Source organism: Acinetobacter sp. ACZLY 512, assembly GCF_023614015.1.
Lineage (GTDB): Bacteria > Pseudomonadota > Gammaproteobacteria > Pseudomonadales > Moraxellaceae > Acinetobacter > Acinetobacter soli.
In genome coordinates this window covers 1-230,686 of sequence record NZ_JAKIVI010000002.1, presented here as the reverse complement: position 1 = coordinate 230,686, position 230,686 = coordinate 1, and the positions used below count along the sequence as shown (strand labels likewise).

General features: G+C 44.8%; 217 protein-coding genes, 8 tRNA genes and 1 pseudogene (1 of these 226 cut by a window edge). 148 read left to right on the top strand and 78 right to left on the bottom strand.

Annotated features, from left to right (window positions below):
- The 5 genes from L2096_RS03550 to L2096_RS03530 all read left to right on the top strand — a co-directional run.
- Nucleotides 1-824, top strand: the 3' portion of a protein-coding gene (locus L2096_RS03550; RefSeq protein ID WP_004944910.1) for a homoserine kinase. It extends 127 nt beyond the left edge of the window; only the last 824 of its 951 coding nucleotides appear in the window; the start codon falls outside the window, past its left edge; the stop codon is at nt 822-824.
- Nucleotides 825-837: 13 nt separating this feature from the next.
- Nucleotides 838-1,467, top strand: a complete 630-nt coding sequence (locus L2096_RS03545; RefSeq protein ID WP_076033146.1) for a DUF1294 domain-containing protein — start codon at nt 838-840, stop codon at nt 1,465-1,467.
- Nucleotides 1,468-1,501: 34 nt separating this feature from the next.
- A complete protein-coding gene (locus L2096_RS03540) occupies nt 1,502-1,897 on the top strand; it encodes a DUF4870 family protein (protein ID WP_004934122.1) in 396 nt (131 codons plus the stop codon).
- A 148-nt stretch (nt 1,898-2,045) separates the two neighbouring features.
- Nucleotides 2,046-3,794 carry an ATP-binding cassette domain-containing protein gene (locus tag L2096_RS03535; RefSeq protein WP_250364880.1) on the top strand — a complete coding sequence of 583 codons (1,749 nt, stop codon included), beginning with the start codon at nt 2,046-2,048 and terminating at the stop codon, nt 3,792-3,794.
- A 321-nt stretch (nt 3,795-4,115) separates the two neighbouring features.
- Nucleotides 4,116-8,108, top strand: a complete 3,993-nt coding sequence (locus L2096_RS03530; protein ID WP_250364879.1) for a Pls/PosA family non-ribosomal peptide synthetase — start codon at nt 4,116-4,118, stop codon at nt 8,106-8,108.
- 60 nt (nt 8,109-8,168) lie between these two features.
- On the opposite strand, the gene hisA is transcribed toward L2096_RS03530, so the two are convergent.
- The 4 genes from hisA to hisB all read right to left on the bottom strand — a co-directional run bounded on the left by hisA (nt 8,169) and on the right by hisB (nt 10,912).
- Nucleotides 8,169-8,903 carry a 1-(5-phosphoribosyl)-5-[(5-phosphoribosylamino)methylideneamino]imidazole-4-carboxamide isomerase gene (hisA, locus tag L2096_RS03525; RefSeq protein ID WP_004934127.1) on the bottom strand — a complete coding sequence of 245 codons (735 nt, stop codon included), beginning with the start codon at nt 8,901-8,903 and terminating at the stop codon, nt 8,169-8,171.
- A 97-nt stretch (nt 8,904-9,000) separates the two neighbouring features.
- Nucleotides 9,001-9,570, bottom strand: coding sequence for a DUF805 domain-containing protein (locus L2096_RS03520; RefSeq protein WP_250364878.1), 570 nt, complete (start codon nt 9,568-9,570; stop codon nt 9,001-9,003).
- A 131-nt stretch (nt 9,571-9,701) separates the two neighbouring features.
- Nucleotides 9,702-10,319, bottom strand: coding sequence for an imidazole glycerol phosphate synthase subunit HisH (gene hisH, locus L2096_RS03515; protein WP_004944917.1), 618 nt, complete (start codon nt 10,317-10,319; stop codon nt 9,702-9,704).
- The gene (hisB, locus tag L2096_RS03510; protein WP_004934134.1) at nt 10,319-10,912 is read right to left on the bottom strand and encodes an imidazoleglycerol-phosphate dehydratase HisB; all 594 of its coding nucleotides are present in this window, start codon (nt 10,910-10,912) and stop codon (nt 10,319-10,321) included. The genes hisH and hisB overlap by 1 nt, the downstream gene beginning before the upstream one ends.
- A 101-nt stretch (nt 10,913-11,013) precedes the next feature.
- On the opposite strand from hisB, the gene L2096_RS03505 reads away from it, so the two are divergent.
- The 4 genes from L2096_RS03505 (at nt 11,014) to L2096_RS03490 (ending at nt 12,640) form a co-directional block, all read left to right on the top strand.
- Nucleotides 11,014-11,397, top strand: a complete 384-nt coding sequence (locus L2096_RS03505) for a GNAT family N-acetyltransferase (RefSeq protein ID WP_004934135.1) — start codon at nt 11,014-11,016, stop codon at nt 11,395-11,397.
- Between the two features lie 105 nt (nt 11,398-11,502).
- Nucleotides 11,503-11,578 (top strand) — tRNA-Phe (locus L2096_RS03500).
- 128 nt (nt 11,579-11,706) lie between these two features.
- Nucleotides 11,707-11,782: transfer RNA gene (locus tag L2096_RS03495), tRNA-Phe, on the top strand.
- A 123-nt stretch (nt 11,783-11,905) separates the two neighbouring features.
- The gene (locus L2096_RS03490; protein WP_004934138.1) at nt 11,906-12,640 is read left to right on the top strand and encodes a class I SAM-dependent methyltransferase; all 735 of its coding nucleotides are present in this window, start codon (nt 11,906-11,908) and stop codon (nt 12,638-12,640) included.
- Nucleotides 12,641-12,671: 31 nt separating this feature from the next.
- Here the strand turns inward: L2096_RS03490 and L2096_RS03485 are convergent, their stop codons facing one another.
- Nucleotides 12,672-13,091: a GNAT family acetyltransferase gene (locus L2096_RS03485; protein ID WP_004934141.1), complete on the bottom strand. Its 420-nt coding sequence runs from the start codon at nt 13,089-13,091 to the stop codon at nt 12,672-12,674.
- 126 nt (nt 13,092-13,217) lie between these two features.
- Nucleotides 13,218-14,732 (bottom strand): succinyl-CoA:acetate CoA-transferase ScpC, encoded by a 1,515-nt coding sequence (scpC, locus tag L2096_RS03480; RefSeq protein ID WP_004934143.1) that lies wholly within the window; start codon nt 14,730-14,732, stop codon nt 13,218-13,220.
- 246 nt (nt 14,733-14,978) lie between these two features.
- Between scpC and L2096_RS03475 the strand changes: the two genes are divergently transcribed.
- Together L2096_RS03475 and L2096_RS03470 are read left to right on the top strand one after the other, a co-directional pair.
- Nucleotides 14,979-15,365 (top strand): hypothetical protein, encoded by a 387-nt coding sequence (locus L2096_RS03475; protein ID WP_250364877.1) that lies wholly within the window; start codon nt 14,979-14,981, stop codon nt 15,363-15,365.
- 4 nt (nt 15,366-15,369) lie between these two features.
- A complete protein-coding gene (locus tag L2096_RS03470) occupies nt 15,370-16,104 on the top strand; it encodes a hypothetical protein (RefSeq protein WP_250364876.1) in 735 nt (244 codons plus the stop codon).
- 13 nt (nt 16,105-16,117) lie between these two features.
- On the opposite strand, the gene L2096_RS03465 is transcribed toward L2096_RS03470, so the two are convergent.
- Nucleotides 16,118-17,509: an ATP-binding protein gene (locus tag L2096_RS03465; protein ID WP_250364875.1), complete on the bottom strand. Its 1,392-nt coding sequence runs from the start codon at nt 17,507-17,509 to the stop codon at nt 16,118-16,120.
- A 27-nt stretch (nt 17,510-17,536) separates the two neighbouring features.
- The gene (gene ompR / locus L2096_RS03460) at nt 17,537-18,301 is read right to left on the bottom strand and encodes an osmolarity response regulator transcription factor OmpR (protein WP_004934149.1); all 765 of its coding nucleotides are present in this window, start codon (nt 18,299-18,301) and stop codon (nt 17,537-17,539) included.
- A gap of 517 nt (nt 18,302-18,818) precedes the next feature.
- Here ompR and L2096_RS03455 point away from each other — a divergent pair.
- Together L2096_RS03455 and L2096_RS03450 are read left to right on the top strand one after the other, a co-directional pair.
- Nucleotides 18,819-21,176: a Tex family protein gene (locus L2096_RS03455; RefSeq protein WP_250364874.1), complete on the top strand. Its 2,358-nt coding sequence runs from the start codon at nt 18,819-18,821 to the stop codon at nt 21,174-21,176.
- A 302-nt stretch (nt 21,177-21,478) separates the two neighbouring features.
- Nucleotides 21,479-23,662: a bifunctional SulP family inorganic anion transporter/carbonic anhydrase gene (locus L2096_RS03450; RefSeq protein WP_250364873.1), complete on the top strand. Its 2,184-nt coding sequence runs from the start codon at nt 21,479-21,481 to the stop codon at nt 23,660-23,662.
- A 63-nt stretch (nt 23,663-23,725) separates the two neighbouring features.
- Here the strand turns inward: L2096_RS03450 and L2096_RS03445 are convergent, their stop codons facing one another.
- The gene (locus tag L2096_RS03445; protein WP_004934161.1) at nt 23,726-24,613 is read right to left on the bottom strand and encodes an SDR family NAD(P)-dependent oxidoreductase; all 888 of its coding nucleotides are present in this window, start codon (nt 24,611-24,613) and stop codon (nt 23,726-23,728) included.
- 267 nt (nt 24,614-24,880) lie between these two features.
- Nucleotides 24,881-26,164, bottom strand: coding sequence for an O-acetylhomoserine aminocarboxypropyltransferase/cysteine synthase family protein (locus L2096_RS03440; protein WP_250364872.1), 1,284 nt, complete (start codon nt 26,162-26,164; stop codon nt 24,881-24,883).
- 253 nt (nt 26,165-26,417) lie between these two features.
- On the opposite strand from L2096_RS03440, the gene L2096_RS03435 reads away from it, so the two are divergent.
- The 7 genes from L2096_RS03435 (at nt 26,418) to L2096_RS03405 (ending at nt 37,443) form a co-directional block, all read left to right on the top strand.
- Nucleotides 26,418-28,139, top strand: a complete 1,722-nt coding sequence (locus tag L2096_RS03435) for a thiamine pyrophosphate-dependent enzyme (protein ID WP_250364871.1) — start codon at nt 26,418-26,420, stop codon at nt 28,137-28,139.
- A gap of 220 nt (nt 28,140-28,359) precedes the next feature.
- Entirely contained in the window at nt 28,360-30,021 is a 1,662-nt protein-coding gene (ettA, locus tag L2096_RS03430; protein WP_025094646.1) for an energy-dependent translational throttle protein EttA, read from the top strand.
- Between the two features lie 121 nt (nt 30,022-30,142).
- Nucleotides 30,143-30,532 (top strand): cation efflux protein, CzcI-like, encoded by a 390-nt coding sequence (locus L2096_RS03425; protein WP_250364870.1) that lies wholly within the window; start codon nt 30,143-30,145, stop codon nt 30,530-30,532.
- 46 nt (nt 30,533-30,578) lie between these two features.
- Nucleotides 30,579-31,982 carry a TolC family protein gene (locus L2096_RS03420; RefSeq protein WP_250364869.1) on the top strand — a complete coding sequence of 468 codons (1,404 nt, stop codon included), beginning with the start codon at nt 30,579-30,581 and terminating at the stop codon, nt 31,980-31,982.
- Nucleotides 31,982-33,235, top strand: coding sequence for an efflux RND transporter periplasmic adaptor subunit (locus L2096_RS03415; RefSeq protein ID WP_250364868.1), 1,254 nt, complete (start codon nt 31,982-31,984; stop codon nt 33,233-33,235). Before L2096_RS03420 ends, L2096_RS03415 begins: the two co-directional genes overlap by 1 nt.
- Nucleotides 33,225-36,395 carry an efflux RND transporter permease subunit gene (locus L2096_RS03410; RefSeq protein WP_250364867.1) on the top strand — a complete coding sequence of 1,057 codons (3,171 nt, stop codon included), beginning with the start codon at nt 33,225-33,227 and terminating at the stop codon, nt 36,393-36,395. The genes L2096_RS03415 and L2096_RS03410 overlap by 11 nt, the downstream gene beginning before the upstream one ends.
- Nucleotides 36,396-36,513: 118 nt before the next feature.
- Nucleotides 36,514-37,443 (top strand): cation diffusion facilitator family transporter, encoded by a 930-nt coding sequence (locus L2096_RS03405; protein WP_004934186.1) that lies wholly within the window; start codon nt 36,514-36,516, stop codon nt 37,441-37,443.
- A gap of 35 nt (nt 37,444-37,478) precedes the next feature.
- Here the strand turns inward: L2096_RS03405 and L2096_RS03400 are convergent, their stop codons facing one another.
- The 5 genes from L2096_RS03400 to L2096_RS03380 all read right to left on the bottom strand — a co-directional run bounded on the left by L2096_RS03400 (nt 37,479) and on the right by L2096_RS03380 (nt 40,077).
- Complete coding sequence (locus L2096_RS03400; protein WP_004934189.1) at nt 37,479-37,817, bottom strand: hypothetical protein; 339 nt, start codon at nt 37,815-37,817, stop codon at nt 37,479-37,481.
- Between the two features lie 94 nt (nt 37,818-37,911).
- Nucleotides 37,912-37,987, bottom strand: a tRNA-Glu gene (locus L2096_RS03395).
- Nucleotides 37,988-38,012: 25 nt separating this feature from the next.
- A tRNA-Ala gene (locus L2096_RS03390) sits at nt 38,013-38,088 on the bottom strand.
- A gap of 57 nt (nt 38,089-38,145) precedes the next feature.
- Nucleotides 38,146-39,654: a glutamate--tRNA ligase gene (gene gltX, locus L2096_RS03385; RefSeq protein ID WP_104123928.1), complete on the bottom strand. Its 1,509-nt coding sequence runs from the start codon at nt 39,652-39,654 to the stop codon at nt 38,146-38,148.
- Nucleotides 39,655-39,780: 126 nt separating this feature from the next.
- Complete coding sequence (locus tag L2096_RS03380) at nt 39,781-40,077, bottom strand: hypothetical protein (RefSeq protein WP_004934193.1); 297 nt, start codon at nt 40,075-40,077, stop codon at nt 39,781-39,783.
- 404 nt (nt 40,078-40,481) lie between these two features.
- Between L2096_RS03380 and L2096_RS03375 the strand changes: the two genes are divergently transcribed.
- From L2096_RS03375 to L2096_RS03340, 8 genes are all read left to right on the top strand, one after another.
- On the top strand, nt 40,482-41,483 hold the full coding sequence (locus L2096_RS03375; RefSeq protein ID WP_151746719.1) for a sulfate ABC transporter substrate-binding protein: 1,002 nt from the start codon (nt 40,482-40,484) through the stop codon (nt 41,481-41,483).
- 261 nt (nt 41,484-41,744) lie between these two features.
- Nucleotides 41,745-42,656 carry a 16S rRNA (cytosine(1402)-N(4))-methyltransferase RsmH gene (gene rsmH / locus L2096_RS03370; protein WP_004934200.1) on the top strand — a complete coding sequence of 304 codons (912 nt, stop codon included), beginning with the start codon at nt 41,745-41,747 and terminating at the stop codon, nt 42,654-42,656.
- Between the two features lie 60 nt (nt 42,657-42,716).
- Complete coding sequence (gene ftsL / locus L2096_RS03365; protein ID WP_307888367.1) at nt 42,717-42,998, top strand: cell division protein FtsL; 282 nt, start codon at nt 42,717-42,719, stop codon at nt 42,996-42,998.
- A 10-nt stretch (nt 42,999-43,008) separates the two neighbouring features.
- On the top strand, nt 43,009-44,847 hold the full coding sequence (gene ftsI / locus L2096_RS03360; RefSeq protein WP_004934206.1) for a penicillin-binding protein PBP3: 1,839 nt from the start codon (nt 43,009-43,011) through the stop codon (nt 44,845-44,847).
- Between the two features lie 10 nt (nt 44,848-44,857).
- On the top strand, nt 44,858-46,354 hold the full coding sequence (locus L2096_RS03355) for a UDP-N-acetylmuramoyl-L-alanyl-D-glutamate--2,6-diaminopimelate ligase (protein ID WP_111812787.1): 1,497 nt from the start codon (nt 44,858-44,860) through the stop codon (nt 46,352-46,354).
- An 8-nt stretch (nt 46,355-46,362) separates the two neighbouring features.
- The gene (locus tag L2096_RS03350) at nt 46,363-47,769 is read left to right on the top strand and encodes a UDP-N-acetylmuramoyl-tripeptide--D-alanyl-D-alanine ligase (RefSeq protein WP_250364866.1); all 1,407 of its coding nucleotides are present in this window, start codon (nt 46,363-46,365) and stop codon (nt 47,767-47,769) included.
- Nucleotides 47,770-48,888 (top strand): phospho-N-acetylmuramoyl-pentapeptide-transferase, encoded by a 1,119-nt coding sequence (mraY, locus tag L2096_RS03345; protein ID WP_004934213.1) that lies wholly within the window; start codon nt 47,770-47,772, stop codon nt 48,886-48,888.
- Between the two features lie 58 nt (nt 48,889-48,946).
- Complete coding sequence (locus L2096_RS03340) at nt 48,947-49,768, top strand: putative RNA methyltransferase (RefSeq protein WP_250364865.1); 822 nt, start codon at nt 48,947-48,949, stop codon at nt 49,766-49,768.
- Between the two features lie 17 nt (nt 49,769-49,785).
- On the opposite strand, the gene ponA is transcribed toward L2096_RS03340, so the two are convergent.
- Nucleotides 49,786-52,317 (bottom strand): penicillin-binding protein PBP1a, encoded by a 2,532-nt coding sequence (ponA, locus tag L2096_RS03335; protein ID WP_250364864.1) that lies wholly within the window; start codon nt 52,315-52,317, stop codon nt 49,786-49,788.
- A 167-nt stretch (nt 52,318-52,484) separates the two neighbouring features.
- Between ponA and L2096_RS03330 the strand changes: the two genes are divergently transcribed.
- The 14 genes from L2096_RS03330 to L2096_RS03265 all read left to right on the top strand — a co-directional run bounded on the left by L2096_RS03330 (nt 52,485) and on the right by L2096_RS03265 (nt 70,008).
- Nucleotides 52,485-53,555 carry a pilus assembly protein PilM gene (locus tag L2096_RS03330; protein WP_004934220.1) on the top strand — a complete coding sequence of 357 codons (1,071 nt, stop codon included), beginning with the start codon at nt 52,485-52,487 and terminating at the stop codon, nt 53,553-53,555.
- Nucleotides 53,542-54,180, top strand: coding sequence for a PilN domain-containing protein (locus L2096_RS03325; RefSeq protein WP_104124045.1), 639 nt, complete (start codon nt 53,542-53,544; stop codon nt 54,178-54,180). The genes L2096_RS03330 and L2096_RS03325 overlap by 14 nt, the downstream gene beginning before the upstream one ends.
- On the top strand, nt 54,177-54,911 hold the full coding sequence (locus L2096_RS03320) for a type IV pilus inner membrane component PilO (protein WP_250364863.1): 735 nt from the start codon (nt 54,177-54,179) through the stop codon (nt 54,909-54,911). Before L2096_RS03325 ends, L2096_RS03320 begins: the two co-directional genes overlap by 4 nt.
- Nucleotides 54,911-55,435, top strand: coding sequence for a pilus assembly protein PilP (locus L2096_RS03315; protein ID WP_250364862.1), 525 nt, complete (start codon nt 54,911-54,913; stop codon nt 55,433-55,435). Before L2096_RS03320 ends, L2096_RS03315 begins: the two co-directional genes overlap by 1 nt.
- Nucleotides 55,436-55,494: 59 nt before the next feature.
- On the top strand, nt 55,495-57,591 hold the full coding sequence (locus L2096_RS03310; protein ID WP_250364861.1) for a type IV pilus secretin PilQ: 2,097 nt from the start codon (nt 55,495-55,497) through the stop codon (nt 57,589-57,591).
- Between the two features lie 36 nt (nt 57,592-57,627).
- The gene (aroK, locus tag L2096_RS03305) at nt 57,628-58,170 is read left to right on the top strand and encodes a shikimate kinase AroK (RefSeq protein WP_004934229.1); all 543 of its coding nucleotides are present in this window, start codon (nt 57,628-57,630) and stop codon (nt 58,168-58,170) included.
- A 23-nt stretch (nt 58,171-58,193) separates the two neighbouring features.
- A complete protein-coding gene (gene aroB / locus L2096_RS03300; RefSeq protein ID WP_076033597.1) occupies nt 58,194-59,282 on the top strand; it encodes a 3-dehydroquinate synthase in 1,089 nt (362 codons plus the stop codon).
- A 9-nt stretch (nt 59,283-59,291) separates the two neighbouring features.
- Complete coding sequence (locus tag L2096_RS03295) at nt 59,292-60,140, top strand: hypothetical protein (protein WP_250364860.1); 849 nt, start codon at nt 59,292-59,294, stop codon at nt 60,138-60,140.
- Nucleotides 60,141-60,595: 455 nt separating this feature from the next.
- The gene (gltB, locus tag L2096_RS03290; RefSeq protein WP_004944986.1) at nt 60,596-65,077 is read left to right on the top strand and encodes a glutamate synthase large subunit; all 4,482 of its coding nucleotides are present in this window, start codon (nt 60,596-60,598) and stop codon (nt 65,075-65,077) included.
- 73 nt (nt 65,078-65,150) lie between these two features.
- On the top strand, nt 65,151-66,572 hold the full coding sequence (locus L2096_RS03285; RefSeq protein ID WP_208476758.1) for a glutamate synthase small subunit GltD family protein: 1,422 nt from the start codon (nt 65,151-65,153) through the stop codon (nt 66,570-66,572).
- Nucleotides 66,573-66,738: 166 nt separating this feature from the next.
- Entirely contained in the window at nt 66,739-67,629 is an 891-nt protein-coding gene (locus L2096_RS03280; protein WP_250364859.1) for a metal-dependent hydrolase, read from the top strand.
- Between the two features lie 128 nt (nt 67,630-67,757).
- Nucleotides 67,758-68,348: a LemA family protein gene (locus L2096_RS03275; RefSeq protein WP_025094669.1), complete on the top strand. Its 591-nt coding sequence runs from the start codon at nt 67,758-67,760 to the stop codon at nt 68,346-68,348.
- Nucleotides 68,349-68,371: 23 nt separating this feature from the next.
- A complete protein-coding gene (locus tag L2096_RS03270; protein WP_048764503.1) occupies nt 68,372-69,454 on the top strand; it encodes a TPM domain-containing protein in 1,083 nt (360 codons plus the stop codon).
- Nucleotides 69,448-70,008, top strand: coding sequence for a TPM domain-containing protein (locus L2096_RS03265; RefSeq protein ID WP_004934250.1), 561 nt, complete (start codon nt 69,448-69,450; stop codon nt 70,006-70,008). The genes L2096_RS03270 and L2096_RS03265 overlap by 7 nt, the downstream gene beginning before the upstream one ends.
- Before the next feature lies 1 nt (nt 70,009).
- Here the strand turns inward: L2096_RS03265 and L2096_RS03260 are convergent, their stop codons facing one another.
- The 4 genes from L2096_RS03260 to L2096_RS03245 are packed head-to-tail and all read right to left on the bottom strand — an operon-like array spanning nt 70,010 to nt 76,356.
- Nucleotides 70,010-71,026, bottom strand: a complete 1,017-nt coding sequence (locus L2096_RS03260; RefSeq protein ID WP_104123916.1) for a C45 family autoproteolytic acyltransferase/hydrolase — start codon at nt 71,024-71,026, stop codon at nt 70,010-70,012.
- Nucleotides 71,027-71,035: 9 nt separating this feature from the next.
- Nucleotides 71,036-72,595 (bottom strand): biotin carboxylase, encoded by a 1,560-nt coding sequence (locus L2096_RS03255; protein ID WP_250364858.1) that lies wholly within the window; start codon nt 72,593-72,595, stop codon nt 71,036-71,038.
- 41 nt (nt 72,596-72,636) lie between these two features.
- A complete protein-coding gene (locus tag L2096_RS03250; RefSeq protein ID WP_250364857.1) occupies nt 72,637-75,426 on the bottom strand; it encodes an aminotransferase class I/II-fold pyridoxal phosphate-dependent enzyme in 2,790 nt (929 codons plus the stop codon).
- 60 nt (nt 75,427-75,486) lie between these two features.
- Entirely contained in the window at nt 75,487-76,356 is an 870-nt protein-coding gene (locus L2096_RS03245; RefSeq protein WP_250364856.1) for a carbon-nitrogen hydrolase family protein, read from the bottom strand.
- A gap of 821 nt (nt 76,357-77,177) precedes the next feature.
- Here L2096_RS03245 and L2096_RS03240 point away from each other — a divergent pair.
- Together L2096_RS03240 and L2096_RS03235 are read left to right on the top strand one after the other, a co-directional pair.
- Nucleotides 77,178-77,621: a pilin gene (locus tag L2096_RS03240; protein ID WP_250364855.1), complete on the top strand. Its 444-nt coding sequence runs from the start codon at nt 77,178-77,180 to the stop codon at nt 77,619-77,621.
- A 106-nt stretch (nt 77,622-77,727) separates the two neighbouring features.
- Nucleotides 77,728-79,284, top strand: a complete 1,557-nt coding sequence (locus tag L2096_RS03235; RefSeq protein ID WP_250364854.1) for a PglL family O-oligosaccharyltransferase — start codon at nt 77,728-77,730, stop codon at nt 79,282-79,284.
- Between the two features lie 36 nt (nt 79,285-79,320).
- Here the strand turns inward: L2096_RS03235 and bfr are convergent, their stop codons facing one another.
- The 6 genes from bfr to gmk all read right to left on the bottom strand — a co-directional run bounded on the left by bfr (nt 79,321) and on the right by gmk (nt 84,319).
- Nucleotides 79,321-79,785: a heteropolymeric bacterioferritin subunit Bfr gene (gene bfr, locus L2096_RS03230; RefSeq protein WP_004934272.1), complete on the bottom strand. Its 465-nt coding sequence runs from the start codon at nt 79,783-79,785 to the stop codon at nt 79,321-79,323.
- A 250-nt stretch (nt 79,786-80,035) separates the two neighbouring features.
- Nucleotides 80,036-80,230 (bottom strand): bacterioferritin-associated ferredoxin, encoded by a 195-nt coding sequence (locus L2096_RS03225; protein ID WP_004934275.1) that lies wholly within the window; start codon nt 80,228-80,230, stop codon nt 80,036-80,038.
- 152 nt (nt 80,231-80,382) lie between these two features.
- Nucleotides 80,383-80,766, bottom strand: a complete 384-nt coding sequence (ridA, locus tag L2096_RS03220) for a deaminase RidA (RefSeq protein ID WP_004934278.1) — start codon at nt 80,764-80,766, stop codon at nt 80,383-80,385.
- Between the two features lie 75 nt (nt 80,767-80,841).
- Complete coding sequence (locus L2096_RS03215; protein WP_004934280.1) at nt 80,842-82,956, bottom strand: RelA/SpoT family protein; 2,115 nt, start codon at nt 82,954-82,956, stop codon at nt 80,842-80,844.
- A gap of 389 nt (nt 82,957-83,345) precedes the next feature.
- The gene (gene rpoZ, locus L2096_RS03210) at nt 83,346-83,627 is read right to left on the bottom strand and encodes a DNA-directed RNA polymerase subunit omega (protein ID WP_004934284.1); all 282 of its coding nucleotides are present in this window, start codon (nt 83,625-83,627) and stop codon (nt 83,346-83,348) included.
- 68 nt (nt 83,628-83,695) lie between these two features.
- Nucleotides 83,696-84,319 (bottom strand): guanylate kinase, encoded by a 624-nt coding sequence (gmk, locus tag L2096_RS03205; protein WP_025095725.1) that lies wholly within the window; start codon nt 84,317-84,319, stop codon nt 83,696-83,698.
- Nucleotides 84,320-84,454: 135 nt separating this feature from the next.
- On the opposite strand from gmk, the gene ispH reads away from it, so the two are divergent.
- From ispH to rplS, 12 genes are all read left to right on the top strand, one after another.
- The gene (gene ispH / locus L2096_RS03200) at nt 84,455-85,405 is read left to right on the top strand and encodes a 4-hydroxy-3-methylbut-2-enyl diphosphate reductase (RefSeq protein WP_004934289.1); all 951 of its coding nucleotides are present in this window, start codon (nt 84,455-84,457) and stop codon (nt 85,403-85,405) included.
- Nucleotides 85,406-85,524: 119 nt separating this feature from the next.
- Entirely contained in the window at nt 85,525-85,971 is a 447-nt protein-coding gene (locus L2096_RS03195; RefSeq protein WP_250364853.1) for a pilus assembly FimT family protein, read from the top strand.
- Complete coding sequence (gene pilV, locus L2096_RS03190; RefSeq protein WP_250364852.1) at nt 85,968-86,465, top strand: type IV pilus modification protein PilV; 498 nt, start codon at nt 85,968-85,970, stop codon at nt 86,463-86,465. The genes L2096_RS03195 and pilV overlap by 4 nt, the downstream gene beginning before the upstream one ends.
- On the top strand, nt 86,466-87,458 hold the full coding sequence (locus L2096_RS03185) for a prepilin-type N-terminal cleavage/methylation domain-containing protein (RefSeq protein ID WP_250364851.1): 993 nt from the start codon (nt 86,466-86,468) through the stop codon (nt 87,456-87,458).
- Nucleotides 87,455-88,168, top strand: a complete 714-nt coding sequence (locus L2096_RS03180; RefSeq protein ID WP_250364850.1) for a PilX N-terminal domain-containing pilus assembly protein — start codon at nt 87,455-87,457, stop codon at nt 88,166-88,168. Before L2096_RS03185 ends, L2096_RS03180 begins: the two co-directional genes overlap by 4 nt.
- Before the next feature lie 11 nt (nt 88,169-88,179).
- Nucleotides 88,180-92,487, top strand: a complete 4,308-nt coding sequence (locus L2096_RS03175; protein ID WP_250364849.1) for a pilus assembly protein — start codon at nt 88,180-88,182, stop codon at nt 92,485-92,487.
- A 67-nt stretch (nt 92,488-92,554) separates the two neighbouring features.
- Nucleotides 92,555-93,028 (top strand): type IV pilin protein, encoded by a 474-nt coding sequence (locus tag L2096_RS03170; RefSeq protein WP_250364848.1) that lies wholly within the window; start codon nt 92,555-92,557, stop codon nt 93,026-93,028.
- Entirely contained in the window at nt 93,028-93,462 is a 435-nt protein-coding gene (locus tag L2096_RS03165) for a type IV pilin protein (RefSeq protein ID WP_151809038.1), read from the top strand. The genes L2096_RS03170 and L2096_RS03165 overlap by 1 nt, the downstream gene beginning before the upstream one ends.
- Nucleotides 93,463-93,603: 141 nt before the next feature.
- A complete protein-coding gene (rpsP, locus tag L2096_RS03160; protein ID WP_004934313.1) occupies nt 93,604-93,861 on the top strand; it encodes a 30S ribosomal protein S16 in 258 nt (85 codons plus the stop codon).
- Nucleotides 93,862-93,878: 17 nt separating this feature from the next.
- Nucleotides 93,879-94,427 carry a ribosome maturation factor RimM gene (gene rimM / locus L2096_RS03155; RefSeq protein WP_004934317.1) on the top strand — a complete coding sequence of 183 codons (549 nt, stop codon included), beginning with the start codon at nt 93,879-93,881 and terminating at the stop codon, nt 94,425-94,427.
- 48 nt (nt 94,428-94,475) lie between these two features.
- Nucleotides 94,476-95,210, top strand: a complete 735-nt coding sequence (trmD, locus tag L2096_RS03150) for a tRNA (guanosine(37)-N1)-methyltransferase TrmD (protein WP_250364847.1) — start codon at nt 94,476-94,478, stop codon at nt 95,208-95,210.
- 209 nt (nt 95,211-95,419) lie between these two features.
- Entirely contained in the window at nt 95,420-95,791 is a 372-nt protein-coding gene (gene rplS, locus L2096_RS03145; RefSeq protein ID WP_004934323.1) for a 50S ribosomal protein L19, read from the top strand.
- Between the two features lie 66 nt (nt 95,792-95,857).
- On the opposite strand, the gene L2096_RS03140 is transcribed toward rplS, so the two are convergent.
- A complete protein-coding gene (locus L2096_RS03140) occupies nt 95,858-96,829 on the bottom strand; it encodes an esterase/lipase family protein (protein ID WP_151868944.1) in 972 nt (323 codons plus the stop codon).
- Nucleotides 96,830-96,961: 132 nt separating this feature from the next.
- Nucleotides 96,962-97,999, bottom strand: a complete 1,038-nt coding sequence (locus L2096_RS03135; protein WP_250364846.1) for a lipase secretion chaperone — start codon at nt 97,997-97,999, stop codon at nt 96,962-96,964.
- A 148-nt stretch (nt 98,000-98,147) separates the two neighbouring features.
- On the opposite strand from L2096_RS03135, the gene truB reads away from it, so the two are divergent.
- The 3 genes from truB to L2096_RS03120 all read left to right on the top strand — a co-directional run bounded on the left by truB (nt 98,148) and on the right by L2096_RS03120 (nt 100,442).
- The gene (gene truB, locus L2096_RS03130; RefSeq protein WP_250364845.1) at nt 98,148-99,053 is read left to right on the top strand and encodes a tRNA pseudouridine(55) synthase TruB; all 906 of its coding nucleotides are present in this window, start codon (nt 98,148-98,150) and stop codon (nt 99,051-99,053) included.
- Between the two features lie 13 nt (nt 99,054-99,066).
- Nucleotides 99,067-99,837: a sulfite exporter TauE/SafE family protein gene (locus L2096_RS03125; RefSeq protein ID WP_025095713.1), complete on the top strand. Its 771-nt coding sequence runs from the start codon at nt 99,067-99,069 to the stop codon at nt 99,835-99,837.
- 155 nt (nt 99,838-99,992) lie between these two features.
- Nucleotides 99,993-100,442, top strand: coding sequence for a hemerythrin domain-containing protein (locus L2096_RS03120; protein ID WP_004934341.1), 450 nt, complete (start codon nt 99,993-99,995; stop codon nt 100,440-100,442).
- 39 nt (nt 100,443-100,481) lie between these two features.
- Here the strand turns inward: L2096_RS03120 and L2096_RS03115 are convergent, their stop codons facing one another.
- The 3 genes from L2096_RS03115 to serA all read right to left on the bottom strand — a co-directional run bounded on the left by L2096_RS03115 (nt 100,482) and on the right by serA (nt 103,569).
- Nucleotides 100,482-101,348 (bottom strand): EamA family transporter, encoded by an 867-nt coding sequence (locus L2096_RS03115; RefSeq protein ID WP_004934342.1) that lies wholly within the window; start codon nt 101,346-101,348, stop codon nt 100,482-100,484.
- Between the two features lie 22 nt (nt 101,349-101,370).
- On the bottom strand, nt 101,371-102,246 hold the full coding sequence (locus tag L2096_RS03110) for an EamA family transporter (RefSeq protein ID WP_004934344.1): 876 nt from the start codon (nt 102,244-102,246) through the stop codon (nt 101,371-101,373).
- 90 nt (nt 102,247-102,336) lie between these two features.
- On the bottom strand, nt 102,337-103,569 hold the full coding sequence (gene serA, locus L2096_RS03105; RefSeq protein WP_004934348.1) for a phosphoglycerate dehydrogenase: 1,233 nt from the start codon (nt 103,567-103,569) through the stop codon (nt 102,337-102,339).
- 358 nt (nt 103,570-103,927) lie between these two features.
- Between serA and L2096_RS03100 the strand changes: the two genes are divergently transcribed.
- The 6 genes from L2096_RS03100 (at nt 103,928) to L2096_RS03075 (ending at nt 109,383) form a co-directional block, all read left to right on the top strand.
- The gene (locus L2096_RS03100) at nt 103,928-105,337 is read left to right on the top strand and encodes a D-2-hydroxyglutarate dehydrogenase (protein ID WP_151964975.1); all 1,410 of its coding nucleotides are present in this window, start codon (nt 103,928-103,930) and stop codon (nt 105,335-105,337) included.
- 102 nt (nt 105,338-105,439) lie between these two features.
- Nucleotides 105,440-105,814, top strand: coding sequence for a hypothetical protein (locus L2096_RS03095; RefSeq protein ID WP_004945055.1), 375 nt, complete (start codon nt 105,440-105,442; stop codon nt 105,812-105,814).
- A 169-nt stretch (nt 105,815-105,983) separates the two neighbouring features.
- On the top strand, nt 105,984-106,658 hold the full coding sequence (locus L2096_RS03090) for a CsgG/HfaB family protein (RefSeq protein WP_004934354.1): 675 nt from the start codon (nt 105,984-105,986) through the stop codon (nt 106,656-106,658).
- Nucleotides 106,659-106,675: 17 nt separating this feature from the next.
- Nucleotides 106,676-107,044 (top strand): DUF4810 domain-containing protein, encoded by a 369-nt coding sequence (locus L2096_RS03085; RefSeq protein ID WP_004934356.1) that lies wholly within the window; start codon nt 106,676-106,678, stop codon nt 107,042-107,044.
- Entirely contained in the window at nt 107,041-107,715 is a 675-nt protein-coding gene (locus L2096_RS03080) for a DUF799 domain-containing protein (RefSeq protein ID WP_004945058.1), read from the top strand. Before L2096_RS03085 ends, L2096_RS03080 begins: the two co-directional genes overlap by 4 nt.
- Before the next feature lie 120 nt (nt 107,716-107,835).
- Nucleotides 107,836-109,383, top strand: coding sequence for an anti-phage dCTP deaminase (locus L2096_RS03075; protein ID WP_004934361.1), 1,548 nt, complete (start codon nt 107,836-107,838; stop codon nt 109,381-109,383).
- Nucleotides 109,384-109,424: 41 nt separating this feature from the next.
- Here L2096_RS03075 and L2096_RS03070 read toward each other — a convergent pair whose 3' ends face one another.
- Nucleotides 109,425-109,739: a putative quinol monooxygenase gene (locus L2096_RS03070; protein ID WP_053469631.1), complete on the bottom strand. Its 315-nt coding sequence runs from the start codon at nt 109,737-109,739 to the stop codon at nt 109,425-109,427.
- Nucleotides 109,736-110,362, bottom strand: a complete 627-nt coding sequence (locus L2096_RS03065) for an NAD(P)H-dependent oxidoreductase (RefSeq protein WP_088458894.1) — start codon at nt 110,360-110,362, stop codon at nt 109,736-109,738. Before L2096_RS03065 ends, L2096_RS03070 begins: the two co-directional genes overlap by 4 nt.
- Before the next feature lie 503 nt (nt 110,363-110,865).
- Here L2096_RS03065 and craA point away from each other — a divergent pair.
- The gene (craA, locus tag L2096_RS03060; RefSeq protein ID WP_055414886.1) at nt 110,866-112,095 is read left to right on the top strand and encodes a chloramphenicol efflux MFS transporter CraA; all 1,230 of its coding nucleotides are present in this window, start codon (nt 110,866-110,868) and stop codon (nt 112,093-112,095) included.
- Nucleotides 112,096-112,103: 8 nt separating this feature from the next.
- Here craA and yccS read toward each other — a convergent pair whose 3' ends face one another.
- The 4 genes from yccS to L2096_RS03040 form a co-directional block, all read right to left on the bottom strand.
- A complete protein-coding gene (gene yccS / locus L2096_RS03055) occupies nt 112,104-114,254 on the bottom strand; it encodes a YccS family putative transporter (protein ID WP_250364844.1) in 2,151 nt (716 codons plus the stop codon).
- Between the two features lie 184 nt (nt 114,255-114,438).
- A complete protein-coding gene (locus tag L2096_RS03050; protein WP_004934372.1) occupies nt 114,439-115,050 on the bottom strand; it encodes an NAD(P)-dependent oxidoreductase in 612 nt (203 codons plus the stop codon).
- Between the two features lie 253 nt (nt 115,051-115,303).
- Nucleotides 115,304-116,413, bottom strand: a complete 1,110-nt coding sequence (locus L2096_RS03045; protein WP_004934373.1) for an AI-2E family transporter — start codon at nt 116,411-116,413, stop codon at nt 115,304-115,306.
- Between the two features lie 126 nt (nt 116,414-116,539).
- The gene (locus L2096_RS03040; RefSeq protein ID WP_004934375.1) at nt 116,540-117,184 is read right to left on the bottom strand and encodes an AAA family ATPase; all 645 of its coding nucleotides are present in this window, start codon (nt 117,182-117,184) and stop codon (nt 116,540-116,542) included.
- A 122-nt stretch (nt 117,185-117,306) separates the two neighbouring features.
- On the opposite strand from L2096_RS03040, the gene L2096_RS03035 reads away from it, so the two are divergent.
- On the top strand, nt 117,307-117,777 hold the full coding sequence (locus L2096_RS03035; protein WP_151796045.1) for a Holliday junction resolvase-like protein: 471 nt from the start codon (nt 117,307-117,309) through the stop codon (nt 117,775-117,777).
- Between the two features lie 117 nt (nt 117,778-117,894).
- A complete protein-coding gene (locus tag L2096_RS03030) occupies nt 117,895-118,455 on the top strand; it encodes a hypothetical protein (RefSeq protein WP_004934380.1) in 561 nt (186 codons plus the stop codon).
- A gap of 84 nt (nt 118,456-118,539) precedes the next feature.
- Here L2096_RS03030 and L2096_RS03025 read toward each other — a convergent pair whose 3' ends face one another.
- On the bottom strand, nt 118,540-119,094 hold the full coding sequence (locus L2096_RS03025; RefSeq protein ID WP_228127966.1) for a hypothetical protein: 555 nt from the start codon (nt 119,092-119,094) through the stop codon (nt 118,540-118,542).
- Between the two features lie 16 nt (nt 119,095-119,110).
- Nucleotides 119,111-119,881, bottom strand: a complete 771-nt coding sequence (locus L2096_RS03020; RefSeq protein ID WP_250364843.1) for a class I SAM-dependent methyltransferase — start codon at nt 119,879-119,881, stop codon at nt 119,111-119,113.
- A gap of 206 nt (nt 119,882-120,087) precedes the next feature.
- Here L2096_RS03020 and L2096_RS03015 point away from each other — a divergent pair, with 206 nt between their 5' ends.
- Complete coding sequence (locus L2096_RS03015) at nt 120,088-120,930, top strand: aldo/keto reductase (RefSeq protein WP_151839637.1); 843 nt, start codon at nt 120,088-120,090, stop codon at nt 120,928-120,930.
- Nucleotides 120,931-121,132: 202 nt separating this feature from the next.
- Complete coding sequence (locus L2096_RS03010) at nt 121,133-122,398, top strand: hypothetical protein (RefSeq protein WP_004945088.1); 1,266 nt, start codon at nt 121,133-121,135, stop codon at nt 122,396-122,398.
- A gap of 69 nt (nt 122,399-122,467) precedes the next feature.
- Here L2096_RS03010 and L2096_RS03005 read toward each other — a convergent pair whose 3' ends face one another.
- Entirely contained in the window at nt 122,468-123,028 is a 561-nt protein-coding gene (locus L2096_RS03005; RefSeq protein ID WP_004934395.1) for a hypothetical protein, read from the bottom strand.
- Between the two features lie 315 nt (nt 123,029-123,343).
- On the opposite strand from L2096_RS03005, the gene L2096_RS03000 reads away from it, so the two are divergent.
- Complete coding sequence (locus tag L2096_RS03000; RefSeq protein ID WP_149930023.1) at nt 123,344-124,306, top strand: 2-hydroxyacid dehydrogenase; 963 nt, start codon at nt 123,344-123,346, stop codon at nt 124,304-124,306.
- Here L2096_RS03000 and L2096_RS02995 read toward each other — a convergent pair whose 3' ends face one another.
- The 3 genes from L2096_RS02995 to L2096_RS02985 all read right to left on the bottom strand — a co-directional run bounded on the left by L2096_RS02995 (nt 124,307) and on the right by L2096_RS02985 (nt 126,310).
- The gene (locus L2096_RS02995) at nt 124,307-124,792 is read right to left on the bottom strand and encodes a hypothetical protein (protein WP_004934400.1); all 486 of its coding nucleotides are present in this window, start codon (nt 124,790-124,792) and stop codon (nt 124,307-124,309) included.
- A 174-nt stretch (nt 124,793-124,966) separates the two neighbouring features.
- On the bottom strand, nt 124,967-125,356 hold the full coding sequence (locus tag L2096_RS02990; protein WP_004934404.1) for a hypothetical protein: 390 nt from the start codon (nt 125,354-125,356) through the stop codon (nt 124,967-124,969).
- Between the two features lie 78 nt (nt 125,357-125,434).
- The gene (locus L2096_RS02985; RefSeq protein WP_250364842.1) at nt 125,435-126,310 is read right to left on the bottom strand and encodes a LysR family transcriptional regulator; all 876 of its coding nucleotides are present in this window, start codon (nt 126,308-126,310) and stop codon (nt 125,435-125,437) included.
- Nucleotides 126,311-126,421: 111 nt separating this feature from the next.
- On the opposite strand from L2096_RS02985, the gene L2096_RS02980 reads away from it, so the two are divergent.
- The 3 genes from L2096_RS02980 (at nt 126,422) to L2096_RS02970 (ending at nt 130,802) form a co-directional block, all read left to right on the top strand.
- A complete protein-coding gene (locus L2096_RS02980; protein ID WP_250364841.1) occupies nt 126,422-127,318 on the top strand; it encodes a DMT family transporter in 897 nt (298 codons plus the stop codon).
- Nucleotides 127,319-127,459: 141 nt separating this feature from the next.
- Complete coding sequence (locus L2096_RS02975) at nt 127,460-128,992, top strand: peptide MFS transporter (RefSeq protein ID WP_250364840.1); 1,533 nt, start codon at nt 127,460-127,462, stop codon at nt 128,990-128,992.
- Between the two features lie 10 nt (nt 128,993-129,002).
- Entirely contained in the window at nt 129,003-130,802 is a 1,800-nt protein-coding gene (locus L2096_RS02970) for an aminopeptidase P family protein (RefSeq protein ID WP_502801282.1), read from the top strand.
- Between the two features lie 56 nt (nt 130,803-130,858).
- Here L2096_RS02970 and glyS read toward each other — a convergent pair whose 3' ends face one another.
- Together glyS and glyQ are read right to left on the bottom strand one after the other, a co-directional pair.
- A complete protein-coding gene (gene glyS, locus L2096_RS02965) occupies nt 130,859-132,928 on the bottom strand; it encodes a glycine--tRNA ligase subunit beta (RefSeq protein ID WP_250364838.1) in 2,070 nt (689 codons plus the stop codon).
- The gene (glyQ, locus tag L2096_RS02960; RefSeq protein ID WP_025095686.1) at nt 132,928-133,917 is read right to left on the bottom strand and encodes a glycine--tRNA ligase subunit alpha; all 990 of its coding nucleotides are present in this window, start codon (nt 133,915-133,917) and stop codon (nt 132,928-132,930) included. The genes glyS and glyQ overlap by 1 nt, the downstream gene beginning before the upstream one ends.
- Nucleotides 133,918-134,086: 169 nt before the next feature.
- Here glyQ and L2096_RS02955 point away from each other — a divergent pair, with 169 nt between their 5' ends.
- Complete coding sequence (locus L2096_RS02955) at nt 134,087-135,040, top strand: CE1 family esterase (protein WP_250364837.1); 954 nt, start codon at nt 134,087-134,089, stop codon at nt 135,038-135,040.
- Nucleotides 135,041-135,143: 103 nt separating this feature from the next.
- Nucleotides 135,144-136,250 carry an HPP family protein gene (locus L2096_RS02950; protein WP_004934421.1) on the top strand — a complete coding sequence of 369 codons (1,107 nt, stop codon included), beginning with the start codon at nt 135,144-135,146 and terminating at the stop codon, nt 136,248-136,250.
- 66 nt (nt 136,251-136,316) lie between these two features.
- On the opposite strand, the gene L2096_RS02945 is transcribed toward L2096_RS02950, so the two are convergent.
- On the bottom strand, nt 136,317-136,589 hold the full coding sequence (locus L2096_RS02945) for a PspC domain-containing protein (RefSeq protein ID WP_004934426.1): 273 nt from the start codon (nt 136,587-136,589) through the stop codon (nt 136,317-136,319).
- Between the two features lie 312 nt (nt 136,590-136,901).
- On the opposite strand from L2096_RS02945, the gene L2096_RS02940 reads away from it, so the two are divergent.
- Nucleotides 136,902-137,549 (top strand): hypothetical protein, encoded by a 648-nt coding sequence (locus L2096_RS02940; protein ID WP_151746496.1) that lies wholly within the window; start codon nt 136,902-136,904, stop codon nt 137,547-137,549.
- 39 nt (nt 137,550-137,588) lie between these two features.
- Here the strand turns inward: L2096_RS02940 and L2096_RS02935 are convergent, their stop codons facing one another.
- The gene (locus L2096_RS02935) at nt 137,589-139,412 is read right to left on the bottom strand and encodes an acyl-CoA dehydrogenase C-terminal domain-containing protein (protein WP_250364836.1); all 1,824 of its coding nucleotides are present in this window, start codon (nt 139,410-139,412) and stop codon (nt 137,589-137,591) included.
- Between the two features lie 235 nt (nt 139,413-139,647).
- Between L2096_RS02935 and L2096_RS02930 the strand changes: the two genes are divergently transcribed.
- Nucleotides 139,648-141,921, top strand: a complete 2,274-nt coding sequence (locus L2096_RS02930) for a hypothetical protein (RefSeq protein WP_250364835.1) — start codon at nt 139,648-139,650, stop codon at nt 141,919-141,921.
- Between the two features lie 147 nt (nt 141,922-142,068).
- Here L2096_RS02930 and L2096_RS02925 read toward each other — a convergent pair whose 3' ends face one another.
- Nucleotides 142,069-143,781 carry an electron transfer flavoprotein-ubiquinone oxidoreductase gene (locus tag L2096_RS02925; RefSeq protein ID WP_048764428.1) on the bottom strand — a complete coding sequence of 571 codons (1,713 nt, stop codon included), beginning with the start codon at nt 143,779-143,781 and terminating at the stop codon, nt 142,069-142,071.
- 185 nt (nt 143,782-143,966) lie between these two features.
- Here L2096_RS02925 and L2096_RS02920 point away from each other — a divergent pair, with 185 nt between their 5' ends.
- From L2096_RS02920 to L2096_RS02900, 5 genes are all read left to right on the top strand, one after another.
- Nucleotides 143,967-144,578: a DUF1285 domain-containing protein gene (locus tag L2096_RS02920; RefSeq protein ID WP_004934440.1), complete on the top strand. Its 612-nt coding sequence runs from the start codon at nt 143,967-143,969 to the stop codon at nt 144,576-144,578.
- Nucleotides 144,579-144,624: 46 nt separating this feature from the next.
- Complete coding sequence (gene murI, locus L2096_RS02915; RefSeq protein ID WP_250364834.1) at nt 144,625-145,515, top strand: glutamate racemase; 891 nt, start codon at nt 144,625-144,627, stop codon at nt 145,513-145,515.
- A 78-nt stretch (nt 145,516-145,593) separates the two neighbouring features.
- Nucleotides 145,594-146,631, top strand: coding sequence for a DUF4062 domain-containing protein (locus L2096_RS02910; protein ID WP_004945132.1), 1,038 nt, complete (start codon nt 145,594-145,596; stop codon nt 146,629-146,631).
- A gap of 58 nt (nt 146,632-146,689) precedes the next feature.
- The gene (gene hemH / locus L2096_RS02905; RefSeq protein ID WP_025095682.1) at nt 146,690-147,712 is read left to right on the top strand and encodes a ferrochelatase; all 1,023 of its coding nucleotides are present in this window, start codon (nt 146,690-146,692) and stop codon (nt 147,710-147,712) included.
- Between the two features lie 14 nt (nt 147,713-147,726).
- Entirely contained in the window at nt 147,727-148,371 is a 645-nt protein-coding gene (locus L2096_RS02900) for an MBL fold metallo-hydrolase (protein WP_004934450.1), read from the top strand.
- Nucleotides 148,372-148,395: 24 nt separating this feature from the next.
- Here the strand turns inward: L2096_RS02900 and L2096_RS02895 are convergent, their stop codons facing one another.
- From L2096_RS02895 to ribA, 3 genes are all read right to left on the bottom strand, one after another.
- Nucleotides 148,396-148,602 (bottom strand): hypothetical protein, encoded by a 207-nt coding sequence (locus L2096_RS02895; protein WP_004934454.1) that lies wholly within the window; start codon nt 148,600-148,602, stop codon nt 148,396-148,398.
- Between the two features lie 210 nt (nt 148,603-148,812).
- Nucleotides 148,813-149,751, bottom strand: coding sequence for an oxygen-dependent coproporphyrinogen oxidase (hemF, locus tag L2096_RS02890; RefSeq protein ID WP_004945136.1), 939 nt, complete (start codon nt 149,749-149,751; stop codon nt 148,813-148,815).
- 115 nt (nt 149,752-149,866) lie between these two features.
- Nucleotides 149,867-150,469 (bottom strand): GTP cyclohydrolase II, encoded by a 603-nt coding sequence (ribA, locus tag L2096_RS02885; protein ID WP_004934462.1) that lies wholly within the window; start codon nt 150,467-150,469, stop codon nt 149,867-149,869.
- A 300-nt stretch (nt 150,470-150,769) separates the two neighbouring features.
- Here ribA and dxs point away from each other — a divergent pair, with 300 nt between their 5' ends.
- The 8 genes from dxs to L2096_RS02845 all read left to right on the top strand — a co-directional run bounded on the left by dxs (nt 150,770) and on the right by L2096_RS02845 (nt 159,548).
- The gene (gene dxs, locus L2096_RS02880) at nt 150,770-152,683 is read left to right on the top strand and encodes a 1-deoxy-D-xylulose-5-phosphate synthase (RefSeq protein WP_250364833.1); all 1,914 of its coding nucleotides are present in this window, start codon (nt 150,770-150,772) and stop codon (nt 152,681-152,683) included.
- 118 nt (nt 152,684-152,801) lie between these two features.
- On the top strand, nt 152,802-153,632 hold the full coding sequence (locus L2096_RS02875) for an inositol monophosphatase family protein (RefSeq protein WP_004934467.1): 831 nt from the start codon (nt 152,802-152,804) through the stop codon (nt 153,630-153,632).
- Between the two features lie 418 nt (nt 153,633-154,050).
- On the top strand, nt 154,051-155,961 hold the full coding sequence (locus tag L2096_RS02870) for a DEAD/DEAH box helicase (protein WP_053469630.1): 1,911 nt from the start codon (nt 154,051-154,053) through the stop codon (nt 155,959-155,961).
- A gap of 376 nt (nt 155,962-156,337) precedes the next feature.
- Nucleotides 156,338-157,156: an ABC transporter ATP-binding protein gene (locus L2096_RS02865; protein WP_004934480.1), complete on the top strand. Its 819-nt coding sequence runs from the start codon at nt 156,338-156,340 to the stop codon at nt 157,154-157,156.
- Nucleotides 157,153-157,929, top strand: a complete 777-nt coding sequence (gene mlaE, locus L2096_RS02860) for a lipid asymmetry maintenance ABC transporter permease subunit MlaE (protein ID WP_004934483.1) — start codon at nt 157,153-157,155, stop codon at nt 157,927-157,929. The genes L2096_RS02865 and mlaE overlap by 4 nt, the downstream gene beginning before the upstream one ends.
- Nucleotides 157,929-158,597 (top strand): outer membrane lipid asymmetry maintenance protein MlaD, encoded by a 669-nt coding sequence (mlaD, locus tag L2096_RS02855; protein WP_250364832.1) that lies wholly within the window; start codon nt 157,929-157,931, stop codon nt 158,595-158,597. The genes mlaE and mlaD overlap by 1 nt, the downstream gene beginning before the upstream one ends.
- An 18-nt stretch (nt 158,598-158,615) precedes the next feature.
- Nucleotides 158,616-159,248, top strand: coding sequence for an MlaC/ttg2D family ABC transporter substrate-binding protein (locus L2096_RS02850; protein WP_004934488.1), 633 nt, complete (start codon nt 158,616-158,618; stop codon nt 159,246-159,248).
- Nucleotides 159,249-159,260: 12 nt separating this feature from the next.
- The gene (locus L2096_RS02845) at nt 159,261-159,548 is read left to right on the top strand and encodes an STAS domain-containing protein (RefSeq protein ID WP_025095677.1); all 288 of its coding nucleotides are present in this window, start codon (nt 159,261-159,263) and stop codon (nt 159,546-159,548) included.
- A gap of 45 nt (nt 159,549-159,593) precedes the next feature.
- Here L2096_RS02845 and L2096_RS02840 read toward each other — a convergent pair whose 3' ends face one another.
- Nucleotides 159,594-160,607, bottom strand: a complete 1,014-nt coding sequence (locus L2096_RS02840; RefSeq protein ID WP_104123876.1) for a CorA family divalent cation transporter — start codon at nt 160,605-160,607, stop codon at nt 159,594-159,596.
- 157 nt (nt 160,608-160,764) lie between these two features.
- Between L2096_RS02840 and L2096_RS02835 the strand changes: the two genes are divergently transcribed.
- Together L2096_RS02835 and L2096_RS02830 are read left to right on the top strand one after the other, a co-directional pair.
- A complete protein-coding gene (locus L2096_RS02835) occupies nt 160,765-161,349 on the top strand; it encodes an LOG family protein (RefSeq protein WP_025095676.1) in 585 nt (194 codons plus the stop codon).
- Nucleotides 161,346-161,792 (top strand): NUDIX hydrolase, encoded by a 447-nt coding sequence (locus L2096_RS02830; protein ID WP_250364831.1) that lies wholly within the window; start codon nt 161,346-161,348, stop codon nt 161,790-161,792. Before L2096_RS02835 ends, L2096_RS02830 begins: the two co-directional genes overlap by 4 nt.
- Here L2096_RS02830 and L2096_RS02825 read toward each other — a convergent pair.
- Nucleotides 161,744-162,400: a ComF family protein gene (locus L2096_RS02825; RefSeq protein WP_055414901.1), complete on the bottom strand. Its 657-nt coding sequence runs from the start codon at nt 162,398-162,400 to the stop codon at nt 161,744-161,746. The two genes, L2096_RS02830 and L2096_RS02825, sit on opposite strands and share 49 nt — an antisense overlap.
- Nucleotides 162,387-164,432 (bottom strand): ATP-dependent DNA helicase RecG, encoded by a 2,046-nt coding sequence (recG, locus tag L2096_RS02820; protein ID WP_250364830.1) that lies wholly within the window; start codon nt 164,430-164,432, stop codon nt 162,387-162,389. The genes L2096_RS02825 and recG overlap by 14 nt, the downstream gene beginning before the upstream one ends.
- Nucleotides 164,433-164,455: 23 nt before the next feature.
- Here recG and L2096_RS02815 point away from each other — a divergent pair, with 23 nt between their 5' ends.
- Both L2096_RS02815 and L2096_RS02810 read left to right on the top strand, forming a co-directional pair.
- Nucleotides 164,456-165,283 carry an NAD(P)H-binding protein gene (locus tag L2096_RS02815; protein WP_250364829.1) on the top strand — a complete coding sequence of 276 codons (828 nt, stop codon included), beginning with the start codon at nt 164,456-164,458 and terminating at the stop codon, nt 165,281-165,283.
- Between the two features lie 120 nt (nt 165,284-165,403).
- A complete protein-coding gene (locus tag L2096_RS02810; RefSeq protein WP_228272614.1) occupies nt 165,404-166,390 on the top strand; it encodes a putative solute-binding protein in 987 nt (328 codons plus the stop codon).
- Nucleotides 166,391-166,429: 39 nt separating this feature from the next.
- Here the strand turns inward: L2096_RS02810 and plsB are convergent, their stop codons facing one another.
- On the bottom strand, nt 166,430-168,997 hold the full coding sequence (gene plsB, locus L2096_RS02805; RefSeq protein WP_250364828.1) for a glycerol-3-phosphate 1-O-acyltransferase PlsB: 2,568 nt from the start codon (nt 168,995-168,997) through the stop codon (nt 166,430-166,432).
- Nucleotides 168,998-169,278: 281 nt separating this feature from the next.
- Here plsB and L2096_RS02800 point away from each other — a divergent pair, with 281 nt between their 5' ends.
- Both L2096_RS02800 and L2096_RS02795 read left to right on the top strand, forming a co-directional pair.
- Nucleotides 169,279-170,151, top strand: coding sequence for an acyl-CoA thioesterase (locus L2096_RS02800; protein WP_250364827.1), 873 nt, complete (start codon nt 169,279-169,281; stop codon nt 170,149-170,151).
- A gap of 79 nt (nt 170,152-170,230) precedes the next feature.
- Nucleotides 170,231-171,481, top strand: coding sequence for a dicarboxylate/amino acid:cation symporter (locus L2096_RS02795; protein ID WP_004934512.1), 1,251 nt, complete (start codon nt 170,231-170,233; stop codon nt 171,479-171,481).
- Nucleotides 171,482-171,526: 45 nt separating this feature from the next.
- Here L2096_RS02795 and L2096_RS02790 read toward each other — a convergent pair whose 3' ends face one another.
- From L2096_RS02790 to L2096_RS02765, 6 genes are all read right to left on the bottom strand, one after another.
- Nucleotides 171,527-172,474 carry a metal-dependent hydrolase gene (locus tag L2096_RS02790; protein ID WP_250364951.1) on the bottom strand — a complete coding sequence of 316 codons (948 nt, stop codon included), beginning with the start codon at nt 172,472-172,474 and terminating at the stop codon, nt 171,527-171,529.
- Nucleotides 172,475-172,583: 109 nt separating this feature from the next.
- On the bottom strand, nt 172,584-173,405 hold the full coding sequence (gene yihA / locus L2096_RS02785) for a ribosome biogenesis GTP-binding protein YihA/YsxC (RefSeq protein ID WP_004934518.1): 822 nt from the start codon (nt 173,403-173,405) through the stop codon (nt 172,584-172,586).
- 86 nt (nt 173,406-173,491) lie between these two features.
- A complete protein-coding gene (locus L2096_RS02780; protein WP_025095666.1) occupies nt 173,492-173,920 on the bottom strand; it encodes an RrF2 family transcriptional regulator in 429 nt (142 codons plus the stop codon).
- 105 nt (nt 173,921-174,025) lie between these two features.
- Nucleotides 174,026-174,787 (bottom strand): globin domain-containing protein, encoded by a 762-nt coding sequence (locus L2096_RS02775; protein WP_250364826.1) that lies wholly within the window; start codon nt 174,785-174,787, stop codon nt 174,026-174,028.
- Between the two features lie 94 nt (nt 174,788-174,881).
- Nucleotides 174,882-176,432 carry a helicase HerA-like domain-containing protein gene (locus L2096_RS02770; protein WP_004934527.1) on the bottom strand — a complete coding sequence of 517 codons (1,551 nt, stop codon included), beginning with the start codon at nt 176,430-176,432 and terminating at the stop codon, nt 174,882-174,884.
- 20 nt (nt 176,433-176,452) lie between these two features.
- The gene (locus L2096_RS02765) at nt 176,453-177,646 is read right to left on the bottom strand and encodes a PLP-dependent transferase (protein WP_250364825.1); all 1,194 of its coding nucleotides are present in this window, start codon (nt 177,644-177,646) and stop codon (nt 176,453-176,455) included.
- Between the two features lie 169 nt (nt 177,647-177,815).
- On the opposite strand from L2096_RS02765, the gene L2096_RS02760 reads away from it, so the two are divergent.
- The 30 genes and pseudogenes from L2096_RS02760 to L2096_RS02615 all read left to right on the top strand — a co-directional run bounded on the left by L2096_RS02760 (nt 177,816) and on the right by L2096_RS02615 (nt 194,031).
- Nucleotides 177,816-178,547, top strand: coding sequence for a type 1 glutamine amidotransferase (locus tag L2096_RS02760; protein ID WP_250364824.1), 732 nt, complete (start codon nt 177,816-177,818; stop codon nt 178,545-178,547).
- A 264-nt stretch (nt 178,548-178,811) separates the two neighbouring features.
- Entirely contained in the window at nt 178,812-179,123 is a 312-nt protein-coding gene (rpsJ, locus tag L2096_RS02755) for a 30S ribosomal protein S10 (protein WP_004725677.1), read from the top strand.
- Between the two features lie 59 nt (nt 179,124-179,182).
- Nucleotides 179,183-179,821, top strand: a complete 639-nt coding sequence (rplC, locus tag L2096_RS02750) for a 50S ribosomal protein L3 (RefSeq protein ID WP_004934532.1) — start codon at nt 179,183-179,185, stop codon at nt 179,819-179,821.
- A gap of 11 nt (nt 179,822-179,832) precedes the next feature.
- Nucleotides 179,833-180,435 carry a 50S ribosomal protein L4 gene (rplD, locus tag L2096_RS02745; protein WP_004924100.1) on the top strand — a complete coding sequence of 201 codons (603 nt, stop codon included), beginning with the start codon at nt 179,833-179,835 and terminating at the stop codon, nt 180,433-180,435.
- Nucleotides 180,432-180,752 carry a 50S ribosomal protein L23 gene (rplW, locus tag L2096_RS02740; RefSeq protein WP_004924102.1) on the top strand — a complete coding sequence of 107 codons (321 nt, stop codon included), beginning with the start codon at nt 180,432-180,434 and terminating at the stop codon, nt 180,750-180,752. The genes rplD and rplW overlap by 4 nt, the downstream gene beginning before the upstream one ends.
- 11 nt (nt 180,753-180,763) lie before the next feature.
- On the top strand, nt 180,764-181,588 hold the full coding sequence (gene rplB, locus L2096_RS02735; protein WP_004924105.1) for a 50S ribosomal protein L2: 825 nt from the start codon (nt 180,764-180,766) through the stop codon (nt 181,586-181,588).
- Between the two features lie 13 nt (nt 181,589-181,601).
- Nucleotides 181,602-181,877, top strand: coding sequence for a 30S ribosomal protein S19 (gene rpsS, locus L2096_RS02730; protein ID WP_004281508.1), 276 nt, complete (start codon nt 181,602-181,604; stop codon nt 181,875-181,877).
- Nucleotides 181,878-181,888: 11 nt separating this feature from the next.
- The gene (gene rplV, locus L2096_RS02725) at nt 181,889-182,218 is read left to right on the top strand and encodes a 50S ribosomal protein L22 (protein WP_001982638.1); all 330 of its coding nucleotides are present in this window, start codon (nt 181,889-181,891) and stop codon (nt 182,216-182,218) included.
- Between the two features lies 1 nt (nt 182,219).
- Nucleotides 182,220-183,033, top strand: a pseudogene (gene rpsC / locus L2096_RS02720) (30S ribosomal protein S3); the annotation flags it as partial.
- On the top strand, nt 182,976-183,389 hold the full coding sequence (gene rplP / locus L2096_RS02715) for a 50S ribosomal protein L16 (protein WP_004934537.1): 414 nt from the start codon (nt 182,976-182,978) through the stop codon (nt 183,387-183,389). The pseudogene rpsC and the gene rplP, both read left to right, overlap by 58 nt.
- Nucleotides 183,389-183,586, top strand: coding sequence for a 50S ribosomal protein L29 (rpmC, locus tag L2096_RS02710; RefSeq protein WP_004934539.1), 198 nt, complete (start codon nt 183,389-183,391; stop codon nt 183,584-183,586). The genes rplP and rpmC overlap by 1 nt, the downstream gene beginning before the upstream one ends.
- Nucleotides 183,583-183,840 carry a 30S ribosomal protein S17 gene (gene rpsQ / locus L2096_RS02705; protein WP_004657679.1) on the top strand — a complete coding sequence of 86 codons (258 nt, stop codon included), beginning with the start codon at nt 183,583-183,585 and terminating at the stop codon, nt 183,838-183,840. Before rpmC ends, rpsQ begins: the two co-directional genes overlap by 4 nt.
- Nucleotides 183,841-183,930: 90 nt before the next feature.
- Nucleotides 183,931-184,299 (top strand): 50S ribosomal protein L14, encoded by a 369-nt coding sequence (rplN, locus tag L2096_RS02700; protein ID WP_004924120.1) that lies wholly within the window; start codon nt 183,931-183,933, stop codon nt 184,297-184,299.
- Nucleotides 184,300-184,308: 9 nt separating this feature from the next.
- Entirely contained in the window at nt 184,309-184,629 is a 321-nt protein-coding gene (rplX, locus tag L2096_RS02695) for a 50S ribosomal protein L24 (RefSeq protein ID WP_004924123.1), read from the top strand.
- 17 nt (nt 184,630-184,646) lie between these two features.
- A complete protein-coding gene (gene rplE, locus L2096_RS02690) occupies nt 184,647-185,183 on the top strand; it encodes a 50S ribosomal protein L5 (RefSeq protein WP_004934541.1) in 537 nt (178 codons plus the stop codon).
- Between the two features lie 9 nt (nt 185,184-185,192).
- Nucleotides 185,193-185,498 carry a 30S ribosomal protein S14 gene (gene rpsN / locus L2096_RS02685; RefSeq protein WP_004934544.1) on the top strand — a complete coding sequence of 102 codons (306 nt, stop codon included), beginning with the start codon at nt 185,193-185,195 and terminating at the stop codon, nt 185,496-185,498.
- A gap of 13 nt (nt 185,499-185,511) precedes the next feature.
- Nucleotides 185,512-185,907, top strand: a complete 396-nt coding sequence (rpsH, locus tag L2096_RS02680; RefSeq protein ID WP_004934546.1) for a 30S ribosomal protein S8 — start codon at nt 185,512-185,514, stop codon at nt 185,905-185,907.
- Nucleotides 185,908-185,920: 13 nt separating this feature from the next.
- Nucleotides 185,921-186,454 (top strand): 50S ribosomal protein L6, encoded by a 534-nt coding sequence (gene rplF / locus L2096_RS02675; RefSeq protein ID WP_004934548.1) that lies wholly within the window; start codon nt 185,921-185,923, stop codon nt 186,452-186,454.
- 14 nt (nt 186,455-186,468) lie between these two features.
- Nucleotides 186,469-186,819 carry a 50S ribosomal protein L18 gene (gene rplR / locus L2096_RS02670; RefSeq protein WP_004924139.1) on the top strand — a complete coding sequence of 117 codons (351 nt, stop codon included), beginning with the start codon at nt 186,469-186,471 and terminating at the stop codon, nt 186,817-186,819.
- Between the two features lie 2 nt (nt 186,820-186,821).
- Entirely contained in the window at nt 186,822-187,319 is a 498-nt protein-coding gene (gene rpsE, locus L2096_RS02665) for a 30S ribosomal protein S5 (RefSeq protein ID WP_004657688.1), read from the top strand.
- Between the two features lie 6 nt (nt 187,320-187,325).
- Nucleotides 187,326-187,502: a 50S ribosomal protein L30 gene (gene rpmD / locus L2096_RS02660; protein ID WP_004924142.1), complete on the top strand. Its 177-nt coding sequence runs from the start codon at nt 187,326-187,328 to the stop codon at nt 187,500-187,502.
- Between the two features lie 3 nt (nt 187,503-187,505).
- Nucleotides 187,506-187,946: a 50S ribosomal protein L15 gene (gene rplO, locus L2096_RS02655; RefSeq protein WP_004934550.1), complete on the top strand. Its 441-nt coding sequence runs from the start codon at nt 187,506-187,508 to the stop codon at nt 187,944-187,946.
- A 45-nt stretch (nt 187,947-187,991) separates the two neighbouring features.
- The gene (secY, locus tag L2096_RS02650; RefSeq protein ID WP_171063726.1) at nt 187,992-189,311 is read left to right on the top strand and encodes a preprotein translocase subunit SecY; all 1,320 of its coding nucleotides are present in this window, start codon (nt 187,992-187,994) and stop codon (nt 189,309-189,311) included.
- A 20-nt stretch (nt 189,312-189,331) separates the two neighbouring features.
- Nucleotides 189,332-189,448, top strand: a complete 117-nt coding sequence (rpmJ, locus tag L2096_RS02645; protein ID WP_000867907.1) for a 50S ribosomal protein L36 — start codon at nt 189,332-189,334, stop codon at nt 189,446-189,448.
- A 106-nt stretch (nt 189,449-189,554) separates the two neighbouring features.
- Nucleotides 189,555-189,911 carry a 30S ribosomal protein S13 gene (rpsM, locus tag L2096_RS02640; protein WP_004934556.1) on the top strand — a complete coding sequence of 119 codons (357 nt, stop codon included), beginning with the start codon at nt 189,555-189,557 and terminating at the stop codon, nt 189,909-189,911.
- A 19-nt stretch (nt 189,912-189,930) separates the two neighbouring features.
- Entirely contained in the window at nt 189,931-190,317 is a 387-nt protein-coding gene (gene rpsK, locus L2096_RS02635; RefSeq protein ID WP_001040166.1) for a 30S ribosomal protein S11, read from the top strand.
- A gap of 12 nt (nt 190,318-190,329) precedes the next feature.
- A complete protein-coding gene (gene rpsD / locus L2096_RS02630; RefSeq protein ID WP_004934559.1) occupies nt 190,330-190,953 on the top strand; it encodes a 30S ribosomal protein S4 in 624 nt (207 codons plus the stop codon).
- An 18-nt stretch (nt 190,954-190,971) separates the two neighbouring features.
- Entirely contained in the window at nt 190,972-191,979 is a 1,008-nt protein-coding gene (locus L2096_RS02625) for a DNA-directed RNA polymerase subunit alpha (protein ID WP_004924164.1), read from the top strand.
- An 18-nt stretch (nt 191,980-191,997) separates the two neighbouring features.
- Complete coding sequence (gene rplQ, locus L2096_RS02620; protein ID WP_004934563.1) at nt 191,998-192,375, top strand: 50S ribosomal protein L17; 378 nt, start codon at nt 191,998-192,000, stop codon at nt 192,373-192,375.
- Nucleotides 192,376-192,540: 165 nt separating this feature from the next.
- Nucleotides 192,541-194,031 (top strand): flavin-containing monooxygenase, encoded by a 1,491-nt coding sequence (locus L2096_RS02615; protein WP_055414910.1) that lies wholly within the window; start codon nt 192,541-192,543, stop codon nt 194,029-194,031.
- Nucleotides 194,032-194,101: 70 nt separating this feature from the next.
- On the opposite strand, the gene L2096_RS02610 is transcribed toward L2096_RS02615, so the two are convergent.
- Nucleotides 194,102-195,274, bottom strand: coding sequence for an acyl-CoA dehydrogenase family protein (locus tag L2096_RS02610; protein WP_250364823.1), 1,173 nt, complete (start codon nt 195,272-195,274; stop codon nt 194,102-194,104).
- Nucleotides 195,275-195,459: 185 nt separating this feature from the next.
- Between L2096_RS02610 and L2096_RS02605 the strand changes: the two genes are divergently transcribed.
- From L2096_RS02605 to L2096_RS02585, 5 genes are all read left to right on the top strand, one after another.
- Nucleotides 195,460-195,717, top strand: a complete 258-nt coding sequence (locus tag L2096_RS02605) for an FAD assembly factor SdhE (protein ID WP_004934571.1) — start codon at nt 195,460-195,462, stop codon at nt 195,715-195,717.
- A complete protein-coding gene (locus L2096_RS02600) occupies nt 195,710-196,096 on the top strand; it encodes a hypothetical protein (protein ID WP_151764089.1) in 387 nt (128 codons plus the stop codon). Before L2096_RS02605 ends, L2096_RS02600 begins: the two co-directional genes overlap by 8 nt.
- Nucleotides 196,097-196,622: 526 nt before the next feature.
- Nucleotides 196,623-197,717, top strand: coding sequence for a hypothetical protein (locus L2096_RS02595; protein ID WP_004934582.1), 1,095 nt, complete (start codon nt 196,623-196,625; stop codon nt 197,715-197,717).
- A gap of 81 nt (nt 197,718-197,798) precedes the next feature.
- Nucleotides 197,799-198,380, top strand: a complete 582-nt coding sequence (gene rrtA, locus L2096_RS02590; RefSeq protein ID WP_025095661.1) for a rhombosortase — start codon at nt 197,799-197,801, stop codon at nt 198,378-198,380.
- A 162-nt stretch (nt 198,381-198,542) separates the two neighbouring features.
- Nucleotides 198,543-200,741, top strand: coding sequence for a TRAP transporter large permease subunit (locus tag L2096_RS02585; protein ID WP_004945206.1), 2,199 nt, complete (start codon nt 198,543-198,545; stop codon nt 200,739-200,741).
- Nucleotides 200,742-200,780: 39 nt separating this feature from the next.
- On the opposite strand, the gene L2096_RS02580 is transcribed toward L2096_RS02585, so the two are convergent.
- The 3 genes from L2096_RS02580 to rnr form a co-directional block, all read right to left on the bottom strand.
- Nucleotides 200,781-200,990, bottom strand: coding sequence for a YheV family putative zinc ribbon protein (locus L2096_RS02580; RefSeq protein WP_004934591.1), 210 nt, complete (start codon nt 200,988-200,990; stop codon nt 200,781-200,783).
- 35 nt (nt 200,991-201,025) lie between these two features.
- Nucleotides 201,026-203,065, bottom strand: coding sequence for a M3 family metallopeptidase (locus tag L2096_RS02575; RefSeq protein WP_250364822.1), 2,040 nt, complete (start codon nt 203,063-203,065; stop codon nt 201,026-201,028).
- 179 nt (nt 203,066-203,244) lie between these two features.
- Complete coding sequence (gene rnr, locus L2096_RS02570; RefSeq protein ID WP_208477797.1) at nt 203,245-205,659, bottom strand: ribonuclease R; 2,415 nt, start codon at nt 205,657-205,659, stop codon at nt 203,245-203,247.
- Nucleotides 205,660-205,922: 263 nt separating this feature from the next.
- Here rnr and L2096_RS02565 point away from each other — a divergent pair.
- The 3 genes from L2096_RS02565 to L2096_RS02555 all read left to right on the top strand — a co-directional run bounded on the left by L2096_RS02565 (nt 205,923) and on the right by L2096_RS02555 (nt 206,224).
- Nucleotides 205,923-206,012: transfer RNA gene (locus L2096_RS02565), tRNA-Ser, on the top strand.
- An 11-nt stretch (nt 206,013-206,023) separates the two neighbouring features.
- Nucleotides 206,024-206,100 (top strand) — tRNA-Arg (locus tag L2096_RS02560).
- Nucleotides 206,101-206,147: 47 nt separating this feature from the next.
- Nucleotides 206,148-206,224, top strand: a tRNA-Arg gene (locus tag L2096_RS02555).
- A gap of 131 nt (nt 206,225-206,355) precedes the next feature.
- On the opposite strand, the gene L2096_RS02550 is transcribed toward L2096_RS02555, so the two are convergent.
- A complete protein-coding gene (locus tag L2096_RS02550; RefSeq protein ID WP_250364821.1) occupies nt 206,356-208,116 on the bottom strand; it encodes a hypothetical protein in 1,761 nt (586 codons plus the stop codon).
- Between the two features lie 665 nt (nt 208,117-208,781).
- Between L2096_RS02550 and L2096_RS02545 the strand changes: the two genes are divergently transcribed.
- The 3 genes from L2096_RS02545 (at nt 208,782) to L2096_RS02535 (ending at nt 210,287) form a co-directional block, all read left to right on the top strand.
- A tRNA-Arg gene (locus L2096_RS02545) sits at nt 208,782-208,858 on the top strand.
- Nucleotides 208,859-209,104: 246 nt separating this feature from the next.
- On the top strand, nt 209,105-209,602 hold the full coding sequence (locus L2096_RS02540; RefSeq protein ID WP_250364820.1) for a hypothetical protein: 498 nt from the start codon (nt 209,105-209,107) through the stop codon (nt 209,600-209,602).
- Between the two features lie 37 nt (nt 209,603-209,639).
- Entirely contained in the window at nt 209,640-210,287 is a 648-nt protein-coding gene (locus L2096_RS02535) for a fumarylacetoacetate hydrolase family protein (protein ID WP_151676047.1), read from the top strand.
- Between the two features lie 46 nt (nt 210,288-210,333).
- Here the strand turns inward: L2096_RS02535 and L2096_RS02530 are convergent, their stop codons facing one another.
- A complete protein-coding gene (locus L2096_RS02530; protein WP_250364819.1) occupies nt 210,334-211,617 on the bottom strand; it encodes an MFS transporter in 1,284 nt (427 codons plus the stop codon).
- 138 nt (nt 211,618-211,755) lie between these two features.
- On the opposite strand from L2096_RS02530, the gene L2096_RS02525 reads away from it, so the two are divergent.
- Entirely contained in the window at nt 211,756-212,670 is a 915-nt protein-coding gene (locus tag L2096_RS02525) for a LysR family transcriptional regulator (protein WP_004934610.1), read from the top strand.
- 8 nt (nt 212,671-212,678) lie between these two features.
- Here L2096_RS02525 and L2096_RS02520 read toward each other — a convergent pair whose 3' ends face one another.
- Entirely contained in the window at nt 212,679-213,923 is a 1,245-nt protein-coding gene (locus tag L2096_RS02520) for a YihY family inner membrane protein (protein WP_004934611.1), read from the bottom strand.
- Between the two features lie 116 nt (nt 213,924-214,039).
- Between L2096_RS02520 and wrbA the strand changes: the two genes are divergently transcribed.
- Both wrbA and L2096_RS02510 read left to right on the top strand, forming a co-directional pair.
- Nucleotides 214,040-214,636 (top strand): NAD(P)H:quinone oxidoreductase, encoded by a 597-nt coding sequence (gene wrbA, locus L2096_RS02515; RefSeq protein ID WP_025095654.1) that lies wholly within the window; start codon nt 214,040-214,042, stop codon nt 214,634-214,636.
- Nucleotides 214,637-214,709: 73 nt separating this feature from the next.
- Nucleotides 214,710-215,354 (top strand): LysE family translocator, encoded by a 645-nt coding sequence (locus L2096_RS02510; RefSeq protein WP_250364818.1) that lies wholly within the window; start codon nt 214,710-214,712, stop codon nt 215,352-215,354.
- Here the strand turns inward: L2096_RS02510 and L2096_RS02505 are convergent.
- The 8 genes from L2096_RS02505 to miaB form a co-directional block, all read right to left on the bottom strand.
- Nucleotides 215,349-215,735 carry a hypothetical protein gene (locus tag L2096_RS02505; protein ID WP_004934624.1) on the bottom strand — a complete coding sequence of 129 codons (387 nt, stop codon included), beginning with the start codon at nt 215,733-215,735 and terminating at the stop codon, nt 215,349-215,351. The two genes, L2096_RS02510 and L2096_RS02505, sit on opposite strands and share 6 nt — an antisense overlap.
- 169 nt (nt 215,736-215,904) lie before the next feature.
- The gene (locus L2096_RS02500; protein WP_004934626.1) at nt 215,905-216,480 is read right to left on the bottom strand and encodes a xanthine phosphoribosyltransferase; all 576 of its coding nucleotides are present in this window, start codon (nt 216,478-216,480) and stop codon (nt 215,905-215,907) included.
- 145 nt (nt 216,481-216,625) lie between these two features.
- Nucleotides 216,626-217,342 (bottom strand): DUF3108 domain-containing protein, encoded by a 717-nt coding sequence (locus L2096_RS02495; RefSeq protein ID WP_004934628.1) that lies wholly within the window; start codon nt 217,340-217,342, stop codon nt 216,626-216,628.
- A 156-nt stretch (nt 217,343-217,498) separates the two neighbouring features.
- Nucleotides 217,499-218,182, bottom strand: a complete 684-nt coding sequence (locus L2096_RS02490; RefSeq protein ID WP_004934635.1) for a hypothetical protein — start codon at nt 218,180-218,182, stop codon at nt 217,499-217,501.
- Between the two features lie 312 nt (nt 218,183-218,494).
- A complete protein-coding gene (locus tag L2096_RS16040) occupies nt 218,495-218,626 on the bottom strand; it encodes a hypothetical protein (protein ID WP_265735003.1) in 132 nt (43 codons plus the stop codon).
- A gap of 27 nt (nt 218,627-218,653) precedes the next feature.
- Nucleotides 218,654-219,136: an rRNA maturation RNase YbeY gene (ybeY, locus tag L2096_RS02485; RefSeq protein ID WP_004934638.1), complete on the bottom strand. Its 483-nt coding sequence runs from the start codon at nt 219,134-219,136 to the stop codon at nt 218,654-218,656.
- 83 nt (nt 219,137-219,219) lie between these two features.
- Nucleotides 219,220-220,302: a PhoH family protein gene (locus L2096_RS02480; protein WP_004934640.1), complete on the bottom strand. Its 1,083-nt coding sequence runs from the start codon at nt 220,300-220,302 to the stop codon at nt 219,220-219,222.
- 41 nt (nt 220,303-220,343) lie between these two features.
- The gene (gene miaB, locus L2096_RS02475; protein ID WP_250364817.1) at nt 220,344-221,795 is read right to left on the bottom strand and encodes a tRNA (N6-isopentenyl adenosine(37)-C2)-methylthiotransferase MiaB; all 1,452 of its coding nucleotides are present in this window, start codon (nt 221,793-221,795) and stop codon (nt 220,344-220,346) included.
- Between the two features lie 318 nt (nt 221,796-222,113).
- Between miaB and L2096_RS02470 the strand changes: the two genes are divergently transcribed.
- The 4 genes from L2096_RS02470 to L2096_RS02455 all read left to right on the top strand — a co-directional run bounded on the left by L2096_RS02470 (nt 222,114) and on the right by L2096_RS02455 (nt 226,295).
- Complete coding sequence (locus tag L2096_RS02470) at nt 222,114-224,030, top strand: lytic transglycosylase domain-containing protein (RefSeq protein ID WP_029952340.1); 1,917 nt, start codon at nt 222,114-222,116, stop codon at nt 224,028-224,030.
- Nucleotides 224,031-224,067: 37 nt separating this feature from the next.
- Nucleotides 224,068-224,733 (top strand): ribonuclease T2, encoded by a 666-nt coding sequence (locus L2096_RS02465; protein ID WP_004934648.1) that lies wholly within the window; start codon nt 224,068-224,070, stop codon nt 224,731-224,733.
- Nucleotides 224,734-224,911: 178 nt separating this feature from the next.
- Nucleotides 224,912-225,898 carry a malate dehydrogenase gene (locus L2096_RS02460; RefSeq protein ID WP_004934651.1) on the top strand — a complete coding sequence of 329 codons (987 nt, stop codon included), beginning with the start codon at nt 224,912-224,914 and terminating at the stop codon, nt 225,896-225,898.
- A 151-nt stretch (nt 225,899-226,049) separates the two neighbouring features.
- Complete coding sequence (locus L2096_RS02455) at nt 226,050-226,295, top strand: DUF2789 family protein (protein ID WP_004934654.1); 246 nt, start codon at nt 226,050-226,052, stop codon at nt 226,293-226,295.
- Nucleotides 226,296-226,326: 31 nt separating this feature from the next.
- On the opposite strand, the gene L2096_RS02450 is transcribed toward L2096_RS02455, so the two are convergent.
- Together L2096_RS02450 and L2096_RS02445 are read right to left on the bottom strand one after the other, a co-directional pair.
- On the bottom strand, nt 226,327-226,854 hold the full coding sequence (locus L2096_RS02450) for a hypothetical protein (protein WP_119025332.1): 528 nt from the start codon (nt 226,852-226,854) through the stop codon (nt 226,327-226,329).
- Between the two features lie 87 nt (nt 226,855-226,941).
- Nucleotides 226,942-227,550 (bottom strand): 2OG-Fe(II) oxygenase, encoded by a 609-nt coding sequence (locus L2096_RS02445; protein ID WP_025095649.1) that lies wholly within the window; start codon nt 227,548-227,550, stop codon nt 226,942-226,944.
- A 112-nt stretch (nt 227,551-227,662) separates the two neighbouring features.
- On the opposite strand from L2096_RS02445, the gene L2096_RS02440 reads away from it, so the two are divergent.
- Genes L2096_RS02440 through L2096_RS02430 form a run of 3 tightly spaced genes read left to right on the top strand, consistent with a single transcriptional unit; the run spans nt 227,663 to nt 230,489 of the window.
- Nucleotides 227,663-228,520 (top strand): 23S rRNA (adenine(2030)-N(6))-methyltransferase RlmJ, encoded by an 858-nt coding sequence (locus L2096_RS02440; protein WP_004934667.1) that lies wholly within the window; start codon nt 227,663-227,665, stop codon nt 228,518-228,520.
- A 42-nt stretch (nt 228,521-228,562) separates the two neighbouring features.
- Complete coding sequence (gene pssA / locus L2096_RS02435; RefSeq protein WP_004934670.1) at nt 228,563-229,396, top strand: CDP-diacylglycerol--serine O-phosphatidyltransferase; 834 nt, start codon at nt 228,563-228,565, stop codon at nt 229,394-229,396.
- A 19-nt stretch (nt 229,397-229,415) separates the two neighbouring features.
- Entirely contained in the window at nt 229,416-230,489 is a 1,074-nt protein-coding gene (locus tag L2096_RS02430) for a DUF6670 family protein (RefSeq protein WP_004945251.1), read from the top strand.
- Nucleotides 230,490-230,686: the final 197 nt, after the last annotated feature.

The window sequence follows — 230,686 nt, the reverse complement described above, 5'->3', positions numbered from 1 at the left end:
GCGCGCACAAACAGTATGTGCTGACTGTGTTTGAACAACTTGACGAACAAGGTGCCAGTGAATTACCCCCTGTGCTTGAACATTTAGGCCAGCATCACGTACCTGTGGCGGTGCCTTTAAGCTATGCGGGCAAATATATTCATAGCATTGCCAACAAACCGGCACAGATTGCGCCGCGTATTGCAGGCGAGCACCCGATTCCGGCTACACAAACCCAGATTGAAGCCATCGCCAAAGCGCAGGCAGAGTTGCATCTGGCGTTGCAACACAAAACCTTCGAACGCGGTGTGCGCCGTAATCATGCCTACTGGACTGCTGTGGGTCAGCAACTCAAGCCAAAAATGTCATCGGAAGATGCTGAATTGCTGGATTATGTTTACGCGCTATTTAACCAGACCCGTACCCAGCATCCCGATTTACCTCGCGGCTGGATTCATTCGGATATGTTTAGAGACAACACCTTGTTTGTGGGTGATGTGCTGGAAGGTATTTTAGATTTTTCCGAACTCAATCAAGATGACTTCTTGTTTGATATCGCCATTACCATCAATGATTTTTGTACACGCTATCCATTGCCAGAGCTTGATCAGGCCCATGCCGATGCGTTTGTTGAAGCCTATCAGCGCGTGCGTGTTTTAACTGAAGATGAACAGGCCTGTTTGGGTGTTTATCTGGCTATGGCAGCCTGTCGTTTTTGGTTAATGCGTTTGCAAGTGGCTCAGCGTAATCTTGAAGAAGGGCGTACGGGAGACGACATCATGCAAAAAAATCCGCTTGAAATGCGTCAGATGTTAATCAATCGTTTACAGGTTGTTGCTGCCTAAGGAAGACATTGCCATGCGTGATCAGGGACGCTTAGTCGAATGGTTTGATGAAAAAGGCTATGGCTTTATTCAACCCGACGATATGAACAAAGAACGTGTGTTTTTACATATCAGCGACTTTGCCCGCAAAGGGCCGCGTCCTTTGGTGGGCTGTGCACTGGATTATGTGGTGATTTTAGACGAGCAGGGGCGTTTTCGGGCCAAGCAGGTGGTTTACGTCAAAGCCAAAAATAGCCGCGCGCCAAGTCGTTCAAAGGCGCCTTCGGTGGTGCCTGCGGCGCGTCCTGCGCTAGTGCCTATGCAGCTGGCTGCTGTGCTGTATATTGTGGTGGTGGCCGTTTTGAGTTTTAGCAAGCTGCTGCCACCCTTTAGCTTTATTTTTATTACGCTCATGAATGTGTTGAGCTACTGGTTATATGCACAAGACAAAGAAGCCGCGCAAAACGGTACTCGGCGTATTGCGGAAAGTACCTTGCATGTGGTGGCTTTTTTGGGTGGCTGGCCGGCTGCGTGGCTGGCACAACAAAAATTGCGACATAAAACACAAAAACAACCTTTTCGTAAGATTTATTTTTGTACCATAGGGTTAAATATAATTTTATTACTGTGGTTGGTCTCTCCGCTGAATGTTTTGATCCATTAGAGAGGCCTTAAATAGAAAAACGAAAAGGTGACGTATGAATCTTCCTGCTGAACAACTTCAATCTAATAAAACCCTCACACTGGTTCTTTATATTTTATATATTGCTGCAATTTTTAGTGCCGGCTTGCTCGCAATTATCGCGCTCATTATCAATTACGTGAAGCGTCAGGATGTAGAAGGCACTTGGCTTGCCTCGCACTTTACATGGCAGATCCGTACCTTTTGGTGGTATTTGTTCTGGAATATTATTGCCTTTGTGCCATTTTTCTTTTTATTTTTCACAGGCAATAACGACAATCTATTTGCCGGCGTGGCGTTGTCTGCGAGTACCTTCTGTGTGGCGGTGATTGGTCTTTCGTGGATCTGGATTGTCTACCGTGCAATTCGTGGTTTGATTGCGTTAAATGACAATAAGGCGATGTATCTTTAATTGTTCATCGCACTCGCAGAGAAAAGAGTGTATTTCAGACTCTTTTTTCTGCATTCATTCAGTTTGTTTATATCTGGATGGATCTAATAAACAATATTCAGATCGTGACTGAAGGTCTACTCAATAACGATTAAATTAAAATAATAGCATGATGAAGTTTCTTCGTAATTTCGAACCGATTGCAAATTATATTTTTGCCTGCAAAATCAGTGTACAGCAGCACCCGCGCTTAAAGTGGGATTTTATCGGCATGTTCGTATTGGTCTTGCTGGTGGCTTTCTTTGAAACGCTATTTCCTTATTTAATGAAATTACTGATTGATCAGGTTGAGCAAAATCGAAGCTTGCAGATTCGTTCTCTATTTGAAATTAAACTGCTGTATTTGTTGGTCATTGCTTATGCCATGGCATGGCTTATGTCTGAATTACTCAGTTGGGGTAAAAATCTGTACAGCATGGTGATGTCGGTGAATTTTGAAACCTCCTTAATGGCCAAGGGAGTTGAAAATTTTTTAACATTGCCAAAATTTCAGCAAGATGAGATTGAAGTGGCATCTTTCATCACGGATTTACAGCGTGGTGGCAGTGCGATCAGTGAAATGACCTTTTCAATTTTTATCTTGCTCGGGCCAATTGTATTGCAGCTCTCTTTTATTTTTGTGGTGCTGTTTAAAACCATTAATGCTACCTTTAGCTTATTTTTTGTACTGGCTGTTTTGGTCGCGTTTGTCACCTCTTTTGGGTTAAGTCGAAAAAGCAGTCATATTTTTGACCGCATGTATGCACAGCGAAACAAGATTAATCAGGCGATACTGGAAAAAGTCTCGCAAAGCTATGAAATTAAAATTAAACATGCACAGGCTTTCGAGCAAAAACGTCTTGCACATACGTTAGCGCAGTACCGTAATGTAATTAAAGGAACCAATCTGCATATTGGCATTTTAATGATGCTACAGGTGTTTTTTGTATTTGTGTTCCTATTCGGATTTATGCTCTATACCGCCTATATTTCTCAAACTCAACAAATCACTTCGGGGGATTTTGTTTTAGTCAGTACTTATATTATTCAGCTAACCATGCCCTTTTTGATGATTTCTCAAAGCCTGATGCGTGTGAATGGCAATGTCGTGGCATTAAAAATTTATCGACAGTATTTTGATCTATCACATGAAAATTATCAGCACCAGCGCATTGGAAATCATGCTGCTCCGGTACTGTATCGTTTTTACAATGCCACGTTGATGCTGGGCAAACAGAAAATATCAGGTTTTAATCTGGAGATTCATGCGCATAAACGTTATGTCATTATCGGACAAACAGGGCGCGGTAAAACCTCGCTGTTGCATTATTTAATTGGCCTCTCCAAGCTTGAGTCGGGTCGGTTGTATTATAAAGATTTAGATATTTCTCAAGATTTTGCTTTAGACATATTTAATGAGGTGGCTTTTGTTGGGCAAAATGCAGTTATTTTTTCAGGAAGTTTGCGAGATAATTTAATTTATAATAGTCATTATGTTTATTCTGATCATGAATTATTACAATGGTTGAAAGATTTCAAACTCAACAAGATTTTAGAAAAAAATAATATCGACTTAGATACTCCTTTAGAGGATATAACTAAAAATCTTTCAGGTGGAGAAAAACAGCGCATCAGTTTGTTACGGGCATTGTTGGCAAAACCTCAAGTATTGTTGCTCGATGAACCGACATCCGCCCTAGATGCTGAAACAGCAGCACACGTTATGTTTTTTATTTTAAAACAAGTGCCTAGTATTGTTATGGTGACGCATGCTCAAGATTGCATAGCACTGGCCGATCAGGTGATCAATCTAGATCAATTGTTAGCCGATGCAAAAAAAGCAACCACTGAACAATACACGTTTGACACGCGTAAATAATTACACAGATTTTGTAAAGCGTTCTCCATGATTATTTTTGATCTTTTTGAAATTGAATAAAATACATTTACTTATTCATGAACGAATATGAAAGCTTAAAATCAGATTAAAAAAACAGGTGATTTTTTTAATTCTGAATTAAGCAATCCTGCCTAGTATAAAACCTGAACAATCTGCCTAAAGAATAAATAAAACTCTTGGGTACTTGTTTGTGGTGATGCGCTGATATTAACCGCAGCAGATCGACCACGGGGTTTATCCTCAATTTTGTTCCGCAAAATGAACGATAAATACAATCGATGGCGAACATTTGGATATCCTATGAACGCAATAATTCATATTCCTTCAGTCATTCGTGGCGAACAGCGACCCGACTTTATCCAGGCTGAGGTTCTCTCAGATATTTTAGACACCACGGCAGCACAGTACCCGACGCATATTGCCTTAATTGATCAAGATCGTCAGATCAGCTACGCAGAGCTTGCCGCACAAGCCGATCAGATTGCGCAGCAACTGATCGCACGCGGTATTCGGGCTGGTGATATTGTGGGGTTGTGGCTACCGCGCGGTGCCGATCTGTTAATCGCACAAGCCGGGATTTGTAAGGCAGGCGCGGCATGGCTACCCTTCGATATGGATGTGCCTGTCGAGCGCATTCAGGTCTGTCTAGACGATGCACAAGCCAAGGGAATTGTGACCAGCACAGACTGGGCAGCGCAGTTGACCCAACTGGCTCAGACCGTGTGGCCTGTGGCCGAGCTGAACCAGCCAACGAATTTACCACCTGTGATGCAGCGTGCGGCGCGCTCCGATCCGGCCTATATTATTTATACTTCGGGTTCGACCGGAAAACCCAAAGGGATTGTGATTGAACAATCCAATATTTGTCATTTCTTACGTTCTGAAAACTCAGTGCTGGGAGTTCGGCATGACGATAAAGTCTATCAAGGCTTTTCAGTTGCCTTTGATATGTCTTTTGAAGAGGTCTGGATTTCATATCTGGTGGGGGCCAGCATCTGGATTGCACCCAAAGATCTGGTAACCGACCCAGAGCGTTTATGTAAAGCGCTACAGCAGCACAACATCACGGTGCTGCATGCAGTTCCAACCTTACTGGCTTTATTTCCAGAAGATGTACCCAACCTTCGGATTATCAATTTAGGCGGTGAAATGTGCCCCGAAGCACTGGTTGCACGTTGGGATTTACCGCATCACCAGATTTTTAATACCTACGGACCTACAGAAACTACGGTTACTTCAAGTCTGGCACGGGTCTATGCCAACGAACCGGTGACCATTGGGGTGCCATTACCGAACTACGGGATGTTGGTACTCAATGACCAGCTTGAGCTGGTGCCACAGGGCGAAGTGGGCGAATTGTGTGTTTTTGGGCCAAGTGTCGGACGTGAATATCTTGGGCGGCCGGAACTTACAGCAGAAAAATTTATTCAAAACACGTGGGCCAACAACGAGCACGAACTTAAACTTTACCGTACTGGTGATTTGGCCCGTCTGGATGAAAACGGACAGATTCAATGCCTTGGCCGTGCCGATGATCAGGTCAAAATTCGTGGCTTTCGTGTCGAACTGGGTGAAATTGAAGCCAGCCTGTGTGATTTAAACGGTATTGGGACCGCGGCCGTGGTGCTGCGCCGTGACGACGATATGGACCAGTTGGTGGCTTTTATTGTTCTCGATCAGGAACAAAAAGACCGCATTCAGGTGAAGGACATTCGTGCCTATTTAAAAGCACGCTTACCGGCCTACATGGTGCCGAATCGCTTTGAACTGGTCGATCAGGTACCACGCCTACTTTCTGGTAAAATTGATCGTAACGCGCTGCGCAAACTGGAGTTAAGTCAGCACATCGATAGCGCGGTATCTGACGAGCCACAAAACGAAGCCGAACAGATTTTATTTGATTGTCTGGCGAAAATTTTTCCGAATCAGGCCATTCAGCTTTCGGCAGATTTTTTTGATGATTTAGGTGGGCACTCGCTACTGGCTGCCGTTTTAACCTCGCATTTGCGTGAATATCCGCAATATGCACAAATGACCATTCAAAATATTTACCAGCTTCGTAAAGTCGGCGCGATCAGTCAGTTTATGCTGCAACAGGCCAAGCAGCAGCAAATGCGTGAAGTCAAAGCCTATCATATCGATAATGCCAAACGTATCCGCTGTGGTGTGGCACAAATGATGGTGATTCCAGTCTTGATTAGCTTGACCATTTTGCAATGGCTGGCGCCATTTTTTAGCTACCATTACTTTACGGGAAGTCCGGGTGACAGCGTGCTTCGCGCCATGGGTATTTCGCTCGGTGTATACGTACTTAGCCTGATCCTCAGTTTTGCCATTTCAATTGTGGGCAATCGTTTACTGCTAAAAGGCATCCGTCCGGGCCAGTATCCACTCTGGGGCAAAACGTATTTCCGCTGGTGGTTGGCCGATCGTTTGAAAGGCATTGCGCCGCATTATTTGCTGGCAGGTTCAACACTCAATAATCTGTATCTGAAAGCTTTGGGCGCCAAGATTGGACAAAACGTTCATATCGGATCGGTGCATATCCGTATGCCTAATCTGTTAACCATTGAAGATGGGGTCAGTGTGGGTTCGCAGGTGAATCTGGAAAATGCCAAAATTGAGCAAGGGCAGTTGGTACTCGGCAAGATCCGCCTGCAAAAAGAAAGCTATGTCGGTTCGTACAGTGTGCTTGAAGAAAATACCGAACTGCAAGAGTACGCCCATTTAAATGCGCTCTCTGCCTTAAGTAACGGTAAAACCGTGCCCGCTTTTGAAGTGTGGGATGGTGCACCAGCACGCTATAGCAAGCAGTTAGATGTTGCGCATTTGCCTTCACGTGCCCAAGCATCGGCAGGGCGTAAAGTAGTAGAGCTGGGTTATTACGCTTTGAGCGTGGTATTTATTAGCTGCTTGTTCTTCATTCCGATTTTCCCAAGTTTTATTTTGGTCGATTGGTTTGATGTGAACTACTTTCACGGTATTTTGCAGGCATCCAACAGTGTGTCTACCGCGTTCCGTTACTTCCTCTTTGCCATTCCGGCCAGTGCGGTCATGGTGGTGTTTACCGCACTCTTTGCTGCACTGCTACGAAAATTGATCTTGCCGAATTTAAAAGCAGGTACCTATTCGTTACACAGTGGTACTTATTATCGTAAATGGTTTGCTACCCAGATTTTTGAAACCAGTTTGCAAACCCTTCACGGCCTCTTTGCCACGATTTATGCACCTGCTTGGTTTCGTCTTATGGGTGCCAAGGTCGGACGTGACAGCGAAGTCTCGACTGCAACCGGTGTGGTGCCTGAACTATTGTCATTGGGTGACGAGAGCTTTATTGCCGATGCAGTCATGCTTGGTGATGAAGAAATTAGCCGCGGCTGGATGGTATTGCAGCCGACCGTGATTGGTTGCCGTAGTTTTGTGGGCAACAGTGCTTACATTGCCGACGGCACAAGCTTGCCAGATGGCGTACTGATTGGCGTGCAGTCAAAAATTCCAGAGCACGATGTTTTAAAAAGTGGTGAAACCTGGTTTGGTTCGCCTGCACTACGCTTGCCTGCGCGCGAATCGGTTGGTGAATTTCCAGAGCATCTTACTTTCCGTCCAAGCCTTGGTCGTCGCTTCATGCGCGGTATAATTGAAGGGCTACGCATTGTATTGCCGCTGGCCTTCTCCATTGGCATGGGTTACATGATTGTATTGTCTGTGATTGACCACGTGGTACATCAGGGCTGGGCAATCGGGTTACTGACTCTAGCGGTGTCTGGTGTGGTGTATGGCATTGCCAGCTTCTTGGTGATTGTATTGCTGAAATGGGCATTGATTGGTCGCTATACGCCGCGTTCAGCCCCGATGTGGACCATGTTTGTATGGGTGAGTGAGGGCATTACCAGCCTGTACGAATCGATCGCGATACCAAACTGCCTCAACTATGTGCGCGGTACGCCGTTACTGCCAGCCTTGATGCGCTTATTGGGCGTTAAAGTGGGTAAGCAGGTGTATATGGACACCGCAGACATTACCGAATTTGACTGTGTCTCGATTGGAGATTACAGCGAACTCAATAGCTTTAGTGGGCCGCAAACACATTTGTTTGAAGATCGCATCATGAAAATCGGTCGTGTGGAAATTGGGCAACATGTGACCGTACATTGTCGCAGTATCGTGCTGTACAATGCTGAGGTGGGCGATCAAAGCTTACTTGGGCCACTGACCCTGGTCATGAAAGGCGAAAAAATTCCGGCACAATCGGCCTGGATCGGCTCACCGGCGCAGCCGTGGACCAATGGATAAGTACACAATAAAAGCAAAAAAAAGATGCCTCAAGGGGCATCTTTTTTTGTACTAATATTTTTAGTTCAGTACGTTTTGATCCAGCAATAGCTGTGCTTCACGCAGACTTAAACTGCCTTCATAAATGGCACGACCAGTAATGGCACCTAAAATTCCCGGCTGGCCTTTGAGCAAACGCACGTCGTCCAGATTGGTCACACCGCCTGAGGCAATCACAGGTAGGCCAGAATACTGCGCCAAATGAACGGTCTGCTCTACGTTAACGCCTTGCATCATGCCGTCACGCGCAATATCGGTATAGACAATGCTTGATACGCCTGCATCTGCAAAGCGTTTGGCTAAATCGGTGGCCTTCACGTTGGTCACATTGGCCCAGCCATCGGTTGCCACCATGCCATCTTTGGCATCGATGCCCACAATGATATGACCGGCAAACTGTTTGCAAGCCTGCTCAACAAACTCAGGCTCTTGCACAGCTTTGGTTCCAATAATCACAAAGGAAACGCCAGCATCGAGATAATGCTCAATGGTTTCAAGTGAACGAATACCACCACCAATTTGAATTGGCAGTTCAGGCTGAGCTTTGGCAATCGCTTCAACGACAGGCTTATGAATTGGCGTACCTGCGAAAGCGCCGTTTAAATCGACCAAATGTAAGCGACGCGCGCCTTCATTGACCCAATGCTGTGCCGTTGCCACCGGATCGTCAGAGAAAACGGTATCGTCTTCCATACGGCCTTGTTTTAAGCGAACACATTTACCATCTTTCAGGTCAATTGCAGGGATGATCAGCATGTTTTCGTTCCTTGCATCATCATGTAACTAAAATTTGATCCATCTTAACAAACTAATTGCAAATCGCTAAGCCCATAAGTATCGGTTTTTCGCGAAATCAGCTGCTTAAACGTGTCGAATGCTGGATTGGCAATGTATCTGGCTGAAACACCGTCGCGCGCTCGGTATATTCTTGATACGAGCTGAACATGCTGGTACTAAAGCCAACAATAAACAGAATCGGCAACAGCACCAGATACATCCAGCCCAGTACTTTTTCCCAGCCCGGTGTGCCACGCGGCAGACCAAATCGGTTGGCGCCTGCATCGCCTTTGGCAAACAGTAAATACAGCACCAAAATTGCATTAATCAGCGGCACAATAAACAACAGAGACAACCAGCCACTGTGGTTACGGTCGTGCAGTCGGCGGATCATAAAAATAAAGCTATAAAATAAAAACACCACATAGCAGGCAATCAGCAATAGCGTGCTGATCAATTGCACGGCTGTCGATTCAGAAGGAAAACTTGTAAAAATCAGACTAATGACCAAAACGGCAACCACCACCAAAATGGTAGAGAGCAGGCTCCATGCTGCAAAGGACAAACGGCCCATACGGCCTCGGGAGTTTAAAGGGTGATCAATGCTGCCAGGTAGGGCTGGCGGAGTATTATCAGATATCGTCATTTTTATAGGCCTTTTCATCAATGCTATTGTTATGGAAATGATTTAATCAGTAAAAATATAGTCAAACATACCATTCAAAAATGTTATTGCTGCCACTTCGCCCGATCTTAGGCGAAGTGACTAAAAAAGGTTTAGATGTTCCATTCCACAAAGTTTTTGAGCAGTTGCAAGCCTGCGGTATGACTTTTTTCTGGGTGGAACTGCGTGGCAAACAGGTTGTCTTTGTGTATTGCCGTACAAAATTGCAGACCATAGTCACAGGTTGCCGCAACCACATCGTGCTGCTTTGGCTCAACGTAGTAACTATGCACAAAATAAAAACGGGCATCTTGCTCAATGTTGTTCCACATTGGATGGCTCGGATCGCCCTGATGGACCTGATTCCAGCCCATATGCGGTACTTTAAGGCCATCGATATCGGGGAAGTGCTTCACTACACCTTCAAAGATACCCAGCGCATCCGCTCCGCCATTTTCTTCCGAACGCTCAAGCAAAGCTTGCATGCCCACACAAATCGCCAGTACCGGTTTATTAAATGCAGCATGACGCACGACTTCGTCAATACCGGCATCACGCATGCCTTGCATACAATCACGCATTGCACCAACACCCGGAAAGACAATTTTATCGGCTTTGGCAATTAGTTTTGGGTCATTGGTCACATCGACCGTAGCCCCCACATGCTCAAGCGCTTTTGCTGCAGAGTGTAAATTTCCCATACCATAATCGAGAAGGGCTACACGGGTCATTACAGGCTCCCTTTGGTCGATGCAATGGTACCTGCCGCACGCGGATCGATTTCACAGGCCATACGCAGGGCACGGGCAAAGGCCTTAAATACGCTTTCGATTTGGTGGTGACTGTTTTTACCTTTCAGATTGTCGATATGAAGTGTCATCAGGGCATGATTGACAAAGCCTTGGAAAAATTCGGAAAACAGATCCACATCAAAGCTGCCAATGCGAGCGCGCGTAAACGGAATATCCATGAACAGACCCGGACGGCCAGACAGATCGACCACCACACGCGATAGGGCTTCATCGAGCGGTGCATAAAAATGACCGTAGCGACGTAAACCTTTTTTATCTCCCAAAGCCTGTGCAAAGGCTTGGCCTAAGGTGATACCACAGTCTTCGACAGTATGATGGTCATCGATCTCCAGATCGCCATCACAGTGAATATCAATATCAAATAGTCCATGTCGCTTGATTTGATCAATCATATGGTCTAAAAATGGAACTCCAGTGTTCAGTGTACCCTGACCCGATCCGTCGAGGTTCAAACGAACTCGAATCTTGGTCTCATTGGTATTTCTTACCACTTCACTGATACGTTCTGTCATGGACACGTTCCTCAAAAAACGTCAAAAATGATGAATATAAAGATCAATTCGCTGTGACAAAAAAAGTGACAGCACCATCGCTTGCTCAGGAGGGTTAATCAATGCCTATAACCGTACATGCTTATACTTCACTCGAAAACGAAGAAATGCGCACCCAGCTTGAGCGACTGTACGATACAAGTCCTGAATTTGGTGACGGGCAAGATGCAGTTGAACAATTAGAGCAAAATCTGGCTCAGTATACCACGGTTTATACAGCCGAATTTAACAGCAAGATTATAGGTGCAATCTGGTGTACAGGACAAGGAGAAAGCAAGATTCTTGAATATGTGGTGGTGCATCCAGCCAATCGTGGCCGAGGTGTCGCCGAGCGCTTGGTCAGCGAGGCATGCCGCCTTGAAGAAGAAAAAGGTGTAAACAGTTTTGAGCCGGGCTGTGGGGCCATTCACCGCTGTTTGGCGCATATTGGCAAACTATCGACTTGATCGGAGCTATTTATTGAGTGGTTTGGTTTAAAAATAGCCGCTTAAATAAAAAAACGCGTAACTGACTTGACCTTTGATGACGAAACCTGTTTAATACGCCCCATCGGCGCGATAGCTCAGTCGGTAGAGCAACGGATTGAAAATCCGTGTGTCGGCAGTTCGATCCTGCCTCACGCCACCATATATTTGAAAGTTTCTAATCCCTGATCCCATCAGGGATTTTTTTTGGGCGAAATTTTACGCAGTTAGTTAAAAAATCACGATTTTTTGTTGACTAATGCCGACAGATACGGCTTAATACATCCCATCGGCGCGATAGCTCAGTCGGTAGAGCAACGGATTGAAAATCCGTGTGTCGGCAGTTCGATCCTGCCTCACGCCACCATATTCAAAAAAGCCCCTGATTCAATCAGGGGCTTTTTTTTGTCTGACAATTTTAGCTTGCCTGTAAAAATTTTCACTTATAGTAGCGCTATACAGGAAGAATAAAATATAAGGACAATCAGGTGTGAAGGATTTATTTTCACTGGACAGTCGGCGTTACCAGCAAGCTCGACCGATATATCCGCAAGCCATGCTTCAGCATCTCTTAAGTTACGTGCATACGCGTGATCTGGCATGGGACTGTGGTGCAGGTTCGGGCCAGCTCACGCATATGCTGGCACCTTATTTTGAGCAGGTGGTCGGCACAGACATCAGTCAAAGCCAGCTCGATCATGCCGAATATTACGACAACATCAGTTATCAGGTTCAACCTGCCGAAAAAACCACCTTTCCCGACCATTGCTTTGATTTGATTACTGTGGCGCAAGCCGTACACTGGTTTGACTTTGAGGCCTTTTATGCCGAGGTGAAGCGTACGCTGAAACCCCGTGGCATTTTTGCCATTATTGGATATGGACTGATTGAGGTCGATGATCCCTTGTTCCATATGCAGATTCAGCAGTTGTATCATCACACCTTGAGAGGGCATTGGGATCCAGAGCGGCGTTATATCGATCAGCATTACCGTACCATTCCATTTCCATTTCAGGAAATCCAGATGCCGAACTTTGACATTCGCTTGCGTTGGAGTTTTAAGCAATTAATACAGTATTTAGGTACATGGTCTGCTGTTCAGCATTATATTTTGCAAAAAGGTACAGATCCATTACAGGAGCTAAATGCAGCTTGCGCCGATCTGAATCAGATCGTTGAGGTGCGCTTTCCAGTGCTGCTACGTGTGGGTGTACAGGTACGCTAATAACCCACCAAGAGCATGTTAGTTCGATACTCTAATCCGAGATCAGTCGTTTACCTAAACAAATGGCATCGACTTCTTCGTAGCCCAATTCATCGTAAAAGCCTTGTACATCCAGATTGTCCTTGCGTAACAGCAACTGGACCTTGGGGCAGCCACGCGCGATCAGACGCTTTTCTAGTTGCTGAACCAGTGCAGTGGCAACGCCCTGACGCTGATACTGCGGATGAACGGCCAGATAGCTGATCCAGCCACGGTGGCCGTCGTAACCGCCCATGACGGTCGCTACCAGTTGCTCGTCGCGAAGAGCCACTAAAAATAGCCCATCGTTTTGTTCAGTTTTACGGAAAATATCAATTTCAGCATTGTTCCACGGACGGCTCAGCCCGCAAAGTTCCCATAAACTGACAATATCTTCGATATCGGTATGGCTAAACTGGCGAATCATAAACATGGGTTGTTCTTCTTGTGGTGATGTTTAAGCCTTAAGATAAAAGAAAAGAAATCACTTGATAAGCTTTTTTTTTGTATAAAAAAAAGCACCCTGTGATCAGAGTGCTTTGGGTAAAAAAAGGAAGGCTTAAGCAGATTTAGCTTCAGGCTCGATGGCCAGCATGTGTCCATTTTCTTCAAAATTTACATGCCAAGACAATGCTTCGCGTAGCAGGTGTGGCGTATGTCCGCCTTTGGCACATGCACGGTTGAAGTAGTCATTAAGCGCATCTTGATACAGTGGGTGAACACAGTTTTTGATAATCGCCACAGCGCGCTCGCGCGGTGCCAGACCACGTAAGTCGGCCAGACCTTGCTCGGTCACCAAGATATCAACATCATGCTCAGAATGATCGACATGCGACACCATTGGGACGATCGACGAGATGTCACCGCCTTTTGCAATCGACTTGGTGACAAAGATAGCCAAGTGTGCATTTCGTGCAAAATCGCCCGAACCGCCAATGCCGTTCATCATTTTGGTTCCACACACGTGCGTTGAATTGACGTTACCGTAAATATCGAACTCAAGTGCAGTATTGATGCCGATAATCCCTAAACGACGTACCAACTCAGGGTGGTTTGAGATTTCTTGCGGACGAAGTACCAACTTGTCTTTGTAGGCTTCAATGTTGCCAAACACTTTTTCACCGCATTTCGCCGACAGGGTAATCGAGCTGCCCGATGCAAACTTCATTTTTCCAGCATCGATCAATTCAAAGGTACAGTCTTGAAGTACTTCAGAGTACATGACCAAATCTTCAAAGTTTGAATCTTTCAGGCCAGTCAGTACGGCGTTGGCAATTGAACCAATCCCTGCTTGAAGAGGGCCGAGATTTTGCGGTAAACGACCTTCAGCCACTTCTTTTTCAAAGAAAGCGATCAGGTGGTTGGCAATGCCTTGGGTTTCATCATCTGGAAGTGTCACAGTCGATGGCGAATCGGCAGTATCGTTAAATACAATCCCGACAATTTTTGCAGGATCGATCTGAATGGCGCTGGTACCAATTCGCTCGTCTACTTTGGTCAGTGAAATTGGCTGACGTGTTGGACGGTATGACGGAATATAAATATCGTGTAAGCCTTCGAACGCTTCGCTTAAAGAAGTATTGATTTCAACAATCACTTTTTCAGCAAAGATGGCAAAGCTTGCAGAGTTTCCAACAGAAGTGGTAGGAATAATGCCGCCATCTTCAGTAATCGCAATGGCTTCAATTACAGCTACGTCTGGGCGTTTGAGCTGTAAATTACGCATTTGTTCAACTGTTTCAGACAAGTGCTGATCAATAAACATTACTTCGCCATTATTAATGGCACGACGTAAGGTATTGTCGACTTGGAAGGGTAGGCGACGCGCCAATACACCCGCTTCGGTTAACTGTTTATCGAGGTCATTCCCTAAACTCGCGCCCGTAATTAATGTAATTTTTAACGGGTTTTGTTTTGCACGTTCAACTAAAGCTTGTGGGACCGCTTTCGCTTCTCCCGCACGAGTAAATCCGCTCATACCCACAGTCATGCCGTCTTGGATATATGCTGCAGCATCATCTGCGCTAATCACTTTGTTGTGTAATGAGGCCAATCGGATACGATCTAAAGACATGGGTTTACTCTCAATCTGTTTTAGTTCACATGCCAGATTGTACCGTTGTTCGTTTACTTTTGACGCCGTGTTAGGCTAAGGTCTAATGGTTGTGGTAGTTTAAAAAATAATCTTATAAAGCTATGTACAGATTGTTTTTTATACTTTAATATAATTTTGTTAGTAATAATTGCATCACAATAAAATAGATTTTTGTGTCCTGCATCACTCTATTCAACTATCATAATTTTTACTCAGGGATCTAAAATGAAAAATTCAAAGCATATACTGATTACTTGTTTTTTGAGCAGTTTACTCGTGGCTTGCGGTGGAGGAGGGGATGGAGATAATGTAAGCTCTTCTGGAGCAAATAATGCTAGTTCTAGTAACACAGGAACAAGTAATTCAGGCCAATCTAATTCAGTTATTACTACTAATTGTTCTTCAAATGATAGTGGTAAAACTTATCTCGTTACAGGTTCTGGTTGTTTAGTAAAAACTTCATCGAATACTCAAACAGCGGTTTGTTCATCAGCGACAACAATTAAGCTGTTAACAGGTACAAGCTTTACCAAAGATCAAGTTGTTGCTCAAGGTAGTAGTTTCACCAGTAATAATTTGACCATTAATGGTATTGGTTATAAGTGTGTCTAATAGGATGTATCTTAAAAATATTTTTATTGGCTTGACATGTTTTATTTTAGGCTATGGAGTTTCATTACTTAGCACTGATGACGGATCTACCAATCCGTCTCAATCAGTAAAATTAAACCAAGCTGAAATTAATCGCAAAGATGAAAGTACAAAGACCGATGTAGGTTATGCTAACCAGCTTAATACTATGGTTTCTGAATCAGAAAAACGTGTCCTATCTTCCGAATCGATTGAAAAAATCAAATTAATTTTGGATCAAATGCCAGAACAAGAAGTTAATCGATATCTGTCGAAAGCATTTCCATCAAGTGATCTTACAGGAATACATGATAAAAAGAAATTTTCAGAGCGTTTGTTAGAAGAACTATCAAAAGATACGCCGAAAAATGACGCTAAATTGCTTGGAAAACTGGTAGTTTCTAGCAATCTAAGTAATAATTTTCAATCTGAGAATATGGATAAAGTCTACAAAAATCAACAAATTATTGCACACTACGACACAATGGGTAATTTGACAAAAAGTGACCAGGTTTTTGTGAAATGGTTCAATAGAGATACAGGTGAAATTTTATTATTCACTCCTCAACCAGTTAATCCTCAAAGTGATCAAAACTGGGTGAGTTATTCACCACCAGCAGGATGGAAACCAGGTAACTATGCAATTCAATATTATCAAATAAATGATCAATTAACTCCAATAGCCCAAACAGATTATACGATTACTGATATTCTTCATTAACTTAATGATGGAATTAATTTTGGATAATTGGCAATAAAATACGCGCTTCGAGCCCACCTTCAGGACGATTATGAATCAGTAGCTCACCTTGGTGTATATCGACAATCCGTTTGACAATTGCCAGCCCCAAGCCGCTGCCCTGAATTGTTCGCGCTGAATTACCGCGGACAAAGGGTTGCATCAGTTCTTCGATCTGATCTTCTGGAATGCCTTCTCCGTGGTCGGCGACAATAATCAGAATATGATCGCCTTCGACCTGTGCGGTCAGCTCGATTGGCTCTGCACCATAGCGTTTGGCATTGTTAATCAGATTGGCAATCAGGCGTTTTAGCGACAAGCTACGTGCAGGAATAATCGGAACATCTTGTGCTTCGAAGTGAATTTCGAGTGGTTTAAATTGCACCACCAATTCTTGCAGCAAAATATTAATATTGGTGTCGCGTAGTTCTTCGTCGGAGCCATCGCGCATATACGAAATAAACTGATTTAAAATGGCATCCATATCATCGACGTCATAGACCAGCCCTTCTCGTAAAAACTCATCGGGTAGCATTTCGGCAGTCAAACGAATTCGAGTGAGCGGCGTACGTAAATCGTGGGAAATACCCGCCAGCATGATTTGCCGATCACGTTCGGTTTGCTCAAGTGTATAGATCATATGATTAAACGCTTGATTCACCTGACGAATTTCTAATGGGCCGTGGTTGGTGCCCAAATAAGGCGCCTTACCGGTTTTACTATAGGCATTGGCCGCATTTTGTAAGCGGCGCAGTGGGCGGTTAAGCTGACGCACCAAAGTCAAAATAATAATGGCAGACAGAAGCGGAACGCCAAGTAGCCAGCCAAACACCAGCTCAGGGCTATAGTTGGCATAGGTTTTTAAGGGTTCACGAACCCAATTGCCGTGCATTTCTGGCGTTTGAATCCAGATACGTGGGCTTGGCTTAAACTGGAAATACACAATGACATTATCGACTTTTAGCTCATTGGCCAGTTTATCTTCAACATGATTGGTAAAGAAATCCGCAATCACTTTGTCGCGGACATTGGGATATTCTTTGGGGTCTGTAACGTACTCGATTCCGACTCTGTTTTTGAGCCATGTGTCGACATCAACCTCAACATCACGATGAAAAATACGAATGTCGGGGTTATTCACCAGTTCCAGCTCGACAGCCAGATAGCGCGCATGTTGCTGGATTTCAGGCAAATATAAGGTGCGCCAAAAAAACCACAGCGACATCATCAGACTAAACACCACCACGAACAGCACCAGCACCGTGGTGCGCATTGCAGCTGAACGCGGTTTAATTTTGTCGAGAAAGCGTTCCCATCGGGTTCGTTTACGTTCGGAATACGCAACGTAATCGGTATACGCTTGCGGGTCGATGGGGTCGAGCTTCACTCAATCATCCTAAGTCTAAATTATATCTTATTCTGCACCATCTGGAACAAATACATAGCCCACGCCCCACACGGTTTGGATATAACGTGCGCGTGCTGGGTTGTCTTCGATAAGGCGGCGCAAACGCGAAACCTGTACATCGATTGAACGTTCCATTGCACCCCATTCACGACCACGCGCCAAATTCATCAGTTTGTCACGGGTCAAAGGTTCACGTGGGTGTTGCACCAAGGCTTTCAAGACTGCAAATTCGCCTGTGGTGAGTGTCACCACTTGGCCTTCACGAGTCAGGGTGCGTGTAGAAAGATCGAGTGACCATGGGCCAAAGCTCACCACTTCAACTTGCTGACTTGGGGCGCCCGGCACTTCACGAACCTGACGACGCAGTACCGCACGGATACGTGCCAGTAGCTCGTTTGGATTAAACGGTTTTGGCAAATAGTCATCTGCACCGGCTTCTAACCCTGCAATTCGGTCAGAGTCGCTGCCGCGTGCAGTCAGCATGATGATCGGGGTGTCGATATTAGACTGACGTAAACGACGACAGATACTCAAACCGTCTTCCATTGGAAGCATAAAATCTAAAACAATTAAAGAAAATAATTCGCGCTGAAGCAAACGATCCATTTGAGTTGCATCGTGGGCCGTTTTAACAACAAAACCTTTGTCTTCCAAGAAGCGTTGCAAAAGGGTGCGCAAACGTACATCGTCATCGACGACAAGAATCCGTTCGACGCGATCGGTGTCGTTATGTACAGTTTCAGTATGTTCAGCAGGTACAACTAAACTCATGATGTACTCCCTTTATTTAAGTCATAATTTATAGATTATTGGATCAATGCAGTATAATGCCGATATTCTTGTTTAGACTATGTATCAAATTGCTCAAAATTACAATTTTCGGCGAGATTTGAAACCAAAAAACAACATCTTAAAAGCATTTGATGCACTGTATATCTTTCATGAATATTCCAGATTAATCCCTGTTCATCATTCTTTGTATTTATGCCTCTAAGTGACTGTTTTTACAAGTGACAAGTTGATGAAATTTGTACGTTCGATGCCAGATTCCTTAAAATAAAACAGCAGCCCATAAATGACGTATTAAATGTGCAAAATATCACATCTGTTTGAGTAGCCGATCAGGCCTATTAAATAGAATAAATGTACTGTAATTGATTCGAATTTTTGTCAAAACCCAGCGCATGATTCAAAAAAACGTTTTGAATAAGTAAAACAAGTGTGGATTTTATAGTCTCGGTCTTTATAATCAGTGCTTTTAAACTTAATCCTTGTGGAATCGAACACGATGACTGACTTAGTTCAGCAGTTGGCAAGCGAGCTTGCCGTACGTCCAAACCAAGTAGAAGCTGCCATCCGTTTAATTGATGAAGGTGCCAGTGTTCCTTTTATTGCCCGTTACCGTAAAGAGGTCACGCAAGGCTTAGACGATACGCAACTACGCCAACTCGACACACGCTTGTCTTATCTGCGTGATTTATATGAACGTCGTGAAAAAGTCATTGAGTCGCTAAAAGAACAGAACAAACTTTCCGATGATTTATTGGCACGTGTTAACGCTGCCGAAACCAAAAATGCACTTGAAGAAATTTACGCGCCATATCGTCCAAAGCGCACCAGTAAATCGTTCAAGGCACGTGAAGCCGGTCTTGGGCCATTAGCAGAGCGCATTGTTGCCGAGCAAATTGAACCGACAGAGGCGCTGGCTGGATTTGAGCATGCCGATTATCCAGATGCCGAAAGCCAGCTCGATGCCGTGCAACATATTATTATTGATGACTGGGCGCAAAACATTGCCTTGACCACAGAGCTTAAAAGCCTGTTCGCCAAGACGGCCAGCCTCAAAAGTACGGTGGCTTCTGATGAGAAAAAAGAAGTTGGTAAAAAATTCCGTGATTACTTTGAGTTTTCTGAAAACTTAAACAAACTCCCTTCACACCGTTTACTTGCCATGCTACGCGGCCGTCAAGAAAATGTGTTGGGCCTTAAAGTAGACGGACAAGACGATGCACCTTTGGCACGCATTGAAACCGAATACAATCTGGATCAAGTACAGCCACAAGCCCGTCAGGATTTTTTAAAGCAAACGGCAAAACTGTTCTGGTTAGGTAAAATTCGTCCGCAAATCGAGCATTCTTTGCTGACCGAAAAACGCCTTGCAGCCGAAGCTGAAGCCATGCAGGTATTTGCAGAAAACTTGCGTCACTTATTATTGTCTGCACCAGCGGGCAGTCGCACCACTTTAGGTGTCGACCCTGGTATTCGTACCGGTGTAAAGCTGGCTGTGGTCAGCGAAGCGGGCGATGTATTGGCGCACAGTACCATTTACCCATTTGCACCTAAAGAAGATAAAGAAGGCTCGATTGCCGAGCTTGCACGCTTGTGCCGTGAATACAATGTGGATCTGATTGCAATTGGCAACGGTACAGCAAGCCGTGAAACTGAAGCCGTTGTTGCTGAAATGATGGCTGCCAATACCGATCTTAAACTGACACGTGTAACAGTCAGTGAAGCAGGAGCATCGGTTTACTCGGCAAGCGAGCTGGCAGCAGCAGAATTGCCTGAACTGGATGTGTCGATTCGTGGTGCCGTATCTATTGCCCGTCGTTTACAAGATCCATTGGCGGAGCTGGTAAAAATCGATCCAAAATCGATTGGTGTGGGTCAGTATCAGCATGATGTCAATCAGACGGGTCTGGCAAAAACGCTCGATGCGGTGGTTGAAGACTGCGTAAACGCCGTGGGTGTCGATGTGAATACCGCATCGTCTGCCATTTTGGGTTACATCGCCGGTTTAAACAAAGCGATTGCTCAGCAAATTGTGGAATATCGTAAAGAGCATGGCCGTTTTGACAACCGCCAGTCGTTGAAAAATGTACCACGTTTGGGTGAGCGCACCTTTGAACAGGCAGCAGGTTTCTTGCGTGTCTTGAATGGTTCTGAACCACTTGATGCTTCTGCTGTCCATCCGGAAAGCTACGGTTTGGTGGAAAAAATGGTACAAGCCAAAGCCACGACTGTAAAAGACCTGATCGGTAATTCGGAAATTATTCGCCAGATCAAAGCAGATGAGTTTGTCGATGACACCTTTGGTTTACCAACCGTTCAAGATGTATTAACAGAGCTTGAAAAACCGGGCCGCGATCCACGTCCAGAATTCCGCACAGCCAAATTCCGTGATGACGTAACCGAAGTGGCACAGCTCACTGAAGGCATGCAGCTTGAAGGCGTAGTGACCAATGTCACCAACTTTGGTGCATTTGTGGATGTCGGCGTCCATCAGGATGGTCTGGTGCATATTTCTGAACTGGCGAATGAGTTTGTCTCGGATCCGCACAAAGTGGTCAAGCCGGGTCAGATCGTACAAGTTCGAGTGATTCAGGTCGATGTTGAGCGTAAGCGTGTCAATTTAAGTATGCGTCCTGAAGGTTCAGAAGCGCCGGCGAAAGCTGCGCGTGCGCCACGTCGCGAAAATAATGAGCCACGTCCTGAGCGTAAGCCACAGCATAAGCGTCCACAGCAGGCTGCACGTCAAGGCGATTCGAGCAAAAAACCACAGCGTGCTAAGCAAGAAAAGCCTCAAGAACAAAAAATTGGCGGCCTAGGTGCTTTGTTGCTCCAAGCCGGCATCAAAGGTTCTAAGTAAAAGTTTGTAAGTAAAACTGAAATAAAAAAACCTCCTGAATGGGAGGTTTTTTTACGCCTATTGTTTTTGCTTTAGGTATTGTCATTTCAATAATAAAACCAGAGCGCAACATGAGGTGAATCTGAAGATCAACAAAAAAGTAGCGAAATATGCCTTAACAATAACAACCCAACAGCAGAACTCAACTTTAAGTCACTAAGATTGTCAGACAATATCAAGGCGCTCATGAGGAAAATGAGTCGATGTTTCATCTAGAGAAACTCGAAGTTGCGCTTAAATTATTTTAAAAAATGGTTATTTTTATGACGCTATTTGAAGTCAAAAACAGGTTACATATTAAAGATGCGCTTTCGGGACTGGTGGTCTTTTTGGTGGCATTGCCCTTGTGTCTGGGTATTGCACTGGCCTCTGGTGCCCCGATTTTATCCGGAATTCTGGCAGGCATTATTGGTGGCATTGTGGTGGGTTTCTTAAGCGGTTCGCACATTAGTGTGGCCGGACCTGCCGCGGGCCTGACGGCAGTGATTTTGGTACAGTTAGAACAGTTAGGCGGCAATTATGCCGCCTTTTTATTGTGTATTATCTTTGCAGGTGGCTTACAGATTTTATTCGGTCTGTTTAAGCTGGGTTTCTTTGCAAATTATATTCCCAACAATGTGATTTTAGGGCTTTTGGCCGCGATCGGTGTGATTTTGATTGCAACGCAGATTCCGTATCTGCTTGGGCTTGGAAATTTCTCTTGGCGCGAACTCTGGAGCGATCAGGGTATCAATCCCAATATTCAGCTAGATGCCGGTGCCATGGCCATTGGGTTGCTTAGTGTTGTGGTCATTTTAGTCTGGGATAAAACCCCTTTAAAAAAACTGGTCTTACCTTCGGCATTGATTGCAGTCTTGGTTGCAGCAGTACTGAACTACGTCTTGACCTACTTACAGTCACCATGGGCCATTCAGACTGAAAATCTGATTCAGTTGCCTAATCTGCTCAATGCGACAGAAAGTGCTTTTATTTTTCCCGACTGGAGCGCGCTCACCAATCCACTGATTTATACCGGTGCGATTACGTTGGCAGTGGTGGCCTCGCTTGAAACGTTGTTAAATTTGGAAGCCGCCGACAAACTTGATCCACATAAGCGTGCCTCACCACCGAACCGTGAACTCTGGGCGCAGGGCACAGGCAATATTATTTCGGGTTTGATTGGTGGAATGCCAATTACCTCAGTGATTGTGCGTAGCTCAGTTAACGCCAATACTGGCGCACGCAGTAAATGCTCCACCATTATTCATGGAATATTATTGTTACTCGCTGTGCTGTTTTTTGTGCCTCTCATGAATATGATTCCATTGTCTGCGCTGGCCGCAATCTTGATTTTAACAGGCTTTAAACTCACCCATCCAAGTCTGTTTAAAAAGCTTTATCAGCAAGGCTGGACGCAGTTTATTCCGTTTATGATTACCTTGGTGGCGATTTTACTGACCGATTTGCTTGTCGGGATTTTAATTGGTTTGGCCAGCAGTATTGTGTTTATCTTGTATGGGAATCTGCATAAAGGCGTGCGTGTATATCGTGAAAAGCATTTGCACGGTGTAATTACCCGAATAGAACTGCCTTCTCAGGTGACTTTTTTAAATCGGGCATCGCTTATTTCTGCGCTTGAACGGGTACATAAGCATGAAAAACTGGTGATTGATGCCACACAGTCGGACAGTATCGATCCTGATATTTATCAAGTGATTCAGGAATACCAAAACGAAACAGCAATAAAACGCCAAATCGATTTAAAGCTGATCGGTTTTAAACAACATTATCAAGAACTCGATGATGCTGTACTGGATATCGACATCAGCACACGTGATTTGCAGTCCAAACTTAAGCCATCGGATGTGCTGAAATTACTCAAAGAGGGCAATCAGCGCTTTGTGAGAAATGAACGTTTGCAGCGCGATATCTATCGCCAGATTCGCGTTACGGCAGATGAAGGCCAGCATCCGATTGCAGCAGTGCTGGGGTGTATGGATTCGCGTGCACCGACAGAAATGCTGTTTGATGTCGGCATCGGTGATTTGTTCAGTTTACGTATCGCAGGAAATGTGGCCGGTCAGAAGGTGCTCGGCTCACTTGAATTTGCCTGTCAGGCCAAAGGCGCAAAAGTGATTGTGGTGTTGGGTCATACCGACTGTGGTGCAGTGACCAGTGCCTGCCAGCTGAGCTTGCAGAAACAAAGTGTGGCAGATATTAAGGAAATGCCGCATATTCAATATGTACTTGGGCCACTGATGCACTCGGTGGATAATGTCTATGACATCATGCAGCCTCGTAGTCTCACGCCCGCGTTTATTGATCAGGTGACTGCCATGAACGTGCATTACAATATTCAGTACATTATCAAGCACAGTGCCGTACTTCGAGAGATGCTTGAGCATCAACAGATTGATATTGTAGGCGCCATTTATGATGTGAAAACAGGCAAAGTCAACTTTCTCTAATCCCGACTTGATATTTCAAGTATAAAAAAGCCTCTCATATAGAGAGGCTTTTTTTATACAAACTTACCAGTGTTCACCCGGGAATAAACGGGCGTAGGCACGCTGGAGCAAATTCAATTTTTCCTGTTCACCAATGGCGGCTGTCGAGCTTGGGAACAAATTAAAGCCAATCGACATCAGAATATTATTGATATCCGGTGCAATCGCATAGGTAATTGAGGCCAAACGTCCAAGATGGGTCGCAATACGTTTTGGTCGTTTCACAATCGCGTAGACAATCAGATCGGCCGCTTCGTCTGGTGAAAGTGTCGGAACGTACTTATAAATTTTGGTCGGCGCGATCATTGGCGTACGAACCAAAGGCATGTAAATAGAGGTGATTGAAATTTTATGCTTGAGGACTTCGGCAGACAGGCAACGACTAAATGCATCTAGGGCAGCTTTAGACGCCACATAGGCAGAAAAACGTGTGGCATTGGCCAAAACACCAATCGAACTGATATTAATGATCTGACCATTTTTACGTTTGATCATATGAGGCAAGAGATTCAAGACCAAGCGCACTGCACCAAAGTAGTTGAGCTGCATGGTTCGTTCAAAATCGTGAAAACGGTCATACGATTCATGAACAGCACGGCGGATTGAACGCCCCGCATTGTTAATCAGGTAATCAACGTGATCGACATGTGCCATAACCTGTTTAGAAAGTTCATCAATGGCATTCATGTCGGTCAGGTCACACGGAAAAATAGAGGCATGCCCACCTTTTTGCTCAATTTCAGCTTTTACTTCTTCAAGCGTTTCTTGAGTTCTGGCCACCAGTAAAACATGCGCTCCCGCAGCAGCAATCCGTTTGGCAATCGTCAGACCAATACCGCTAGAGGCACCTGTAATTAAGGCAACTTTACCTTTTACGTTCTGTTGAAAAAGAGCTTCAAGTTTTTTATTCACGCGTTTTTCCCTGATTTATGTCACAAAGCAATGGCTATAGTTATTTTAGTCGATTAGGTTCTTCAATAGGGTGAAATGAGACTCGTCGATGAAATTAATCTAAATTGATTTAAAGAAAAAATCTAGTAATAAGTCCATGAAATTACAAAAGTTTTTAGAGTAATTGCTCTAATTGAATTTAGCGGATAAGTTTACTTTTAGCACAAAATATTGAAGCAGTACAACAAAAAAAGCCTCTATTGAGAGGCGCTTTGTATAAAAGATCATTTACACCCGAGCCAATGCCTGTTCCAGATCGGCAAGTAAATCGTCAATATGCTCAATTCCAACCGAGAGTCGAACCATATCTTCTGAAACACCTGCAGCCTTGAGCTCATCTGAATTTAATTGACGGTGTGTGGTGGTAGCAGGATGACACGCCAGACTTTTTGCATCTCCGATATTGACGAGGCGGGTAAAGAGTTGCAGTGCATCGATAAAACGCGTTCCGCCTTCACGACCATGCTCAACACCAAAGGATAATATGCCAGAGGGCGTACCCTTCACATATTTCTGAGCCAGCGCATGCTGTGGATGTTGCTCTAAACCCGCGTAATTCACCCATTTGACTTTCGGATGCTGTGTTAAATATTTCGCAACTTGAAGCGCATTTTGGGTATGTTTTTGCATGCGTAAAGAGAGTGTTTCAAGGCCCTGTAAAATCAGAAAAACACTCAAAGGGCTAATCGCTGCGCCTGTATTACGAAGTGGCACCACGCGCGCACGGGCAATATATGCGGCTTCTCCCAGAGCCTCAACATAATTGACGCCGTGATAGCTCGGATCTGGCGAATTTAACACTTTAAAGCGTTCAGGATATTTCGCCCAAGGAAATTTGCCGCTGTCGATAATCACGCCACCAATGCTATTGCCGTGACCGCCAATATATTTGGTCAATGAATGCACGATAATATCGGCACCAAATTCAAACGATTTTTGCAGCACGGGAGTGGCCACGGTATTGTCGACCACCACGGGCACGCCATATTCGTGGGCAATCAGGGCAATTGCTTCTAAGTCGATAATATTACCCAAAGGATTGCCTATCGATTCTACAAAAACCAGTTTGGTTTTCTCGTCAATTAAACTGCGCAACTGCTCTGGTTGCTGGTAATCAAAAAAGCGTACCTCAATGCCCTGCTTGGGAAGGGTATGCGCAAATAAATTATAGGTGCCACCATACAGTGTAGACACAGACGCAATATTGTCGCCGGCTTCGGTGATGGTTTGAATGGCATAGCTAATGGCGGCCATACCTGATGCCAGTGCCAAGGCACCAATTCCCCCTTCGAGTGCGGTAAGGCGTTGCTCCAGCACGGCTGTAGTAGGGTTCATAATTCGCGTATAAATATTGCCTTGTACTTTTAAATCGAAGAGGTCTGCACCGTGCTGGGTATTGTCGAAGGCATAAGACGTGGTTTGATAAATGGGAACGGCCACGGCTTTGGTGGTGGGGTCGGGCTGGTAACCGGCATGAATAGCCAGTGTTTCGTCTTGGTAGCGATGTGTCATTGTTTTTATTGAAGTGATCAAAGAATGATCCATTTTTTTAGCATATTCTTTATGCATGATTTAGACGTTTTTATGGAAAGTTCAGCAGGTTTAAACATAATAATTTTGAGCTGGATGTTTGCCCAGCATCTTTATGACTTTACACGATGTTGAGAGAACGCCACAAAAACTTACTGGCAGTCTGAGCCTGGCAAGAACACTATAAAAATACAAGTTATTCAATTCATGATAAAAAAGCTGGAGAAGTGAAATAATGAGTACTCAAAAAGTATCTGATATTATCATTGAGGTGCTGGAGCAAGCAGGTGTTCAACGTTGCTACGGTATCGTGGGAGATACCTTAAACCATGTCACTGACTCTATGTCGAAGAGTAAAATTGAATGGATTCATGTGCGCCATGAAGAAGTAGGTGGCTTTGCAGCAGGTACAGATGCATTACTCAGTGGTCACTTAACGGCATGTGCTGGTTCTTGCGGACCGGGCAGTCTGCACTTTATTAATGGCTTGTATGAATCGCATCGAAACCGTGCGCCTGTTATTTTGATTGCCAGCCAGATTTCAACCGAAATGGCAGGATTTATCGACTTCCCGCAATATGTCGATTTTAAATCGGTTTATGCGAAAAATTCGGTTTTTTGTGAAGAAATCACGCAGCCTTCTCAGGCCAGACATATCATGAGTATGGCATGTCAGGCTGCCCTGACCAAGCGTGGTGTCGCCGTGGTCATTGTGCCAGCCAACATCAGTGAAGCATCGGCTGAAGCAGGCTTGCCTTTCGTGCCACGCCAAACACATCCAGATATATTGCCAAGTCAATTCGAGCTTAAGCAGATCGTTGAGCTGATTTCACAACATCAAAAAATTGGTATTTATGCTGGTGCAGGATGTGAAGATGCACATGATCAGCTCGTGGCTTTTGCAGAGAAGTTAAAAGCGCCTGTTGCCCATACTTCACGTGCCAAGGATTTTGTTGAATATGACAATCCGTACAACATGGGCATGACGGGTATTTTTGGCAATAAAGCGGGTTATCACACCCTTATGGATTGCGATTTACTGATTTTGCTGGGGGCGGATTTTGCATGGGCACAGTATTATCCAAGTCATGCCAAAATCTTGCAGATCGATATTGATCCGACACATTTAGGGCGACGCCATCCTATTACACTCGGTGCGGTAGGTAAAATTTCCTCGACGCTCAATGCCTTATTGCCACTGCTTGAAACACGTCAAGAACGCGCATTTTTGGATCATTGTCTTGAACTGAAACATCAAAGTGATGAAACACGCCATAAAGAGGAACGCGTTGGAAAAGACGGACTGATTCATCCGCAGTATTTGGTGTCTTTGCTGAACCGTTACGCCGATCAGGATGCAATTTTCTTTGGCGATGGTGGCTCACCGATGGTCTGGGTGCTCAGACATATTGATGTAAACGGTAAACGCCGAACCTTTACCAGTTTATTGCACGGCACGATGGCCAATGCCATGCCACAGGCACTTGGCGCACAAAAAGCCTTTCCGAAGCGTCAGATTATTGCACTTTGTGGAGATGGGGGCTTGGCCATGTTGCTCGGTGATTTACTCACCACCATTCAGGAAAAACTACCGATCAAGATTGTGGTGTTTAACAACAGTTCACTGAATTTTGTGGAGCTTGAACAAAAAGTGGAAGGAATGCTTGACCACTATACGGACTTGGTTAATCCTGATTTTGGCAAGCTGGCCAATGTGATTGGGCTGCATGGGCAGACCGTAACGCACGGTGCTGGCTTGGAGCAAGCAGTCGAACAATTTTTAAAGCATGATGGCCCAGCATTACTCGATGTGCATACCAATCCGATGGAACTGGTAATGCCGCCAGATCCGAATCTGAATCAGGTGTCGTCTACTTCACTTTATGCAATCAAGGCCTTGATGTCGGGCCGAGTAGATGACGTTAAAAATTTGTTGGTGAATAATTTTATTAAATAAATTTATTTAAAAGTATGCATCTTTGAGTCGGGATATCAGCAAAAAATGCATGATCTAGCGTCATGCATTTTTTATATCAGGAAACAATTTTGACGACATTTATCAGTCATAAAAACCGATTAAACTCAATCACGCCTTATTTTTTTGCCGCGTTCAGCATATAATAGCTGCTATTTTTCGCTCATTGCGATCTGTTGGTTTTTCAATTGAGGAGTCCTAAGTGGCCCAATATATTTACACGATGAACCGAGTGTCCAAGATGGTTCCGCCAAAGCGCGAAATCCTCAAGGATATCTCTTTATCATTTTTTCCGGGTGCCAAAATCGGTGTGCTCGGCTTAAACGGGGCAGGTAAATCGACCTTGCTTCGTATTATGGCGGGCGTAGACAAAGATTTCTCAGGTGAAGCACGTGCACAGCCGGGCATCAAAATTGGTTACCTCGAGCAGGAACCACCGCTAGATCCAAATAAAGACGTGCGTGGCAACGTTGAAGATGGCGTGCGTGAAGCCCTCGATGCGCTTGAGCGCCTTGATCAGGTTTTTGCTGAATATGCAGATCCAGATGCCGACTTTGACAAATTAGCCAAAGAGCAAGAAAAGCTTGAAGCAATTATTCAAACGTGGGATGCACATAACCTCGACAACCAGTTGGAAATTGCGGCAAATGCCTTGAATCTTCCAGCATGGGATGCCGATGTCTCTTTGCTTTCTGGTGGTGAGCGCCGCCGTGTTGCACTGTGCCGTTTACTGTTGTCGAAGCCAGACATGTTGCTTCTTGACGAACCAACCAACCATTTGGATGCCGAATCGGTGTCTTGGTTAGAGCGTTTCTTGAAAGATTTCCCGGGCACCATCGTGGCGATTACGCACGACCGTTATTTCCTCGATAACGTCGCCGAGTGGATTTTGGAGCTTGACCGCGGGCATGGTATTCCATACCAAGGTAACTATACCTCTTGGTTAGAGCAAAAGAATGCGCGTTTAGAGCAGGAACAAAAGCAAGAAGAATCATTTGCCAAAGCCTTGAAGAAAGAGCTTGAATGGGTTCGTTCGAATGCTAAAGGTCAGCAAAAGAAAAACAAAGCGCGTATGGAGCGTTTTGAAGAGCTGAACTCGAAAGAATTCCAACAACGAAATGAAACCTCTGAAATCTATATTCCACCTGGCCCGCGTTTGGGTAACAAAGTGGTTGAGGTTGAAGGCATCAGCAAATCATTTGATGGCCGTTTGCTTTATGAAAACCTGACCTTTACCGTTCCGCCAACGGCAATTGTTGGTATCGTGGGTCCAAACGGTGCAGGTAAAACCACCTTATTCCGTATGATGACTGGCGAGCAGCAGCCTGATACCGGTACGGTCACACTGGGCGAATCAGTGAAAGTCGCGTATGTAGGTCAGATTCGTGACACCTTAGATAACAACAAAACCGTATGGGAAGAAGTTTCTGGCGGTTTGGATATCTTAAAAATTGGTGATTACGAAATCGCATCGCGTGCTTATATTGGTCGCTTTAACTTTAAAGGCCAAGATCAGCAAAAACGTGTAGGTGAATTGTCTGGTGGTGAGCGTAACCGTTTACAACTGGCGAAAATCTTGCAAATGGGTGCCAACGTTATTTTGCTGGATGAACCATCAAACGACTTGGATATTGAAACCTTACGTGCGCTTGAAGATGCCATTCTGGTGTTCCCGGGCACTGTAATGGTGGTCTCGCATGACCGTTGGTTCCTCGACCGTATTGCGACCCACATCTTGTCATTTGAGAATGAACAGCCAGAATTCTACACAGGTAACTATGCAGAATACGAAGCGTACCGTCAGTCTCGCTTAGGTGACGATGCAGTGCAAAAGCGCAGCAAATACAAAAAAATTACAGGTTAATTCCTGCATGAAAAACCAGCCTACGGGCTGGTTTTTTTATATCAGCATGTGTGGGTAAAAGTAATTTTATTACATGCCACAGCGTTGCTATACTTGGCACGATTTTAAATGATGGCTTTGTATGAAGCGCTCGACTGTTTGGATAACCGTCTTGATGAGTTTGTTCATGTTCCAAACTTTTTGGAATGTGGCGGCCGCGTTTTGTGCACACGAATCGACCACTGCAACGGTGGCGTATCATTTTGGTCATCATGCGCCATTGGCAGAGTCACACGCTGCACATTCCCCAAGTGTATCTGCATCTTCTAATCCTGCGGTGTTTCAGGATCATCACGATCATTTACCCACCTGTTTACACGTATTGTCTATTGCTGAGCAGCAATCTGCCACAGAGCCATTACGTTTCGGTCAGCTGATTCAGCAGCATTATAGCTGGGCAAACGCGTATCAGTCGCCGCATTTATTTCACCCGAACCCGCCGCCTATTTTAACCCCGCTATTGGTGGGGTAGCCAAAACAACCCACCAGAAATATTAACTATTTCATAGGGTTATTTTATGTCTATTTTTCTATCTTTACCGCGCGTATTGCGCGTGGATACGCATGGCGCTTCATTGATGCTTGGCGGGGTAATGCTGGGCGCATTATGGGTTTCACCCCCATTATATGCAGCACAATACACATCTCCAGCTCATTCTAAAGCTGTTCAAACCACATCATCTGCTCTTCATTACGCCGAGATTTTAGCAAAAGTTCAACGCTATCAGGCGCATATTCCCATTTGGGAGGCCCAGCAAAAAATAGCCCATGCTGCCGTTCGGCAAAGCCAGCTCTGGTCTAATCCAAATGTGACTGTGCAACAGACCGGTTTTCAATCTGGCGATGATCAAGAGCTTGAGTTTGGGATGAGTCAAAAACTGGATCTATTTGGTGAACGCCGCGCCGCAACGCGATTGGCACAGATACAGGTGCAACAGGTTAATCATCGACAAATGTTATTCGATGCGCAGCTGAAACTGATTGTTAAAGCTGCCTATGCCGAGGTGGTGGTGGCTGATCAGCAGCATGCCATTTTGCTCAAGCAACTCAGCAGTAGCCAAAAAATTCTGGATGCTGCGCGTTTACGCTATAAAGCGGGCAGTATCGCACAGGTCGATTTTGATCGGAGTCTGATGAATCATGTTGAAAATCAACGTGCCTTTCAAGAAAGTGAACTTGGCTTAAATCTGGCCAAACAAAAAATGGCGGCACTTTGGGGAGAGTCAATCACGAACTATCGGGTGGCAGATGACACCGCAGCGATCTGGCCCGCTACAAGTACTTCTTTCGATGCGAAACCCAACCTATATACACGAGCCATGCAGTTGCAGGCCGAGCAGCAGCGTTTAGAAATAGATTATTTAAAAGCACAGCGTCGGCCCAATCCGACCGTCACGCTTGGAGTGGTACAGAGCAAGCAGGCAGGCATGAGCGGACGTAATAATCAAATTCGTGCCGCTGTTGAAATTCCACTGAATCTGATTGACCGGCAGCAGTATGCCTTGCAGGGCTATGCCGCCAAGCAGCAACTGTTAGATCAGCAGCAGCGTTTTTATGCGCAGCAAAACCTCAATCAGCTCAAGCGACTTCAAACCGAGTTAATAGGGTTAAATACGCAATATCAGTTGATGCAAAAACAGCAGATCCCGCTCTCAGTCGAGGTACTCGACAAAATGCTACTCGGTTTTCAGGCGGGAAAATTCAGCATAACCGATGTACAGCAAGCTGCTTTGCAATTGCATGAGCAGCAGCTTAAAAAAAATCAACTTTTGAAACAGGCATGGCAAAGCACGCTGCAACTTGAAGCACGCACACTCGGGATTTCACCCGATACGATTATGTCGGCCGATGCCTTGGAACAACTCCAGTACACTCTCTGGCAAGACACGCAAAGCCTCAATACTGGTAATGGAGCAAACTAATGTTAACAAAAAAATCGCAGTGGTTTTGGGTGGTGCTGGTATTGATCATCAGTCTGGTCGTGGCAGGCATATTGCTATTTTCCGGCAAAAAATCGAGTGCTATGAATGGCGGTGAAGCTGAGCATGCACATGCAGAGGCGCAAGAGGCTAAGACTGAAGAATCCGGTCATGAAGCACATCAAGAAAAAGCCACAGAGGCGCATCAAGAAGAGCAGCCAGAACTGATCTTTACAGCCCAGCAGCTTCAGCAATTTGGCATTGTGACCGATCGTGTGCGTTTGGGCGAAATTCAGCAACAGACTCGGCATCCGGCGAAACTGGTGGTCAATACTGATGCACAGGCGCATGTGGGAGCATCTTTTATGGCGCAAGTCGAGCAAGTGAATGTCAGTCTTGGACAGTCGGTTAAAAAAGGGCAAGTCTTGGCGACGCTGTTTGTTCCCGAGTTGATTGATCAACAGGCCAATTTAAGTCTGGCACGTGAAGCACTCAATCTTGCAGCGCAAGACTATCAACGTGAGAAGCAACTGATGAATCAAGGCGTGTCTGCACGTCAGGACTATCAGCGTGCATACAATGCCTATCGTCAGGCACAAATTCAGGTTCAGGCGGCGACACAGCGGCTTTCGGCCTACGGGGCCAGCGCAGGAAGTCAGGGTCGATACGCTGTGCGTGCGCCGCTGAGTGGCACCATCAGCAGCAAAGATATTGTGGTGGGCGAGCAAGTCGCGACAGGTAAACCTTTGTTTGTCATTGATCAGCTCGATCAGTTATGGCTGGAGTTTATTTTGCCCAATAGCAGCACAGTCGCCATGCAACCAGGTCAAAAAATAAAATTTGTTTCCTTGCAAACCCAGCATGAGTTTGAGGCACAAATTCAGAGCTTAACCGCACAGGCCGATCAAGACACTGGTCGTCTGCAAGTACGTGGCAAGGTGCTGACTGCGGCCAAAGAATTACGTCCGAATTTGATGGTTAATGTGCTGCTCGAAACACCTAATCCTGTGCCTGTTTTACGTGTAGACAAGCGTGCGATTCAGCAACGAGAAGGCCAGTCGGTGGTGTTTGTGGTCTCTCAAGACAAAAAAGGGCTGCGCTTTGAGCCAAAGCCTGTACAAACTGGTCGCTACTCAAGCGATGGTGCATGGGTTGAAATTGTTTCTGGGCTGACCCAACAGCAGCAGTATGTGCGTGAGGGGAGCTTCGTTTTAAAATCTGAACTGGAAAAAGGCGAGGCTGAGCATGGACACTAAGCACACAGATAGCTTGCCGCCTGCACAAGGGCTTTTCGATCGTTTGATCCAGTTCGCCATCCAGAATGCCATCTGGGTGTTGCTGTTTATGGTCGCATGGATCGGTATCGGCATTTACAGCTACAAAAATCTGGCGATTGAAGCTGTTCCCGATATTACCAATGTACAAGTTCAAATCAATTCACAAGCCAATGGTTTTACTGCAACCGAAGTGGAGCAGCGGATTACCTATCCCATTGAAAATGCCATGGCCGGATTGCCCAGCATGGAGCAAACCCGTTCGATTTCCCGCTATGGTTTGTCGCAAGTCACGATTATTTTTAAAGATGGAACCGATATTTATTGGGCACGTCAGCTGATTAATCAGCGTTTACAGGAAGCAAAAAGTGCACTTCCAGCGAGTGTCGATCCACAAATGTCGCCAATTTCGACAGGGTTGGGGGAAATTTACCAGTGGGTGATCAAGGCTGAACCTCAGGCTAAAAAGCCCGATGGCTCATCCTACACAGCAATGGATCTTAGGGAAATTCAAGACTGGATTGTACGTCCGCAATTGCAACGTGTGCCGGGAGTCGCCGAAATTAATAGCATTGGTGGATACAATAAAATCTATATTGTATCGCCAGATTTAAATCGGTTGCAGCAGCTTAATCTTTCCCTTACGACACTGCAACAAGCCCTGACCGACAATAACGAGAACCGTGGTGCAGGATTTATCGAAGACAATGGTCAGCAACTCACCGTCCGTGTGCCAGGCATGTTAAGCAGTATTCAAGACATCGAAAATGTTACGCTAGAGACCAAAAGTGGCTTGCCAATACGTGTCTCGGATGTTGCAAAGATCTCGATCGGACATGATCTGCGTACGGGTGGCGCCACCTACAATGGCGAAGAAACCGTGCTCGGCATCGCCATGATGATGATGGGCGAAAACAGCAAAACCGTGGCGCAGGCACTCAATGCCAAAGTGGCACAAATCCAGACCTCTCTACCCGCGGGTGTGGTACTGGAAACCGTCTATAACCGCAGTACCTTGGTGGATCGGGCCATTCATACCGTGGCCAAAAACCTGATTGAAGGCGCCATTTTGGTGATTGTGGTGCTGTTTATTTTTCTGGGTAATTTTCGGGCGGCATTGATTACCGCGTGTGTGATCCCGCTGTCGATGCTATTTACGCTAACGGGTATGGCACAGCAGCACATCAGTGCCAACCTGATGAGTCTGGGCGCACTTGATTTCGGCATCATTGTCGATGGTGCAGTGGTCATTGTGGAAAACTGTATCCGTCGACTGGCCGAAGCACAGCAGCTTCAAGGCCGTCTACTCACCCGTCAGGAGCGTTTTAAAGAAGTCTTTTTGGCAGCAAAACAGGCTCGTCGGCCGCTGCTTTTTGGTCAATTCATTATTATGGTGGTGTACTTGCCCATTTTTGCATTGTCTGGTGTTGAGGCAAAAATGTTTCATCCTATGGCGATTGCGGTGGTCTTGGCACTTTTAGGCGCCATGATTTTGTCGATTACCTTTGTACCCGCGGCTGTTGCCCTTTGGGTGACTGGAGAAGTGAAGGAAACCGAAAGCCGTTGGATGCTGGCACTGAAAAGAGCTTATGCAGCGTTGCTAGATTGGGCGTATGCATGGCGTCGTGTGGTGCTTACCGGTGTGGTTGGTATCTTACTCATTACAGCCGCGATATCGACCCGAGTGGGAAGTGAATTTGCACCACAGCTCAGTGAAGGAGATTTTGCCTTGCAACTGATGCGTGCACCCAGCACAGGAATTGAGGAATCACTAAAAATTCAGACACAGGTTGAACAACAGCTTTTAAAGCAATTTCCAGAAATCAAAGCGATTTTTGCACGAACAGGCACGGCAGAGGTTGCCACCGATGTGATGCCACCAAATATTTCAGATGCCGTTATTTTGCTTAAACCACGTAAAGAATGGCCAGACTCAACCGAAACCATAGATGAACTGCGTGCTCGTATGTTGGATGCCGTGGCACAGCTACCGGGCAATAACAGCGAGTTTTCCCAGCCCATCGAATTACGTTTTAACGAACTAATCTCGGGCGTACGTAGTGATATCGGAGTCAAGGTGTTTGGCGATGATCTAGAAGTTCTGAATCGTGAAGCAGAAAAAATCGCTCAGCAGCTTAAAACCATTTCAGGCGCCAGTGAGGTCAAAGTCGAGCAAACCGATGGCTTGCCGTTGCTCAATGTGAAGATCGATCATGCCTTGGCCGCGCAATATGGCCTCTCGATCAAAGCCATTCAGGATCTGGTGGCAACCAGTATAGGGGGCGCGAGTGTGGGTCAAATTTTACAAGGAGACCGACGCTTCGACTTTGTCATTCGACTAGATGATCAATTGCGTACCCCGCAGCAACTGGCGATGCTGCCGTTGCAATTGCCTAATGGTGGCCTGATTCAATTACAAGATGTGGCTAAAGTGGAAACGATTTTGGGCTTTTCACAGGTGAGCCGTGAAAATGGCAAACGCCGTGTCATTGTGACCGCCAACGTACGTGATCGAGATCTCGGCTCTTTTGTGGCCGAGATGCAGCAAAGCTTGGCTCAGCAAAAATTGCCGAGTGGTTACTGGCTGGGTTATGGCGGGCAATTTGAAAATCTGGCTTCAGCCGCCGCACGCATGCAAATCGTGATTCCGCTGGCTTTGCTGATGATTTTTATTCTGCTCATGGCGGTATTTCACGACCTGCGCGAAAGCGTACTGGTTTTTAGTGGCGTACCATTTGCGTTGTCGGGCGGTATTGTGGCGCTTTGGCTTCGTGATATTCCCTTGTCGATGTCGGCAGGTGTCGGATTCATTGCACTTTCGGGGGTGGCCGTGCTCAATGGGCTGGTGATGCTGACCTTTATTAAGGAGTTGCGCTCGACTCTGGATGTGCATAGCGCCACATGGCGCGGGGCGATTCTCCGCTTGCGCCCAGTGTTGATGACAGCATGTGTGGCATCGTTTGGTTTTATTCCTATGGCACTGGCCACAGGTACAGGAGCAGAAGTGCAGCGACCTTTGGCAACCGTGGTCATTGGCGGGATTTTATCCTCGACGCTGCTCACCTTGCTGATTTTACCCGTGGTATATCGCTGGATGAATGAGCGACGCGAACAAAAACACGCAATTGCTACCGATCATTAAACCACTGTAACGGGTCTTCATGTTACATCATGATGTCATGAAGACTCGATTGACTATTTTGAAACGTACATAGAGGCGTCTATTTACAACACATCGATTCAAAAATAAGGAGTTCAGTATGGGGACACATCACGGGCATGACCATAGTCATGCTGTTGTGACACAAGACAATGCCAAAAAGTTAACCTTTGCCTTGGTATTGACCTGTATTTTTTTAGTCGTCGAAGTGGTGGCTGGCTTCATTACACAAAGTTTAGCGTTGTTGTCCGATGCGGCGCACATGTTTACCGATGCTGCTGCCCTCGCAATTGCACTGGTGGCCATCAAAATTGCCAAACGCCCGGCAGATGACAAACGAACCTTCGGTTATCAGCGCTTTGAAATCTTGGCGGCCTTATTTAACGCCTTAATGTTGTTTGTGGTGGCGATCTATATTTTGTACGAGGCCTATCAGCGCTTTAGCCAACCTCCCGAAATCCAGAGTATGGGCATGTTGATTGTGGCCAGTCTCGGCTTGATCATTAATTTAATCTCGATGAAAATTTTGATGTCGAGTGCCACTGAAAATCTGAATATGAAAGGCGCTTATCTTGAGGTGCTCAGCGATGCTTTGGGATCGGTTGGCGTGATCATCGGGGCAATCGTGATTTACTTCACCCAGTGGTATTGGGTCGATACCATTATTGCGGTCGCGATTGGCTTTTGGGTCTTGCCTCGTACATGGATTTTGCTGCGTCAGAGCATCAACATTTTGCTAGAAGGAGTGCCTGAAGAAATTGATGTGGAACAGCTTCGAGAGGATTTACTAAATTTAGAGGGAGTTGAAAGTATTCATCAGCTTAAGGTTTGGGCCATTACCTCTAAAAACATTCATTTGACGGTTCATTTGTTTGCACCTACTGCGGATCGTAATGCTTTGTACCATGCGGCCTATGAAATGCTGTCGCACAAACATGGCATTGCTGAAATTACCTTACAGATAGAAGAAGATGAATGTGTGGCACATGCACATACTCATGCACATCCAGAAAAAAACCATCTGCACTAACAGATGGTTTTTTTTAATATGTCACATCAGATGACTTAGATTTGCCATTCGTGATGACATTCACGGCATTTCCAGTGTTTTTGCGATTGCATAAAAGATTGCATCGACAATTTAAAATCTGGTAAATCTCGCCAAAACATCAAACCAGAGCCCGCAGCCACCACAAAAACCACCACGGTTGCAATTTGCAGGTTGGTACCAGCGCCATCTCCAAAAATCCACATACTTAAACTGATCAGAACCAGTAACAGCAGAATAAAAATAGAAGGCAGCAAAATCACCAGACTTTTAGGAACCACGGGGCGTGCGCTGGTGGTGCCTTGACTAACCGGCATGATTTTTACACTTTGACATTTGGGGCAACGGTATTGCATGGGATCTCCATCTGGCTTTTTTCTCATTTTAGCGAAGAGTCAGCAAAATCAGAAATAAAAAAAGCCGCTGTAAGTCAGCGGCTTTTCTTGAATTTGGCGTCCCTACGGGGATTCGAACCCCGGTTACCGCCGTGAAAGGGCGATGTCCTAGGCCTCTAGACGATAGGGACTTGTGAGGCTACACAATCTGAGATTTGGTGGAGCCAAGCGGGATCGAACCGCTGACCTCTACAATGCCATTGTAGCGCTCTACCAACTGAGCTATGACCCCAGTCTGTGTGAGCGCAATATTAGGGGGATTGCGCTCATCCGTCAACTATAAAATCAATTAAGATTGATCAACTGCTTCATTTTTCGGCAATTTCAAGCTTTCATTGAGTTTTTCCCATACTTTTAGCTCTTTTTTGCTCGGTGCACCTACAATTTCAAGCGCACGACGTAAACGCGCGAAGGTTAAATCCGGGCCTAAGGTCACCATCGATTGCATTACTGGAGTAGAGCTGGTCGATCCGGCAATTGCAATAAAGAACGCAGGCATGAAATCACGCAGCTTGATGTCCATTTGATTGGCAAGATCCATCAGAATCTGACTCACGGTCTCGTTGTTCCAAGTAAACTGACTTTCTAAGCGCCAGATTGCAAATTGCAAGCTTTGGCGAACCTGTTCACTGCTTAGTTTTTTGCTTTCAAACATCTCTGCCGTAATGGTAGGCATATGATTAAAGTAAAAACCAGCCCAATTCACTGCCTCAGACAGCAAGTTGATACGTGGCTGAATCGCAGCAGCAATATCTTCAAGCGTCGCACGATCATTTTTCCAGCTGAGCAGGCGGTCAAGCAATTGCCCCGGCGTAAGCGATTTGATCCATTGCCCATTGAGCCAGTTTAATTTGTCGACATCAAAAATTGGACCGCCTAAAGATACACGCTGAATATCAAAATGCTCAATCATGTCTTGAAGCGTGAAGACTTCACGCTCGTCTGGCATAGACCAGCCCATGCGGCCCAAGTAGTTCAGCAATGCTTCTGGCAATACCCCAATATCGCGATAATAATTGATCGATGTCGGGTTTTTACGCTTGGAAAGTTTGGATTTGTCTGGGTTACGTAGCAACGGCATATGGCACAGCGTTGGCATTTCCCAACCAAAATATTGATACAACAACTGATGCTTCGGCGCAGACGGTAACCACTCTTCACCACGCAAAACGTGTGTAATTTCCATGAGGTGGTCATCCACCACGTTGGCCAAATGGTAGGTAGGTAAACCGTCTGTCTTGAGCAAGACTTGCATATCGACCTGTGCCCAAGGGATTTCGACTTCACCACGTAGTAAATCGTTAAATTTACAAATTCCCTCTTCAGGTACTTTCATGCGGATCACATGCGGTTCACCCGCAGCCAGACGGCGCTGTACTTCTTCTTCAGAAAGCTTGAGTCCGCGACCATCGTATTTTGGGGTTTCGCCACGCGCCTGCTGTTCGGCACGCATTTGGTCGAGTTCTTCTGCGGTTGCAAAGCAATAAAACGCGTGACCTTTTTCAACCAAATCCAGTGCGTATTGCTTATAAATCCCCATACGTTCAGATTGACGATACGGCGCATGTGGGCCACCCACATCTGGCCCTTCAGACCAGTTCAATCCTAACCAGCGCAAAGAATCCAAAATCATTTGCTCAGATTCTGGCGTCGAACGAAGCTGATCGGTATCTTCAATACGTAAAATGAATTCACCGCCATGTTGTTTGGCAAAGCACAGATTAAACAAAGCAATGTAAGCTGTACCTACATGGGGAAAACCGGTTGGAGAGGGTGCAATACGCGTACGAACTTTCATAGGGCCTAAAAAACAAGATGAAATTTGAGAGACAGTATAACGGAAAAAGCCTGATATCTAGACCATTAATTTTAGTCAGAGATCAGGCTTTTGATGAATCACGTAGTGGGGGCTACGTTTAGAAAATTACGAGCTATGTGGTTGAAAGAGCGACTGGACAAAACGTGAAAAGCGCTGATGCTGTGTCGCAAAAAAGTTTTGAGATGCGGTCACGCGCAGACTATTGAGCATGATCAGGTCGTTGTCGTTGCCTAAGGCCGAGACATTACGTTTTTGCTGATTGAGCGCCTTTTCAATTAAAGGCGACGGAGCAGTGGTGATTCCAGATGTTTTGACTGCACTATTGTCGAGTGATGCAGCAAATCCCATAGGCGCCAGAATACTTAAGCTCAAGCTGAGCCCCAAAATTTTAACAAACTGCATGTTCATTTCCCCAAAATTACAACGATGAATTGTTTTTAGCGTCCATCTTACGTAGCACTAATTGTACAAATTCACCATGTTTTATCAATATAAAATTTGAACTACGTCACATTTTTTACAAAAAGACAAAGAACTTGGTGAGCTTTTAGTGCGCTAGAGAGACTCCGCTGCTCCAAATCTATTATTTAGAAAAACTATGGACAAACAATGAAGATTGTAAGAATGATTCCTATTTGTTAAGCCAGGCTACACTTAATCTGATGATAAACATGAGTTTAGCCGAAAATTTATGCATAGCAGAAATAGCGATGAAGACTGATTTTTTTCGTATAACTATCCGATTGTAACTTTGTTTATGCTTTAAAGAGGTTTTTCTTATCAAAAAATAGTAAAGGTGAACAACAATGAAAAATATTTTAAAGCTGTCTTTTGTGGCATTGCTGGGGTGGGGTGCAGTACAAACGCATGCAGCAAAAGACTTTTTAAATGTGTCTTATGATCCTACACGTGAGTTTTATCAGGAATATAACCAAGCCTTTTCACACTTCTGGAAATCGCGAACAGGGCAGGAGATTAATTTTAAACAGTCACATGGTGGCTCTGGAAAGCAGGCACGAGCGGTCATAGATGGTTTACAGGCCGATGTGGTGACCTTGGCCTTGGCCAATGATATCGACGAAATTGTCAATGCTGGTCTGATCAAGAAAAACTGGCAGCAGCAATTTCCAAACAATGCAGCGCCGTATACGTCGACCATTGTATTTTTGGTTCGTAAAGGTAACCCTAAAGCCATTAAAGACTGGAATGATCTGACCAAACCGGGCGTGGAAATTATTACGCCAAATCCAAAAACTGGAGGAGCACCACGCTGGATTTACCTCTCGGCATGGGGGTATGCGCTGAAACAACCGGGGGGTAATGACAGCAAAGCCCGTGCTTTGGTTAAAGCCTTGTATCAAAATGTCAAAGTACTCGACTCGGGAGCGCGTGGCTCGCTGACTACTTTTGCCGAACGAGGCATTGGTGATGTTCTATTATCTTGGGAAAATGAAGCACTGCTGGCGACACAGGGCCTTGGCAAAGATAAGTTTGAAATTGTTTATCCTTCAATTTCGATTTTGGCTGAGCCATCGGTGGCGATTGTCGATAAAACGGTCGATAAGGATGGAAACCGTAATCTGGCCAAAGCGTATTTGAACTATCTGTATTCACCTGCGGGGCAAACACTGGCAGCCAAATACAACTTTAGACCGCGTAATCCACAGGTTGCAGCAAAATATGCAGCGAAATTTCCCAAGATTAAATTATTTACCATCGATGCCGTCTTTGGTGGCTGGGCCAAAGCGCAAAAGACCCATTTTGTGAATGGCGCCATCTTTGATCAGATTTATACAGAAAAGCCGTAATGTCGCATGATCTGAAGGGAGGTTGTATCTGCTGAATGTTTGAGCAGTTGAAGTGAGGGTAAAAGGCCAAAAATTCATCTGCTTGCTTTCAGTTTTAGCAAGACTATGCTAAGTAATTGATTTAAAGCTAAACAAAAAAGAAAAATTAAATGAATTTATCGATAAAAAGTAATATTTCCCTACAAAAAGACATTTGGAGCTTTGCTCAAACAAGGTGATAATGTGCAGTTAAATTTTTAACATTTTTCTGACGCCTTACCTATGTCGCATATTTCTGTCTTACTTCATGAAACTGTAGATGCCTTACTGGCCAATCGCGACACAGGAATTTATATTGACGGCACCTTTGGCCGTGGCGGTCATACCCGTTTATTGCTGTCCAAATTGGGCCCAGATGCGCAAGTTTACGGATTTGACAAAGACCCGCAAGCGTTGGCGGTGGCACACCAGCTTGAGCAAGAAGATTCACGCTTTCACATTATTCATGCCAGTTTTGCCGATATTCAAACCGAGTTGAACCAGCGGGGCATTGAGCATGTCGATGGCATTATGGCAGATCTTGGTGTGTCTTCTCCGCAGCTCGATCAGGCCGAACGTGGTTTTAGTTTTATGCAAGACGGTCCACTCGATATGCGTATGGACAACTCTCAGGGTCAGACCGCCGCAGAATGGTTGCTGCATATTGAAGAAGAAGCGTTAGCCAATATTATTTATCAGTATGGCGAAGAACGATACAGCCGCCGTATTGCCAGAGCCATTAAGCAAGCGGGTTTACTTGAAACTACAGCACAACTGGCGGAGTTGGTAAAAGCTGCACATCCGAAGTGGGAAAAACATAAACACCCAGCCACTCGCACCTTTCAGGCGATTCGAATTGCCATTAATAAAGAGCTTGAAGATATCGAGCAGTTTTTGCCACAGGCGGTCGATTTACTCAAACCTGAGGCCCGTCTGGCAGTGATTAGTTTCCATTCGCTTGAAGATCGATTGATTAAGCAGTTTATTCAAAAGGAATCGACCATTGCAGAAGATTCTGGCTGGGGCATGCCGCAACAGCAAATCGATACGCGTCGTTTAAAGAAAATTTCCCGGATACGGGCCAGTGAAGAAGAAGTAAAAGCCAATCCGCGTTCGCGTAGTGCATGGCTTCGGGTTGCTGAACGTTTAGTATAAAGGCAGAGCATGGATAAAAAAGACAACGTGGACAAAGCAGGATCATTGCCGATAAAAAAAATGATGGTATATGCCACAATGGTGATTCTGGTTTTTGTTAGTGCGCTGATGGTGGTATTTCAGGTGTTTGAGTATCGGCACGATTATCGAGAACTGAGCGGCTTCATGCGTGAAAAAGACGATCTGAATGCCGAGTGGGGACGCTTGCTGATTGAGCAACAAACCTTTGGTGCAACCGCGCAAATTGGTTCACGTGCCGTGACCCAATTACGCATGTACTCTCCACCTGCTGCGCAAACGGCAGTCATTTCATTGCCTATGACCTCTGAGCAAAAACACTAAGGCCTGCTGTATGATCGACAAGCGAACCAAGCAAACAAGAAAAAAACAGCAATCTATTACAGAGAAACCCACGCTGGCGTTTGATCTGTGGCGGTTCTACTTACTGTGGGCGGTGGTATTGCTCTGCTTTGCCATTTTGATTGCACGTGCCTTTTATGTACAGGTGATCAATAAGGATTTTCTGCAAAATAAGGCCAATGCCAATATTTTAAGAACAGAAAAGCTCAAAGCGATGCGCGGCGTGATTAGTGATCGTCATGGCGTGCCACTGGCGATCAGTACGCCAATTATGCGGGTCGTGGTTGATCCACGTGACTATTTCGATACCAAAAAAGAATACGATGAAATTTCTGCCGAGCTGAAAAAAGATCCGAACAATCGCAAGCTCAAGCGACAGTTACCAGACAAAAACCTTAATCTGGATGAACTGGCCGATGCAGTCGGTATGGATCGTGCTGAACTCAAAAAGCAGATGTATGCCCGACCGCGTTCGCGCTATCTGGTTTTGCAAAAAGAGATTCCGCCGCAGCAAGCAGATCTGATCATGAAGCGTAATTTTCAGGGTGTTTATACCGAGAAAAACTATAAGCGTTTCTATCCACAGCCGCAAGCCAATGCTCAGATCATTGGTTTAACCAATAGCGAAGGCATTGGGGTTGAAGGCTTGGAAATGCAGCTGAACAAGCAACTGGCCGGAATTGATGGTGAGCAAAAAGTCATTCGTGATAAGCGCGGTAATCGTTTAAAAATCTCCGAAGTTATTCGAGAGGGTGAGCCGGGCGAAAATATTACCTTGAGTATCGATTCACGTCTGCAATACATCATGTATCGTGAGTTAACTGCTGCGGGTGTGGCCAACAATGCGCGTTCGGCCTCTGCCATTGCAGTAGATGTAAAAACCGGTGAAATTCTGGCGATGGCGAGTTGGCCATCGTATAACCCGAATGACAAAAATGGTCTGTCAAATAAGGATGCCATGCGTAACCGCGGCGCGATTGATATGTTCGAGCCGGGCTCGACCATGAAGCCTTTTACGGTGGCAGCAGCGCTCGAAAGTGGTCAATATACGCCAAATACCATTGTCAATACCTCACCGGGCTCGATGCGTTTAGGCTGGCATACCATTCGTGATACGCATAACTATGGCGCGCTTACCCTGACAGGGGTTATTGTAAAGTCGTCCAACGTCGGTTCTGCCAAAATTGCCCTTTCGCTACCGAAAGATTCGATTCCGACCTTTTTCCGCCGTGTCGGTTTTGGTCAGCGCTCAGCCGTGCATTTTCCCGGCGAGAGTGGTGGTCTGATTTTACCTGCAAGCAAGCTAACCCCGTCGCAAATTGGAACCATGGCTTATGGTTATGGCCTCAATGCCACCATTTTACAGTTGGCGCAAGGCTATGCCATGCTGGCCAATCATGGGGTAAAAATGCCATTGAGCCTGCGTAAACTGGATGAAAAACCTAAAGGTGAGCAGGTTCTCAATCCAAAAATTGCCGATCAGGTGCTGATGATGCTTGAGCAGGTGACGATGCCTGGGGGGACTGCAACACAGGCCAATATTCCGGGATATCGTGTTGGGGGTAAAACAGGAACCGCGCATAAATTACGTGCCGATGGTAAAGGCTATGCACAAAATGAATACCGCGCCCTGTTTGCGGGTGTAGCGCCAGTGAGCGATCCGCGCTTGGCCATGATTGTGGTGGTGGAAAACCCGCAAGGACGTTACTACGGCGGTTTGGTGGCAGCGCCTGTATTTACCAGAATGATGCAAGAATCACTTCGCTTAATGAATGTTCCACTCGATAAACCATTGGATACGCCAAGTAATCCAATTTTAAAACGCCAATAAGAGGTGGAGAATGCGCGTTTCATTTCAAATGATCGCTGCAGTAGATGCGGCAGTTTGCTGGCGAGATCAACCGTTTCAGGGATTTTGTCTCGACAGCCGTTTTATTAAAAAAGATCAGCTTTTTATTGCACTGACCAGTTACTCACAGCCAGAAAAAACCCGTGCTTTTGCCGAAGCGGCACTGGCACATGGTGCTCTGGGTGTGATTTGCGAACAGCCTTTGGGGCTGGAAAAAGAATGGGTGTGTCCAGATGTCCGCCACCGCATGGGTATCTGGCAACGTGCTTATTTGCAGCATACTGCACCTGTTGAGCCTGCACGGATTGTCGCCGTCACGGGGACCAATGGTAAAACCACCATTTCACGCCTGATTGCAGAGCTATTGACCCTGCAACATCAGACCTGTGCCGTGATGGGCACCACTGGTAACGGAATTTTACCGCATTTAAATCCATCGACGCACACCACACTCGACGCACTACAGCTTCAGTCTGCCTTACATGACTATGCACAGCAAGGCGCCAAATTTGCTGCGCTAGAAGCCAGCTCGCATGGACTAGAGCAAGGCCGACTGCAAGGCTGTGCCATTGAAATCGCGGTATTTAGTAATTTAAGTCGTGATCATCTGGATTATCACGGCACGCTGGAAGCGTATGCAGAAGCCAAGTCGCGTTTGTTTGCCTTTGAATCATTAAAAGTTGCAATTATTCATCTAGACGATGCCTTTGCACCGCTCATGCTGCAAGTGGCTCGCGCGAATCCCGCTCAGCCTAAAGTGCTTACCTATTCGCTTCAACAGGCCGCAGACTATAGCGTTAAAGATTTAAGCTTTAGCTTGGAAGGTGCGCGCTTTACTTTGGTTACGCCGCAGGGCGAGTATCCGGTACACAGCCCATTGCTTGGGCATTTTAATGTCGAAAACTTGGTTGCTAGCTTAATTGCAGCAGAGCAAGCCGGTTTTGATCTGGCAGTGCTTTGTGCAAGCACCCTACAGCTCAAAGGCGCGCCAGGGCGTATGCAAGTGATCCGCGATCAAGAGCGCGTTTTTGTAGTGGATTATGCCCATACACCAGATGCGCTTGAACAAGTGCTGAAAACTTTGCAGCGTCATGTCGGACAGCGTTTGTGGGCGGTGTTTGGTTGTGGTGGCGATCGAGATCGGGGTAAGCGCCCGCTGATGACCCAAGCAGCCTTAAATGGCGCAAATCCAGTCATTTTGACATCGGATAATCCACGGACAGAAAATCCAGAGCAGATTTTTACAGATATGAAAGCCGGCATCGATTTTTCTGGTCATGAGGTGTATGAACTACATGATCGACGTGATGCAATCCGTTATGTGGTCAATCATGCACAAGCGGGCGATATTGTGGTGATCGCTGGAAAAGGCCACGAAAATTATCAGGATATTCAGGGTGTACGCCATTGGTTTGATGATGTCGTCGAGGTACAAAATGCCCTAGACGCTCAGCATCAATCGATTTCTTCGGCCTCTTCTGCGCAGTAGGTTTTTTTATGCATACGTCGACAACCAGTACGGTGCCACTTGAGCCGTGGACCGCAGCACAATTACAGCACGCGACCCAAGGCCATTGGCACAACGGGCGTGCGCCAAGTACGCAAATTAAAAGAATTTTAACAGATTCACGCCACGCCGAAGCCGGCGATGTGTTTCTTGCCCTCAAAGGTGAGCGCTTTGATGCCCATGACTTTGTGGCACAGGTGGCTGCCAACGGCTGTCAGATCGCGATTGTAGAGCATCCACTAGATTTAGACATTTGCCAATTGGTGGTTTTGGACACCCGCTTGGCGCTTGGACACTTAGGTGCTTATCGTCGTCAGCAATATCCAGACTTACAGGTCATGGCGCTAACTGGAAGTAGTGGTAAAACCACCACGAAAGAAATGTTGGGTAGCATCTTGTCGCGACTGGCGCCGACGCTGGTCACGCGCGGTAACTTAAATAACGATTTGGGTGTACCGATGATGCTGCTTGAGCTAAAACCCGAGCACCGTTATGCGGTCATGGAGCTGGGTGCCAATCATCAGGGCGAAATTGACTATACATCGCAACTGGTTCAACCTCATGTGGCGGGTATTTTAAATATCGGTACGGCACATTTGGGTGAGTTTGGTGGGCGCGATGGTATCTGCCGTGCAAAATCCGAGATCTATCATCATATCGACGCTGAAGGCACTTCAATTGTGCCGGCCAATGACGACTTTACCCAGCAGATTCGCCAAGCCGTCCGTACCCAAAAACATTTAAGTTTTGGTGACGGGGGCGAGGTATATGCCACGGATGTGGTGCTGCATGCACAATCGAGTGAATTTCATCTGCATACCCCACGCGGTCAGGCACATGTGATTTTGCCCTTTGCCGGTGAACATAATGTCGATAATGCATTGGCCGCAACTGCCTTTGCGTTGGCAATGGGTATTGAGCTGAATGATATCGTGACAGGGCTTGAGCATGCGCAAGGCGCTAAAGGACGACTCAACTTTATTCGTCACCAGCAGCATCTGTTTATCGATGATACCTACAATGCTAATCCGGGATCCATGCGGGCTGCCGCAGGCGTACTGGCGCAGCAGACCGGTGTAAAAGTGATGGTGACGGGTGATATTGGTGAGCTCGGTGACGCCAGCACGCAGGAACATTTCGATTTAGGGCATGATCTTGTGCTCGAAGCGATTGATTATGTCGTGGCGGTAGGCGAGTATGCAGCCGCCATGCAACAGGGTGCCCAGCGTAGTAAGCATCCAGAAAAATTAACTGCGTTTGCAACACAGGCAGACGCGCTGCCATTTTTAATTGAATTAACACACCAACATCAACCCCAGTCCATGAGTTTCTTGTTTAAAGGTTCTCGTTATACCCATATGGAAACGTTGATGGCTGATTTGATGGAGAAACTTTAAATGCTGTTATGGTTGTTTGAACATCTATCGGGCTATAACAGCTCGTTCCAAGTGATTCGTTATTTAACATTACGTTCGTTGCTCAGTGTCCTTACGGCACTGGCAATTGGCTTGATGCTTGGTCCGATGATGATTCGTAAACTACAAGCATTGAAATACGGTCAGGCCGTTAGTTCTTTTGCACCTGAAAATCATGCCAAAAAAATGGGAACACCCACGATGGGCGGTGTCCTCATTTTACTCTCGATTGGAATCAGCACCTTACTCTGGGCAGATTTATCCAATCCATACGTTTGGATTGTGCTGGGCGTGATGGTGGTTTTTGGCGCTGTGGGCTGGGCCGATGACTGGATCAAAATCCGCTATAAAGACAATGCTGGGCTGCCTGCACGTAAAAAGTTTTTCTGGACGTCACTGGCCTCTATTGGTGCGGGAATCAGTTTGTATGTGATTGCACAACATCAAGACAATCCGATTCACACTGCCAACATGCTGGATTTATTGATTCCATTCTTTAAAAATCTCACCATTCCGTTGTCGGCCATTCCTTTGGGTCTGGCATTCATCGTATTTACTTATCTGGTGATCAATGGCGCTTCCAATGCGGTCAATCTGACCGACGGTTTGGATGGTTTGGCCATTATGCCGATTGTAATGGTGGCAGCAGGTTTAGGGGTATTTGCGTATTTGGCTGGTGACATCCGTTTTGCCAATTACCTGCACATTCCATATGTGAAATATACCTCTGAGCTGGTGGTGATTTGCTCGGCGATGGTGGGTGCAGGCCTTGCATTTTTATGGTACAACGCACACCCTGCGCAAATCTTTATGGGTGATGTCGGCGCGCTTGCACTGGGTGCGATGCTGGGCACGATTGCAGTTATGGTGCGTCAGGAAATCGTATTTGCCATTATGGGCGGTGTCTTTGTGATGGAAGCCGTTTCGGTATTTTTACAGATCGGATCGCTGCGAATGCGCAATAAGCGGGTGTTCTTGATGGCGCCGCTGCATCACCATTATGAAAAACAAGGTTGGAAAGAGACGCAGGTCGTGACGCGTTTCTGGATTATTACAATTATGCTGGTGGTTTTGGGGCTAATGACTTTAAAATTGCGTTAAGCTACCCATCAGACAAAAAGAGCCGGCACCGCCGGCTTTTTTTATGAGGAAACCGAATATGAATGTGTTGATGTGCCCGGTGTGCGGCGACAAACTGGCGCTTAATCAGATGACTTGGCGCTGTACGCAAGGACATAGCTACGATGTGGCCAAACAAGGCTATGTAAATTTGCATGTGGTGCAGCACAAGCACAGTAAAAGTCCGGGCGATACCCCTGAGTCGGTTCAGGCTCGACGTGCTTTTTTAAGCGAGGGATTTTATCAGCCTTTACGCGATGCCTTAGAAGCTGAACTCGCCAGCTTAAATCCAAAGTACTTGCTCGATATTGGCTGCGGCGAAGGATATTACACCGATGCCATGCAACAGCATGTAAAGCACTGTATTGGTCTAGATATCGCCAAGACGGCGGTTCAACGTGCAGCAAAACTGAATCGACAGGTGACGTGGATGGTTGGAACTGGCGCAGTGCTACCGGTACTGGATCAGTCCATAGATGTCTGCACCAGTCTGTTTAGCCCGATTCCCCAAAAGGAAATTTTACGTGTCCTTCAACCGGAAGGTTACTTGATGGTGGCCACGCCAGCACCCCAGCATTTACTTGGTATGCGCGCGGCCTTGTTTGATGAAGTGAATCCGCATACCCCTGAAAAGTTTGTCGAGCAGCTTCAGCACGATTTCGAACTGGTTAAATCTGTGAGTGTGGAAAGTACGTTTGATTTAAATCAAATCCAACTCAAGCATTTAATCGCCATGACGCCATATGCGTATAAAGCTAAAGCTGAAAAACGAGAAGCACTTGAAGCGCAAGAGGGCATGCACCTCACCGCAAGTTTCCAGCTTTATCTATTTAAAGTCCGAAAAAAACAGCCATCAATTTGATGGCTGTTTTTTTTCGATTAAGTGACCTGATTAATCAGGCCTTCTAGCGCATCGCCGCGTTTGGGCGCATCGCTTTTCTTGGGTGTCGATGGCGCGGTATTCGATGGTGGAACCTGAATCTCTTCACCCGGTAAATCGGCAAAATCACTGTCAGGTGTTGCAACAGGTGCCACAGGCGCAGGCACATATAGCGGACGTGCCAGCGGTGGTGAGGCTTTATCGTCATTGCGATTATTAATTTCAATGGTTGGTTTTTCGCGTGAAATTGGCGCTTTGGCATTTTTGTCCAGACGTACCCACGCAGATGGTGTATTTTTTAGCGACTGATCCATGAAGTTGGTCCAGATCGGTAGTGCTGCAATACCGCCATATTCACGTCGGCCCAGCGTTGTAGGCTGGTCGAAACCGACCCATGCCACTGCAACGAGTTTGCCATTAAATCCTGCAAACCAAGCGTCTTTGGCATCGTTAGTGGTACCGGTTTTACCGCCTAAATCGTCACGACCAATTTTAAGCGCCGCGCGCCCTGTACCATGCAAAATAACATCCCGAAGAATATTGGCCATGTCATAAGCTGAACTGGATTTTAAAATCCGCTGTGCTTGACGATAGTTGGCAGTGTCTTCAGATGCTGTTACAGCAGGAGCGGGTGGTTGCTGCAAGGTCTGGTTATTGACCTCAATCACTTCATCATCTGGGGTTTGAGGTGCTGTATCTGTAGCAGCAGGCTGTTCATTGATACAAGGAATACAGGCATACTCAGGTTTTGCTTCAAAAATAACTTTGCCGTAAGCATCTTCAATACGACGGATAAAGTGCGGTTGAATACGATAACCGCCGTTGGCAAAAGTGGCATAGCCAGTTGCCATCTGGATCGGTAAGACTTGTGGGGTACCCAAGGCAATCGTGAAGTTGCGTGGAATCTGATTGTCTTGCAAACCAAAATCCATCAGCAACTGTCGGGCCCGTTCAACGCCCACAGTTTGTAATAAGCGCACCGAAACGGTGTTACGTGATAAATACAGCGCTCGACGTAGTGGAATCATGCCTAGATAGCGGCCATCGGAGTTTTTCGGCGACCAGCGTCCGATGGTAATCGGGCTATCGTTGACCATGGAGTACGGTGTCATACCACGCTCAATGGCCAAGGCATAAATAAACGGCTTGATGGTCGAACCCGGTTGACGCCAGCCTTGTAATGCGCGGTTAAATTTTGATTGGTAAAAGTTATATCCACCCACCACGGCTTCAATCGAACCGTCATTTGGATTCAGTGCAATTAATTGACCTTGAACCCGTGGAATTTGCACCAATGACCAAGCAGATTTATCGTCATTCGGACGTAAGCGCACAATATCTTTGACTTTCACAATCTGCGACGCGCGTGACGGCAATTCGCCTACGCTATTGGCATTGCGATAGCGGCGTGCCCACGACATTCCCGACCAAGGCACCGTGACAGTCTGTCCATCCTGCATGCGTGCTTCAAATGTATTGCTTCCGACTTTAATGACTTCGGCAGGAAAGGTATTGGCATAAGGAATGAATTGATTCAGCGGTTTATCATGTGCCTCTGCACCTCGCCAGCCGTGTCTGCGATCATAGGCTTCAAGTCCATCTTGTACCGATTGCTCGGCATAGGCTTGGCGCTGGCTATTGATGGTGGTGTAAACCTTATAACCAGAATCGACTGCCTGTTCACCAAACTTTTCGACCAGGTCTGCACGTACCATTTCACCAATATATGGGAAGCGGTTACTTACACCACGGTCTGGCATATCGAGGTTGATGGGCTCGGCCACTGCTTGTTGATACTCGGTCTGATTGATATAGCCAAGTTGCAACATGCGTCCTAAAATCCAGTTTCGGCGTTCAAGTGCGCGCTCTGGATTAACTACGGGATTGTACTTAGAGGGTGCTTTAGGCAAGCCCGAAATCATGGCCATCTCAGCAATACTGAGCTGATCAAGGGTTTTGTTATAATAGATCTTGGCGGCGGCCGCGATACCATAAGCATTTTTTCCCAAGAAAATTTTATTGACATATAGCGTCAAGATTTCTTGTTTACTCAGGTTTTGCTCAATTTTTCGCGCCAAGAAAATTTCAGTCAGTTTACGTTTTAAAGTACGCTCTGGCGATAAATAATAGTTTTTCGCCACCTGCATGGTAATGGTCGAGCCACCCGTTTGTACATTTGAACCGGTTACGGTTTCACTTAATGCACGCCCCAAACCCTTAAAACTAATCCCGCTGTGCTCAAAAAAAGATGAGTCTTCAGCTGCCAAAAAAGCATGAATAAAATGTGGTGGAATTTGATTATATTCAACCGGAACTGAAAGTTTACCGCCATATTCTGCGATTAATTGATTGTCTGCGGTATAAACCTGTAATGGTTTAAGCAACGGCGCCTTTTTCAAGGAGCTCATTTCAGGCAAAGACGGGGCAATATAGAGATACATGCCATAAAAACCCATCGGAACTGAGACAAGTACCATGATAATGAACAAAAAAAATGGGTGAACGCGGCCTGAACTGGATAGCTTTTTCATAACAAGTGGGTTTTAATAAGAGCTTAACGCAAACTAATTGTGGGTCAGTATATCCTTTAGAATAGCGGATTGTTAGATGAGATATTGTATCCGCATAAAATTAATGACCTAGATATAATTAGCCCTTGCTTCTTTGGGGGACAGAAAAATAATAGGACACCATTTACGTGCTCAGATTATACCGTAAAACCAATAAGGGGTTGGTTGGGGTTGATATCAGTTCGACTTCGGTCAAAGTACTCGAGCTCTCTGCCAAAAATGATCGTTACTGTGTAGAAAGTTATGGCTTGATTCCGCTGCAAGAAAGCAGTGTAGTTGAGAAAAATATTCTTAATCCTGAAGCGGTGGCCGACGCATTGACGCGCGCCATCAATCTGGCCAATCCACAAGCGACCCAAGCGGCCATTGCAGTGCCCACCTCAATGGTCGTACACAAACTGATCGAAATGGATGCCGACATGACCGATGATGAGCGAGAAGTTCAGATTCGAATGGATGCCGAGCGTTTTATTCCATTTCCTTTAGATGAAGTCAGTCTTGATTTTGAAGTCACGCCAGAACGCCCAGCCAATCCTAATCGGGTCAATGTCCTGATTGCAGCGACACGTACCGAAAATGTCGATACGCGTGTTGAAGTGCTGGAGTTGGCAGGTTTAACGCCTAAGGTGGCAGATGTTGAAAGCTATGCCATGGAGCGTGCATTTCAGGTTTTTGCCGATACCTTGCCGATGGGCGTAAGTACGGTGGGAATTTTAGATATTGGCCATACCATGACCACGCTGTCGGTGATGCAAAAGGGCAAGATTATTTATACCCGCGAGCAGGTTTTTGGCGGTAAACAACTCACTCAAGACGTTCAAAAACGCTATGGAATGTCTTATGAAGAAGCAGGACGTGCCAAAAAAGACGGCTCGTTGCCCGAGGATTTTACCGCAGAAGTGTTTGAGCCCTACCTAGAAGCGCTGGTTCAGCAGGCGGCGCGTTCATTACAGTTTTTCTTTTCATCTTCGCAGTACAACGAAATTGACCATATTTTGCTCGCAGGCGGAAATGCCAATATTCCGGGGCTGGCCCGATTGTTGCAGCAAAAACTGGGCTATCGGGTGACGGTGGCCAATCCGTTTTTACAAATGGATTTTTCACCACAGGTGGATGTTCGCAAGATCGAAAATGATGCTGCATCGCTCATGGTGGCATGTGGGCTAGCCTTGAGGAGTTTCGATGATGACACGCATTAACCTCCTTCCATGGCGCGATAAACTGCGAGAAAAGCGTAAAAAAGAATTTATTTTACTTAGTGGTTTGGTGGCAATACTCGGATGCGCTGCCGTTGCATTGGGCTGGACGTATTTTAATTTCAAGCTTAATGATCAAGAGCAGGCCAATCAGTTACTTATTACTACCAATCAAGCCTTAGACCATCAACTCAAAGCACTCGATGGTTTACAGCAGCAGCGAGATGCGATTGTAGAACGGATGAAACTGATTCAGGGCTTGCAATCGCAGCGTCCTGTGGCAGTTCGCCTCATTGATGAAATTGTTCGGGTTACACCAAACAATATGTATCTGACCAAATTTACCCGGACTGGCGATAAATTCACGCTAGAAGGCCGAGCCGAAAGCCCGAATACCGTAGCCGAATTATTACGCAACCTTGAGGCATCGCCTTGGTATCGTAATGCCTTTATGAATTCATTTCTGGCGGTCGACGATACCAAAGAGAAGGCGCCAACGTCTGTTGTGCCAAGACCTGAAGAAGCATACGGCAGTTTTTTGGTCAGTGTCGATTTGGGTGAAATTGGTGTGGCCTATGCGCCACCAACCACCACTGCAACAGCAGCCAATTCGGGGGCTAAGCCATGAAACGAGATCCAGTCGATCACACGGCACCTGAGCAAGCACCTGTGCAGAAAAAACGCATGACGGTGGATAAGTTTTTTCAGCAGTTTAATACGCTCGACATGAGCAATTACGGGAGCTGGCCCAAATCGGTCAAAATCACCTGCTGGATATTTATTTTTTTCTTAGTGGTGGCGCTTGGTTATTTTGTCATGATTCTTCCGCAGTTAGACGCCATACAGACCGCGCGTGCGCAAGAACAAAACCTTCTGAATGAGTTTAAAGAAAAAGAATCCAAACTACGCAATCTACAGCAGTATCAGCGTCAATTGGTCGAAATGCAGGCCAGCTTTAATCAGCAACTGACGCAACTTCCAAAGGAAAGTGAGATTCCGGGCTTGGTCGAAGACATCAACATGACGGGTGTGAACTCGGGTTTAAAATTTAAAAATATTCGGCTTGAAAATGAGGTCAAACAAGAAATTTTTGTAGAGCAGCCAATTTCGATTGAAGCCACGGGTGACTACCATGCTTTTGGTGCCTTTGTCAGTGGTATTTCGGCCTTGCCGCGTATCGTGACCATGCATGATTTTGTCATTGAAGCAAAACCTACCAAAGAAACCTCGGATATTCCGCAGGTCGATTACAGCGTCAAGGCGAAAACATATCGTTATATCGGTGTAGACGAGCAAAACGCTGCCTCGTCGGTTCAGCCATCTGCCGCACCCGCAGCAGCACAAGGGGGGACACCTTAATGATACGTCAACTTCTGTGCTTGAGTGTGGTGGTGCTGGGGCTTGCGGGTTGTGATTCACGCATTGACAGTGTGCAGCAGCAAATGGCCGCTATTCAAAGTCAGCCACCGTTACCGATTGAGCCTGCGCCTGTATTTATGCCTGTTCCGCCCTACCTTTATTCTGCCAATCAGTTACGCAATCCATTCTTGCCGAACTCGATTGCCGCAGAACTCAAGGTGATGTCTGGAAAACGCGTTTACCCAAATCTATCCAGACCCAAACAGCCACTTGAAAGTTATGCGCTTGAATCATTAAACATGAAAGGCAGTATGCGCCGCATCAATGGCCAAATTCTGGCATTAATTCAAACGCCTGATGGTGAAATTGAGCGTGTACAAATTGGCAATTATATGGGGCTGAATGAAGGGCGGATTGTAGCCATCTCACCCACACAAATTGATTTAATGGAAATTGTGCCAGATGGACGTGATGGATTTATTGAACGGCCACGATCTTTGGTTTTAATTGGACCGAAGCCCTAGTGCACAGGGGAATAATAATGAGAAAAAGCTTGAACGTTTTTATGCTTGGGGGAGTCTCGATGAAACAGGTAATTCGTCAATTTACGATGGCAAGTGTGACCTATGCCATGATGCAAGTTGCAAGTGCGCAGGTCGCCATTACCAATGTCGTCCCGATGACGATTCCGGGACAAGGGACCGAAGTGCGGATTATGTTTAATGGACTGCCGCCACAACCTCAGTCGTATCAACTTGAGCAGCCTTCTCGTCTGATTCTGGATTTCGATCAAGCCACGCAAAAACTGGCCAAACGCAGTATTGCGCTCACCAGCAATGAAGCCTCGGGAATTGAAGTCAGTGCAGATGAAAAACGCGCCCGTGTCACGGTGAATCTTAAAAATTCAGGTGCATTTACCACGCGTGTAGAAGGCAATGTCTTCATTCTTAAAATTAATAATCTGGCCTCTGCCGCGACCCCACTTGCCGCTCCAGCCCCAAAAAACCAGCTTTCTATTGGAAATATTGGATTTCAAAAAGGAGCACAAGGTGAAGGACAGGTGGTGATTGATCTGCAAGGCAGTACCACGCCTGTCGATGTGCAGCAAGAAGGCAGCAAGGTGGTGGTGCGTTTTCCCGGCATCAAAATTCCGACGCATCTGGCGCGCCGCCTGAATACCACCGAGTTTGCAACGCCTGTGGCATCGATTGATGCATTCAATAATGGCAGCAACGGTGTGGTCTCGATTCAGTCGACGGGGAGTTATGAATACATGGCGTATCAGGCCGAAAATAAACTCACCATCAGTTTAAAGCGTCCACAAGATAATGTCAGACTAAACTCAAAAAACAACCAAAACTATACGGGTAAGAAGATCTCACTGGATTTTCAAGACATTGAAGTACGCCGCGTATTACAGTTACTGGCCGATTTTACCAATATCAATATGGTGACCGCAGATTCTGTACAAGGCAATATTACCTTGCGCCTTAAAGACGTGCCGTGGGATCAGGCGCTGGATATTATTTTAAAAACAAAAAATCTGGACAAGCGCCGTAATGGAAATGTGATCTGGATAGCACCTGTCACCGAGATGATCAAGTCTGAAGAAGATGAAGCCAAAGCGATTGCACAAAGTACCAAGCTCTCGCCGTTACAAACCGAGTTTATTCAGCTTAAATATGCCAAAGCGGTAGATATTGAAAAATTGATTACTCAAGGTCGAAACAGCGGTACTACCAGTACTGCCACGACTGGTGGTGCGACGGTGGAGCCTTTGGGCGATAGCGTTGGCACTTTGTTAAGCCCGCGTGGCACGATTTCTTTTGATCCGCGTACCAATACTCTTATTTTAAATGACACTGCGCAAAAGATTGACCAGATCCGACGCATGATTGATTTGCTGGATATTCCGGTGAAACAAGTCATGATTGAAGCACGGATTGTGCGTGCATCGACCTCGTTTAGTAAAGAAATGGGAGTGAAATGGGGCGTCTTGTCGACAGGCAATGATTTACAGGTCACAGGTAAAAATTCAACCTTATGGAACTTGCGTAATGGCGACACCATTAACAATAACTTAAGTGTTGATTTAGGGGTATCGACAGCAGGCGCCAGCAGTATTTCATTTGGTTTAATCAGCTTGTCTGATTTTATGCTGGACTTGGAGCTGTCTGCCTTGCAGGCTGACGGATACGGCGAAGTGATTTCAACACCGAAAGTGATGTCCGCCGACAAGCAAAAAGCCAAAGTAGCAACCGGTGTGGAAGTGCCGTATCAGTCCACCACCAATTCGGCAGCAGGATCAACTGCCACAACCTCATTTAAAGAAGCATTGCTCAGTCTGGAAGTCACACCCAACATTACCCCAGACGGTAAAATTTTGATGGAACTGAATATTGCCAATGACTCGATCAATAGTTATGCCCAAAACGGTGAGGCCATTTTAAATAAAAATGCGATCAATACCAATGTCTTGGTGAATAATGGTGAGACAGTTGTCTTGGGTGGTGTATTCGAACAAACCACGTCTAATGCGGTGACTAAAGTGCCATTTTTAGGTGATTTGCCTTATGTGGGGCGTTTATTTAAAAAGACCGCAAAAAGTGAAGCGAAAAATGAACTGCTAATTTTTGTGACACCTCGAATAGTTAATGACACTATTGTTGGAAATCATTAATATAGTTTTAATTCAAGTAATTCAATAGGTGACTCCTTGCCAAGCAAAGAGTTTGACAGCCTACCCAATATTTATTTGGTAGGTCCCATGGGAGCAGGAAAGACCACCGTTGGGCGGCATTTGGCAGAATTGTTGGGGCGTGAATTTCTCGACAGCGATCATGAAATTGAACGCAGAACAGGTGCTACAATTCCATGGATTTTTGAAAAAGAAGGTGAATTGGGCTTTCGTGGCCGAGAAACCAATGTGCTCGATGATCTTACCTCTCGTCACCATTTGGTATTGGCTACAGGTGGTGGCGCTGTCACCCAAGCAGCAAACCGAAACTATCTAAAAACACGCGGCGTCGTGATTTATCTGTTTACGCCTGTCGAGTTACAATTACAACGCACCTATCGTGATAAAAATCGTCCTTTATTGCAGGTCGAGAATCCGGAGCAACGCCTTCGAGATTTACTCAGTACCAGAGATCCGTTGTACCGTGAAGTGGCCCATCATATTATTGAAACAAATCAAGGCGCAGCACGTGATCTTGCCCAGCAAATTTTACGCGTGATCTTAACGCCCCAATTGCACTAGTTTTCTCACCGGTTTAAATGTTTATGCAAACACTTCACGTAGAGTTAGGCGATCGCCGTTATCCAATCTTTATTGGTAGTCAATTACAGCCACACAACCTGCTTGCACCGTATATCAAAGGTCGTCAGGTGATGATCGTGACAAATACCACGCTAGAGCAGCTCTATCTGCAACACTATGTGGATGCGTTGACTGCTCTAGACAAGCAAGTGGCTGTATGTGTGCTGCCAGATGGCGAGAAATACAAAAATATCGAGCACTTGAATCTTATTTTTGATGCGCTGCTCCAAGCCGGGTTTAATCGGGATTGTACCGTGCTGGCACTTGGTGGTGGCGTGATTGGCGATATGGCTGGCTTTGCCGCAGCGAGTTTCCAGCGTGGCGTATACTTTATTCAGGTGCCAACCACATTGTTGTCTCAAGTTGATTCAAGTGTCGGTGGAAAAACAGGCATTAATCATCCATTAGGCAAAAATATGATCGGGGCCTTTAAGCAGCCTGAAGTGGTCATGGCCGATATGTCACAGTTAAAGTCTTTACCACCGCGTGAGCTGTCTGCGGGGCTAGCCGAAGTGATTAAATATGCCTTGCTCGGGGATCTTGAATTTTTGGCATGGCTCGAAACACACATGGACGAGCTGGTCGCTGGAAATGAAACTTTGCTTGCAGAAGCGGTGTATCGCTCATGCGCTCATAAGGCACGAATTGTAGCAAACGACGAAAAAGAGCAAGGTGAACGCGCTTTACTTAATTTGGGTCACACCTTTGGTCATGCCATTGAATCATATTTGGGTTATGGTGAATGGCTGCATGGCGAGGCAGTGGCAACCGGTATGGTTATGGCGGCTGATTTATCGCAGCGCATGGGCTGGATTTCTGAAGCAGATCTGGCGCGTACAAAAAAGATTATTCAGCGTGCGCGTTTGCCGATATCATGTCCGCAAATTCCGCTGGACGCATTTTTGTCTTATATGTCGCATGACAAGAAAGTGCTCAATGGACAGCTAAGACTGGTATTATTGCAGCGTCTAGGTCAGGCAGTCATTACCAAGACTTTTGATGTCGATCAAATGAAAGCCGCAATTCTTGCAAATCAAACTGTAAATCAATAAGGTGAATGCATGACAGCACATCGCACACTATGGCAAAAAATTCAGCATTACAGCTGGCTGGTGTGTGCGCTGGTCTGTCTGTTTTTTGCATTGGTGTTTTGGGTAATTAACGACACCGACAAGCTGGTCGAAATGGATCGTACTGATATTGCGCAAACTCAAGTGCAAATTCAACCCGAGAAAGTGGCGGCCACCAGTCATCTTGGGATGCTATCTCAAGAAGTGAAACCTCTGGATTTAACCACCCGCGTGGTCACGGCCAGTTTGCATGAGTCCGAGTTTCGGGGCACCAAGTTCGTCAGTGAAAACAAGAAAAGCTGGACGATAGAGCTTTTTCGTGCTTCAGATGAAGACATCATTAAGAACTATTTAAAAACTCGTGCTGACCGAAATCAGTTTTACTACTTCCGTCTAACTGGGCCCGATCAGCAAGAGCAATATATGCTGGTTTACGGCACCTTTGGAAGTGAGTCTGCTGCCAATTCGCAGTTAAAACAGCTTGAATTAAAACTACCGGCATCGGTTCGCCCGCATGCAGTATCTTTTGCCAGTCTGGCGCCTCTGGTGAATGATCTGGGGTCTGACGAGTTGGGGCTGGTGGCACAATTGCATGAAATCAATTTAAAACCAGCCGCATTGCCGCGCGTGGAACCTCAAACTTTTAATCCATTGGCAAACGCGCCGAGCTCATCTACGACCAGCACCACGGTTACGCGCCGTGATGCGCAAGGCAATGTGGTGGATGTTCGCCAGTCACGCTCCAATGCCGAATTACCAGCGTCTTCAACCAAAGCATCAGCCATCGATCAAAAGGCACCAAAACAGACCGAGCGCGAAATCAGCGACCCATTTAATTGACGATAAAAGAACCAAAATAGAGCATTATTTTTGATCAATATTAAAATTGTGCAATATTTTGGTGCATTTTAAAAGTGTGCTTTTAATTTTACAGAATGATAAAAAATATTATTGCTATACAAATAAATAAGTTAACCGTTTATAAATAAATGTGGCATCTTTTTTGCATGTTTGATGCGCTAATTGATCAATTTGTCCTATTTTGGCGCTAAGCCGTCATAAAATTCAATTAGCATGCGAAATCGTCGTTTCGCCTGCTTTAAAAAAGTGCGAAATAACTCAACACGTTTTTGTCATGAAGTTGCTGCCATATAGAGCTAAAAAAGCGTATATTCAGGAAGTAACGCAAAAATGGGTTGTGGAACATTTAGCTTTACGTGAGTAATGAGACAACGTCGCGAAGAAATAATTGATCGTTATACGCTCGAAAGAGCCATGTTGAAGAAGGGTACGCTATGCATTTGCCATCGCCTCACACTGTAGCTCCCGCTCAAGGTTTATACCAACCGGATGAGTTTAAAGATAACTGTGGTTTTGGTCTGATTGCCCATATGAAAGGGGATTCTAGCCACCATCTTGTACAAACCGCAATTCACAGTTTAAGTTGCATGACGCACCGTGGTGGTATTGCCGCAGATGGTAAAACCGGGGACGGATGCGGTCTACTATTGGCTATGCCAAAGCAATTTTTCCGTGAAGAAGCAAAAAAGCTCAGTGACATTACACTCAGCGAAATTTTTGCAGTCGGTACGGTGTTTTTAAATATTGATCCTGCCTTGGCGCAACATGCAAAAACGATTTTAACCAAAGAAATTGAAGCGGATGGCCTGCGTGTCATCGGGTGGCGCGTTGTTCCAACCAATAACGATGCGTTAGGCGAAATTGCTTTGCAATCGTTGCCGGGCTTCGAACAAGTATTTGTGAACTGTCCAATGGGCGTGACTGAGGTTGAATTCAACCGTAAGCTGTTTTTAGCGCGCCGTCGTGCAGAGCAGCAACTCAGTAACGATCCGTTGTTTTACGTGACCACGTTATGCTCGACCGTAATTAGCTATAAAGGCCTCATGATGCCAGCAGCGATTGCGGACTTTTATACCGATTTAGCAGATGAGCGTCTTGCATCGCATATTGTGGTGTTCCATCAGCGCTTCTCGACCAACACCTTACCGCGTTGGCCGTTGGCACAGCCGTTCCGTTATCTTGCTCACAATGGTGAAATCAACACGATTACTGCCAACCGTAACTGGGCGATGGCACGTACACCAAAATTTGAAAATCCACTCCTTCCTGGTTTGACCAAGCTCACACCGATTGTTAACCGTACCGGATCAGACTCATCTAGTCTCGACAACATGCTTGAGATTCTGATCGGCGGGGGAATGGATCTATTCCGTGCCTTGCGCATGCTGGTGCCGCCTGCATGGCAAAACGTTGAAACCCTAGATGCAGATTTACGTGCATTTTATGAGTTTAACTCAAAGCACATGGAAGCATGGGATGGCCCTGCGGGTCTTGTGATTCAAGATGGCCGTCATGCCATTTGTATGCTAGATCGTAATGGTTTGCGTCCAGCGCGTTGGGTGATTACCAAAAATGATTACATCACTTTGGCCTCTGAAATTGGGGTATGGGATTATCAACCAGAAGATGTAATTTCGAAAGGCCGTGTCGGTCCGGGTCAGATTCTGGTGGTCGATACCTTTACAGGTAAAGTGCTGGATACACAAGATGTCAGCAACCATCTTAAACGTATGCGCCCGTACCGTCAGTGGTTACGTGAAAACTCGCTGCGTCTACAAGGTAGCCCAGAGCTTGAAGAGCATTTAATTGATAAAGGCTTGGCAGGCGACAACCTGAAAGCTGCACAAAAAATGTTCTTGGTCACTTTTGAAGAACGTGATCAGTTGTTACGTCCTATTGCTGAAAGTGGTCAAGAAGCGGTTGGTTCAATGGGTGATGACACGCCAATGGCGGTATTGTCTCGTCAGGTGCGTCCTGTATCGGATTACTTCCGTCAGCAGTTTGCACAAGTCACCAACCCGCCAATCGATCCATTACGTGAATCGATTGTGATGTCGCTTGAAACCTGTATGGGGCGCGAGCAAAACGTATTTGAGCAAGGGCCAGAGCATGCCGATCGCTTGATTATTTCAAGTCCGGTATTGTCAAACTCCAAAATGCATCAGATTCGTACCCTCGGACGTAAAGGCTACGAAATTGCCGATATCGATCTGAACTATCCAGAAGAAGAAGGCTTACAGGCGGCGATTCAGCGTATTTGCGAGGCATCTGCACAGGCGATTCGCGATGGTAAAACCTTGCTGGTGATTTCGGATAAGAAAATCCGCGAAGGTTACCTGCCAGCCAATGCAGTATTGGCCACTGGCGCCATCCATCACTATTTGATCAATACCGGCTTACGTACCGATGCCAACATTATTGTTGAAACCGGTGTGGCGCGTGACCCGCATCAGTTTGCGGTGATCTTGGGCTTTGGTGCGACTGCGATTTATCCATACCTAGCTTATGACGTGATCAATGACTTGGTGGCCAAGGGTGAACTCCTCGGCGATCCGGTACACGCTCAGGCCAATTTCCGTAAAGGTATCGAAAAAGGCCTGTTGAAAGTCCTTTCAAAAATGGGGATTTCAACCGTTGCATCATACCGTGGCGGTCAGTTATTCGAAGCGGTGGGACTATCGAAGGAAGTCGTCAATACCTGCTTTATTGGTGTACCAAGCCGTATCGAAGGCGCAACTTTTGCCGATCTTGAAAATGACCAGAAAAAACTGGCCGCAACTGCATGGAAAAATCGTCAGCCGATTGACCAAGGCGGTATGCTCAAGTTTGTATTTGGCAAGGAATATCACGCCTTTAACCCAGACGTCATCAATGCATTACACAGAGCTGTGCGTTCTGGCAATTACCAAGACTTTAAAGAATACGCCGAACTGGTCAACAACCGTCCGGTAGCAACTATTCGTGACTTGTTCAAGCTTAAAATCAGCAATTCAATTGCGCTTGAACAGGTGGAGCCGGTTGAGCAAATCTTACCGCGCTTTGACTCAGCAGGGATGTCGATTGGTGCCTTGTCGCCAGAAGCGCATGAAGCCATTGCGATTGCCATGAACACCATGGGTGGACGCTCAAACTCGGGTGAGGGCGGTGAAGATCCAGCACGTTACGGTACCATTCGTAACTCGAAAATCAAGCAGATCGCATCGGGCCGTTTTGGTGTGACACCGGCTTACCTTACTTCTGCAGAAGTGTTGCAGATTAAAGTGGCACAAGGTGCAAAACCAGGTGAAGGCGGGCAGTTACCGGGCGGTAAAGTCAACAGCTTGATCGCGCGTTTGCGTTATGCGGTGCCGGGTGTAACCTTGATTTCACCTCCTCCACATCACGACATTTACTCGATTGAAGATTTGTCGCAGTTGATTTTTGACTTGAAACAAGTCAACCCGCAGGCAATGGTATCGGTCAAACTGGTGTCTGAGCCGGGTGTAGGAACAATTGCGGCGGGTGTAGCAAAAGCCTATGCCGACTTCATTACTATTTCAGGCTATGACGGCGGTACTGCTGCATCTCCATTATCTTCGATCCACCATGCTGGTTCGCCTTGGGAATTGGGTTTGTCTGAAGCGCATCAGGCACTTCGTGTGAATGACCTGCGTGGCAAAGTACGCGTACAGACAGATGGTGGCCTCAAAACCGGTTTAGACGTAATTAAAGCCGCGATTTTGGGTGCGGAAAGTTTCGGTTTTGGCTCGACTCCAATGATTGCATTAGGTTGTAAATACCTACGTATTTGCCACCTTAACAACTGTGCAACCGGTGTAGCAACTCAGCAAGATCACTTGCGTAAAGAGCATTATATTGGTGAGCCAGAAATGCTGATCAATTTCTTCCACTTTATTGCGGAAGAAACACGTGAGTGGTTGGCTGCACTAGGTGTCGCATCGCTTAAAGATTTGATTGGCCGTGTCGACTTACTCGAAATCTTGCCGGGTGAAACCGACAAGCATGCCCATTTAGACTTAACGCCTTTAATCCAGTCGCATCCATCGGCTGAAGGCAAGGCACAATATTGTCAAGTTCAGGGCAACCAGCCGTTCGACAAAGGCATTCTTGCTGAAAAAATGGTGAGTGCAATGCTCCCTGCAATTGAAGCAGGTACTGGCGGCGAGTTCAATTTCGAGATTGGTAACTGTGACCGTTCAATTGGCGCACGTTTATCGGGCGAAATTGCACGCCGTTATGGCAACCTCGATATGGAGGCGCATCCTGTCGTACTTAACCTTAACGGTACAGCAGGTCAGTCTCTGGGAGTATGGAATGCCGGTGGTTTGCACATTAAGCTTGAAGGTGATGCCAACGATTACGTAGGGAAAGGAATGGCAGGTGGTCGTATTTCGATCTTCCCACCAAAAGGTTCGCCGTTCCAGACTCAAAATACTGCCATCATTGGAAACACCTGTTTGTACGGTGCGACTGGCGGTAAGTTATTTGCTGCCGGAACTGCGGGTGAGCGTTTTGCAGTACGTAACTCTGGTGCATTTGCTGTTATTGAAGGTGCGGGCGATCACTGCTGTGAATATATGACCGGCGGTATCGTGACTGTATTGGGTAAAGTGGGGCATAACTTCGGTGCCGGTATGACCGGTGGTTTTGCATACGTTCTGGATCTTGAAAATAACTTCGTCGATTACTACAACCATGAGTTGATTGATTTAACTCGTATTTCAACTGAATCGATGGAAGATCATCAAGAAAATTTACTGCGTATTCTGGATGAACACATCAAAGAAACAGGCAGTGCATGGGCGTATAAGATCCGCAACGAGTTTGATTTCTACAGTCGCAAGTTCTGGTTAGTCAAGCCAAAAGCTGCTAACTTACTGACGCTGTTGAAAGCAACCAAAGCCGATCCTCAATAATTCCACTACTCATATTTTGACAGGCAAGTGTGGATAACTTTCGAGTTTTCCACACTGACCCACGGAGCAAGACATGGCAGAGCGCCTAAATAATGACTTTCAGTTTCTGGATGTAGCACGCCAAGATCCAGAGAAAAAAGATATTGATGTCCGCAAATCTGAGTTTGTGGAAATTTATAAACCGTTCACGGCTGAGGTAGCTGCCAATCAGACCCATCGTTGTTTGGGCTGTGGTAACCCGTACTGTGAATGGAAATGTCCGGTACATAACTATATTCCAAACTGGTTAAAACTGATTGCAGAAGGCCGTATTTTTCAGGCGGCAGAATTGTGCCATCAAACCAATACCTTACCGGAAGTGTGTGGTCGTGTGTGCCCACAAGACCGTTTGTGTGAAGGTGCATGTACCCTCAATGACGGTTTTGGTGCGGTAACAATTGGTAATGCAGAAAAATATATCAACGATACAGCCTTTGCACTGGGCTGGCGTCCAGATATGTCGTCAGTGAAATGGACCGACAAAAAAGTGGCCATTATTGGCGCAGGCCCGGCAGGACTTGGCTGTGCAGATATTCTGGTGCGTAATGGTGTAAAACCGGTGGTCTTCGATAAGCGCCCTGAAATTGGTGGTTTGCTGACTTTCGGTATTCCTGAGTTTAAAATGGAAAAAGACGTGATGAAGCGTCGCCGTGAAATCTTCACGGGCATGGGCGTTGAATTCCGTTTAAATATTGAAATCGGAACGGACATCACCATCGACCAGTTATTGCAAGATTACGATGCAGTATTTATGGGAATGGGCACCTACACCTACATGAAGGGTGGTTTCCCGGGCGAAGAGCTTGAGGGTGTGTATGATGCACTGGATTTCCTGATTGCCAACGTCAACCGTACGCAAGGCTGGGAGCAAAACCCAAGCGAATATATCAGTGTTGAAGGCAAGAAAGTGATCGTGCTGGGTGGTGGCGATACGGCAATGGACTGTAACCGTACTTCGATCCGTCAGGGTGCGGAGCAGGTCACCTGTGCATATCGTCGTGATGAAGCCAACATGCCGGGTTCACGTCGTGAAGTAAAAAATGCGCGCGAAGAAGGCGTTAATTTCTTGTTTAACCGTCAGCCAATCGAAATTGTGGGCGAAAATGGTCAAGTGACTGGCGTCAAAGTGGTGACCACACAGTTGGGTGCGCCAGACAGTCGTGGCCGTCGTAGCCCAGAACCGATTCCGGGTTCTGAAGAGGTTCTAGCAGCAGATGCTGTATTACTGGCATTTGGTTTCCGTCCAAGTCCGGCAGACTGGTTTGCACCTGCCAATATTGGTTTGGATGGCTCGGGTCGCGTACTTGCTGCTGAACAGCAACAATATAAATTCCAGACATCTAACCCGAAAATCTTTGCGGGTGGCGATATGGTGCGTGGCTCTGACTTGGTTGTGACTGCAATCTGGGAAGGTCGTCAGGCAGCAGAAGGTATTTTGGATTACCTCGACGTGTAACGTTAAAACATCCAAAGACCCATTTCCAAAAGCCTGCACGGATGCAGGCTTTTGTTATTTTTGTGCATTAATCGGGTTGAGCAGTTCGGTCAATTGTACAAGCAGTTTTGCCATAGGGTTTTATCGATTCACTCGCCATACTCGAAAAAAACAGCAGGATTCGGCTATGGCAACAGTGATTCAGCAGGCATCGAAAGCATATCAGCAGCGTCCTAAAGCGTTGGGCATTACCGTGCGGCGCTTACAATTCTATCCTGAAAAAATCAAGCGGCATTACTTTGCCAATTCACCTGTCATGTCGCATTTGCTCACTGCACTTTCATCGACCTTTCCAGTAGGAGAGCAGTTTTTTGTGCATAGCGTGCGTAACGTGCGTGATCGAATTGCAGATCCACAGCTTCAGGCTCAAATTGCAGCTTTTATTGGTCAAGAGGCGATGCATTCCAAGGCGCATACTGAGTTTAATGATGCATGGCGCAAAGACGATTATAATCTGGATCGCTTTCAAGCATGGCTTATGCGAAAAGATCGTCATGTACGTAATTTGCATCCGAAAGTGCAGCTTGCCATTACCTGTGCATTTGAGCATTTTACTGCTTTGTTGGGAGGCTATATTTTAAGGCATCCTGAGGTACTCAGTACATTAGATGAAGATGCCATGAAGCTCTGGGTATGGCATGCGATTGAAGAAATCGAACATCGTGCTGTGGCCTTCGATGTGTACCAAGAGATTTATGGCGATCATAAGCTGCGCACTCTGATAATGCGAAGTGTCACCACAGGCTTTGCCAGCCTTACCTTTTACTCGGCCAGCAAACTGTTCATGCAGGATCGACGTAAAAGCTTACCTAAAGTGGGCGCTAATCTTTTCGGGGTTTATTTGGTGGCCAAAATGTTTGTGCAATTATTGCCAGAATATCTGGCCTATTACAAACCAGATTTTCACCCTGCCGATCACGATTACAGCGAACTGATTGCATACTGGAAAGAAAAAATGGCGGCAGATTATGATATGCCGGCATTTCAGGAGGCTTCTGCCCAGCTTCGTTACAGCTGAACCTGAATCAACCAAAAAGCGGGCGTCTGGCCCGTTTTTTTATGATAAAGAAAATAAACAAAACAGCGCTAAAATCCTCGTTACAATGCCTTTAAAACACAAATTTTAAAAATAATGAGGTGATTAACATGAATTTATTTAAAAAATTAGCACTTTCCAGTGTATTGGCCAGTACGCTTATCTTTTCGGGCTGTGGCTACAACACCTTGCAGGCCAAAGATGAATCGGTGACGGCAGCATGGTCTGAGGTACAAAACCAGTATCAGCGCCGTGCCGATCTGGTTCCGAATCTGGTAAATGTGGTGAAAGGCTATGCCAAACACGAACAGCAGGTGCTGACCGACGTCACGCAGGCGCGTTCAAACGTGGCTGGCTTGAAAGTTGATAAAGCCGTCCTTGAAGACCCGCAGCTTTTTGAAAAGTATCAGCAGGCACAAAGTCAGCTGACTGGCGCATTGTCTCGTTTGATTGCTGTCTCTGAAAACTATCCCGATTTAAAAGCCAATGAGCAGTTCCGCGATTTACAGGTTCAACTCGAAGGTACAGAAAACCGTATTGCGGTGGCACGTAATCGTTATATCAGTACGGTACAGGATTACAACACCTATGTTCGACAGTTCCCGCAGGCCATGACAGCCAAAGTGATTGGGATGCATACCAAACAAAACTTTAGTGCAGAAGCAGGCGCAGAGAAAGCACCAACAGTCTCATTTAATTAATTTTGCCTGAACTGGAGAATGCCATGACGCTCCCTCTGGCTAGATTACGATGGCGCCTATATCAAGGATCTTGGGCAGTTATACTCGGCTGTTTGACGCTGATGTGGTGCAGTCTCGCATTTAGCGCACAAGGTAGCGACCAGACCCAAGACAATACCGAACTGCTAGCAGCACAACAGATCATTCAACAGCAGCAAGGCAATCAGAAAGCACCCTCATCGAGTGTGGCTGCTGCACAGCAACCCCAAATTGCCAATGATCTGGCCGAAGGGCAATCGATACGATCATTACCCAGTTTAAATGCCCCCGTGATCGATCAGGCCAATTTACTGACCGAGGCACAAAGACAGCAGATTGAGCAACAAATCCGTCAGTTATACGAAGCAAAAAAAGCCCAGATTGCGGTGGTGATTGTGCCGACTACAGGCCAAGAGGATATTTTTGATTATGCCATGCGTGTGGCACAACAATGGCAATTGGGCAGTGCCAAGCGTGATAACGGTATTTTAATGACCATTGCGGTCAATGACCGTCGGATTCAGATTCTGACTGGCTACGGTGTAGAAGGGGTTCTTCCGGATATTGTGGTGGGGCGGATCATACGGAATCAAATCACGCCGTATTTTAAGCAAGCTCAGTATGCGCAAGGGATACAGGCAGGTTTAAATGAAATTGAAAAAATTCTGAATATGGATCCCGAGGTCGCGCAGCAGGCAGCACAGGAGTTAAAAGAGAGCCAAGAACAGGCACTTCATGAACAACAGGCCCGTTCACAGATGCTCACTTATTCGATGATTATTATTGTGGTCGGGATTTTTGCATCCTTTATTGTGGGGAATCGACTCAGCGCGGCAACAGCAGGCGTTGCGGGGATTGCAGCCGGTATCATTAGTGGTGTGGGAATTATCACCAGCTTACTGGCAGGTCTGGGTATTTTTCTATTGCTGGTCACGTCTTTGGCACAATTAATTTTTCAGCTGTTTGCATCGGGCGGTGGTCGCGGTGGTGGGGGCGGTTTTGGCGGTGGCGGCGGCTTTGGTGGCGGTGGTGGCTATAGCGGCGGTGGCGGCGGCTTTGGTGGTGGGGGAGCATCAGGATCATGGTAACAACAACCGATACAACACAAATTATTACCCAGCCTAAAATTAGGGCGCAAAATCAGCCCAGTTTAAAACGCTGGCTGAAACATTTTTTCTTTTTGCCTGCGGCGAAGCGTTACTTTTCTAAAACCGACATGACCGCAATTGCGCAGGCGGTGACACAGGCCGAACATGGCCACGTGGGTGAAATACAGGTGGTGATTGAAGGTCATATCCCATGCTTGCAAGCCTATCAACAAACTCCAAGGCGCCGAGCCGAGCAACTCTTTGCCGAACTTGGTGTCTGGGATACTGCCCATAATAGTGGCATTTTGCTGTATCTGAATTTATGTGAACAGCAGGTCGAACTGGTGGTAGATCGAGGAATTTGTACCGAAACGCATACGCTTGCGTGGGAAGCCATTTGTCGCACTATGGTGCAACAACTGAAGCACGGTGATTATCGTGCTGCGGTTGTCGATGCGGTTTTGGCGATTGGTGAGGTGCTGGATCAGTTTTATATGCAGCACGATGATCAAGACCAGAATGAGCTGGGCAATGAGCCCATTATTCTGGGTTAGTTTAAGGCGCTGAATACAAGATTGGATCGGCTTGTGCCGCCAAAATAATGGTGCGCTGCTCTTCGGTAAACTGTTCAAATGACTGTGGCCACAGCTGTTGTGGCCAATACAATTCCACACGCTGGGACACCGGACGATAAATCGCGGTGTACAGTGTCCCGTAGCCCCGAAGCCATGCATCTTGGTAGAGCGGTTTGGTGAGCAAACCTTGCACCACCTGTGACGAATGGGTGGAGTGTGTGAGGACCTGTTCTAAAAAGTTCAGACGTTCGTAAGAAAGTGTGGCAGTGGCATGCTGTGGCCATTCAATCTGATGCTGATAATTGGTCACCGCATGGCGTTTAACCACTTCAGTTTCCCGGTCTGGACTCACAAAAACGGTGCGCCAGTCTCCGTTACGATCGAGTAGCGTGACGTTATAGGTCATGTGCACAGGCACGCGCTTTAAAATAGCCACGGCTTCTTCGGTGTTTTGCGCCATTTCCAGTACATAGCGTAGTACCAGCGGAATACCAAATCCTGTGCCAGTGATGGTTCGCCCCCCAAACGAAAGCGAAGCCGAAACACCTGCTTCATTTACGCCATCGAGTGCGCCCCACAGGCAATCACTCATGGCCATCACGCGTTGATTCACCCAGCGTGTATTGAGCAGATTGCCTTCGAGTAATACAGGTGCAAAATCATAATTACGAAGCAGGATCGGTTCTTCTTGGGCATGAGGATCGAACCATACGCCTTGAGAGCACCCAGCGATGTACGCTGGTGGACACCAGAGTGATAAAAAGCGTGCTTCTACGTCACCGCCTCCAGTCAGTGCAATGAGTTTTTCCCAAATTGGGATCAGCTCTGGCATGTAGGTGCGTAATGCCTGTCGACACTCCAGATAGGTTGGACGTCCTGCAACACCACTACGCAAGAACCATGCACGATACCCTGGCCAGAATTGCTGGAAGATCGCTTTCCATTTTTCATCGGGCGTATCTTCTAAAATAGCTTGGAACTGAAGTTCGACAGACATAAGTTTTCCTTAGAGTATTTTGAAAGATCCCGGTGCAGGGGCCAAATCGTGATGTGTTGTGGCAATCGGCTTACCAGCATAATAACTCTTGATTCCACGAATCCAGTCGCGTGCGCGAATGTTAAGACGGAAGTTATCATCCATAGAGCGGCCACGTGTAATCAAAATACCTAAGTCGGCACCTTCATAACGAAAATCGCCAGGGCCTGTGATTCTCAAGAAAAAGGCTTCACGTTCGGTATCGATGGCGCGGCGTGCATAATCGAAGCGCTGATAAGAGATGCTGCCATCTTCAGCCATACGATAAATCCCGGTTGGCGGTGCATGGGTAACCTGATCGACTTTATCTTCGGTGTATTTAATTACCACCTGTGACCACGAATCGATAAAATGCGGCTGCGCCCAACGCTCGTTAATTTCTTTTACATTGAGATCAAAAGGTACGCCTGAAAATTCTAGTAAATGAAATAAGAATAAAGGCGCATCGGCATAGGCAAAAGCAGCATGATTGGTCATCGGACTGGCGCCACAGATGCGAGGATTCAACTCACCCAAATAGACTTCATCGGTATCGATATCGATTAAAAAATCCAGATCGAAATAGCCACGATAACCTTCGTTGAGTAATTGATTACCAAATTTCTCCGCCATTTCGCGTGCCTTAATTCTTGCCCGCTCGGAAAAAGCGCCCGGAAAAATTTCATTGCCACACCAGCCGCCTTGATAAGGCGTCAGTTCACGCGCACCGACCACTTCGGTCAGTAATGGCCCCACCAGTGTTCCAGATTGCGTGGCACAGGCTTCAAGCGTTGCGCCGCGGCAGTTGATGCGTTTCATGATCTTGACTTCAGGATCATGAATAATCTCATCTTTATGTTTGTTAAAATCATTTTCGCTGGCAATAAAAAAGGTGGTATGGCCCGAATCACCAAATGCAGTTTGAATTACCAGATCATGGCCTAAACCATGACGGTCGGCAATTTGCAACAAATGCTCATAGCTGCTCACTTTGGCCAGTGCATTGGGTACCGAATATACGCCGGCTTTATTGCCAATCCGTACAGTTTCCATTTTATTGTCGCAGCGCTGACGTAATGCCGCAGGTGGGAACCAGATGTCCAGACCAATTTCTTTGGCCAGTTCCTCGGTTTTTTCATCAAACATCAAAAAGGTGGCCACCGGATTTCCACTACGCCGCTCAATCAGATCGACCACATCTTTATGTTGCAGCAGATAATTATTGATGTCTTCAATCGAATTAAAATCGTCGTGCAAAGATTCGGGTGGAACAAAAACATTTGGATGACGACCATCAAAACAGTCGATGTAATTGATATAGCGAAAGCGGTTAACCCAACGATCGATGCCCAATAAGTTAAAATTTGTCGCGCTGATGAAGTAAATCGGACGTTCGTTACGATGAAACATCAGCAACATATCAGAAATGCTCGTCACTTTATTACTATAATTCATGTTCACTTCCTTAAGCTCAGCGGTTTTCTGAGGCGTACTACTTGGCCAGTATTTTCTGAGGAACGCATAAATAGAGGGCAGAGACTGAAGACTCATATTTTGTGTTCCGTACGGTATTTGAGTGCTGTGCGCAGGAATTAGCCTGCGCGTAAATGATGAATATGTTGGTATTGCTGCAAAGACTCATAGGTCTCTTTGGCTTGCTGTACCCGGTTTAGCGTGTCTTGCGTAAATACTCGAAAACCAAGCTCAGGTCGGAAGCCATGAATTTCTTTGACATCTAATGCAGCCATAAATTGTAAAATTTCTGCGCTGATCACTTGGCCTGGCACCAAAATCGGGAATCCGGGTGGATACGGAATAACAAACAATGCTGAAACCAGTTCTCGTCCGGCTGCAATCGCCGCTGCGGCATCTGCAATATCGATATATTCACAGCTGGTATCTTCATACGACAGGAAAAAGGCCTGACGGATATTGCCATCTCGGGTTTGTACAGCCGGATCAAGGCGCTGCCCCTGAAATGCAGCATGGAATGCCGAAAAGTCAGGCAATGGTGGCTGTTCCTGCGTGAGAGAGTTCACGCGCTTTTGATGAATACGCCGCTCTGCCGAGCTCATATCTGTTACGCGTCGATCGACATCGCGGGCAATCTTGATCAGTACTTCAATCAAATATGCAATTGCGGAGCGCGTTGTACCAATATTAATAATAAACAGTACGGTGTTTCGGGAGGTTTTATTGATTTGAATACCGTATTTGTTCATTAGTTCGGTATTTTTAAAGGTATCGCCGTCCATACCAACCATGCCGATCATGAGTGTTGCGCGGGTTGGGTCCATGACAAACTCATCCATGCTCCACGCTTTTTCCAGATTGGCCCAGCCTTTGCCTTCATCAAAATAACTATTTACGCCCGATTCGCGGTAAGCCTCCGGAATAATATTGCCCACTCGTAAAAAGTGAAAATGACGCTTGAGCAAAGGGTGATGCATCACTTGCTCGCGCAAGCTCATGGCCAGTTCTAACTGACGCTGCACCAATTGATAACCTTCCATTTCGACTTGGCGACGCCCGACATCTAGCGATGCCAAAATTTGGTAATTGGCCGATGTAGATGTATGGGTCATGTAGGCTTCGATAAAGGCCTCTTCACTTTTTTCTTTAAAGTCTTGATCCCAGATATGAATCATCGAGCCTTGACGCAGTGCGGTAAGGGTTTTATGGGTCGAGTGAGTAGAATAAACTCTGACACGTGCCTTTGAAGGATCTGGCATCAGACGGGTGTCGAGTAACTGTTCATCGTTATCCCAATCAATCGTCTGTTGCCACTGTTCATACTGTGCTGCATACGTGTCGCTTTTAAAGCGCTCGGCCAGTTTGGCAGCATTGGCCATGGCAGTTCGCTGACGATAAATCGGATGACAACTTGCAAATGCAAACCATGCTTCATCCCATAAAAAAATGAGATCGGGTTTTATGGCCAAGCATTCCATCATGACACGTTCGACATCGTATACCACGCCATCGAAAGTACAGTTGGTCAGTAAAAGTAATTTGACCTGATCGAGTTTGCCTGCATGCTTAAAGTCGAGCAACATTTGCTTGATATGGCGAATCGGCACCGCACCATACATGGAATATTCGTTCAGCGGGTACGAGTCCAGATAGGCCGCATTGGCGCCTGTGAGCACTAAGCCATAATGGTGTGATTTATGGCAGTTACGGTCGACCAGTACGATATCGCCTTCGCGTACCAGTGATTGCACCACAATTTTATTGCAGGTCGAGGTGCCATTGGTGGCAAAGAAGGTCCGTTTGGCACCAAAAGCGCGTGCTGCATATTCCTGTGCATGTTTAAGCGGGCCAATAGGTTCAAGTAAGGAATCGAGGCCGCCTGAGGTTGCAGAGGTTTCAGCCATAAATAAATTCATGCCATAAAACTGTGCCAGATCACTAATCCAGTGGCTGTTTAAAATGGCTTTACCGCGCGCTAGGGGCAAGGCGTGAAACATACCGGTAGGTTGTTTGGAATAATCACGTAAAGCATTAAAAAATGGCGTGCGATAACGCTCGCCCACACCTTTCATGATGGCATTATAAAGCTCGATATGATCTTCTTCACCGAAAAAAATTCGTTTGAATACTTCGCCGCCAGCTTGTGAGGCAATGTTTTCGACGCCCGCATCATTCACCAGATACAAATCCAGCTCTGGGCGTAGTTGTGCAATCCGGCTACCGAGCAAGGTGCCACGCTCGATTTCCGGCAAGCTTTCGATATCTCGATCCAGATCGATCATCAGACGATCCAGAATATCGAGATGATTGACCGAGCGATATGGAAAGCCATGACGAATCACGACGGCCTGTAAGTTAAAATTGATGAGCGTGGCAATGAGGGCGTCTTCAAAACTCGGAACCACCACAATATCGAAAATAAACGGATCATCGGCATTGCGCTTGCTAATGACTCGGCGTCGTAACGCATCTTCTTCTGCTGCACTCATTTCATCGACAATCAGAACCTCAAAGTACGGCTGAGATAACCGTGCTTGCTGATCGCTTGTGGTTTCAATCTGACACGACAATTCACGTTCGCTTTGTAAAACAGTATGATCGTGGCGATAGCTTCCGGCCGAGAGCGCACGATGAATCCGACGCGCTAAAACGCGTGCTGTAGAAAACTCTTCTCGCTCGATATTCTGGCAGAGTTCATTAAAAACGCGTTTACTTGGAAAGGCCCAGTAACTTTCAATGGGAACCAGAAAATCGAGCGTTAATTTGACCCGTGTAAGTGCCTTGGCACGCTCCACATGATCGACTGCTAAATCCGTTAGATACCCAATATCTTCAACTAAATTAATCCAGCTATCCGAGCGTATCTCCCATACGCTACGGTGCTGGCTTAATGAATATGTATTTTTCATAAGCTATGTCTTTTTTTATAGAAATTTTCTTTATCTTGTAAAGCTTAGGCGAGGCGTGAGTTAGTCTTCAGGTTTGACCAAAGGCCCTAAGCTATCCAGATAAGGAAATTCAGTGTTGTCTTTTTGGTACACAGTAAAATGGCAATCGCGGTCACGAAAGCTTTTGAGTGGCTGCCCCAGACTACGAAGTCCGCGTTGACGTTCACGACGTACTTTTTCTAAATCGATTTCAATCGGAATAATTTCTGCACCTGCTTCCGATTGATGCAAAACATAACCTGACGGATCGACCACAATCGACCTGCCATTACCGCCATCACCCACACCATTGATGTCGATGAAATACACCTGATTTTGAGCAGCAGAGGCCCGCGCAATCGCCAGTTCCACATCACGATCAATCGTGTCGGTCATGGTCGGATGTAAAATCACTTCGGCACCCATTGCAGCAAGCGTTCGTGTAGTTTCCGGGAACCACATGTCATAACAGATCGAGACGCCAAAGCGGCCTACATCGGGTACATCAAATACGCAGAATTGATCACCACCTGCCACATCTTTTTCATACGGGCGAAACGGAAACATTTTGCGATAACGAGCAACAATTTGCCCTTCTGGATTAATCACCGATAAAGTGTTGTAGACAATCTCGCCGTCTGGCCCTTCAGTGCGTTCGAACAGCGAGCCTGGTATCACCCATAAACCTGTTTCACGTGCCAGTTCTGCCAATTGTGCCTCGGTTTGACTTGGCAGTACTTCTGCCATGTGATGCTTGGGACCGAGTGGCGCCAGTTCTGAAAAAAGCACCATTTTGACCCATGGGAAACGCATGCGAATATGACGCATGTAATTGCCCATTTGCTCGACGTTACTGGTAAATGCAGATACCTGCATTTGAATCCCTGCTATACCAAAGGTGCTTGACATCATTTTCCCCTCACTTACATGTCCTACGATATTTGAATGTCATTGTTTTAACGTATGGTTAAAGTTGATGATTCTTGATCGAAGGAGTAGATATGCCTTTGTTTAAAAAATCGTTTTAGGCACATCTTTACGCCGCTAATAATCAGTTTTGGCAATAAAAAATTAAAATTAATTGCATAAAAAATATGTTCTTTTTTAAAAAACTTGCATCACTCCATGATGTTTTTTTTCACACCTACAAGATTAATTTCTGCTTTCGAGATCGTTCGTACAAGGGCCAATTTGATCAAAATACTAGGTGCCAATTTTGGCTATTGTAAAGTATTGTTTAACAAATAACTTTTAAAAATAAAAGCTCGGGTTTTAAATTTGATTGTTTAAAAAAGAAACAATTAAGTGTGTCAGGTGTTCAAAGAAAGCCTAATCCTTTTAGGTATTGTATTGTTTAAATCAGCAAATGAACAAGTTTGAAGAAAAACTAAAAAATTTGTTTAAATAGTCAGATAGTGGATATATCACATGATGTTTTATCGTTTTTTTGTCTGAAACATTAAAGTTTTTAGCTGAAAACTGAATTATGCCGAGCTTAATACTCTAAGTTTATTTTTACACTAAATAATCTGACAATTTTTACACCCTTCGACTGACAAAATTTGTCAGTTTCTTACATTTTATGTGATTTAGATTAAAAAAATATTCTCAAAATATGATTAAGTATTTGTTTTTAATAATTATTAAATTAACTGCATAAGTTGGCATATTCTGTGCAATCACTTACATAGCGATACACGCGATATAAAAAACAATACTATTGGAGAAGTTTTATGAATGCACAAAAAGGTTTTACCTTAATTGAATTGATGATCGTTATTGCGATTATTGGTATTTTGGCGGCGATTGCGATTCCTGCATACACAGATTATACGGTTCGTGCAAGAGTTTCTGAAGGTCTTACAACGGCAGCTTCCATGAAATCTACAGTTTCTGAAAATCTCATAAATGGTAATATAGCAAGCGCTAGTGCAACTGCTGCACAGGCTTGTAATGGAGTTAATCAAATTTCCGCTTCTGCTGCTTCAACAACAAATGTTAAAACAGCATTGTGCGGCGACAAAGGGATTATTACTGTAACTATGAATTCGAACGCTAGAGATGTAGTATTGTTACTCACGCCGACATATACATCGACAGACGGTAGTACAGTTCAATGGAAGTGTACTACAACTTCTGATAAAAAATATGTACCTTCTGAATGTCGTGGTACATAATTTAATTTGAAGAAGAACTTTTAGAAGTTCTTCTTTCAATATGATAAGTTTTTTAATTTTTAAATTAAAGTTTTATGTCTTACTTATAGGCATAATGTGCTTTTGTTTGACCTTTATTTTACCCAATACCTCATATTTTTCTTCCAGTTTGTTCAAAGAAATTGTTGTGGTATTGGGTTTTCTTATTTTATTAACTAATCAAATTTTAAGTTTGAAAGAAATTATTTTACCAAAAAAAGCACCGCTTTTATTTATTTTATTTTTATTTTTATTTCTTCAATATTTGTTTAAATTAATCATTAGTTTTCAAGATCTATTTTTTAACTTAATTTATATATCTGTATTTTTTTTAAGTATAATATTTGGATTAAACTCTAGAAAGTATAATCAAATTATTTTAATACATTGGATTTTATTTTTATTAATTTTTTCGGCTCTTATATCATTTCTTATTGGGTTAAATCAAAAAATAAGAATAATTGAAAGTCCATATCTATTTGGTGTATCGTACAATGGACGCGCTACAGCAAATTTGGGTCAACCAAATCAACTGTCAACGTTGACTTTGATGGCATTTTTTTCATTATTTTATTTGAAAAAATATTATAAAATAAATAAATTATTTTTCTACTCTATAATTATAAGTCTAATTTTTTGTAATGTTTTAACTCAATCGCGAAGTGCTTGGTTAAGTGTTATTTTAATAAGTACTTTTTTCATAACTAAATTTCCAGATAAGAAAAATGTATTAAGTGTTTTTTGTTTAAACTTGGTTTTTTGGTTGAGCACAATTTTGATACCATTTTTCTTTAATTACTTTTATCCGATTGGAAATAGTTATACAACCCTTGATAGGATGAAACTTTCATCATCACGCTTTGATATCTGGCCACAATTATTTTTAGCAACTTTTGATAAACCTTTTCTAGGTTATGGTGCTGGACAAGTTGGGTTGGCGCAAATAGAAAGTATTTCAAATACCTCAACAAGAGGTGAGTGGTTTACTTATTCTCATAATATTTTTTTGGATTTTGTAATTTGGTATGGCTGGATAGTTGGGTCTTTAGTATCTTTTTTTATTATATCCTTACTTATAAAGATTTATAAATCAGATCTTAATAGAAATGAAACTTATTTATTTATTATTATATTGGTATTTTTCTTTCATTGTTTATTAGAGTATCCTTATAGTTATTTTTATTTTTTAATTCCTATTGGTATTATATCTGGTTTTTTGTTGAAGATGAAATCGGATGATTTTTTTGTTTTAAAAAAAATGTATTCATGTGTTATTGTTTTTTTATCTTGGTTGTTATTTGCTTTATTCACTTATCAATTAATTGAGTTGGACGAGAAAAAAGAAAGTTATAGTTTACAATACCTGTTTAAAAGTAGTGTCAAACCTATTCAAAGTAATCTATTTATTTTGGATGGTTATTCAGAAAAATTAGATATAGAATATTTAGATTACTGCTATCTAATAAAAAACAAAGATAAAGAATTTTTTAGAAGAGTAGCATATAGATATCCGAGTGCTGTTAATGTTTCTAAATATTACTCGACTCAAAGTGATAATTTAAAAGATGCAGAAAATATAGTACAAGCATATCAAGTGATAAGTAATCGCGTATATCAACCACATATAAAAAAATGTAATAATTGAAAAGACCCCCAATTAGGAGTCTTTAATTAAATCAATTTAAACCTGACTTTGAATATAATTTTCAATGCCGATAGTTTCAATCAGATCCAGTTGCGTCGTGGTCCAATCCCAATACTCTTCTTCTTTTTCTAAAATCTCTTGAACTAAATCACGCGACACATAATCCTGCTGGATTTCGCTAATTTCAACTGCTTTTTTGAGCGTCTCAATATTTTCTTTCACTTTACGCACGTCACAGTTCAGCACTTCTTCGGTATGCTGACCAATATAAAGCTTACCCAGATGCTGTAAATTTGGCAGACCTTCTAAAAACAAAATACGCTCAATTATTTTGTCTGCGTGTTTCATTTGGCGGATCGATTCTTTGTATTCGGCAGAGCCGAGTTTTTCAATGCCCCAGTCATTAAACATACGTGAATGTAAGAAATATTGGTTGATTGCGGTCAGGTGATGATACAGCACTTGATTAAGTTGATTAATAACGTCCCGATTGCCTTTCATGATATGACTCCAACAACAAATGATGCGCCTTATACAGTTAAGGCAATATGCTTTAAAGTTTAATCAACTCTTTAGGTGCTGGCGAGTAGTTTATTGAACAGCAAATGAAAATCGCAATCAAAAACAGTCGAATATCGCGCTTTTTAAAAAAATAAACCCGCTGACTGTGATGAGCGGGGAGGAGTATGAAAACTGAATATCAATTAAAAGTTATAAAATAAATTAAGTGCTCACTCACATAGTGCATCGTTTATGCAGCGACAGAAATGCGTGCGGCAATTTCAGCCAGTTCTTCATTAATAATACTTTTGGCTTCAGGCGCACAGCGGCCACAGCACGTACCTAAATCGAGCAATTCGCGAATCTCGCGATAGCTTTCAGCACCATTGGCAACGGCATCTTTAATATCTTGATCTGTAATACCACGACACAAACATACATACATCGGAGTGATTCACAATCTTAAATGGGATAATAGGTATTATTGATAATATTTATCGTTTGTCAATGAAATTCATTTGGGATTGCTGTTTTTATCATTGAGTTTTTGAATAAAAAAACACCACCTTATAGGTGGTGTTTATGACGAAATATAACTTATTGATTTATAACAACGATACCATCCATCTCAACCAAAGCACCTTTAGGTAAGCTCGCTACACCTAAAGCAGCACGCGCCGGGTAGGGCTGGGCAAAATATTCACCCATAATCTGGTTGACCAGCTGAAAATGACTGAGATCGGTAAGGAAAATGTTGAGTTTGGCAATATCGGCTAATGAACCACCCGCAGCTTCACAGACGGCTTTTAAGTTATCAAACACACGGCGAATCTGAGCTTCAATGCCTTCAACCAATTCCATACTGTAAGGATCTAAACCGATTTGGCCTGATAAATACAAGGTGTTGTCAATCAGGATCGCTTGTGAATATGTTCCAATAGCGGCAGGTGCATTTTCAGTATGAATAACTTGGCGTGACATCGATGACTCCTCTTCTCAATACAGAACATCATAATCGATGAGTCCAAAGGACAACAGTATCATCGATATAATTGATTAACTTGCTTTAATTTTATTTGCTTCGGTTACCGCAGAAGGAAGATATAACCGAGAAACGCGTGGGAATCCAAAAAGCATGCGCAGATCGCGAATAATTTGTGCCACCACTTTACGGTTACTGACCACAATATTGGCATAGGTATGATCGCCATGCGGCTGAACCATTTCAACGCCCGTATGCGATTTACGGCATAAATAAATCAGCTCTGAAATCTGTTCGCCATCGAGTGGCATATCAATGCACAAATATGCGGTAAAGCTGACATCATCCAGATCGTCTGAAGTCCATTGCAGCGGCATAATATTTTCCGGGTGCATATGTTGTTCATGTAGCAAATTACGACAGCGCGCACGATGCACAATGAGGCCACGACGAGACAAATGCCCCTGAATTGGATCGCCTAAAATCGGATTACAGCAATGCGCATATTTGACATCGACGCCTTCTGTTCCCTGAATCAATCGGTCCGACACTTCATCGGTTTTTTGTGGCGTATCTTGAGAAAATAAGTGGTTGGCCACCAGTTGTGGCAATAGATCACCCACAGCAATCTGTTCAAAAAGCGCTTCTTTGGTTTCTACATGGCGCCATTGCAAGACACTTAACCAGTCTTTTTCCGACAAATCATGAATCGAGCGATTAAACAGCTTGAGAGCACGGTTGAGTGCTTGTTGACCCACCAAGAGTTGCTCATCGAAATCTTGATCGCGCAGCATATTTTGGATTGCACGACGTGCCTTTTGTGTATTAATAAAGCTGAGCCAGTCTGGATTCGGCGTCGCTAGTACATCGGTAATGATATCGATTACCTGTCCACTCACCAATGGGGTCGAGAGCGGGCGAATTTCACCGTCAATTTTGGCTCCGACTGCATGGTTGCCAAGAAATAAACTGGCCGAATATGCAAAATCAATCACTGTGGCACCTTGCGGCAATTCGTGCAAATGCCCGTGCGGGGTATAAACCCAAATTTTTTCCTGATGCAGATAGTCAAGCAGATCGTTAAATGTGGTTTTGGCACATTCACCATCAATTAAGGTCGTAAGATTCTGCATGGAGGCTTGAATCGCCGAGCGGCAAGCTTGCGGTGCATTCTCGCCAAGTACCACGCCAAAGCGCGCTGCCTTACGCATCAGTTCAGTCTGAACGGTCAGAGAAAGCGTGGTTTGTTCACCTTTTAACTTCATCATCAGGGACTGATTTCCGCCGGGTAATGGGCGTCGGATGTGATCTTCAAAATCGACAATCTGGAAGTTTTCTTTTAGTGCTTCGACCAAACGGTCACAGTCTGCAATGCTTTGCAAGATAATTTCAAAGGCATGGCTGTGTGTGAGTTCGTGAAGGTTAATTTCATTTTTAACAAAGTGACGCAGTAATTCGATATTGTTATTTTTCTTTTTAATTCGGCCTTGAATTTGGTAGGTGTTTAATAAGTCGCTTAAATGTCGTTCCCAGTTGCTTTGATATTCACATCGTTTAGATTTGGTTTCGAGCAATGCTTCTTGCACATTGTTATACATATCTAAATCGAGATTTTGATAGCATAGCAGCTCAAGGTTATCGGCCATTTCATTCATGCCCACAATACGTGCCATGGGAACAAAAATATCGAATGTCTCTTGGGCAATACGGGCACGTTTATCTGGACGCAGTGCATCAAGCGTGGTCATGTTGTGATAACGATCGGCAAGCTTGATGATAATCACGCGTGGATCTTGTAAGGTGGCTTGCAAGATTTTTCGAAACGATGCAGCCTTGTTGTACTGTTTATCGCTTGAATGAGTCAGCTTGGTCACACCATCGACCAGATCTGCCACTACTTTTCCAAAGCGTTCACTAATTTCTTCTTTGGTATAGTCGGTATCTTCAATCACATCGTGCAACAACGCGGCCATGAGTGTGTCGGCATCGAGACGCATATGTGCCAAAATACAACTGACGGCAATCGGGTGCACAATATAGGGCTCACCGCTTTTACGGGTAATGCCTGAATGCGCTAGATCGGCAAAATCGCAAGCAGCAAGCACATTATCGACGTCACTTGCATCCAAGTACGCTTCGATAATTAATTTAAGCTGTTGCTTGGCTTGACTGACCTCTTCACCTGGCATAAAACACCTTTTGATCGCTTGGGAGATGAATAACGATATATCTCTTAATGAAAAGCATATTGCGAAACTTGTCAATTTGTTCACAAAAAAAATCGCAAATATTTTTCTATCGTTAAGATTGGGAGAAACGATGTAAACCTACATTTGTATCAAATCTTTGCTTGAAGCGCACTAATTTAATGAGACTTATTCCTCAATTTGCGCGTTTTTTTCTCTTTTTTTGTTGATATTTTGATCGGTTATAGTCCCACATCGAATTTTTTGCTGATTGATTGGGTCGATTTAGCTTGAAAAGCACCGGATTATTTTCATTTTTGGGTTTTGATTTTTATATCAACTGGCATAAAAAAAGCGCCAAATAATGGCGCCTTTTTGCTCTTGTCTTAAACTTATTGGAAAGAAAAACCTTCCAAGTTCAAGCTGTTTGCAGACAACGCAAGATCAAGAGAAGAAGTCTGATAGTCTTGCTCGCGCTGTTTTAAAATATCTTTAGTCACATGACCTTCTGCAATTTCACGAAGTGCAACAACGGTTGGTTTATCGTTGTCCCATTCTACAGTTGGCTCAATGCCTTGACGAGCAAGTTGACGCGCGCGCTTGCTTGCCACTAGTACAAGCTCAAAGCGGTTGTCTACATGGTCTAAACAATCTTCAACGGTTACGCGTGCCATATATGTTCTCGGTTAAGTAAATCTGACTAGACTGCGAAGTATAAAATGCTTTCAATTTATACTCAAGTTTATTCGTTGTTCGGTGTGATAAGTTGTTGAATGAGTTGTTGATGACGGTGTACCTGCTGATTCAGGGTCAGACGGTTGGCACTAATCACCGACTCTAGCTCATGCAAAGCCTTGTTAAAGTCATCATTAATAATGATATAGTCAAAGTTGACGTATTGCTGCATGTCTTCTACCGCGCAGCTTAAGCGATGCTCGATCACTTCTACGCTATCGGTTCCACGGTTAGATAAACGCTGACGCAGATCGAACTGACTCGGTGGCAAAATAAAGATTTGTTTGGATTCAGGAAAAAGTTTGCGAACCTGCTCTGCACCTTGCCAGTCAATTTCAAGTAAAACATCATGACCTTTGGCGAGCTGTTGTTTCACTGTGGTTTGTGAGGTACCGTAATAGTTACCAAAAACTTCTGCATATTCAATAAAGCCGTTTTGCTCAACTTGAGACAGAAAGTTTTCTTTGCTGGTAAAGTGGTAGTGAACGCCATCAAGTTCACCAGGTCTTTGGCCTCGTGTGGTGTGCGATACAGAAACGTGTAAATTGGTCACACGCTCTAAAAGCGCTTTGACGAGAGAAGTTTTGCCTGTTCCTGATGCAGCAGAAACGACAAACAATAGACCCGACATGATATTTTTCCTGATTATGATAAAATATCTTGGCTATTGTAGTGTACTACGGACCTAAACAAAATATAGTCCACTATAAAAGTTTATACCGACGCCAAATTTGAACGAAACATCTAGCGAATAATTGAGGATTCTATGGAAATTGTGTTGGCAAATCCACGTGGTTTTTGCGCAGGTGTTGACCGCGCCATAGCAATCGTAAATCGTGCACTTGAATGTTTTAATCCGCCTATTTATGTTCGCCACGAGGTGGTACATAACAAATTTGTGGTCGATGATCTGCGTCAGCGTGGTGCTATTTTTGTCGATGAACTCGATCAGGTACCTGACGACTCAATCGTCATTTTCAGTGCGCACGGTGTGTCAAAGGCCGTACAGCAAGAGGCTGAGCGTCGTGGTTTAAAAGTGTTTGATGCCACTTGTCCATTGGTCACCAAAGTGCATATTGAAGTAACCAAATATGCGCGTGAAGGTACTGAGGCCATTTTAATTGGACACGAAGGCCATCCTGAAGTCGAAGGGACCATGGGCCAGTACGATAAAACCAAAGGCGGTCATATCTATCTGGTTGAAGATGAAGCGGATGTTGAAGCGCTGGCGGTTCGCCATCCAGACAAACTGGCCTTTGTTACCCAAACGACTCTGTCAATTGATGATACTGCCAAAGTGATTGATGCACTGCGCAGCAAATTTCCCCAGATTCAGGGGCCGCGTAAAGATGATATCTGTTATGCCACTCAAAACCGTCAAGATGCGGTTCGTGATCTGGCCAATCGCTGCGATGTGGTCTTGGTGGTCGGATCGCCTAATTCATCTAACTCCAATCGTCTGCGTGAATTAGCAGAGCGCATGGGCAAGGCGGCGTACTTGGTCGATAACGCGGATCAGCTTGAGCAACAATGGTTTGAGGGTGTCGATAAAATTGGTGTGACTGCCGGTGCTTCCGCACCTGAAATTTTAATCAAGCAAGTGATTCAGCGCTTGCAAGATTGGGGGGCAGATGCACCTAAGGAATTAGAAGGGCGCGAAGAAAATATTACCTTTAGCTTGCCTAAAGAATTACGTATTCATGTTACTCAAGCTTAAACCTGAATTGTTTTAAAAAGCGGATGAGTGTCACTCATCCGCTTTTTTATGCCCTTAATCTTGATTGTATGGGTTATGTAAAAAAATAAGTTAAGCTAGACACTAGGGGGAGTGACGATATGCAAAAAATGAAAGGATTTACCCTCATCGAACTCATTATAACCATAACTGTTTCGGCAATATTGGCCACAATCGCAGTGCCATCATTTAACAGCTTGCTCAATAGGCAAAAGCTGAATGCCTCGGCGCGTGAATTAATGTCGAAATTGGTCGAGGCACGCACTCAAGCTCTGACTATTCGCCAGACCACGGGCGTATGTATCAGCACCGTGACTAATTGCGCAGAAAGCCTTTCTATTTCAAGCAATATTAGCAATCGCATTTTTATTGCGCAGCTCGATAAGGAAGTCACTCTTGCATCTGGTTCAGCCACACAACTGATTTTTCGTGTAGAAGGAATTCCAGTTGCGAGTAGCAAATTTTCATTACAGCGCCAAGGCGTTGCACGTTGTATCGAAGTCGGTGTAACAGGAGACCCCACTTACAAAGAAGGAGCGTGCACATGAAGCTTATAGGGCCTCAACATGGTGTCGGCATGGTCGAAGTCATGGTGGCGTTGTTGCTACTGGCCATCGGTGTGCTTGGATTTACAGCGCTTCAGTTGCGTGCGGTAAGTGCCAGTATGGAAGCAGGCAATCAAGTGGCTGCGCTTAATATTGCACGAGACCTAACCGAGCGTATGCGTGCCAACCCTCAGGCGATTCAATGTAAATCTTATGCAGTGGGCAAAATGACCCAGTCGACGGTTGCATCAACATGCACCAATGGTGCTGCTCAAGCGCAGGCAACCAAAGATTTACAAAATGTATTGACTCAAGCCAATAATCAGGGAATGGTGCTGCTCATAGAGACGTGCCCTGCAAAAGGATCAAGCCGCCAATGTGTATATATTGCATGGGATAAAACAGCAGCTTCTTTTAGTTCAAAATCTGATTGTTACGACAGCGATAATAATACCTATAAGTCTGGAACAACATGCTTATTTCTGGAGGCGTATTAAATGGAGATCTCTCGTCATTCAGGATTTACATTGGTTGAACTCATGGTGGCAATCACATTAGGTTTACTTGTGACGGCGGCCGCGATACAGCTCTATATCACAGGGATTACGAGTTATAATGTACAGAAGGCGATGTCTAGTATTCAAGATAGTGCGGGCTTTGGGGTGAATTATATTTTAGATGACGTGCGTAAAGCCAATCTGAGCTCACCAACACCTTCAATTAATGATGAAACAGCATATGCAGGAATTATACTTAACTCCACAAATGTTGGAGAAAATATTAAATTAAATTGTCCCAACTGTTTCGATAATGAGGTGATTAAACAGTTTGGGAATGCCAACGTTATAAACTATAAAAATGATCAACTTATCATTCGTTATCAAGCACCTCAAGCTGGATATGATTGTGCGGGTGCCGCAATTTCTACTGGTCAATATGTGATTGAGCGTTATTTTGTTGGAGCCTCTTCCTCCGATAGTCGGCAATCTCTAAGGTGTCAATCCGTACAATACACTCAAGCTCAATTAGATGCAGCAACTGTAACAAATCCATTAAATTTAACTTTAGGAATCAGTCAAATAATTATTCCTAAAGTCGATTATTTTTATATTAAATTAGGTTATATCAACGGCAGCTTAGCCAATCCTTCACAACTCGGTTATATAGAGATCAGTGAGTATTTGGCTTTACCAAAGGTAAAAAAAAATGTAGATGGAATTGTTCAAAATGTTCGACCTTATATTGATGCAGTACAAATTGGTCTCTTGGTTCAGTCGAATGAATCTACAGGAAATGATTTAATTGTAAAAACTAGAAATTCACAACCCTTCAATGTGTTGGATAAGTCTGTGACTTTAGATGTGGTAAATCAAGATAGCCATTTACGTCAGGTTGTGAGTCAAACCATTTTGCTTCGAAATGCGATAGGTTGGGTCACAGAAGGTTGTGATAGCTCTATAACCCGTGGTTGTACAGGAGTATCACAATGAGAAATCGTGAGCGTGGTGCAACTTTAATTGTTGTTTTGATGATTCTATTATTGATCATGGTCATTGGCACTTTAGCCATCCGTCAAAGTTTAAGTTCACTTAAAATTGTATCTAATCATCAGGTTAATAGCTTGCTTTTACAAAATTCGGACGCTGCGCTGGTCTATTTTCAAAACCCTAATAATGTATCAAAATTTGCAGCAGCAAACGGAATTGTTGGCTATTATCGGAACGAAACAAATCGTGATAGAGAATTGGTTTTTTGTTTTGCGGGCAAAGATCCTTTTAACCTGAATAACGCAGCATGGTTGGATGATTCTTTAAAAGCTCAACCAATTGCGACTGGTGGAGGACCATGTAAGGATAGTGATGTATCTGGTGGGCGCTCGCAAGTCATTACGCAAGTCCATATTAAAAAAGTCGCTTCGGATACGTCGCAGCCTTTTTCAGATTTGGCTCGTGGTACAGATATAACGACAGCAAAAACAGAAAGTAGTATGCGTCTACAGGTTTATGTGATTTCTATCATGAAAGGTTTGGTCACAGATACAGCAAAATTATTTGATAAAGATAAAGGGTGTTTATATAAAAGTGTGGTTGCATCTACTGGGACACAAAGCATCACAGAGTGCTTAACTAATCAAAATATTCTATTTAATAGTCAAATCGCCCAGTATCGCTTTTTATCTGACTTTGAACCGCCAAAATAAAGGAGACCATCATGAATAACTATGATTCAAAAAAACAATGGGTCTCTATTTGCCGAAATATTTTTTGTAAGATCCAGTTTATAGCACAGTATTTCTTGGGGTTTTGCATATCAGTTTTGCTATGTTGGTCTGTGCTTATTCCTAAAGTTCAGGCAAGTGATGTTGAGGTTTATCATCAGACATCTACATCAGGTCAAAAAACCATAATGCTGATGGTGGATATTTCTCAAAGTACTGGCTCAGCAACTTTAGATGTATTACATGACTATCCTTTATGCTTAACTAATGCTGTTGGTGGCTTATTAAATGCAGTACCAGTGGGCGTCAATATTAATCTTTTGAATCTGGTTAAAGTCAATACTAAAGCATCAGGAAATTCTGCATCTTGTGATATCGTTTTTCCTGCATCGTTATTAACATTATTAAGTGGTATAGATAGTTTAACTGGATCTGGCGGTAATAATGATTCAAATACATTACTAGGTTTAAAAAGTTCATATGATTATGTCAAAAAAACATGTACCTCTTTTAATGACTTAAGTAGTTCAGAAAAAACGACATTAAGTTTAAGTCTTGGGAGTGGAGATGCTGGTTATCGATGTTCTAGTCGCTTAACACGAATCAAAAATTCTATAAAAAATGTCATTTCTGGGAATATAGACAAAAATATTGATGCCTTGCCAGACGATACTTATGTTGGATTGACGGTATCACCATCGACCAGTAAATACTCAGCAGGAATGATACAAATTCCTGCAAAGAAACTGGATGCAACGCAAAGACAGCTTATATTAAATACCGTAAATAATTTACAACCATCAACCTCTCTGGATCCTTTATTTACCTGTACCCAAAACCTTTTAGGTTTAAATGTTGGAGCTGCTGCTTCTTGTCTTTTAAATAATACAACATTATCTACCACCTTGACGACACTGCTAAAGGACCCTCAGGTGTCTTTGGCATCTGCATACGCTGAGTCTGGTGCTTATCTATTGTCAAAAACAACGAAAGGGACAGGTGCTCATGTTGTTGGCGCATCGATTAAAATCAGCGTAACAGGGACATTTCAAACAGTTACTGGAACGGTTACGAATTATTTTTGTAATGGAGTACCTATTGCAGGTCCATTATTATGTGGAATATTACTACCATTAACAAAGACCGTAACGAATATATTGAGTCCAATAACCAACATAGTTGATATTCTGATCCCTGTCGTGTACAGACCATGTTTAAATTTTGATTCTAATACAGGAGAATGTATAAATTGGGGGGCGCCTATACTCTCAAAAGCAATACCCCAAAATGATTATATTGAAAGTCGAAGTCTAATAAATGAAGTGGTCGATGGTTTACTAACAGGACTGAATTTAAATAACTTAATTAATTCTGTATTACCAGTAGGTGCAATTGTTACGGGGCTAACTGGAAATCTCGATAATTATGCAAATTATTATTTTAAATACGACAGTAATATTGATTCTAAATATAGTGGATTCAGCAATTCAAATAATCAGGTAAAAATTGGATCAAATTACAGTGGGCCTTTGTCAAACTCAACCAATAGTTGTGATGTACAAGGCATTTATGTGATGAGTGGAAATATACCGTCTTTAAGTTCGGCAAACACAGAATCGGTTGCATTAGGTATTCAACGTGTCATGCAAAAGTCCTTGGGTGCAACTCCAACGACCTCTCTTGATGCGAATTACTGTGCTAAGTCTCTACCGGCAGGTTGGGGTAATGGAACGACAGCAGCGACATGGTCATGTATTGCTGCTTATACCCAATTACTTTTAAATCAAACTCAATCGATTAAGACAGGTGTAGCAGGTGTCGGACGTGAGTTTAGTACAGTAACTGTTGATGATAATAGTAATGTATCTGGAGCATCAGCTTCGGGGAATAGCTCCTTAGCATTGGTTTTAAATAGTTTATTTGGAGTATTAAAACCATTATTACCTGGAGTAACAGATTTGTTACAGTTTTTGATTCCGACTGCATCATCTAATCCAGATGATATTGCCAATATGGCGCGTTGGGGAGTATTGGGTCAAGGTGGATGGTATTCTGACAGTAGTGAAGTTGGGCTATCTCAAGGGATATGGGATTTTTACAATAAATTGACGCTATCACAAACCAGTAATGTTTTAGATTCTTACACGGTGCCTACAGACCCACTTGATGCGTATAACCTGCAAACTTACACTTATCAAAATATGTTTCAGGCAAATCTGAAACAAGGCTGGTTTGGTAATATAAAAAAATTCGGGATAGCATCCGATGGTACCATTACAACTGCAGATCAATGGAATAATGCAGCCATAGCCAGTTCAACAAATATCTTAACTGGCGGGGTTTGGGACAAATTACCTTTAGGCAATAACACCAATAAAGTTGCTCAGCGTAATTTATTTATGAATCGTGCTTGTGACACCAGCAATAAAAAATTTCAAGAAGTGACTTCGCTCACTCAGATCACAAAATCTTATATTTCACAAACATGTGGACCAGATACAAATAAATTGCCCGATGATTTGCGTGGATATCTGATGCGTTTGTTAGGCTATAATTTATCATTAAGTACCATTACCTCACCTACAACGACGACCCTGACTGATGATGTTCTCAATAGTGCAGGTACGATAAGTAATTATAAATTAGGTATGCCTTTACATTCGACACCTTTGATGATTACTCAGTCGAGCTCGGTTGCTGCAAATGGCTCTTTGTCTGGTCGTGATGATTATATTGTGTTTGGTTCAACACAAGGGCTGTTACACGTGGTCAAAGCTGGTAGTTCTTCTTCTGATGAGGGTGGTAAAGAAGTCTTTGCATTCTTGCCAAATGAAATGCTACAAAGTGATGATCAAAGAAAAATGTTCATCGGTTCCAATTTAAATAGTCACACCAATAGTTTTAGTAATATGCAATATGGTGTAGATGGTGCATGGACGGCATATACAGAGTATGTCTACAAAATCCAAAGTGATCAGTTAAGTTTAACTGTAGGTTCTGGAGACAATAACGCCTCGGGTAAACAATGGCTGTATGGCGGCTTAAGAATGGGAGGACGTAGCTATTATGCGTTAGATTTAGGTGATATTGATCAGCCTAAAATGAAATTCCATATCAACCCAGATGCAGCAACAACAGGAACGCCATTAAGTTACATGGGGCAAAGCTGGTCTAAGCCAACAATTGCATGGGTCAAATGGAAGGGTGTGCGTAAACTTGTCATGTTCGTGGGTGGTGGTTACGATGCTACAGGCACATTTACATGTACTGGATTTACAGCATTGAATAATAAAGGATATGAATGTCCAACTTACCAGCAAACCAATGGAAAAGGTGCTGGAGTGTATATGTTTGATGCAAATAATGGTGATTTATTATGGTGGACAAGTGCAAATGCGACAGCATCAAACACTGGTACAGCAAAATTTACTACAAATACTGATATGAAATACAGTGTCGTCAGTCGTATTAATACAAAGGATCGAGATGGTGATGGTTTAGTCGATCATTTGTATTTTGGCGATCTTGGTGGGCAAGTATGGCGAGCCGACTTAAATAATAATCTTGCAAGTGATTCAACAGCCGATTTTGCAACTCATGTTGTTAGGCTGCTGAATTTACATGCAACTGATGGAACAAGTCCACGCTTTTATGAAGCTCCAAATTTTAGTGTTTACGGATATGGTGCAAATACGTTGGCTGTGATTAGTATTGCAGCGGGTAATCGCAGTTTACCTGTCAGCGATATCACCACAATTGGTGCAATTTATAATATCTTTGATAGAGATGTTACAAAAACAAGTCTATATTCATTATCAGCCAGTCAACTTTCATCAACAGTGAGTACACTGGGTAATGGTGGTTTAGTTGATTTGTCAAATATATCAAATTTAACAGCTCGTAATTTACCGACTTATGGCTGGTATCAGAAATTGACAACAGGTTATAAAGTCATGGGGGAAATGGCTGTTTTAAATAAAAGCTTATATGCCAGTATTTATAATCCCTCTGGAGGCTCGACTCAAACCTGTGGTGTAGGCGTTAAAGGTGAAAGTTCAATCCATCGTTATTGTTTACCGTATGGTGTATGTGAACAAATTCTAACGACTGATGTCAATTCATTTAAAGTAGGAAATGGGATTATGCCTGTAACCATTGGAGCTGCCACAAATGGAACAAGGCAAGTTATAGGCGGTACTTCAAGTGCTCGACCAAGTGCTAGTGTAGGTGGTGTTGCTAAATCGCAAACCATTCGCCGTCAGATTGTGCCATTAAAATGGTATGAGCAAGATAGCCCATAATCTGAAAATCACCATATTCAATTAAAATTTAAAATTCAGTATGGTGTGATGCTTAATGGAGAACAGGATGCCTCATACCAGACAGGGGTTTACCTTAATTGAGCTGATGGTGGTCGTGGTCATGATTGCCATTGTTGCCACCATTGCGATGCCGAGTTATCAGGAATATGTGCGTCGCTCTAATCTGGCAGCGGCACAGCAAGAAATGCAGAAAATTGCAGCCTTGCTAGAACGACATCGTTCACGTAACTTTAGTTATTCGGGCTTTGCCTTAAAAGGAACAGCCGACAGTAAAGGGCCTTATTACGATGTCGCGAATGCGAGCGATACCGCTTTACTATTGCCATTAAACAGTAGCAGTGGGTCGCAAAAATACACATTAGATCTGAATTTAAATACACAGCACTGGGCAATTAAAGCCAGTAGTGCCGATTCAAATAATTACTCGCTGCTTCTGACCAGTACTGGGTTTCGCTGCAAAAATAAAACAACAAACAATATCGATTTTACGACCTGCGGTACAGGTTCGGAGACATGGTGATGCAAGCAAAGCAAGGATTTACCTTAATTGAGCTGATGATTGTGGTGGCAGTCATTGGGATTCTGGCGGCAATTGCCTATCCGAGTTATCAGAATTATAAAATACGAGTGAATCGCGGTGAGGTTCAGGCCGAGCTGATTCGTGTGGCGCAGCAATTACAAAGTTATAAAGTGGTGAATCGGAGTTATGCCAATGCTTCACTCAGCGGTTTGGGTATTACATCGAATTTTCCGGCTACAGGAACAGCATTTTATACATTAGGATTAACGCTCGATACCGATAATCAGGGCTATGTGCTGACGGCAACACCCAATGCATCAACGATGCAGGCCGGAAATGGTATTGTATGTTTGAATCAGGATGGACAAAAGTACTGGGCCAAAGGCAGCAACAGTTGCAGCTTGAGTAGCGCCTCGGACTGGGATGGAAAATAAATTCAAAACTATGGATAAGTCAAAATTTAATCTTTCATTCGTTTGCGATTTGACGTAGAATACTGCCCTCTATGAAAGGGGTTTGAAGTGTTGCCGATGGTCGGCGCAGGGATAATCCGTAAGAATTATAAGGCTTTTATCATGGTAGTTATTCGTCTTGCACGCGGTGGCGCAAAAAAACGTCCATTCTATCAAATCGTTGTTACGGATAGCCGTAATGCACGTGATGGTCGTTTCATCGAACGTATTGGTTTCTTCAACCCGACTGCTCAAGGTCAAGCTGAGAAACTACGTTTAGATGCTGATCGTTTTGCTCACTGGGTATCTCAAGGTGCTCAACCATCTGAGCGTGTTGCTTCTTTGGCTGCTCAAGCTAAAAAAGCTACAACTGCTGCATAATTTGTAGTAGGTAGCCCATGACACCAACACAGAATGTACCTGAAGATCGTCTTCAGATTGGACAGTTACGTTCCGCTTATGGATTAAATGGGTGGCTCTGGGTGTATTCCAATACAGAACCTATGAGCAACATGTTTGACTACCTGCCTTGGTACATTCAGACCAAAGCAGGTTGGCAAACTGTCGATGTAAAACGTTGGAAGCCACATGGCAAAGGGCTGGTTGTTTCGCTGAAAAATGTCAGTGACCGTACAGCAGCAGATAACCTTGTGGGCGCCACCATCTGGATTTCAAAATCACAACTTCCGAAAGCCGATGTAGACGAGTACTACTGGTCAGATTTAAAAGGCCTGACAGTACTGGGTCTGGATGAAGAAGAGCATGAAGTGAATTTGGGTCAAATCCATGAGTTATTTGAAACCGGTGCCAATGATGTCATGGTCGTACGTGCGACTGCGGACAGTGTGGATGCTGAAGAACGAATGATTCCATGGCATAAAGATGTGGTACAACGTGTCGATCTGCAAGCAGGTCGAATTTACGTCAATTGGGGCGTAGATTACTAAAATCGTGGGCTTAGCCACAAACGCAGTTGGAAAATATAGGAGTCTGCGATGTTTTTTGCAGTCATAACACTTTTTCCAGAAATGTTTGATGCAATTACGGCTTACGGAATTAGTGGACGCGCAACCAAGCGTCAGATTGCAAAAGTCACTTGCATCAACCCACGTGATTTTGCACAGGGTAATTACAAACGAGTGGATGAACGTCCATTTGGTGGAGGCCCTGGCATGGTAATGATGGCCGAGCCACTGGCAAAAGCAATTACCCATGCAAAAGCGCTTGCCATGCAAGCAGGCTGTCAACATGTACCTGTAGTGTACATGTCGCCACAAGGCAAAACCTTACATGAAACCGCCGTGCAGCAGTTCGTTCATTATGATGGATTGATTGTGCTTTGCGGACGTTATGAAGGGGTCGATGAGCGACTGATTCAACACTATGTCGATCAGGAATGGTCGATTGGTGACTATGTCCTGTCAGGCGGTGAGTTGCCAGCAATGGTACTCCTCGATAGCATCATTCGGCGTTTGCCCGATGCAATGTCTGACGAACAGTCACATGTACAAGATTCCTTTGTGGATGGTTTACTCGATTGCCCACAATATACCAAGCCTGATCATTTTGAAGGGCTAGATGTACCCGAGGTACTTAAATCGGGGCATCATGCCAATATTGAAAAGTGGCGGTTTTTGCAGCGTTACCAACGTACACTTGAGCGCCGACCAGAGCTGGTTGAGCATGTCGAGTTGAGTGCGCAGCAAAAAAAATGGCTAAAAGATAAGTAAGGACAGCCAAGTCAAGTGCGAGTTTGTCCTTGCACCCTACGAGAAGCCATGCTTCGAGTTACTGCTTAAACATTGTTTAAGCTGAATAATAGGCTCTTTAAGGTAATGTTGCTTTAAAGGGAAAGTTAAACAGGGTGATATGCGCTTTAGCCTCTATCCCCAGCGGCGTCAGAGACCTCTTCTCGCCCGCACATATTGGAGATTCCACAATGAGTGGTAAACATCCTTTAGTTCAAGCTGTTGAAAATGCACAGTTGAAATCTGATATCCCTGCTTTTGCTCCTGGTGACACTGTTGTTGTCCAAGTTAAAGTAAAAGAGGGTGACCGTGAGCGTCTTCAGGCATTTGAAGGTGTTGTAATCGCGAAGAAAAACCGTGGTTTAAACTCTGCATTCACAGTACGTAAAATTTCTAGCGGTGTTGGTGTTGAGCGTGTTTTCCAAACTCACTCACCAGTTGTTGCTAAAATTGAAGTGAAACGTCGTGGTGACGTACGTCGTGCTAAACTTTACTACCTACGCGAGTTGTCTGGTAAAGCTGCACGTATTCGTGAAAAATTGCCAGCACGCAAACAAGGTTAATCTTAACGTTGTATGCTTGCAAAAAAATGCGCCCATTGGGCGCATTTTTTATGTTTGAAATTTAATTTATAAGCCTTGCAGTTTAAGACGGTTGGCATGTTGACGGAAAATCGATACCGGATCTTGAGCAAAGACCGAGCGAAGCCCAAGTACCTGATTCACTTCATCGAGATGATTCAACACGTAATTATCGCGTATGACTGTACCAATATGACTACTACAGGCCGGTACCAGCCCATCATTATTCTGGCCACTAAATACACTGGTGAGGCCAAGTAGGTAATCGGTTAGATCAATAGGATTGGTTAAAACACTGGCGCCACTCCATGAATAATATTGAATACCATTAACCTTGGCTGCGCCCTGTCCGCAAGCTGTTGTTGGTACACCAGCAGAAAAAGTGGCATTAAACTTATTGGCGCCTTCGGTCGAGAGGCTATAGGCTGCGCCAAGTGAATCCATCGGATACTGGCGTGGATCGTCGAGTTGACCAATGGTAATGAAGTTGGTGGCTGCATTGACCAGTGTTGCAATTGGTGCTTCAAGTACCGTTCCAGCTAAGGATTTATAAATTAAATCGGCCAGAGGTGCTCCTTTTGCAGGCCCGCCTACAGTAGACACCGAAGCGACTCGATCCGGCAGTACCCCTGCCACATAGCGAACCGATTGTGAACCATGGCTATGGCCAATCAGATTAACCTTTTGCGCACCGGTAATGGCTAAAATATCTTGTACTTCGGCCAGTAACTGTTCACCACGAACTTCGGAGGTATTGGCAGCAGATTGGCGCGTGGTCCAGACATTTGCCCCGTTTTTGGCTAAATCCTGCGGAATCTGATACCAATAATCCAGACCAAAGGCTTCTGTACCCAGTTTATTAAAACCAAATAAGCCATGTGCCAGTACAATTGGATACTTGGTCTGGGCATAGCTTGAAATGACAAAGGATGTCTTGGCATTTTGAATAGGTGCAGAACTGGCCAGAACCGGCTGAGCCAATACCATTAAAATACCACTGAGTAATAATTTAACTTTCATTGAAATGTTCCCTGCATTTATTTTTTCTGGATTTGAATCTGCTAATGATGTTCAAATCGGATGTTATGTCCTTGTTAAAAAATGATTTTTAGTTTTGCTCAACTCCTTTTGTTTAGATGATCAAATTGTGAATTATTCTGTAAGTGGCAAGCGCTGACCACGATCTTTCGCGGCTTCAAAGGTTTGAATACGCACTTGATCTTGCTGGCGACTAAAAGTGGAATTACGAAGTGATTCGATGGCTTTTTGCTTGGCGCTGTCACTCATGGAGCTGTCTAAAATGCTTTGACGCGCATCAAGATATTGGGTCACGGTGGCTTTCCACGCTGTACGCTGTGTATCGAGATTTTCTAAACGAGTAGTGGCTTCGGGGCCAACCAGTTGGGTTCGCATATCGTGTAATTCTTGTGCTGAGCCACCTTTACGTTTTATGGAGGCGGTTAGCTGACGTAAATCATCGAGTGTTGAAAGCTGTTCCAGATTGGCTTTCCAGTCTGTAGGTAACTGATAAAACAGTGCCCGCAGTTGCTTGGCCTTTTCTACATCGCTCAGTGCATTGTTATTTAAAATGCGCATACGATTAAGTGTGTACTGATTGTAAAGATCTTCTGAGCCAAATAAGCCTTCAATCTCGGGGGCAGAAAAGAAACGCTGCCGAAGTGCCATGCGCGATGCAAAAACACTTTGGAAGTAAGCCAGCTCATTTTTAGGGCCAGCGGGTTCAGGTAGGGTGCCCAGAGCCTCCCGATACTTTAAGTAGCGTTGCCACAGATCCGTGGTCTGACTTAAAGCAGGATCGGTTAAACTCGCGGCAAGGTAGGCTTTAAAATCCTGATCAATTTGGGCTATGGATTTTTCACCATATTGTGTTAGGAAATATTCAAAGCAATTGCGCGTTTGCTCATTGACCACCAACCGATTCGATCCATCACGTTTGAGCTGACAATTGATCTCGGTATCGCGTTGGCTGGTGCTGCTAAAGGGCATTGTAGTGTTGGCAGTATTTTGTGCAGAAGGATGCACAGCACTTGCTGCCGACAATTGCGTTGCAGTCACATCACTGCGCTGTGCCGATGAAGCCGCAGGCCTTAACCACATCACCAGTAAGGTCACCAAGACCACCAAACCGAGGACACCTGTCCAGATATAAATTTTTTTCGATCCTTGCATACAACATTCCAAACCGCACTTATTTTTATTCGATGATGATGTTAATCAATCTCACTAAAAAAATAGCATATCTCTGGCGAAATAATTAAAAAACGGATGAACGGATTTGATACCATGGCGGCTGATTTTATTGACACACAGTACGATTATGACCGCAGATTCTCGTAAGCCATCCAAACGTCCAATTAGTGGAGTATTTTTACTGAACAAACCGCTAGGTCTGAGTTCAAATGGTGTCTTACAGAAAGTTCGCTGGCTATTTCGTGCACAAAAAGCCGGGCATACGGGCGCGCTTGATCCGCTTGCTACCGGACTTTTACCGATTTGTTTAGGTGAAGCGACCAAGTTTTCGCATTATTTACTCGATTCAACCAAGCGCTATCAAACCGTGATCAAGTTGGGTCAAACCACCACGACAGGTGATGTTGAGGGTGACATTGTCCAGACTCGCCCTGTACCTGTATTGACACGTGACCTCATCGAAACGGTATTGGCGCAGTTTCGCGGTGAGATTCAGCAGATTCCCCCAATGTATTCGGCGCTCAAGCGTGACGGTCGTCCCTTGTATGAGCTAGCGCGTAAAGGGGTCGAAATTGAGCGTGAAGCACGACCGATCACGATTTATGATTTAAGCTTGATCGATTTTGATGCCGATAGCCTCACGCTGGATGTGACTTGTTCCAAAGGTACTTATATTCGTGTATTGGGTGAAGACATTGGTGAAGCACTCGGTTGTGGTGGGCATTTAAAAGCATTACACCGAACTCAGACTGGCCATTTTGATTTAATTCCAGAATACACGCTTGAATATTTAGAACAGCTCAATGAATCTGAGCGTGATGTGCTATTATTGCCGCCCTATGCACCAGTTGAATATTTACCAAAGGTTCAAATTCCGGACGGTCGCCTGAAATTTTTCTGCAACGGACAAGAAAGCAATATCGATCATGATGCAGCGTCAGAAGCATTGGTGTTTGATGGCGAAAGATGTCTAGGACTCGCTGAAATTACAGATAAAAAAAGATTGGTGCCGAAACGTATTTTAAATTTATAAGGCATAACCTCAGATGGAAATTGAAGTTCTACTCAGCTTAATCTTTTTTGCGTTTTGTGCAGGTGCAATCGATGCGGCTGTTGGGGGAGGTGGGTTGATTCAGATTCCCGCCATCATGAGCACATTTCCGCAAATGTCGCCCGCAACGGTGATTGGTACCAATAAATTATCATCGATTTTTGGTACAGCATCAGCAGCCTATACCTTTGTTCGTAAGGTCAAACTTCAATGGAAATTACTGGCAGTGATTGCCGTATGTGCATTGATCAGCTCGTTTCTGGGCGCTGCTTGTCTGTCCTTGATTCCACAATCGTTTCTACGACCATTCGTGTTTGTGATGCTGATCGTGATTGCAGTGTATACCTTGCTCAAGAAAAATTTTGGGCAGGTACATTCTGAAATCTCGATTACCCCTAAACTCCTGGTGCTTGCAGCAATTGGCAGTTTACTGATCGGCTTTTATGACGGTATTTTTGGCCCAGGAACGGGCAGTTTCTTCATCTTCTTTTTTATTCGTTTTCTAAATGTTGATTTTTTACATGCCTCTGCCTTGTCTAAAATTGGTAATTTTATGACCAATCTGGCAGCACTGAGCTTTTTGGCACCCACAGGTCATGTCATTTTCCAGATTGGTCTGATGATGGCCGTTGCCAACGTGATTGGTTCGGTGGTCGGTGTTCGTGTGGCCTTGAAATATGGCAGTGGCTTTGTCCGGATTATCTTTTTAATTCTGGTATCTGTCTTGATTTGCCGTATTGGTTATCAAATGTTTGTGACAGGATAAATTCGGCTACAACGTTTTTGATACACAGCACTGACACGAAGTATTCAATTTAGTTTCAAAATTCGACATACACTCTAAGAGCAACTTGATGCGCAGGTTGCTCTTTTTTTTCTTGTTTAGCCAAAATTATAAATAGCCAGAATAGGAAATATGACATGAATATTTTTGAAGCCTTACGTGAAAGCCACGACCAACAGCGTCACTTGTCTGAACAACTGGTTCAAACCAGTGGGGATAGCGATGAGCGCCAACAACTGTTTGATGCACTGAAAAATGAACTGTATGCACACTCGGTGGCAGAAGACCGCTATTTGTATATTCCGCTGATGTTTAATGATACCGGTCTGGATATTACACGCCATGCTCTGGCCGAGCACCACGAAATGGATGAAATGGTCGAGGAGTTAGAACAAACCGATATGAGCAGTCCAAGCTGGATTGCAACGGCGAAAAAACTGGCGGACAAAGTACATCATCATTTAAAAGAAGAAGAACACAAGTTTTTTCAGCAGGCCGGTAAAATTCTCGACGATGCTGAAAAAGAGAAACTGGGCAAGCAATATTTGAACGAGTATGCCAAGTACAAAAAAACAGCGTCTGTGTAACCTGTCTACTTGGTCTGTAACTGTGCGATCTTGCACTATTTAGGTAGCAAGATCGACTTTCTTTTTAAAGGTTACGCCAATCGAGGCCAGAATGACACAGCCCAATGCCAGCCACTGCAATGCGGTAATTTGCTCATGTAACAAGATTAGTCCAGCCAGTGCTGCCAGTGCCGGTGACAGGCTCGATAAAGTGCCATAGCTGAGCTTGGTTAAGCGCTGGAGGGCAAACAGATCTAAAGCATAGGGAATGACGGTTGCCAGTACTGCAATTAACAGTGCTTTAGGCCAAAATGCTGGCTGAAGCAGATGCTGTGGCTGATGTATAAGCCCCACGGGAAGTAGCACTACGGCAGAGAGGGTAATGGCAATGGTTAAGGCGTGCATGCCAATATTTTGCCGAACCACTTTATGACCAAAATAAATATAAAATGCCCAGCACAGTCCCGCACTCAAAGCAAACACCGCACCTAACAATGAAAAATTGGCCTGTGCTGCATCTTGCCAAGGCACCATCAGGGCAATCCCTAAAATTGCAAACAAAACCCAGATCGAATCACTACGCTGCTGGATCGACAGCAAGGCTAAACCCAGTGGCCCAATAAACTCAAGCCCCACCGCAATACCTTGCGGCAATTTGCCAAGCGACATATAAAACAGGACGTTCATTAAGGCCAGTGCTGCGCTATAACACAGTAAATCGCGCCAAGCGAGTACTGGCAGCTTACGCAAGATTTTCCATGAGCGAAACATGATAAACACCAGAATCGATGCGAAACATAAACGCAAAATGGTCACACTCAAAGGATCGAGTACGGCAATCAGCTGTTTGGCAAATGAGGCACTGATTTGATAACAGGTCATTGATAGCAGCATTGCAATCACGGCGATCAGCGTTGAATTGGGCATAAAGAGATCCAGTTTAAATGATTTAATCCTGCATTTTTCGGGCACGTTGAGTGGTGAGGGTGCAACCTACCGACGCTGTAATAATGGTCGCCAAGGCCAACCACTGATTCCAAAGCAGTATTTCACCCAGAAAAATAAATCCCGAAAATGCGGCAACTGCGGGTTCGAGGCTCATTAAAGTTCCAAAGCTCAATGGCGTTAAACGCTTCAAGGCCAGCATTTCCAGTGAAAAGGGTAAAGCGCTGGCCAAGATGGCCAGAATAATAAATAGAAAAAGATTTGGAAACTCAAACACCTGACCAATATTTCCGCTGAGCAAGGCAAAGGGCAATAAAATCAGTGCGCCAACTGTCATTCCCAAAAATACAGTATGATTTCCCGAAACACCTGAAGGTTTTTGGCCCGCAATAATATATAACGCCCAGCAGGCGCCAGCCGCGAGTGCCAGTACAATGCCCAAGCTGTCTAAGCCATGCTGTGCTTGACCAAAAGGAAACAGCAAAATCAGGCCCAGAATGGCACACCCCACCCAAAGCAGATCGTATCTTTGCCGTGCATAAAACAGGGCCACGCTTAATGGTCCAATAAACTCAAAAGCCACCGCAATACCTAGTGGTAGGCGCTGGAGTGACAAATAAAACAGCGCATTCATTCCGGCCAGTGCTATGCCATAACTGATAATTGCCCGCCAGCGAATTTGCCCCCAGTTGATGGTCCATGCTTTAAAAATAACCGATAAAATAAGCGCCCCGAAGCATAAACGCATTGCAGAAACGGTCAGTGCTGGATACTGTGCAAACAGCATTTTGGCCAACGAGCCACTACTTTGCACACTAATCATCGCAATCAAGAGGATCAAGAGTGCGTGTAGATGAGATTTGGAATCAGATAAAGACATTTTTAATGTTTGGTATATTTTTGCCGATCATAATCGATCTACACATAAAAAAGCCACAGGCTAGGCTGTGGCTTTTCAAAACATACAGGTTTAGAACAAGACGCGAACGCGAATTGTGCCTTCAACCTGATTGAGCATGTCTAGGGCTTCTTGAGACGCCGATGCATCGACATCCATAATGAGATAGCCAATGTCACCCTTGGTCATCAGGCTTTGGCCTGAAATATTGACATTTTGCTCTGCAAACAGGTTATTGATTTTAGACAACACACCCGGCACGTTTTTATGGATATGTAATAAACGATGTTTGCCTTCAGTCAGTGGCAATGCGATTTCTGGGAAGTTCACCGCAGAAAGCGTCATACCTTTGTCTGAATACGCAACAAACTTTTCAGATACTTCAAGTCCGATGTTCGCTTGCGCTTCCATGGTTGAACCACCCACGTGCGGTGTCAAGATGACGTTGTCTAGACCACGCAGGGCAGATACGAATTCTTCACCGTTTGCTTTTGGCTCTTTCGGGAATACGTCAACAGCTGCACCCGCAAGGTGACCAGATTTTAGCGCATCGGCCAAATCTTCGATGATCACACACGTACCACGTGCCGCATTTAAGAAGATTGCGCCTTCTTTCATTTTGGCAAACTGTTCTTTCTTGAAGAAGTTACGTGTAGACGGTACATCAGGAACATGTAAGGTCACTACATCCGCAGTGGCCAGAAGTTCGTCGAGTGAACCGACTTGACGCGCGTTCCCCATTGGAAGTTTGGTTACTGCATCGTAATAAATGACGTGCATACCCAGACTTTCAGCCAATACTGAAAGCTGAGAACCGATGGAGCCATAACCAACAATACCTAATGTTTTGCCGCGTGTTTCATACGAACCCACTGCAGATTTGTCCCAACCACCGCGGTGACAGACTGCCGACTTTTCAGGGACACGACGCAAAAGAAGGATTAATTCCGCAAGCACCAGTTCAGCTACTGAACGGGTATTGGAATAAGGCGCGTTAAATACAGGAATACCACGTGCCATTGCTGCTTTTAAATCTACCTGATTGGTTCCGATACAGAAACAACCCACTGCGATGAGCTTGTTCGCAGCTGCAAAGACATCTTCGGTTAATTGAGTACGGGAACGAATACCAATAAAGTGAGCATCTTTAATGGCGTCTTTTAACGCATCGCCATCCAGTGCTGTTTTACGATAATCGATATTGGTATAACCCGCTGCATGAAGCGTGTCGACGGCGTTTTGATGAACGCCTTCTAACAACAAGAAACGAATTTTGTCTTTAGGTAGTGATAGATGTTGGCTCATTACGGCTCCGCTACAAAGGCCAAATTTAGTCGCGGTATCATATCACAGAGTCATGCAAGTTGTTCATTTCTTATATACCGACTTGTCATCGGAAAGCGTGTATTTGCAGGGGAAATGCCGCGCCATCATGCCCCGAAGCGGTGCGTTTTATAGATTTATTCGTGTTTTCTTACAAGTTTTAAAAGCGAATATGCATTATGCGTGCGTATACGCTTTATCCGCTCGGCGCTTACATGTAAAATAAATAGACTGCTTGGCTCTCAGACTTGAGATGCTTAAGAGGCCTTGCCCGTATTGCGCTTGTGCCGTGATGCGATGGTCTCTTCCCACCTGTTACTTCTTGCTAGGTCTGCAAACGATGAACGCTCCAGTCGCTTTAACACCTGAGTTACTCACCCAATTAACGGCAATTGTCGGTGAAAACCGCATTAAAACAGATGCCGATAGCCTTGAAAATTGGGGGCGGGACTATACAAAGCATTTTGATCCGAATCCATCCATCATCGTATTTCCGTCGACTACGGAAGAAGTTCAAGCTGTGGTTCAGCTTGCCAACCGCTTTAATGTTGCGATTACGCCATCTGGCGGACGTACCGGACTTTCAGCAGGTGCTGTGGCAGCCAACGGTGAAATTGTCATCAGCATGGACAAAATGAACCAGATCCTTGAGTTTTATCCTGCAGACCGTATGGTGCGTGTGCAGGCAGGTGTGGTGACCGAACAGTTGCAAAACTATGCCGAAGAACAAGGCATGTATTATCCGGTCGATTTTGCCTCTGCGGGTTCAAGCCAGATTGGCGGTAATATTGGCACCAATGCCGGCGGTATTAAAGTAATTAAATACGGCATGACCCGTAACTGGGTGCTCGGTTTAACCGTGGTCACCGGTAAAGGTGATGTTTTACGTCTGAATAAAGGCATGATCAAAAATGCGACGGGCTATGCCTTACAGCATTTGTTTATTGGTGGTGAAGGTACCTTAGGCCTGATCACAGAAGCGGAAATCAAACTTGAGCGTCAACCGCACAACTTACAGGTGATGGTACTGGGCGTACCAGATTTTGATGCGGTCATGCCAGTTTTACATGCATTTCAAAAAGAAATTGACCTGACTGCATTTGAGTTCTTTGGCGAATTGGCCATGCAAAAAGTGCTCAATCACGGACATGTTCAACGCCCGTTTGAAACCCAATGCCCATTTTATGTGTTGCTTGAATTTGAAGCGCCGTATGAGCCTATCATGGACAAGGCGATGGAAATTTTTGAACACTGCATGGAACAAGGCTGGGTATACGATGGTGTAATGAGCCAGACACTGGATCAGGCAGCCAACCTATGGCGTTTGCGTGAGGATATTTCAGAATCGATTGCGCCGTTTATTCCGTATAAAAACGATATCTCGGTGTTGATTACTCATGTACCGGCGTTTATCCGTGAAATTGATGCCATTGTACAAGAAAACTATCCGGACTTTGAGATCTGCTGGTTTGGTCACATCGGTGACGGCAACCTGCATTTGAATATTTTAAAACCTGAAAACTTAAGCAAAGACGAATTTTTTGCAAAGTGTCAGGTGGTCAATAAGTACGTATTTGATACGGTTAAAAAATACGATGGCTCGATTTCTGCCGAGCATGGTGTGGGCATGACCAAAAAGCCGTATCTGGAGTACTCACGTTCTGCTGAAGAAATCGAATACATGAAAGCACTGAAAAAAGTATTTGATCCAAAAGGCATTATGAATCCGGGTAAACTCTTTGATTTATAAGCAGAATCATGATGTGTGACTACATAGTTACCACATTGTAATCCTTTAGGGCGTAGCATCTTGATGCTACGCTTTTTTATTTTCAAGATGTATTGGATGACGATGTTACGATTAGCTGCGATTTCAGGTTTATGTGTGGGACTCATGACCGGCTGTGCCACCACCAGTAAATTGATGCCGTTTAAGGACAAAGCAGGCCAAACGCCAATGCAACAGGTACTCCATGCGCAACCTGAAATTGCCAAAGATTATCAAAATACCTCGATAGAGCAGGTATTTAACCGCGCCGAGTCGCCGACTGTGTCACGTATTACCGTGATTCAAACCGGCTTGCTAGACGATTCAGTCCGTGCGATGCGTACCGAATATATGTTTAAGCGCCTCGATAATGCATGGCAATTGCAAAATAAACAACTGAGTTACCAGTGCGCACGCGCTAAATCACATCGTGGTTTTCAAACGGCAAAGTGTAATTAATTCTATTGTATGTGGGTCTAGATTCATCTGTGCCCGATGGATGGCGCTATACCCGCATGTATTTATTCGACCGATCACGCACTAAAATAAGTCCAATCTAAAGATATTAAGCCGCGTTAAATTTTTTTATACTATGTGTTCTCTTTAAAACCATATCTTTAATTAAACAATGAAAAATGTATTGATTCTCAGTGTGCTGGCAGCATCTGCTCTTATTAGCGCATGTTCAACAACAGAAACATCTAAAACAATTCAGAGCCCGCAGGTTACTGCTGCAACAGCTCAAGTACGATACGCAGGGGTAAAAACACCAGTTTCGATTGGTAAATTTGATAATCGCTCAAGCTACATGCGCGGGATTTTTTCAGACAACGTCGATCGTTTAGGCGGACAAGCCAAAACCATTTTGGAAACGCATTTGCAGCAATCGGGCTATTTCTCGGTTTTAAATCGCGATAATTTGTCTGAACTCAAACAAGAAGCAGGCTTTAGTAACGGCACACAAGCCATCAAGGGCGCGCGTTATGTGATTACTGGTGATGTCTCTGAATTTGGGCGCAAGGAAGTTGGCGATCAGCAGTTATTTGGTATTTTGGGCCGTGGTAAAGAGCAGATTGCCTATGCCAAAGTCAATTTAAATGTGGTGGATGTACGCACCTCTGAAGTAGTGCATTCGGTACAAGGCGCTGGTGAATATGCGCTTAGTGCCCGTGAGGTGTTGGGCTTTGGCTCTACCGCTTCATATGACTCAACCTTAAATGGCAAGGTTCTGGATTTGGCTGTACGCGAAGCTGTTAATCATTTGGTGACCGATATCCAGTCGAATCGTTGGTCGATGCAGTAATAGCCGAGCCACCGCAAATGAAAAAACTAATTCTATTGAGCAGCTTAAGTGTGCTGTTTACAGGTTGTGTTTCTGCACCCAAATCGTTGTATAGCTGGGGAAGTTATCCTGAGCAGTCGTACCTGATGTACAGTGCGCCGCAAAAAGCCACGCCGGCCGCGCAAATTATCAAGCTTGAAGCCGATATTGAAAAAGCGAAGGGCAAAGGTCTGGCTGTTCCGCCAGGACTATATGCACATCTTGGGCTGATGTACCTCCAGCAAGGCAACAGCCAAAAAGCAGGCGAGTATTTTCAGCTTGAGAAGCAGGTGTATCCTGAATCGAGTATTTTGATGGATCGTCTTTCGAAAAAACTTACGGCAAGTACGGGGCAGGTACGCTCATGAAATCACTTTTAATGTCGTTTGGCCTTGCCGCAACCGCACTGATGACAGGGTGTGCCAGTTCGACTGCATTGCAAAAAGACACCACGGCCTATCAGCAGCATATGCCTAAATCCATTTTGGTTTTGCCACCGGTCAATGATTCACCCGATGTCAAAGCGACCTACAGCTATTGGTCGAGTGTAACCGTGCCGGTTGCAGAAGCGGGTTACTATGTATTCCCGCTGGCTGTTGTCGACAGCATGTTTAAAGAAAACGGAGTCACCAATGGCAGCGATGCACAATCGATTGCACCGCAGAAGTTGCAGGAAATTTTTGGGGCCGATGCCGGGTTGTATATCCGTGTGAAGGAATACGGATCGAGCTATCAGGTGCTACAGAGTGTGACCACAGTGGCCGCGGATGCCAAATTGATCGATCTGAAAACCGGAGATGTACTCTGGAGTGGCAGCAAGCGAATTGCGCAGTCGAGCAATAACGGCAATGGCGGTTTAATTGGTGCTCTGGTCGGTGCATTGGTTGAACAGATTGCCAGTAGCTTAAATGACCGTGCTTACCCAATTGCCAGCGCAGTCAATTATCAAATGCTTACGCCAACGCCTGCAAATCCGGGAATAGGGCTACTTTATGGCCCACGTTCACCGCAGTTTCAGCAGCAGGCGAGCGCGAAATAACCGCTTGTGGATTACCAAGTATGATTTCATTCAGATCGCAGCGGACCAATGTGCCGCATGCGATCTTTTTTGATCTAAACACGTTACACTAATCAAGTCTGTCAATCTGTTTGCTGGAGAATGCGGTTGCTAGAGCAAATACAAAAAGTAAGCAATGAACTGATTATCGGTTTAGTTGGGGCGGTGGGAAGTAGTCTGAACATCCTGACCACTACACTCACCGATCTGCTAGAAACCGAATTTGCTTACGACGTCGAGATTATTACGGTATCCAAAGATATTCTGGCGCAGCATGTTGACGAGCCAGCACATCCACTGAATGCATTTGAACGGATTTATCGTTATATGGATGTCGGCAATCAGCTACGCCATGACCACGATACCGACTTTTTGGCCCTTCAGATTGCACGTCTGATTGCCAAGCACCGTCAAGCATGGCAGGCACAACATCCAGACCAAGATGCAAGCCAGCGCCGTGTAGCCTATATCATCGATTCGTTAAAGCATGAAGCCGAAATTCAGGCGCTCAGACAAATTTATACCAATGGTTTTTTTCAGCTGTCGTTGTATGAATCAAAAACGGCGCGTCACAGTTCATTGATTCAACATTATGGCATTAGCCCGGAAAGTGCCCGCATCTTGATTGAGCGCGACGAAGGCGAAGCCAATGCTTATGGTCAACACACCAGTGAAGCGTTTCACTTGGCCGATTATTTTTTAAAGCTCGATAAGTATAATCCTGAACAATCACGTCAACCTGAGCTGGAGCTACGGGCATCGTGTTTACGCTTTTTAAGAATTCTGTTTGCAGACCCGTACATCACGCCAACCTTTAATGAGTTTGCGACCTATATGTCGTTTACTGCCAGTGTACGTTCAGCCGATCTGTCGCGACAGGTTGGGGCAGTCATTGCGCGTAACAATACGATTTTGGCAGTGGGATCGAATGATGTACCGAAATTTCAAGGCGGTACGTACTGGCCGTATCTAGATGATGACACCGGCGAGGTACGCGATCTCGAATCGGGCCGTGATTTTATGCGTGGTTTCGATGCCAATACCATTGAAAAAAATAAAATTATCGATGACCTGTTTCAGCAACTGGCTGAGGTGATTGATCAATCGGTGGAGCAAGAACGAACAGCGCCATTAAAACTTCAAATTCAGCAAATCTTAAAAGAAAGTAAAATCAAAAAAATTACCGAATATGGGCGGGTGGTCCATGCTGAAATGGATGCCTTGCTCAGCTGTAGTCGAAGCAACATTTCAACGCAAGGGGCGACATTGTTTGTGACGACTTTTCCGTGTCATAACTGTGCCAAACATATTATTTCTGCCGGTATTGAAAAGGTCGTTTTTGTTGAGCCATACCCTAAAAGTAAAGCCCTGATGATGCATGAAGACTCCATCATGCAAAAATGGGAGGGTCGAGAAGCGGCCGATCAGCCAAAGTTAATCTTTGAGCCATTTGTGGGCGTTGGTGCGCGTAGCTTTGTCAATCTGTTTTCGGTGTCGCTGGGGATTGGACGTAAACTCAAACGTAAATCCAAAGATGGGTATGTGTTGCAGTGGGATGGCAAAACGGCGCAGCCACGCTTGCCGATGTATGGTCAATCGTACCACGAGCTAGAACAGCAGATTGAGCAGTTGCTCAAAGACCAAAACTAAAACAAGGCCCAACGCTGGGCCTGTTATATCGGCCTAACGCCTTAGCACGCATGATCCAGAATACGAATATCAACCTCGATCACGTGTGCTTTTACACGCGCTTGATAAGCTTGCATGTGTGCAGTCTGTAAATGTGCCTCTAAATGTGCAACGCTTTCCCAATGTTCAAGCATGACGATTGACTGTGCATCGTGACGTTGAAAACTGACCTCAGACGCATGATCAATCATCGGCTGGTAACCATGGCAGCCATCTTCTGCAAGCACTTCAGTGCGAATACTGTGTAGAGCAGCCAGCACGGCTTCACGATGCTCGGCACCTGCGTGGGTTTTAATTTCGGCAATCACGGTAATCATGCATGCTGCTCCTGATCGTGCTGCTCAAATGATAGAGCAGTCGATGCAAACACGGTTTCAAGGTGTCGACGATACGCCGTTTTATAGGCCTCGACTTCTGGCTGCTTAATCACATCGTTGGCAATAAAGGTTGGTAGTGCCGTCATACCCAAAAACTGGTTGGCTTTATGAAAAGGGAGGTATACACCATCGACCCCTACACCATGAAAGAACTGATCTGGATCTTCAAATGCATCGAGTGGGGCATTCCACGTTAAGGACAACATATACTGTTTGCCTTGAATCAGGCCACCTGATCCGTAAGTCTTCGTACGATCTGAGCGGCTACGGCCATCGCTGGCATACAAACTGCCATGGCCTGCGGTAAAGACATCATCGATATACTTTTTAACTGTCCACGGTGCACCCATCCACCAGCCGGGCATTTGATAAATCACCACATCCGCCCAGAGATATTTTTCAACCTCTGTATCTGCATTGTATTTACTGTCTGCACGCGTAACCTGTACCTGATGCCCCAGTTCACTCAATACGTCTGTGGCGAATTCGGTCAGGGTGTCATTCAGTTCACCTTTGGAATGTGCAAAGGTTTTTGCACCATTAATCAGTAAAATTTTGCTCATAGGATTGGATAGAAATTGTAAAAATTGAAGGCAGTATAAAGCGCATAATGTTGCTGAAAAATGCTGGAATGAGAAAAAGATTATTGATTAAAAATCATGAAAACATCTATTTACACAGTCGAACTGAAATTTTTACACTTCAATTTCAATCGGATTAAAATAACATTTAGCCTGTGATTGCGTGATTTCAGGCTAAAACAAATCAGCTGTTTTAAGTGGCCTTAGCAGACCGTCAACAATTCTCGCATCGACGATTTAAGTCAAAAATGCTAAAATCATCACATTGAAATACAGATCAGGCATTATGCGAATCGTGCTTCAAAACGCACACGCAGCATAATGATCTTGGCTTTATTCTCACCTTGTATGCAGGGTGAATTTTATTGAGCAGTTCAGCTCGTGATTCATATCAATTTTTTAATACTTGGTGCTCGTCATCAGGGGCTTTATTTTTTCAAAAATACCTATGCTCGATAATGAGCATGTGAGATACGTTGAGCATCATGCAAAAGAAACACACTACTTCCCTAAATCGTGCAACGTTGATGTTTCCGCTGGCCTTGGTGCTGTTTGAGTTTGCGGTCTATATCGGCAACGATCTGATTCAGCCAGCGATGTTGGCCATTACGCAAGACTTTGGTGTTAGTGCCACATGGGCGCCGTCGTCGATGTCGTTTTATGTTCTTGGCGGTGCCTGCGTGGCTTGGCTGCTGGGGCCATTGTCGGATCGTTTGGGGCGTAAGCGTGTTTTGCTGGCTGGCGTCTTGTTCTTTGCAGTGTGTTGTCTGCTGATTTTACTCACACACAATATGGCGCAGTTTTTGGCATTACGCTTTTTACAAGGCATTGGTTTAACTGTAATTTCTGCTGTGGGTTATGCGGCTGTTCAGGAAAATTTCGAAGAGCGGGATGCCATTAAGGTGATGGCACTGATGGCCAATATCTCGTTATTAGCACCATTGCTTGGCCCGGTACTGGGCGCTTTTTTAATTGATTATGTTTCTTGGCACTGGGGATTTGTCGCCATTGCTGCCTTGGCTTTTTTAAGCTGGTTTGGGCTGAAAGCCAAAATGCCGAGCCAGCAGCAAAGCGTAACCCGTCAGCCATTTATATATTTATTTGATGATTTTAAACGCATTTACAGCGATAGCACCTTTTTAGGCCTCACGCTGGCACTCCCACTGGTGGCGATGCCATTGATGCTCTGGATTGCGTTATCCCCGGTGATGCTGGTGGATGAGCTAAAACTGAGTAGTGTGCAGTATGGTTTGGCTCAGTTTCCGATTTTTCTGGGGCTGATTGCGGGCAATATTGTTTTAATTAAAATCATCGATAGGTTGACTTTAGGTCGCACCATTTTAATCGGGCTGCCGATCATGCTATTGGGTACTTTGGTGCTTATGGTTGGAGCGATCTGGCAGCAATATCTCATACCATGTTTATTACTCGGAATGACTTTGATCAGTTTTGGTGAAGGTCTCAGCTTTTCGGTGATTTACCGCTTTGCATTGATGTCTTCACCTGTGGCCAAAGGCACAGTGGCCGCAGCGGTATCCATGTTGTTGATGTTTAGTTTTTTCCTGATTATTGAACTGGTACGCGCGCTTTATGTCGAGTTTCATATCATGGCATTTAGTTTATCTTCGGTGTTTTTAATTGCATTATGGTTTGGCTTTCCGCGTAAGGTACTGCTGCAACAAATGCGTATCCGCCAAGCCAATGATCAATTCTAACTTAAGCTTTAACGAATCTCTTGCTGCAACAGTTGCGTACGTAAGTTGATCAGCTCGGGAAGGGTCTCCAAAATCAAACTGATCTGTTTGAGTACCAGCATCAGGTTATCGGCGCCTGAGTTGCTTTGTGCCAAACGCTCAATTTCACGCAATTGTTGTTCGATTTGACCCTGAGGCAATCGCTGGTGTTGCTGTAAAACGGCATGCAGCATCTGCTGACATTTTTGCATGAGTGCCAAAATCTCTGGATCCTCCATCTTTTCCCGATGACTCCCCAAAGCCGAAATGTAGCTTAACTGACTGTGGCTATAAACCAAGTAGCGAAAAGCCGAATGAATTAATTCGGGGTTCGGGTGTGGCTCTGCACTAAGACTCGAAATCATGGTCGAGAGTTCAATTTGTCTGTTGTGTGCCAAGCGCCGAGCAATCCGGTACGCCATGCTATTATTGCGGCCCGTTTGATATTGCTCAATCACAGAAGAAAAATACGCCACACAGGCTTGGCTACTGTTACGAATATTGTTGGAAATATTGCGAAAATTCCAGTCAGGCCAGATGAAACTGACCGCAAACCAAGCCACGGCACAACCGAGTAAGGTGTCGATCACACGCGGTAAAATAATCGCGTAGCCTGCACCTTTTAAATTAAAAATTAGCAACACCATAAGCGTGGCCATACTGGTGGCCAGCGCGTACTTTTTTTGTCTGAGATAAAAGAAAAACACCCCACAGATCACGGTGATCATGAGTTGCCCATCAACGCTGGGAACAAAATACAGGATGGGCAAACCAAATATAACGCCGAGCAGGGTGCCAAGCGTACGTAATCTTAAGCGACTTTTGGTCGCAAAATAAGTCACCTGACACACAAACAGTCCGGTCAGTAAAATCCAGTAGCCATTTTGCGCAAAAGGCAGTAGCGAGATGAGCGAACCGGCAGCAAACACAAAGGCGATACGCGTGGCATGACGAAATAAGGCCGATTGAGGCGTCAGATGCTGACGAAACTTAAGCCATAAATCCCGTATGCCATGAATATCGTCATCCAGTAAGTTCAGGTTATCGATATGATGTTGCATCCGCTGTGGATAGGTGGCTTGAAGATCATCGAGGTTACTCAGTTGATCATCCAGATTATGTAAATTCTTTAAAATTAATTTGAGATTTTTCACCTCGATGTTGTGCGGGTTTTCGGCAATCCAGTCTTGCATCGACAGCTCTAGTTGCAGCAATGACTGCTTGATTTCCGGTCTGGGCTGATAGGGTTGGCGACTCAGAATGCATTGGCTTAATTGTTCGCAGGCCTGTGCTTGCAGGCGAATATTTTTTTGAATCCGAAAAATCAGATCGCTGCGGCTAAAATTGCGCTGAATTTGCTCATAATGCAAATAGTTGGCGCTGACCTGTTCATGGATGTCTTGTGCGACAAAGTACAAATGTAACCATTGCATACTGTTTTTATTGACCCGCGATGCCTTTAAACGGCTGAGTAATGAACTTTTGGCACTGTTCAGACTTTGCACGGTTTTGCTGTTTTCGAGTGAAAGTTCAAACAGCAACTGCTCAACATTGTCGAGATTATCGGGATCAAATAAGCGTGACTTTAAGGTGAGTACTTGCGATAAATTTTGAAAAATCTGAGCCAGATTGTCTTGCACGGCAAGTGTAGGCTTGATCATAAAAAACAGCACAGAGGTCAGGCCGTACCAAAGCACACCATAAACAAAATACAGAGGTTGCTGATACCAGTGTGTGTATTCTCCTAATCCAAAAAGGGTATAAACAGACAGCAGCACAGTACCAAATGAAATGGTCGCATAACGTTGACCAAGTGAACCCAGCAAAATTAAAAAGCCACTCGATAACGACAGGTACACAATAAAAAAAGCGGGATAGGGCGCCAGTAACTCAAGTATGGTACTGACCACAAAAAATAGTACCGACACATACATTAAATTGCGTAAACGAATAGTCAAGCGGTCATCAAAATCGGTGAGGGCGGTTGCAATTGCACCCAGCGTCACTGGAATGATCAGTTCATGTAGACCTAAGCTTCGAAGCCCCAAGGTGGTCCCGAGCAAAACAATGAAAATCTGGACGCAATACACCAGCGTTGCATTAATTTGATAAGACGACAAAAATTCAAAGCGACTGCGCATAAATGTTATAGTTGTTAAGTTTTTTATGTTTGTAGATTGGGCTTTTTTACACAGGCTGTCAATCCGTTTACCGTATCATCGCTACTAGCACACTCATGTAAAAAAGGAGCCATTTGAAGGCTCCTCTTTCAAACTGCGAACAAGAATGCAGTCATCAACAGCGACTGAAAATCAGAAACTGAAATTAATAACCTACGGTAAAGCGTTCCTGAACGTGGTTGCGCTGTTCAAGTTCATCGGCCAATGCAACGGCAAAGTCCTCGGTTGAAATTTTACTGACATCATCGGCAACCAGCAGTTCATCTTTACCCAAACGGAACTCGCCGGTACGTTTACCCGGGCCGAATTCGGCAGATGGCGAAATATAGGTCCAGTCCAGATCGTCAATCTGTTTTAATTTATCCAGAAAATGTCCTGCTGCCTCAGCTTCGGGACGATACGCCTCTGGAAATTCTTCTGTATCGATTAATCGAACATTCTGATGCGGAACATGTAAGCTACCTGCGCCGCCCACCACGATATAACGTTTCACTTTCGATTCGTAAATGGCTTTGAGCAATGCATTGGCATCGAGGCCATGAAAACGCACTGAACTGATCACTGCATCTTGGCCTTTCAACGCATCGACCAAAGCATCGTGATCATTTAAATCTAATGCAACCGCCATAACGCGTTCTGTTTCTGCAACTTTATGAATATCTCGAGCAATTGCCTTAACATAGTGACCGCGTGACACCAACTCTTCTAAAATTCGAGAACCCGCCATACCTGTTGCACCAATTAATGCAATTTTCATATTTTATTCCTCTGACGTTTATAAAATGCACAAAAATAAAAGTGACTGATTCAAAACTATGACAGTTCGTTTTGTAAATCGCGTTCAGTTTATGTCCGTCAGATGTAAATCAAGGTAGTGCTTTGATGACCAAATAGACGCTTGTGTAGCAGTTTTTTCACAGATATGCGGGAGTTTAATGAGCAATGTAAATGGTTTTTGCACTCCATCATGTGGATAACTTGATTGTTATCCACACGAACATAAGGAGGCGTTAGAGTTTTGGGTCGTCCAGATTGTCGTAAATCATTGTGGTTTTAGGCATTGGTTCCGGTTCGATATTTTCATGCAGCCATTCGCGCCAGATCGCCAAAAGAACTGCCAAAATGACCGGGCCAATAAAGAGGCCGACCAGTCCAAAGCTGGCAATTCCACCCAATACACCAAACATAATCAGCAAAAATGGAATTTGCGTCGCGCCAGAAATGACCAACGGACGAATTACATTGTCGGAGGTGCTGACAATACAAACTCCCCAGAGCATGACCCCAATCGCACCGACCATCTGGCCTTGAGAAAATAGCCATAAGGCCACCGCGCTATAAGCCAGCGGTGTACCAAATGGAATCAACGCCAGCAAGAAAGTGACTAGGGTCAGTACCATCGGGTTAGGGACGCCTGCGACAAAGTAGCTCAGCCCGGCCAAAATAGCCTGTGCCACAGCAGTCAAACCCACCCCATATACCACCGCACGTGTGGTTTCAGAAATCGTATCTAAATAATGATGAATTCGAGGGCCAATCACCATTTCGAGGGCTTTACTCACTTGCGATAAAATCGTTTGACCATCACGGTAAAAGAAGTACAACGACAGCAAAGCAAAGCACAGTTTGACCAGATTTTTACTGATTTCACTTAATACAAAGCGCCCATAGCCCATATGGCTTTGCAGCCAAAGGGTCACGTTTTGGGTAATATTGCTCGGATTGGTGTTGATTTCATTGAGAATACGTACAATTTCCTTACCTACAATCGGTAGGTCACGGACAAAATTTGGTGCGTCCAGATGCCCAGAAAAAATTTGCTGCTGTAACTCAATAAACAGATTGCGCCCTTCATGCTGTAAAATAAACACCGCAAAGGTAAGCGGAACTCCAATCACTAAAATGATAATGCTGATCATGATGGTGGCGGTCAGATTCGGGCGATGTTCACCAAAAAAACGCTGAATCCGCTTGTATAGCGGCCACGTCATATACGCAATAATCGCTGCCCATACCACAGGAACAATAAAATATTTCAGAATGTGAAAACCCAAAAGCAGCAGGATAATCAACAAACCGAATAATAAAGCACGTTGCAGGGTTGGCGCGTATTGTTGCACAGAACTCTCTAAATCATGATGGGCGAGGCCAAATCATATTAACTGAAAATAACTGACTGGCAAATAAACAGTTGGTTTTATTACGTAGCCAAAAATAACGCTGTTTTATCTGTTAAGAACATTGTTTTAGAACCATTTGCTCTTATCTTCAATCAGTGCATCTAGAAGCGGTTGCCACTGTTTTTGCAACTCAATAAAATTCTTCTGAGTTTTATCAAAAATACTTAGACCCTGCATGGCGAGCTGACCGTAGGCACTGCGTTCATTGATCGATGCAATTGGTGCTTGCTCAATCTTGTCAAAAAACTGTTGAATATCTTTACTGCTTGAGCTGTTGGCTTTCATGCGATTGGCCAGCAATAAAATTTCGACCTTGCCCTTACGAATCCGCTTGATATCGTGGATATCTTTTAAAAAGCGCTTGGTGCTATCAATATCAAAAAAAGAGGGTTGCAGCGGAGTGACGATGGCATGTGATTCACTGATCAGATGCTGTGCCTGATCATCTGAAAGCGCGCCCGGTGCATCAATAATTAAATACTCGATTCCTTTGGGCACTTCACCAATCGATTTTTCATGACGCCAGTCCAGACTTTGAATGCCTGCAACATGACTTGGCCGTTGTTTTAACCATTGCCGTGCCGATTTCTGATTGTCAGCATCGGCCAGTGCAACGCGATAACCTTTTTGTGCCAGTGCAGAGGCAAGTGTGATTGCTGTTATGGTTTTGCCACAGCCGCCTTTTTGATTTGCTATAAGTATCGTTTTCATGCCAGATATAAATGCTTAAATTTCTGATTTAGATTAGCATCTTTTTTCGGGAATATGCGCAGACATGACAAAAGTGTTGCGCTTATTTAAAGTGTGGCTCACATTTCAAAACAGGAATTCTTATGTCCATCTGGATGGCAATGCTGATCGGGGTGTGTATCGGGGTGGTAGTGACCACCTTGATTCTTTCAAACAGTCGTAACGGACGGATTAAAGCCGAGTACGAGCAGTATATTGCCGAGCTTGAACTTGAGCATCAGCAAGCGCTGATTGCAGCACAAAAGCGCAGTGTCAATACCAGCCGAGCGGTCCTGAAAGGCAAAATGGCCGAGCAGTTTGCGCCGATTTTGCCAGAATTCCGTTATTTACCGAGCGATGCGAAATTTATTGGCGATCCTATCGATTATCTTATTTTTGATGGCTATACCGATTTTAGAGATGGCGAAGGACATGCCGATGATATCGAGGTGATTTTAGTCGATATCAAAAGCGGAGGCGCACGCCTGACCAAAGGACAGCAGGCGATTGCAGAAGCGATTCGTCAAGGACGGGTGCGTTTTGAAACGATACGGATTGATTTTGATGAGGTTTAAATACGACTACGTATTTTACATAGACGGTTACTAAATGATGCTAATTTTTTCATGGGTTTGAGCATAGTATAATCAATATATCCACATGATTTCATTGCATTCCCGTCGAGGTTCTCTATGCGCAAACGCTTACTGATCAGCTTGTGTGCTGCGTTGTGGCTTGGGCAGGCCAGCGCATCAAATTCTATCGAATACAATATTGCCCGTGGCCTTCAGCCCGAAGCAAAAGGACAGGCCATTTCTGTACTAAAACCGTTTTACGGTGATTTTCGGATTTTAGGTTCAAAGCAGTATTTTCATGATGAACAGGCCAAGTTTTCACCCATAGACTATGCTGTGAGCTGGGGCTTGTTTGCACATCCGAATATTGCATCGCAAATTAAGATCAATCAGTATGACCGCTATTTAAACTGGAGTATGCGCACCGTACCCGTGCCGCCCGAGCAGGCCTTAAAAATGGTGTCGAACATGCACATCATTCCTGCCAATCCAACAATTGCCAAACAAATTACGCAGGTTAAACGTGGTGATTTAGTTCGACTCAAAGGCGACTTGGTTGAGGTAAAAGACAACAATCTGGTCTGGACATCATCGTTAGCGCCAGGCGGGGTGGGTGATGGTGCCTGTGAAGTCTTTCGCGTGAGTTCAATCCAATGGATCGAACGTCAAAATATTTAGCTTGAGATTAAAGCATTTGAATTGAACATATCGAGATACTTTATTCTGATAAAAAAACGGCCTATAAGGCCGTTTTTTTAAGGATTAAGATTTTGTTTTGAGCATCTCTTTCCAGTGTCGAAGTTGCTCTTGTGCCTGCAAATAATGCCCTAAACCTTGGGTCATGGGGGCGCTATGTGCAGTACTGCTGGCAGCGGAGGTCTCGGCAGTACTATAGGCTTTGGCTTGAATATCCCAATACTGGTAAAACAGTCCCTGAATATAGCGGCCTTGTTCGGTCTTTAAATCCAGTGCTTTGAGCATTTGCAGCGCAGAATTTACGGTATCGGCTTTTCGGTTGCGTTCAAACTCAGGCGTTAAATCTCCGCTTTTTTGCAACTTGATCAGCTCTGCTTCCATGTCGCTGTTCATTGCATTAAAGCGTTGTTCAAAATCATCTAGCGCGGCAATATCCTGCGCATCTTGCGGGGTATTGTCAAAGCTTTTAGGTGGTGGTGTTTGAAGCTGCTTCATCACATCCTGCTGCTGTGCGCTGGCTGCGGGCTTCTCGGTGCTGTCGGGCGTTTTATTGCAGGCGGTGAGTAATAGCGAGCCACTTGCGGCAACAATCAGTGCATACACATACGTACGGGTTTTCATTTTCATCACCACTTTTTTAAATTTTTTTAAAGTCATAAACATAGGTTACATAAGGAAAGGTAATTTGGTCGGAAGGTCGTTTTCCTGTGAAGCTAAAGATCACGGCTTCAAATTCAGCTTTCAACGCCAGTTGCTCAGCCTCGGGCATGGCCGCAATAAAACTGGTTGAGAGTAAGCGCTGGCTCATCACCTGCTCGACGCTTCCACAGTGCGAATGTGGAAACACATGTGCGCGTTCAAGCTGAAATAATTGCTGATACTCAAATACTTTTTTCCATTCGCCACTGTGATAGCGCGGTGTATCGCCTTCTAAGGGTGCCAGAATATCTGCAATGGCTTTTACCCAAGGTACATGCTCATCGCGCTGATTCCATATCAAGCCCAAATGTCCTTCAGGACGAAGCAGCTGATGCATTTCATTGAGGCTTTCGATATTGGCAAACCAATGAAAAGATTGTGCGCACACAATCGCATCAATGCTTTCAGATGCAAGTGGAATGGCTGTGCTGTGTGCCTGAATCGCGATGACATCAGGATGTGCAGCCTGAAGCTGTTGCAACATCTCGCGTATTGGCTCTACAGCATAAATTGCTGAGGTGACTTGTTTGAGGTAGGGAAGAAATTTTCCTGTACCCGCACCCAAATCAATCACACTGGACTGAGCATCAAGCGCCAAGTCTTGCTTGAGCCAGTTCACCACTGCTTCTGGATAGTTCGGGCGCGCATGCTGATACAGTTGTGCAGCGTGACTGAATCCTTGTTGTGCCGTCTGGTGAATCTGATTCATGGTGGCGTACTCGTGCGAAGTGAGAGGGCTAACTGCCTTCATTCATTATAGAAAGATCTGCTGAAGTGGTGATTGAAATAGCATTTTTAATACAATTTAATCCGTTCTGAACCGGTTTTCGTTTTAGCATGGCTCTGTGGTATCCATAAACATAAAGCGTGACATGATCCTGATGGATCGAACACCTTGAACCTAATGAGTAGAACATGACCCAGAATATTCCTTTGATTCAGCTGCACGACGGCAATACCTTGCCCGTACTCGGATTTGGTACCTATACCCTAAAGGGGAGCGCAGGCGTCGATACCATGCTGCGCGCCTTGACGCACGGTTATCGTTTTCTCGATTCGGCATTTAACTATGAAAATGAGGGCGCTGTAGGTCAAGCGTTACGGCAGTCGGGTCTGCCACGTCATGAGGTGCAAATCAGCTCTAAACTACCAGGGCGTCATCATGCTTATCCTAAAGCACTGGAAACCATTCAGGAGTCGTTGTATCGCATGCAACTGGATTATCTGGATCTGTATATGATTCATTGGCCTAATCCAGCGCAGGGTTTATATATCGAAGCATGGCAAGCCCTGATTGAAGCGCAGCAACGTGGATATGTGCGCTCGATCGGCGTGAGTAATTTTCTTCCCAAGCATCTGGAAATTTTGCGTCGAGAAACCGGTGTGGTGCCAGTGATTAATCAGGTCGAGATGCATCCTTATTTTAATCAGGCCGAACAGCGTGCCTACGATCAGTCGCACAATATTGTGACCATGGCGTGGAGTCCGCTCGGACGAGCAAATACAATTCTTGAGCATGTCCAATTAAAGCAGATTGCACAGCAGCTCAATCGCTCAGTGGTACAGGTGGTGTTGCGCTGGCATCTTCAACACGGCGTGATTCCGATTCCTAAAGCCACGAGTGATACAAACCAGTGTGCCAATTTAGCCATTTTTGATTTTGAATTAAGTTCCGAACAGATGCAGCAAATTGATGCCTTGACCCGTACAGATGGTCGATTACGCGACCAAGACCCGGCAAGTTATGAAGAATTTTAATGGGTTGTATCTTCCGCTTCATTTCTGAAATGGCAGCGTAACAGGGCAGGCTCAGAGCAGATGGCTTGCCAAGAAATCTGCATTGTGTCATCTTTTGCCCTGTTTTATCTGGCATGCCCTTATAAAATAAGCAATTCACGCTGTAGTGCAGTGGCTTGCCTTAACGCAAAAATGAACATTGGTCATAATTTTCGGTGTATCCATGGACAAACAAATAATTTTTGAAGATGAACATATCCGTGTCATTTTTCTCAAAGGAACCTCAAGTGAACTGGTCATCTCTTTTGGTGATCTGATTACACGGGCCAAAGGTTTGTCAATTAATGCCGAAAAATCCTTAGTCAAATACGACTATAACGTGCTCGGTATCATGCCGAAAGTGAAATCATGGTTTCCCGAAGCATCGATGCAACAGATGATGGAGCAGGTCAATCCGATTTTAGACACCTTTGAAACGGTGGTCGGATATGGCGGTTCAATGGGGGGATATGCGGCCATCAAGTTCTCTGCTTTACTGCGGATGCAGCGCGTAATTGCCTTTGTGCCACAGTATTCGATCGATCCGCAAGTGGTCGAAGACCGCCGATATGCCGAATTTTTCGATGTTAATGTGCATCGTGATATGGAAATTCGTCACGAAGATGTTTGTAGCGATGCCGAATATATCGTGGTGTACGATCCCTACTACCGTGAAGACCGTGAACATTACCTCAAAATCAAGCAGGTGGTACCGCAGCTTTTGACACTGCATTTGCCATTTACCGGGCATGAAGCTTTATCTGTGCTGGCCAGTTCGAGCTTGCTCAACGATTTTATTCGCCATCCGCTTGATCAGCGTTATTTTTATCAGCAGATGCGTAGCGTTAAGAAAAACAGTAAATTTTACTACCGTACCGTCATCCATAACCTGATGTCGCGACACAGCGCGGCACTGGGCCGGATTTTACGCAGTAATGATTTGCATCTGGACGATCAATATCTCGATGCGAATTTGAAGCAACTGATCACGCGAGTTATGCTCAACCGTCGTCAGGTGACCGAGCAAGATTTACAAAAGCTCGGTATCAAAGTGAACTTGTCGCAGGCCACCAGCAACCAGTTACAAGATCATTTTGGCAATCTGGTGGTGTTTAATCTGATTAGCCACAAGATTGAGTGTTATCCTGAAGAAGCAGTAACTCGTAATAATAAATACTTGATTGCGGTCGAAGCCAAAATGAGCGGCTTGCTCAAAATAGAAATTAATGGCGAGCATTATCTGGTTGTCATGAATGATCGGCGGGTGACCAAATTATTTAAAGAGCATGAAACGCTCACTCCAGATATGAATCCGATTGTGATTAAAAAATATCCTGATTATTATGTGCTTAGTTATAAAAACTTAAACTTAAGCAGCGATGAGCATGGATTATGTCATTTTGCTGAAGGCTCAGTGGGTGAGCTAGAGAAATTCAGTGCCGTGCAGTAAGTGCATACTATATAAAAAAGGGACGAGATATCGTCCCTTTTTCAATTCATATTCAATATGGCTAAACGCTTAGCGACCCACACCTACTTGTGTTTGTACGCCAAGATTACGTGGAGATACATTGGCATCGACACCTGCATTTGCATTGATCGATCCGACACGAACACCCACTTGTGTATTGGCTTTTACGCCAGCGTTTGAGCGCTCTTTTTTCTGATTCGACCAGCGTGAATCTGCACGTGCTTTTTGTTCTGCACGGTACTGGCGCGCTTGTTCACGTTGACGCTGCTCTTCATAACGTGCTTGTTCAACGCCACGTTCACCACGGTCGGTCACACGGTCTGCAACACCAAACGCACGATCAGTCGCATTCACTGCGATATCGCGCGATGCATGAACAGCTTGACCCGCAACACCGAGTGAAGCACCAGTGGCCGTGGTGGCAATATCACGCGTGGTATGTAAAGTAGTACCCACGATGTTGCCTACGCCACTACCTACACGGCCCAGCAAACCACCATTCGATTCAACTTGTGCATTTGCACCTACATTGAGCGCAGCACTCCCCGCGAAAACACCAGCAGAAGCAAGTACGCTCACAGCCAAAACAGCAGATTTGATCATTTTCATTTTTCTGTCCTTTAAAATCACACTCGGCGCAAAGTCGAGCGGTTGACATGTGTATCATATTCAACAAATCGTGATTTGTGTGCGTTCCATCAAAAAAATTACACGCCAAGAACAGCAGAAACGTAGATGCGGAGAAATCGTGAAGAGCAGCAAATAGATCGATTTTATCGTTTGATCAAGGGTAACTAGACAGTATTTATAATCGGCAAGCCTTGATATTGTTCAGACTGAACCCGTATAAAGAAAGAGCGAATTCGGATGCTGAGCATCTGTTCAGCAATCCCTTTTTTTATAATATTTACAAAAGAGCAGCATATGAGTCTCAACGCGGCATTTTTAGATTACGGTTCACTCGATATGAATGATCTGGATTTTCAGGCATTACGCGACTGTTTTCAACGTTTTGAACTTTATACAGCCACGACACCAGATCAGGTACTTTCACGCTTACGCAATATCGATGTAGCGATCACCAATAAAGTGATTCTCGATGCGCAAACAATTGAACAATTACCACACTTGAAACTGATTTTAATCTCGGCAACTGGAACCAATAATGTCGATCTAGCGGCAGCCAAAGCACGCGGTATTGTGGTGTGTAACTGTCAGGGCTACGGCACAGCTTCGGTTGCCCAGCACACTTTAACGCTCATGCTGGCGCTGGCAACATCTCTCATTCGTTATGATCGCGCCGTTGCGGCAGGTCGCTGGCAGCAGGCATCACAATTTTGCTTTTTAGATTATCCAATTATAGAACTCTCTGGCAAAACTTTGGGAATTGTTGGCTATGGGGAGTTAGGTCAGGAAGTTGCACGTTTGGCACAAGCCTTTGGTATGCAGGTGCTGGTGGCCAATATTCCCGGACGGCCGGCACATGCAGATCGACTTGCGCTTGAAGAACTCTTACCTCAAGTTGATTTTTTAAGTTTGCACTGTCCGTTAAGTGAACACACCCGACATTTAATTGATGCACAGGCATTGGCGCGTATGAAGCCTACGGCTTTCTTGATCAACTGTGCCCGCGGTGGAATTGTACATGAAGCCGATCTGTTAGCGGCTTTAAATCAGGGCATTCTTGCTGGTGCTGCAACAGACGTACTGAGCGTCGAACCGCCTACATCCGGGAATCCGCTGCTCGATCACACGCCCGATAATTTGATTATCACGCCACATTCGGCGTGGGGCAGTGTGCAAGCCAGACAGCGGATTGTCGACCAACTGACCGAAAATACATTGGGATTCTTACAGGGTCAGATCAAGCGTCGAGTCAATGTCTGATTAAGGTGTAGCACTTTCACCAAGAGGCGTGGTCACAGCACCCGATGGGGCAGCAGATGACGGTGCTGGAGATGCTGTCGTTGATGGCTGGCTCAGGCTACGCTGTTCAATGGGAACGGTAGCACTTGGGTCACCTGCAACTGCGGCTTTGGTTTGTTGCCATTTTTGTTCGGTGTAGCTTTTGGCATTGCTGGCTTTTTGCTGTGCAACCTGAGACTGCTCTTGTCCAAAGTTTTTGGTGTCTTCCCATTTTTCATTGATTTTGGCAGAGGATTTATCAGCACCGCGTTGGATCGAATTGCCAAGACGGTTCAGGTTTTCTCCTGCCTTGTAAGTTAACACTCGAAAAATATTGGGGTTATCGCCATACGGTGGCGTTTTGGCATCTGAGGGATTGGATGCTGTGCTGTTTGCTGCAAAGGTCACGCTGGTGATGGTCAGCGCTGGTACGCTCAATGCAAGACTCAGCAGTAAAGGCTTTAACATAAACACGATCCTGTGAAGTTCATCTATCAAGTCAGCTTTATATTAACCAGATCGGCGCCAATAAACAGCTTTTTAGAAAAAAACCATACAGCTTGCTACACGAGGCATACAGGTGTGAGGAATAAATAACAGCAGGACTCTGCCCTTAAACACGTTAAGGGCAGAAGAATTGGTTTATTGGCAAAGGGCCACATTTTCTTTCTTAAAGTTGTCACGCAGTGATAGGAAGTTGGCTTGTACGTTTTTATCGTACAAATCGAAAGTCTTGGCGGCACTTGTACCATCTTTGGCAATCACGATAGAGGTTGCCGAAATGAGGGTATTGCCACTAAAGGTCCAGTTCTCGCGTGCCTTACCGGCTTCCATCATCCCGGTAAATTCGATGGTGCATTGATTTCCTAGTTTGATCAGTTTGGCCTTATTGTGTTTGGTGTCCGGAAAGGCCTTGATATCCTTAACTTCTTCAATTACCCCAACTGTGGTTTCAGGAAGAGGTGGATTACTTGAACATGCAGTGATAGCCAAACAAGTAAATCCCACAAGTGAAAGCGTTTTTAAGTTCATATTTTCAGTCTATGTTGTTGTTCATTTTCTTGAGTATAGCGAACTTTAAACCAGAAGATAAAATCAAAAGCCCGGTTTTTAGCAATTTTTTGTAGAAAATTCCTGCTGTAGCAAAGCTAAAAAAGCATCGCGAGCTTTATGATTTAAGACATTTTGATGCCAGAAAAACTGATTTTGAATCGCGGTCAGATGATCAAACTGATAAGCGCAAAGCTGAGGCAGATTTTTGTATTGCTCATACATGCTTTTTGGAATCAACGACACGCCTGAGCCTGCACTCACGCAGCCAATAATGGTGGCATAGCTGGTAATACTGGTCATCGGGAGTGAAATATTTTTAAGTTTGAGCCAGTCTTCAAGTGCTGCACGATAAGGACAGCCTTCGGTCCACATAAAAATTTCTTTGCCAATCAAATCTTCTTGCTTCGAAATTTCGCCAAGCGATTCGGCCGCAATCAACACCATGTTTTCTTGATAAATCTCAAATTTTTTGAGCAATGGAAATTCAATCGAACCTGCCACAATCGCGCCGTCGATTTTATGCTGGCTCACATCGAGCAGAAGTTGTTTCCATGTCCCTGTGGTGATTTGAATGTTAACCTCGGGATAGCGCTGATGAAATTTGGCGAGTAACTGCGGCAGGCGCGTGGTGGCCGAAGATTCGATTGCACCGATGCGTAATGGCCCTGAAGGCGCAGCATCGGGATGAACACTACGTTTGGCTTCATCGCACAGTGCCAAGATTTTCTGGCAATAGTCCAGAAAGATTTCTCCCGACGGGGTGAGCTGTAAGCGCTTTCCATCACGATAAAACAGCGCCGTATTTAATTCTTCTTCAAGCTGTTTGATGCGTGTGGTGATATTGGAGGGCACACAATGTAGCCGAAGAGCGGCTTGCGCCATACTTCCTGCCTCGACAATTGTATGAAACATACGAAGTTGACTAATTTCCATGATCATACTTCATTAAAAATGAATGATGCAATCAATATAAGTTAATTTTTCTTAATACAACAGTCCGCTACGCTAAAGCCATCGCCACTTGAGATCACAGCCGAGTCCACCATGGCCATATCACTTTACTCACCACTACGGGTACAGAAATATCCAGTGAAGCTCTATGCTTGTATTGCCTTGACCGTATTGTGCTGGGGCTACTCACCGATAGGTGTACACAGTGCACTGATGGCCTATCGTCCCGAGCAGATTGCACTATTACGATTTATATTGGCGTCGCTATTTTTACTGGTGCTGGTGGCCAAAAAAGGAATTGAACCGCTAAAGATTAAAGATCTTCCTGCGCTGGGTATTCTGGGTATTTTTTCAGTCACCTTGCATCATTTACTGATCAACGCCGGACAGCAATATGTGAGTGCAGTGGCTTCAAGTATTTTAAGCCAATCGATTCCGTTGTTTACCTTACTGATTTCAGCATTTGTGCTTAAACAGCGCATTCAACTGAAGCAATGGGGCTGTATTTTACTCGGGCTTGTGGGCGCTGTACTGGTCATCACAGCGGATCGTGGTGTGGAGCCTCCTAGCTTGTACAGCCTATTCATTGTATTGGCAGCGGTGGCATGGGCAATTTATTTTAATCTATATAAAAAGTTCGCCCTCAATTACGACGTACTCAGCATGATGTGTTATGTCATCTGGTTGGGGACACTGCCTTTATTGCTGTTTAGTCCACATCTGCCGCAAGCGGTGATGGCTGCTTCGTGGCAAGCCAATCTATCCATTGTCCTGTTGGGGATTTTTCCGAGTGCATTGGCGCATGTGTTGTGGGGCAGTGTACTGAAAACACTTCCGTTAACCCAAGCATCAAGCTTTTTATATTGTACGCCACTCGTGGCGATTGCACTGGGCCTAATCATGACAGGAGAGAGGCCGTCATTAGGGGTACTCATAGGTGGTGCAGTTATTATTATGAGTCTCATCATAATGAACTATATTAAAAAATAGCGCTTAAAAACTGAATAAAATTAATAGAATTATCATAAATTGACATTTTGTCTAAAAAATAACAACACGGCGTCATTGTGCTTGGCTTCCGTTTTGTTAGGCTGATCTCTTCAAAATAAAAAAATAATATGAAGGATTCATATGACGAAGGATGAAACAAAACGATTAGATCGCGGATTTTTAGGACATCCCAAACCACTGCAAGGGTTGTTTTTGACCGAGCTTTGGGAACGCTTTTCCTACTATGGGATCCGACCACTGCTGATTTTGTATATGTCGGCTATGGTGACTCAAGGTGGACTTGGGCTTGAACGTACCGATGCAGCGGCGATTGTCGGCTTATTTGCTGGATGTATTTATCTGTTTACCTTGGTCGGTGGCTGGCTGTCCGACCATTGGTTGGGTCAAGAGCGTGCGGTATGGTACGGCTCAGTGATCATTGCACTGGGGCATTTATCAATTGCACTCACCGCATGGTTTTCAACCGTGTTTTTTTATTTAGGGCTGGTGCTGCTGGTGATTGGTTCTGGTTTATTTAAAACCTGTATTTCGGTGATTGTGGGCACACTTTATCAGGCACAAGATCAGCGTCGTGATGCGGGATTTTCCATTTTCTATATGGGAATTAATCTCGGCGCATTTCTGGCACCTCTCGTCACTGGATTGCTCTTACAACGGTACGGTTGGCATGTCGGCTTTGGTATTGGCGGTATCGGTATGTTGATTTCCCTGCTGATTTTTCGTTGTTTGGCTATGCCACAGGTACGCCAATTGAACCAGAATATGCCTGTGCAAAGCTCGGTACTGCGTGATCCTGCCAAAATTCGTAAGATTAAGCAGGGTCTTAGCCTAGTCGCTGTGTTACTTATAGCTGGATTTTTTTCCCTCTATCGAGGTTGGATCGTGATTCAGCCTGTGGTGATCGTGGAGTATTTCGCCTTAAGTATATTGGCGATTGTGACGGTCTATTTTGCCTATTTATTTTTGTTTCATCGTTTAAATCGTATTGAAAAAACCAAACTACTGATCTGTTTTATTTTGTTTTTGGCCGCCACATTATTTTGGGCTGTCTTTGAGCAACAGCCCACTTCATTAAATCTTTTTGCATTGGATTATACCGAGCGTCATATCGGTGGCTTTGAAATTCCGGTGGTTTGGTTTCAATCAATTAATGCCATCTTTATTATTATTTTCGCACCACTGGCGGCATGGTTATGGATCACGCTGGCACGACGCCAACGAGAGCCAGGCTATTTAGCCAAGTTTAGTCTGGCCTTAGTTTTTGCAGCATTTGGCTTTCTGGTGATGATTCTGGCTGCCCAGCAAGTACTGCATCATGGCGGTTTAGTATCGCCGTTCTGGCTTATCGGATGTTTGCTGTTCATGACATGGGGCGAGCTATGTTTAAGCCCTGTCGGCTTGTCGGCCATGACCCGTCTGGCGCCGAAAGGTTTGTCTGGGCAAATGATGGGCATTTGGTTTACTGCTACAGCGATGGGCAATCTGGTGGCAGGCTGGATTGGTGGTCATGTTTCTGGTCAACAACTGCACCAGTTACCGCCGTTATTTTCAAAATGTGTGGTAATTTTATTGATTGGCGCAGCCGTGATTGCGCTGTTACGAAAACCGATTCAACGTTTGATGCAGCATCAACACGAATATCAGCAAGGGTAAGGTCATGCAGATTCAACAACTCAGTGCACAGTACCGTTTGGCACAATTACGGGAGCAGATGCAACAGCATGCTATAGATGCCTACCTGATTCCCAGTGCCGATCCGCATATGTCGGAATATTTACCAGAATACTGGCAAAGCCGCAGCTGGCTTTCTGGTTTTACCGGTTCGGTGGGAACGCTGGTGGTAACAGCCACTGAAGCGGGTTTGTGGGTGGACGGCCGTTACTGGGTACAAGCCGCGCAGCAGCTTGCAGGCAGTGGTATTGTATTGCAAAAACAAACGCCAGATCCGCGTACTTCCTATGTGACTTGGCTGAGCCAACACTTGCCTGAGGGTGCACATATTGCGATGGATGGTGAAGTCACCTCACTCCAATTATTCGAGCAACTCCATACAACGCTCGGAGCAAACTATCGTCTGAGTACCGATCTGGATTTAATTGATCGTATCTGGACGGATCGGCCTGTGTTGCCCTGCGCTGCGCTATATGCATTGCCTGAGCAGGTCATTACACAGTCACGACAGGAAAAAATCGCTGCAATTCGTGAGCAAATGACACAAAAACAGTGTCAGCATCATTTCATATCTGCACTGGATGATATTGCTTGGATCTTGAATTTACGTGGTGCCGATGTCGAGTTTAATCCGGTTTTTTTGGCACACTTATATCTCGATGATGATCAAACCGTCATTTTGTTTATCGATGAAGCCAAGCTGTCGAGCCAGATCAAAGCCAGCTTGATCCGCGATGGCCTGCAAATTATGCCTTATACCGCCACCAAAGAGGTATTGAGCCAGCTTAAGGCAGGCACATTGCTGATCGATGCAACGAAAGTATCGGTTGCCCACGTTCAGGCCTGTCCGGCACAGATCAAGCGCAAGATCGACCTGAATCCGAGTAGTCTGTTTAAAGCCCAGAAAACACCTATCGAAATTGAGCAGATGCGCCAGACCATGGTCAAAGATGGTGTTGCATTGGCACATTTTTTTGCTTGGCTAGAGCAGGCGTTGGCTGAGCAGCAGCCAATTACAGAGCTCACGATTGATGAACGTCTTAGCCAGTTTCGTCAGCAGCAATCTGGATTTTTAGGGCTGAGTTTTGCCACCATTGCCGGGTTTAATCAAAATGGTGCCTTGCCACACTATCGTGCCACAAACAGTTCATTTGCCCAGATTCAAGGTCAGGGCTTATTGCTGATCGATTCAGGTGGTCAATACCAGACAGGTACCACGGATATTACCCGTGTGGTGCCGATTGGGTCACCCACACCCGCGCAATGCCGCGACTATACTTTGGTGTTAAAGGCACATATTGCACTTGCGCAGACTGTATTTCCTGAAGGGATTGCAGCCCCTTTACTCGACAGTATTTGTCGAAAAGAATTATGGCAGGAGCAACTGGATTATCGTCATGGCACGGGTCACGGCGTTGGCTTTGCGTTAAATGTGCATGAAGGCCCGCAAGTACTGTCTTACTATGCGCCAATCACGCCCTATTCGGGTATGAAAGCAGGCATGATCACCTCCAATGAGCCGGGACTTTACCGCGAGGGACAATGGGGGATTCGACTTGAAAACTTAGTGGTGAATCAGCCTATGGCCGATGCCCAGTCGGACTATGGTAACTTTCTTTATTTTGAGACACTGACGCTATGTCCGTTTGACTATCGCTGTATTGATATGGCATTGCTTAATGAATCCGAGCGCCGCTGGCTCAATGATTATCATGCCTTGGTGTGGGAAAAACTTTCACCTCATCTGACTGGCTCAGCGAAAGACTGGTTACAGCGGATGACGCAGCAGTAATAAAAAAAGCCATGTTTTTATCAGATAAAAACATGGCTTTAATTACAAAGTAGGAATTAACCCTGCAATACACTCACATCCGCAACCGCAGTAAATAAGTGACGCAACTGTGCCAACAAACGTAAACGGTTGGCTTTTAACTCTGCATCATCAGCCATCACCATCACGCCATCAAAGAAAGCATCAATCGGTGCGCGAAGTGCGGCAAGTTTAGACAGTGCAGCAGTGTAGTCTTTTGCTGCAAGTAATGGCTCAACCACAGGCGTGACGGCTTGAAGCTCAGCAAATAATGCTTTTTCTGCATCTTCTACTAAATTGGCTTCAACGACTGCACCTTCTGGTGCCGCTTCTTTTGCAAGAATGTTGGCAACACGTTTATTCGCAGCAGCAAGTGCAGCAGCTTCAGGTAACGCACGGAAGTGGTTTACAGCATTTACACGCTTGTCAAAATCAAGTGGTGATTTTGGTGCCAGTGCTTGAACGGCTTGAAGTACGTCAACGGCAACGCCTTGGTCTTCATATTTGGCACGGTAACGACCCTCCAAGAAAGCCACCGCATCAGTACGGGTTTTATCGTGATCTTTGACGATATCGCCATAGCCTTGAAGTGCAAGATTGACCAATTCTTCAATGGTCACGTTCAATTCATTTTCAATGATTAAACGCAAGATCCCAATGGCAGAGCGACGAAGTGCAAACGGGTCTTTCGAGCCTGTAGGCGCTTGCCCAATACCAAAAATACCCACCAGCGTATCCAAACGGTCAGCAAGGGCAATGGTTGTACCGGTTTTGGTTTTAGGTAAAACATCACCCGCAAATTTTGGTAAATATTGCTCACCTAACGCTTCTGAAACCTCAGTGTTTTCACCTTCAATACGCGCATAGTAAGTACCCGCAATCCCTTGAAGTTCTGGGAACTCGCCCACAAGTTCAGAGGTTAAGTCGCATTTTGCAAGTAATGCTGCTTTTTCAGCATCGGCTGGGTTTGCACCCGTAATTGAAGACAACGCGACTGCAAGTTTGGCAATACGTGTTGATTTGTCCCAAAGCGTACCAAGCTGTGCTTGGAATACCATGTTTGCCAATTTTTCTTTACGAGACGCAAGCGGTTGCTTTTGATCTTGTAAGAAGAAGAACTCAGCATCAGACAAACGAGGACGAACAACTTTTTCATTACCCTCGATAATTTGTGTCGGATCTTTTGACTCAATATTTGAAACAGTAATAAAGTAAGGCTGTAATTTACCTTCCGCATTGATCAAACAGAAATACTTCTGGTTGTCTTGCATGGTGGTAATCAGTGCTTCTTGAGGAACAGCTAAGTAGCGTTCTTCAAAAGTTGCACGTAAAGCGACAGGCCATTCAACGAGGCTTGTTACTTCGTCATGTAAGTCGGCTGGAACAATCGCAGTTGCATTCACTTCATCAGCTAACTTTTTCACTTGTTCTTGAATGGTTGCCTGACGCTTTTCAAAGTTCGCAACAACGTACGCTTTTTCGAGTGCAGCTAAATAGTCATTTGCATGCGCTAAAGTTACAGCCTCAGGTGCATGGAAACGATGACCATAAGTCACATTACCCGCTTGGTGATCCTGAATAGTGGCGTCAACGACTTGATCATCTTTAAGCAATACCACCCATTTCACTGGACGTACAAACTCGGTACGGCTTGCCGCAGAGCGCATACGCTTGGCAATCGGTAAATTATCTAAGGCAGTTTGTAAAATCTGTGGCAGTAACGCGTCTAGGCTTTGACCTTTGACGTCTTTTAGGTAGCAGACCTTCTCGACTTTACCTGCTTGAAAAGTACTGACTTGATCGGCAGTAATGCCCTGACCACGCATAAAGCCTTCAAGTGCTTTAGTTGGTTTGCCTTCTGCATCGTAAGCCGCCTGAACAGCTGGGCCATCAAAACGTTTTTGTGTGTCTGCTTGTGCGGCATCGACATCAATAATTTTCAGCGCTAAACGACGTGGTGCTGCATACGCTTCAATGGCAGCGAAGTTTAAACCAGCATCTTTTAAGCCTTTTTCTGTTTCTGCTTTTAAGGCATCACGTAAAGTTTTTAAGCTTTTTGGCGGTAATTCTTCGCAGCCAAGTTCGAATAAAACAGTATGTTTGCTCATTATTTACTCTCCTTGGCTTTTTCAGCTTGAGCTGCTTCACTTTCCGCTTGTGCTTTTAACTGTGCCAATACTTCATCACGTAAATGTGGTTCAGCCATTGGGAAGCCAAGTTCTGCGCGCGCTTGTACATAGCTTTGTGCAATCGCACGAGCCAGTGTACGTACACGTAAAATATAACGCTGACGTTCAGTGACTGAAATCGCGCCGCGTGCATCGAGCAAGTTAAAGGTATGCGACGCTTTAACGACTTGTTCATAAGCAGGCAAGGAGAGTTTTGCGTCAATTAAACGATTCGCTTCAGACTCGTAAAAATCGAACAATTCAAATAGTTTGTCTACAGGCGCATATTCGAAGTTATAAGTTGATTGCTCAACTTCATTTTGATGGAACACATCGCCATAAGTCACTGTACCAAATTGGCCTTTGGTCCAGACCAGATCATAGACTGAATCGACACCTTGCAGATACATGGCAAGACGCTCAAGGCCATAGGTGATTTCACCCGTAACAGGGTAACATTCAATACCACCGACTTGCTGGAAGTAGGTAAATTGTGTCACTTCCATACCGTTGAGCCACACTTCCCAGCCTAAGCCCCAAGCGCCAAGCGTTGGCGATTCCCAGTTGTCTTCGACAAAACGGATATCGTGGGTCAGCGTATCAATGCCAATCGCTTTGAGCGAGTCGAGATAAAGCTGTTGAATATTGTCTGGATTTGGCTTAAGCACTACCTGAAACTGATAGTAGTGCTGCAAACGGTTTGGGTTTTCGCCATAACGGCCGTCTTTTGGACGACGAGAAGGTTGAACATACGCCGCATTCCATGTCTCAGGTCCGAGCGCACGTAAGAAAGTTGCAGTATGAAATGTGCCTGCGCCCATTTCCATATCGTAAGGCTGAAGAACCACACAGCCTTGTTCGGCCCAGTAATTTTGTAGGGCAAGAATCAAGCCCTGAAAGGTATCAATATGAGAGATGGCGCGACTCATGTGCATCCACTAATTTATGCGAAAAAATTGTTCATAAGTATAAGGATTTTGCAGGGGAGTGGCAAAGGTTCTGTGTAGCTCGCAGCAAGAAAAAACAACCAAAAGCCACATTGATTGTCGGGAATGAGCGCGATATTGTGGAATCAAAATCTGTCGCCGAGCACCCGATATGTTTGAAAATAAAGTTAAAACTCCATCTTCGCAGTGTCGTATTCTGCTGGCAATCTTGGCCACACTCGGCTTGAGTACAGCAACGCAAGCAGGCTGGGTGACGGATAAAATTGTGACACATATGCAGCAGAGTATCCGTTATCATCAGTTGCCGATTGTGCACAAGCGGCTCAATGTCGATCAGCGGGTGCGTAGTTTCGAACTGTTCAATCCCAATCCAAATGCCCAATCGCAGCCGCTGGTGATTGCCTTACATGGTGGTGGCGGTAACTCCTCACAAATGATCAAGCGTTTTCAAGCACAGGCAAAAGCGCACGGATTTTTATTAGTGGCACCTCAAGGGATTGGGCCTTCAGAAAAAAAAGGCGTCTGGAATAGCGGTGGCTGTTGTGGCGATGCCGTGCAACAGCAAGTGGATGACGTGCGCTTTATTCAACAATTAATTGCGTACCTAAAGCAGCATTATGCAATAGATAGCACTCGTATTTATATTGCCGGATTTTCTAATGGCGGCATGTTGACGTATCAGTTGGCTGAGCAAATGGGCACTCAGTTGGCCGCAGTGGCGGTGGTGTCTGGTGCGATGTTTGAACAGCCGCCAGTTGCCAAGGCACCTGTGCCAATCTTGATGATTCATGGTACGCGTGATCATGTGGTTCCGGTGGCAGGTGGAGTCAGCTCAATCGGTTTTGTTGCCAAGGCGCAGACCAAAGCCTTCGAGCCTGTTCAATTTCCACTTCAATACTGGAAAGCCGCCAATCAGTGCCAGACATTAAGCGAGGAAGTAATGAGTAAACAGGTCACACGTCTAAAAGGAGAGGGCTGTGCGGCTGATCTGATGTTTTATCAGCTCGCCAAAGGCCACCATGTTTGGCCTGCTAGCACCAATCCGTATGATCGTGTCGATGCATCGACCCTGATCTGGAGTTTTTTTGAGCGGCATCATCGTTAATCAATTTTACTGCTGTGTATAAGATATAATTTAAATGCATTTTTAAGGTTGGTCTGTTTATACTTTTGTCTCTCAGGCAGTTCAATACCGAGGCGTACGACAGGTGAATCCAACAAAGCAAACTTGGCTAAATGATCTAAAACCCGATTTTCGCGTGCTGGCGCTCAAAGAGCGGATGTACTGTGCAGTGGGTGCCTTGCTTGGATTGGCCATTTCGTCTTGGGTAAGCTGGTGGGTACTCCATGGCATGAATGCTTGGTACATTGCGCCGATGGGGGCTTCATCTGTATTGCTGTTTGCTTTGCCATCTAGTCCTTTGGCTCAGCCGTGGAATATTGTGGTGGGCAATACTTTGGCCGCTCTAGTAGGCGTGAGCTGTGCGCTCTGGATTCCAGATCAAACACTGGCATTGAGTATTGCGGTCGGTATTGCAATTTTTCTGATGATGTCGACCGATGCCTTACATCCGCCGAGCGGTGCTGTGGCCATTACCGCAGTATTGGGTGGTTCGACGGTACATGAACTGGGCTATGCCTTTGTGATATATCCCGTCCTGCTCAATTCTGTTTTATTAATGGCTTTTGCAATCGGATTTAACCGTTTGATTGGTCGTCAGTTTCCGTATCCTCGGCATGTCAATACGCGTTCGAGTGATCCGACACCCACACAAAAAGTCACCATTCAGCCACAAGATATCCAGCGTGCTATGCAGGCACAGACCGAGCTGCTCGATATCAGTCAGTACGATTTAGAAAAAATTATTTTAGATGCGCAAGCGCAGGCGCAGCAGCGCCAGATCAGCCATTTTGTCTGTGCCGATATTATGAGTAAAGACGTCATGACGCTTGATCAGCACGAAGAAATTCAAGATGCACTAGAAAAATTTAAACAGATTAACTTGATGAGCTTGCCCGTGATTGACCAGCATAAACAGGTGGTCGGCACGCTAGCGCTTTATGATGTGGTGGAATGGTTTAAACGCGCAGCAGATCCACGGGCATCGTGGGAATTTACAGTGAATCAAATTATGAATCGGACGGTGATCACGGCGCAACCGCTACAGCCGATTGGCGATTTAATTCCTTACTTTGTCGAAAAATCGTTTAATTATATTCCTGTGGTCGATCAGACTCAGTTGGTGGGGATCATCAGTCGCGCCGACATGATTGCAGCACTCCAGCAACAACTTATTTTACATACGCAAAGTTAAACAAAAAAAAGCTACGGTTGATGTTAGGGGAAACAACCGTAGCGACCAACATGGTCAAAGGGTGGGTTAACGTGAGTGTCGATCTTCATGTACGGTGCGAACCGGATGGCTATACCCTTCATTGACTGTACTATAGGCCAAACGTTTCGGTTGCTTTGGCATCACCAGCCATAAAATCAGGTACACCAAAATACCCGGAAAGGCGGCACTCATCAGTGAAATCACAATAAAAATCAAACGAAGTAAGTTCGCGTTCCAACCAAAACGTTCAGCAATACCGCCCATTACACCGGCGATCATATGTTGTCGGTTGGAACGGTATAAACCCGTAGTGGCCATTGACGTTTCTCCTTAAAAAATAATATCGGCAAACATCTTGAAACTCGATGCTTGTATTTTTATTTGTGGGGCAGGTCGCCCTGTTTTAAAGTGACAAACGCAACTAAAAGGTTAAATTATGTAAAGCAATCCCACCTCAAGGCGTGATCCATTTTACAATTGCATTCATTTTAAACAGCGGATGTTTAAACTTTAGCTGGTGAGTTTCAGGCTGCAGTCTTGCTACGACCACGCTCTTTTTTTTCACGCTCTTCAACAATTAAGTCTTATCACGCACTTATTTGTTTTGTCTTGTTTACGGTATTTTGTGATATGAATATGATGCCTTTTTCATCGTCACAGCAGATCAAGCTACCTCACCTGATGTGTATGGGGGTAATCGGTATGAGTCTGACCGCTTGTGATGCGAGCAATCCTTCGCACGAGCATGTGTCGAGTCAACATGTACGCCCTTCAGAAATAAATGTACAGATCGATTCGGGCAAAAAATTATCCGATGTTGCTGGGCAAGCGACGTTGCCAGTTTCACAGCATGCATTTAAAAATGCCGAAATTTCTGAAGATGCTTTGCGTTATGTCGGGCGTTATCACACACGTATTGCCTGTGTAGATACGGCATTTAATTGTCCGCAGGGCAGTGCCGAATATATTTTGACGTTATTAGAAGATGGTACAGCACATCAGACCTTGGTGAATCCGGGACGACTGGGCGCAGAAGGCAACATCAAGGAAAAAAGTGCCTACCGTCAAGATAACTGGACCTTAGATAAAACCCATAATCAGATCGTGATAGAGCTAAACGAAGGCGTCGATATATATTACAAAATTGAACCCGATCAAGATTTAAAGCTTAATCTGGCGCGTACGATCGATCACGAAAAATTAAATCCACGCCGTGAACTAGAATTTGGACTCATCGCACCTAAGCAAGAATATATTCTAGAAAAAAGAGACGATTAAAAAAAAGGGCATCATCGGATGCCCTTTTTTGAATTTGAATTAATAATCAAAACTGAAATGTTCTGAAGGCAGTGCCATCAAGGAGCGAGATGGATTCACCATCGATTCTGCATGCCCTTGAGTACGTGGCAACAAGCGTTCAAAATAGAAGTCTGCAACTTTAATTTTAGCTTTGTAAAATTCCGCAGTTTCTTTGCCGTCACCTGCTTCTAATTTCTCAGAAGCAATCACTGCCTGCTGTGCCCAGAAATAAGCCATCATCACGTAGCCTGAGAACATCAAATAATCCATTGAGGCAGACGATACAATGTCACGGTCTTTACGTGCGGCAAGCATAATACGTACAGTCAGCGTATTCCACTGTGCGCATAGTTTGGTTAAATCCCAAGCAAAACGGCGCAGATATTTGTTACGTGCATGACGGCCACAGAATTTCAAAATTTCGGCAGTATAGTCACGAACTACTTTACCTTTTGAAGACAATAATACTTTACGACCAATCAAATCGAGCGCCTGTACGCCTGTTGTTCCTTCATACAAAGTGGCAATGCGTGCATCACGTACGATTTGTTCCATACCCCATTCTTTGATGTACCCATGCCCACCAAACACCTGCACGCCATGATTGGCAGCTTCTAGGCCCAGCTCGGTCAAAAAGCCTTTCAAAATTGGCGTATAAAAGCCTAATTTATCGTCGTATTCTTCATACTTTGCCTGATCGCCCACCAGAAGTGCATCGGTCATTTTATCGGCCAATTGTGCAGCATGATAAATCATGGCACGACCACCTTCGGCAATCGCCTTTTGAGTCAACAGCATACGACGTACATCGGCATGATGGATAATCACATCGGCCACTTTATCTGGATCTTTTTTCCCAGAGAGTGCACGCATGGACATACGCTCTTTGGCATATGGCAATGATCCCTGATAAGACAGCTCGGCATGTGCGATTCCTTGTACCGCTGTCCCGATACGTGCGGTATTCATAAAGGTAAACATGGCATGCAAACCTTTGTTGATTTCACCAATCAGATAAGCGGTTGCACCATCAAAGTTAAGCACTGCAGTAGCTGAAGCTTTGATCCCCATTTTATGCTCAATCGAACCACAGTTCACCGTGTTGCGCTCACCTACACCGCCGTCTGCGGTTGGCAAAAATTTTGGCACAATAAATAGTGAAATACCGCGTGTTCCCGGAGGGGCATCTGGTAAACGTGCCAACACAATATGCACGATATTTTCTGTCAGATCATGTTCACCCGCCGAAATAAAAATTTTGGTTCCAGTGAGCTTGTAGGTACCATCTGCTTGAGGTTCGGCTTTGGTTTTGACTTGCCCCAAATCTGTACCACACTGTGGCTCGGTCAAACACATGGTGCCCGACCATGTTCCTGCCACCAAGTGCGGCATGTAAGTATTTTTTTGTTCTTCACTACCAAACTGCAAGATGGTATTCATACAGCCCATACTCAGGCCCGGATACATGGTGAAAGCCCAGTTTGCAGTACCCATCATTTCAGATTTGATGAGATTGAGTGACATAGGTAAGCCCTGACCACCAAATTCTTCCGGATACGAAAGACCCTGCCAGCCGCCTTGCACGAACTGGTCGTAGGCTTCCTTATAACCTTTTGGAGTGCGCACCTCACCGTTTTCAAAATGACAGCCTTCATCATCACCGCTTTGATACAAAGGTGACAACACATTTTCACAGTAATCGGCCGCACCTTCTAAAATCATGTCGATAGTATCTGGATCTGCATTTTCTCCGTTTGACAGAGTTTTAAAGTGCGCAGGATAATCAAACACTTCATTCATCAAGAAACGTACATCACGGAGTGGGGCTTTATACGCTGGCATCGTCTTAACTCCTAAATGGATTGGAATAGGGTGGCTCTATTGATGATTTATTATTGACACAGCTGGCTAAAAAAACATTGATAACGTGACTTGAAAAAAATGTCAGAAAAGCGAATTGAAGATCGATCTGGTTCGTTTTGATTCTGATTTTCTGATACAGTCAAAAACCTGTGTTTTTTTCAAAAAAACAAGTTGAAGCTTTGAAACTATAACTATATTAACGGTGTAATCGGTAATGATACGTCTAAAATACTTAACTTTTTGTTTATTGGGTTTGAGTCTGAGTGGTTGTACCCAACATGTCATAAAAACCAATAATGAAAAGCAAGCGCTTGATCAGCAAGCTGTTCGTGGTTTAAATGCCATGTATCAATATCCAAGTTATGACTATAGCGGTCATTTTTCAGTAAACGTGGATGCATCGACAGCTCAAAGTCGCAAAAATCATCCAGCGCCTGCTTTGCTCGATCCAGCTTTGCAGCTGAAAATCGATCAATTTTTAGCAGATCAACAGATTAAGCTGAGTTCTGCGGAGAAACAGGCCTTTTACGCGGCCATTGCGCAGCAAAAAAAATCGGGTGCGCTTGATCCATCGCGTTTTGAAAAAATAGCCGAGACCTTACTCAATATTTTAAATGACGTTCAATTTAAATTTGACGGCTCCATTCACTATCGCGAACGGATCGGCAGCTTTAATTTAACGGCACGTTATGAAAAGCCCACCTTGTTGGTGCAGGCCAAAGTTCCGATGATTCTGGATTTAAAAGCCTATCGTTTTTATACCAATTATTTTGCCATTATGCCGTATCTGGTGAATCAGGAGAGCCAAGACTCATTGGCCTATCTCGATTTTTCAAAATATTCAGAGCAATTGAAACAGGTCAATATGCAAAAGCTGGTCGAGTATCTGAAGGCCTCGACTGCTGTGATGTATGATCTGGCCGAACCCGGACAATTACAGCGTCTATCGGTAAATCGTGATGATCAAGCCAAAGGTGTGGTTGAAAAAATCCGTCTCAAGACCACCCTTGAGGATGTATCACTACAATCGGGCATGTTTGAACAGGTCAATCAAAAATACTTTAATCAATCTGTTTTAGGGCTTAAAGATCAATCGCTTGAACAGTGGGCGGAAGGTGAGGCCACAGCTCAGCAAGCCGAAAAAATCGTGACTGGCAAAGAGACATCTGAGCAACAAGCCGATGCTGCTGCACTGTCGCTGTATCAGTTACTCAATCAAAAATTTAATTTAACGGCCAGCGAAGAACTCGAGGCAACTGAATTTGAGTCCGAATCTGACTCTGAGGCATCGGATCAGGAGACGTCTGTCGCGGTTGTAGACGGTTTAGATGCCGAAGCATGCCAAGCCTTGAATCAGTCAAATCAGCCGATTGCGGCAGGCGATGCGACCTATTGTATGCAACAGTACGACATCGATGTACTGCAATCGGTACAGACACCAAAAATGTTGGGTCTCACTGAAGCGCGTGCTGAACTGGCCAAAACTTTTGCGGCTTACGATCAAAACCAGTTTATCGATCAAGATGCGTTTAAAGCTTTATGGAATAAACATCAAGCTGAGGTTCAGCGTGTAAAGGCGAAGGTACAAAGCTCCAATCCGTTTGTCGTCGATGTCGGTCTTGATGCTCAAGGTCGAGCGGCTACCATCGACTATAATCTCGGCTTTACTTTGCCGGGTAGTGACAAAAAGCTTAATCTTCGTGCCGATACCCTAATACAAAACTATGGCCATGCGACACCTATCGATACCAAGCAGTTAAAACAAGCCAAATCATTTAAGGAGGCCAGTAAGGGCTCCATGATTGAAGGGCTTGTGGGAAATCTAAGTAAAACCTTAGGGCAGGACACCACATCAAAGACCTCTTCAGGTGCTGAATTGTCTTGGGACGATCAGTTAAATCAACTGGCTGAACGCACTTACGATCAAACCCGATCTTATGAAAAGACCTTTAATGCCGTGTTCATTGCCAAGCTCACGGCAGATTCACCTGAGTTTGTTCGACATTATTCACGTCAGGATTTAAACGAAATTGCGCAGGTTTATGCTTATTGGTATTCAGATGAAAAAACCAATCCGCTTAATGCAAAGCGTTTGGCCGTGATAAAACAGTTGCAACAAAAGCATAAGTTGGTGCAGGACGATCAATTTGATGCTGAACTCGGCTATGACGTTGACCGTATCGTGACACAAGCCATGCAAACCAAAACCGAGCGTCAGCAGTGGAAGACGTTGCAGCAACAATTTAAACATCAGCCACAACGCTTGTTTGCCCAGCAGTATATGCTGAGCTTTGAAAAAGAAAATGAGCTGGATGCGACTCAGCGTAAACAGTTGCTCGAGGTGGCCAATATCTTAGGGCGTGTTTATGTCGATACCCGTCAAAATAAACTTAGCCCAGCAACTGTACAAGGCGTACAGGAAGCACATCTTGAATATATCGACTACGATTTATTTAAACAGGTCTATGTGCAGTTAATGACACATTAATTATTCATACTGAAAATAAAAAAACTGGATTCTTGATCCAGTTTTTTTATGCGGGTGGTTTGTTTAACCACCCGCTCTAGCTTAAGCGTATGACGATATATTTTGAGATGAGAAGCGATTATCGCTTCGCAAGAACGATCCAAATATTTACATATTTGGATAGTTTGGACCACCACCACCTTCTGGTGTCACCCAAGTGATATTTTGCGAAGGATCTTTAATATCGCAGGTTTTGCAGTGTACACAGTTTGCAGCGTTGATCTGGAAGCGCGGCGCAGCACCATCTTCTGCCACAATTTCATATACACCCGCAGGGCAGTAACGCTGTGCCGGTTCATCCCATTTAGGCAGATTCACTGCAACAGGAATGCTGGCATCGGTCAATTTCAAATGCGATGGCTGATTTTCTTCATGCAAGGTATTTGAAACAAACACAGAAGACAAACGATCAAAAGTAATCTTGCCATCAGGTTTTGGATACGTCGGCTTAACACTGACTTTGTCTTGTGTTTTTAAAGCACTATAATCCGGTTGCAGATCATGCAAGGTAAATGGCACTTGAAAGATATTTTGGTCAACAAAGTTAAATGCACCACCGATCCAGAGGCCAAACTTGTGCATGGCTGGACCAAAATTACGGGTACGGTGTAATTCTTCTTTGAGCCAGCTGTTGTCAAATTTGTGCGTGTAGGCAGTCAGTTCTTTGTCGAACAGATCATCACCTTCCACGACACGGGCAACAGCCAAGTCACCGCCTTTTTCGACACCACGTGCAATCGCTTCAAATACCGCTTCGCCACACAGCATGCCAGATTTCATGGCAGTGTGAGAGCCTTTGATCTTGGCAAAGTTTAAGAAACCTGCGTCATCACCAATTAAGCAACCGCCTGGGAAGGTCAGTTTCGGCAATGAGTTCAAACCACCTTTCACCACAGCGCGCGCGCCATACGAAATACGTTTGCCACCTTCAAGATATTGCTTGATGAGGGGATGGGTTTTCCAGCGCTGCATTTCCATAAACGGGAACATGTGCGGATTCTCATAAGATAAATCCACGATCATGCCCAAGGTCACTTGGTTATTTTCAGCGTGATAAAGCCACCAGCCGCCCGATGAGCCTGTTTCACTCAATGGCCAGCCAGAACCGTGCATCACCAAGCCCGGTTTGTGTTTCGCTGGATCGATTTCCCAAAGCTCTTTAATCCCGATACCGTAATGCTGTGGATCGGCATCTTTGTCGAGATTAAATTTGTTGATCAGGCGTTTACCTAAATGACCGCGGCATCCTTCGGCAAACAAGGTATATTTGGCATGTAGTTCATAACCTGGCGCAAAGTTATGCGTTGGTTCACCATCTTTACCAATGCCCATGTCGCCGGTCTGAATACCTTTAACGGTGCCATCAGCATGATAAAGCACTTCTGCTGCAGCAAAACCTGGGAAAATAGACACTTCCAGTTCTTCTGCCTTTTGACCCAACCAGCGCACCACATTGCCGAGTGAAATGACATAATTGCCATCGTTATGCATGGTTTTAGGCACCATCCAGTGTGGTGCTTCCTGAGACTTTTCATCCGACATCAAGAAATAGGTTTTATCTTCGGTAACCGGTACATTTAGCGGCGCACCTTCTTCTTTCCAGTTCGGAAAAAGCTCATTCATCGCGCGTGGCTCAAGTACCGCCCCAGACAGGATGTGAGCGCCTACTTCGGAACCTTTCTCGACGACGCAGACGGATAGATCGGATAAATTATTTTCAATCGCGAGTTGGCGAATTTTAATCGCAGCAGACAGACCTGCAGGTCCTGCACCAACGATCACTACGTCAAACTCCATCGCTTCTCGTTCGATGTGTTCCATGTAGGACTCCTCATATTGCTAAGGGTGGCAACCGTAATTTGATATTCGGTGCTGCCATGAGTGTTCTGAATCTCTAGACACAAGCCACGGATCGTGTCTTTAATAGTCTGGGCTAGTATAGATTTAAACCGTCATCTAGCCAATTGGCTGAGTCGTTATATTTTCTCGTCAGCAAGGCATAAACTATGGTAAATCAAAATAATTCATCTCAGGAGAGTGAAAAATCACCCTCAGATGATGATAAAAACTTAATCAACATTGCACAATACGTAAAAGATGTACAGCAAAGTCACAAAAGGTCAATACCGCCTCTCGACCAGTGGCACCCAAAGCATTGCGGTAAAATGGATTTGATCATTAAAGCCAATGGAGAATGGTGGCACGAAGGTCAATTAATGAAACGACAAAGCATGCTGGATCTGTTCTCAAGTGTACTGTGGCAAGAGGCGGGCAAATTTTATCTGAAAACCCCGGTCGAGCAAATCGAAATCGAGGTTGAAGATGCGCCTTTATTGGTCAATCGGGTCGAGCAGGTTCAGATTGACGGGCAGGCGTATTTGCAATTGACCACGACCAATCAGGATGTGGTGCTGGTCGATGATGCACATCCGATTTTTATGCAGGAATACGCTGGCGAACGGCGCCCCTATGTACATGTACGTTTTGGACTCAATGCCTTAATTCAACGACAGGTATTTTATCATCTGGTAGAACTGGGCCAGCTCGATGAAACACCAGATGGAAAAGTGGTTTTAACACTAAAAAGTGGTGATTTGCTCTTGCATTTAGACAGTTGAGGTTTAAGCTTGATGCTCAGTTCCATCTTGTCTTTGAAGTGCTGAAATGACTGCCATCTTTCCTGTTTCTCTTGAACTTGACCCGATGCCTGCGGCGTCTGCCGATGCACCCATCGGGGTGTTTGATTCGGGTGTAGGTGGCTTGTCGATTGCGCAGGAAATTGCTTGTCATTTGCCCAATGAGCAGATCGTATATTTGGCCGATACAGCGCATGTGCCTTACGGACCAAGGCCCGATCACGATATTCGTCAGTTGACGGCCCGTGGTATTGAATGGTTATACCGTCAGGGCTGTAAAATGGCTGTGGTGGCCTGCAATACTGCATCCGCTTTTAGCCTAGACAGTTTGCGTGCCCATTATGGCGAATCGTTTCCGATTGTGGGGCTGGTACCTGCGTTAAAGCCTGCGGTGCTCCAAAGTAAATCGAAGGTGGTTGCGGTCTTGGCAACGCCGGCCACCTTTCGTGGACAGCTCATCAAGGATGTAATCGATCACTTTGCACAGCCTGCGGGGGTGCGCGTGATACCAGTAACGTGTCTGGAGCTGGTGCCGCTGATTGAAGCGGGGCAGGAAATGAGCCACGCCTGTTTGACGTTATTGCGTCAGATATTGCAACCCGTGATTGATCAGGGGGCAGATCATCTGGTGTTGGGATGTACCCATTATCCATTTTTAAAAGATGCGATTGAACAGTTATTTGGCAGCCAGCTCATTCTGATTGATTCAGGTGTTGCGGTGGCACGACAAACGGCCCAAATTCTGATTAAACATCAACTGATTGCTGAACATGAACATGCCTCGGGATTGCGGATCGCGTGCTTTGTCACAGGTCAGCAACTTGAACAGACCCGTCAGGTGGTTGAGCACTTGATTCCATCGCATCTTACGTGGCAGCTAAACTCGATTCAGGTTTATACTGCGCAAAAGACCAAATAAAAAGATTCGATTCATGATAAATATAAGATTGATCTTTATTTCCTTGCAATCCATCAGTAGCTGAAAGAGGACTGCCGCATGCTCGATCGGCGCTATCAAGTGTTTGTCGCAACCTCAGGTGCAGAGATGTCGCCTGAGCGCCGTGTGATTGCACAAACCTTGATTGGAATGGGTTTTTCATCGTGGTGTGTCGAACAGCGCTCACCCGTAAGCACCGCAATTGCCCGTCGGCAAATTGATGATTGTGATTATGTGATTTTGCTTTTGGGTAGCCAATACGGCGACTGCTCGGTTTCGGGCATTAGTTATATGCATCTGGAGTATATCTACGCCATCACCAAGCAAAAGCCTATGGTGGTGTTCATGCATGCCGATCCCGATGCGCGTGCAGAAGAATTACATGATGCATCGGCACCTGCTCGTGCAAAATTTATCGAATTTCGTAAGCAGCTACAGCAAGAAGTCGATCAGGTATTTTATTATCAAAACTTACGTGAATTGGAGCATACCTTGCGCAGCAACATGCTGCATATGCTGGAGTGCTTTCCGGTACTGGGCTGGATTCGTCCGCAAAATATGCAAACTCTGCAAGATGAAATTGATCATCTGCGCAGCAAGCTTCTGCAATTACAACGTACACTGCGTCAGTGCGAAGAGGATATGGTGGCCATTTGTGATGTGTCCATCGACGACGTGTATCGGTTTGAATACCGTATTCAGGCCTATGAAGATGGCCATATTCACGAGTTAACCTTGCAACGCACCGAGCCATGGGGGCGCCTGCTGTATGAGCTCTCCAAGGTGTTTCAAAGCCCAATCCCCGAAGAATATTTTGCCAAGTGCCTCAATGATTACCTCAATGATACTGCCTTAAGCGACATACAAAAAACGCTGCCTCAGGTCTATGCGGTCGGACGGGCACAAATTCTGGTGCATGGCTTGTATCACATCAAACTGCAAATGCGACAAAACGAATGGATTGTTCCGGTTCAACGTGATGAACAGCAACGAATGCAGTGGCGACTGACCGCAGCAGGGCAGCATATGGTTGATCGCTACTTTCAACATCAAAATCGAAATTTTCAATCAAAAACTGATTCATATTCCAATTTATAAATAACCTGAAAACCTGATACATTAAGCTCAGTCATAGGGTATTGATACAGGACAAAGTATGCCAAGCATACCTAAACCAAAAGTTACAGTGATTTTGGCCAATCTGGGCACACCCGATGCTGCGACAGCACCGGCTGTGCGTGAATTTTTGCGACAGTTCCTATCGGATCAGCGGGTAATCGAAATTCCAAAAGTGATTTGGCAGATTATTCTGAATTGTTTTGTATTGCCGTTTCGTCCCAAGCGCGTTGCAGAGGCGTATGCCAGTATCTGGAATCAGGATTCACCCATGCGGGAAATTCTGTATGCACAGGTTGCGGGCATTAAGCAGCAGCTCGATACGCAGTATCCTCATTTAGACCTGAATATTATTCCGGCCATGTCATATGGCAATCCGGGCATTCAAGCGGTGCTCAAAAACTTGTCGCAAATGCCACAAGAGCATGTGATTGTGTTGCCATTATTTCCACAATATTCGGCCACTTCAACTGCACCGCTATATGATGCCTTTGCGCGCTGGATTCCCAAGCAACGCCACTTGCCGGGCCTGACAATTCTGAAAGATTACTATCGTCATCCTTTATATATCGAAGCACTGGCCAACAGTATTTCACGTTTTCAGGCAACTCATGGCAAGGCACAAAAACTCTTGATGTCGTTTCATGGTATTCCACAGCCTTATGCCGACAAAGGTGATCCGTATCCAGAGCGTTGCCGTGAAACGGCTCGACTGGTTGCTGCACATTTGGGATTACACGACGATGAATGGGCCATCAGCTTCCAGTCTCGTTTTGGAAAGCAGGAATGGGTCAAACCGTATACCGACGCCTTGCTTGAAGAGTGGGGCAAAAGTGGCGTAGAAAGTGTTCAAATTTTAAGCCCGGCGTTTTCTGCGGACTGTTTGGAAACTTTAGAGGAACTTGAAGTAGAAAATGCTGAACTATTTTTGGAATCTGGTGGTCAGCGTTACGAGTATATTCCAGCATTAAACACCAATGCTGAACATCTTGAGTTGCTAACACAACTGCTTAAAGTGAATCTGGATGCCCTAGATTACACGCTTGCATATCGTGAGCATTGAGTAAAGAGAACACTATGTTACAAGTGAAAATCGTGCCGGTTACCGCCTTTGCGCAGAACTGTTCAATTTTGTGGGACAGTGAAAGTAAAGAGGCTGTGCTGATTGATGCGGGCGGTGAAGCTCAAAAGTTAAAACAGACCGTTGAAGAATTGGGTTTAACAGTAAAAGCCTTATGGCTCACGCATGGGCATCTGGATCATGCAGGTGCGGTTGGAGAGCTTGCCCAGCTGTGGCAAGTGCCTGTGATTGGCCCGCACAAAGAAGATGCCTTTTGGCTCGATATGATTCAAGAAGTCTCTGCGCGTTATGGCTTTCCCATTCCACAGCCAGTTCGGGTGGATCAATGGCTTGAGGGCGGAGAAGTACTGACCCTCGGTGAAACTGAGTTTGAAGTGCGCTATGCGCCTGGGCATACGCCAGGTCATGTCATGTTTTATAGTGCAGACTATAATTTGCTCTGGACAGGTGATGTGTTGTTTAAAGGCTCAATTGGGCGCACAGATTTCCCGCGCGGTGATCATGCCCAATTACTCGCGTCTATCCAGCGTGAATGTTTTAGCTTGCCGGATCAAACCCAGTTTATTTCAGGCCACGGCCCGATCAGCACCATTGGTCATGAAAAACAGTTTAATCCGTTTGTGGCGGGCAAAGCGGGTTAAGTCACAATGCGGGGATTAAAGAGCTTAGGGATTACAAATCGACTCAAGCTCTTCGATCACATGGGTCATCATCATCAAAAATAGTCCGACACTGGCAAAGACGTTAATTGGAATCGAGATACCATCGGAATAGACGTTATCAAATCCGAGCGTAATAACAGACGAAACAATCAAGATTGCAACGGTCATCCAAAATAACAATGCGCGATTATGTTCAAAGAGATGGGACATGGAGATAGCCTTTTCATAAGAATTGAATAAGTAAAACAAACCTTGATGAAATAAGCATGACATGCAGGATCGATTTACACTGTAAGCATCTTTCTTGGTTTGCAACCCCTAAGTGCCTGCATCAGGGATTTCCATGTTAGAGCATAAACGATAATTCAAAATAGACAAGAGACTGTCTCGATAAGAAACAGTCTCATTTGCAAGGAGATATTACAGCAGACCTAACCAATCTTGTGGTTTGAGGTAGTAATCGGTGAGCTTTTTCTCGGCAGAATCTTGATCCCATTCAGGACGATAGGTCCATGCAGCGAGGTTAGGTAAACTCACTAAAATCGATTCAATTCGGCCCCCCGTTTGTAAGCCGAATAAGGTGCCGCGGTCATAGACTAAATTGTATTCGACATAGCGCCCGCGACGATAAAGCTGAAAATCACGTTGCGCTGGTGTGTAGGGCTTATCACGATTGCGCTCAAAAATTGGCAAGATCGCATCCAGATAACCGTTACCTACGGCCTGCATGTAAGCAAAACAGGTATCGAAATCCCAAGCATTCAAATCATCAAAAAATAAACCACCCACACCACGCTGTTCATCACGATGCTTTAAATAAAAATAGTCATCACACCATTGCTTATGCTCGGCATATACACCATCGCCAAAAGGTTGGCACAAATCAAATGCTGTTTGATGCCAGTGTTGGACATCCTGATCATTTGGATAAAACGGGGTTAAATCGAATCCGCCACCAAACCACCAGATCGGATCATGTCCTTCAGGCTGAGCCACAAACAAGCGTACATTGGCATGTGAAGTCGGAATATTCGGATTTTTAGGGTGGATGACCAGTGATACGCCAAGCGCCTGCGCTTTGGCACCGGCAATTTGAGGATGGCGTGCCGTAGCAGAGGCGGGCAGTTGAGAGATGTTGATGTGTGAAAACATCACACCACCTTTTTCAATTACGTCACCATTTTGCAACACCCGAGATCGGCCACCGCCACCTTCTGGACGCTCCCAATCATCAATGACAAACGTCGCACTTCCTCCCCCAAGCTGTTCTTGCTGTTCAAGGCGGCTACAAATACGTGCTTGAAGATCGAGAAGAAACTCACGGACCCGTTGAATATCGTCTGAAGTTGGATGTTGCATGCTGTGCCTCAAATAAAAACTTAAACGCGTCTGATCATCAAAACATAAAACCTTAAAAAAAGTAAGGGATTTTGAGCCAAAAATGACTCAAGCGTCAATTTCAATGATCTATCGCTTAGAAGTCATCTTTTTGATAGAGGTGAGACATACGCTCTTTTTTGGTTTTAAGGTATTGCTCGTTAAACGGATTTTTGCCCACTGTGAGAGCAACACGTTCGGTAACATCAATGCCAAGATCGGTTAGCGCATTCAGTTTGAGTGGGTTATTGGTAATCAGCTTGACCTGCTTGATCTGTAAATGATCTAGCATGATGGTACACATGTCGTAGCGGCGTGCATCGGCAGGTAGGTTCAACAGTAAATTGGCATCTACGGTATCGTGTCCCTGATCTTGCAGTGCATAGGCACGGATTTTATTGGTCAATCCAATGCCACGGCCTTCCTGACGTAAATACAAAATCACACCCTGACCTGCTTGATTGATCAGTTTCTGTGTAGCTTGCAGCTGTGGACCACAATCACATTTGAGCGATGCAAATGCATCGCCAGTGAGGCATTCTGAGTGAATACGCACCAGCACTGGCGCCGTCGGTGGTGACTCTAAGCCTTTAGACAATGCAACGTGCTCTTCGCCCGTTACAGGATCTTGAAAGACTGAAATATTGAAGTCACCAAATTGGGTCGGTAGTTTAGAGGTCGCGACAAACTCAATAGCCACAAATTACTCATCTTTAGGTCAATGAAATCGGCTAAAGTATAGCGTAATGCTTAGAGATTGGTAGAATTGTCATGTCGAAATTATTCAGAACCTTTTCTTTTTTTTAGAAAGCGGACAATAATGGTTGATAAATTGTGAGATTATTCAGGATAATCTACGCCACCCTAAGCACATGTTAGTTGTGCTCAATACTGCATCGTTAGAAATGTGGCTGATTGAAGGTGATTTAATTCGATATGCGTATCGAATTCCCATTTACCCAGCTTAGGATTTGCCAGGCTTAAAAAGGCTTTGCCACATATGTTGTATACCGAAATTCCAACTCACCGTCCTGTTACGCCATTGTTAGATGAAATTAATCATCCGCAACAATTACGTCAGCTCGAACCTAGCCAACTGACACAGGTGGCTGATGAGTTGCGTCAGTTTATCTTGTATGCGGCAGGTCAAAGTGGCGGCCACTTTGGTGCCAATTTGGGCGTGATCGAATTAACGGTTGCTCTACACTATTGTTTTAATACACCAAATGACCGTCTCATTTGGGATGTAGGACATCAGGCCTATCCGCACAAAGCACTTACAGGTCGTCGTGAACAACTGACGACTATTCGTGCACAAAATGGTCTTGCGGCTTTTCCTGCACGCGAAGAATCAGTATTTGATACCTTTGGTGTTGGGCATTCGTCTACTGCAATTTCCGCAGGTTTGGGCATGTCACTGGCACGCCGCTACCAAAAAAATCCGTGTGAGGTGGTCAGTATTGTAGGCGACGGTGCCATGACAGCAGGTATGGCATTTGAAGCCATGAATGATGCCGTCGCGCACAACGCAGATCTGATTGTCGTCCTCAACGATAACGACATGTCGATTTCATGTAGTACCGGTGGTTTTGCCAAACACTTGGCTGCCATTTGGGAAAAAGGTCATTTGGTCAATATCGATGCAGAGGGGCAGGCTTATGTCCAGCCGCATCCGCAGTGGACCTATAATTCACGCCTGCATCAGTCGGCTACCGATGCAGCTGATAACTTATTTAAAGCGATTGGCTTTGATTATTTTGGTCCCTTTGATGGCCATGATGTCAATCAGCTTGTTGATGTGTTCAATGCCCTCAAAAAACGCAAAGGGCCACGTTTAATTCACGTATATACCAAAAAAGGCAAAGGTTTTATCCCGGCCGAAGCCGATCCGATTACTTATCATGCGATTAGTAAAGTCGCGCCTGTGACCACTGCGCCAGCCAAGAAATCACCGCCTAAATATTCTGATGTATTCGGACAGTGGTTATGTGATGAAGCGGCGCAAGACTCACGCTTAATGGCAATTACGCCAGCGATGTGTGAAGGTTCGGGTATGGTCAAATTTGCTCAGCAGTATCCAGAGCGTTTTTTTGATGTGGCGATTGCCGAGCAGCATGCGGTCACGTTGGCTGCTGGCATGGCCTGTGAAGGGCTTAAACCTGTTGTGGCAATTTATTCGACTTTCTTACAGCGTGGTTATGATCAGCTGGTTCATGATGTGGCGTTACAAAATCTGGATGTCACCTTTGGTATTGATCGTGCGGGACTTGTCGGTGAAGATGGTCCGACACATGCAGGTGCATACGATTATGCTTACATGCGTACAGTGCCAAATCTGATCATCATGGCGCCTAAAGATGAAAACGAGTGCCGTCAGATGCTGCATACCGCTTATGAGTATCCAGGCCCGGCTGCGGTACGCTATCCGCGTGGTGCAGGCTTAGGCGTTGAGATTCAGTCAAATCTGAGCAAACTGGAAATCGGTAAGGCTGAGGTGGTCTTTGAGTCAAGTACGACTCACGATGAGCAAATCACGATTTTAGCATTTGGAAGCCGCGTTGCTGTTGCAGTCGAGGCAGCACAACAATTGACGCAAAAATATGATGTAGGCGTATCTGTGGTCAATATGCGTTTTATCAAACCGCTTGATGAGCAAATCATTCGCGATCTGGCTGAACGCACGCATTTATTTGTGACGGTTGAAGAGCATGCGGTCATGGCTGGTGCAGGCAGTGCAGTCAATGAGTACTTGGCTCAGGCGCAAATCTTGAAGCCTGTTTTGAATTTGGGATTACCAGATACTTTCATTCATCAAGCTACACATGCCCAGATGCTAAAAAATTGTGGATTGGATGCTGAGGGGATCCAAAACGCAATTGAAAAGGCTTGGTTAAGGATTGTACAAGCGGTTTAAACACATTCCACTAAAAAAACTCGAATTTATTTACCAAAAGGCGCGGCAATTTGATAGAATTGCCGCGCTTTTATGCATTATTCTTTGTCAAAATCTTCAAATTTGTAGTGGGTGTTCAATGGAACCTATGGTGGTTATGGCTGCGCGAGCGGCTCAATTAGTTGGTCAAGAGCTTTTAAAAGCACATCAGAATCGTCACAAGCTCGACCTACAAGTTGAAGAGAAAGGCATTGAAGGTCCGGTAACGCGCGTTGACCGTTATCTCGAGCAACTCACGATCGATACCCTTCGTAAAAGTTACAAAAACCATAGCTTCTTGGGCGAAGAGTTTGGTCTGCAAGAAGGCAAAGGCCACGATGCAGACTGGTGCTGGGTGATCGACCCGCTGGATGGCACACAAAACTTTATCAATGGTTTCCCTCATTTTTGTATTTCAATTGCAGTTCAGCACAAAGGTGTTACCCAGCACGGTGTGATCTACGATCCTGTACGCGACGAAATGTTCTCTGCAAGTCGTGGTCGTGGTGCGGTCATGAACCAGCGCCGTATCCGCGTAAATGTTCGTGAAAATTTAGAAAATACGTTCTTGGCTGTAGGCCACCCATACCGTGCTAAACGTAATGGTGAAATCGTTTCTTATGCCGAGCAACATTTTGCATCATTGCTTGCAGTCACTAAAGCAGGTGCTCACATCCGCCGTGCAGGTTCTGCTGCACTCGATTTGGCCTATGTGGCTGCGGGCCGTTTTGATGGTTTCTTTGAAGTAGGCCTAAAACCGTGGGATATCGCTGCAGGTGAGCTGATTGTAAAAGAAGCTGGCGGCGTTATGGTGGATGCACGCGGTGGACATGATTCGTTTGAGAATGGTCAAGTGCTTGCGACCTCAATGAAAATGCTTAAACCACTGATGCAAACCGTAGTGCCTGCATGGGGTGAAATGGCGAAATAATCGCCATGTGGTTGAGTTTACTTAAAAAACACCCTCTTGATGAGGGTGTTTTTTTACCAGATGGACCATTTAAAGGCCTCAAAAAAGAACATATTATGAAAAAACTGAGAAATAAGGTGACTTTTAAAAAGTTTCTGCTATAATCTCGCAACGCACTTAAATTTCCGTTCATTACCTGAACATTCTGTTCTATTCATTGTATGCGCACGCTGTCCATAGAGAGGACCATTCATTGCGCCCAAATCGCTCAGCGATTCTTCAGGTTCCGGCCGTAATCATGCGTGCGTATAGTCTACATCGTCGTTATTCGGATTGCTGCTGAATTTCATATTATTCAGCCTAAGATGCCGTGCCGCCTTTTGTCGATGTCCATATTTGTATTTATTAAAATGGAGCACCCATTAGGGTGAAACTCTCTATGAGCAAAACTTTTGCCGATTTCTCTCTACACGAATCTCTACAAAATGCACTACAGGATCTTGGTTTTACTAGCCCGACTCCTGTTCAAGAACAAGCAATTCCTGCTGCTTTAGAAGGTAAAGATCTTTTAGTTTCTAGCCAAACTGGTTCTGGTAAAACTGCAGCATTTTTGTTGCCAACACTTCATGCACTTGCGGGTCAAGATACGTTCCTTCCATTTAAAGAACGTATGCGCGCCGTAACTCAACCGAATATTCTTGTCATTTCACCAACGCGTGAACTTGCACAGCAAGTCAGTCAAGATGCGATTGCATTTGTTCGTCACATGAAAGGCGTACGTATTGCTGCAATCATGGGCGGTATGCCTTTTGCTAAGCAAATTCAGCAACTTAAAGGCGCTCAAGTAGTTGTTGCAACGCCAGGTCGTTTGCTTGACTTGGTTAACCGTCGTCAACTTAAACTTGATAAAGTTGATGCGTTAATTGTTGATGAAGCTGACCGTATGCTTGATCTTGGTTTCTCTGAAGACCTAGAAGCGATTAGCGAATTGGCTGCTAACCGTAAGCAGACTTTAATGTTCTCTGCAACATTTGCAGATCGTATTATTCGTCTTGCTGAATGCATGATGCAAGATCCACAGCGTATTGCCATTGAAACGGGTCATTCAACCAACACTGATATTACCCAAACACTTCACTGGACAGATGGTTTTGAGCACAAGAAAAAATTGCTTACCCATTGGTTAAGTGATGAAAAAATGGATCAGGCTGTTGTGTTTGCAAGCACGCAAGAAGACACTGACATGTTAGCTGAAGAACTTGCTGAAGCGGGTCATTCAGTTGTTGCTTTGCACGGTGCAATGCCACAAACCGTACGTAACCGTCGTTTGCGCAGCATCCGTGAAGGTAAAGCAAAAATCTTGGTTGCAACTGACGTAGCAGCACGTGGTCTAGATGTACCAACTATTTCACACGTGATCAACTTCGGCTTACCAATGAAGCATGAAGATTACGTTCACCGTATTGGCCGTACTGGCCGTGCAGGTCGTACTGGTCAAGCTATTACACTTGCAACTTACCGCGAGCGTGGCAAGATTCGTGCGCTTGAAGACTACCTAGATGCGCGTTTAAGCGTTTCTGAAATTGAAGGTCTTGAGCCATCTCCACCGCCTGCACGTTCAGGCCGTGATGGTGGTGGTCGTGGTCGCGGCGGTAATGGCCGTGGCGGTCGTGATGGCGGTGGTCGTAGCTTTGGTGGCGGCGGTCGTCGTTTTGAAGGTGAAGGTAACTTCAAACGTCGCGAAGGTGGTCGTGATGATCGCCCACGTCGTAGCTTCGATGATAGCCCACGTGGTGAGCGTCCGTTTGGTGGTGAAGACCGTCCGCGTCGCGAATTTAACTCAGATCGTCCACGCCGTGAAGGCGGTTTTGATGACCGTCCAAAGCGTAGCTTCGGTGGTGAAGATCGTCCACGTCGCGAATTTAACTCAGATCGTCCACGCCGTGAAGGTGGTTTTGATGACCGTCCAAAGCGTAGCTTCGGTGGTGAAGATCGTCCGCGTCGCGAATTTAATTCAGATCGTCCACGCCGTGAAGGTGGCTTCAACGATAAACCGCGTTTCGATTCAAACGATGACAACCGTGGCAATCGCGTAGATTACAAGCCACGTCGTGAAGGCGGTTTTGGTGATCGTCCTAAGCGTGACTTTGGCGACCGTCCTGCACGTCGTGAAGGCGGTTTTGGTGATCGTCCACAGCGCTCTTTTGGTGATGACCGTCCAAAGCGTAGCTTCGGTGGTGAAGATCGTCCAAAACGTAGCTTTGGTGGCGAAGACCGTCCAAATCGTGGTACGAAAGAAGAATTTTTCAATCGTGAATCAGGTGATCGTCGTCGCAAAAACGACCGTTAATTCACAAAAGTAAATAAAAAGCTGGCTTCGGCCAGCTTTTTTATTGTGATAAAACTGTGTAAAATGATCAATATTGAGAATCATATCAAGAAATTTTATATAAATGCGTAATCAAAAACATCACCATAGCTCAGACTTCATTAAGGCGCTTATGACACGCGCTTGGTGGTTGCCGTGCTTAAGTTTTGTCTTGATGTTATGTAATATTTTCTATTTCTCTTATTATTTTTACCAAGATTAATACGCGTTTTGTCTGTGCTTTTTCAGCAACATCACCCGGATGAATGAAACGCTGCATTGTCAAAATAATAACAATCCTGAGCAGTTTCAGTGCTATATTATGCAAGCTTAAAAAAATGCAGGAATCTACTCTGCTATGAATAATTTAACGTCATCCTTTTCTGACGCTTTAATTGACGTCCAAAATCTAAGTTTCAATCGTGGCGATCGTATCATTTATGACAACATTAGTTTGTCTATTCGTCGTGGTCAGATTACAGCGATTATGGGGCCGTCAGGAACAGGTAAGACGACTTTGTTGCGTCTGATTGGTGGGCAGTTGAGTCCAGATCAAGGACAAGTTTTACTAGACGGTAAAAATATTGCCAGCATGACGCGTCACGAACTCTTTGCGGCGCGCGCCCGAATGGGAATGTTGTTCCAAAGCGGTGCTTTATTTACCGATATGTCCGTCTATGAAAATGTTGCGTTCCCTATCCGAGCGCATACCAAACTGCCTGAGCATCTGATTGCCGAACTCGTGGGGCTAAAGCTGGAGTCGGTTGGCCTGCGTGGTGCAGAGCACTTGATGCCAACCGAACTTTCTGGCGGGATGAATCGACGCGTTGCGCTGGCACGTGCAATTGCGCTCGATCCAGATCTGATTATGTACGATGAGCCTTTTGCAGGCCAAGATCCGATTGTCAAAGGTGTGTTAACCCGTTTAATCCGATCTTTGCGTGAAGCACTTGATCTGACCACCATTATTGTTTCGCATGATGTACCTGAAACTTTATCGATTGCAGACTATATTTACGTGGTTGCAGAAGGCAAAATTCAGGGAGAAGGCACACCCGAAGCATTGCAATCGAATGCTTCGGCCTATGTGAGACAGTTCCTGACAGGATCAGCTGAAGGGCCTGTCGAATATCAATTTAGTCAGCGCGCTTATTTAGATAAAGAGGTATCGCCATGAATGCGATCGCTTGGCTGGGCCGGCTTGTGATAGAGCGCGTTCGAGGGATTGGTGTTGCGGCCCTGATGCTATTGCAGATTTTATTTTCCATGCCATCTTCTGGCGGTTTTTCTCGGTTTATTTACCAGATGTACCGTGTTGGGGTTATGTCATTGTTGATCATTACCGTCTCGGGCTTGTTTATTGGCTTGGTTATCGGCTTACAAGGCTACTCAATTTTAGTAAATGTAGGCAGTGAAGCAATGCTGGGCACCATGGTGTCTTTGACCTTGCTGCGTGAACTGGCACCTGTTGTAGCTGCATTACTTTTTGCCGGTCGAGCAGGTTCTGCACTGACCGCGGAAATTGGCTCGATGAAACAGAGCGAGCAATTGGCCAGTATGGAAATGATCGGTGTCGATCCACTTAAGCAAATTGTTTCGCCACGTCTTTGGGCTGGAATTGTGAGCTTGCCGATGCTTACCGTGATTTTTGCTGCCATCGGAATTTTAGGCGGCAAAATGGTGGGGGTCGATTTTCTGGGCGTCGATGAAGGTTCTTTCTGGAGTGGTATGCAAAGCAATGTCCAGTTTGGTCACGATGTCGTCAATGGCATTATTAAAAGTATCGTATTTGCTCTGGTATGTACTTGGATTGCAGTGTATCAAGGCTATGCATGCGATCCAACGCCTGAGGGGATTGCTACCTCAATGACGCGAACGGTGGTGTATTCGTCATTGTGTGTACTGGGTTCAGATTTTGTTTTGACTGCGGTCATGTTCGGAGGTATTTAATGAAATCACGTACAAGTGAGCTGGCCGTCGGAATATTTGTGATTATTTTCGGTGTGGCATTGTTCTTTTTAGCCATGAAAGTGAGTGGTCTTGCTGGGACCAATCTTAGCGATCCGTATAAAATGACCGCGCAGTTTGACAATGTCAACGGTTTAAAGCCGCGTGCCAAAGTCACCATGAGCGGCGTGACCATTGGGCGGGTTGAGTCTATTACGCTTGACCCAGTGACCCGCTTAGCTACTGTTTCGTTTGATTTAGATGGCAAACTCACCACATTTAATGCACAGCAACTTAAAACGGTTGAGAAAAATGCACTTGAGGAACTGCGTTACAGCGCAGACTATCAAGCTGCTACTCCAGCACAACAAAAAACGATGGAACAGCAACTAATTAATAACATGAAATCCATCACCAGCATCGATGAAGATGCTTACATTATGGTATCGACAAATGGGTTATTGGGTGAGAAGTATCTCAAGATCGTGCCGGGTGGTGGTCTGAACTACCTCAAGCGTGGTGAAGCAATTTCAAATACCCAAGGTACGATGGATCTTGAAGATCTAATTAGCAAATTTATTACGGGTGGTGCCGGTAAATCATCAACAAACTCTACGGGCAATACGGCCGAGCCAGCTTCTTCTGAAGCACAGCCGTCATTTACCGAGTAATTATTAGGAAGCATGCACATGAATACATTATTTAAGCAAACGCTCACCGCAAGTGTTTTATCTTCAATGTTGATGGGAACAGCTTTTGCTGCACCCGCTGAAGCACCGCCAGCGTTTATTAAACGTGTTGCAGATGGCCTGATTACACGTTTGAAAACCGATCATGCCAAATTGCAAAACAATCCAGCAGCGGTTAAAGCGATCGTTCGTCAAAACCTTGATCCGTATATTGACTCACAAGCCTTTACTCGTATTGTTATGGGCACTTATGCAACCAATCAATACAGTAATGCGGCTCAGCGTGCGCAGTTTGAAAATAACTTTCGTGAAACACTGATTGAAAATTACGGTACGGCTTTTGCGAAGTACAGCAACCAGTCTTATACCATGCGTCCATACAAAGAAACCGGAAGTAAAAATCCTGTTGTAACGCTAGACTTCAATAACAACGGTGAAAAAATTCCAGTGTCGTTCCAGTTGGCAGACAAAGGGTCACAATGGAAAATTCGTAACATCAATGTATCTGGTATCGATTTAGGCTTGCAGTTCCGTAACCAGTTTGCGGCAACCGTGAAGCGTAACGGTGGTGATCTTGATAAAGCGATTGCGAATTTCCAGCCAGATGCGGATGCCGCAGTCAAAAAGAAATAATGCAGGTTTAACGTGATTCAGTTTCTAGATCAGCAGTTGGTCGTTTCTGGGCAAATCGACTTTGACAATGCACAGGCCATGTGTGAGCAAGGGCATCAACTGATTGCCCAGCACTCGACTTTTCCTTTGGTGGTGAATCTGAGTCAGTTGAAAAATGGCAATACCTTGGCCTTGGCGGTGCTAATTCAGTGGCTTCGCTCGACACCTCAGGCACAGGGGCTGCATTTTCAAGATGTACCTGCAAAAATGCTCAAGATCATTCAAGCCTCGCATCTGCAAGATGATTTGGTACTGATTTGAGCCAGTTTCAAAAACAAAAAAAGCACTGCCATGGCAGTGCTTTTTTTAAATCCATTTTTTCCAGCGGAAATAAATCATTGGTCCAACAAATGACACCAGAATGATCATGGCAACCACTAAAAAGCTCATGGCGCCATGTGCAAAGGGCAGTTCTTGTGTATTCATGCCGTAGATACTCGCTACCAGCATCGGTGGCGCTAGCATACTTGGCAAGATCGAGAAGCGACGAATCGTATCGTTCTGTTCGGTGTTAATGAAACCAGACGTGGTGTCGAGTAAGAAACGCACCTTTTGAAACAAGAAGGCATCATGTTCGACCAGCGAGCGAACATCTTCGCTGAGCTCGCGAATATCGGCATCATAAATATGACTGCCCAGCGCGCGCGGACGTGCTAAAAAGGTTAATACACGGCGTAAATCAATCAGACACAGCTGGGCTTTTCCCAACACGTCTTCTTGTTGAGCCAGACGGGTAATCATGTCGTCGAGATCCAGCATCTGTTCGCGATGATGATTATTCAGGACTTCTGTGGAGTATTTTTCAAGGTCCTTGTGGATATCTTCCAAGATATCCGCAAGTTCGTCTAGTTTGGCTTCGAGCAAACCCAGTAAGATCCATGTCGGATCTTTATAATCCATATCATAGTCATTACGCCGCGCACGGGCACGAAAGGCCCGAAACGCCACCAGTTTTTCACCACGCAGAGTAAACAGGCGGTCTTTATGCAAAATAAATGCGACAGTTTGTACCATCGCCAAAATATTGCTGCTGTCTTCGGTATCACCGTCAACTTGATAGTTTTTATTTTTCGTTAAAAAATAAGTACTGATATGCAAAATTCCATCGTCATCGCGGTAGAATCGAGCAGATGAAGAAATGTCTTCGAGAGATTTCAGTGTAGGTAAATTGCGATCATATGCATCGAGTACCCATTGTTGTTCTTCTTGAGAGGGTGCAATGAGGTCAATCCAGACCAATTCTGGATGCAGATCGAATCCACCATTGATGGTGGCATCTTCCAGACTACCGCGCTCTGTGGCATAAAAGGCTTCAAGCATAATGTCTTTTCTCCCTTGCGCAGTACGGGGGTAAATGAATGCGTGTATTTTAGACAAGGATTAGGTCAAAAACACTCGTTGTTGCGTTAATTTTGAAAAAAATCTTTCTAAAGCTTACTTTGTAAGCATGACAACTTCACAACATGGTAAAAAATCTATGAATTCAGTTTGTATTTTTTGTGGTTCTGCTGTTGGTACTGATCCTGTGTTTATTCAAGCAGCGCAAGCGACTGGGCAACTGATTGCCCAGCAAGGCAAAACGCTGGTGTATGGTGGTGGTCGTTCGGGACTTATGGGTGTTGTTGCAGACTCGGCGTTGCAGGCTGGCGGGCGCGTAATTGGCGTGATTCCAACTGCATTGGTCGATCGTGAGTTGGCACATCCGCATTTAACCGAACTACATGTGGTAAAAAATATGCATGAGCGTAAAACCAAAATGGCCGAGCTTTCGGATGGTTTTATCGCTTTACCGGGTGGCGCAGGTACACTCGAAGAAATTTTTGAGCAATGGACATGGGCACAGCTGGGTATTCATCAAAAACCATGTGCCTTTTTAAATGTACGTGGCTTTTACGATGCACTTTTAAACATGATTCAGGGCACCGTCGATAACGGATTCACTCAATCACGTTTTGTCGAGAAGCTGATTGCATCAGATGATATTCAGAGTATTTTAGAACAGTTTGAACACTATCAACCCGCCATGCCAAAATGGGGCGAACATGCCAAGGTTCATCCGTGAGCGATAATTTGACTAAGAAAACCATTCGGGTGGCTGCTGCGATTATTTTCAATGATGATCAGCAGCTTTTACTGGTACGAAAACGCAATACCACGTTTTTTATGCAAGTGGGTGGCAAGCTTGAAGCCAACGAATCCAGTGAAGCGGCGATTATACGTGAAACCTTTGAAGAAACCGGATGTCATAGCCACATTGTGCAGAGCTTGGGTCGTTTCGAAACTCAGGCAGCCAATGAGCCAGATCACAGCTTGATTGCAGATGTATACGTATTGCAGCTAGAAGGACAGCCACAGATTCAAGCCGAAATTGCTCAGATGAAGTGGATAAGTGTAGATGACCAGCACACGCCTCTTGCACCGCTAACCCGTGAAATAGTTTTACCGTGGTGTGTGAATTATCTGGCTTCACGTGAAACAGAGGCCGCAGCGACACAGACCGGATAAATGCGTTGGCATCCTAATGTGGTGAGTGCTTGAGACAAGGCGTAAATTGAGCTGCCTGTCGTGACTACATCATCGATAATCATGACCCGCCGAAAGCGAGTGCGCACACGCAAATCGGGTACGAATTGCTGCTCAATACCCGCGATGCGCTCTAATCGGCTTAAGCCCTTTTGTGTGTGTTCAGCCCGACGCAGCACGGGTTGCCATATGGGAAGGTTAAGCTGTTTGGCGACACCTTCAGCAATCAGCATTGCTTGATTATAACCACGTTCACAAAGCCGCGCTGTCGAAATCGGCATTGGCACAATGGCTTGAACCCGCGGTAAGGGAAGTTGCAAAATTAGTTGTGTGAGTAAGCGCTGATGATGCAGTTTTTCATGGTATTTAAATTGCTGCACAATCTGATTGATCGGGTCGGCATATTCACATGCCGCCTGAATGTTCAATTCATGGCGCAGCACCGAATCATTGAGCCACGGCAGATCTTGCCAGCAATCTGTGCAAATGACGTATGGACTGTGTGCCGCAGAATGACCGCACAGCGGACAATGTCGCGTGTGCTGCCAGAGCGTGTGTAATGAATGATACACTGCCTTAAACATAGGCATATCGCGGCGCTTCTGGCAACCAGCGTCTTAGTAGCGCATCGGCCTGTTCCGGATAATCACTGAGCATTTGCCCCGCGACATAATGCGCCTGCGTAAGAAGATGATCATCTCGCTCCAGTTTGGCCACACGAAAATTCATGTCACCGGTTTGTTTGGTGCCGAGAAGTTCTCCCGGACCACGCAGCTCAAGGTCTTTTTCGGCAATCACAAAGCCATCATTGCTTTCACGCAATATAGATAAACGCTCTTGACCATTTTGGGACAGTGGATGCTTATAAAGCAACACACAAAAACTCGCTTGAGCGCCGCGTCCTACTCGGCCACGTAACTGATGCAGCTGCGATAAGCCTAGCCGCTCTGCATTTTCAATCACCATAATGGAGGCATTCGGCACATCGACGCCCACTTCAATTACAGTGGTGGCGATCAGTAATTGCAATTCGTTGGCTTTAAATGCAGCCATGACCGCCTGCTTTTCATCTGCTTTCATTTTGCCATGTACCAATCCCACTTTGAGCTCGGGAAAGCGTGACAAAATTTCCTCATAGGTGGCTTGCGCTGCTTGCGCATCTAGTGTTTCAGATTGCTCTACCAGTGTGCACACCCAATAGGCCTGTTTGCCGTCTTTACAGTTATTGGCAATTCGATTGAGTACTTCTTCGCGTCGATCGAGTGGAATGGTCACGGTCTGAATCGGTGTTCGTCCTGGGGGAAGTTCATCAATCACCGAGGTATCCAGATCTCCATAAGCGCTCATGGCGAGAGTACGTGGTATCGGTGTGGCGGTCATCACTAACTGATGCGGGGTCAGATGATCGACACCTTTATTGCGCAGCGCCAAACGCTGATCGACTCCAAAACGATGTTGTTCATCGATAATCACCAAGCCAAGTTTGGCAAATTCGACATTGTCTTGAAATAGCGCATGTGTTCCGACCACCAACTGCGCTTGACCAGTTTGAATCAATTGTTCTGCATGTGCGCGGGCTTTGCCCTTTTGTTTGCCAGATAACCATGCCACTTGAATATTTAAGGGTTCAAACCAGCGTTTAAAATTCAGATAATGCTGTTCGGCCAGAATTTCAGTGGGTGCCATCAGCGCAACTTGCCACTCTGCTTCCAGCGCATGGCAAGCAGCCACAGCAGCCACCAAGGTTTTACCTGCACCGACATCACCTTGTACCAGCCGCAGCATCGGCTCGGGGCGCTGCAAATCTTTGGCAATTTCATGAGATACCCGCTTTTGGGCTTGCGTCATATGAAACGGTAGCTGTGCCAGTAAAGCTTTAGCCAAAACCTGACTGTAGGCAAAGGGTGGGGCGGCAATCTGGCGAATATAGGCACGGCGGGTCAGCAAACTGACTTGATGTGCTACCAGCTCTTCAAAGATCAAACGCTGCTGTGCAGGATGAGATCCTTGTGCCAGCTGTTGCATATTGGCATTGAGTGGTGGTTCATGAATGTAGTGCAATGCTTCTTTTAAAGCATAGCCATTGGTAAATTTCTCTGGCAAAAGCTCAGGCAGCTGGTCGCTAAACTGCGCCAAGGCCTGTTTAATATAGTCTCTTAACTTGGTCTGAGTTAACCCTTCGGTGCTCGGATAAATGGCAGTCAGTTGAGTTTTCGGGAGCGGGGTATGCTCTCGAATAACTTGTATTTCAGGATGATACAGTTCTAACCCACGTGCACCAACGCGTACTTCACCAAATATTCGTAAGCGATTTCCCGGGGTGAGTTTATCGGTCAAACCTTTATATAGATAATAAAATCGTAAAGTCACTTTACCAAAATCATCTTGGACCAGTGCAGCCACGGATTTTCGTTTTCCTGGTGGAAAGTCAACTGATTTTACCCATCCCTCTAGCAGGTAGGTACGACCGACCATGAGTTGGTTCATCGCAATAACCGTGCTACGATCTTCGTAATCACGAGGCAAATGAAACAACAAATCGTCTGTATTAAACAGATGTAGTTTCTCAAGTAAACTGGCGGCTGCCGCTCCAACGCCTTGCAAATGATGGACTGAAGTCATGTCCCTCCAACTCAGGATGTCCGATGCATATTTTATTTATTGGCTATGGTAAAACATCTCAGCGCGTTGCTAAACAATTATTTATGCGCGGTCATCAAATTAGCGCGGTGAGTCGCCACCCCAAACCAGCGGATTTTGCAGATCATATAACGCAAGATATTCATACACTCGATTTATCGGGCTGTCGCCCTATAGATTGGGTATATGTTTTACTTTCTCCTGAAAGTAGCGATCCAGCAAATTACCGTCGTACTTATCTGGAGAGTGTCCAGCCAATTGCAGATGTACTCAAACATCATCCAGTTCAGCGTGTGGTCGTGGTTTCCTCAACGCGGGTTTATGGTGCCCAGCAATCGGGCGAATGGGTCGACGATCACACCATTCCCGAGCCTGCCGATGAACAGGCCAAGTATTTACTTGCCATGGAGCAGGCGTGGCATCAAGCCTATCCGCAGCGTAGTATTGTAGTTCGACCAAGTGGAATTTACGGCAATTCAGTTGCACGGATGTGCAAGCTGGCACAAAGTACTCAGACTTATCCCGCGGTTCATTATAGTAATCGGATTCATATTGATGATCTGGCTGGCTTTTTGGCTTATCTGACAACGCTGGATTCGTTTAAACCCGTGTATCTGGTCAGTGATGGGCGGCCTTATCCATTGCATGAAATTATTCAATGGTTTCAGTTACAACTTCACTTACCACAACTCCGGCTTGAGCGTACGTGCCTGACTGGAAAACGAATTATGGCACGTGATTTTATTGCATCGGGCTATGAGTTGCAGTCACCCGACTGCTTTAGCGTGTATCGTGCTCAGCTCGATTCTACAGCACCGACTGCTCAAGATTAATCTGGCTTGACTGTGCTGACTTTTCATCATGTCACTTGGGGCATGGTGTTCAGTGCGCAAACACCGTAAGGTGAATGCTGAAACATATCAATGATTAAAATAAAAAAAGACGATGACATGATGCAATTAAAAATTTTATTGGGAATTGGGCTTTACTTACTTGCTGTGCAAAGCTGGGCGCTTGAGACTGCATGGTGTGTCTATGATCCGGTCGGTCCGCAAGGCGAGATTAGCCGCCGTGCTCAAGATATTGCGCAATACGCGCAGTCTCAGCAAGTGAAAATTACGCTGAAAAGTTATAAAAATGAGCAAGATGCACTAAAGCAATTTGATCAGGGTTATTGCTCAGGCGTGATGGCAACGAATTTTCATACCCGTCAGTACAACCAGTTTATGGGCGGTACGGCAGGTGTTGGCTTTGTTTCCAGTCATCAGGTTGCCAAAAGTTTTATGCAGATGCTGAGCAATCCGAGCCTTAAGCCGCACATGGTGCAAGGAGAGTTTGAAGCGCTGGGTATGATTCCGCTGGGTATGGCCTACATGGTGCTTAAGCGTACCGACATTAACAGTGTCAGTGATTTAAAAAATAAGAAAATTGCAGTGTTAGCAGCAGATTTACCACAAATTGCGCTGGTACAGTCAGTTCGTGCCCAGCCAGTACCCGTGCAGCTTGAATCTGCTGTGGATGCTTTTAAACACAATCAGGTTGATATCTTGCCAGCGCCTATTTTTGCGCTACGACCTTACAATCTTGAACGAGAATTCGGTCCGTCCATTCGTGTGGTGAACTTTCCGTTATCTTATGTGGCGATAAATGTGGTGATCCGGCACGCACAGTATCCAAAAGGCTTTGGTCAAAGTATGCGAAGTTGGTTTGCCTTGCATAGCGCCAGTTTGATTGCACAGACGATTCGCTGGGAAAATGGTATATCGTCGTATTATTGGATGGATGTATCTTATAGAGAGAAGCAGGCGTATGAATTGATTCTAGCCAGAGTACGTCAACAGTTTATTCGCTCGAAATATTACGATCCGGCCTTTGTGGCTTTAATTTTACGCTTGCGCTGTATGGATGATCCACGTTATTTCGAATGTCAATTTCGTTAAAGGTACAGCCTAGCGAACTAGACTGTACCATCAAAACGATTATTTCTTTTTACGTTTTAAACGACGCTTGGCTTGTTGAGATGCCATCGCTTCGAGCGCACTCTTTAGCTCTTCATCGCTAAATGTCGTAATGTGCTGCAACATCTGCAAGGTGGCTTCATCGAGGACCAGTTTGGCGCCTTCAGCCATATTGCTAAAGTTGCGGTCAAACTCAATCGCACCTTCAGAATTGGTTTTGATATAACCTTGCTGGGTCAGTACTTTCAGGAAGCTTTGAAACAGTGCCTTATCAAAAAATTCTGGCGAGTTGAACTCATACAGCACCGATAAACGCTGTCCGAGCAAATGACTTAAGTCTTCCACTTGCTTGGCCGAAATATTGCCAGAGCCACGCTGAGCAATTAAAGCCAAAGTCATGTAATAGCGCTCTAGACTTTGCTTCACGGGTGCAGCCAGAATCACCAGCTGATTATGTTCTTCCGAGTTTGGTGCCAAGCTGACCAGATCACCGTCTTGATCGATTTCAATCACACCCGATGCAGTAAGCGCATCGACATAACGATCAATTTCTGTGATCAACGCGTCGCGAGACCATTTCAAAAATAGCTCGGCTTGTAAGAACGGATACAAGGTGCGAATGACATTGTGCAAATCTTTACGGTTGACTTTACCATTGTGTTCAACCAGTGAAGCCACCAGTGACGGCAACACAAACGCATGTAGAATATTATTACGAAAGTAGGTCAGTAATACCGCCTGATTGTCTTCAATCGCAATAATATCGCCTAGTGCATGCTGAACACGTTTGATCAACTTTAACTTCAAACCGTAGGCAATGATTTCTTTACCCGACAACGAAGTTACTTGACTACGTTCATCGTAAGGCTGCTGAGCCATCAAGTTGCGATAGGCATCGAGCTGCTTAATACACAATTCTTCATCGAGCGTGTGCTTTGGTGTAGCCAGTAAAATCAGTGACAACAGCGACACCGGATTAATCACAACTGCACGGTTAATATTTTCTAAAATGGCATGTGCTGAACTGTTAATGGCCTGCGAAACTTCATTTGGCAGCGGATCATCATTTTTCTCAATTTTGATCTGATCGGCATTGTGCGCTTTGAGCATATCATCGAGAAAAACTGGCTCACCAAAGTTGACATGAACCTTACCAAAAATTCGCTCGATTTTACGCAGGGTTTTTAAAATGCCCAGTACCGATTCCGCTTCTTTTGGATTTCCTTGCATTTCGCCTACATAGGTTGAGCCTTCCATCAGGCGCTCATAACCAATGTAAGTCGGTAAAAACACAATCGGCTTGGCACGGCCACGTAAATGGCCGTGAATGGTCATGGCCAGCATGCCGGTTTTAGGAGGCAATAAACGACCTGTACGTGAACGGCCCCCTTCAATGAAGTATTCCAGTGGCGTGTTGCGAGACAAAATGCTGTACAGATATTCTTTAAATACCGATGTATACAGGCCATTGCCACGGAAAGAGCGACGAATAAAGAATGCACCGCCACCACGCAGTAACTGTCCGACAAAAGGTAAGTTCAGGTTATCGCCTGCGGCAATGTACGGCACCATCAGACCACGTTTATAAATCACATACGACAGCAGCAGATAGTCGATATGACTACGATGACAAGGGGTATAAATAATCTCGTAGTCTTTGGCAAGTTCGCGCACGGTGCTGAAGTTATGTACCTCAACGCCATCGTAAAGCTGTGTCCAAAGACGTGTCAGAGCCATATCGGCAAAACGCACGGCAGAATGCGAATAATCCGATACGATTTCATTGAGATAACCAATGGCACGACTCTCGGCTTCTAGCATGCTGATTTTAGAGCGAATACTTTCACGGCGAATTGCATCTTGTACATCGCGTGCCTTAATCAGTGATTCCATCACATTGCGTCGATCAGATAAATCCGGGCCAAGCACCACTTCACGCTGACGATCTAGAAAATCATTTAAGGTGCTGATGATATAGGTGGCCGGAGACAGATTCGGGTAATGTGTCTTGGCATATTCCACCAACTGACGAAGCGATTGAGATTCATGAAACTCAAGATAAGACTGGCGTCCGTGTAAACCAATATTCACCAATTGCTTGATTTTGCTTGGGGTTGCCCACGTGTCGGTAAACAACAGCTTCACCCATGAATCTTCTTTATCCGGTGCACGTCCCCACAAGACTGTAACAGGCACCAGTTCGATATCGGCATCCGGATATTTTTCCAATATCTCAATCAAACGCAATAATCGTGGCGGAAATGCATGTGGCGGTGGATTTAGCAGATTACGCTCATCATGATGCTGTAAAAACAGTACCGAAGCCTTTTCCTGATGCTCGGCCACATGTAAAGGATCGAGTGCAGGTTTTAAGTGCAGGCGTCGCGTTTCACTGTCGACCACCAAGGCATTACTACGTGAGTAGTTTTGCAGTACATAGCACACAATCTTAGGCGAATGAGATACTTCTGATGCTGCGGATGGAGTTGGTTCAGCAGGGACCTCCCCAAGAACATGTGGAGTGACCACAAGGTCTAGCAACTTACTGGAAAGCCGTCGATACATCTGACCGAAGCCATGCTTGGACATAAAATCTCCTACTCAAACAACCAAACCCCAGCCACGCAGACCGGGTACAATGTGATGAATTGATTTGCAAAAACAATGCGCTATTTTCTGCTAATTTGTATGCAGAGTGCTAGCGTTTATCGTTAAAAATCGTATTTATACTGACAATTGGTAATGTGAAGTGTGATCTGTGACGCATTTAATGCCAAAGCTGAAACGCTGGATTTATGGCAAAATAGTTCAAAGATCATTACGCATTCACTCTCGCGCTATTTTTAATTTTGACATAGAAAAGGCATTCCATGAATACATTGACCCAAGAACTGGTTGAACTTTTATCACTGGAAAAGCTCGAAGAAAATCTGTATCGCGGCATGAGTCGCAACTTGGTTGGCAAACGCGTGTTTGGCGGTCAGGTACTCGGCCAAGCACTTCGTGCTGCATCGTATACCACGGATCGTCCGGCTCATTCCTTGCATGCCTATTTCTTATATGGTGGCGATATCCACGCGCCGATCGTATACGAAGTGAATCCGCTACGCGATGGTAAAAGTTTTGTTAGCCGTGAAGTCCGTGCCGTTCAGCATGGTCGTACCATTTTTTCTGCCATGGTGTCTTTTGTTGCACCCGAAGAAGGCCTCAACTATCAAAATGATGCGCCAGTTTATCCTGCACCTGAAGACGTAAAATCGGAAGCCGAACTCAAACAAGGCATGATTGATTTTATTCCCGAAAATGTTCGTGCCAGCTTCATGCGCGAGCGTCATGTCGAGATTCGTCCAATCGATCCCGTAAATCCATTTCAGCCACAGCCCCAAGCGCCCACTAATGCGCATTACATTCGCACGCATGATCAAATTCGTGGTGAGATGGATCAAGTGGCCCTACATCAGGCAATCGTGGCATTTTATTCAGATTTTACCCTCATGACCACTGCACTCAAGCCGCATGGACTTAGCTATATTTCGCCAAGCCTACAGTGTGCCAGTATCGATCATACGATTTATTTCCATCGTCCAGTCCGTGCAGACGAATGGATGCTGTACGACATGGATGCCACTGTCAGCAGCAGCTCAAGAGGGTTGAACTTTGGACGCATGTGGCAAAACGGCATGTTGGTGTGTAGTACGGTTCAAGAAGGTTTAATCCGCTTGCGTGAAATTGAAACCCAATAATTTCAGATGTTAAAAAGCACTCGATTCTTCGAGTAGAGCGTGTCATATTGCGGCTAACGAATTAAAAAAATGATGCATTATGAGCTTAAACACGCAGATTTTTATTGCTGCGGTGATTGGGGTTGTATTCGGACTCGTACTGAGCCTAAATCCTGAAACCGCATTCTTTTCCAGTAGTTTATATATTTTAAGTCTGATCAGTAGTATCTTTATTGGCCTACTTAAAATGCTGCTGATACCGCTGATTTTTACCTCAATTGTGGTGGGAGTGTCTAACCTGCAAGCCAGTGGGCAGTTCAATCGAGTGTGGAAAATTACCGCGTTATGCTGTTTTACCACCACCACTTTCGCGTTGATTTTGGGAATTGGCTGTGCACATTTGTTCTCTGTTGGGCAGGGCATGGATATTGGTATATTTGCAGACGCCATGCAAAATCATCAAACGCCAGATACCCTGACGCCTTCGAGTTTTCTCACCAACTTTATTCAAAATACTCTGATCAATCCTTTTAAAGCCTTTGCCGAAGGGAATGTGCTGGCAGTGGTGGTCTTTGCTTTACTATTGGGTGCCGCACTGATCAAAGGTGGTGATCGCTTTCAGTCGGTCCGTGTGCTCAGTGTACAACTCTTCGATATCATGATGATGCTGGTCGGTTGGGTGATGAAACTAGCACCCCTTGGAATCTTGGCATTGCTGGCCAAACTCATCGCCACTGAAGATTTAAAAGTGCTGGGGAGTCTGGCTGAATTTGCTTTAGTGGTGACAGGAACCACGATTTTTCATGGTGCAGTGGTCTTGCCACTGTTATTGTGGATCTTTGGCAAAATGAATCCAATCACCTTTTTCAAAGGCACGCGACTGGCTCTGATTACTGCATTTGCAACCAGTTCGAGCTCGGCTACCATGCCCTTAAGTATGAAATGTGCGCAGGAAAATCTGAAAGTTCGACCACAAACAGCCGGATTTGTGATTCCACTGGGAACCCAGTTAAATATGGATGGCACAGCACTTTATGAAGCGGCGGCGGCCTTATTTATTGCCAATCTAATCGGGATGGATTTGAGCCTGACCCAGCAATTGATTGTGTGTCTAACGGCCATGATTGCCTCGTTGGGTGCCCCAGGCATTCCAAGTGCAGGAATGGTCACCATGATCATGGTATTGCAATCGGTCGGATTACCTGCTGAAGCGATTGCGATACTGCTACCGATTGATCGGATTCTGGATACCGTGCGGACAGTAGTGAATGTACAAGGCGATATGATGATCAGTGTTGTGGTGGATCGCTATGCCAAACAAGCCGAACCCCAATCCACTGAACTTTCCTAATGAAAAAAGCAGATCTTAAGATCTGCTTTTTTAGGCATCTGGTTTTTATGCGGCAGCTCGTAAGGCGCGTTTTGCAGCCGGAGAGCGGTTCAAATACGCGACCGCATCGTCTGTACTGCCTTCCTTTACAGGGTCATACCATGGCATTAAGTAGTCGATCTGCTGTGCAATCAACCAAATTGGACTAGGCAATAACTGTTGGTCTTGACGCGCTTGTTTGTACCATTCTAACCAGATCCATGGACGGAACAGGCTCGGCTTATACTCGGCAAAGCGTGGGTCTTGCTTCATAATGTGCGCGGCACCATCTACCCAAAGTCCAAGCACACCAATAATCACGGCCACACTTAAATAATAACGTGCAATATAGCCACCGCCTAAGTGTCGATACAAATCAAAAGCCACGGTACGGTGCTCGATTTCTTCTGCACCATGCCATTTCACTAAATCGAGCATTTCAGGATCGGCGCCCAACTGCTGCCATTTCTGGTTATAAAGCGCATATTTGCCCAATACGCAGGTCATGTGTTCGACGGTTGCGATTACACCTAAGCGAAACAGGTCCCAGTGCTTTTCAAGTGCAGCCGGAACGGTCAAGTCAAAAGGCTTGTCTGCCAGTGCTTTGGTGAATAAAACATTCATGATATCCAGATTGCGCTGAATATCAATGTGGCGTGCAGAGAGATATTCTTTATTGGCCGACTGGTGTGCATTGGCATGCATGGCTTCTTGGCGTATAAACGCCTGTACGTCGAGTTTGAGCTTTTCGTCGGTAATTTGCGGTAAAACTTTATTATAAAGACGACAAAACCAGAATTCCCCAGCGGGCAAAATATTATTGATTTCATTAATAAAATAGCTTGCAAACGGCTGGTTTGGAATCCAGTCAACGGGTGTGTTTTGCCAAACAAATTTTACTTTTCGCGGTTGAATACGATAATCAATAGACGATCCGGGAAGTTTCTTTTTTAAAAATGACAACATACTCATAATCATGTCCTAATCTGTTCTAAACAGAACAATGCATGCATTTGAGTATAAAAAAATGCCCCGATACATTGCTTTGCAATACGGGACATTCCATTGTCATTTGGTGATGATGTTAATCATTTTTTTGCGATTGTTCAGCATCATCTTCCGAATCTGTCTCGATATCCAAATCTGCATCGGAGACTTCAGGAATTGCGCTTAAATCAAAATGTTGTTCTTCGCTCAAGGTGAAGTTTAAACGACCAGCCATGACGCTGGCGAGCTCTTCAAGTCCTTGCTTGTTCAGTGATGAAAACAGCTGAATCGAGAAGTTAAGCTTCATTTTTTTCAAAGATTGCTTTACGTCCAAGAGCGCGGTATTGGCGGGGCCACGATTTAATTTATCGGCTTTGGTCAGTAAAATATGTACAAATAATTTACGTGCATGCGCCCATTCCAGCATCATGGTGTCAAAATGTTGCAGGGGATGGCGAATATCCATCAACAACACCAAGCCTTGTAAACTTTTACGATGAATCAAATAGTTTTCCAGCTCTTTTTGCCAGACACGTTTCATGTCTTCTGGAACTGCTGCGTAGCCGTAACCAGGTAAGTCGACGAGACGTTGATCTGGATTACCCAAACTGAAAAAGTTGATCATCTGCGTGCGTCCAGGTCTTTTGGAGGCACGTGCGAGCTGTTTTTGATTGGTGAGTGTGTTAATCGCGCTCGATTTACCTGCATTTGATCGGCCTGCAAATGCAATTTCGTAACCAGTATCTTCTACACACAGCGAAAGTTTCGGTGCACTCATCAGAAATTCAGCTTTACGCAACCAATTCAGGGATTTAACTGAATACTCTGTAATCGCAGGATCGGCTTTACGCTCATAACTAATTTTTTCTTTAGGTGCGAGTTTGGCCTTGGTATCTTTGGATTTCGCATAGCGATGCATAGAGCTTAACTTTTTCAATGATAAATACACGAGCCATTATAAAGGAAGTCTCGACATCTAGCGAATCGAATACGCCGTGTTTTACGCTATAGTGCCACAAAGGCGATTGGCGAGTAGGTTGGTGGTGCGTTTAAAACGTCACGCAGCGTGTGCTGATCGAGTGACACATAAAACTGCTCAAGCGCTTGATCTAGAATACCTTTTAGACCGCAATGCGCACGCATGACGCAAGGTGGTTCATGGCATTCCACAATCTGGTGATCACCTTGAAGAATCCGCACAATATGCCCTAGTCGAATCTCTAGCGCTTTGGGATTTAAACGTAATCCTCCACCTTTGCCCCGTGTTGTAATGATCCACTCTTGTTTTCCCATAAAGTGAACCACTTTAACCAGATGATTTTGTGAGACATGCAAATCCTTTGCGATATCGGCAATGGTGTACGGGAATTCACTGGGGCGTGAAACATACATCAGAATCCTCAGTGCATAATCGGTAAATTTATTGAGTTGCATGATCCGCAAAGACAACAGATGAAAAAGCCCATCTTAGCCTGAAAGTCCTCAGAAAGAAACGTGGAGACGAAGACAGTACGGATTTCATCTGTGAATTTTAAACCCTTAAATAGGAGCACTCAGATGCAGTTCATCTCCAACCTGATAGGCATTTAAAAGACGATCTGCGACGTGATGATTTGCAGCGTCTTCTGGTGTTTTGACTTTAAATGACCATACATGGCTTGCTGCTTGAATGCGATGCAATGGAAATTGTTCAGGTTGTTTTAAACCTAACTCCGGAACGTTTACCCGAACAGTAACCGATGAAGGGATCTGAATGTCAGGAAGTGGATGGGTGTCGACTGCCGCGACACTAAAAATCTTGCCTTCATCGTCGGTGTGAATATCCACGATTTTGAACTCACGCCATCCGGCCCAGCCACCCGTTTGTGCGGCTAGCTGATGATATTTTTCTTGCTCAACGCGAATCAAAAGATCTGCTAATTGTTGATAAGCCTGTTGCCACGCCAAGATCAGTTCAGATTCAAAGGGAACGTTCAATACCTCAGAAATCGAATGTAAAAGATGCTCACCTACAATTGCATAATGCTCAGGTTGAATGTCTAGACGAACATGGGTGCTGGTAATGCGCTCGACAGCTTTGGCTAATTTTTCCGGATGCTCAATGTGTTCGGCATAGGCCAGTACCGCAGCGGCCAAAGCACGGGGCTGACGTCCAGTTTGCTGATGATCTTGATTAAAAATATGCTTAAGTTCCGGATGTTGTTTTAACATGCGTGCGTAGAAATAACGGGTTAATGCAACACCGTGCTCACGTAAGACCGGGACTGTGGATTGAATGAGTTGAATGTGCTCAGGCGTCATGATACGACCACTTGTAGTTTATAAGATGTATTTAAAATACATCTTATAAAGTGCATTTTCAATATACCTTTTAAAAATAGATAAAAATAAAGATCTATCGCTTTCCAAACAGTGAGCCGAGCAAGCCACGAACCAGTTTCTGGCCGGTTGGTCCGCCCAGAGTGCGTGCTGCACTTTTAGCAAATGTACCCAGCACATCTTGAGTCAGTTTGTCACGGTCACGCTGAGCCTTTTCATCGGCTTTTTGCTGTTCACGCGCTAAGCGCTCTTGTTCTTTGGCCTGCTGTTTTGCTAAAGCTTCCTGCTGTTTGGCTTGCTGCGCAGCTTCAGCTTGCGCCTGCTCTTGCTCAAGCCGATCACTGACTTTTTGTTGCAGCATTTCATATGCACTATCGCGATCGACCATCTTTTCATACACACCCGCTACCAAACTCTGCGCCATCAGCGCTTGACGTTCTTCATCACTGAGCGGGCTAAACGATGAGTAGGGCGGCATAACCCAGCCACGTTGTACAATTTGAGGTGTGCCTTGTTCGTCGAGACAACTGATCAGGGCCTCTCCAACTGCCAGTTCTGTAATGGCCTGATCGACTTTAAAATCTGGATTGGCCCGAAAGGTATCGGCGGCTGTTTTTACCGCTTTCTGATCTTTAGGAGTAAAGGCGCGTAAGGCGTGCTGGACACGATTACCCAGCTGGCCAAGTACGCTTTCTGGTAAATCCAGTGGATTTTGGGTAATAAAGTATATCCCAACCCCTTTAGAGCGAATCAGACGGACCACCTGCTCAATTTTCTGTTGTAGGGCAGGGCTGGCGTTGTCAAACAGCAAGTGGGCTTCATCAAAAAAGAACACCAGTTTAGGCTTGTCCGCATCGCCGACTTCAGGCAGTTGTTCAAACAGTTCGGATAACATCCACAGTAGAAAGGTGGCATAAAGTTTTGGTGAGTTCATGAGCTGATCCGCGGCAAGCAGATTGATGTAGCCATGGCCTTGAGCATCGGTTTGAATAAAATCCAAAATATTTAAGCTGGGTTCACCAAAAAATTGCTCGGCACCCTGATCGCCCAAGGCCAATAAATTGCGCTGAATTGCCCCAATACTGGCAGGCGATAAATTACCGTATTCGGCTTTTAAATCGGCAGCATTGTCACTGACATAACTGAGCATGGCTTTTAAATCTTTAAAATCGATGAGCAGCAATCCTTGATCATCGGCAATACGAAATACTGCCGATAACACGCCCTCTTGGGTGTCGTTCAGATTGAGCATTTGTGCTAAAAGCAGCGGCCCAATTTCGGAAATGGTGGTTCGAATAGGGTGCCCGTGCTGACCGAACACATCCCAAAATACAGTGGGAGAGGCAGCAAATGGAATTTGATCAAGGCCTAAGAGTTGTAAGCGCTGTTCAAATTTGGGGTTACTGCGACCAGCTTTGGCGATACTTGATACATCACCTTTGGCATCGGCCAAAAAAACCGGGACACCAATCCGTGAAAAATTTTCTGCCAATACTTTTAAAGTAACTGTTTTTCCTGTTCCGGTTGCGCCGGCAATCAAACCATGCCGATTGGCAAACTCGGAATGTAAAACAATCTCTTGTGAAGGATCACGGCTGTTTTTTGCAATAATGATTGGTGTTCCCATAGGTTGTCCTCTGGTGATTGTTATTCAAGTTGTTGTAGTGCGTTTTGGATATCTTGAATTAAATCTTGCGGATGTTCCAGTCCTATGCAAAAACGAACCAGTAAACCCTGTTGTAAATGTGTAGTATCTAACTGACGCATCTGTTTCAGATCATAAAGCATGACCAGACTCATCGGGCCTCCCCAGCTAAATCCCAGCTTGAAGAGTGTTAATGCATCACAAAAACGTCGAATCGCAGCCAAATCATATTTGGAGTCAAAAATTACACTGACCAGACCCGCACTTTGCCCTGTAGTACACACCTCTTTCCAGTAGATATGTCCCGGACTGCTGGCAAGGCTAGGATGGAGCACTTGTGTAAATTGCGTTTGCTGTTGCAGCCACGTTATTAAAGTGCGTGCGTGATCGGCCTGCTGTTGATAACGCAGGGCCATATGCGGCAAACTGCGTATAATCTGTGCTGTATCATCACCCGACACACAAATGCCCTGATTGGCATGAATTTTAAAAAGTCGATCATGCAAGGCTTTACTGCGGGTGATTACGCTACCCATTAAGATGTCGCCTCCACCACTGGGATATTTGGTCAGGGCATGTACCGTTACATCGACCGAGAGATGTTCATCGCCAATATCAAAAGCGTTAAACGCCAAACCGGCTCCCCATGTATTGTCCAAAGCAGTGATAACCTGAGCAGCTTTGGCCTTTTTTGATAATGCTTTTAAATCTGGAAACTCAAGCGTAATCGAGCCTGCTGCTTCAAGCCAAAGGAGCTTGGTTGCTGCGCTGGGTACGAAGCTGTCTGCGTCAATCGGATTATAGATTCGCACATGAATACCGTAACGCTGTTGTAGATTTTTTAGGTGCTCTATGTTTGGTCCATAAACGTTATCTGGCACCCAGACCTCATCACCTTGGCTTAAAAATGTCGAATTGACTAAATTAATCGCCGAGAGACCACTCGGTGCCAGTAAGCAAAACTGTCCACCTTCAAGCTGTGCCAGTTGATCACCGAGCGTAAATGTAGTGGGTGTGCCATGAGTTCCATAACTATAATCATAGGGATCGCTCCAATGGCGATCAAAAAGGTGCGCCGTACTTGGAAAAATAATGGTTGATGCACGAAACAGGGGAGGTTGGATGCTATGAATATACTGCGATGCATTGCGTGGCGCATGAATCAGTGCAGTTTGCGTTTTTTTATTGTCAGACATGGTGCAAAATCGTAATGGAATTTGAACTAGAGTAAAAAAAAATAAGCAATTACGCCAGTTTTTGCGTGTTTTGTTGGTTTTTATTTGAAAGTGTCAATTTTCATTTAAGTTGGCTTCAATTTTGCACAACCCTCTTTGATACTAACAACAATATAGGTTTGAATTACGCATGAAGCCGTTTTTAAAAGTGCATTATTTTCAGCATATTGCTGGTGAAGGGTTCGGAAGTTGCTATGAATTTCTTAAGTCGAACCACGCCAAAATTACTGCAACCGAATTTTTTGCCTTGCCAGCCGATTCGGCGCTTGAAATTGAAGCGTTGCCACAAATAGAAGATGTCGACCTGCTCATTATTATGGGGGGGAATATTAGTGTAAATGACGAAGCCAATTATCCATGGCTCAAGCTTGAAAAGCGTTGGATCCGGCGCTATCTTGCGGCAGGAAAACCGGCTATCGGCTTGTGTTTGGGTGGGCAACTGATTGCCAGTGCCTTAGGCGCTGCGGTAAGTCACAGCGCCTATCATGAAGTCGGCTGGACCACAGTGCAGCGCGTGCATAATATTCCAGCAACGTGTTTTCAATTACCCGAGCGCGTCAATGTATTGCAGTGGCACAACGAATGCTTTGAAATTCCCAAAGGTGCAGTGCATTTGGCAGAAAATCCAATTTGTCGTAACCAAATGTACCAGATTGGCAAAAATGTTTTGGGCTTTCAGTTTCACCCCGAAATTACCCCACAGACACTTGAGTTGTTCCTAGAAGATGATGAGCATGTTGGTCACTTAACCGGCGATATTATCAGCAATCTGGCAGAGCTTAAGAATTCTCGGCGCGGGTATTTTCAAGAAGGTAATCAATTACTCAACCAAGCGATTGAATATGTATTAGAGGCATCTTGATTGCATCGGTAGGGGCATCAATAAAAACAAAAAAAGCCCAAATTTTATGAAAAAAACCAGAAATAGAATTGCATAAGACTTAAACAATCGTTATAATGAGCGACCCTCAAATTGTGAGGTCATTTACTACAGAAAGTGTAGTAAATGCATGACAGTCGCGGCATCGATCGTGACCTTAGTGATTTTCACTGCCTTTGACACTTACCAATAGGTGAGGTGCGTCAAGGGTGATTCTTTATATATTTTGGCTTGGAGTTTACTGGTATGTCTAACCAGAGAATCCGTATCCGTCTTAAGTCTTTTGATCATCGTTTAATTGATCAATCTTCTCAAGAGATCGTAGAAACCGCTAAGCGTACTGGCGCACAAGTGTGTGGTCCAATCCCGATGCCTACTCGCATCGAACGCTTCAACGTTCTTACTTCACCGCACGTAAACAAAGACGCGCGTGATCAGTACGAAATCCGCACCTACAAACGTTTGATCGATATCGTTCAACCAACAGACAAAACTGTTGATGCATTGATGAAATTGGATCTTGCAGCTGGTGTTGATGTTCAGATCGCATTGGGTTAAGGCTTTCGGGTTAATTAGTGCCTGGCATTAATTAAGCTGCTTTTTTAGAGGTTACACACATGGCTATTGGTTTAGTCGGCCGCAAGTGCGGTATGACCCGTATCTTTACAGATGCCGGCGTCTCTGTGCCTGTTACAGTGATTGAGGTTGATCCTAACCGTATCACTCAAATTAAAACGCTTGAAACTGATGGTTATCAAGCGGTTCAAGTTACTACTGGCGAACGTCGTGAATCTCGCGTAACTAATGCTCAGAAAGGTCACTTCGCGAAAGCGGGTGTTGCTGCTGGTCGTTTGGTTAAAGAGTTTCGCGTAACTGAAGCTGAGCTTGAAGGCCGTGAAGTTGGCGGTACAATTGGTGTTGATTTGTTCGCAGTTGGTCAAGTTGTTGACGTAACTGGTCAATCAAAAGGTAAAGGTTTCCAAGGTGGTGTTAAGCGTTGGAACTTCCGTACCCAAGACGCGACTCACGGTAACTCAGTTTCTCACCGTGTTTTAGGTTCTACAGGTCAAAACCAAACTCCTGGACGCGTGTTCAAAGGCAAAAAAATGGCCGGTCACCTAGGTGACGAACGCGTAACAGTACAAGGTCTTGAAATTGTATCTATCGATGCAGAGCGTTCAGTTCTCGTTGTTAAAGGTGCGATTCCTGGTGCTACTGGTGGCGACGTTATCGTTCGTCCTACGATCAAGGCCTGAGGGGAAATAACGTGAATTTAAAAACTGTTTCCGGCTCTGCTGTTGAGTTGTCTGAAGTTGCTTTTGGACGTGAATTTAACGAAGCTCTTGTACACCAAGTTGTTACAGCTTACTTAGCTGGTGGTCGTCAAGGTACTCGTGCTCAAAAATCTCGTGCAGAAGTATCTGGTGGTGGTAAGAAGCCATTCCGTCAAAAAGGTACAGGCCGCGCACGTGCTGGTTCTATTCGTAGCCCAATCTGGGTTGGCGGCGGTAAAACATTTGCTGCTCGTCCACAAGACTGGTCTCAAAAAGTAAACCGTAAAATGTACCGCGGTGCAATGCAATGTATCTTAGCTGAACTTGTTCGCCAAGATCGTCTTGTATTGGTTGAAGAGTTTGCTGTTGCAGCTCCTAAAACTAAAGAATTGCTTGCTAAACTGAACGACTTGAATGCTGCTCGTGCATTAATCGTTACTGATGCTGTAGATGAGAATCTATATCTTGCAGCACGTAACCTTCCACATGTAGATGTGGTTGATGCAACTGCAATCGATCCTGTTAGCTTGATCGCGTTCGATAAAGTTGTGATGTCTGTAGCTGCTGCTAAGAAAATTGAGGTAGAACTCGGATGAACAACGAACGTATCTATCAAGTCCTAAAAGGACCAGTCTTCTCAGAAAAGGCACAAGTTTTAGGCGAAACTGCTGGTGTTCAAGTGTTCAAAGTTGATATCAATGCAACTAAACTTGAAATCAAAAAAGCAGTTGAAAAACTTTTTGGTGTAGACGTGCTTAAAGTAAACACGACGATCACTAAAGGTAAATCGAAGCGCTTTGGTAAAACATTAGGACGTCGTTCTGATGTTAAAAAAGCATACGTCACCCTGAAAGCTGGCCAAGATGTAGAAATGGCTGACTTGGGCGATACCGCTGAAAGCGCAGCGGAATAAGGACGAAAATTATGCCGATTCAAAAATGCAAACCAACGTCTCCAGGGCGTCGCTTTGTTGAAAAAGTGGTTCATAGCCACCTTCACAAAGGTAAGCCTTTTGCAGCGTTGGTTGAAGCTAAAAAACGTACTGGTGGTCGTAATAACAACGGTCACATTACCACTCGTCACGTTGGTGGTGGTCATAAGCAGCATTACCGTCTTGTAGACTTCAAACGTAACAAAGATGGTATTCCTGCAGTTGTAGAGCGTATTGAATACGATCCTAACCGTACCGCACACATCGCATTGTTGAAGTATGCTGACGGTGAACGTCGTTATATCATCGCACCTAAAGGCTTGCGCGCTGGTGATAAAGTACAATCTGGTAACGATGCTCCAATTCGTCCAGGTAACTGCTTGCCACTTCGTAACATGCCAATCGGTTCTACACTTCACAACGTTGAACTTAAAATCGGTAAAGGTGCTCAATTAGCACGTTCTGCTGGTACTTCAGTTCAGTTGTTGGGTCGTGATGGTTCTTACGCAATCGTTCGTCTACGTTCAGGCGAAATGCGTAAAATCCATGTTGAATGCCGCGCTGTAATTGGTGAAGTTTCTAACCAAGAAAACAACCTTCGTTCATTGGGTAAAGCTGGTGCGTCGCGCTGGCGTGGTGTTCGTCCTACCGTTCGTGGTATGGCGATGAACCCAGTAGATCACCCGCACGGTGGTGGTGAAGGGCGTAACAAAGGTATTCAACCTGTAAGCCCGTGGGGTCAAAAAGCGAAAGGGTACAAGACACGTACCAATAAGCGTACGACTAAGATGATTATCCGCGATCGTCGCGTCAAGTAAAGGAATCTGACTAATGCCTCGTTCATTAAAAAAAGGTCCGTTCGTCGACGCGCATTTGTTCGCTAAAGTTGAAGCTGCTATTGCTGCAAACAACCGTAAGCCGATCAAAACGTGGTCTCGTCGTTCGATGATCCTTCCAGACTTTGTTGGTCTAACAATTTCTGTTCACAATGGCCGTAACCATGTTCCAGTAATCGTATCTGAACATATGGTTGGTCATAAACTCGGTGAATTCGCGCCAACTCGTACCTATCGTGGTCACGGCGTTGACAAGAAATCTAAACGTTAATAGGTGTCATGATGGAAGTAACTGCTAAATTACGCGGTGCCGCTATCTCGGCACAAAAGGCACGTTTGGTTGCAGACCTAATCCGTGGCAAATCTGTTGCTCACGCGCTTAACATTTTGAACTTCAGCAACAAAAAAGCTGCCGTTCTAGTGAAAAAAGCTTTGGAATCTGCAATTGCAAATGCTGAACACAATAACAGTTTAGATGTTGATGACCTTAAGGTGTCTACGATTTACGTTGATGAAGGCATGAGCCTTAAACGTATTATGCCACGTGCTAAAGGCCGTGCAGATCGTATCACTAAGCGTACTTGTCACATCACCGTTAAGGTAGGGGTTTGATATGGGTCAGAAGGTTCATCCAATCGGTATCCGCCTAGGTGTTGTGAAACGTCATAACGCTAACTGGTATGCGAATCCGAAACAATACGCTGAATACTTGCTTAAAGATCTTCAAGTTCGTGAGTTTTTGACTAAAAAACTTAAGAGCGCGATGATCAGCAATATTCTTATCGAACGTCCAACAGGCGCTGCTAAAGTAACGATTAGCACTGCTCGTCCTGGTATCGTCATCGGTAAAAAAGGCGAAGACATCGAGAAATTACAGCGCGAACTTACCACTATCATGGGTGTTCCTGCGCAAGTAAGCATCAATGAAATCGATCGTCCAGATTTAGACGCACGTCTTGTTGCTGAAGCAATCGCTTCTCAACTAGAAAAGCGTGTAATGTTCCGTCGCGCAATGAAGCGTGCGGTACAAAACAGCATGCGTGCTGGTGCGAAAGGTATCAAAGTTGAAGTTTCTGGCCGTCTAGGTGGTGCAGAGATCGCTCGTACAGAATGGTATCGTGAAGGTCGTGTACCTCTACATACGCTTCGTGCGGACATCGACTATGCAACTATGCGTGCTGAAACAACTTACGGTACGATTGGTGTTAAAGTCTGGATTTTCCGTGGTGAAATCTTGGGTGGCATGAAACAAGTCATGAACCCTGCACCACAAGAAGAGCGTCCAGCTAAACGCGGTCGTGGTCGTGGTGAAGGTCAAGAGCGTCGTGGTCGTCGTTCAGACCGTGCTGCTGACAAGGGAGAATAATCCATGTTGCAACCTAAACGTACCAAATTCCGTAAAGTGCAAAAAGGCCGTAACACTGGTCTTGCACATCGTGGTAGTACAGTATCATTTGGTTCGATTGCGATTAAAGCGACTGAACGTGGTCGTATGACTGCGCGTCAGATCGAAGCTGCGCGTCGTACTATTAGCCGTCGTATTAAACGTGGTGGTAAAATCTTCATCCGCGTATTCCCAGACAAGCCAATCACCGAAAAGCCATTAGAAGTTCGTATGGGTAACGGTAAAGGTAATGTGGAGTACTGGGTTTGTGAGATCAAACCAGGTAAGATCCTGTACGAAATTGAAGGTGTGAACGACGAGTTGGCAACTGAAGCATTCAAGCTTGCTGCTGCTAAACTTCCGTTTAAAACCACTATCGTGACTCGGACGGTAATGTAATGAAAACTAAAGATCTACGTGAAAAGTCGGTAGAAGAGTTGAAAGCTTTGCTTGATGAGCAACAGCTTAACCAATTCCGTCTTCGTATGGCAAAAGCGACTGGTCAATTGGGTAAATCGCACGAAGTGCAAGTTGCTCGTAAAACCGTTGCTCGTATCAAGACACTCCTTACCGAAAAACAGGGGAACGGACAATGAGTGAAAAAACAGTCCGCACGTTAACCGGCAAAGTAGTAAGCGACAAAATGGACAAGTCAATTGTTGTCCTTATCGAACGCCGCGTTCAACACCCGTTGTATGGCAAATCAATCCGCCGTTCAACAAAATTACACGCTCATGATGAGAACAACGTTGCTAAACTTGGCGACCTAGTGACCATCAAAGAAAGCCGCCCAATTTCTAAAACTAAAGCTTGGACTTTGGTTGAAGTTGTTGAAGCAGCTGCTGAGTAATTAGGTTCTTGTTGCATCATCGGTCAATTTCGAGTACTCTTTGAGCCTTTCGAAATTGTGACCGGTGTTGCTCGGTTTTGGAGTAGGGCAATGATTCAAACCGAAAGTATGCTCGACGTAGCAGACAATAGTGGTGCACGCCGCGTACAATGTATTAAAGTACTAGGTGGTTCACATCGTCGTTATGCTTCTGTTGGCGACATTATTAAAGTTACTGTAAAAGAAGCAATTCCACGTGGCCGTGTTAAAAAAGGTGACGTGATGAATGCTGTTGTAGTACGTACAAAGTTCGGTATTCGTCGTCCAGACGGTTCTGTAATCCGTTTTGATGACAATGCAGCTGTATTGTTAAACAACAACAAAGCTCCGATTGCCACCCGTATTTTCGGACCAGTGACTCGTGAACTTCGTACTGAACAGTTCATGAAAATTATTTCATTGGCTCCTGAAGTTCTATAAGAGGCAATCATGGCTAAGATTAAAAAAGGCGATCAGGTTATCGTGATCGCAGGTAAAGAAAAAGGCAAACAGGGTACTGTTTTGTCTGTTTCTGAAGACCGCGTTAAGGTTGAAGGCCTTAACTTAGTGAAGAAGCATCAAAAGCCGAACCGTGTAACTGGCGCTGAAGGCGGCATCGTTACTCAGGAAGCTTCGCTTCATATCTCAAACGTGGCAGTTTTTAATGCTACAACCCAAAAGGCTGACCGTGTTGGTTACCAAGTTGATGAAAATGGCGCGAAAACTCGCGTTTATAAATCAAATGGTGAATCAGTGGCGGTAGCGAAGTAATAGGTTGAAAAACGGCAATGGCCAGACTTAAAACACGTTACAACGAAGAACTTAAAGCTAAGTTATTAGAAGAACTTGGCGTTAAGAATGTGATGGAAATTCCTCGCATTACAAAAATCACTCTAAACATGGGTGTTGGTGCAGCTGCAACTGATAAGAAATTATTAGACGGCGCTGTAGCAGATATGCAGTCTATTGCTGGTCAAAAACCAGTAGTTACACTTGCACGTAAATCAATCGCTGGTTTCAAAATCCGTGATGGTTGGCCAATCGGTTGTAAAGTTACTTTACGTGGCGAACAAATGTACGAATTCTTGGACCGTTTGATCTCGATCGCAATTCCTCGTATCCGTGACTTCCGTGGTTTCTCAGCGAAATCATTCGACGGTCGTGGTAACTACTCGATGGGTTTGAAAGAGCAAATCGTTTTCCCTGAAATCGATTTTGACAAGATTGATCGTATTCGTGGTATGGATATTACTATTACTACCACTGCTCGCACCGATGACGAAGGCCGTGCGCTTATGCGTGCATTCGGCTTCCCGTTCAAATAAGAGGTCGATATGGCTAAGAAAGGTATGATTAATCGCGAATTAAAACGCGAACAAACTGTTGCTAAATACGCTGCAAAACGTGCTGAATTAAAAGCAACGATTGCAAACGTAAATGCAAGCGACGAAGAGCGTTTTGAAGCGATGTTAAAGTTACAGGCATTGCCACGTAATGCATCTCCTGTTCGTCTTCGTAACCGTTGTGGTTTAACTGGTCGTCCTCATGGTTACTTCCGTAAGTTCGGTTTAAGCCGTAACAAACTACGTGACACAGTAATGCAGGGTGATGTACCAGGCGTTGTTAAGGCAAGCTGGTAAGGGGCGACTATAGATGAGTATGCAAGATACCGTTGCCGACATGCTAACACGTGTTCGTAACGCACAAATGGCGAAGAAACAATCTGTTTCTATGCCAAGTTCTAAGTTAAAAGTTGCAATTGCAAACGTACTTCAACAAGAAGGTTATATTTCTAACGTTGAAGTTGCGCAAGAAGAAGCTAAAGCGACTTTAACTTTGACTTTAAAATATTTTGAAGGCAAACCAGTTATCGAAACTGTGAAGCGCGTAAGCCGTCCAGGCCTTCGCCAATATCGCGGTAAAGATAAACTACCGAGCGTTAAGCAAGGTTTGGGTATTGCAATTGTTTCTACAAGCAAAGGCATCATGACTGATCGCGCTGCACGTGCTGCAGGTATCGGTGGTGAAGTTATTGCTTTTGTTTCTTAATAGGTGATTCCTCATGTCTCGTGTGGCTAAAGCCCCAGTAACTGTACCTAACGGTGTTACAGTTACTCAGAACGGCCGGCAGGTCGAAGTGAAAGGCACTAAAGGTACATTGTCTTTCAACCTGCATGCGCTGGTCGAGCTAAAACAGGAAGAAGGTAAACTTCAACTTGCTCCAGTTAAAGAGTCTAAAGACGCTTGGATGCAAGCTGGTACTGCTCGCGCTGTGTTAAACAATCTTGTAAAAGGTGTTAACGAAGGCTTCGAACGTAAGTTACAACTGATTGGTGTTGGTTACAAAGCTGCGGTTAAAGGTGCAAGTATTAACCTTAACCTCGGTTTTTCTCACCCAATCGAGTATAGCCTTCCTGAAGGTGTAACTGCTGAAACTCCAACTGCGACTGAAATTATTTTGAAGTCTGCAGACAAGCAGTTACTAGGTCAAGTTGCTTCAGAAATCCGTGGTTACCGTCCACCAGAGCCGTATAAAGGTAAAGGTGTTCGTTATTCGGATGAAGTTGTTCTTCGTAAAGAAGCTAAGAAGAAATAAGGCGCGAGGTTCTTATGAACGAAAAGAAACAATCCCGTTTGCGTCGTGCGAAAAGCACACGCTTGCACATCCGTGCGTTGGGTGCGACTCGTTTGTGTGTAAACCGCACGCCGCGTCACATCTACGCACAAGTTATTTCAGCAGATGGTGGCAAAGTTTTAGCGCAAGCTTCTACTTTGGATACATCATTGCGTAGTGGTACTACTGGTAACGTTGAAGCGGCTACTAAAGTAGGTGCTTTAATTGCTGAACGTGCTAAAGCAGCTGGTGTTACTAAAGTTGCGTTTGACCGTTCTGGTTTTAAATATCATGGTCGTATCAAAGCCTTGGCTGATGCTGCTCGTGAAGGCGGCTTGGAGTTCTAATCATGGCGAAAGTTGAACAAAACGAAGGTCTCGTTGAGAAGCTGGTTGCCGTTGATCGTGTAGCCAAGGTTGTTAAAGGTGGTCGTATTTTCTCTTTCACAGCATTGACTGTTGTGGGCGACGGAAATGGCCGTGTAGGTTTTGGTCGTGGTAAAGCACGTGAAGTTCCAGCTGCTATTTCTAAAGCACTTGAAGCTGCTCGTCGTAACATGATTACAGTTGACCTTGCGGGTACTACTCTACAACACCCTGTGAATGCTCGTCATGGCGCAAGCCGTGTGTACATGCAACCTGCTTCTGAAGGTACTGGCGTAATTGCTGGTGGTGCTATGCGTGCCGTTTTAGAAGCTGCTGGTGTACATAACGTACTTGCTAAATGTTATGGTTCTACGAATGCTGCGAATGTAGTAAACGCGACTTTTAAAGGTTTGCGTGATATGACTTCTCCTGAGAAAGTTGCTGCAAAACGTGGTCTTTCAGTAGAACAAATTCAAGGGTAATCAATCATGAAAACGATTAAAGTTACCCAGATCAAATCTGCTTCGCATCGTTTGAAAAATCACAAACTTTGCCTACAAGGTTTAGGTCTGCGTCGTATTGGTCATACGGTAGAAGTACAAGATACTCCTTCAAACCGCGGTATGATCAACAAAGTCTACTATATGGTTAGTGTAGAGGAGTAAACCATGACTCTGCGTTTAAATGAACTTGCACCTGCAGAAGGTGCAAAACGTGACAACCGTCGTTTAGGTCGTGGTATCGGCTCTGGCGTTGGTAAGACTGGTGGCCGTGGTGTCAAAGGTCAAAAATCACGTAAGAGCGGTGGTGTACGCCCAGGCTTTGAAGGCGGTCAAACAGCGATTTATCGTCGTTTGCCTAAATTCGGTTTCACTAGCCAAATCGCTTTGAAAACTGCTGAAGTGCGTTTATCTGAACTCAACAAAGTGGAAGGCGAAGTTGTTAGCCTTGAAACTTTGAAAGCTGCGAACGTTGTTCGTCGTGACCAAGTTCGTGCACGTGTTGTTCTTTCTGGTGAAGTAACTCGCGCGTTTACTGTGCAAGGTGTTGCTTTGACTAAAGGCGCTAAAGCTGCAATTGAAGCTGCTGGCGGTAAAGTCGAGGAGTAATGCCGAGTGTCTATGTCTCCTAGTTCTTCAGGTCATGTCAACATGATGAAAGGACAGCCGTTTCACGTGAAATACCGTGAAATTATTCGCCGATTAATGTTCTTGATTGGTGCATTGCTGGTCTTTCGACTAGGAGCGCATATTCCGTTGCCGGGTATTGATAATGTAGCGCTAGCACGTTTTTTTAAAGCCAATGAAGGAACCTTCTTGGGTTTATTTAATATGTTCTCTGGCGGTGCATTAGAACGTATGTCAATTCTCGCACTAGGGATCATGCCGTATATTTCAGCATCGATTATCGTGCAGTTAATGTCTACGGTCGTTCCTTCGCTAGAAGCTTTAAAGAAAGAAGGCGAGCAAGGCAAGCGCAAAATTAATCAATACACGCGTTATGGCACCTTATTTCTTGCACTCGTGCAAGGTGTAGGGATGTGTGCTGGTCTGATTAGTCAGGGAATTACGCTGACTTCCGGACTAGCATTTTATGTTCCTGCGGTAACCTCTTTGGTTGCTGGAACAATGTTCCTAATGTGGTTGGGAGAACAAATTACCGAACGTGGTATTGGTAATGGTATCTCGATGATCATTTTTGCAGGAATTGTTGCAGGGTTACCCAATCAGGTAATTCAGGCCTTTACTTCTGTCCAAAATGGGCAGGGCAGTTTAATTGGAATTGCCGTATTTGCCTTGTTATCTCTTGCTGTCCTTGCAGCAATTGTGTTTATCGAAAAAGCACAACGACGCATTCCTGTTAACTATGCACAAAAGCAACAAGGTCGCCGGATATTCACTGCACAGCAAACGCATTTGCCATTGAAAATTAATATGGCTGGTGTAATTCCAGCTATTTTTGCCAGCTCATTGTTATTATTTCCAGCGAGCTTGGGTCAATGGTTAGGTAGTGCAGATCCGAATGCGGGTATTGTAAAGCGTAGCTTGCAAGATTTGGCACTCGTGTTATCGCCTGGACAGCCGTTGTATTTAATGCTGTTCGGTACGTTAATTATTTTCTTCTGTTATTTCTACACGGCACTGGTTTTCAGTCCGAAAGAAGTGTCAGAAAACCTAAAACGTAGCGGCGCATATGTACCTGGTATACGCCCAGGTGAGCAAACGGCTCGTTATTTAGATCATATTCTTAATCGTTTGACGTTTATTGGTGCGATTTATATTACTGTGGTGTGTTTGATGCCAATGATCCTACAGAATTCATTCGGTATTCCGTTCCATTTGGGCGGTACATCGTTGTTGATCGTAGTGGTTGTGGTGATGGACTTTATGGCTCAATTGCAAGCACATCTCACGTCTCATCAATATGACAATCAAACGTTAATGAGAAAAACGACTGCTCATCCTAAGGGATAAGCGCACTTAGAGGTTTCATCATGAAAGTACAAGCTTCTGTAAAGAAAATTTGTGGTAGCTGTAAAGTTATCCGTCGTAATGGGGTAATTCGCGTAATTTGTAGCGCAGAACCTCGTCATAAGCAGCGTCAAGGTTAATCTGATCAAGACCTGTTGATTTCAGTAGGCTAATTAGGTTAATATCCGCCCCTCAAAGATTTTTTGTGGGGCGGTTGATTATCTACTGCCTTTTTGGAGAAAGTGAATGGCTCGTATTGCCGGTGTAAACATTCCGGATAACAAGCATGCTGTTATCTCCCTCACGTATATTTTTGGTATTGGTCGCCACACTGCTAAGAACATCTTAGCTGCTGCTGGTATTGGTCAAACCACTAAAATCCGTGAGTTGGATGATGCTCAGCTTGATGCGATTCGTGCAGAAGTTGCTAAGGTTCCAACCGAAGGTGACTTACGTCGCGAAATTTCCATGAACATTAAACGTTTAATGGATTTAGGTTGCTACCGTGGCCTTCGTCATCGTCGCAGCTTGCCTGTCCGCGGACAACGCACCAAAACTAACGCACGTACCCGTAAAGGTCCGCGCAAACCGATTAAAAAGTAAGATTTCTGGAAGCTAAAAGATGGCTAAAGATACTCGCACACGCAAGAAGGTCACCCGTACCGTCTCTGAAGGTGTTGCACACATTCACGCGTCTTTTAATAACACCATTGTTACGATTACCGATCGTCAAGGTAATGCATTGGCTTGGGCCACCTCAGGTGGACAAGGCTTCCGTGGTTCACGTAAATCAACTCCGTTTGCTGCTCAGGTAGCTGCTGAAGTTGCTGGTAAAGCAGCTTTGGATTACGGTTTGAAAAACCTAGACGTCCTTGTAAAAGGTCCTGGTCCAGGTCGTGAGTCTGCGGTTCGTGCATTAGGCGCAGTGGGTTATAAGATCAACAGCATTACCGATGTGACTCCAATCCCTCACAACGGTTGCCGTCCACCTAAAAAACGTCGCGTGTAAGGAGAAACATTCATGGCTCGTTATATTGGTCCAAAATGCAAACTCTCTCGTCGCGAAGGGACAGACCTGCAGCTTAAATCTGGCGTTAAACCATTTGACGTCAAAACTAAAAAACATGCGAAAGCGCCTGGTCAACATGGCCAAGCTCGCGGTAAGCAATCAGAGTATTCACTACAATTACGTGAAAAACAAAAAGTACGTCGTATGTACGGTGTGTTAGAGCGTCAATTTAGTAATTACTATAAAGAAGCAGCTCGTGTTAAAGGCGCAACAGGTGAAAACTTGTTGAAATTGCTTGAAAGCCGCCTCGATAACGTTGTTTATCGCATGGGTTTTGGTTCTACACGTGCAGAAGCTCGTCAGTTGGTAAGTCACCGTTCAATCACTTTAAATGGCCGTCGTGTAAACATCGCGTCTATTCAAGTGAAAGCGGGTGACGTGATTGCAGTACATGAAGGTGCTAAACAACAATTACGTATCAAAAACGCAATTGAATTAGCTGCTCAACGTGGTATTCCTGCTTGGATGGAAGTTGATCATTCTAAGCTTGAAGGTACGTTCAAAGCTGCGCCAGATCGTTCTGATTTGCCTGCTGAAATCAACGAAAGCTTGATTGTAGAATTGTATTCTAAATAATCCTTGAGGTAGCAATAAATGACGCGTACTGCAAACGAGTTTCTAACTCCGCAAGCGATCAAGGTCGAAGCGGTGAGCGGGACCTCGGCAAAAGTGATTCTGGAACCTTTAGAGCGTGGCTTTGGTCACACTCTAGGTAATGCTTTACGTCGCATTCTATTGTCTTCTTTGCCTGGCGCTGCTGTGGTTGAAGTTGAAATAGAAGGCGTCGAGCACGAGTACAGTACTTTAGAAGGCTTGCAGCAGGACATCGTCGAGCTCTTGCTGAACCTTAAAGGATTGTCTATTAAGCTGTTCGATCAAAATGAAGCATATTTGACATTAGAGAAACAAGGACCAGGCGACATTACTGCCGCTGATCTACGTTTACCTCATAATGTTGAAGTGGTCAATCCAGAACATCTTATTGGTACTTTGAGTGCTTCAGGTTCAATCAAAATGCGCTTGAAAGTATCTCAAGGTCGTGGATATGAAACTTCTGACTCGCGTTTCCCGGAAGGCGAAACTCGCCCGGTAGGTCGCCTACAGTTAGATGCGTCGTACAGCCCGATCAAACGTGTTTCTTACACCGTTGAAAATGCGCGTGTAGAACAACGTACCGATCTAGATAAACTGGTTATCGATCTTGAAACCAACGGAACTGTAGATCCTGAAGAAGCAATCCGCAAAGCGGCAACAATCTTGCAACAACAAATTGCAATTTTTGTTGATCTTCAGAAAGATCAAGCACCTGTTGCTCAAGAACCTCGTGAAGAAGTTGACCCAATCTTGCTTCGTCCAGTAGATGATCTAGAGCTTACTGTTCGTTCTGCTAACTGTTTGAAAGCAGAAAATATTTACTACATTGGTGATCTTGTTCAACGTACTGAAGTTGAGTTGTTAAAAACTCCTAACCTAGGTAAAAAATCGTTGACTGAGATTAAAGATGTTTTAGCTTCGAAAGGCTTGCAACTCGGCATGCGTTTAGAAAACTGGCCACCTGCTAGTTTACGCATGGACGATCGCTTTGCCTATCGCAGCCGTTAATTAAGTAGGACTATCACCATGCGTCATCGTAATAGTGGTGTGAAATTAGGCCGTACAAGCAGCCATCGTAAAGCGATGTTTCAAAACATGGCAAATTCATTGTTTGAGCACGAGTTAATCAAAACAACTGTGCCTAAAGCGAAAGAATTGCGTCGTGTTGCTGAGCCTTTAATCACTCTAGCGAAAAACGATACTGTAGCAAACCGTCGCTTAGCGTTTGCTCGTACTCGTAATGCTGCAACTGTAGGTAAATTATTTACCGTACTCGGCCCTCGTTACAAAGAACGTAACGGCGGTTATCTACGTGTTCTTAAAGCGGGCTTCCGTGCTGGTGATGCAGCGCCGATGGCTTACGTAGAGCTAGTAGATCGCGAAGTAAACACTTCAGCAGAATAAGTTTCTTATTCAAAAAAAGATCGGTTTTTACCGGTCTTTTTTTATGCCTGTATATTTTGTCCTGTATTGACATGAAAACCCGATAAATGGTTCAAACTTGACATTGTGTATTGTCAAATTTGTGCTTTAATAAAGTTGAACTGTTTTCAAGGTTATAAAAACAACATGGAAAAGCACATTGATATCTTGATTGTGGGTGCAGGTATTTCTGGCATTGGAATTGCCGCACACCTTTCAAAAAGTTCTCCTCAACGTCAGTTTGAGATCATTGAGCGTCGTGAGAGTATTGGCGGAACATGGGATTTATTCCGTTATCCGGGTATTCGATCAGATTCTGACATGTCAACTTTTGGTTTTAACTTCAAGCCATGGCAAAGTGCCAATGTGCTTGCTTCTGGTCCTGCCATTAAAAACTATCTGGCAGAAGTGGTCGATGAATATAAACTGGCTGAAAAAATTCATTTCAAACACCGCGTATTGTCTGCAAATTACGATTCTTTACAAAAAAAATGGTTTGTTGAAATAGAAGACGCGACACAAAAAAAACAGACGTGGATTGCGAATTTTATTGTGGGTTGCACGGGCTATTACAACTACGATCAAGGTTTTGCACCTGATTTCCCAAATAAGGAAGCCTTCAAAGGTCAGTTAATTCATCCACAACACTGGCCAGAAAATCTAGATTATGCTGGAAAGAAAGTGGTGATTATTGGAAGTGGTGCCACTGCGATTACACTAGTGCCAGCCATGGTGAAGGGTGGAGCTGGACATGTCACGATGTTGCAACGCTCACCGACTTATATCGCTTCAGTTCCAGCCATCGATATGATTTATGATCGCATGCGCAAGATTTTGCCCGAAGATGTCGCCTATAAACTGACCCGTGCACGTAATATTGGCGTACAGCGCGGCATTTATGCCTTGTCGCAAAAGCAGCCTAAGCTGGTGCGTCGACTATTACTGAAGTCGATCGAAATGCAGTTGAAGGGCAAAGTGGACATGAAACACTTTACACCTTCATATAACCCTTGGGATCAACGTTTATGTGTCGTTCCTGATGGCGATTTATTTAAGATTCTGCGCTCTGGTCAAGCCAGTGTTGAAACCGATCAAATTCAAGAGCTGACTGAAACTGGTATTTTGTTAAAATCTGGGCAACATCTAGACGCCGATATTATTGTGTCTGCCACTGGGCTTGAGATTCAGATTTTGGGTGGTATTAAAGGCTCAATCGATGGTCAGCCATTGAATACCTCTAAATGCATGTTGTATCAAGGCGTGATGGTGAGTGATGTGCCAAATATGGCCATGATTATTGGTTACATCAATGCATCTTGGACTTTAAAAGTCGACATTGCTGCCGATTATATTTGTCGCTTGCTCAATTATATGGATCAGCATCATTACGATGAAGTTATACCAAAGGGTGATCAGGCAGAGCTGCTTGATGATACTGTGATGGGAAGCCTAACTTCGGGGTATATTGCCCGTGCGGCCAATGTGATGCCAAAGCAAGGTAAACATGCGCCTTGGAAAGTCACCAATAATTATTTGGCCGATCGTAAAGCTTTAAAACAGGCGCGTTTTGATGATGGTGTCTTGCAATTTCATACGGCTACACCTGTGGCAGAGCGTAAGCCAAAACTGGTCTCGTAATAGAAGATGATCAAATTAAAAAAGGGGAGCACGTGTTTGCTCCCTTTTTTATTAACTTAAATCAATAAACTTAAAGCGTTCGGGCAATTAATTCTTTCATAATTTCATTTGTTCCCGCATAAATACGATTGGCCCGGTTATCGATGTAAGCGCGTGCAATTGGATACTCCATCATGTAGCCGTACCCGCCATGCAATTGTAAGCAATCATCGACCACTTTGGAGAACAGATCTGAAATTTTGTATTTGGCTGCCGCAGCTGCATCAATGCCAAGTTGATCGTCAAGCTGTAATTGCATGCAACGATCGAGATAGGCACGTCCAAAATCAATTTCTGTGCGCAATTCGGCCAGTTTGAAGCGTGTATTTTGAAAGCTTGCAATGGCTTTACCAAAGGCTTTACGGTCTTTGGTATATTGAACCGTGTGGGCAAATGCAGCCTCAGCACCGGCTTGGCAGATAATCGCCACTAGCATGCGCTCCCATGCCAGTTCTTTCATTAGCATGATAAAGCCCATACCTTCCATACCCAGCAGGTTTTCTTTGGGAACGCGGACGTTATCAAAAAATAGCTCACAGGTATCCTGACCTTTCATGCCAATCTTGTTTAACGGTTTGCCTTTACTAAATCCTGCACGGTTGGCTTCCACCATGATCAGCGATAAATTGGCAGAGCCTTTTTCGTTATGACCGGTTTTACACACCACAATGGCCATGTCACAAAGATAGCCGTTGGTAATAAAAATTTTAGAGCCATTGATTACATATTCATCGCCATCGAGTACTGCACTAGTGCGCACGGCTTGTAAGTCCGAGCCCGTACCCGGCTCAGTCATGGCAATGGCCGTCACAACTTCACCGCTCGCCATACGTGGCAACCACTGTTGCTTTTGTGCTTCATTACCAAAATTCTTGATGTAATTGGCCACAATGTCGGAGTGTAAAGAAAAGCCGGTACTTGAATCCATGGCGTAGGCTTGTTCTTCAATCAAGATCATGCTGTAGAGTCGATCCACTCCAGATCCACCATACTCTTCAGGCATGGTGGTGCATAACAGGCCTAGAGCACCCGCTTTATTCCATAAATCCCGATCAACGTGTTGCTGTGCTTCATATTTTTCGATATTGGGAACCACTTCTTTTTCATAAAACTTGCGCACGGTTTCGCGAAATGCATTGTGTTCTTCATTAAACAATGCACGTGGTAGCATGGAGGGAATTGGACGAATGGCACCAGATTGCATGAGAAATCCTTTTTAAACTGTGTTGATTCTTTGTGCAGTAAATGCCAAATCGCTAGCTAGAGACAATGTGAAGAATGCTCAATCATGATCTGGAAATGATGAAATTGGTCAATCCATAAAAATCATTCCTCTATTGATAGATGCTTCGGGTAAACTATGAGGGCTTAATCAGAAAGGGGAAATATATGTCTGAAGATCTAACACTTGAAGAACGTAAAGTTATTTACCGTGCACGACGTGGCTTAAAAGAAATTGATGTGTACTTTGATCCGTATGTCAAACATCACTATCTGACAGCTGATCCGACAGAAAAAGCATTATTTGCCGAGCTGGTCGCGCAAGAAGATCCAGATTTACTCGACTGGTTTATGGAAGTGAGTGAACCACCTCAAGTTGAACTCAAGCATTTAATTGTAAAATTGAAACATTACGTGCATGGCTAAGCAGCCATATTTCGCGCTGAAACGAAGTAAGCTTGCCCTTTTGTTTCAGCTCATGATTTTCGGTTCAATCAGTGGATTGCTCTGGCAGATCTGTCCATTGTGGCTATGGTTGGTACTTAATGTCCTTATGCTAATCAGCTTTGCGATGTTTTTACGTCGACCCAGAGTAATGGCGGTAGGGCAACTTGATCAGCAGTTATGGTCTTGCCATGCTTCAGATTCAGCACAGCCTTATTCAATTGTGCTAGAGCGCGTGATTGATCATGAGTTGTATATGATCTTACGCACAGTTCCCTCTCGCGCCTCCATGGTGATCTGGCGAGATCAGGTGATACAGCAAGACTGGAAGTGTCTGAAACGTCTGGCAAAGTTAGGTTGATTGTTTAACAATCTTAGGTAGCGACTTATAATTTTTTTGATATAAATCATATAAATAAGATAATTTAAGATAAAATTGTTCGGTCATCTTACATAAAAAACTTAAAAAGTGTGAATTGTTAGACAATATTCTTCAATCTTCTTAAACCGATTCGCTAAAGTAGCCTTACCAACGCTCAATGTGAAGGAGGTCGAAATGATCGATATTCCAGCATGGTTGTTTCCAGTCATTGCCTTTGTTCTGGCGGTGATCGTAGGACGCGTGGGAACCGTAATCAAGGATTATTTACAACACCGATAGTCTCATTCTGGATTTGTCCAGTTTATAAGTAGCATGTGCTGAACCGTCGCAATGCTACTTTTTTTTGCCCAAAATTTATATATTTTTTGTCAAAATGCCAATTCATTCTACTTTAGATATGTCAAAGTATAGAAATGCAGCATCGCCTTTGACGCTTTGAAACGGATCATCCATCTGCTAATGTACGGCAAAAGCAAAACAATAAAATTACCTCGAGGAATGAGATATGTCGAATCTGCTTAAACTGGGTCGAGGACTGACCGCAGTGGTTGTTGCAACATCTGTACTCTCTGGATGTTCATATTTTATCAAATCGGGTGCGAACGTCGCCTTGAAGTTCGGTGAAAAACATATCGTACCGCCCATATTAAAGATGGATGATGTCGATATGGTCTGTAATGCTGGCAATAGCTTAACGCCTGTAGTGATGTCGACCAAAGACATGGGGGCAGATCCAACTCGCATGGCAGTGCTCCTTTATGCCGCTTCAGGCATGTGTGCAGAGCGTCAGGCATTAGAGCAAGAACTTCGCTATTTACGTGCATCCAAAGCAGGTCAGGTCTCTGAGGCTCAAGATGCCCGGATCGAGCAAAAACGCTGGGCTGCCGTGGCAGCAGAAAGACAATATTCAGGATATCAACTGTTTGCAAAGCGCTGGGAGAGCAAGTACCACTATCATCTTGGCGAATCATGCCCAACCATGCGTAACGATCTAGATCAGACCATCTACTTATTAGGTTTGGTGAGTGGCTTGCAAGCCATTACCAATGACATTAATTCGGGTGGATCGGTAAATGTACCCAAAGATATCGCAGGTATTGTAGAGCGCAGCATGACCTGTCTGGACAATACCAAGTTTTGGGGCGCACCAAATGCAACCCGAGCCGTAATCTGGACGTTATTGCCAGGGGCGGGAGATGGCAAACCAGATCCTTATACCACACTCAAACAATCTGCACAGATCGGTGAGCAAAAAGGAGTTCGTTTATCGCATGCCCTGTATGCGGTTGCAGCACAGGCCAGCGGTGATGACAGCAAGATTCGAGATGCTTTAAAAACTTATGATGCCTCACGTGCCGAAGATAAACCAGTGAATCCAGATTTCAAACTGATCGATGCCATGGCAGGTGTTATGGTCCAAAATATTTCGGATCGTTACTGGACCGAACATACAGGTATTCGTACCGATGACGGTGGTATGAGTACGTTCTGGGATGAGCAAAGTAAAGGATCATCTGACTTGGAAGATCTTTTTAATGCCGATGGTGCAGCTGCTGCCAGTCAACCTGCGGCAACGCCGAAAGCAGTGTCGTCGAAATAAGCCAATGCCTCTAATGATCTGTCGGCGATTTGACTGACGGCAGATCTCACAAGTATGCATGAGGGCGGCAAAGGAGGTCACATGAACAAACATCAATTTTGGATGTCCAGATTCATTTTTGTTGCGGTGTGTGCCTCTTTGTCTGCAAGCTTGCAGGTTTTTTCCGATGTCTTTATTTATTGGCGTGATAGTTTACCCAACGACTTCTGGCGATTCTGGACTGCGCATTGGGTACATGTCGGTTGGATTCATTTCATTTTAAATCTGCTGGCATTTGTGTGTTTACCCTTTATTTTTCCGCATGTTAAGAATCGACAGTTGCTCATCTTGATTGTGACGATTTCACCCTGTATTAGCCTCGGATTTTATTATCTTATGCCCTATATCGAGGCCTATGCCGGTTTTTCGGGTGTGCTGCATGGGCTCTATGTGGCCGTGGCATTGGTGTCGTTACGTTATCGCAAGGAGCGAAAATTTGCCGCATTGGTGTTGGCGCTGATTGTGCTCAAGGTGATCTGGGAAAATACATTTGGACAAACGGGTACGGCCCAATTGATTGGCAGTCCTGTTTTGATTGAATCACATTTGCTTGGAGCAATTGCTGGCGCTGCCGCAGGCGGACTTTATTTACTCTATACTCAATTTAAAGTAGCAAAGAGTTGACACAAAACGCCTTTAAAAAAATCATTTGAGTCATTCTTATCTTGAACGGAGTGTTGCAAATTTAAACAAATATAACGTACGGCGGATGGGTGGATACCTACTGCCAAGGAACGCATGTTTATCGGTAGATAAACCTGACAATCAAAATAAAGTGGAATAGATATGCAAGAAAATCAACAACAAAGGTCTGGCCTAGGTCTGCTGGGTTATATCTGGAATGAATGGATTTCGACATTTGCCATCCTTATTTTGCTGTTACTGACCTTGATTGTCGGGACAGGAGAAATGATTCATGGGCAGCTATTGCGTATGGGTGAACGGCTCTATGGCGATCCGGCCACCGGAATGCAATATTCATTTTTACGTGCTGAACCACAAAAGCCGAGTTGCGATCGACATCCTAATATTGATGCGCAAGTTCAGGCGCAGATGAAAGCCAATAAAAACGATGAGTTTGCCGACTTCTTTGGTGCAGCATCCGAACAGGACGTTCGCGCATCACTTCTGGCGGCGCAGCAGTTGTGTGAAGAAAAATATCAGTTTTATGACAAGGCAATCGCGCATTTGGACAAGCACCCAAGCTTACGGACTTATCGCGCACTTGAAACAGGATTTTTTGGGATATTTAAATTTGGCGTGGATAATCGTACGATTTTCCTTTTGATCATGGTGTTTTTTGCCGCGATTACAGCCAGTTTAAAAATTCATCATATTGGTTTGCGTAGCCCAAAATCAAAAATTGATTTTGTGGTGTACTCGATTGCAATGGTCATCGGGAATGCTTTGCTGACGCTATCGACCATCAGTCAGTATCATTCTTTAATCCAGTCCGGTGTGGCCATTACCCATGAAGCATTGGTGGTGTCGTGGCTATGGATTGGCTTATTTGGTATTTTGACATTGATCAGTGTATTTCAATTGTTTCGTATTCCTAAGCAGGCACAACCCGGAGGAAATATCGGCCTTGCCTTGCTCAGTGTACCGCTGTATGCCTATATGTCGATTTTGACGGGTCTAGCCTTTACCTTCTTTATGGATTACCCGATGGGGCAAGGGATTTACTTGGGAATTCTGGTCGAGTTTTCCGGGATTTTCCTAAATCTGGCGCTGTTTATCTGGGCGGGGATGCTACTGACCCAAACCCGAGTGATGGATCTGTTTCTGGATATTTTACGCCCGTGGAATCTAGCACCTGAAACCCTAACATGGCTAATTTTGCTGGCTGCTGCGATTCCAACCGCCTATACCGGAGCTTCTGGTATTTTCGTAATTGCAGCAGGGGCAATTATTTACAAAGAAGTCTGGAATTCGGGCGCACGCCGTCAATATGCGCTAGCTGTATCGGCAATGTCTGGCTCACTCGGGGTGGTGGTTCGACCATGTTTGCTGGTGGTTTTAATTGCCATGCTGGATAGCCGTCATGTCACCTCAGATGAGTTATTCGATCATGGCTTTTATGTTTTCTGGTTGACTGCATTTATCTTTTTAGGCGTATCATTATTACTGGCCGATACAAAATTCCGCGTGAATTCGCCACGTGTAGCATTACCGAATATGCTGCGTGCTTGTATTCCGGTTATTCCATATATTGTGATTACGATTGTGGTACTGGCATTTTATAAATATGCACTCGATACCGGCATGAACGAATTTACCGCACCAGTGATTCTACCTTTGATCCTGATTGCGATTATTTTGTTTGATAAAACCCGTAAAGAGCCAAAATCTGTGCCTGTATTGGCTGAGCATGAATCTTTAATTAAGGAGCATGAAAAGAACTCGCCTTTTCTGCGTGAACATGGTGCGCAAAGCAGTCAGTATCGCCGTGGATTTGCCAGATCAATGCATTTCGCAACTGCTGAAACAGTAGGACACATTGGTGCCTTAATTATTCTGATGGCACTGTCTGCAAGTGTTGGTGGATTGATTGAGCGTACCGAGATTGTCGAGTATTTACCGACTCACTTGGGCAGTATTACCATTTCATTGTTCTTTATTGCCATGTTGCTTGCGCTGATTGGTATGTGTACCGATCCATTTGGTGCAGTGATTTTGGTGGCAGCGACCATTGCACCTGTGGCCTACGAAAATGGGATTCATCCTATTCATTTCTGGATGATCGTTTTGGTGGCTTTCGAGCTGGGCTATGTGACGCCTCCAGTGGCACTGAATCACTTACTGACGCGGCTGTCGGTGGGAGATGAAGAAGTCTCGGCAGCCGATAAGGAAGCCAAAGAAAAATACACCAGTTTTTATTATCGTTATGAACGCTGGTTGCTTCCGATTATGGTGTTGTTCCCCGCCTTAATGATTGTAACCTTTGCGCCGTATCTGTTTAAAATGTTTGGCTGGTATTCATAAGTCCAATAAAAAAGCACCTTCGGGTGCTTTTTTATTGATTTAAGACTTAGTTCGTGGCTTGAACTGAATCACGCCCACTTCATCTGGCGCAGCCGGTTGTTCCGGCTCCTCCACATGAGTAGGACGATTTTCGGTGTAATCGCATTCGATACACTCGATCCATTCATGCTCATCTGTGGTTAACATGACCACGCGGTCCATTGCGCCACATTTGGGGCATTTTGCACCTGCAATGAATCGACGTTTCATGATTTACTCACCTTGCTTGATCTGGATGGATAAGTTTAAGCCGTTTGAGGGTCGTTCGTCCAACCTTGGTGACGCAATAGCGCATCAATTTTGGGTTCACGGCCACGGAAATTTACGAATGCATCCAGTGCGGTGTCTTTGCCACCAACGGCCAATATGGCCTTACGGAACTCTGCACCAGTTTGTGTATTGAAAATTCCTTCTTTCTCAAAGCGGTCAAATGCGTCGCTGGCCAGCACTTCTGCCCATTTATAGGAATAATAACCCGCTGCATAACCGCCAGCAAAAATATGGCTAAAACTGTGCTGGAAACGATTGTAAGCAGCAGTTGGCAGAACGGAAAATTCACGGCGAATCTGATCCAGCTCGGCTTGAATCTGACTGCTGGTTAATGCAGGTGTCTTGCGGTGAATCGTTAAGTCAAAGAGCGCAAATTCGATTTGACGTAAGGTTTGCATGCCAGACTGGAAAAAGCGTGCGCTGAGCAAGGCATTGAGTAACGCTTCTGGTAACTGGGCTTTGGTTTCGATATGTTCACTGAGCAGATTAAGACTTTGCTGATCCCATGTCCAAAACTCCATAAACTGACTTGGCAGCTCGACGGCATCCCATGCCACCCCATGCGTACCTGCAACTGAAATATTGTCGACTTCGGTCAGCATGTGGTGTAGGCCGTGACCAAACTCATGAAACAGCGTGTTGACCTCATCATGTGTGAGCAGGGCAGGCTGTTTGCCAACTGGCGGCGTAAAATTACACACCATATAGCAGATTGGCTTTTGTAAGCCTTGCGCGCTTTGCATACGTGAGCGGAAACCACTCATCCATGCGCCACCACGTTTGCCGCTGCGCGCGTAGAGATCGAAATAAAAACCTGCCAGCACTTGACCTTGGTCTTCAAGTTCGTAATAACGCACATCCGGATGCCAGACCGGCGCTTCACGTTCTACAATATCGATGCCGTATAAACGCTGCACAATCTGAAACAGACCTTGAATGATTTTAGGTGCAGGAAAGTAAGGTTTGAGTGCTTCTTGCGATAAGTTAAACTGCTGCTGTTTCAGTTTTTCCGAGTAATAGCCGCTGTCCCACGGTTGTAGCTGATCGAGTCCGTCTTGACGTGCAATTGCAGTCAGTTCCTCAACTTCGTTTAGCGCAGGTGTGCGTGCATGCGCCGCCAGATCAACCAGAAAATCATGTACAGTGTCTACATCAGGTGCCATTTTACTGGCCAGTGAGTAAGCGGCAAAATTTTCAAAGCCCAAGAGCTGAGCCATTTCTTGGCGCAGTGCCAAAATCTCTTCCATTACCGCAGTATTATCGTACTCTGGATGATCGGCCTGATCCGAGGCGCGTGTCGTGTAAGCTTTATAGAGCGTTTCACGTAACTCACGATTTTCGGCATAGGTCATAATGGCCAGATAGGCCGGAAAATCTAGCGTCGCCACGGGCTGATTTAGTTCACGCTGTTGACCGTATTGTTTGAGCAATTCGATACTACTTTGCGGTAAACCTATAAGTTCCTCTTCAGACAGCGGTTTGAAATACGCTTGTGTGGCATCCAAAACATGATTGGAAAAGTCTGAAGACAATTGCGACAGGCGCGCCGAAATTTCTGCATAACGTGCTTTGTTGGCACCTTCTAATGCGACACCTGAAAGTTTAAAGTCTCGTAAGGCCAACCGAATCGCGCTTTGTTCGGCAGCACTTAAACTTGAAAATTGACTGCTGTCGTGAAGCTGTTGATAGCTTTGATACAGCGCTGTGTGTTGACCCAACTGCGTATAATATTCACTCAAGCTCGGTAAAAGCGCCTGATAGACTTCACGCGTCTGAGCATTGTTCATCACGGCATTTAAGTGTGATAACACGCCCCAAGATTCGCTCATGGCATTTTCAAGCTGATCAAGCTGTTGTACCAGCGCATGTTGTGCGGCAAAGTCTGAAGGTGGCGTATCTAATTGATCGAGAAAGCGTTGACCTGCCTGAATATTTTTTTCGATATCTTGTTTGAGGGTGTCCAGTTGAATCTGGTCAAATTGAGGAACAGGTAAATGTGCTTTTTCTAATTGCATTGTCTTCGCCGTATCGAGTGAACTTACTTATAGATGTAAGGCTTCGAGCGCTGGAAATCAAGGATGCTTTATTTCTTTTTTGCTGGGTTAAAATAATCTTTACTTTATTTTGACGGCCTAGCATGTCAATGAATGCTAAGCCGTCGTTGCCATAGACCTAAGATTAATCTGCAATTAGATTAATCACTTTTAGGTTTGGCATTGGACTTTTTCTTTTTGACTTTAGACTTTTTCTTGTCCTTTTCCGCTTTCACTGCGGTTTTGGACGAGGTTTTTTTCTTGCCCGTCTTTTTGGTATAAGAGCTTGGCTTGCTTTTGTCTTTTTTCTCGGAACGTTGCTGTTCACGTGGCTGTGTATCCGACGCACCATGAAAGACCTGTTCAGTGGCTTGGGCTTTTGTAGTGCGCGGAGCACGGCTACGGATGATACGGCCGGCATGCGTGATTTGCTGCGTTAGTTCGAAATCGATTTTACGTTCATCAAGATTCACGCCTGCGACCTTGATTTTGACTTCGTCGCCCAAACCAAAGATTTGCCCACGATTTTGCCCCACAAGGCTCTGACTGGCTTGATCATAGATAAAGAAGTCATCGCCTAACTGGCTCACATGAATCATGCCATCGACATATAGATCTTTTAAGGTAACAAACAGCCCAAACTCGGTAACCGCGCTAATATTACCAATAAACTCTTCACCCAAATGTTGCTGCATATAATGACATTTGAGCCATGTGGTTACACTACGTGATGCTTCATCTGCACGACGCTCGGTACGTGAGAAATGTTCACCAGCTTCATCGAGCGCGGCACCCGAAAGTGGAGATGGTTTATGCTGTAAATGTGCTTTAAGTGCACGATGTAACAGTAAATCCGGATAACGACGAATCGGTGAGGTGAAATGCGTATAAGCCTCATAAGCCAAACCAAAGTGTCCCGCATTTTTTGCACCGTAGTACGCCTGCATCATAGAGCGCAGCAACACAGAATGAATACTTGGCGCATCAATTCGGTCTTTAGTGGCTTCAATCACGCGCTGGTAATCGGCCTGTGTTGGCTGGTCTGGAAACGGAAGGCCGAGCAATTTAACAAAATCTTTAACCTTTTGAATGCGAGAGAACTCAGGTGGCTCATGTACTCGATAAAGCATCGGAATATCATTGGCCAAGGCGTATTCAGCGGCTGCGACGTTGGCAAGCAACATGCATTCTTCAATCAGTTTATGTGCATCGTTACGGGTACGTGGCAAAATTTCGTTAATACCACCTAGAGCATCAAAGGTCATGTAGGTTTCAACCGTTTCAAACTCCATAGCATGACGTTTGGCACGCAAGTCTTTTAAAGTTTGATAGAGCTGAAACAGTGTATTTAGTGATTTTTGCACACTTTTGTCATTTGGAATCGCATCGGTTTGTCCCTCAAAATACCGCGCCACTTGGGTATAGGTGAGACGCGCTTTTGAATGCATGACGGATGGATAAAACTCATAGCTCATGACGCGTCCTGCACGCGATAGCTTGAGATCACACACCATACACAGACGATCGACATGCGGATTGAGCGAACATAAACCGTTCGAGAGAGCCTCTGGCAGCATCGGCAATACAAAATGCGGGAAATAGACCGATGTACCGCGTTCTTGTGCCTCATCATCAAGCGGTTTTCCAACACGCACATAATGGCTTACATCGGCAATTGCAACCACGACACGGTAGCCGCCACCCGCGCGTTTTTCGGCATAAACGGCATCATCAAAGTCGCGTGCGTCTTCGCCGTCAATGGTAACCAGCGGTAGATCGCGTAAATCGATTCGACCTTCAATATCTTTTTTCGAGGGTTCTTTAAAACTCTCAGCTTCCTGAATCACTTCATCTGGAAACTCATACGGCAGACCAAATTCTAAAATCGTTTGCGGAATGATAATTTCAGTATCGGCTTTATCCGACATCGACTGCACAATGTGCCCAGTTGCAAACTCTTCACGTGTTGGATAATCATCAATTGCAATACGCAGATGATCGCCAACATTGACCTTGGCGTGCTCGACCAGTTCTTTTTCAAGCGGAATAGGCTGATGGGCATTTGGAGCACTTGGCTGTAAAAAATACTCGCCATCATGGACATTTAATTTACCAATCACCTGTTTCACACGGCGCTGCAATACTTCTGTGATAAAGCCCCATGCTTTGCCTTTACGATCGACAGAGCTTTGACGCACAGTCACGCGATCACCATTGAAAACCAAACGGAGTTCACGTTCAGGCAAGAGTAAATCGGTTTGTCCGTCGATATGCGCCGAACCTAAACCTTTGGCATTGATATATACGGTGGCATCAAACGTAGGTTGCTCACCAATGAGCTGGAATCTGAAACCATCTTTTGCCAGCTGACCATCACGCACCATGGCAATCAGACGATGGCTCAAGGCATCAATACTTTTTTGATCAAAAATATCAAAATGCTCGACCAGCTCGGCATGAGACTGCGGCGTATTCAATTGTTCTAATGTGCTAAGAATAAGGGTTCGGCTAGGAATAGGATTATCGTAACGTTCAGCTTCCGCTTTTGCTTCAGGATCGATCCAGTTTTTCATAATTTCGTTTGACTTCATAACAGAAGATAAGTTTAGCATACGTCATCGCATTACATACTGCACGTAATGGATTGCAAGATTGTGTGATGCCTGTTTGGGCCGAATACATTCGTGCTTATCGCTATAGTAGCAAGCCCAGTGCATGAAAATACTCAAATTAATGTGGTTTTTGTTTAAAAAATAGATGATTGGATAAAAAACTAAGAAAAATTAGAAGTGATGACTTGCAGTCATGGGCTTTAGTTTGTATTATGGCGGCTCGTTACGGTGAGATGGGTGAGTGGCTTAAACCACATCCCTGCTAAGGATGCGTACGGGTAACTGTACCGAGGGTTCGAATCCCTCTCTCACCGCCACTTTACTTAATGCGCTCATAGCTCAGCTGGATAGAGCACTTGGCTACGAACTAAGGGGTCGGGAGTTCGAATCTCTCTGAGCGCACCAAGTAAAATATTGCAAAAGTAACGAACGCCGAAAGGCACACAAGTAATGCGCTCATAGCTCAGCTGGATAGAGCACTTGGCTACGAACTAAGGGGTCGGGAGTTCGAATCTCTCTGAGCGCACCAACTTGAAGAATTAACCGCTTAATTGCGGTTTTTTTGTGCCTGAAATTTGGCTATATGACGTGTTACTTATACGCCATAAAAAAACCGCCTACATCAAGCAGGCGGCTGGGGTGTTCAAGGTTTAAATGGGTTTAAACCACACTTAAGTTTTGATCAAAGAGCTGATCGAGCAAATTGGTTACGCTGCCCAAGCCTTGACTTGTACTGGTGACTGAACCAAGCGATGAGGTCACACCGCCTAATAGATCTGTTAGGCCACCAAGGGAAGCACTTGAACCTGTCGCAGAAGTTGAAATGCTTTCGAGACTGTTTAAGAGTGTCTCGACCACATCGAGAGTACTGTCTGCGGCGACATCGACAATATCAACAAGTGCATGTGCAGTATCCGCTGTTACTTCGGCAGTACTGACTACCAAGGTTTCACCCACATCAATTAATCCATGGACAGCATCACTTACACTGCCCAGCACATCGGTTAATGTATCAAATGAGCCAACACTGCCTGCACCCGCAAGACCGCCCAATAAATCCGTGACGGCTTCAAGTGGGTTGCCTGATGTACCGCCAGCAAGTCCACCTAATAAGTCGGTCACAGATTCAAGCGGATTACTATCGAGTCCGCCTGTGAGGCCAGATAAAATCTCTGTGGCACTCGTGCCACTATCGACCAATGTCGCCGCAACCCCTGTTAATGCATCACTGACTGCTGTTGGATTCAGGTCGAGCGCACCAGAAACAGCATCCAAAACACCATTGACGGTCGCTTCAGAAGTTTCAAAAGTTAAAGTACCTAAATCCGCCAATGCTGAAATTTGGTCAGCAGCTTGAGGCAAAATATGAATACCAGAACTTTCTAAAGTATCGATCGTGGAGGTAATGATATCGGTTTTGAGTGATTCTAGCCCTTGAAGTGCATCGATTCCAGTTTGCAATGGTGCGGTTACACTACTTAATGCACCTGTTAAGGTACTTAATGGATCGCTGGATGTTCCACCCGTAATACCGCCCAATAAATCCGTGACAGCTTCAAGCGGGTTACCTGATGCACTGCCAGTGAGTCCGCCCAATAAATCCGTGACAGCTTCTAGTGGATTGCCTGATGTGCCGCCAGTGAGTCCGCCTAATAAATCCGTGACAGCTTCTAGTGGATTACCTGATGTGCCGCCAGTGAGTCCGCCTAATAAATCGGTCACAGACTCAAGTGGATTGCTGTCAAGTCCACCTGCGAGGCTGGATAAAATCTCCGTGGCACTTGTGCCACTGTCGACCAATGTCGCCGCAACCCCTGTTAACGCATCACTGACTGCAGTTGGATTGAGGTCGAGCACACCCGAAACGGCATCCAAAACACCATTGACTGTGCTTTCAGAGGTTTCAAAAGTCAGTGTACCCAAGCCAGCCAATGCTGAGATCTGCTCGGCAGCCTGAGGCAAAATATTGATACCAGAGCTGGCTAGGGTGTCAATCGTGGAGGTAATAATATCGGTTTTCAATGACTCCACGCCTTGAAGTGCATCGATTCCGGTTTGCAATGGTGCGGTCACGCTACTCAATGCACCTGTAAGAGTACCGAGAGGATTCCCTGAACTTCCACCTGCAAGGCCGCCTAATAAATTGGTGACAGTTTCGAGTGGATTTCCTGATGTGCCACCAGTAACTGTACCCAATAAATCGCTGACCACGCTGGTTGGTGCTGTAGGTAAACTTGTTACCACGGAGCTAATGGTGGTTGGTAGTGTGGAAATACTACTCGCAACCGCAGTTACTGTGGTCGATAAAGACAAAGAAAGATTCAGCGAACCTTCCGATGACGCACTTGATTGACTGGTAACAGCATTACCCAGGTCGTGAGTAATTTTTGAAATAGATGAAACGAGAGCTTTAAGAAACATGAGTGTGCATTCCTATTTGTGCAATTCTTATACATTTTTTGGTTAACTGTAAATTTAATCTTGTTTTGTGTCTTTAGTGCGAATGATGTATCGGTCTATTTGTTAACCATGACTCAGTATTGGCTATGTATAAAAAACAGTCAACAAAATCTTAAAATTAAGAAAAAGCGGCACCTGAGCCAATTTTAAAAAAAGAATCTGAGAAAAATTTAACCGATGAATTAAAGCTCTTTTGAATAAAAATTGATAAATTTAAGTGATTTAATCCCATTTCTATAATGCAATTTTTCTTTTACGGCGGTGAAATATTTATTTTATTTTTGGCAGTAAGGTCAATTTTATTATTTTGAATACTTTTACTTGATTAATTTTTTAGTACTAAGCTTATTCAAGTTCTCACTTTATTTTGTTAATGCATTGAAAATGAATATATTCTGCTTTTGTAAGAATTTATGACAAAGTTTATACAGCAGAGATTGAGTTAAGGGTATCAGCGTTTGAGCGATAACGGTACATAGGCTGAAAATGCTAAAGCGGCTATAAAAAAAGTATCCATAAGCATCAATATGGGCTTATTCGTTTAAGAACTGAACGGTTGACTCTATTTTATGAAAAAACTACTTATCAAAAACTAAAAAACACGTATAATGCGCTCCATCAAGTACGCGCTCATAGCTCAGCTGGATAGAGCACTTGGCTACGAACTAAGGGGTCGGGAGTTCGAATCTCTCTGAGCGCACCACTTGAAGAATTAACCGCTTAATTGCGGTTTTTTTGTGCCTGAAATTCATGGGCAGATCTATTCGTTGAATTTCCTTTCCTGGTACATCCAGTTCTATCGTCTATCAGCTCGATACAAATATAAATTTACATGACAGCTAACCAATAATCGAATGTAAATCTTCAATCAAATACAGGTAATGCTAAAGAAAATGCGTGAACTGGTGTAGTATTTTGAACGTAATTCATCGCGTATGTTGAACCCACTATGTCAGAACTTAAACCTACCGTTTCTTTACGTTATCACTTGAATTTAGAAGAGTCGCAAGATGGTTTTACCCTTGCAACTTTCGGTAAAAAGCTTTTTACACGTTTTATTACACCAGTGATTAGTATCGCAATTATTGCATGGGGGATTTATTTAGGCTTGGATGGCGTAGGGCGCTACTACGTTGGCTTGGGTGTATTTTTCCTGATCTTGCAAATCATTATGCGCTACTGGTTTTTGCCGATGATGTTTAAACGTCAATTTGTAAAATATCAATTTGGTAAAAGTGAACAGGGAATTGATTTATATCAAGACTGGATCGAGCTGTATGCCACAGGGCGTAAGCAGCAGTTTGCCTATAGTGATGTGGCCCATTTTGCAACTGGAAAACTGACCTACATGATTGAGCTGAAAAATCGAACTGTGGTGATTGTGCCAAAACGCGTTCTAGCAAATACCGCAGAAAAAAACACGTTTGAACATGCATTTAAACGATAAAACCTAAAGATTTTACCTGTCTAGAAGGAAGACAAAAATGACAGCACGGCCATCTAAAATTATTTGTGTCGGACGAAGCTACGCCGAACATGCAAAAGAATTGGGAAATGCGATTCCAGATCGTCCAGTTTTGTTTATTAAGCCACCGAGCAGTTTGATTGGTCTGTCGCAAGGTATTCAATGGAATACGGCAGAGGGCGAATGTCATTATGAATGTGAGCTAACTTTAAGGTTGGACCGTACTTTACGTCAGGAAACAGACCCAGCCAAAGCACTTGAGGCAATTGGTGCGGTAACCATCGGGCTTGACCTGACCCTACGTGAGTTGCAGACCGAGCTAAAAAACAAGGGACAGCCTTGGGAGCGCGCAAAAGCTTTTGATGGTGCTTGTGTACTTGCGGATTGGGTAGATGTCAGTGAGGTTCAAGATTGGGCACATGTCACGTACAGTTTCCATATCAACGATCAGCTTCGTCAATCGGGTGATACTGCGCTGTTGTTACGTAGTATTGGGGAATATCTATGTGATATGAGCCAGGCATTCACGCTTGAGGCGGGTGATGTGGTCATGACAGGAACCCCCGCAGGTGTAGGTGCATTAACATCAGGCGACCGTTTAAAAATGACCTTAAACGGCAAAACCCAAGCTTTTGTTTGGGAAACCTTTGTACACGCCAACTTTTAAAATCATATGCTGCCTTGTTGTGTTCACAATACAGCAAGGCATTGCTTTAAATACGTTTAGATGTAATCGGTTGTGATGCTGTGAGTACAATCACAATTGCGATAAAAGCCAGCGCCAGCGTCAGATACACCACCGCATGCCAGCCGCCATATTGCCAAAACCAGCCGCCAGCAGAACCCACAATACTCGATCCTAAGTAGTAAAAAAGCAAATACAATGCGGTCGCATGGCCTTTGGCTGTCTTTGCTTCTAATCCTACATTACTGCTCGCAATGGAGTGCGCAATAAAATAGCCTGTTGTGATTGCGGCAATCCCCAAAATAATCACAAATAATCCATGGGCAAGCGTCATCAGTGTACCGATTACAATGGCAGAAAAACCGACCAAAAGTGCAATTTTACGACCAAGTCGATCGACTATGGCGCCCGCCCACGACGACGATACCATGCCCAGACTATACGATAAAAAGATCAAGCTAATTTGAGTCTGACTTAAAAGGTACGGGGCCGCCGCAAGACGAAAAGACACATAGTTAAACAAGGTCACAAAAATACTGGTGATGAGAAAACCAATCCAGTAAATGCGAAGTAAGCGTGGATTTTGAAGATGATTTTTCCATGCTGAAAGATGAAAACGCAATTGTATGCCTTTACGTGCAATAAAGTTTTGTGAAGTGGGCAATAGCCATAAAAAACCGATTGCGCAACATAAACAGATCACCCCAAGTACGCCCAGAGCAGAGCGCCATGAAAATATTTCGGTCAGCAAACCCATTCCAACACGACCCATCATGCCGCCAAAGGCAGTACCCGCAATGTACAATCCCATGGTTTTACCCAAATCGGCCGGATGGATTTCTTCTGCAATCCATGCCATCGCCACCGCAGGCACACCGCCGATCACAAAACCCTGCACGGCTCTGGCGACTAACAGCAAGTGCCAGTCGGGAACCCAGCCCGCAATCACATTCAGTACTGCGGCCAGAGCCATCGAGATAAACATCAAACCTTTACGACCCAAGGCTTGAGAAAATGCGCTGGAAAGCACAATGGAAAATGCTAAAAACCCAGTGGTCAGAGATAAAGCCAGTGCGCTGGTACCGGGGCTGATGTGAAAGGTATGCGTAAATTCAGGCAATAGGGGCTGAACGCAATAAATCATTGAAAAACTGGCAAAGCCTAACAAAAACAATGCAAAACCCGCTTTACGATAAGCAGTCGTACCACGCCTGATAAAATTTAAAGCAGATTCCTGATGAGATTGATCTGTAGAGGTCTGATTTGAGGCAATAGCCGTCCCGGACTCGTTAACAGTGGAACGAATCGACATAACATAACCTGAAATTGATTTTTTAAAAGAGAGGGGGTTTGTTGGCAGTGCTTGCCTAGCTGCCAACACAACAAAGATTAGCAATCTACTGTATATTTGTCTAATATATAAAAATAGGGAACGTCATAGCTTTTATATATGGAACTTCGACATATTCGCTACTTCATCGTGGTCGCAGAAGAAAAAAGTTTTACCAAAGCAGCGCTTCGACTCGGAATTAGTCAACCGCCGCTCAGTATGCAAATTAAAAATCTAGAAGATGAAATTGGAACCGAGTTATTTTATCGCTCTGCTCAAGGCGTAGAACTCACCCCTGCGGGCGAGGCATTTTTGCTGAGCGTGCAGCCGATTCAGCAGCGTGTGAATGATGCGATGCAGTTGGCACAGCAGGTGGCCAATGGTGAGTCAGGACAATTGCGGCTGGGTTTTACAGGCACGTCTATGCTCAATCTGCTTTTGCCCAAAAGTATTCGCTTGTTTCAACAACATTACCCCAAAATCAGGCTTAAACTGGAAGAAGCCAATTCACTGGTACTGATGGATCGTCTGCTCGAAGACCAATTAGATATTGCTTTGGTGCGCCCTCCAGAACATGTTCCCGCTGGGCTCAGTTTACAATTGCTGATGCATGAACCCATGCTGGCGGTATTACCCAGCGGACATCCGCTCGCTCATCAAACCTCGATTGAACTCAATGCACTCAAGCAAGATAATTTTATATTATCACCGCCGTCAATCAGTGCAGGCCTTTTCGATGCCATCACCAATGCCTGTCGTAGCCATGGTTTTGAACCCAAAATTGGTCAGAATGCACCGCAGATTGTCTCGATTGTGTCATTGGTGGCGGCCAATCTAGGCGTATCGTTGGTGCCCGATTCGACCAAACAATTGGGTATTACCGGCGTTAAGTATCTCGATATACAACCGCCAAAGCCAATGGTCAGTCTGGCATTGGCGTATCGTAAAAATACGCATTCGCAGCCTGCCATCAACTTTGCCAGTTTAATTCAGTCTTTAAAAATGCAGCACAACCATAATCATCACGACCTCTAAAGACCGAATCACTTGCTTTCAAATAGAGTCGACAAGGGCATCGAAAGTTTTGCCGCCAGATAATCATCGGCATCAATCAGCGCAGGGCCAATTTTTTGCATCCATTCATCATCGGGATGAATGTTGCCGACATCCTGACGCAAGGGCAAAGCAAAAGGCAGTGCGGTAAAGAAGGTCCAGAAGTCGACTTGCGACAGATTACGCACCAATACGTATTCATCCTTATCGGTGCGTTTAATCAGATTTTGCTGTTCAAGCAAATGCACATAACTTGGCCAGCGACCAATTTCGCCGCGCCCTAAAATATCCAATGCTTCAAGATCAGTCACACTTTCGCCCTTTTTCTGTTTCTTATAAAACAGCTCAAGTACATCGAGCAGCATTAACACAGGATGGCGTGTTTGAATTTTTTCAGAATGAAATGCGGTCAGTGCATAGCTAACTTCTACTCCGAGCAACACAATATTCCAAGACAAGAAAATCCAGAGCAGAAAAATAGGAATGGCAGCAAAAGCACCATAGACCAACTCGTAGCTGGTAAAATTGGACATCAGAAAGCTGAAGATATGTTTGAGTAACTCAAAAATAGTGGCACTAAAACATGCGGCAATAATGGCTGAATACATCGGTACCGTTCGATTTGGAATCGTCCAATACAGAATAAAAAAGCCCAAAATGGTCAAGCCGAAAGAAATGAGCCACAAGATAAAGGCACCATTAAGTTCATAGCCAGCAAAATTGCTGCTCAGAATATTCATCGATGCAACGGTCGATGAAATCACGAAGGCGCTGCCCAATATAATGGGTCCAAGTGAAATAATGGTCCAATAGCGCATAAAGCCAATCAGGCCCGTGCGGGTTTCCTGAACACGCCAGATCCGGTTAAACGCCGTTTCAATGGTACTGAGCATCATCACTGTAGTAATAAACAAAAATAACACCCCAATGACAGTCAAATTACTGGATTTTTCAGTGAATGAATTGAGTAATCGGTCAAATGCAATGGTACTTTTCGGCAAAAAATTACTGTAAATCAGCTGTTGCAGTTGCTGACGGGCAGGTTCGAGTGCCTTGATGGAAGAGATGATCACCAAAAAAACGGTCAGCATCGGAACCACCGCAAATAAGGTGGTATAGGTGAGAGAGCCCGCTTGTTCGCGACAACGGTCGGCTTCAAAACGTTTCAACACAAATAAAATGAATTGGAACCATTTTTTCTCATAAAAAGGTAGTTTTTTAAATAGATCTAGCATAAAAATGATGCCCCAATTTTATAATCATGATGTTTCTTCAGTTTCAGTGTTAAAGCTTAGCCAAAAAAGCGCACAAATATCGTATAGTTTTCTTTTTAACAAAGTTTTTAAAAATTATGCAACCTTATGTACTTGTCTTGTATTACAGCAAATATGGCTCGACACAACAAATGGCGCATTTGATTGCCAATGGTATTGAAGCACAGGGCATTGCCACTAAAATTAGAACCGTCCCGAATCTGACCACGACTGTGAGTGAGCTTGAACCTGCGGTGCCAGATACAGGAGATGTCTATTGCACACTCGATGATTTGGCCGGGTGTTCAGGACTGGCAGTGGGTTCACCTACACGCTTTGGGAATATGGCCAGTGAAATGAAATATTTTTGGGACCAGACCACCAGTTTGTGGCTCAATGGTGCCTTGCACGATAAACCTGCATGTGTATTTACTGCATCTGGTTCGATGCATGGCGGTCAGGAAAGTACCTTGCTGAGTATGCTCAATCCACTGTTCCACCATGGCATGATGATTTTAGGGCTTCCCAATTCACTTCCGGCGCTGTCTAACACCAAAACTGGCGGAACGCCATATGGTGCCAGCCATGTCAGTGGGCCACGTCACGATCAAGCGCTCAGCCAAGATGAAAAAACATTGTGTGAAGCGATGGGGAAACGTTTGGCAACGACGGTCAAAAAACTCACACAGCATTAACAGCCTTTACAACTTGATATTCTAAAAAAACTGCAGGCCCTGTGCTTAGGGCATTGCAGCATGGTGTATTTCGATGAATTATTTTATTTTGGCACTGTATATCTTTAGTATTCTGGTCATGATTGCCACGCCTGGTCCCGTCATGTTACTGGTAGCCAGTACAGGCCTGAAGCAAGGATATCTGGCAGCGTTAAAAACAATATTAGGCACCAATCTGGCCTCACTCATTTTAATCGGTGTTTCTATTTTGATGCTTAAGGGTCTATTTACCGTCAACGCAATTTTGTTTGAAGGTATTAAATTATTAGGATGTCTTTATATTGCCTACTTGGGTATTCAGATTTTAAAGTCTTACCGGCTTGAACCAGCACAAAACCTCACCACCTCGAACGTTCAGGGTGGATTCCAGCGCGGTTTTTTAACGGGAATATCCAATCCTAAGGATATTATTTTCTTTTCCTCATTTTTTCCGCAGTTTATTGGTTTACACCCTGATCTGAATATTAGCCTGAGTATATTGGTGGTGGTCTGGATTGCGCTGGATTTTCTGACGTTATCGCTGGTGTATTTGGGCTTTAAGCGTCTATCAGATTCGATATGGAGTAACAAGATACTGGCGATTTGCGGTATGGTTCTATTATTGATTGCAGCGTATGGTCTATATAATTCCCTAACTTGGCTGATTTCATACCAAGCAGGGAACGGATATGCATTATAAAATGCGGTTAAAGCGCGTGCCGCACTTTTCGCAGCGGTAATCTTGAAAAATATTTTTATCAATTACAACGCCGGCTTTTTTACCAAAACGATTGCCCAAAAAGCCGCCGGTAATTCCGACACTAATAGCACCAACAAACGTACCAATCGTACCGCCTACAATGACACCGAGTGGTCCTGCCACAGTACCGATTGCGGCGCCCACTGAAGCACCAGAGGCTGCACCGCCGACTGTACCTGCGGCTGCACCAGCCGAAGTTAATAATACGCCGCTGGCTTTTTGTATCATTTGCTGCTCATGATTGCGTTGCTCAATTTCGGTCGAGCCACATTTGGGGCAGACCACTGGGCTATCTTGTTCGTTTGAAGAAGTCTCGGTCATCTATTTTTAGATCCTGTTGGCCGTGCGTAAAAGCTAGGGCGGTAATTGCATTCTAGCGAAATAAAATAATAAAAGTTTAGTAGGCTTGTAAATGGTCAAATCGAATGTTTCAGACATTAAAAAAGCGCCGAAGCGCTTTTTTTGACATTAAAACTCAGTTGTAAATGTCTTATTCTTTCACAAATGTCACAGTGCCGTTTTCGAGCGAGGCAACACGTGCCAAAGACTCAACGCGATACCCTTTCTCAAGCAAAAGATCACGACCTGGCTGGAAGGATTTTTCAATCACAATACCCACACCAATAATTTCAGCACTGGCTTGGTGGATCAAATCGATAAGACCCAAAGCAGCTTGACCATTGGCCAAAAAGTCATCAATCACCAGAACTTTATCAGTCGAACTGATGTGCTTGTTTGAAATGGCAATGGTGCTTTCAACTTGTTTGGTAAACGAAAATACCTTCGAGCGATAAAGATCATCTTTGAGTGTCAACGATTGATACTTACGCGCAAAAATGACAGGCACTGACAGTTCGAGACCCGCCATCACGGCTGGGGCAATCCCTGATGCTTCAATCGTAACAATCTTGGTGATCCCTGTATCTTTAAATCGCGCAGCAAACTCTTTACCAATCTGTTGCATAAGGACAGGATCGATTTGGTGATTTAAGAACGCATCAACTTTCAACACCTGATCAGATAGAACGATGCCTTCAGTTAAGATTTTCTGTTCTAGTGCGTACACAGGAGAATCCTCTAGGACGGATGCTTTTTCAAGCAAAAGCGTATTTTAAAAAGCATCTGAAAAAATGCAAGCCAAAATCGACAAAAAAGTTGATCACTTAGTCAAAAATGGCTTGTCTTTATAAAGAGAATATTCAGCTGAACGACTAGTTGGTTTTACCGGTATAGCTAGTCAATAATAGCCCATAAGAAGTTTTACCATCGATATGGCTCACTTTTACAGGTAAGTAATCGAGCTTCGGTGCCAACCAGAAAATGGTACTTTTTTCCGCTTTATCATGCTGAATGACCACTTTAATGGTGTTATAGGTACCATAAGGTGTTTTGATCGATTCGGTACCCTGTTTGACAAAACGACGCGTATCAATGCCTTTAGCATCTGCAATCGGATAGGTCGATTTTAAGCCTGAGCCTTGCAAGTCTTCACGAATTTGCAATTCGGCATTGAGTTCATCGAGTACACCTTGTTGCCATGCAAATGAACGCTTTTTATCGTCTTTTTGCGTGTTGATCATTTTACTTGATGGATTAAAGTTAATGTTCATGGTGTTGCTATGCACCAGAATTTTACTGGTACGATTAAATTGCTGCGAGGTAATTTTACCGTTTGACCAGTTAAATTTACTGGTTTCGCTTGCAGATGCAATGGCGCCTGCTTTTGCAGAGAAATTGTAGGTCCAGTTGTTACCACTTTGCTGAGTCAAGCTTCGTGTAGCAGAACCGAGGTTTTTACCGTTGTAGGTAAATTGATAGTTGGCCTGAAATGGACTCATGGCGAGGGTATGTGTAGAGAACCCCGCAAACAACAGGGCACTAGAAAGTCCTGCTGCAAAAGTTAAGGTTTTCGTTACATGATTTGCCATACAGAGATCCTTATCGTTTTTAAAATAAACAAGATTGTACCTGAGAACAATCAATTAAAACCAATCATGATGATGCCACGAGATCATGAAGAAAATGCCAATATTCGATCACATTCTGTAAAAGAAGCGGATGAAACGGTGTGCTAAGTTGGCGATTTAATCTTCTTTTTGTTTGATGGGCGTGATTTCAGTCTCGGCGATATCGAGTTCTTCATCAATTTCGTCATATTCATCTTCAGATTTGCTAAAGAGAGCCATCAAATTCACATTGCCCATGATGACCAGTTCTGCATCGCGTAATACCGCATGATTCACGTGTACTTTGGCTAATGTTTCAATAATTTTACGATTTTTACCTAACCAGCGGTTTAAATCCAGATACAGTAAATCATCACGTACTTTAACCACATCAAATTTTTCTAAAATTACCCCCAGTGGGTCTTTTTTAAGGACTTTTTGATAGAAAAAGAGCGCTGATTTCACTGCAAATTTCTGAAAGATATTCTTGTAGGTGGCTGTGACGATTTGCGTGTCACTAATTTGCTCAAAAACAATCAATTGCAGCTCTTTGTTCAGCTCCATCTGAATGAGTTTTAAGTCGACTGAAAGTGTAGTATGTAAGCCCTTCACATTTAATGTGGCATACAGGCGTAACCAGTCGTTATATAAATCGGCATGCAGATCTTCAAGAATTTCAACATTGTCTGTCACATAGCGTTTAAACGTTGCATTGAGAAAAACCTGAGAGAGTGGAAATTCACGTTCTTCTTCAATGAAGTCTTCAGCTTTACGATAGACTCGCTGAAGCTGTTTAGCAATCGATGACAGAATTGTTGGCATAAAAGCGTTCCAAAATAAAGTTGAACACATTGAAATGATCAGAAATTACAAATCAGAAAATTCGCAAATCACACATTTCAGTTTCAGGAGAAGTCTAATTTTTTTTAAATTGAGCGGGTGCGCAATTCCCTTTAAAGTTGATTACATTTGTGCACAAATTACAAGTGTTATGATAACGACTTTTTTCGTCTTACGATGCAATATTTTGTGATCGAGTTAACAATTCAGATATATTTGCTTTATATAAGATCATTTGATCGTTTAATGTTTCAATAGGATTTTGCACATAAAAAAGAGATGTTGTTTCTCGATCTAGCCATCGAGTGGATCTTTAGGAGTATGCACAATCATCATCAACATTTTTTTGGCCAATGGAATAAAAATTAATATAAGCGGATACGCAATCAGCCAAGACAGCATCAAAAAGACCGCATTTGCGGTCATTAAAATGGGAAACAGATCAGCGAACAGTTAATCTTGTTCGAGATACGGATTGGCCAAGCCGAGTTTAGCCAAAATCTCAATTTCAAGTGCCTCCATTTCCTCGGCATCTTCTTCACTTATTTCATGATCATAGCCGAGTAAATGCAAGGTGCCATGTACCAGCATATGCATAAAATGATCATAGGCCGCTTTTTTTTGATCAATCGCTTCTTGCAAAACCACTGGAATACAGATCACCAGATCACCCAGTGGACGCGCATCGAGTAACGGTAAAATATCTTCTGGAAAGTCACTTGGAAAAGACAGCACATTAGTAGATTTATCTTTACCGCGATACTCGAGGTTGAGGCGATGACTTTCCTCATGATCGACACAGGCAATCCCAATTTCACAATCCGACTGCACATCGACATGACGCAATGTCATTTCGATGGCTTTTTTAAGCGGAGCTCGTTTCAAAATTAAATCGGGCGATTGCACATCGTCTTGCAAACTAAGATTGAGTTTCAAAATATTACCTTCATAAAAATAGGGGAAAGCATGGCAATCCCCTGATTTAAGTGTATTGTTAAAATGGGTACAAGAGCTATAACTTAAGCTTCCTGATGCTGGGCATCCGCAGCGGCATCATGTTCACTCATTAAGGCTTCCTGTCGCGCTTTACGTTCAGCGCGTGCTTCAGAACTTAAGCGATTTTGTTCAGAATCCCAGCCTTCATAGGCTTCAACAATCTTCTGAACCAATTGGTGACGGACCACGTCACGCGAGTGAAAACGCGTAATGTGAATTTCTTTAACCGGCTCCAGCACGCGTAGAGCGTGTGCCAGACCCGACTGCTGACCGCGAGGCAAATCCACCTGAGTGATGTCGCCAGTGATGACCGCGCGTGAACCAAACCCTAAGCGGGTCAGGAACATTTTCATCTGTTCTGGTGTGGTATTCTGGGCTTCGTCCAGAATAACAAAGGAATGATTCAGTGTACGACCGCGCATATACGCCAGTGGTGCCACCTCAATGACTTGACGTTCGATCAGCTTGGCCACTTTTTCAAAACCGAGCATTTCGTAAAGCGCATCATACAAGGGACGTAAGTACGGATCGATTTTCTGTGCCAGATCGCCCGGCAAGAACCCCAGTTTTTCACCTGCTTCAACTGCAGGTCGAACCAGTAGAATGCGCTGAATTTCATTGCGTTCTAGCATATCGACGGCCGCAGCTACCGCAAGATAGGTTTTACCTGTTCCTGCAGGCCCGATCCCAAACGAAATATCGCTTTGTAAAATACGCTGCACATAACGTTTTTGATTGGTTCCGCGTGGATTGATACGACCTTTTGGGGTCTGTAACCAGACATTATCAAGACCTGTATGTTCCTGATTTGCATCATCCATCAGTTCTCGATCTGTCTGGCTGCCTTGAATCATAAGGTGCAAAATATCGGCACTGATCTGATCGGAAATTTCAGATTCGTCGTAAAGACGCTGGAGCAGGGACTCAGCTCGCTCGACTGCATCAATGTCACCATCGATGTAGAACGCGTCACCACGATGAGTAATTTGTACATCTAAACGCTGTTCAATCTGCTTCAAATGACCGTTGTATGCACCAAGCATGCTTTTTAAACGGGTCATTGAAACGCCGGGAAAATTAACGGTACGTCGAATCGCTGCAGTCAAAGAATTATCCTTTTTGTAGCCTTTGTTCTAGTACCCTTACATTACGCCACGTCAGGCTCAAGATTCAAGAGCTCACCGTAAACTAAATTTAAAGTTTTAATTTCGGTAATCTCGATTTCTGCAAAACGCCCCACCCATGCTGCATCACCAATAAAAGTGACCATACGGGTATTGTCCGCTGTGCCGAGTAAAAGATTCGGATCTTTATCAGATACTTTCTCAATTAAAACCCGCTGTATCGTGCCTTTCATGGCATCGGTCTTACGGATACTCGATTGTTTGATCCAGTGTTGCACCTTGGCCAATCGCTCTTTTTTCACATCTTCAGAGGTCGTATCTTCAAGCTCGGCAGCCGGTGTTCCCGGGCGTTTTGAGTAAACAAAACTATACGAATGATCAAAATCCAAGTCTTTGATAAACTGATAAGTTTCTTCGAAATGCTCATCGGTTTCACCCGGAAAGCCAATGATAAAATCACTAGAGAGATGCATATCGGGGCGAACAGCACGTAGCTTGGCAATTTTCTCGATATACACATCAATGGTGTGGTTTCGTTTCATGGCTTTTAAAACTGCATTTGAACCACTTTGAACAGGTAAATGCAGGTGCGAGACCATTTGCGGTAAATCACGGTAGCACTGGATAAGATCTTCTGAAAACTCAAGTGGATGCGATGTGGTATAGCGCAAGCGACCTATGCCCGGGATTTCTGAAACGAGTCGTAACAATTCAGGGAAGGTACAGATCCCGCCGTCGAATGTCTCGCCGCGATAACCGTTTACATTTTGACCAAGGAGCGAGATTTCACGCACGCCTTTTTCGGCCAGACCCGCAATTTCAGCCAGAACGTCGTCGAGTGGGCGCGACACTTCTTCGCCACGCGTATACGGCACTACACAAAACGAACAGTATTTTGAGCAGCCTTCCATAATCGAAACAAATGCTTTAAAGCCCTCAACTCGCGGTTCAGGCAAAAAGTCGAATTTCTCGATATCTGGAAAGGAAATATCCACCAGCTTGATTTTGTCTTTTTTAGGTTTTTCAATCTGATCTTGATACTGATCTAACATCTGTGGCAAACGATGTAAGGTTTGCGGACCAAAGACCATATCGACATATGGCGCGCGTTTTTGAATATTGTCGCCTTCTTGAGAGGCCACGCAGCCACCCACGCCAATAATCAGCTCTGGATTTTTATCTTTTAGCTTGCGCCAGCGCCCCAATTCACTAAATACTTTTTCCTGCGCTTTTTCACGAATCGAACAGGTGTTCATTAGCAAAATGTCGGCTTCTTTGGGATCTTGCGTCAACACATAACCGTGAGAGTCGCCGAGAAGATCTGCCATACGGTGACTGTCATACTCATTCATCTGACACCCTTGAGTTTCAATATACAGTTTTTTAATTGAAACATCAGGGGTGTGCGTTGGCTGGGTAACAGTGTTTTCTGAGGCAGCTTTGGCACCATTTGGAATGAAGGTTTGAACCGTCATGTAGGCTCCTAAAACAAACGGGATAACGCACGTATTTTAACTACGCACTTTGAAAGGCCGCAATTGTAGCAGTAATTGCACAAAAGATAGCAAATTAAATCGGGCACAATACGTATTGATTTTCCAGTTAAAATATAATCATGATTAATTTTGGTGAATCAGAAGGTTACATAACACAACAGTAGGATGCATGAAGAATAATTACACTAGCACTGCATACCGAATGTTGGGGTTTGAAAAAAAGCATCTATGGCATGGAATAAAAACAGCAAATCATTACTTGCAACGCTTCTAAATCGCCGGCTGATTCGCTTGAGTATGCTTGGAAGTTTGGCTACGTTGTCAGGCTCTACCGTTTTTGCTGCCGAAGAACAGTTTAACGATGCGCTCCGTGCCGCCAGTGCTGGCGACACCGTACTCTTAGAGCAGTATCAGCTGTCCATGCAAAATGATGTTCTGGGTTACTACCCCGAGTACTGGAAACTCAATACCAATCTGGTGTTGCAACCACCCGCGAATATTGTTGCTTTTGCCCAGCGCTATCCACAGTCTGCCATGGCAGAAAAGCTTTCTGCAGATTATGTCGAAGAAAAAGTCAAACTTGGCGACTATGTTAGTCCGCAAAGTGTGGTGCCGTATGTGACCAATCCCGATCGTGCAGAAAGCTGTGCACTGGCACAAGTACGTGCCAAAGCGGGCGATGATCTGGTTTTTGCCGAATACAAAGATGTCTGGCTCACGACAAATACCCAGCCAGATTTATGTAACGGTTTGGGACGTATGATGCTTTCAAGTCCACTGATGACCACTCAGGATAAAAAACAGCGTTTGTGGGGGCAGTTGCGTGCGGGTCAGTCCGGGTTGGCGCTCAGTACTGCACAGACCATTGGCGTGAATTTATCTTTAGCGCAGCTCAATCAGATTCAGGCGGCACCACAGAACTATTTATGGTCGGCACCTAAAAACAACGATGCCGATTATGCTTATCTCATTTATGCAACAGGCCGTTTGGCAGATACTGACCTAAACGGTGCGCTGGCTTCGGTTCGACGCAACGCCGAAGGCACGCCAGCAGACGTTCAGAAATATCTTTATCGCACTGTCGCCTATATTGGCGGCACCACGGTGATGAAAAATAACTTTAACCGCGATGTGTTGACCTTGTTTGACATGAGTTACGGTTACCCGTTTAGCCCAGAAGAAGCCGAAATTTACGCACGACAGGCAATTCGTTTTGGGGCATGGGAAAGTGTGATTCGCGCGATTGATAGTATGTCGGTGGCGCAAAAGCAAGAAGATCGCTGGCAATACTGGCTTGCACGCGCCTCTGAGCAGCGCAATGATGCAAATGCCAAGGCAACAGCCCAGCAAATCTATCGTAAGCTGGCGCAATCTGGCGATGACTATCACAATTTGCTTGCCAAAGACCGTTTGGGTGAGCGCTACAGTAATATTCCGCCGTATGCGCAAGCCACCGCCAGCGACCTCGATCGGTTACGCCGAGATATTCATTTTAATCGTGCATTTACACTGCGCCGTATCAATGCACCAGACAATTATGTTAATCGTGAGTGGAACTGGGCTGTTCGTCAGGCGTATTTGCGTAACGACGATGGTTTATTGCTTGCAGCTGCACAGCGTGCCCAAGAAATGGGCTGGTATGATCGTGCGATTTATGCCGCAGACCGTACAGTAAGCAAGCATAATTATGGTTATCGTTATATTATGCCGCATCAGGTGACGGTGGTGAACCATAGCCAAAATGCAGGTATTGATCCGGCGTGGGCATACGGTTTAATGCGTCAGGAAAGCCGTTTTGTGACTTCTGCGCGTTCTCATGTTGGTGCAGGAGGCTTGATGCAGATCATGCCTGATACCGCCAAACTGGTTGCGCGTCAGATGGGAGAAACCTACAATCCGGCGGCCTTAACCGATATGAATACCAATATTCGATATGGTACCTTTTACTTGTCCATGATTCAGAATCAGCTGAGTGGCAATGCCGTTTTAGCGACGGCAGGCTATAATGCAGGCCCGAATCGGGCACGACGTTGGCAACCGGATACCCAAACGATTGCAGCAGATCAATACACAGAAAGTATTCCGTTAACCGAAACACGTGACTATGTAAAACATGTGATGACCAATGCATCGCACTATGGTGTTCTGTTGGGGCAAGGTGCGCAATCTTTGCAACAGCGAATGCGTGCTATTCCAGTACGAAGTACACCTTAATCGGGTTTTCCTTGAAATAACGTTAAGTTTTGATTCGATGAAAAAAACAAGTTTTGTATCCAAATATTTGGCAGGGTTGATAGGCGCATGTTTATGGGTCTATGTACTTATCGTCACACCACAGGTCCACGCCGATTCTGGTCGATTACAAGGCTATGTCATGCAAATTGAAATGACACCCGCAGTCTGCTCAATAGATGCATCCAAACGTAAACAGCGCAAGTGTCTCGAAGGTTATTCTCTTACAGTGATGGGCCTGATTCCAGAAACAGGCAATATTACCGAATGTAAAACCAATTCATCGGCCATGCTCTCTCCGATACAAACCAGTGTAGTGGCCCGTTTGATGCCAGACGAGAGTGCTCGTACGCAACTCTGGCGAGGAGTTGGCGGATGTGTGCCTATGAATGCCAGCCAATATTTCCGAACGATTGTTAACTTTGCAGATCGTTTGAAAATTCCATCTGAGCTGACTGGTCCCACCACTAAAGATGTGCAGAAAAATACCATTCGACAGCAGTTTTTAAGACTTAATCCATCGCTTCCCGCCAGTGGCATTAAATTTACCTGCCAAAGCTCGCGCTCTAAACCCATTCTGACCGAGGTTCAGGTGTGTTATCAGGTCAGCGGTGCTTATACGCAGTGTGCCAGTCATGTGGTGTCGAGTTGCCCAGAAGAATTTACCATTAAAGGTAGTTATTAGACCTTGGTCCAAAGCCTTGTTATTTTATTCATATTTCCTATCATACTTTTGTTGAAATCCATTCTCTTTTACATGCAACTGTTGTGGGTTTGGAGTACAATCTTTGCCGTTTATGATTATTAGATTAAATGGACGAACTGTTTAATCATCTTAACGATCCTCAATTGGAGATAATTACATGAAGCAACCCGTTCGCGTTGCCGTTACTGGCGCTGCAGGTCAAATTGGTTACAGCTTATTATTCCGCATCGCAAGCGGCGAAATGTTAGGGAAAGACCAACCAGTTATTTTGCAATTGCTTGAAATTCCAGTTGAGAAAGCTCAACAAGCGCTAAAAGGCGTAATGATGGAACTTGACGACTGTGCATTCCCATTATTGGCGGGTATGATCGGTACAGATGATCCAAAAGTTGCATTTAAAGATGCAGACTATGCATTGTTAGTGGGTTCACGTCCACGTGGTCCAGGTATGGAGCGTGCTGACCTTCTTAAAGTGAATGGCGAGATTTTCATCGGTCAAGGTCAAGCGCTGAATGAAGTTGCTAGCCGTGACGTAAAGGTATTGGTTGTAGGTAACCCTGCGAACACCAATGCGTACATCGCAATGAAATCTGCTCCAGATCTTCCAGCGAAAAACTTTACTGCCATGCTACGTCTTGACCACAACCGTGCCTTGACTCAGCTTGCGCAAAAAGCGGGCGTTGCTGTATCTGACATCGAAAACATGACAGTATGGGGCAACCACTCACCAACCATGTATGCAGACTATCGTTTTGCAACTGCAAATGGTGAAAGCCTAAAAGACAAGATCAACGATGCGGCTTGGAACAAAGACGTGTTCCTTCCAACAGTAGGTAAACGTGGCGCTGCGATCATCGAAGCACGTGGTTTATCATCTGCTGCATCTGCTGCAAACGCAGCGATCGATCACATGCGTGATTGGGCGTTGGGTACAAACGGCAAATGGGTGACGATGGGTATTCCATCTGACGGTTCATACGGTATTCCAGAAGGCGTAATGTTTGGTTTCCCTGTGACGTGTGAAAATGGCGAATACAAAATTGTTCAAGGTCTTGAAATCGACGAGTTCAGCCGTGAACGCATCAACTTCACGTTGAATGAACTTGAAGAAGAGCGCGCTGCAATTGCAGACATGGTGAAATAATTCACCCTCGCATAAAAAAAGCACTTCTTATGAAGTGCTTTTTTTATGCTCATACAAACACTCACAAGAACACACACCGCTCAAACGGAAAACTCAAATCATATTGTTTATATTGAATATATAACAATATGATTTAAAAGAGGATGTCAGCATGTTTGAGTCACAACCTACATTAGAACTACTGTTTGAACAATTGGGCTTGGAAGCAACCCCGGAGGCTATCGAGCAATTTATCCAAACTCACCAGATTGCTGCTGAAACTAAACTTCATGAGGCCGAATTCTGGTCGGCTGGACAACGCCAGTTTCTAGAGAGTCACTGGGAAAAAGATGATGAATGGGCCATTGTGGTCGATGAGCTCAATCAACAATTGCATGTTGAGGCGCATTCATCTTAAGTTATAGTCTCAGCTCGAAGCTGGAAATTGATTAGTGAGTTTTTGAATGTATCAAAGCTTTGAACCAATCAAGCGAACGTACTGAATTAAATGCACTATGCTGTTGCAGCAATTCAAGATCCAGCTGTTCACTCTTTATGTATTTGTCGAGCCAGTGGCGTGTGAAGGCCAGCTCTTTTTTGACTATAGACGCATAAGCCAAAAAGAAATACACGTCACCATGATTTAAATGTGCGAGCGGCTTTAAAATTTGCTGGGTAATGAGCGCAAATTTGTTGTCTTGGCTTAATTCAAAATAAACCATATAGGCTTTTGCCAGTTGCAACGACAGGTCGATATACATCGACATCGGCATTTCCTCAAACTCCACGCGTGACTGCTCTAAAATGGCAATCGCTTCGTGTAAAAAATGCAGTCGCTCTTGGCGATTATGACTTAAAGTGACCAGTTGTAGTCGCAGATCACCTCGCTCCAATGCAAGCTCAGGAGAGTTGCCGTCAAGATAACGCTGATCCGTTTCTCCAATTCGTTCTACAATCATTTTGCTTGTATCAGACATATATTGATCCTCGAGATTCTTATGACATTAATGAGGGTAGATTTATCGTTTAAAAGACCCAAGGTAATATTGGTGATCGATATGATCTCAGCTTGACCAAGCGCTACTTGCACTTCGCAGCCAAGCGGTAATGGATAATCGCTGCTGATGAGACATTAAAACCTCATGCAACAAGTCACTTTGAAAGATTACTAAGCGATTAGGTCGTGGCTGAATGATATGCCACTCGCCATTTTTATCTTCAAGACGAAGTTGTCCACCCCAACTGTCTTGCCATGTTTGATGTAAATAATAGACGCTTGAAATCACGCGATGATTTTTTTGCTGCGGGTTGTCTCGGTGCAGCGCATAAAATTCACCAGCATTGTAGCGTGCGTAGTGCGCTTCAATATTTTGTATTCCAGTATAAAAAGCGCGATTAATCTCTTGTCCTAAAGCGTGTAATACATCGATGTGTTGTTGTGCGATAGGAAGCTGATCATCAATCCATAAAATATGATCACTACGAATCTGGCTCACCACGCCATTTTGAATCTGTGCTTCACGAAACGCATTCAAATGCTGAGTGCATTCGTTGGTTAGTTTTTGCATCAAGCTCAATGGATGCAACTGATCGATCAGACTAAAGCCTTTAAAATTAAGATCATCGAGCACACGATCCAGGTCAAATTCACAATTTGAATACTCGGGTTGCATACATTCTCAAAACTAAAAATCAATACTCTGAAGTATTCTAAAACATCCGATCGACACGTAAGTAAGTTTTTTCATGCTAATATAGCCGCTGATTTGAGGAATTATTTGAAAGATGAATTATCGTCACCATTTTCATGCGGGCAACTTTGCGGATGTAATGAAGCATGTGCTCCTGCTACAACTTTTGACAAAATTAAATGCCAAAGATAAGCCATATCGATATATCGATACGCATGGTGGGGCGGGAAAATACGACTTGTCACTTGCACCTGCGCAGAAGTCGGGTGAGTTTCTAACCGGTATTCATCGTCTGGTTCAATTGGGCGACATGGAAAAGCGTCAAGCACCTGAAGGCGTTCAGCAGTATCTAAAACTCGTTGAAGCACTTCGCGCTGAAGAAGGGCGGGGAACATATCCGGGTTCGCCTTGGTTTGCACTTCAAGGTATGCGCGAGACTGATAAAGCCACTGTATTTGAAATGCAGCGTGATGTTTTTCAGCAGTTACGTGACAACATTCGTGACAAGCGTGCTGGCTTACATGAGCGCGACGCTTACGAAGGCTTGCTTGCGGTGATTCCACCCAAAGAAAAACGTGGCTTGGTGATGATTGATCCACCTTACGAGCTAGAGCGTAAAGACTTTCCGCAGTTGGTCGAGCTGTTGTGTGAAGCCTACAAAAAATGGCCGACAGGCGTTTTTGCGGTATGGTATCCAATCAAAGACCGCGCCATGATTGATCGTTTTGAAAAGAAAATGATGAAAACCGGCATTCGTCGTCAATTGATTTGCGAAATTTGCGTATGGCCTGACGATACACCGGTCGGTTTAAATGGATGCGGATTATTGGTGATCAACCCACCTTGGCAGTTCTCAGAGCAAGCAGATCAAGCATTACAGTGGTTATTTCCCCATTTGCGTATGCAAGAGACCGGTGGACACGCGGCAGTGCGCTGGTTGGTTGGTGAATAATACGCGGCATCTAAGCGAGAGGATTCTTGGGAATACATAACAATGACAAATACACCAAAACTTGAAAATGACTCCAAGTCAGACGAGCATGGATTTGACGGCATCACTTTTGAAGTGGTCGAAGAAGAGCACACCAATGAAGGTCAGAAAGTTAAACGCCGTGGCATTTATCTCTGGCCCAATTTGATTACCACGGCAGCATTGCTGTCGGGGTTTTATTCGATCATTGCAAGTTTTAATGGCGATTTCGTTCACGCAGTGTATGCCATTTTCCTGGCAGCATTGCTCGATGGTCTAGACGGACGAGTGGCGCGTGCGATTGGTGCGCAAAGTGCTTTTGGTGAACAATACGATTCTTTATCCGACTTACTGGCTTTTGGTGTTGCACCAGCAATGCTGATGTACAGTTGGAGTCTGCATGATTTGGGTCGAATCGGGCTGGCCTGTTGTTTTATTTATACAGCATGTGCCGCATTTCGTCTGGCACGCTTCAACGTTCAAATTGGTGTAGTCGATAAACGTTATTTTATTGGTATTGCCAGTCCTCTAGCGGCTATTCTTGTGATTTCATTGGTTTGGGTCAGTCGTGATTATCCGTTTATCTTTGATGTGCGAGATATCGCCGTTCAAATCGGATATGCGGTTTATATGGTTGTTGTGGCCTTGCTCATGATCTCGAATATTAAATATTATTCGTTTAAAGAAATGGATCGTAAACGCGTTCCATTTGCCGTGATGTTGCCAGTGGTGCTAATTTTTGCAGCAATCACGTATAATATTCCTATGGGTATTTTAGTGGTATCACTGGTTTATGCATTATCTGGTTTTGTGACCACTTTATTTGCTCGAAAACAGGCTTCAGTCACCAAGACATAAATTCGAAGTGAGGTTGAGTATGCAGATGTTGATGACACCATTTAATCCATCGATGCAACTGAGTCCTCACTCCCGACAACGGACCTTGGCATATCATCCGCCCAAAGGGCGTTTTAAGTTGATTTATCAGGGTCTGATTTTGCCGGGCTTACCCGCACCGCTACACTACATCAATTTCATGAGCCTGATCGGTCAGGCGAAAATTCCGATTTTATACAATAAAAATATTCTCAAACACAAAGCGTTAGATACCGCATCAGTTTTTGTCAGTTCGAGTCCGCATCTGGCAGGTCAACTCAAATCCTATTCCATTTCAGAACAATGTCATTTCAGATCTGACGCATTTAATTTTGATCAGCAAGACGTTATTCAAGGCTATTTTCCAGATTTTCACTTTAAACGAACCGACTCTGCTTTGAGCGTGGATTTGAAAGTACATACTGTTAATGTACTGTCACACTACACTCCTTTAAAGTGGGGCGTGTTTGAACACTGGTCGCTTTTGTGCTGGTGTCAAGGGCGCGTGATGTTTGAAAATCACTGCTATGAAGTGCAGGGCATGGGGAGTTTTGAATATGCACGCTCTGCGCATTTGCCTTATATGCCCGTTTGTTTCTTTACTCATCATGTTTTAAATTTGACTGATCAGTTACAGGTACTTTTGACTCAAGTACGCAATCAATGGAACCAGATTATTTATTCACGCGCCGATTTACGGAATTTGGATGGCCGTGTAGAAAGCTATAAAGACAATGTGTTTTTTCAGATACAGCGCGTCTATCCAAAAGTGACGACCCCCAATTTTAAAGAAATGTATTTGCCGCGTGAGTTCTTATGGCAGGTATATGTGAAAGACTGTTTGTTATTAGAGGTCAAAGGAAAGAGTCGAGGCGATTTTAAATTCGGTTTGGCAGCAGGTTATGCCGGAAGCTTTCAATTCAATGCGATTTATAACAATCAACATTACAAGGGCGAAGCTGGGTATATCGAATACATCGATATGCGGCCGTTACACTGGCAAGAAAAAGATCAAAGTGCATTATTAGAGCTTAAAAACACTGAAATTCAGCCTTGTATACTAAAAAAAGATTAAAAATAAACCGAAAATCATAATTTCGAACAAAAACTGTTCGCTTGAAAAAAAAGAAAGGCGAAAGGGGTTGTAAAGGAATGGGGATGGTGTAGAATGCACATCCATCGGCGGTGATGCAGATAGAAACTTGTTGAAAAACAGTAACTTGGCTTGAGTGGTTAGGTTGTGGGTTTGAAGATAAAGTTTTAAAAATATCG

Excerpts from the sequence above, each read along its gene's own strand:
- L2096_RS02975 (WP_250364840.1), top strand. The coding sequence starts at position 127,460 with ATGACGAAGGATGAAACAAAACGATTAGATCGCGGATTTTTAGGACAT.
- rplE (WP_004934541.1), top strand. The coding sequence starts at position 184,647 with ATGGCCAGACTTAAAACACGTTACAACGAAGAACTTAAAGCTAAGTTA.
- L2096_RS02875 (WP_004934467.1), top strand. The coding sequence starts at position 152,802 with ATGGAACCTATGGTGGTTATGGCTGCGCGAGCGGCTCAATTAGTTGGT.
- L2096_RS02605 (WP_004934571.1), top strand. The coding sequence starts at position 195,460 with ATGTCTGAAGATCTAACACTTGAAGAACGTAAAGTTATTTACCGTGCA.
- L2096_RS02935 (WP_250364836.1), bottom strand. The coding sequence starts at position 139,412 with ATGCCAGCGTATAAAGCCCCACTCCGTGATGTACGTTTCTTGATGAAT.
- L2096_RS03340 (WP_250364865.1), top strand. The coding sequence starts at position 48,947 with ATGAATGTGTTGATGTGCCCGGTGTGCGGCGACAAACTGGCGCTTAAT.
- glyS (WP_250364838.1), bottom strand. The coding sequence starts at position 132,928 with ATGAGCAAACATACTGTTTTATTCGAACTTGGCTGCGAAGAATTACCG.
- L2096_RS02920 (WP_004934440.1), top strand. The coding sequence starts at position 143,967 with ATGGTAAATCAAAATAATTCATCTCAGGAGAGTGAAAAATCACCCTCA.
- L2096_RS03475 (WP_250364877.1), top strand. The coding sequence starts at position 14,979 with ATGAAAAATTCAAAGCATATACTGATTACTTGTTTTTTGAGCAGTTTA.
- rimM (WP_004934317.1), top strand. The coding sequence starts at position 93,879 with ATGACACCAACACAGAATGTACCTGAAGATCGTCTTCAGATTGGACAG.
- trmD (WP_250364847.1), top strand. The coding sequence starts at position 94,476 with ATGTTTTTTGCAGTCATAACACTTTTTCCAGAAATGTTTGATGCAATT.
- L2096_RS03245 (WP_250364856.1), bottom strand. The coding sequence starts at position 76,356 with ATGATGTCAAGCACCTTTGGTATAGCAGGGATTCAAATGCAGGTATCT.
- L2096_RS03170 (WP_250364848.1), top strand. The coding sequence starts at position 92,555 with ATGCCTCATACCAGACAGGGGTTTACCTTAATTGAGCTGATGGTGGTC.
- L2096_RS03065 (WP_088458894.1), bottom strand. The coding sequence starts at position 110,362 with ATGAGCAAAATTTTACTGATTAATGGTGCAAAAACCTTTGCACATTCC.
- L2096_RS02925 (WP_048764428.1), bottom strand. The coding sequence starts at position 143,781 with ATGGAACACATCGAACGAGAAGCGATGGAGTTTGACGTAGTGATCGTT.
- L2096_RS03005 (WP_004934395.1), bottom strand. The coding sequence starts at position 123,028 with ATGAAAATGATCAAATCTGCTGTTTTGGCTGTGAGCGTACTTGCTTCT.
- ispH (WP_004934289.1), top strand. The coding sequence starts at position 84,455 with ATGGAAATTGTGTTGGCAAATCCACGTGGTTTTTGCGCAGGTGTTGAC.
- L2096_RS02530 (WP_250364819.1), bottom strand. The coding sequence starts at position 211,617 with ATGTCGATTCGTTCCACTGTTAACGAGTCCGGGACGGCTATTGCCTCA.
- L2096_RS03010 (WP_004945088.1), top strand. The coding sequence starts at position 121,133 with ATGGACAAACAAATAATTTTTGAAGATGAACATATCCGTGTCATTTTT.
- L2096_RS03320 (WP_250364863.1), top strand. The coding sequence starts at position 54,177 with ATGAAACGAGATCCAGTCGATCACACGGCACCTGAGCAAGCACCTGTG.
- L2096_RS03355 (WP_111812787.1), top strand. The coding sequence starts at position 44,858 with ATGCGCGTTTCATTTCAAATGATCGCTGCAGTAGATGCGGCAGTTTGC.
- L2096_RS02765 (WP_250364825.1), bottom strand. The coding sequence starts at position 177,646 with ATGTCTGACAATAAAAAAACGCAAACTGCACTGATTCATGCGCCACGC.
- L2096_RS02760 (WP_250364824.1), top strand. The coding sequence starts at position 177,816 with ATGAAGCCGTTTTTAAAAGTGCATTATTTTCAGCATATTGCTGGTGAA.
- glyQ (WP_025095686.1), bottom strand. The coding sequence starts at position 133,917 with ATGAGTCGCGCCATCTCTCATATTGATACCTTTCAGGGCTTGATTCTT.
- mlaD (WP_250364832.1), top strand. The coding sequence starts at position 157,929 with ATGAAATCACGTACAAGTGAGCTGGCCGTCGGAATATTTGTGATTATT.
- L2096_RS03265 (WP_004934250.1), top strand. The coding sequence starts at position 69,448 with ATGGTAACAACAACCGATACAACACAAATTATTACCCAGCCTAAAATT.
- L2096_RS02775 (WP_250364826.1), bottom strand. The coding sequence starts at position 174,787 with ATGACGCCTGAGCACATTCAACTCATTCAATCCACAGTCCCGGTCTTA.
- L2096_RS02580 (WP_004934591.1), bottom strand. The coding sequence starts at position 200,990 with ATGAAACGTCGATTCATTGCAGGTGCAAAATGCCCCAAATGTGGCGCA.
- L2096_RS03350 (WP_250364866.1), top strand. The coding sequence starts at position 46,363 with ATGCATACGTCGACAACCAGTACGGTGCCACTTGAGCCGTGGACCGCA.
- L2096_RS02490 (WP_004934635.1), bottom strand. The coding sequence starts at position 218,182 with ATGCCAACAATTCTGTCATCGATTGCTAAACAGCTTCAGCGAGTCTAT.
- L2096_RS03030 (WP_004934380.1), top strand. The coding sequence starts at position 117,895 with ATGCGCAAACGCTTACTGATCAGCTTGTGTGCTGCGTTGTGGCTTGGG.
- L2096_RS02865 (WP_004934480.1), top strand. The coding sequence starts at position 156,338 with ATGAATAATTTAACGTCATCCTTTTCTGACGCTTTAATTGACGTCCAA.
- L2096_RS02455 (WP_004934654.1), top strand. The coding sequence starts at position 226,050 with ATGTTTGAGTCACAACCTACATTAGAACTACTGTTTGAACAATTGGGC.
- L2096_RS03410 (WP_250364867.1), top strand. The coding sequence starts at position 33,225 with ATGGACACTAAGCACACAGATAGCTTGCCGCCTGCACAAGGGCTTTTC.
- L2096_RS02505 (WP_004934624.1), bottom strand. The coding sequence starts at position 215,735 with ATGACCGAGACTTCTTCAAACGAACAAGATAGCCCAGTGGTCTGCCCC.
- L2096_RS03000 (WP_149930023.1), top strand. The coding sequence starts at position 123,344 with ATGAGTCTCAACGCGGCATTTTTAGATTACGGTTCACTCGATATGAAT.
- rpsH (WP_004934546.1), top strand. The coding sequence starts at position 185,512 with ATGAGTATGCAAGATACCGTTGCCGACATGCTAACACGTGTTCGTAAC.
- rpsD (WP_004934559.1), top strand. The coding sequence starts at position 190,330 with ATGGCTCGTTATATTGGTCCAAAATGCAAACTCTCTCGTCGCGAAGGG.
- L2096_RS03120 (WP_004934341.1), top strand. The coding sequence starts at position 99,993 with ATGAATATTTTTGAAGCCTTACGTGAAAGCCACGACCAACAGCGTCAC.
- gmk (WP_025095725.1), bottom strand. The coding sequence starts at position 84,319 with ATGTCGGGTCTATTGTTTGTCGTTTCTGCTGCATCAGGAACAGGCAAA.
- L2096_RS03225 (WP_004934275.1), bottom strand. The coding sequence starts at position 80,230 with ATGTATGTATGTTTGTGTCGTGGTATTACAGATCAAGATATTAAAGAT.
- secY (WP_171063726.1), top strand. The coding sequence starts at position 187,992 with ATGAAAGGACAGCCGTTTCACGTGAAATACCGTGAAATTATTCGCCGA.
- rplF (WP_004934548.1), top strand. The coding sequence starts at position 185,921 with ATGTCTCGTGTGGCTAAAGCCCCAGTAACTGTACCTAACGGTGTTACA.
- L2096_RS03015 (WP_151839637.1), top strand. The coding sequence starts at position 120,088 with ATGACCCAGAATATTCCTTTGATTCAGCTGCACGACGGCAATACCTTG.
- L2096_RS03175 (WP_250364849.1), top strand. The coding sequence starts at position 88,180 with ATGAATAACTATGATTCAAAAAAACAATGGGTCTCTATTTGCCGAAAT.
- truB (WP_250364845.1), top strand. The coding sequence starts at position 98,148 with ATGACCGCAGATTCTCGTAAGCCATCCAAACGTCCAATTAGTGGAGTA.
- L2096_RS02945 (WP_004934426.1), bottom strand. The coding sequence starts at position 136,589 with ATGGCCACTACGGGTTTATACCGTTCCAACCGACAACATATGATCGCC.
- L2096_RS02445 (WP_025095649.1), bottom strand. The coding sequence starts at position 227,550 with ATGCAACCCGAGTATTCAAATTGTGAATTTGACCTGGATCGTGTGCTC.
- rplX (WP_004924123.1), top strand. The coding sequence starts at position 184,309 with ATGGCTAAGATTAAAAAAGGCGATCAGGTTATCGTGATCGCAGGTAAA.
- ponA (WP_250364864.1), bottom strand. The coding sequence starts at position 52,317 with ATGAAAAAGCTATCCAGTTCAGGCCGCGTTCACCCATTTTTTTTGTTC.
- L2096_RS02990 (WP_004934404.1), bottom strand. The coding sequence starts at position 125,356 with ATGAACTTAAAAACGCTTTCACTTGTGGGATTTACTTGTTTGGCTATC.
- rplV (WP_001982638.1), top strand. The coding sequence starts at position 181,889 with ATGGAAGTAACTGCTAAATTACGCGGTGCCGCTATCTCGGCACAAAAG.
- L2096_RS03050 (WP_004934372.1), bottom strand. The coding sequence starts at position 115,050 with ATGAAAATTGCATTAATTGGTGCAACAGGTATGGCGGGTTCTCGAATT.
- L2096_RS02825 (WP_055414901.1), bottom strand. The coding sequence starts at position 162,400 with ATGCCTATGTTTAAGGCAGTGTATCATTCATTACACACGCTCTGGCAG.
- L2096_RS02985 (WP_250364842.1), bottom strand. The coding sequence starts at position 126,310 with ATGGAAATTAGTCAACTTCGTATGTTTCATACAATTGTCGAGGCAGGA.
- L2096_RS02550 (WP_250364821.1), bottom strand. The coding sequence starts at position 208,116 with ATGTTTCTTAAAGCTCTCGTTTCATCTATTTCAAAAATTACTCACGAC.
- L2096_RS03470 (WP_250364876.1), top strand. The coding sequence starts at position 15,370 with ATGTATCTTAAAAATATTTTTATTGGCTTGACATGTTTTATTTTAGGC.
- serA (WP_004934348.1), bottom strand. The coding sequence starts at position 103,569 with ATGAGCCAACATCTATCACTACCTAAAGACAAAATTCGTTTCTTGTTG.
- L2096_RS02460 (WP_004934651.1), top strand. The coding sequence starts at position 224,912 with ATGAAGCAACCCGTTCGCGTTGCCGTTACTGGCGCTGCAGGTCAAATT.
- L2096_RS02535 (WP_151676047.1), top strand. The coding sequence starts at position 209,640 with ATGACAGCACGGCCATCTAAAATTATTTGTGTCGGACGAAGCTACGCC.
- L2096_RS03450 (WP_250364873.1), top strand. The coding sequence starts at position 21,479 with ATGACGCTATTTGAAGTCAAAAACAGGTTACATATTAAAGATGCGCTT.
- L2096_RS02585 (WP_004945206.1), top strand. The coding sequence starts at position 198,543 with ATGCAAGAAAATCAACAACAAAGGTCTGGCCTAGGTCTGCTGGGTTAT.
- rpmD (WP_004924142.1), top strand. The coding sequence starts at position 187,326 with ATGAAAACGATTAAAGTTACCCAGATCAAATCTGCTTCGCATCGTTTG.
- L2096_RS02815 (WP_250364829.1), top strand. The coding sequence starts at position 164,456 with ATGCATATTTTATTTATTGGCTATGGTAAAACATCTCAGCGCGTTGCT.
- L2096_RS02450 (WP_119025332.1), bottom strand. The coding sequence starts at position 226,854 with ATGTCTGATACAAGCAAAATGATTGTAGAACGAATTGGAGAAACGGAT.
- L2096_RS03520 (WP_250364878.1), bottom strand. The coding sequence starts at position 9,570 with ATGACGATATCTGATAATACTCCGCCAGCCCTACCTGGCAGCATTGAT.
- mraY (WP_004934213.1), top strand. The coding sequence starts at position 47,770 with ATGCTGTTATGGTTGTTTGAACATCTATCGGGCTATAACAGCTCGTTC.
- L2096_RS03100 (WP_151964975.1), top strand. The coding sequence starts at position 103,928 with ATGAACGCTCCAGTCGCTTTAACACCTGAGTTACTCACCCAATTAACG.
- rpsK (WP_001040166.1), top strand. The coding sequence starts at position 189,931 with ATGGCTAAAGATACTCGCACACGCAAGAAGGTCACCCGTACCGTCTCT.
- rpsJ (WP_004725677.1), top strand. The coding sequence starts at position 178,812 with ATGTCTAACCAGAGAATCCGTATCCGTCTTAAGTCTTTTGATCATCGT.
- mlaE (WP_004934483.1), top strand. The coding sequence starts at position 157,153 with ATGAATGCGATCGCTTGGCTGGGCCGGCTTGTGATAGAGCGCGTTCGA.
- L2096_RS02910 (WP_004945132.1), top strand. The coding sequence starts at position 145,594 with ATGCTCGATCGGCGCTATCAAGTGTTTGTCGCAACCTCAGGTGCAGAG.
- L2096_RS02800 (WP_250364827.1), top strand. The coding sequence starts at position 169,279 with ATGAATACATTGACCCAAGAACTGGTTGAACTTTTATCACTGGAAAAG.
- L2096_RS02525 (WP_004934610.1), top strand. The coding sequence starts at position 211,756 with ATGGAACTTCGACATATTCGCTACTTCATCGTGGTCGCAGAAGAAAAA.
- L2096_RS03185 (WP_250364851.1), top strand. The coding sequence starts at position 86,466 with ATGGAGATCTCTCGTCATTCAGGATTTACATTGGTTGAACTCATGGTG.
- pilV (WP_250364852.1), top strand. The coding sequence starts at position 85,968 with ATGAAGCTTATAGGGCCTCAACATGGTGTCGGCATGGTCGAAGTCATG.
- L2096_RS03070 (WP_053469631.1), bottom strand. The coding sequence starts at position 109,739 with ATGATTACCGTGATTGCCGAAATTAAAACCCACGCAGGTGCCGAGCAT.
- L2096_RS02575 (WP_250364822.1), bottom strand. The coding sequence starts at position 203,065 with ATGCAATTAGAAAAAGCACATTTACCTGTTCCTCAATTTGACCAGATT.
- L2096_RS02440 (WP_004934667.1), top strand. The coding sequence starts at position 227,663 with ATGAATTATCGTCACCATTTTCATGCGGGCAACTTTGCGGATGTAATG.
- L2096_RS03040 (WP_004934375.1), bottom strand. The coding sequence starts at position 117,184 with ATGAAAACGATACTTATAGCAAATCAAAAAGGCGGCTGTGGCAAAACC.
- L2096_RS02430 (WP_004945251.1), top strand. The coding sequence starts at position 229,416 with ATGCAGATGTTGATGACACCATTTAATCCATCGATGCAACTGAGTCCT.
- L2096_RS03125 (WP_025095713.1), top strand. The coding sequence starts at position 99,067 with ATGGAAATTGAAGTTCTACTCAGCTTAATCTTTTTTGCGTTTTGTGCA.
- L2096_RS03540 (WP_004934122.1), top strand. The coding sequence starts at position 1,502 with ATGAATCTTCCTGCTGAACAACTTCAATCTAATAAAACCCTCACACTG.
- pssA (WP_004934670.1), top strand. The coding sequence starts at position 228,563 with ATGACAAATACACCAAAACTTGAAAATGACTCCAAGTCAGACGAGCAT.
- L2096_RS03505 (WP_004934135.1), top strand. The coding sequence starts at position 11,014 with ATGCCTATAACCGTACATGCTTATACTTCACTCGAAAACGAAGAAATG.
- L2096_RS03025 (WP_228127966.1), bottom strand. The coding sequence starts at position 119,094 with ATGAAAACCCGTACGTATGTGTATGCACTGATTGTTGCCGCAAGTGGC.
- rplO (WP_004934550.1), top strand. The coding sequence starts at position 187,506 with ATGACTCTGCGTTTAAATGAACTTGCACCTGCAGAAGGTGCAAAACGT.
- miaB (WP_250364817.1), bottom strand. The coding sequence starts at position 221,795 with ATGACGGTTCAAACCTTCATTCCAAATGGTGCCAAAGCTGCCTCAGAA.
- L2096_RS03115 (WP_004934342.1), bottom strand. The coding sequence starts at position 101,348 with ATGCCCAATTCAACGCTGATCGCCGTGATTGCAATGCTGCTATCAATG.
- L2096_RS03215 (WP_004934280.1), bottom strand. The coding sequence starts at position 82,956 with ATGCCAGGTGAAGAGGTCAGTCAAGCCAAGCAACAGCTTAAATTAATT.
- L2096_RS03405 (WP_004934186.1), top strand. The coding sequence starts at position 36,514 with ATGGGGACACATCACGGGCATGACCATAGTCATGCTGTTGTGACACAA.
- L2096_RS02520 (WP_004934611.1), bottom strand. The coding sequence starts at position 213,923 with ATGCTAGATCTATTTAAAAAACTACCTTTTTATGAGAAAAAATGGTTC.
- L2096_RS02895 (WP_004934454.1), bottom strand. The coding sequence starts at position 148,602 with ATGTCCCATCTCTTTGAACATAATCGCGCATTGTTATTTTGGATGACC.
- aroB (WP_076033597.1), top strand. The coding sequence starts at position 58,194 with ATGCAAACACTTCACGTAGAGTTAGGCGATCGCCGTTATCCAATCTTT.
- L2096_RS03375 (WP_151746719.1), top strand. The coding sequence starts at position 40,482 with ATGAAAAATATTTTAAAGCTGTCTTTTGTGGCATTGCTGGGGTGGGGT.
- rplC (WP_004934532.1), top strand. The coding sequence starts at position 179,183 with ATGGCTATTGGTTTAGTCGGCCGCAAGTGCGGTATGACCCGTATCTTT.
- L2096_RS02900 (WP_004934450.1), top strand. The coding sequence starts at position 147,727 with ATGTTACAAGTGAAAATCGTGCCGGTTACCGCCTTTGCGCAGAACTGT.
- ftsL (WP_307888367.1), top strand. The coding sequence starts at position 42,717 with ATGATGGTATATGCCACAATGGTGATTCTGGTTTTTGTTAGTGCGCTG.
- wrbA (WP_025095654.1), top strand. The coding sequence starts at position 214,040 with ATGCAACCTTATGTACTTGTCTTGTATTACAGCAAATATGGCTCGACA.
- L2096_RS02510 (WP_250364818.1), top strand. The coding sequence starts at position 214,710 with ATGAATTATTTTATTTTGGCACTGTATATCTTTAGTATTCTGGTCATG.
- L2096_RS02495 (WP_004934628.1), bottom strand. The coding sequence starts at position 217,342 with ATGGCAAATCATGTAACGAAAACCTTAACTTTTGCAGCAGGACTTTCT.
- L2096_RS03110 (WP_004934344.1), bottom strand. The coding sequence starts at position 102,246 with ATGTCTTTATCTGATTCCAAATCTCATCTACACGCACTCTTGATCCTC.
- L2096_RS02835 (WP_025095676.1), top strand. The coding sequence starts at position 160,765 with ATGAATTCAGTTTGTATTTTTTGTGGTTCTGCTGTTGGTACTGATCCT.
- rsmH (WP_004934200.1), top strand. The coding sequence starts at position 41,745 with ATGTCGCATATTTCTGTCTTACTTCATGAAACTGTAGATGCCTTACTG.
- L2096_RS03455 (WP_250364874.1), top strand. The coding sequence starts at position 18,819 with ATGACTGACTTAGTTCAGCAGTTGGCAAGCGAGCTTGCCGTACGTCCA.
- L2096_RS03535 (WP_250364880.1), top strand. The coding sequence starts at position 2,046 with ATGATGAAGTTTCTTCGTAATTTCGAACCGATTGCAAATTATATTTTT.
- hemF (WP_004945136.1), bottom strand. The coding sequence starts at position 149,751 with ATGCAACATCCAACTTCAGACGATATTCAACGGGTCCGTGAGTTTCTT.
- L2096_RS03310 (WP_250364861.1), top strand. The coding sequence starts at position 55,495 with ATGAAACAGGTAATTCGTCAATTTACGATGGCAAGTGTGACCTATGCC.
- L2096_RS02980 (WP_250364841.1), top strand. The coding sequence starts at position 126,422 with ATGGCCATATCACTTTACTCACCACTACGGGTACAGAAATATCCAGTG.
- hisB (WP_004934134.1), bottom strand. The coding sequence starts at position 10,912 with ATGACAGAACGTATCAGTGAAGTGGTAAGAAATACCAATGAGACCAAG.
- rplN (WP_004924120.1), top strand. The coding sequence starts at position 183,931 with ATGATTCAAACCGAAAGTATGCTCGACGTAGCAGACAATAGTGGTGCA.
- L2096_RS02795 (WP_004934512.1), top strand. The coding sequence starts at position 170,231 with ATGAGCTTAAACACGCAGATTTTTATTGCTGCGGTGATTGGGGTTGTA.
- L2096_RS03240 (WP_250364855.1), top strand. The coding sequence starts at position 77,178 with ATGAATGCACAAAAAGGTTTTACCTTAATTGAATTGATGATCGTTATT.
- rpoZ (WP_004934284.1), bottom strand. The coding sequence starts at position 83,627 with ATGGCACGCGTAACCGTTGAAGATTGTTTAGACCATGTAGACAACCGC.
- L2096_RS02995 (WP_004934400.1), bottom strand. The coding sequence starts at position 124,792 with ATGTTAAAGCCTTTACTGCTGAGTCTTGCATTGAGCGTACCAGCGCTG.
- rplW (WP_004924102.1), top strand. The coding sequence starts at position 180,432 with ATGAACAACGAACGTATCTATCAAGTCCTAAAAGGACCAGTCTTCTCA.
- gltX (WP_104123928.1), bottom strand. The coding sequence starts at position 39,654 with ATGAAAGTTCGTACGCGTATTGCACCCTCTCCAACCGGTTTTCCCCAT.
- L2096_RS03380 (WP_004934193.1), bottom strand. The coding sequence starts at position 40,077 with ATGCAGTTTGTTAAAATTTTGGGGCTCAGCTTGAGCTTAAGTATTCTG.
- L2096_RS03035 (WP_151796045.1), top strand. The coding sequence starts at position 117,307 with ATGTCCATCTGGATGGCAATGCTGATCGGGGTGTGTATCGGGGTGGTA.
- plsB (WP_250364828.1), bottom strand. The coding sequence starts at position 168,997 with ATGTCCAAGCATGGCTTCGGTCAGATGTATCGACGGCTTTCCAGTAAG.
- rpsN (WP_004934544.1), top strand. The coding sequence starts at position 185,193 with ATGGCTAAGAAAGGTATGATTAATCGCGAATTAAAACGCGAACAAACT.
- L2096_RS03280 (WP_250364859.1), top strand. The coding sequence starts at position 66,739 with ATGGCAACAGTGATTCAGCAGGCATCGAAAGCATATCAGCAGCGTCCT.
- L2096_RS03415 (WP_250364868.1), top strand. The coding sequence starts at position 31,982 with ATGTTAACAAAAAAATCGCAGTGGTTTTGGGTGGTGCTGGTATTGATC.
- hisA (WP_004934127.1), bottom strand. The coding sequence starts at position 8,903 with ATGCTGATCATCCCTGCAATTGACCTGAAAGATGGTAAATGTGTTCGC.
- rplR (WP_004924139.1), top strand. The coding sequence starts at position 186,469 with ATGAACGAAAAGAAACAATCCCGTTTGCGTCGTGCGAAAAGCACACGC.
- rpmC (WP_004934539.1), top strand. The coding sequence starts at position 183,389 with ATGAAAACTAAAGATCTACGTGAAAAGTCGGTAGAAGAGTTGAAAGCT.
- hemH (WP_025095682.1), top strand. The coding sequence starts at position 146,690 with ATGCCAAGCATACCTAAACCAAAAGTTACAGTGATTTTGGCCAATCTG.
- craA (WP_055414886.1), top strand. The coding sequence starts at position 110,866 with ATGCAAAAGAAACACACTACTTCCCTAAATCGTGCAACGTTGATGTTT.
- murI (WP_250364834.1), top strand. The coding sequence starts at position 144,625 with ATGACTGCCATCTTTCCTGTTTCTCTTGAACTTGACCCGATGCCTGCG.
- L2096_RS02930 (WP_250364835.1), top strand. The coding sequence starts at position 139,648 with ATGATACGTCTAAAATACTTAACTTTTTGTTTATTGGGTTTGAGTCTG.
- L2096_RS02470 (WP_029952340.1), top strand. The coding sequence starts at position 222,114 with ATGCTTGGAAGTTTGGCTACGTTGTCAGGCTCTACCGTTTTTGCTGCC.
- L2096_RS03285 (WP_208476758.1), top strand. The coding sequence starts at position 65,151 with ATGGCAGAGCGCCTAAATAATGACTTTCAGTTTCTGGATGTAGCACGC.
- L2096_RS03425 (WP_250364870.1), top strand. The coding sequence starts at position 30,143 with ATGAAGCGCTCGACTGTTTGGATAACCGTCTTGATGAGTTTGTTCATG.
- L2096_RS03020 (WP_250364843.1), bottom strand. The coding sequence starts at position 119,881 with ATGAATCAGATTCACCAGACGGCACAACAAGGATTCAGTCACGCTGCA.
- L2096_RS03195 (WP_250364853.1), top strand. The coding sequence starts at position 85,525 with ATGCAAAAAATGAAAGGATTTACCCTCATCGAACTCATTATAACCATA.
- L2096_RS03315 (WP_250364862.1), top strand. The coding sequence starts at position 54,911 with ATGATACGTCAACTTCTGTGCTTGAGTGTGGTGGTGCTGGGGCTTGCG.
- L2096_RS03325 (WP_104124045.1), top strand. The coding sequence starts at position 53,542 with ATGACACGCATTAACCTCCTTCCATGGCGCGATAAACTGCGAGAAAAG.
- L2096_RS02615 (WP_055414910.1), top strand. The coding sequence starts at position 192,541 with ATGGAAAAGCACATTGATATCTTGATTGTGGGTGCAGGTATTTCTGGC.
- yihA (WP_004934518.1), bottom strand. The coding sequence starts at position 173,405 with ATGCATCGCTATGCGAAATCCAAAGATACCAAGGCCAAACTCGCACCT.
- L2096_RS03075 (WP_004934361.1), top strand. The coding sequence starts at position 107,836 with ATGCGGTTGCTAGAGCAAATACAAAAAGTAAGCAATGAACTGATTATC.
- rplS (WP_004934323.1), top strand. The coding sequence starts at position 95,420 with ATGAGTGGTAAACATCCTTTAGTTCAAGCTGTTGAAAATGCACAGTTG.
- L2096_RS03295 (WP_250364860.1), top strand. The coding sequence starts at position 59,292 with ATGACAGCACATCGCACACTATGGCAAAAAATTCAGCATTACAGCTGG.
- L2096_RS03545 (WP_076033146.1), top strand. The coding sequence starts at position 838 with ATGCGTGATCAGGGACGCTTAGTCGAATGGTTTGATGAAAAAGGCTAT.
- L2096_RS03085 (WP_004934356.1), top strand. The coding sequence starts at position 106,676 with ATGAAAAAACTAATTCTATTGAGCAGCTTAAGTGTGCTGTTTACAGGT.
- L2096_RS02840 (WP_104123876.1), bottom strand. The coding sequence starts at position 160,607 with ATGCTTGAAGCCTTTTATGCCACAGAGCGCGGTAGTCTGGAAGATGCC.
- L2096_RS03275 (WP_025094669.1), top strand. The coding sequence starts at position 67,758 with ATGAATTTATTTAAAAAATTAGCACTTTCCAGTGTATTGGCCAGTACG.
- L2096_RS02540 (WP_250364820.1), top strand. The coding sequence starts at position 209,105 with ATGTCAGAACTTAAACCTACCGTTTCTTTACGTTATCACTTGAATTTA.
- rpsQ (WP_004657679.1), top strand. The coding sequence starts at position 183,583 with ATGAGTGAAAAAACAGTCCGCACGTTAACCGGCAAAGTAGTAAGCGAC.
- ompR (WP_004934149.1), bottom strand. The coding sequence starts at position 18,301 with ATGAGTTTAGTTGTACCTGCTGAACATACTGAAACTGTACATAACGAC.
- rplP (WP_004934537.1), top strand. The coding sequence starts at position 182,976 with ATGTTGCAACCTAAACGTACCAAATTCCGTAAAGTGCAAAAAGGCCGT.
- rplB (WP_004924105.1), top strand. The coding sequence starts at position 180,764 with ATGCCGATTCAAAAATGCAAACCAACGTCTCCAGGGCGTCGCTTTGTT.
- L2096_RS02955 (WP_250364837.1), top strand. The coding sequence starts at position 134,087 with ATGTTTGAAAATAAAGTTAAAACTCCATCTTCGCAGTGTCGTATTCTG.
- L2096_RS02810 (WP_228272614.1), top strand. The coding sequence starts at position 165,404 with ATGCAATTAAAAATTTTATTGGGAATTGGGCTTTACTTACTTGCTGTG.
- recG (WP_250364830.1), bottom strand. The coding sequence starts at position 164,432 with ATGACTTCAGTCCATCATTTGCAAGGCGTTGGAGCGGCAGCCGCCAGT.
- L2096_RS02595 (WP_004934582.1), top strand. The coding sequence starts at position 196,623 with ATGTCGAATCTGCTTAAACTGGGTCGAGGACTGACCGCAGTGGTTGTT.
- L2096_RS03135 (WP_250364846.1), bottom strand. The coding sequence starts at position 97,999 with ATGCAAGGATCGAAAAAAATTTATATCTGGACAGGTGTCCTCGGTTTG.
- L2096_RS03140 (WP_151868944.1), bottom strand. The coding sequence starts at position 96,829 with ATGAAAGTTAAATTATTACTCAGTGGTATTTTAATGGTATTGGCTCAG.
- L2096_RS02780 (WP_025095666.1), bottom strand. The coding sequence starts at position 173,920 with ATGCAACTCAATAAATTTACCGATTATGCACTGAGGATTCTGATGTAT.
- bfr (WP_004934272.1), bottom strand. The coding sequence starts at position 79,785 with ATGAAAGGCAATCGGGACGTTATTAATCAACTTAATCAAGTGCTGTAT.
- L2096_RS03255 (WP_250364858.1), bottom strand. The coding sequence starts at position 72,595 with ATGAGTCTTCAGTCTCTGCCCTCTATTTATGCGTTCCTCAGAAAATAC.
- L2096_RS03260 (WP_104123916.1), bottom strand. The coding sequence starts at position 71,026 with ATGTCTGTCGAACTTCAGTTCCAAGCTATTTTAGAAGATACGCCCGAT.
- L2096_RS03095 (WP_004945055.1), top strand. The coding sequence starts at position 105,440 with ATGTTACGATTAGCTGCGATTTCAGGTTTATGTGTGGGACTCATGACC.
- rpsE (WP_004657688.1), top strand. The coding sequence starts at position 186,822 with ATGGCGAAAGTTGAACAAAACGAAGGTCTCGTTGAGAAGCTGGTTGCC.
- L2096_RS03400 (WP_004934189.1), bottom strand. The coding sequence starts at position 37,817 with ATGCAATACCGTTGCCCCAAATGTCAAAGTGTAAAAATCATGCCGGTT.
- ridA (WP_004934278.1), bottom strand. The coding sequence starts at position 80,766 with ATGTCACGCCAAGTTATTCATACTGAAAATGCACCTGCCGCTATTGGA.
- gltB (WP_004944986.1), top strand. The coding sequence starts at position 60,596 with ATGCATTTGCCATCGCCTCACACTGTAGCTCCCGCTCAAGGTTTATAC.
- L2096_RS03080 (WP_004945058.1), top strand. The coding sequence starts at position 107,041 with ATGAAATCACTTTTAATGTCGTTTGGCCTTGCCGCAACCGCACTGATG.
- L2096_RS03435 (WP_250364871.1), top strand. The coding sequence starts at position 26,418 with ATGAGTACTCAAAAAGTATCTGATATTATCATTGAGGTGCTGGAGCAA.
- hisH (WP_004944917.1), bottom strand. The coding sequence starts at position 10,319 with ATGACCCGTGTAGCCCTTCTCGATTATGGTATGGGAAATTTACACTCT.
- L2096_RS02465 (WP_004934648.1), top strand. The coding sequence starts at position 224,068 with ATGAAAAAAACAAGTTTTGTATCCAAATATTTGGCAGGGTTGATAGGC.
- L2096_RS02850 (WP_004934488.1), top strand. The coding sequence starts at position 158,616 with ATGAATACATTATTTAAGCAAACGCTCACCGCAAGTGTTTTATCTTCA.
- L2096_RS02940 (WP_151746496.1), top strand. The coding sequence starts at position 136,902 with ATGAATATGATGCCTTTTTCATCGTCACAGCAGATCAAGCTACCTCAC.
- L2096_RS03420 (WP_250364869.1), top strand. The coding sequence starts at position 30,579 with ATGTCTATTTTTCTATCTTTACCGCGCGTATTGCGCGTGGATACGCAT.
- L2096_RS03270 (WP_048764503.1), top strand. The coding sequence starts at position 68,372 with ATGACGCTCCCTCTGGCTAGATTACGATGGCGCCTATATCAAGGATCT.
- yccS (WP_250364844.1), bottom strand. The coding sequence starts at position 114,254 with ATGCGCAGTCGCTTTGAATTTTTGTCGTCTTATCAAATTAATGCAACG.
- rplQ (WP_004934563.1), top strand. The coding sequence starts at position 191,998 with ATGCGTCATCGTAATAGTGGTGTGAAATTAGGCCGTACAAGCAGCCAT.
- L2096_RS03485 (WP_004934141.1), bottom strand. The coding sequence starts at position 13,091 with ATGTTTATGATTCGCCAGTTTAGCCATACCGATATCGAAGATATTGTC.
- L2096_RS02770 (WP_004934527.1), bottom strand. The coding sequence starts at position 176,432 with ATGGGAACACCAATCATTATTGCAAAAAACAGCCGTGATCCTTCACAA.
- rpsS (WP_004281508.1), top strand. The coding sequence starts at position 181,602 with ATGCCTCGTTCATTAAAAAAAGGTCCGTTCGTCGACGCGCATTTGTTC.
- rpmJ (WP_000867907.1), top strand. The coding sequence starts at position 189,332 with ATGAAAGTACAAGCTTCTGTAAAGAAAATTTGTGGTAGCTGTAAAGTT.
- L2096_RS02870 (WP_053469630.1), top strand. The coding sequence starts at position 154,051 with ATGAGCAAAACTTTTGCCGATTTCTCTCTACACGAATCTCTACAAAAT.
- L2096_RS03250 (WP_250364857.1), bottom strand. The coding sequence starts at position 75,426 with ATGAAAAATACATATTCATTAAGCCAGCACCGTAGCGTATGGGAGATA.
- L2096_RS02625 (WP_004924164.1), top strand. The coding sequence starts at position 190,972 with ATGACGCGTACTGCAAACGAGTTTCTAACTCCGCAAGCGATCAAGGTC.
- rpsP (WP_004934313.1), top strand. The coding sequence starts at position 93,604 with ATGGTAGTTATTCGTCTTGCACGCGGTGGCGCAAAAAAACGTCCATTC.
- L2096_RS03180 (WP_250364850.1), top strand. The coding sequence starts at position 87,455 with ATGAGAAATCGTGAGCGTGGTGCAACTTTAATTGTTGTTTTGATGATT.
- L2096_RS16040 (WP_265735003.1), bottom strand. The coding sequence starts at position 218,626 with ATGACCGCAAATGCGGTCTTTTTGATGCTGTCTTGGCTGATTGCGTAT.
- ftsI (WP_004934206.1), top strand. The coding sequence starts at position 43,009 with ATGATCGACAAGCGAACCAAGCAAACAAGAAAAAAACAGCAATCTATT.
- L2096_RS03165 (WP_151809038.1), top strand. The coding sequence starts at position 93,028 with ATGCAAGCAAAGCAAGGATTTACCTTAATTGAGCTGATGATTGTGGTG.
- dxs (WP_250364833.1), top strand. The coding sequence starts at position 150,770 with ATGTTGTATACCGAAATTCCAACTCACCGTCCTGTTACGCCATTGTTA.
- scpC (WP_004934143.1), bottom strand. The coding sequence starts at position 14,732 with ATGTCTTTAGATCGTATCCGATTGGCCTCATTACACAACAAAGTGATT.
- rpsM (WP_004934556.1), top strand. The coding sequence starts at position 189,555 with ATGGCTCGTATTGCCGGTGTAAACATTCCGGATAACAAGCATGCTGTT.
- L2096_RS02600 (WP_151764089.1), top strand. The coding sequence starts at position 195,710 with ATGGCTAAGCAGCCATATTTCGCGCTGAAACGAAGTAAGCTTGCCCTT.
- L2096_RS03530 (WP_250364879.1), top strand. The coding sequence starts at position 4,116 with ATGAACGCAATAATTCATATTCCTTCAGTCATTCGTGGCGAACAGCGA.
- L2096_RS03440 (WP_250364872.1), bottom strand. The coding sequence starts at position 26,164 with ATGACACATCGCTACCAAGACGAAACACTGGCTATTCATGCCGGTTAC.
- rrtA (WP_025095661.1), top strand. The coding sequence starts at position 197,799 with ATGAACAAACATCAATTTTGGATGTCCAGATTCATTTTTGTTGCGGTG.
- L2096_RS03090 (WP_004934354.1), top strand. The coding sequence starts at position 105,984 with ATGAAAAATGTATTGATTCTCAGTGTGCTGGCAGCATCTGCTCTTATT.
- L2096_RS02610 (WP_250364823.1), bottom strand. The coding sequence starts at position 195,274 with ATGCAATCTGGTGCCATTCGTCCAATTCCCTCCATGCTACCACGTGCA.